This is a genomic window from Dorea sp. AF36-15AT (assembly GCF_003477705.1).
In the GTDB taxonomy this organism is placed as follows: Bacteria; Bacillota; Clostridia; order Lachnospirales; family Lachnospiraceae; genus Claveliimonas; species Claveliimonas ammoniilytica.
Window position 1 is genome coordinate 57,672 of the sequence record NZ_QUDV01000002.1, and the last position, 230,686, is coordinate 288,357.

228 protein-coding genes, 10 tRNA genes, 1 other RNA gene, 1 pseudogene and 2 other annotated features (2 of these 242 only partly in view) are annotated in these 230,686 nt (G+C 43.5%); of the genes and pseudogenes, 212 read left to right on the forward strand and 28 right to left on the reverse strand.

Annotation, left to right across the window (positions count from 1 at the left end):
• The 22 genes from DWZ93_RS04430 to DWZ93_RS14935 all read left to right on the forward strand — a co-directional run.
• Positions 1 to 307, forward strand: the final stretch of a protein-coding gene (locus DWZ93_RS04430; protein ID WP_118452087.1) for a hypothetical protein. 893 nt of this gene lie to the left of the window's left edge; 307 of the gene's 1,200 nt are visible here — the last part of the coding sequence; its start codon lies beyond the left edge, outside the window; the stop codon is at positions 305 to 307.
• Positions 308 to 488: 181 nt separating this feature from the next.
• Positions 489 to 2,681: a hypothetical protein gene (locus tag DWZ93_RS04435; RefSeq protein ID WP_147364654.1), complete on the forward strand. Its 2,193-nt coding sequence runs from the start codon at positions 489 to 491 to the stop codon at positions 2,679 to 2,681.
• 31 nt (positions 2,682 to 2,712) lie between these two features.
• Positions 2,713 to 6,120 (forward strand): tubulin-like doman-containing protein, encoded by a 3,408-nt coding sequence (locus tag DWZ93_RS04440; RefSeq protein WP_118452089.1) that lies wholly within the window; start codon positions 2,713 to 2,715, stop codon positions 6,118 to 6,120.
• A 28-nt stretch (positions 6,121 to 6,148) separates the two neighbouring features.
• Positions 6,149 to 8,194 carry a hypothetical protein gene (locus tag DWZ93_RS04445; protein WP_118452090.1) on the forward strand — a complete coding sequence of 682 codons (2,046 nt, stop codon included), beginning with the start codon at positions 6,149 to 6,151 and terminating at the stop codon, positions 8,192 to 8,194.
• The gene (locus DWZ93_RS04450) at positions 8,191 to 12,216 is read left to right on the forward strand and encodes a hypothetical protein (RefSeq protein WP_118452091.1); all 4,026 of its coding nucleotides are present in this window, start codon (positions 8,191 to 8,193) and stop codon (positions 12,214 to 12,216) included. The genes DWZ93_RS04445 and DWZ93_RS04450 overlap by 4 nt, the downstream gene beginning before the upstream one ends.
• A gap of 116 nt (positions 12,217 to 12,332) precedes the next feature.
• Positions 12,333 to 13,559, forward strand: coding sequence for a transglutaminase domain-containing protein (locus DWZ93_RS04455; protein WP_118452092.1), 1,227 nt, complete (start codon positions 12,333 to 12,335; stop codon positions 13,557 to 13,559).
• Between the two features lie 4 nt (positions 13,560 to 13,563).
• Entirely contained in the window at positions 13,564 to 17,331 is a 3,768-nt protein-coding gene (locus tag DWZ93_RS04460) for a toll/interleukin-1 receptor domain-containing protein (RefSeq protein WP_118452093.1), read from the forward strand.
• Positions 17,332 to 17,346: 15 nt separating this feature from the next.
• Entirely contained in the window at positions 17,347 to 19,500 is a 2,154-nt protein-coding gene (locus DWZ93_RS04465; RefSeq protein WP_118452094.1) for a hypothetical protein, read from the forward strand.
• A gap of 75 nt (positions 19,501 to 19,575) precedes the next feature.
• A complete protein-coding gene (locus tag DWZ93_RS04470) occupies positions 19,576 to 20,901 on the forward strand; it encodes a DUF1015 domain-containing protein (RefSeq protein ID WP_243061114.1) in 1,326 nt (441 codons plus the stop codon).
• Positions 20,902 to 21,068: 167 nt separating this feature from the next.
• Positions 21,069 to 21,218 carry a 50S ribosomal protein L33 gene (gene rpmG / locus DWZ93_RS04475; RefSeq protein ID WP_118384167.1) on the forward strand — a complete coding sequence of 50 codons (150 nt, stop codon included), beginning with the start codon at positions 21,069 to 21,071 and terminating at the stop codon, positions 21,216 to 21,218.
• 27 nt (positions 21,219 to 21,245) lie between these two features.
• Positions 21,246 to 21,440 carry a preprotein translocase subunit SecE gene (gene secE, locus DWZ93_RS04480; RefSeq protein WP_118384166.1) on the forward strand — a complete coding sequence of 65 codons (195 nt, stop codon included), beginning with the start codon at positions 21,246 to 21,248 and terminating at the stop codon, positions 21,438 to 21,440.
• 31 nt (positions 21,441 to 21,471) lie between these two features.
• Complete coding sequence (gene nusG, locus DWZ93_RS04485; RefSeq protein WP_118384165.1) at positions 21,472 to 21,987, forward strand: transcription termination/antitermination protein NusG; 516 nt, start codon at positions 21,472 to 21,474, stop codon at positions 21,985 to 21,987.
• Positions 21,988 to 22,075: 88 nt separating this feature from the next.
• On the forward strand, positions 22,076 to 22,501 hold the full coding sequence (gene rplK / locus DWZ93_RS04490; RefSeq protein ID WP_118384164.1) for a 50S ribosomal protein L11: 426 nt from the start codon (positions 22,076 to 22,078) through the stop codon (positions 22,499 to 22,501).
• An 80-nt stretch (positions 22,502 to 22,581) separates the two neighbouring features.
• A complete protein-coding gene (gene rplA / locus DWZ93_RS04495; protein WP_118384163.1) occupies positions 22,582 to 23,274 on the forward strand; it encodes a 50S ribosomal protein L1 in 693 nt (230 codons plus the stop codon).
• Positions 23,275 to 23,578: 304 nt separating this feature from the next.
• Positions 23,579 to 24,604: a YARHG domain-containing protein gene (locus tag DWZ93_RS04500; RefSeq protein WP_158574284.1), complete on the forward strand. Its 1,026-nt coding sequence runs from the start codon at positions 23,579 to 23,581 to the stop codon at positions 24,602 to 24,604.
• 16 nt (positions 24,605 to 24,620) lie between these two features.
• Positions 24,621 to 26,174 carry an N-acetylmuramoyl-L-alanine amidase gene (locus tag DWZ93_RS14695; protein WP_158574279.1) on the forward strand — a complete coding sequence of 518 codons (1,554 nt, stop codon included), beginning with the start codon at positions 24,621 to 24,623 and terminating at the stop codon, positions 26,172 to 26,174.
• Between the two features lie 34 nt (positions 26,175 to 26,208).
• The gene (locus tag DWZ93_RS04510; protein WP_118452096.1) at positions 26,209 to 26,841 is read left to right on the forward strand and encodes a zinc-ribbon domain-containing protein; all 633 of its coding nucleotides are present in this window, start codon (positions 26,209 to 26,211) and stop codon (positions 26,839 to 26,841) included.
• Between the two features lie 26 nt (positions 26,842 to 26,867).
• Positions 26,868 to 27,010, forward strand: a sequence feature (ribosomal protein L10 leader region).
• 41 nt (positions 27,011 to 27,051) lie between these two features.
• Positions 27,052 to 27,609: a 50S ribosomal protein L10 gene (gene rplJ / locus DWZ93_RS04515; RefSeq protein WP_118452097.1), complete on the forward strand. Its 558-nt coding sequence runs from the start codon at positions 27,052 to 27,054 to the stop codon at positions 27,607 to 27,609.
• Positions 27,610 to 27,729: 120 nt separating this feature from the next.
• The gene (rplL, locus tag DWZ93_RS04520) at positions 27,730 to 28,104 is read left to right on the forward strand and encodes a 50S ribosomal protein L7/L12 (protein WP_118384157.1); all 375 of its coding nucleotides are present in this window, start codon (positions 27,730 to 27,732) and stop codon (positions 28,102 to 28,104) included.
• Between the two features lie 262 nt (positions 28,105 to 28,366).
• Entirely contained in the window at positions 28,367 to 32,227 is a 3,861-nt protein-coding gene (rpoB, locus tag DWZ93_RS04525) for a DNA-directed RNA polymerase subunit beta (protein ID WP_118452098.1), read from the forward strand.
• A 14-nt stretch (positions 32,228 to 32,241) separates the two neighbouring features.
• Positions 32,242 to 35,862, forward strand: a complete 3,621-nt coding sequence (gene rpoC, locus DWZ93_RS04530) for a DNA-directed RNA polymerase subunit beta' (protein ID WP_118452099.1) — start codon at positions 32,242 to 32,244, stop codon at positions 35,860 to 35,862.
• Positions 35,863 to 35,873: 11 nt separating this feature from the next.
• A complete protein-coding gene (locus DWZ93_RS14935) occupies positions 35,874 to 36,233 on the forward strand; it encodes a helix-turn-helix transcriptional regulator (protein ID WP_243007126.1) in 360 nt (119 codons plus the stop codon).
• A 44-nt stretch (positions 36,234 to 36,277) separates the two neighbouring features.
• On the opposite strand, the gene DWZ93_RS15205 is transcribed toward DWZ93_RS14935, so the two are convergent.
• Positions 36,278 to 36,472 (reverse strand): hypothetical protein, encoded by a 195-nt coding sequence (locus DWZ93_RS15205; protein WP_118452100.1) that lies wholly within the window; start codon positions 36,470 to 36,472, stop codon positions 36,278 to 36,280.
• Between the two features lie 72 nt (positions 36,473 to 36,544).
• On the opposite strand from DWZ93_RS15205, the gene DWZ93_RS04545 reads away from it, so the two are divergent.
• The 6 genes from DWZ93_RS04545 (at position 36,545) to tuf (ending at position 42,519) form a co-directional block, all read left to right on the forward strand.
• Positions 36,545 to 37,120, forward strand: coding sequence for an HD domain-containing protein (locus DWZ93_RS04545; RefSeq protein ID WP_118384153.1), 576 nt, complete (start codon positions 36,545 to 36,547; stop codon positions 37,118 to 37,120).
• Between the two features lie 13 nt (positions 37,121 to 37,133).
• Positions 37,134 to 37,613, forward strand: coding sequence for a VanZ family protein (locus tag DWZ93_RS04550; RefSeq protein WP_158574280.1), 480 nt, complete (start codon positions 37,134 to 37,136; stop codon positions 37,611 to 37,613).
• A 321-nt stretch (positions 37,614 to 37,934) separates the two neighbouring features.
• Positions 37,935 to 38,354 (forward strand): 30S ribosomal protein S12, encoded by a 420-nt coding sequence (gene rpsL / locus DWZ93_RS04555; RefSeq protein WP_118384151.1) that lies wholly within the window; start codon positions 37,935 to 37,937, stop codon positions 38,352 to 38,354.
• A gap of 223 nt (positions 38,355 to 38,577) precedes the next feature.
• Positions 38,578 to 39,048, forward strand: a complete 471-nt coding sequence (gene rpsG, locus DWZ93_RS04560; RefSeq protein ID WP_199665892.1) for a 30S ribosomal protein S7 — start codon at positions 38,578 to 38,580, stop codon at positions 39,046 to 39,048.
• 15 nt (positions 39,049 to 39,063) lie between these two features.
• A complete protein-coding gene (gene fusA, locus DWZ93_RS04565) occupies positions 39,064 to 41,184 on the forward strand; it encodes an elongation factor G (RefSeq protein WP_118452103.1) in 2,121 nt (706 codons plus the stop codon).
• Positions 41,185 to 41,325: 141 nt separating this feature from the next.
• Positions 41,326 to 42,519, forward strand: a complete 1,194-nt coding sequence (tuf, locus tag DWZ93_RS04570) for an elongation factor Tu (protein WP_118384149.1) — start codon at positions 41,326 to 41,328, stop codon at positions 42,517 to 42,519.
• A gap of 258 nt (positions 42,520 to 42,777) precedes the next feature.
• Here the strand turns inward: tuf and DWZ93_RS04575 are convergent, their stop codons facing one another.
• A complete protein-coding gene (locus DWZ93_RS04575; protein WP_008790928.1) occupies positions 42,778 to 43,260 on the reverse strand; it encodes a helix-turn-helix domain-containing protein in 483 nt (160 codons plus the stop codon).
• A gap of 232 nt (positions 43,261 to 43,492) precedes the next feature.
• Between DWZ93_RS04575 and DWZ93_RS04580 the strand changes: the two genes are divergently transcribed.
• The 15 genes from DWZ93_RS04580 to DWZ93_RS14700 all read left to right on the forward strand — a co-directional run bounded on the left by DWZ93_RS04580 (position 43,493) and on the right by DWZ93_RS14700 (position 57,341).
• Entirely contained in the window at positions 43,493 to 43,687 is a 195-nt protein-coding gene (locus tag DWZ93_RS04580; protein WP_004850599.1) for a hypothetical protein, read from the forward strand.
• An 11-nt stretch (positions 43,688 to 43,698) separates the two neighbouring features.
• The gene (locus tag DWZ93_RS04585; protein ID WP_118452104.1) at positions 43,699 to 44,790 is read left to right on the forward strand and encodes a site-specific integrase; all 1,092 of its coding nucleotides are present in this window, start codon (positions 43,699 to 43,701) and stop codon (positions 44,788 to 44,790) included.
• Positions 44,791 to 44,959: 169 nt separating this feature from the next.
• Positions 44,960 to 46,042: an AAA family ATPase gene (locus DWZ93_RS04590; protein WP_055247529.1), complete on the forward strand. Its 1,083-nt coding sequence runs from the start codon at positions 44,960 to 44,962 to the stop codon at positions 46,040 to 46,042.
• Positions 46,043 to 46,109: 67 nt separating this feature from the next.
• A complete protein-coding gene (locus DWZ93_RS04595; RefSeq protein WP_004850590.1) occupies positions 46,110 to 46,349 on the forward strand; it encodes a hypothetical protein in 240 nt (79 codons plus the stop codon).
• A gap of 174 nt (positions 46,350 to 46,523) precedes the next feature.
• Positions 46,524 to 46,751 (forward strand): DUF5348 domain-containing protein, encoded by a 228-nt coding sequence (locus tag DWZ93_RS04600; protein ID WP_118452105.1) that lies wholly within the window; start codon positions 46,524 to 46,526, stop codon positions 46,749 to 46,751.
• 201 nt (positions 46,752 to 46,952) lie between these two features.
• Positions 46,953 to 48,368, forward strand: coding sequence for a plasmid recombination protein (locus tag DWZ93_RS04610; protein ID WP_243061116.1), 1,416 nt, complete (start codon positions 46,953 to 46,955; stop codon positions 48,366 to 48,368).
• A gap of 4 nt (positions 48,369 to 48,372) precedes the next feature.
• Complete coding sequence (locus DWZ93_RS04615; RefSeq protein ID WP_004850581.1) at positions 48,373 to 48,747, forward strand: TnpV protein; 375 nt, start codon at positions 48,373 to 48,375, stop codon at positions 48,745 to 48,747.
• Between the two features lie 132 nt (positions 48,748 to 48,879).
• The gene (locus tag DWZ93_RS04620) at positions 48,880 to 49,203 is read left to right on the forward strand and encodes a PadR family transcriptional regulator (protein WP_055056227.1); all 324 of its coding nucleotides are present in this window, start codon (positions 48,880 to 48,882) and stop codon (positions 49,201 to 49,203) included.
• Positions 49,200 to 49,787, forward strand: coding sequence for a DUF2812 domain-containing protein (locus DWZ93_RS04625; protein ID WP_055056226.1), 588 nt, complete (start codon positions 49,200 to 49,202; stop codon positions 49,785 to 49,787). Before DWZ93_RS04620 ends, DWZ93_RS04625 begins: the two co-directional genes overlap by 4 nt.
• A 220-nt stretch (positions 49,788 to 50,007) precedes the next feature.
• Positions 50,008 to 51,063, forward strand: coding sequence for a helix-turn-helix domain-containing protein (locus tag DWZ93_RS04630; RefSeq protein WP_118452107.1), 1,056 nt, complete (start codon positions 50,008 to 50,010; stop codon positions 51,061 to 51,063).
• Positions 51,064 to 51,941: 878 nt separating this feature from the next.
• Entirely contained in the window at positions 51,942 to 53,888 is a 1,947-nt protein-coding gene (locus tag DWZ93_RS15310; protein WP_330421722.1) for an Eco47II family restriction endonuclease, read from the forward strand.
• A gap of 50 nt (positions 53,889 to 53,938) precedes the next feature.
• Positions 53,939 to 55,669, forward strand: coding sequence for a hypothetical protein (locus tag DWZ93_RS04645; protein WP_118452108.1), 1,731 nt, complete (start codon positions 53,939 to 53,941; stop codon positions 55,667 to 55,669).
• Between the two features lie 201 nt (positions 55,670 to 55,870).
• Positions 55,871 to 56,134, forward strand: coding sequence for a hypothetical protein (locus DWZ93_RS04650; protein WP_118452109.1), 264 nt, complete (start codon positions 55,871 to 55,873; stop codon positions 56,132 to 56,134).
• Positions 56,135 to 56,202: 68 nt separating this feature from the next.
• Entirely contained in the window at positions 56,203 to 57,075 is an 873-nt protein-coding gene (locus DWZ93_RS04655; protein ID WP_118452110.1) for a YitT family protein, read from the forward strand.
• A 92-nt stretch (positions 57,076 to 57,167) separates the two neighbouring features.
• The gene (locus DWZ93_RS14700) at positions 57,168 to 57,341 is read left to right on the forward strand and encodes a hypothetical protein (RefSeq protein ID WP_158574281.1); all 174 of its coding nucleotides are present in this window, start codon (positions 57,168 to 57,170) and stop codon (positions 57,339 to 57,341) included.
• 76 nt (positions 57,342 to 57,417) lie between these two features.
• Here DWZ93_RS14700 and DWZ93_RS04660 read toward each other — a convergent pair whose 3' ends face one another.
• Positions 57,418 to 58,203 (reverse strand): HAD family hydrolase, encoded by a 786-nt coding sequence (locus DWZ93_RS04660; protein ID WP_118452111.1) that lies wholly within the window; start codon positions 58,201 to 58,203, stop codon positions 57,418 to 57,420.
• Between the two features lie 116 nt (positions 58,204 to 58,319).
• Here DWZ93_RS04660 and rpiB point away from each other — a divergent pair, with 116 nt between their 5' ends.
• The 3 genes from rpiB (at position 58,320) to uraA (ending at position 61,122) form a co-directional block, all read left to right on the forward strand.
• Positions 58,320 to 58,778, forward strand: a complete 459-nt coding sequence (rpiB, locus tag DWZ93_RS04665) for a ribose 5-phosphate isomerase B (RefSeq protein ID WP_118452112.1) — start codon at positions 58,320 to 58,322, stop codon at positions 58,776 to 58,778.
• 137 nt (positions 58,779 to 58,915) lie between these two features.
• Positions 58,916 to 59,734 (forward strand): N-acetylmuramoyl-L-alanine amidase, encoded by an 819-nt coding sequence (locus DWZ93_RS04670; RefSeq protein WP_118452113.1) that lies wholly within the window; start codon positions 58,916 to 58,918, stop codon positions 59,732 to 59,734.
• A 119-nt stretch (positions 59,735 to 59,853) separates the two neighbouring features.
• Positions 59,854 to 61,122, forward strand: coding sequence for a uracil permease (gene uraA / locus DWZ93_RS04675; protein ID WP_118452114.1), 1,269 nt, complete (start codon positions 59,854 to 59,856; stop codon positions 61,120 to 61,122).
• 37 nt (positions 61,123 to 61,159) lie between these two features.
• On the opposite strand, the gene DWZ93_RS04680 is transcribed toward uraA, so the two are convergent.
• Positions 61,160 to 62,437, reverse strand: coding sequence for an HlyC/CorC family transporter (locus DWZ93_RS04680; RefSeq protein ID WP_118452115.1), 1,278 nt, complete (start codon positions 62,435 to 62,437; stop codon positions 61,160 to 61,162).
• Between the two features lie 183 nt (positions 62,438 to 62,620).
• Between DWZ93_RS04680 and murB the strand changes: the two genes are divergently transcribed.
• The 20 genes from murB (at position 62,621) to DWZ93_RS04780 (ending at position 74,972) form a co-directional block, all read left to right on the forward strand.
• Positions 62,621 to 63,532, forward strand: a complete 912-nt coding sequence (gene murB, locus DWZ93_RS04685) for a UDP-N-acetylmuramate dehydrogenase (protein ID WP_118452116.1) — start codon at positions 62,621 to 62,623, stop codon at positions 63,530 to 63,532.
• A 2-nt stretch (positions 63,533 to 63,534) separates the two neighbouring features.
• Positions 63,535 to 64,416: an RNase adapter RapZ gene (rapZ, locus tag DWZ93_RS04690; RefSeq protein WP_118452117.1), complete on the forward strand. Its 882-nt coding sequence runs from the start codon at positions 63,535 to 63,537 to the stop codon at positions 64,414 to 64,416.
• 6 nt (positions 64,417 to 64,422) lie between these two features.
• Positions 64,423 to 65,331, forward strand: coding sequence for a DNA-binding protein WhiA (gene whiA / locus DWZ93_RS04695; protein WP_118452118.1), 909 nt, complete (start codon positions 64,423 to 64,425; stop codon positions 65,329 to 65,331).
• On the forward strand, positions 65,328 to 65,582 hold the full coding sequence (locus tag DWZ93_RS04700) for an HPr family phosphocarrier protein (RefSeq protein ID WP_118382395.1): 255 nt from the start codon (positions 65,328 to 65,330) through the stop codon (positions 65,580 to 65,582). The genes whiA and DWZ93_RS04700 overlap by 4 nt, the downstream gene beginning before the upstream one ends.
• Before the next feature lie 153 nt (positions 65,583 to 65,735).
• Positions 65,736 to 66,656, forward strand: a complete 921-nt coding sequence (locus DWZ93_RS04705; RefSeq protein WP_118452119.1) for a diacylglycerol/lipid kinase family protein — start codon at positions 65,736 to 65,738, stop codon at positions 66,654 to 66,656.
• Between the two features lie 76 nt (positions 66,657 to 66,732).
• Positions 66,733 to 66,804, forward strand: a tRNA-Glu gene (locus DWZ93_RS04710).
• A 331-nt stretch (positions 66,805 to 67,135) separates the two neighbouring features.
• Entirely contained in the window at positions 67,136 to 68,104 is a 969-nt protein-coding gene (gene fba / locus DWZ93_RS04715; RefSeq protein WP_118452120.1) for a class II fructose-1,6-bisphosphate aldolase, read from the forward strand.
• 260 nt (positions 68,105 to 68,364) lie between these two features.
• Positions 68,365 to 70,476 (forward strand): glutamine synthetase III family protein, encoded by a 2,112-nt coding sequence (locus DWZ93_RS04720; protein ID WP_118452121.1) that lies wholly within the window; start codon positions 68,365 to 68,367, stop codon positions 70,474 to 70,476.
• Between the two features lie 146 nt (positions 70,477 to 70,622).
• Positions 70,623 to 71,081 carry a DUF1700 domain-containing protein gene (locus DWZ93_RS04725; RefSeq protein ID WP_118452122.1) on the forward strand — a complete coding sequence of 153 codons (459 nt, stop codon included), beginning with the start codon at positions 70,623 to 70,625 and terminating at the stop codon, positions 71,079 to 71,081.
• A 252-nt stretch (positions 71,082 to 71,333) separates the two neighbouring features.
• On the forward strand, positions 71,334 to 71,540 hold the full coding sequence (locus DWZ93_RS04730; protein WP_118382399.1) for a hypothetical protein: 207 nt from the start codon (positions 71,334 to 71,336) through the stop codon (positions 71,538 to 71,540).
• Between the two features lie 177 nt (positions 71,541 to 71,717).
• Positions 71,718 to 72,869, forward strand: coding sequence for a THUMP domain-containing class I SAM-dependent RNA methyltransferase (locus tag DWZ93_RS04735; RefSeq protein ID WP_118452123.1), 1,152 nt, complete (start codon positions 71,718 to 71,720; stop codon positions 72,867 to 72,869).
• Positions 72,870 to 72,903: 34 nt separating this feature from the next.
• Positions 72,904 to 73,536, forward strand: coding sequence for an RdgB/HAM1 family non-canonical purine NTP pyrophosphatase (rdgB, locus tag DWZ93_RS04740; protein ID WP_118452124.1), 633 nt, complete (start codon positions 72,904 to 72,906; stop codon positions 73,534 to 73,536).
• 21 nt (positions 73,537 to 73,557) lie between these two features.
• Positions 73,558 to 74,037, forward strand: a complete 480-nt coding sequence (locus DWZ93_RS04745; RefSeq protein WP_118452125.1) for a metallophosphoesterase family protein — start codon at positions 73,558 to 73,560, stop codon at positions 74,035 to 74,037.
• A gap of 167 nt (positions 74,038 to 74,204) precedes the next feature.
• A tRNA-Pro gene (locus DWZ93_RS04750) sits at positions 74,205 to 74,279 on the forward strand.
• Positions 74,280 to 74,286: 7 nt separating this feature from the next.
• Positions 74,287 to 74,357: transfer RNA gene (locus DWZ93_RS04755), tRNA-Gly, on the forward strand.
• A 28-nt stretch (positions 74,358 to 74,385) separates the two neighbouring features.
• Positions 74,386 to 74,459, forward strand: a tRNA-Arg gene (locus DWZ93_RS04760).
• 89 nt (positions 74,460 to 74,548) lie between these two features.
• A tRNA-His gene (locus tag DWZ93_RS04765) sits at positions 74,549 to 74,622 on the forward strand.
• 14 nt (positions 74,623 to 74,636) lie between these two features.
• Positions 74,637 to 74,708 (forward strand) — tRNA-Gln (locus tag DWZ93_RS04770).
• A gap of 11 nt (positions 74,709 to 74,719) precedes the next feature.
• Positions 74,720 to 74,792, forward strand: a tRNA-Lys gene (locus tag DWZ93_RS04775).
• Positions 74,793 to 74,891: 99 nt separating this feature from the next.
• Positions 74,892 to 74,972 (forward strand) — tRNA-Leu (locus DWZ93_RS04780).
• Between the two features lie 50 nt (positions 74,973 to 75,022).
• On the opposite strand, the gene DWZ93_RS04785 is transcribed toward DWZ93_RS04780, so the two are convergent.
• Complete coding sequence (locus DWZ93_RS04785; RefSeq protein WP_118452126.1) at positions 75,023 to 75,820, reverse strand: hypothetical protein; 798 nt, start codon at positions 75,818 to 75,820, stop codon at positions 75,023 to 75,025.
• Positions 75,821 to 76,082: 262 nt separating this feature from the next.
• On the opposite strand from DWZ93_RS04785, the gene DWZ93_RS04790 reads away from it, so the two are divergent.
• The 10 genes from DWZ93_RS04790 to DWZ93_RS04835 all read left to right on the forward strand — a co-directional run bounded on the left by DWZ93_RS04790 (position 76,083) and on the right by DWZ93_RS04835 (position 85,571).
• Positions 76,083 to 77,297 carry a MalY/PatB family protein gene (locus tag DWZ93_RS04790; RefSeq protein ID WP_118452127.1) on the forward strand — a complete coding sequence of 405 codons (1,215 nt, stop codon included), beginning with the start codon at positions 76,083 to 76,085 and terminating at the stop codon, positions 77,295 to 77,297.
• Positions 77,298 to 77,311: 14 nt separating this feature from the next.
• A complete protein-coding gene (locus DWZ93_RS04795) occupies positions 77,312 to 77,761 on the forward strand; it encodes a hypothetical protein (RefSeq protein WP_118452128.1) in 450 nt (149 codons plus the stop codon).
• Positions 77,762 to 77,812: 51 nt separating this feature from the next.
• Positions 77,813 to 79,192 carry a TrpB-like pyridoxal phosphate-dependent enzyme gene (locus DWZ93_RS04800; protein ID WP_118452129.1) on the forward strand — a complete coding sequence of 460 codons (1,380 nt, stop codon included), beginning with the start codon at positions 77,813 to 77,815 and terminating at the stop codon, positions 79,190 to 79,192.
• Positions 79,193 to 79,216: 24 nt separating this feature from the next.
• Positions 79,217 to 80,215, forward strand: a complete 999-nt coding sequence (locus tag DWZ93_RS04805; protein ID WP_118452130.1) for a lipoate--protein ligase — start codon at positions 79,217 to 79,219, stop codon at positions 80,213 to 80,215.
• A gap of 452 nt (positions 80,216 to 80,667) precedes the next feature.
• Positions 80,668 to 81,555 (forward strand): Rpn family recombination-promoting nuclease/putative transposase, encoded by an 888-nt coding sequence (locus DWZ93_RS04810; RefSeq protein WP_118452131.1) that lies wholly within the window; start codon positions 80,668 to 80,670, stop codon positions 81,553 to 81,555.
• Positions 81,556 to 81,818: 263 nt separating this feature from the next.
• The gene (locus DWZ93_RS04815; protein WP_243061118.1) at positions 81,819 to 82,565 is read left to right on the forward strand and encodes a transporter substrate-binding domain-containing protein; all 747 of its coding nucleotides are present in this window, start codon (positions 81,819 to 81,821) and stop codon (positions 82,563 to 82,565) included.
• Positions 82,566 to 82,623: 58 nt separating this feature from the next.
• Complete coding sequence (locus tag DWZ93_RS04820) at positions 82,624 to 83,292, forward strand: amino acid ABC transporter permease (protein ID WP_118452133.1); 669 nt, start codon at positions 82,624 to 82,626, stop codon at positions 83,290 to 83,292.
• Positions 83,293 to 83,303: 11 nt separating this feature from the next.
• Entirely contained in the window at positions 83,304 to 84,059 is a 756-nt protein-coding gene (locus tag DWZ93_RS04825) for an amino acid ABC transporter ATP-binding protein (RefSeq protein ID WP_118452134.1), read from the forward strand.
• 4 nt (positions 84,060 to 84,063) lie between these two features.
• On the forward strand, positions 84,064 to 85,101 hold the full coding sequence (locus DWZ93_RS04830; protein WP_243061120.1) for a glutathione S-transferase C-terminal domain-containing protein: 1,038 nt from the start codon (positions 84,064 to 84,066) through the stop codon (positions 85,099 to 85,101).
• Positions 85,098 to 85,571: a GNAT family N-acetyltransferase gene (locus tag DWZ93_RS04835; RefSeq protein WP_118452135.1), complete on the forward strand. Its 474-nt coding sequence runs from the start codon at positions 85,098 to 85,100 to the stop codon at positions 85,569 to 85,571. The genes DWZ93_RS04830 and DWZ93_RS04835 overlap by 4 nt, the downstream gene beginning before the upstream one ends.
• 52 nt (positions 85,572 to 85,623) lie before the next feature.
• On the opposite strand, the gene DWZ93_RS04840 is transcribed toward DWZ93_RS04835, so the two are convergent.
• Entirely contained in the window at positions 85,624 to 86,601 is a 978-nt protein-coding gene (locus DWZ93_RS04840) for a sugar-binding transcriptional regulator (protein WP_118452136.1), read from the reverse strand.
• A 221-nt stretch (positions 86,602 to 86,822) separates the two neighbouring features.
• On the opposite strand from DWZ93_RS04840, the gene DWZ93_RS04845 reads away from it, so the two are divergent.
• From DWZ93_RS04845 to DWZ93_RS04870, 5 genes are all read left to right on the forward strand, one after another.
• Entirely contained in the window at positions 86,823 to 87,818 is a 996-nt protein-coding gene (locus DWZ93_RS04845) for a thiamine pyrophosphate-dependent dehydrogenase E1 component subunit alpha (protein ID WP_118382417.1), read from the forward strand.
• A gap of 18 nt (positions 87,819 to 87,836) precedes the next feature.
• Complete coding sequence (locus DWZ93_RS04850; protein WP_330421724.1) at positions 87,837 to 88,820, forward strand: alpha-ketoacid dehydrogenase subunit beta; 984 nt, start codon at positions 87,837 to 87,839, stop codon at positions 88,818 to 88,820.
• Between the two features lie 23 nt (positions 88,821 to 88,843).
• Entirely contained in the window at positions 88,844 to 90,190 is a 1,347-nt protein-coding gene (locus DWZ93_RS04855) for a dihydrolipoamide acetyltransferase family protein (protein WP_118452137.1), read from the forward strand.
• A gap of 14 nt (positions 90,191 to 90,204) precedes the next feature.
• Positions 90,205 to 91,926, forward strand: a complete 1,722-nt coding sequence (gene lpdA, locus DWZ93_RS04860) for a dihydrolipoyl dehydrogenase (protein ID WP_118452138.1) — start codon at positions 90,205 to 90,207, stop codon at positions 91,924 to 91,926.
• Between the two features lie 658 nt (positions 91,927 to 92,584).
• Positions 92,585 to 93,628, forward strand: coding sequence for an ATP-dependent 6-phosphofructokinase (locus DWZ93_RS04870; RefSeq protein WP_118382421.1), 1,044 nt, complete (start codon positions 92,585 to 92,587; stop codon positions 93,626 to 93,628).
• A 119-nt stretch (positions 93,629 to 93,747) separates the two neighbouring features.
• On the opposite strand, the gene DWZ93_RS04875 is transcribed toward DWZ93_RS04870, so the two are convergent.
• On the reverse strand, positions 93,748 to 94,677 hold the full coding sequence (locus tag DWZ93_RS04875; RefSeq protein WP_243061122.1) for a permease: 930 nt from the start codon (positions 94,675 to 94,677) through the stop codon (positions 93,748 to 93,750).
• A 311-nt stretch (positions 94,678 to 94,988) separates the two neighbouring features.
• On the opposite strand from DWZ93_RS04875, the gene DWZ93_RS04880 reads away from it, so the two are divergent.
• Positions 94,989 to 95,873: a LysR family transcriptional regulator gene (locus DWZ93_RS04880; RefSeq protein WP_118452139.1), complete on the forward strand. Its 885-nt coding sequence runs from the start codon at positions 94,989 to 94,991 to the stop codon at positions 95,871 to 95,873.
• 1 nt (position 95,874) lies between these two features.
• Positions 95,875 to 96,363: a GNAT family N-acetyltransferase gene (locus DWZ93_RS04885; RefSeq protein WP_118452140.1), complete on the forward strand. Its 489-nt coding sequence runs from the start codon at positions 95,875 to 95,877 to the stop codon at positions 96,361 to 96,363.
• Positions 96,364 to 96,551: 188 nt separating this feature from the next.
• On the opposite strand, the gene DWZ93_RS04890 is transcribed toward DWZ93_RS04885, so the two are convergent.
• Positions 96,552 to 96,634 (reverse strand) — tRNA-Leu (locus DWZ93_RS04890).
• 194 nt (positions 96,635 to 96,828) lie between these two features.
• Here DWZ93_RS04890 and DWZ93_RS04895 point away from each other — a divergent pair.
• The 10 genes from DWZ93_RS04895 (at position 96,829) to DWZ93_RS14945 (ending at position 107,749) form a co-directional block, all read left to right on the forward strand.
• Positions 96,829 to 97,554, forward strand: a complete 726-nt coding sequence (locus DWZ93_RS04895) for an NAD-dependent protein deacylase (RefSeq protein WP_118452141.1) — start codon at positions 96,829 to 96,831, stop codon at positions 97,552 to 97,554.
• Positions 97,555 to 97,574: 20 nt separating this feature from the next.
• Entirely contained in the window at positions 97,575 to 98,603 is a 1,029-nt protein-coding gene (locus tag DWZ93_RS04900; RefSeq protein WP_118452142.1) for a type II CAAX endopeptidase family protein, read from the forward strand.
• Between the two features lie 103 nt (positions 98,604 to 98,706).
• The gene (gene trkA, locus DWZ93_RS04905; protein WP_118382429.1) at positions 98,707 to 100,065 is read left to right on the forward strand and encodes a Trk system potassium transporter TrkA; all 1,359 of its coding nucleotides are present in this window, start codon (positions 98,707 to 98,709) and stop codon (positions 100,063 to 100,065) included.
• Positions 100,066 to 100,081: 16 nt separating this feature from the next.
• The gene (locus DWZ93_RS04910) at positions 100,082 to 101,536 is read left to right on the forward strand and encodes a TrkH family potassium uptake protein (RefSeq protein ID WP_118452143.1); all 1,455 of its coding nucleotides are present in this window, start codon (positions 100,082 to 100,084) and stop codon (positions 101,534 to 101,536) included.
• Positions 101,537 to 101,757: 221 nt separating this feature from the next.
• Positions 101,758 to 103,104 carry a phosphoglucosamine mutase gene (gene glmM / locus DWZ93_RS04920; RefSeq protein WP_118452145.1) on the forward strand — a complete coding sequence of 449 codons (1,347 nt, stop codon included), beginning with the start codon at positions 101,758 to 101,760 and terminating at the stop codon, positions 103,102 to 103,104.
• Between the two features lie 49 nt (positions 103,105 to 103,153).
• Positions 103,154 to 104,467: a phosphopyruvate hydratase gene (eno, locus tag DWZ93_RS04925; RefSeq protein WP_118452146.1), complete on the forward strand. Its 1,314-nt coding sequence runs from the start codon at positions 103,154 to 103,156 to the stop codon at positions 104,465 to 104,467.
• 29 nt (positions 104,468 to 104,496) lie between these two features.
• Entirely contained in the window at positions 104,497 to 104,739 is a 243-nt protein-coding gene (gene secG, locus DWZ93_RS04930; RefSeq protein WP_118382433.1) for a preprotein translocase subunit SecG, read from the forward strand.
• A gap of 73 nt (positions 104,740 to 104,812) precedes the next feature.
• A complete protein-coding gene (gene rnr, locus DWZ93_RS04935) occupies positions 104,813 to 106,969 on the forward strand; it encodes a ribonuclease R (protein WP_118452147.1) in 2,157 nt (718 codons plus the stop codon).
• Positions 106,956 to 107,423 carry an SsrA-binding protein SmpB gene (gene smpB / locus DWZ93_RS04940; protein WP_118452148.1) on the forward strand — a complete coding sequence of 156 codons (468 nt, stop codon included), beginning with the start codon at positions 106,956 to 106,958 and terminating at the stop codon, positions 107,421 to 107,423. Before rnr ends, smpB begins: the two co-directional genes overlap by 14 nt.
• Before the next feature lie 233 nt (positions 107,424 to 107,656).
• Positions 107,657 to 107,749, forward strand: coding sequence for a putative holin-like toxin (locus tag DWZ93_RS14945; RefSeq protein ID WP_227189010.1), 93 nt, complete (start codon positions 107,657 to 107,659; stop codon positions 107,747 to 107,749).
• 306 nt (positions 107,750 to 108,055) lie between these two features.
• Here DWZ93_RS14945 and ssrA read toward each other — a convergent pair.
• The 5 genes from ssrA to thiS all read right to left on the reverse strand — a co-directional run bounded on the left by ssrA (position 108,056) and on the right by thiS (position 111,343).
• Positions 108,056 to 108,403, reverse strand: a transfer-messenger RNA (tmRNA) gene (gene ssrA / locus DWZ93_RS04945).
• 73 nt (positions 108,404 to 108,476) lie between these two features.
• Positions 108,477 to 109,079, reverse strand: a complete 603-nt coding sequence (locus DWZ93_RS04950; protein WP_118452149.1) for a thiamine phosphate synthase — start codon at positions 109,077 to 109,079, stop codon at positions 108,477 to 108,479.
• Entirely contained in the window at positions 109,066 to 110,292 is a 1,227-nt protein-coding gene (gene thiH / locus DWZ93_RS04955; RefSeq protein WP_118382437.1) for a 2-iminoacetate synthase ThiH, read from the reverse strand. Before thiH ends, DWZ93_RS04950 begins: the two co-directional genes overlap by 14 nt.
• Before the next feature lie 18 nt (positions 110,293 to 110,310).
• Complete coding sequence (locus DWZ93_RS04960) at positions 110,311 to 111,087, reverse strand: thiazole synthase (RefSeq protein WP_118382438.1); 777 nt, start codon at positions 111,085 to 111,087, stop codon at positions 110,311 to 110,313.
• A 58-nt stretch (positions 111,088 to 111,145) separates the two neighbouring features.
• Positions 111,146 to 111,343, reverse strand: coding sequence for a sulfur carrier protein ThiS (thiS, locus tag DWZ93_RS04965; protein WP_118382439.1), 198 nt, complete (start codon positions 111,341 to 111,343; stop codon positions 111,146 to 111,148).
• A 335-nt stretch (positions 111,344 to 111,678) separates the two neighbouring features.
• On the opposite strand from thiS, the gene DWZ93_RS04970 reads away from it, so the two are divergent.
• Entirely contained in the window at positions 111,679 to 112,137 is a 459-nt protein-coding gene (locus DWZ93_RS04970; RefSeq protein ID WP_118382440.1) for a ferritin-like domain-containing protein, read from the forward strand.
• A 30-nt stretch (positions 112,138 to 112,167) separates the two neighbouring features.
• On the opposite strand, the gene DWZ93_RS04975 is transcribed toward DWZ93_RS04970, so the two are convergent.
• Positions 112,168 to 113,055, reverse strand: a complete 888-nt coding sequence (locus DWZ93_RS04975) for a LysR family transcriptional regulator (RefSeq protein WP_118452150.1) — start codon at positions 113,053 to 113,055, stop codon at positions 112,168 to 112,170.
• Between the two features lie 149 nt (positions 113,056 to 113,204).
• On the opposite strand from DWZ93_RS04975, the gene DWZ93_RS04980 reads away from it, so the two are divergent.
• The 6 genes from DWZ93_RS04980 to DWZ93_RS05005 all read left to right on the forward strand — a co-directional run bounded on the left by DWZ93_RS04980 (position 113,205) and on the right by DWZ93_RS05005 (position 118,633).
• The gene (locus DWZ93_RS04980; RefSeq protein ID WP_118452151.1) at positions 113,205 to 113,690 is read left to right on the forward strand and encodes a DUF2798 domain-containing protein; all 486 of its coding nucleotides are present in this window, start codon (positions 113,205 to 113,207) and stop codon (positions 113,688 to 113,690) included.
• 155 nt (positions 113,691 to 113,845) lie between these two features.
• The gene (locus tag DWZ93_RS04985) at positions 113,846 to 114,271 is read left to right on the forward strand and encodes an Hsp20/alpha crystallin family protein (RefSeq protein WP_118452152.1); all 426 of its coding nucleotides are present in this window, start codon (positions 113,846 to 113,848) and stop codon (positions 114,269 to 114,271) included.
• Positions 114,272 to 114,416: 145 nt separating this feature from the next.
• Entirely contained in the window at positions 114,417 to 115,775 is a 1,359-nt protein-coding gene (locus DWZ93_RS04990) for a sodium-dependent transporter (protein WP_118382448.1), read from the forward strand.
• A 23-nt stretch (positions 115,776 to 115,798) separates the two neighbouring features.
• Positions 115,799 to 117,007, forward strand: coding sequence for a threonine/serine ThrE exporter family protein (locus DWZ93_RS04995; protein ID WP_118382449.1), 1,209 nt, complete (start codon positions 115,799 to 115,801; stop codon positions 117,005 to 117,007).
• A gap of 43 nt (positions 117,008 to 117,050) precedes the next feature.
• Entirely contained in the window at positions 117,051 to 118,076 is a 1,026-nt protein-coding gene (locus DWZ93_RS05000; RefSeq protein ID WP_118452153.1) for a threonine aldolase family protein, read from the forward strand.
• A gap of 23 nt (positions 118,077 to 118,099) precedes the next feature.
• The gene (locus DWZ93_RS05005) at positions 118,100 to 118,633 is read left to right on the forward strand and encodes a DUF3877 family protein (protein WP_118452154.1); all 534 of its coding nucleotides are present in this window, start codon (positions 118,100 to 118,102) and stop codon (positions 118,631 to 118,633) included.
• Between the two features lie 78 nt (positions 118,634 to 118,711).
• Here the strand turns inward: DWZ93_RS05005 and DWZ93_RS05010 are convergent, their stop codons facing one another.
• Positions 118,712 to 119,038, reverse strand: coding sequence for a hypothetical protein (locus tag DWZ93_RS05010; protein WP_118452155.1), 327 nt, complete (start codon positions 119,036 to 119,038; stop codon positions 118,712 to 118,714).
• A gap of 199 nt (positions 119,039 to 119,237) precedes the next feature.
• Here DWZ93_RS05010 and DWZ93_RS05015 point away from each other — a divergent pair, with 199 nt between their 5' ends.
• The 19 genes from DWZ93_RS05015 to DWZ93_RS05105 all read left to right on the forward strand — a co-directional run bounded on the left by DWZ93_RS05015 (position 119,238) and on the right by DWZ93_RS05105 (position 139,973).
• A complete protein-coding gene (locus DWZ93_RS05015; protein ID WP_118452156.1) occupies positions 119,238 to 119,912 on the forward strand; it encodes a response regulator transcription factor in 675 nt (224 codons plus the stop codon).
• The gene (locus DWZ93_RS05020) at positions 119,913 to 121,385 is read left to right on the forward strand and encodes a sensor histidine kinase (protein ID WP_118382454.1); all 1,473 of its coding nucleotides are present in this window, start codon (positions 119,913 to 119,915) and stop codon (positions 121,383 to 121,385) included.
• A gap of 121 nt (positions 121,386 to 121,506) precedes the next feature.
• Positions 121,507 to 122,112, forward strand: a complete 606-nt coding sequence (gene hisH, locus DWZ93_RS05025) for an imidazole glycerol phosphate synthase subunit HisH (protein WP_118382455.1) — start codon at positions 121,507 to 121,509, stop codon at positions 122,110 to 122,112.
• Positions 122,113 to 122,127: 15 nt separating this feature from the next.
• Positions 122,128 to 122,889, forward strand: a complete 762-nt coding sequence (gene hisF / locus DWZ93_RS05030; protein ID WP_118452157.1) for an imidazole glycerol phosphate synthase subunit HisF — start codon at positions 122,128 to 122,130, stop codon at positions 122,887 to 122,889.
• 22 nt (positions 122,890 to 122,911) lie between these two features.
• The gene (locus DWZ93_RS05035; protein WP_118382457.1) at positions 122,912 to 123,580 is read left to right on the forward strand and encodes a uracil-DNA glycosylase; all 669 of its coding nucleotides are present in this window, start codon (positions 122,912 to 122,914) and stop codon (positions 123,578 to 123,580) included.
• 43 nt (positions 123,581 to 123,623) lie between these two features.
• The gene (lpdA, locus tag DWZ93_RS05040) at positions 123,624 to 125,048 is read left to right on the forward strand and encodes a dihydrolipoyl dehydrogenase (protein WP_118382458.1); all 1,425 of its coding nucleotides are present in this window, start codon (positions 123,624 to 123,626) and stop codon (positions 125,046 to 125,048) included.
• Between the two features lie 36 nt (positions 125,049 to 125,084).
• Positions 125,085 to 125,774, forward strand: coding sequence for a hypothetical protein (locus DWZ93_RS05045; RefSeq protein ID WP_118452158.1), 690 nt, complete (start codon positions 125,085 to 125,087; stop codon positions 125,772 to 125,774).
• A gap of 278 nt (positions 125,775 to 126,052) precedes the next feature.
• Complete coding sequence (locus DWZ93_RS05050; RefSeq protein ID WP_118452159.1) at positions 126,053 to 127,189, forward strand: exonuclease SbcCD subunit D; 1,137 nt, start codon at positions 126,053 to 126,055, stop codon at positions 127,187 to 127,189.
• A complete protein-coding gene (locus DWZ93_RS05055; protein WP_118452160.1) occupies positions 127,186 to 129,924 on the forward strand; it encodes an AAA family ATPase in 2,739 nt (912 codons plus the stop codon). Before DWZ93_RS05050 ends, DWZ93_RS05055 begins: the two co-directional genes overlap by 4 nt.
• A gap of 1 nt (position 129,925) precedes the next feature.
• A complete protein-coding gene (locus DWZ93_RS05060; protein WP_243061124.1) occupies positions 129,926 to 131,464 on the forward strand; it encodes a Y-family DNA polymerase in 1,539 nt (512 codons plus the stop codon).
• A gap of 55 nt (positions 131,465 to 131,519) precedes the next feature.
• Entirely contained in the window at positions 131,520 to 131,723 is a 204-nt protein-coding gene (locus DWZ93_RS05065; RefSeq protein WP_118382462.1) for a hypothetical protein, read from the forward strand.
• Positions 131,724 to 131,753: 30 nt separating this feature from the next.
• A complete protein-coding gene (locus DWZ93_RS05070; RefSeq protein WP_118452161.1) occupies positions 131,754 to 133,064 on the forward strand; it encodes a Na+/H+ antiporter NhaC family protein in 1,311 nt (436 codons plus the stop codon).
• A 130-nt stretch (positions 133,065 to 133,194) separates the two neighbouring features.
• Entirely contained in the window at positions 133,195 to 134,829 is a 1,635-nt protein-coding gene (locus tag DWZ93_RS05075) for a class I adenylate-forming enzyme family protein (protein ID WP_118452162.1), read from the forward strand.
• 143 nt (positions 134,830 to 134,972) lie between these two features.
• Complete coding sequence (locus tag DWZ93_RS05080; protein WP_118452163.1) at positions 134,973 to 135,746, forward strand: transporter substrate-binding domain-containing protein; 774 nt, start codon at positions 134,973 to 134,975, stop codon at positions 135,744 to 135,746.
• Between the two features lie 97 nt (positions 135,747 to 135,843).
• Positions 135,844 to 136,500: an amino acid ABC transporter permease gene (locus DWZ93_RS05085; protein WP_118382466.1), complete on the forward strand. Its 657-nt coding sequence runs from the start codon at positions 135,844 to 135,846 to the stop codon at positions 136,498 to 136,500.
• Between the two features lie 14 nt (positions 136,501 to 136,514).
• On the forward strand, positions 136,515 to 137,300 hold the full coding sequence (locus DWZ93_RS05090; protein ID WP_118452164.1) for an amino acid ABC transporter ATP-binding protein: 786 nt from the start codon (positions 136,515 to 136,517) through the stop codon (positions 137,298 to 137,300).
• A 117-nt stretch (positions 137,301 to 137,417) separates the two neighbouring features.
• Complete coding sequence (locus DWZ93_RS05095; protein WP_243006996.1) at positions 137,418 to 138,386, forward strand: acyltransferase family protein; 969 nt, start codon at positions 137,418 to 137,420, stop codon at positions 138,384 to 138,386.
• 39 nt (positions 138,387 to 138,425) lie between these two features.
• Entirely contained in the window at positions 138,426 to 139,739 is a 1,314-nt protein-coding gene (locus tag DWZ93_RS05100; protein ID WP_118452165.1) for a M18 family aminopeptidase, read from the forward strand.
• Positions 139,740 to 139,853: 114 nt separating this feature from the next.
• Positions 139,854 to 139,973 (forward strand): helix-turn-helix domain-containing protein, encoded by a 120-nt coding sequence (locus DWZ93_RS05105; RefSeq protein ID WP_118452166.1) that lies wholly within the window; start codon positions 139,854 to 139,856, stop codon positions 139,971 to 139,973.
• Positions 139,974 to 140,166: 193 nt separating this feature from the next.
• Here the strand turns inward: DWZ93_RS05105 and DWZ93_RS05110 are convergent, their stop codons facing one another.
• Both DWZ93_RS05110 and DWZ93_RS05115 read right to left on the reverse strand, forming a co-directional pair.
• Positions 140,167 to 140,433 carry a tetratricopeptide repeat protein gene (locus DWZ93_RS05110; protein ID WP_118382651.1) on the reverse strand — a complete coding sequence of 89 codons (267 nt, stop codon included), beginning with the start codon at positions 140,431 to 140,433 and terminating at the stop codon, positions 140,167 to 140,169.
• 50 nt (positions 140,434 to 140,483) lie between these two features.
• Complete coding sequence (locus DWZ93_RS05115) at positions 140,484 to 141,344, reverse strand: class I SAM-dependent methyltransferase (RefSeq protein ID WP_118452167.1); 861 nt, start codon at positions 141,342 to 141,344, stop codon at positions 140,484 to 140,486.
• A 374-nt stretch (positions 141,345 to 141,718) separates the two neighbouring features.
• Between DWZ93_RS05115 and yedF the strand changes: the two genes are divergently transcribed.
• The 7 genes from yedF to DWZ93_RS05150 are packed head-to-tail and all read left to right on the forward strand — an operon-like array spanning position 141,719 to position 149,082.
• Positions 141,719 to 142,327 carry a sulfurtransferase-like selenium metabolism protein YedF gene (gene yedF / locus DWZ93_RS05120; RefSeq protein ID WP_118452168.1) on the forward strand — a complete coding sequence of 203 codons (609 nt, stop codon included), beginning with the start codon at positions 141,719 to 141,721 and terminating at the stop codon, positions 142,325 to 142,327.
• Between the two features lie 34 nt (positions 142,328 to 142,361).
• Positions 142,362 to 143,402: a selenide, water dikinase SelD gene (selD, locus tag DWZ93_RS05125; protein ID WP_199665894.1), complete on the forward strand. Its 1,041-nt coding sequence runs from the start codon at positions 142,362 to 142,364 to the stop codon at positions 143,400 to 143,402.
• A 13-nt stretch (positions 143,403 to 143,415) separates the two neighbouring features.
• Entirely contained in the window at positions 143,416 to 144,822 is a 1,407-nt protein-coding gene (selA, locus tag DWZ93_RS05130; RefSeq protein ID WP_118452170.1) for an L-seryl-tRNA(Sec) selenium transferase, read from the forward strand.
• Between the two features lie 15 nt (positions 144,823 to 144,837).
• Positions 144,838 to 146,751, forward strand: coding sequence for a selenocysteine-specific translation elongation factor (gene selB / locus DWZ93_RS05135; protein WP_118452171.1), 1,914 nt, complete (start codon positions 144,838 to 144,840; stop codon positions 146,749 to 146,751).
• The gene (locus tag DWZ93_RS05140; RefSeq protein ID WP_118452172.1) at positions 146,751 to 147,668 is read left to right on the forward strand and encodes a selenium metabolism-associated LysR family transcriptional regulator; all 918 of its coding nucleotides are present in this window, start codon (positions 146,751 to 146,753) and stop codon (positions 147,666 to 147,668) included. The genes selB and DWZ93_RS05140 overlap by 1 nt, the downstream gene beginning before the upstream one ends.
• Before the next feature lie 23 nt (positions 147,669 to 147,691).
• A complete protein-coding gene (locus DWZ93_RS05145; RefSeq protein WP_118452250.1) occupies positions 147,692 to 148,834 on the forward strand; it encodes an aminotransferase class V-fold PLP-dependent enzyme in 1,143 nt (380 codons plus the stop codon).
• An 11-nt stretch (positions 148,835 to 148,845) separates the two neighbouring features.
• The gene (locus DWZ93_RS05150) at positions 148,846 to 149,082 is read left to right on the forward strand and encodes a DUF3343 domain-containing protein (protein ID WP_118382477.1); all 237 of its coding nucleotides are present in this window, start codon (positions 148,846 to 148,848) and stop codon (positions 149,080 to 149,082) included.
• Between the two features lie 36 nt (positions 149,083 to 149,118).
• On the opposite strand, the gene DWZ93_RS05155 is transcribed toward DWZ93_RS05150, so the two are convergent.
• Together DWZ93_RS05155 and DWZ93_RS05160 are read right to left on the reverse strand one after the other, a co-directional pair.
• Positions 149,119 to 149,706, reverse strand: coding sequence for a TetR/AcrR family transcriptional regulator (locus tag DWZ93_RS05155; RefSeq protein WP_118452173.1), 588 nt, complete (start codon positions 149,704 to 149,706; stop codon positions 149,119 to 149,121).
• Between the two features lie 135 nt (positions 149,707 to 149,841).
• Positions 149,842 to 150,876: a proline racemase family protein gene (locus tag DWZ93_RS05160; RefSeq protein WP_118452174.1), complete on the reverse strand. Its 1,035-nt coding sequence runs from the start codon at positions 150,874 to 150,876 to the stop codon at positions 149,842 to 149,844.
• Positions 150,877 to 151,199: 323 nt separating this feature from the next.
• On the opposite strand from DWZ93_RS05160, the gene DWZ93_RS05165 reads away from it, so the two are divergent.
• The 8 genes from DWZ93_RS05165 (at position 151,200) to DWZ93_RS05200 (ending at position 158,151) form a co-directional block, all read left to right on the forward strand.
• Positions 151,200 to 151,297: transfer RNA gene (locus DWZ93_RS05165), tRNA-Sec, on the forward strand.
• Between the two features lie 188 nt (positions 151,298 to 151,485).
• A complete protein-coding gene (locus DWZ93_RS05170; protein ID WP_118452175.1) occupies positions 151,486 to 152,898 on the forward strand; it encodes a proline reductase-associated electron transfer protein PrdC in 1,413 nt (470 codons plus the stop codon).
• Between the two features lie 115 nt (positions 152,899 to 153,013).
• Positions 153,014 to 154,903 carry a D-proline reductase (dithiol) proprotein PrdA gene (prdA, locus tag DWZ93_RS05175; protein ID WP_118452176.1) on the forward strand — a complete coding sequence of 630 codons (1,890 nt, stop codon included), beginning with the start codon at positions 153,014 to 153,016 and terminating at the stop codon, positions 154,901 to 154,903.
• Between the two features lie 16 nt (positions 154,904 to 154,919).
• Entirely contained in the window at positions 154,920 to 155,216 is a 297-nt protein-coding gene (locus tag DWZ93_RS05180; RefSeq protein WP_118452177.1) for a CBO2463/CBO2479 domain-containing protein, read from the forward strand.
• Positions 155,217 to 155,218: 2 nt separating this feature from the next.
• Positions 155,219 to 155,944 (forward strand): D-proline reductase (dithiol) protein PrdB, encoded by a 726-nt coding sequence (gene prdB, locus DWZ93_RS05185; protein WP_118452178.1) that lies wholly within the window; start codon positions 155,219 to 155,221, stop codon positions 155,942 to 155,944.
• A 185-nt stretch (positions 155,945 to 156,129) separates the two neighbouring features.
• On the forward strand, positions 156,130 to 156,897 hold the full coding sequence (prdD, locus tag DWZ93_RS05190) for a proline reductase cluster protein PrdD (RefSeq protein WP_118452179.1): 768 nt from the start codon (positions 156,130 to 156,132) through the stop codon (positions 156,895 to 156,897).
• A 14-nt stretch (positions 156,898 to 156,911) separates the two neighbouring features.
• Positions 156,912 to 157,400, forward strand: a complete 489-nt coding sequence (locus DWZ93_RS05195) for a glycine/sarcosine/betaine reductase component B subunit (protein WP_118382486.1) — start codon at positions 156,912 to 156,914, stop codon at positions 157,398 to 157,400.
• A 91-nt stretch (positions 157,401 to 157,491) separates the two neighbouring features.
• Positions 157,492 to 158,151: a YcxB family protein gene (locus DWZ93_RS05200; protein WP_118452180.1), complete on the forward strand. Its 660-nt coding sequence runs from the start codon at positions 157,492 to 157,494 to the stop codon at positions 158,149 to 158,151.
• 83 nt (positions 158,152 to 158,234) lie between these two features.
• Here the strand turns inward: DWZ93_RS05200 and DWZ93_RS05205 are convergent, their stop codons facing one another.
• Positions 158,235 to 159,167, reverse strand: a complete 933-nt coding sequence (locus DWZ93_RS05205; RefSeq protein WP_243061126.1) for a permease — start codon at positions 159,165 to 159,167, stop codon at positions 158,235 to 158,237.
• A gap of 623 nt (positions 159,168 to 159,790) precedes the next feature.
• On the opposite strand from DWZ93_RS05205, the gene DWZ93_RS05210 reads away from it, so the two are divergent.
• Entirely contained in the window at positions 159,791 to 161,281 is a 1,491-nt protein-coding gene (locus DWZ93_RS05210; protein ID WP_118452181.1) for a sodium-dependent transporter, read from the forward strand.
• A 270-nt stretch (positions 161,282 to 161,551) separates the two neighbouring features.
• Here DWZ93_RS05210 and DWZ93_RS05215 read toward each other — a convergent pair whose 3' ends face one another.
• Complete coding sequence (locus DWZ93_RS05215) at positions 161,552 to 162,490, reverse strand: LysR family transcriptional regulator (protein WP_243061128.1); 939 nt, start codon at positions 162,488 to 162,490, stop codon at positions 161,552 to 161,554.
• A 427-nt stretch (positions 162,491 to 162,917) separates the two neighbouring features.
• Here DWZ93_RS05215 and rpsJ point away from each other — a divergent pair, with 427 nt between their 5' ends.
• The 39 genes from rpsJ to DWZ93_RS05410 all read left to right on the forward strand — a co-directional run bounded on the left by rpsJ (position 162,918) and on the right by DWZ93_RS05410 (position 187,412).
• Positions 162,918 to 163,235: a 30S ribosomal protein S10 gene (gene rpsJ, locus DWZ93_RS05220; RefSeq protein ID WP_118382489.1), complete on the forward strand. Its 318-nt coding sequence runs from the start codon at positions 162,918 to 162,920 to the stop codon at positions 163,233 to 163,235.
• 65 nt (positions 163,236 to 163,300) lie between these two features.
• Positions 163,301 to 163,984 (forward strand): 50S ribosomal protein L3, encoded by a 684-nt coding sequence (gene rplC, locus DWZ93_RS05225; protein ID WP_118452182.1) that lies wholly within the window; start codon positions 163,301 to 163,303, stop codon positions 163,982 to 163,984.
• 31 nt (positions 163,985 to 164,015) lie between these two features.
• Positions 164,016 to 164,636 (forward strand): 50S ribosomal protein L4, encoded by a 621-nt coding sequence (rplD, locus tag DWZ93_RS05230; RefSeq protein ID WP_118382491.1) that lies wholly within the window; start codon positions 164,016 to 164,018, stop codon positions 164,634 to 164,636.
• A complete protein-coding gene (gene rplW / locus DWZ93_RS05235) occupies positions 164,636 to 164,941 on the forward strand; it encodes a 50S ribosomal protein L23 (RefSeq protein WP_118382492.1) in 306 nt (101 codons plus the stop codon). Before rplD ends, rplW begins: the two co-directional genes overlap by 1 nt.
• A gap of 68 nt (positions 164,942 to 165,009) precedes the next feature.
• Complete coding sequence (gene rplB / locus DWZ93_RS05240) at positions 165,010 to 165,852, forward strand: 50S ribosomal protein L2 (protein ID WP_118452183.1); 843 nt, start codon at positions 165,010 to 165,012, stop codon at positions 165,850 to 165,852.
• Positions 165,853 to 165,875: 23 nt separating this feature from the next.
• Positions 165,876 to 166,157, forward strand: coding sequence for a 30S ribosomal protein S19 (gene rpsS / locus DWZ93_RS05245; RefSeq protein ID WP_118382494.1), 282 nt, complete (start codon positions 165,876 to 165,878; stop codon positions 166,155 to 166,157).
• Positions 166,158 to 166,186: 29 nt separating this feature from the next.
• Complete coding sequence (rplV, locus tag DWZ93_RS05250) at positions 166,187 to 166,573, forward strand: 50S ribosomal protein L22 (protein ID WP_118382495.1); 387 nt, start codon at positions 166,187 to 166,189, stop codon at positions 166,571 to 166,573.
• Positions 166,574 to 166,584: 11 nt separating this feature from the next.
• A complete protein-coding gene (rpsC, locus tag DWZ93_RS05255) occupies positions 166,585 to 167,238 on the forward strand; it encodes a 30S ribosomal protein S3 (RefSeq protein ID WP_118382496.1) in 654 nt (217 codons plus the stop codon).
• A gap of 2 nt (positions 167,239 to 167,240) precedes the next feature.
• Positions 167,241 to 167,678: a 50S ribosomal protein L16 gene (gene rplP / locus DWZ93_RS05260; protein ID WP_118382497.1), complete on the forward strand. Its 438-nt coding sequence runs from the start codon at positions 167,241 to 167,243 to the stop codon at positions 167,676 to 167,678.
• Entirely contained in the window at positions 167,668 to 167,871 is a 204-nt protein-coding gene (gene rpmC, locus DWZ93_RS05265; RefSeq protein WP_118382498.1) for a 50S ribosomal protein L29, read from the forward strand. The genes rplP and rpmC overlap by 11 nt, the downstream gene beginning before the upstream one ends.
• Before the next feature lie 29 nt (positions 167,872 to 167,900).
• The gene (gene rpsQ, locus DWZ93_RS05270) at positions 167,901 to 168,155 is read left to right on the forward strand and encodes a 30S ribosomal protein S17 (RefSeq protein ID WP_118382499.1); all 255 of its coding nucleotides are present in this window, start codon (positions 167,901 to 167,903) and stop codon (positions 168,153 to 168,155) included.
• Positions 168,156 to 168,175: 20 nt separating this feature from the next.
• Positions 168,176 to 168,544, forward strand: a complete 369-nt coding sequence (gene rplN / locus DWZ93_RS05275; RefSeq protein WP_118382500.1) for a 50S ribosomal protein L14 — start codon at positions 168,176 to 168,178, stop codon at positions 168,542 to 168,544.
• A gap of 16 nt (positions 168,545 to 168,560) precedes the next feature.
• Positions 168,561 to 168,872 (forward strand): 50S ribosomal protein L24, encoded by a 312-nt coding sequence (gene rplX, locus DWZ93_RS05280; protein ID WP_118452184.1) that lies wholly within the window; start codon positions 168,561 to 168,563, stop codon positions 168,870 to 168,872.
• 23 nt (positions 168,873 to 168,895) lie between these two features.
• Positions 168,896 to 169,438 (forward strand): 50S ribosomal protein L5, encoded by a 543-nt coding sequence (gene rplE, locus DWZ93_RS05285; protein WP_118452185.1) that lies wholly within the window; start codon positions 168,896 to 168,898, stop codon positions 169,436 to 169,438.
• 11 nt (positions 169,439 to 169,449) lie between these two features.
• Entirely contained in the window at positions 169,450 to 169,635 is a 186-nt protein-coding gene (locus DWZ93_RS05290) for a type Z 30S ribosomal protein S14 (RefSeq protein WP_118382502.1), read from the forward strand.
• Between the two features lie 26 nt (positions 169,636 to 169,661).
• Entirely contained in the window at positions 169,662 to 170,063 is a 402-nt protein-coding gene (rpsH, locus tag DWZ93_RS05295) for a 30S ribosomal protein S8 (protein ID WP_118382503.1), read from the forward strand.
• Between the two features lie 174 nt (positions 170,064 to 170,237).
• The gene (gene rplF, locus DWZ93_RS05300) at positions 170,238 to 170,780 is read left to right on the forward strand and encodes a 50S ribosomal protein L6 (RefSeq protein WP_118382504.1); all 543 of its coding nucleotides are present in this window, start codon (positions 170,238 to 170,240) and stop codon (positions 170,778 to 170,780) included.
• Between the two features lie 19 nt (positions 170,781 to 170,799).
• Positions 170,800 to 171,168, forward strand: a complete 369-nt coding sequence (rplR, locus tag DWZ93_RS05305) for a 50S ribosomal protein L18 (protein WP_118452186.1) — start codon at positions 170,800 to 170,802, stop codon at positions 171,166 to 171,168.
• Between the two features lie 14 nt (positions 171,169 to 171,182).
• On the forward strand, positions 171,183 to 171,692 hold the full coding sequence (gene rpsE, locus DWZ93_RS05310) for a 30S ribosomal protein S5 (protein ID WP_118382506.1): 510 nt from the start codon (positions 171,183 to 171,185) through the stop codon (positions 171,690 to 171,692).
• 18 nt (positions 171,693 to 171,710) lie between these two features.
• On the forward strand, positions 171,711 to 171,890 hold the full coding sequence (rpmD, locus tag DWZ93_RS05315) for a 50S ribosomal protein L30 (protein WP_118382507.1): 180 nt from the start codon (positions 171,711 to 171,713) through the stop codon (positions 171,888 to 171,890).
• A gap of 30 nt (positions 171,891 to 171,920) precedes the next feature.
• Complete coding sequence (rplO, locus tag DWZ93_RS05320; protein WP_118452187.1) at positions 171,921 to 172,361, forward strand: 50S ribosomal protein L15; 441 nt, start codon at positions 171,921 to 171,923, stop codon at positions 172,359 to 172,361.
• Complete coding sequence (gene secY, locus DWZ93_RS05325) at positions 172,361 to 173,677, forward strand: preprotein translocase subunit SecY (protein ID WP_118382509.1); 1,317 nt, start codon at positions 172,361 to 172,363, stop codon at positions 173,675 to 173,677. The genes rplO and secY overlap by 1 nt, the downstream gene beginning before the upstream one ends.
• Positions 173,678 to 173,737: 60 nt before the next feature.
• A complete protein-coding gene (locus DWZ93_RS05330; RefSeq protein WP_118382510.1) occupies positions 173,738 to 174,382 on the forward strand; it encodes an adenylate kinase in 645 nt (214 codons plus the stop codon).
• Positions 174,383 to 174,385: 3 nt separating this feature from the next.
• Positions 174,386 to 175,150 (forward strand): type I methionyl aminopeptidase, encoded by a 765-nt coding sequence (gene map / locus DWZ93_RS05335; RefSeq protein WP_118382511.1) that lies wholly within the window; start codon positions 174,386 to 174,388, stop codon positions 175,148 to 175,150.
• A 21-nt stretch (positions 175,151 to 175,171) separates the two neighbouring features.
• Positions 175,172 to 175,420: a KOW domain-containing RNA-binding protein gene (locus DWZ93_RS05340; RefSeq protein WP_118452188.1), complete on the forward strand. Its 249-nt coding sequence runs from the start codon at positions 175,172 to 175,174 to the stop codon at positions 175,418 to 175,420.
• 13 nt (positions 175,421 to 175,433) lie between these two features.
• Positions 175,434 to 175,652, forward strand: coding sequence for a translation initiation factor IF-1 (gene infA / locus DWZ93_RS05345; RefSeq protein ID WP_004607275.1), 219 nt, complete (start codon positions 175,434 to 175,436; stop codon positions 175,650 to 175,652).
• A gap of 139 nt (positions 175,653 to 175,791) precedes the next feature.
• The gene (gene rpmJ, locus DWZ93_RS05350) at positions 175,792 to 175,905 is read left to right on the forward strand and encodes a 50S ribosomal protein L36 (protein ID WP_005339020.1); all 114 of its coding nucleotides are present in this window, start codon (positions 175,792 to 175,794) and stop codon (positions 175,903 to 175,905) included.
• Between the two features lie 415 nt (positions 175,906 to 176,320).
• Positions 176,321 to 176,689 carry a 30S ribosomal protein S13 gene (gene rpsM, locus DWZ93_RS05355; protein WP_118382513.1) on the forward strand — a complete coding sequence of 123 codons (369 nt, stop codon included), beginning with the start codon at positions 176,321 to 176,323 and terminating at the stop codon, positions 176,687 to 176,689.
• 28 nt (positions 176,690 to 176,717) lie between these two features.
• Positions 176,718 to 177,113 (forward strand): 30S ribosomal protein S11, encoded by a 396-nt coding sequence (gene rpsK / locus DWZ93_RS05360; protein WP_118382514.1) that lies wholly within the window; start codon positions 176,718 to 176,720, stop codon positions 177,111 to 177,113.
• Between the two features lie 53 nt (positions 177,114 to 177,166).
• Entirely contained in the window at positions 177,167 to 177,760 is a 594-nt protein-coding gene (rpsD, locus tag DWZ93_RS05365) for a 30S ribosomal protein S4 (protein ID WP_118382515.1), read from the forward strand.
• Positions 177,761 to 177,799: 39 nt separating this feature from the next.
• Positions 177,800 to 178,759 (forward strand): DNA-directed RNA polymerase subunit alpha, encoded by a 960-nt coding sequence (locus tag DWZ93_RS05370; protein WP_118382516.1) that lies wholly within the window; start codon positions 177,800 to 177,802, stop codon positions 178,757 to 178,759.
• 119 nt (positions 178,760 to 178,878) lie between these two features.
• Positions 178,879 to 179,415 (forward strand): bL17 family ribosomal protein, encoded by a 537-nt coding sequence (locus DWZ93_RS05375; RefSeq protein WP_118382517.1) that lies wholly within the window; start codon positions 178,879 to 178,881, stop codon positions 179,413 to 179,415.
• A gap of 413 nt (positions 179,416 to 179,828) precedes the next feature.
• Positions 179,829 to 182,450: a bifunctional acetaldehyde-CoA/alcohol dehydrogenase gene (gene adhE, locus DWZ93_RS05380; protein ID WP_118452189.1), complete on the forward strand. Its 2,622-nt coding sequence runs from the start codon at positions 179,829 to 179,831 to the stop codon at positions 182,448 to 182,450.
• A 154-nt stretch (positions 182,451 to 182,604) separates the two neighbouring features.
• Entirely contained in the window at positions 182,605 to 183,195 is a 591-nt protein-coding gene (locus DWZ93_RS05385) for a hypothetical protein (protein WP_118452190.1), read from the forward strand.
• A complete protein-coding gene (locus tag DWZ93_RS05390; protein ID WP_330421726.1) occupies positions 183,176 to 184,012 on the forward strand; it encodes a Cof-type HAD-IIB family hydrolase in 837 nt (278 codons plus the stop codon). The genes DWZ93_RS05385 and DWZ93_RS05390 overlap by 20 nt, the downstream gene beginning before the upstream one ends.
• 32 nt (positions 184,013 to 184,044) lie before the next feature.
• The gene (locus tag DWZ93_RS05395; protein ID WP_118382519.1) at positions 184,045 to 184,872 is read left to right on the forward strand and encodes an undecaprenyl-diphosphate phosphatase; all 828 of its coding nucleotides are present in this window, start codon (positions 184,045 to 184,047) and stop codon (positions 184,870 to 184,872) included.
• Positions 184,873 to 185,059: 187 nt separating this feature from the next.
• On the forward strand, positions 185,060 to 185,749 hold the full coding sequence (locus DWZ93_RS05400) for an amino acid ABC transporter permease (protein WP_243061130.1): 690 nt from the start codon (positions 185,060 to 185,062) through the stop codon (positions 185,747 to 185,749).
• A gap of 12 nt (positions 185,750 to 185,761) precedes the next feature.
• Positions 185,762 to 186,484, forward strand: a complete 723-nt coding sequence (locus DWZ93_RS05405) for an amino acid ABC transporter ATP-binding protein (RefSeq protein WP_118452191.1) — start codon at positions 185,762 to 185,764, stop codon at positions 186,482 to 186,484.
• Between the two features lie 124 nt (positions 186,485 to 186,608).
• Positions 186,609 to 187,412: a transporter substrate-binding domain-containing protein gene (locus tag DWZ93_RS05410; RefSeq protein ID WP_118452192.1), complete on the forward strand. Its 804-nt coding sequence runs from the start codon at positions 186,609 to 186,611 to the stop codon at positions 187,410 to 187,412.
• Between the two features lie 66 nt (positions 187,413 to 187,478).
• Here DWZ93_RS05410 and DWZ93_RS05415 read toward each other — a convergent pair whose 3' ends face one another.
• On the reverse strand, positions 187,479 to 188,630 hold the full coding sequence (locus DWZ93_RS05415) for a double-cubane-cluster-containing anaerobic reductase (RefSeq protein WP_118452193.1): 1,152 nt from the start codon (positions 188,628 to 188,630) through the stop codon (positions 187,479 to 187,481).
• Positions 188,631 to 188,805: 175 nt separating this feature from the next.
• On the opposite strand from DWZ93_RS05415, the pseudogene mutY reads away from it, so the two are divergent.
• The 5 genes and pseudogenes from mutY to proC form a co-directional block, all read left to right on the forward strand.
• Positions 188,806 to 189,921, forward strand: a pseudogene (gene mutY, locus DWZ93_RS05420) (A/G-specific adenine glycosylase); the annotation flags it as partial.
• A gap of 11 nt (positions 189,922 to 189,932) precedes the next feature.
• Positions 189,933 to 190,571 carry a GntR family transcriptional regulator gene (locus DWZ93_RS05425; protein ID WP_118452255.1) on the forward strand — a complete coding sequence of 213 codons (639 nt, stop codon included), beginning with the start codon at positions 189,933 to 189,935 and terminating at the stop codon, positions 190,569 to 190,571.
• Between the two features lie 30 nt (positions 190,572 to 190,601).
• On the forward strand, positions 190,602 to 191,525 hold the full coding sequence (locus DWZ93_RS05430) for a diacylglycerol/lipid kinase family protein (RefSeq protein ID WP_118452195.1): 924 nt from the start codon (positions 190,602 to 190,604) through the stop codon (positions 191,523 to 191,525).
• An 18-nt stretch (positions 191,526 to 191,543) separates the two neighbouring features.
• Positions 191,544 to 192,365, forward strand: coding sequence for a glycerophosphodiester phosphodiesterase (locus DWZ93_RS05435; protein ID WP_118382525.1), 822 nt, complete (start codon positions 191,544 to 191,546; stop codon positions 192,363 to 192,365).
• 121 nt (positions 192,366 to 192,486) lie between these two features.
• The gene (proC, locus tag DWZ93_RS05440) at positions 192,487 to 193,281 is read left to right on the forward strand and encodes a pyrroline-5-carboxylate reductase (protein ID WP_118452196.1); all 795 of its coding nucleotides are present in this window, start codon (positions 192,487 to 192,489) and stop codon (positions 193,279 to 193,281) included.
• A gap of 67 nt (positions 193,282 to 193,348) precedes the next feature.
• Here the strand turns inward: proC and DWZ93_RS05445 are convergent, their stop codons facing one another.
• Positions 193,349 to 194,011, reverse strand: coding sequence for a phosphatase PAP2 family protein (locus DWZ93_RS05445; protein ID WP_118452197.1), 663 nt, complete (start codon positions 194,009 to 194,011; stop codon positions 193,349 to 193,351).
• 244 nt (positions 194,012 to 194,255) lie between these two features.
• On the opposite strand from DWZ93_RS05445, the gene DWZ93_RS05450 reads away from it, so the two are divergent.
• The 7 genes from DWZ93_RS05450 to tyrS all read left to right on the forward strand — a co-directional run bounded on the left by DWZ93_RS05450 (position 194,256) and on the right by tyrS (position 201,758).
• Positions 194,256 to 194,774, forward strand: coding sequence for a peptidylprolyl isomerase (locus DWZ93_RS05450; RefSeq protein ID WP_118452198.1), 519 nt, complete (start codon positions 194,256 to 194,258; stop codon positions 194,772 to 194,774).
• A gap of 48 nt (positions 194,775 to 194,822) precedes the next feature.
• On the forward strand, positions 194,823 to 195,668 hold the full coding sequence (locus DWZ93_RS05455) for an energy-coupling factor transporter ATPase (protein WP_442873178.1): 846 nt from the start codon (positions 194,823 to 194,825) through the stop codon (positions 195,666 to 195,668).
• A complete protein-coding gene (locus tag DWZ93_RS05460) occupies positions 195,653 to 196,504 on the forward strand; it encodes an energy-coupling factor transporter ATPase (protein WP_118382529.1) in 852 nt (283 codons plus the stop codon). Before DWZ93_RS05455 ends, DWZ93_RS05460 begins: the two co-directional genes overlap by 16 nt.
• Complete coding sequence (locus DWZ93_RS05465; RefSeq protein WP_118382530.1) at positions 196,497 to 197,321, forward strand: energy-coupling factor transporter transmembrane component T family protein; 825 nt, start codon at positions 196,497 to 196,499, stop codon at positions 197,319 to 197,321. Before DWZ93_RS05460 ends, DWZ93_RS05465 begins: the two co-directional genes overlap by 8 nt.
• Before the next feature lie 23 nt (positions 197,322 to 197,344).
• Positions 197,345 to 198,097 carry a tRNA pseudouridine(38-40) synthase TruA gene (gene truA, locus DWZ93_RS05470; protein WP_118452256.1) on the forward strand — a complete coding sequence of 251 codons (753 nt, stop codon included), beginning with the start codon at positions 197,345 to 197,347 and terminating at the stop codon, positions 198,095 to 198,097.
• 189 nt (positions 198,098 to 198,286) lie between these two features.
• On the forward strand, positions 198,287 to 200,092 hold the full coding sequence (locus tag DWZ93_RS05475) for a Na/Pi cotransporter family protein (RefSeq protein ID WP_118452200.1): 1,806 nt from the start codon (positions 198,287 to 198,289) through the stop codon (positions 200,090 to 200,092).
• 82 nt (positions 200,093 to 200,174) lie between these two features.
• Positions 200,175 to 200,454: a binding site (T-box leader), on the forward strand.
• A gap of 83 nt (positions 200,455 to 200,537) precedes the next feature.
• A complete protein-coding gene (gene tyrS, locus DWZ93_RS05480) occupies positions 200,538 to 201,758 on the forward strand; it encodes a tyrosine--tRNA ligase (protein ID WP_118452201.1) in 1,221 nt (406 codons plus the stop codon).
• A 153-nt stretch (positions 201,759 to 201,911) separates the two neighbouring features.
• Here the strand turns inward: tyrS and DWZ93_RS05485 are convergent, their stop codons facing one another.
• Together DWZ93_RS05485 and DWZ93_RS05490 are read right to left on the reverse strand one after the other, a co-directional pair.
• Entirely contained in the window at positions 201,912 to 203,219 is a 1,308-nt protein-coding gene (locus tag DWZ93_RS05485; RefSeq protein WP_118452202.1) for an alpha-amylase family glycosyl hydrolase, read from the reverse strand.
• 23 nt (positions 203,220 to 203,242) lie between these two features.
• The gene (locus DWZ93_RS05490; protein WP_118452203.1) at positions 203,243 to 203,968 is read right to left on the reverse strand and encodes a helix-turn-helix domain-containing protein; all 726 of its coding nucleotides are present in this window, start codon (positions 203,966 to 203,968) and stop codon (positions 203,243 to 203,245) included.
• Between the two features lie 337 nt (positions 203,969 to 204,305).
• On the opposite strand from DWZ93_RS05490, the gene DWZ93_RS05495 reads away from it, so the two are divergent.
• The 5 genes from DWZ93_RS05495 (at position 204,306) to DWZ93_RS05515 (ending at position 208,289) form a co-directional block, all read left to right on the forward strand.
• Complete coding sequence (locus tag DWZ93_RS05495; protein ID WP_118382535.1) at positions 204,306 to 205,595, forward strand: MFS transporter; 1,290 nt, start codon at positions 204,306 to 204,308, stop codon at positions 205,593 to 205,595.
• Positions 205,596 to 205,657: 62 nt separating this feature from the next.
• A complete protein-coding gene (locus tag DWZ93_RS05500; protein ID WP_118452204.1) occupies positions 205,658 to 206,743 on the forward strand; it encodes a M24 family metallopeptidase in 1,086 nt (361 codons plus the stop codon).
• Positions 206,744 to 207,027: 284 nt separating this feature from the next.
• Positions 207,028 to 207,456: a 50S ribosomal protein L13 gene (gene rplM, locus DWZ93_RS05505; RefSeq protein WP_118452205.1), complete on the forward strand. Its 429-nt coding sequence runs from the start codon at positions 207,028 to 207,030 to the stop codon at positions 207,454 to 207,456.
• A 28-nt stretch (positions 207,457 to 207,484) separates the two neighbouring features.
• Positions 207,485 to 207,877 carry a 30S ribosomal protein S9 gene (rpsI, locus tag DWZ93_RS05510; RefSeq protein ID WP_118382538.1) on the forward strand — a complete coding sequence of 131 codons (393 nt, stop codon included), beginning with the start codon at positions 207,485 to 207,487 and terminating at the stop codon, positions 207,875 to 207,877.
• A 214-nt stretch (positions 207,878 to 208,091) separates the two neighbouring features.
• Entirely contained in the window at positions 208,092 to 208,289 is a 198-nt protein-coding gene (locus tag DWZ93_RS05515; RefSeq protein WP_118452206.1) for a zinc ribbon domain-containing protein, read from the forward strand.
• Positions 208,290 to 208,623: 334 nt separating this feature from the next.
• On the opposite strand, the gene DWZ93_RS05520 is transcribed toward DWZ93_RS05515, so the two are convergent.
• Genes DWZ93_RS05520 through DWZ93_RS15220 form a run of 3 tightly spaced genes read right to left on the reverse strand, consistent with a single transcriptional unit; the run spans position 208,624 to position 210,559 of the window.
• On the reverse strand, positions 208,624 to 209,526 hold the full coding sequence (locus tag DWZ93_RS05520) for a TlpA disulfide reductase family protein (RefSeq protein WP_118452207.1): 903 nt from the start codon (positions 209,524 to 209,526) through the stop codon (positions 208,624 to 208,626).
• Positions 209,527 to 209,553: 27 nt separating this feature from the next.
• A complete protein-coding gene (locus DWZ93_RS05525) occupies positions 209,554 to 210,426 on the reverse strand; it encodes a 4Fe-4S binding protein (protein ID WP_118452208.1) in 873 nt (290 codons plus the stop codon).
• Positions 210,419 to 210,559: a CD1871A family CXXC motif-containing protein gene (locus DWZ93_RS15220; RefSeq protein ID WP_118452209.1), complete on the reverse strand. Its 141-nt coding sequence runs from the start codon at positions 210,557 to 210,559 to the stop codon at positions 210,419 to 210,421. The genes DWZ93_RS05525 and DWZ93_RS15220 overlap by 8 nt, the downstream gene beginning before the upstream one ends.
• Before the next feature lie 159 nt (positions 210,560 to 210,718).
• Between DWZ93_RS15220 and DWZ93_RS05535 the strand changes: the two genes are divergently transcribed.
• The 21 genes from DWZ93_RS05535 to DWZ93_RS05635 all read left to right on the forward strand — a co-directional run.
• Positions 210,719 to 211,342, forward strand: coding sequence for a response regulator transcription factor (locus tag DWZ93_RS05535; RefSeq protein ID WP_243061144.1), 624 nt, complete (start codon positions 210,719 to 210,721; stop codon positions 211,340 to 211,342).
• Entirely contained in the window at positions 211,339 to 212,496 is a 1,158-nt protein-coding gene (locus DWZ93_RS05540; RefSeq protein WP_118382561.1) for a sensor histidine kinase, read from the forward strand. The genes DWZ93_RS05535 and DWZ93_RS05540 overlap by 4 nt, the downstream gene beginning before the upstream one ends.
• Before the next feature lie 77 nt (positions 212,497 to 212,573).
• A complete protein-coding gene (locus DWZ93_RS05545) occupies positions 212,574 to 214,157 on the forward strand; it encodes a glucose-6-phosphate isomerase (RefSeq protein WP_118452211.1) in 1,584 nt (527 codons plus the stop codon).
• A 108-nt stretch (positions 214,158 to 214,265) separates the two neighbouring features.
• Positions 214,266 to 215,096, forward strand: a complete 831-nt coding sequence (gene rfbD, locus DWZ93_RS05550; RefSeq protein WP_118452212.1) for a dTDP-4-dehydrorhamnose reductase — start codon at positions 214,266 to 214,268, stop codon at positions 215,094 to 215,096.
• A gap of 11 nt (positions 215,097 to 215,107) precedes the next feature.
• Entirely contained in the window at positions 215,108 to 216,388 is a 1,281-nt protein-coding gene (locus tag DWZ93_RS05555; RefSeq protein WP_243061132.1) for a dicarboxylate/amino acid:cation symporter, read from the forward strand.
• 271 nt (positions 216,389 to 216,659) lie between these two features.
• On the forward strand, positions 216,660 to 217,358 hold the full coding sequence (locus DWZ93_RS05560) for an ABC transporter ATP-binding protein (RefSeq protein WP_118452214.1): 699 nt from the start codon (positions 216,660 to 216,662) through the stop codon (positions 217,356 to 217,358).
• Between the two features lie 10 nt (positions 217,359 to 217,368).
• Complete coding sequence (locus DWZ93_RS05565; protein ID WP_118452215.1) at positions 217,369 to 219,699, forward strand: ABC transporter permease; 2,331 nt, start codon at positions 217,369 to 217,371, stop codon at positions 219,697 to 219,699.
• Between the two features lie 146 nt (positions 219,700 to 219,845).
• Positions 219,846 to 220,349, forward strand: coding sequence for a transcription elongation factor GreA (gene greA / locus DWZ93_RS05570; RefSeq protein ID WP_118452216.1), 504 nt, complete (start codon positions 219,846 to 219,848; stop codon positions 220,347 to 220,349).
• Between the two features lie 37 nt (positions 220,350 to 220,386).
• Positions 220,387 to 221,124, forward strand: coding sequence for an amino acid kinase family protein (locus DWZ93_RS05575; protein ID WP_118382566.1), 738 nt, complete (start codon positions 220,387 to 220,389; stop codon positions 221,122 to 221,124).
• Positions 221,125 to 221,270: 146 nt separating this feature from the next.
• Complete coding sequence (locus tag DWZ93_RS05580) at positions 221,271 to 222,161, forward strand: YitT family protein (RefSeq protein ID WP_118452217.1); 891 nt, start codon at positions 221,271 to 221,273, stop codon at positions 222,159 to 222,161.
• 113 nt (positions 222,162 to 222,274) lie between these two features.
• Positions 222,275 to 222,988, forward strand: a complete 714-nt coding sequence (locus DWZ93_RS05585) for an IMP cyclohydrolase (protein ID WP_118382574.1) — start codon at positions 222,275 to 222,277, stop codon at positions 222,986 to 222,988.
• A gap of 13 nt (positions 222,989 to 223,001) precedes the next feature.
• Positions 223,002 to 224,180 (forward strand): phosphoribosylaminoimidazolecarboxamide formyltransferase, encoded by a 1,179-nt coding sequence (locus tag DWZ93_RS05590; protein WP_118382575.1) that lies wholly within the window; start codon positions 223,002 to 223,004, stop codon positions 224,178 to 224,180.
• A 108-nt stretch (positions 224,181 to 224,288) separates the two neighbouring features.
• Positions 224,289 to 224,924, forward strand: coding sequence for an endonuclease III domain-containing protein (locus DWZ93_RS05595; RefSeq protein ID WP_118382576.1), 636 nt, complete (start codon positions 224,289 to 224,291; stop codon positions 224,922 to 224,924).
• Positions 224,925 to 224,992: 68 nt separating this feature from the next.
• Positions 224,993 to 225,286 (forward strand): hypothetical protein, encoded by a 294-nt coding sequence (locus DWZ93_RS05600; protein WP_118452218.1) that lies wholly within the window; start codon positions 224,993 to 224,995, stop codon positions 225,284 to 225,286.
• Positions 225,283 to 225,849 (forward strand): glycerol-3-phosphate responsive antiterminator, encoded by a 567-nt coding sequence (locus DWZ93_RS05605; protein WP_118382578.1) that lies wholly within the window; start codon positions 225,283 to 225,285, stop codon positions 225,847 to 225,849. Before DWZ93_RS05600 ends, DWZ93_RS05605 begins: the two co-directional genes overlap by 4 nt.
• A gap of 114 nt (positions 225,850 to 225,963) precedes the next feature.
• Positions 225,964 to 226,176, forward strand: coding sequence for a helix-turn-helix domain-containing protein (locus DWZ93_RS05610; protein WP_118382579.1), 213 nt, complete (start codon positions 225,964 to 225,966; stop codon positions 226,174 to 226,176).
• 3 nt (positions 226,177 to 226,179) lie between these two features.
• On the forward strand, positions 226,180 to 227,463 hold the full coding sequence (locus tag DWZ93_RS05615; protein WP_118382580.1) for a type II toxin-antitoxin system HipA family toxin: 1,284 nt from the start codon (positions 226,180 to 226,182) through the stop codon (positions 227,461 to 227,463).
• A gap of 156 nt (positions 227,464 to 227,619) precedes the next feature.
• Complete coding sequence (locus tag DWZ93_RS05620; RefSeq protein WP_158574282.1) at positions 227,620 to 227,982, forward strand: helix-turn-helix domain-containing protein; 363 nt, start codon at positions 227,620 to 227,622, stop codon at positions 227,980 to 227,982.
• Positions 227,983 to 227,995: 13 nt separating this feature from the next.
• A complete protein-coding gene (locus tag DWZ93_RS05625) occupies positions 227,996 to 228,190 on the forward strand; it encodes a helix-turn-helix domain-containing protein (RefSeq protein WP_278337056.1) in 195 nt (64 codons plus the stop codon).
• Positions 228,191 to 228,407: 217 nt separating this feature from the next.
• Positions 228,408 to 229,844 (forward strand): NAD(P)/FAD-dependent oxidoreductase, encoded by a 1,437-nt coding sequence (locus DWZ93_RS05630; RefSeq protein WP_243061133.1) that lies wholly within the window; start codon positions 228,408 to 228,410, stop codon positions 229,842 to 229,844.
• 1 nt (position 229,845) lies between these two features.
• Positions 229,846 to 230,686 carry the 5' portion of an NAD(P)/FAD-dependent oxidoreductase gene (locus DWZ93_RS05635; RefSeq protein WP_118382584.1) on the forward strand. The gene runs 428 nt beyond the window's last position, so 841 of the gene's 1,269 nt are visible here — the first part of the coding sequence; it begins with the start codon at positions 229,846 to 229,848; its stop codon lies off the right edge, out of view.

A 230,686-nucleotide genomic window follows, 5' to 3' on the forward strand; every position in this document is an offset into this window, starting at 1 on the left:
GCAGTTGGATACATACAATCAGGATGATAATTATGCATTGACGATATTGTCACTGATGAATGAACAGTATGAGGATTATCACGACGACAGCAGAGAGAATCCACAGTCGGTATATTATCCGATCTATGATTATATTTCGAAAATGTATCTGGATAAATATGTGACAACAGATATGAGTTATGATGGGGCAAAAGAGGTTATGGATCAGATGCTGGACAGACTTCTTTTTGATGTTCCGGAAGAGTATCATATTGATAGAGATCATTTTTACACATATCTGGATGATTACTACGAAAATAATATATAGGCAATGCGAAAATGACAAGATCAGCAGGGCAGATGCTCTGCTGATTTTTTATCGCAATTTGACGCGAATACATTGTGAGATATGTCAAATTAGTTTATAATAAATTTATGTTTTGTATTCAATCAGGAGTGAAATGGATTCTGGTTGAGAAGAGTGAAAAGTTATGAGGATGGGACAGAAGATGAAGCAAGTATGTAAGAGTGTGCTGAGTGTGATGTTATCAGTTGTTATGTTGATGACCGTTATACTGGTCTCGCAGCCGAAGGAAGTGCAGGCAGCACAGGCGGGAAAGAACAGAGCAATCTACGTAGTATTTGATAACTCGGGAAGTATGTACAAGCCGGGGAATATGGCGTGGTCGCAGGCAACCTATGCGATGGAAGTGTTTGCTGCGATGATGAATTTCGACAGCGGAGATGTGATGAAGGTATTTCCGATGCATCCGGTTACGGTGAATGGCAATGCGGGTACGGACAGAACGACATCCATTACGGTGCAGTCTACAGATGACATTGCGCAGATTCATAATATGTATACACCGGATCCGGAAGGAACACCGTATACACAGGTGAATACGGCATCAGCAGAACTGACTGCACTGTTAGACAGCGGGGCTGCGCAGGAAGGCTGGCTCGTAGTGCTGACAGATGGTATATTTGACAGTGATGTGCCGGCAGCAGGTCTGCAAGAGGATCTGAAACAGAAGGCTGCATCCCGGGACAATATGTACGTACAGTTCCTTGGCATGGGAAGTGAAGTCGAGAATGTGCCGGACAGCAATGAGGACGCAGGACTCTATGCACAGAAAGCCGGAGACAGTGCGGCGGTGATCAATGAACTGGCAATTGTAAGCAATCGTATTTTTAAGAGAAATGAATATCCGGGATATAAGGCTGGTAATCCGTTGAAACTGGATGTGCCACTCAGTAAGCTGATCGTATTTGCACAGGGAAGTAATGTAGATATTAAGAGCCTGAAGAATAAAGAGGGTGGCGAAGTCAAGATGGAGAACTGCTACAGCGTGTCATGCAGCAGTACGGACGGCGCAGGACAGACTTCTTACGTAACGCAGGTTCCGACGAAAGACACATCATTAAAAGGTGCGGTAGCAGTATTTGCAGATCCGTCTTCATCCATTGTAGAAGGAGAGTATACTCTGAATATAGAAGGAGCAGATTCTATTCAGGTATATTATGAACCAAATGTAGAGTTTGGAGCAGAATTGCAGAAGGGCGGCAAGAAAGTAGATGGAGATACTATTGAAGGAGGTTCGTATCAGGTAAAGGTTGGATTTATCGATCTGTTGTCTGGAAAGTTTATTAAGGATTCTAAGCTGCTTGGCAAGCCTGAATATACCTTGACGGTGAATGGACAGGAGTATGGACTGGGTGGCAACGGAGGAGTTACGCAGACGGTTGATATTCAGGCTGATGGAGATGAACTTCAGCTGTCGGCGGATGTTGTGTATCTGAATGATTATATGGATCATGCAGAAAAGACTTATAAGGTATGTACACTTGATATGGAGGTACAGGCGCCGAAGTCTGTGGCATTAAAAGAGATAGATCATGCGGAACCACTGAGGATTACAGCGAAGAAGAATGGCAAGCCGCTGACAAAAGAACAGTGGGAGAATGCAACGGTAGAACTCGGCACAGTGAATGAGCAGGGAGATACATTTGCGCTGGATTGGGATATCCAGAAAGGCCGTGAAGTGTCTACATGGATTGCAATTCCAAAATATAAAGACGGTAAAATGTTTGAGACCGATACCGGTAAAGCAGAGGTTACAGTTGATGTGTCGACAGAGATTGACGGTAATTCTTATGGCAAGGCACAGACAGTATCAATGAAGATCAAGGATGACAGAGGCGTGTTGGATTATCTGAAACACTACTGGAAGCAGATTGCGCTTGGTCTACTGCTGCTGATTTTGATTCTGGGATATATCCCACCGTTTAAAAAGCGTTTTCCAAGAAAGATGAAATCAAGACCATCTATTGAATGTACGGCCGAAAAGATTGGGATACGTGATTCGATAGTGAAAGGTAATTTTGAGAAGAATAAGTTATCTGTATTTCTACCATATAAGGCAGAGGTCGGAAGGCTGACATTTTCACCGGCTCCGGTAAAGAAGACTGCGAGGGTGAAGGCTGCAGGAGGCGGAAGTATGATGATCTTGAACACATCGACTTTTGCAGGTAAAGAAGATACGACATTTAACGGAATGTCTATACCGGATAATTACAAAGGACATTACCGCATATCAGCGAGTACGATCATTGTGGTGTCAACACCTGAATTTACTTATACATGTATTCCGAATGTGCAGAGAACGGCAGACGGATCGATCAAAAAGGGTAAGAGGAAATGATAAAGCAATACTTTAGTGAGGAGGAAGACAAATGATTGCACCAACATTATTAGTAGGACTTGGAGGAACCGGTTCCAAGATTGTAAGCCGTGTATCCAAGATGGTTACGGAGGAACAGCGAAAGCATATTGGTTTTGCAGTATTTGATACGGATATCAATGAGTTGCGCGAGATCCGTGAGGCCAATCCGTATATTAAGACAATTCAGACTTCTACGAAACTGACGGTAGGCGAGTATCTGAATATTGATACGCATGCCAGAGATACCTGGTTCCCGGTAAATGGTATTTTGAACAGCAAGTCGCTGACAGAAGGAGCCGGACAGGTAAGAGCGATTTCAAGACTTGCATTAGATACAGCAATTCGTGCCGGTAATATGGAGCCGTTACACAAAGCAATTGAAGAACTGTATAAGCTGGAAGGAGATTCCGGCGAGCAGGCTCTGCGTGTGGTAATTGTAAGTTCACTGGCCGGCGGTACCGGATCCGGACTGATCCTTCCGGTGGCACTTTACCTGAAGAATTATCTGGCAACAAAGTTCCAGGCAAGTGCGAATATTACACGAGGATTTTTTATCCTTCCGGAAGTATTCTATGAAGTGATTCGTGGACAGTCAGAGCGTAACAATCTGCGTTGTAATGCCTATGCGGCACTCCGTGAGCTGGATGCATTTTTGATGAAAGGGGATAAGACCCTGCCTGAGAAATATGACAAGACAGTACGTGTAGAGTTCCCACGCGTAGGTTCTTCCGAAGTAGAAGAATATGATGTAAGACCATATGATTTCTGCTTCCTGTTTGATGCACAGAATACAGAAGGTAAGAAGCTGAACAGCTTTAACCAGTATCTGGATCATGCAGCAAACTGTATTTATTCACAGTCTATCGGACCGATGAATAAGAGAAGCAATTCATCTGAGGATAATACAATCCGTGAGCTGTGTGCACAGAGAGGACGCAACCGTTATGCGGGAGCCGGTTCAGCGATGCTGATCTACCCGACAGAGGACGTAAAAGAATATATTGCACTTAACTGGGCAAAGGAATGTGTATCGAAGCAGTGGCTGGTATTTGATGATATGTACAGAGAACGCTGCATGGCAAATTCGGAAATGCGTGCGCAGGGATTCCATGTGAATGATATCGATCCGTCTATGAGTTATATCGGTTCGATTGAGCAGATGGCAAAACAGAAAGATCCGTTTGCCAAGGCAATTGAGGAGGCCTGCACCATCTATGATGACGGTGGATACAAGAAAGTCAGCGATAAATGGTCTGAGTACGTGGATCAGCTGAAGAAGTTTGTAAAGACCAGCGTGATGACAGGACAGCTGGATCTGGATTCACAGAAGAGACAGGCGATGGGACTGATCAACGATATCGAGGTCGGTAAAAAAGAGGCAAAAGAAGATCTGCAGTCTGCATTTATGGAAGTTGAGAAGTATAAAGATATGGTTATGAGACGGAGCGAGGATTCCGGAAGAACCATCGCATACACCATCTTCCGTGCAAAGAATGATTCTGCAACGAAAGACCGGCTTCCACACCAGATGGAGACATATCTGCGCGATCAGCATGACGCATTTATCCATCCGAATGCAGTCCGTTATTTCCTGTATCAGGCACTGGAACTGATGAAACAGGAAAAGGTATTTGTTGACAAAGAGAATAAGAAAAAAGAGAAGTTCTTTGATGACTTCTATAATATATTTGATGATCCGAAGACGGATGAGACAGAGACCGTGGATCAGCTGACAGAACGTAAGATTGATAAGAAGACGCAGCAGGAGATGAAGGATCAGTTCCGTTATTATCTGAGTGAGGTGGATAAGTACAGAACAAGCAGCGTGCTGGCAGAAGTACTGAGAGAAGGTATTGATTATATTACCAATCTGTGTGATGCGTTCCAGACCTTCTATGCATCTTTCGAAGATCGCATTGGCAAACTGGACAGAAGAATCAATTCTCTACTGAAAAAATATGTGAATACAGCTGGTAAAACTACACGTTATGTGTGTGCATCGGCTAACTGCTTTAACAGACTGCTGAAGGAAATGCCATATACCGGCAATACGATTACGATTGATAAGGAGCTGGCAGAGGACATTTATTCAAAAGTCCGCGGATATTCCATGATGAAGGACAAACCGGAAAATGGCGGATACTTCGAGGAATTATTCGAAGATGGAATCATTGGATATTTTGAAAAATCTCTGATGGAGATTTACGGTACAACGGTAAATATGGATGTACTTTCAGCACTGGAAAGAGAAGCTAAGTACGAGGCCAATGAATATGATTATGGACGTATAGAACAGTATGTGCGCCGTGTGATCGCAGAGACCAGAAGTCTTTCTAATCCATTTATCGAAAGACCGCTTGGAGAACAGAGGGAACCAATCGCAGCCTGCACATACAGCAAGCAGCTGGATCCGAAGGATGATTCTCCGAGATCTATGCTGATCGCTCAGGAACTTGGCAATTACGGTGGCAATCCGGATGAAGATATTCCGTTGAATATGATCATGTTCTATCAGGCAATCTACGGGCTGCGTGCCAATGGTCTGTCCAAGTTCGCTCCGGGAAGCGAAGCAGACGGAAGATGCGAAGGTGAGTATTACAAGGCATATTATGAACTGATCAGCCAGATTAAGCCGAAGTCAGATAAGACACCGGTGATCACTCCGCATATCGACCGTAAATGGCATATCATTACCTGTCTGCCGGATCTGGATGACGAGAATCAGGAACGTCAGGAGAGAAGAATTTACCGTGCATTTATTCTTGGTATGATCTTCAATCTGATCAGTTACCGGAAAATTGCAGAGGGCAAATATCTCTACAGACTGCAGTTAAATGGTATTGATACCGAAGAGTTTGTGGTATCGAATGGTACACCTTGTGATCATTACTATGAAGTGCTGGATGCGCTGATCATTAATCCGGTCGTTGTTAAGACAATCCTGAATTATATGGATAAGAAGTTTACGGCAGAGAAGAACAGCGCCGGTAAGATTACAATTGAGAACAGCCTTTTGATGAAGCATATCGGTAAGTTAAAAACAGATGAGTTTAAGAAGAGCGGACTGACAATCTTTGACCTTGCGTTGCTGTTGAAGGTATCTACACCGGCGGCAGAATTTGATAAGAAGGTCGGCAAAGATATCATGAGAGAGAGCCTGCAGATGATCTACGAATACATGAGTACCATCGTGCTTGGAGATGATCTTGACTGGATATATGGCAACTTCGTATTCGACCAGGTAAAAGCATTCGATAAAAATGTAGACTGGTATTTTGCAAACTGGAGAGACGATTTCAGCGATTACGTAGATGATCTGATGCAGATCGCAGCCAATGAGCTGGAGAACAAGGAACAGGAGAATCTGTGCGAGAAGATGCAGGAACTGATCGAGAACGCCAGAGAGAGACGAGAATAATTAGCAGAATATAAAGGCGGTGAAAGTAATGCATACAGTGATAATACTGAGTAAGCACTCATCGGATCTGCTGAGAGAATACCGCTATCTTTTTCAACCGTTTGTGGATAAGGGAGCCATTAGTTTCTGTGACTGGAATGAATCCGGAACAGACCTTGAAACGTCTGTCCCGGATCTGTACAAACAGATCAGAGGAAAAGTTGACTGGAGGACTGTGATCGTAAGTGCAGAGCTTGTCTATGGCAATCGGAAAGGTCCGGTGCCGGATGAGAAGAATCCATTTGATTTTCCGGCAGAGGCTGCAAAAGCAGCGGAGGATGCCGTGCCGCAGGATAGTGCGATACCATTGGTGCGTCTGACGCATATGATCTGTGGATATCCGGCAGCGCCGGTTAAGAATTTTGAAGAAGCTTATGAGTATGTGGATGTAGAGACGGGAGTGACTCACAGAGTAAGAGCTTCCGAACTTTCCAGAGAAGAGTTCTATGCCCTGTCAGAACAATACCGTGACGGTCTGCGTCCGATCTATCTGCAGGAGAGAGTATCGGAGGAAGCAGAAAAGGCGAGAAAGGCATTGGAAGAAAAGTATACGTTTTCTGATGTGCGTCCGCAGGAAGTCTACCTGTTCTCTCTGCGCAGACATCCGGATGATGAGAATTATATCTATGAGTCATGGAAGTCTCCGTTTGAGATGGAGAGTTCTGATTTCAGCCGGAGAAATAACTATCCGGGCATCTGCCGTTTTATCTGCGGCGATATTACGAATCCGGAGAACAGCCGCTATACCAGAGAACTGGTGGAATTCTGGATGGGCATACTGACGGTGGCTGTGAACCATATACCGGCCAGCATCCTGCAGGCATATAAGCTGTACCGGATGCAGATCGAGGTGTCAAAAGAAGAACTGGGAGAGACGTTGAACCAGCATCTGAATAAAATGGAAGCAGCGTCTGCGTTTGTACAGACGAGGCTCGATATGAAGCCGGAGAATGCATTTGAGGATGGTGCCAGGATTGTTGAAAAGCAGCGTATACCGGTAATCTTCACAGAAGTATCCGGAAAAGATCTGTATATTTCGACAAAAGATATCGGGCTTAGCAGAGACTGTCCGGCAGATGAACTGATGTATTGGAATACCAGTGTGCGCGAAAAGTCGGATAATGTGGAACGATATCTGAAGATGCCGAGACGGGCGGTAGACCGTGCGGCGGCGCAGGTGAAATCTCGTGCAGAAAGCTTTTTTGATGAAGAGTACGAACTGGATCGCTTTCAGATTGAAGAACTGGAAGAAGAGCTGGATACGCTGGAACTACAGATACTGACCAGCGATACCAGAAGTACAGTGGATGGAAAGCAGATTCAGAAGAAGGTTCATGAGATTGACAGGAAGGTGAAAAAAGACATTGCGGTGCGGATGCGCCGAGGTGTTGTGATCAGCACAGGAGTGTTAATTCTGCTTGTATATCTGATGGGATATATTCCGTATATGTTCAACTCGCTTCGTAATGGAGGTGGGGCATTTGCGGGAGCACTTGGCATAAGTCTTGGAGCGACGTTGATTGTGGCAATCGGAGGAATCGTTGCCTTGGTTCTTCTCAGAAAGCAGATCGTGGCGAGTATGGAGCGGTTCAATGATCTGATGCGTTCGGTAGTTAATAGTGTAAATACTTCTGCGCATAAGTATGAGGAGTATTTTTCAACCCTCTGTACTTATATGAAGGCACAGTCTATCTATGCAGGGGTCACAAAGCGCAAGGATGCGGTGTCAGCACGCGTGCAGAAGCTTCGGACGCATAAGCAGGCACTCAGGACAACGATCGCAAGAGATGAAGAGCTGGCGGAAGCGTTTGGTATTCGAAGAGCGGCAGCATTTGAAAAGAATGTAACCAGATTTTTTGATGAAGATAAGGTGCCAAAGGATAACAGGCTTTACTATTATGAAATAGACGGAGGGAAGACAGAGATTCCGCTTAATACAGCGGGAGATATGATCTGGGCTCCGTACAAATTTATTGCAGGTCTGAAGATTGAGAGAGAAGATCTGTATGAGGATGTGAAAGGAGAAGAGTCATGACAGGGATAATGCAATTGATCAAAATTATACTCTGTACAGCATCTTTCATACTCCTCTGTACAGCGAGTCTGAAGATTAATCTGAATGAGTCGGAACGTGCAAGGCAGTTCCCGATGCCGGTAATTGCATTTGTGTATTGTCTGGTCGTGCTGATCTTTTTGAATGGGATCTATGGTGTGACTACAGAATTGGTTGCATATGGAGTTAAGACGCTTCCGGCACTTCGACAACTGAAGCTTCAGAAGTATCTGGTGTATCTGGTGAATCTTCTGATGGTGGCAGGATTCCTGATCGTGAAGCTGATTGCACTGCATGTTCTGAAAAAGAAGCACCACGCAGCAGAAGGATTGATTGAAACAGCCTGTGGCTGGTGCTATGAGTATGATAAAGAGCTGGATAAATGGTTTATAAAGCCGGAATATTCACAGATTCGGTTCATGTGGAAAGGCATCTATTATACGGCAGTCGGCGTGTCGGCACTGGTGTTTGTGCTGTCACAGTACTTTCCGACATTTGCGGCATTCCGGTCGGTATTTTATCCGGTATTTGGCTTGATCGTGCTGGGCGAAATGATCTGCTTTTTGTCCGGTCTTACCAAGAGACAGTTTATCGGGGATATCCTCGGTGAAGATGAAGATGCTTACAAGGTGGCCAATTATGGCCTTCTGCGAGATGTGCTGAAGACTCTGTTTGGCAAGCATGTATTATATGATACGACAATCGATAATGGTATTGGTGTTCCGGCAGCATTTGAGACGCTGGAAGAGCTCTGCGAGAGCAAGGATGGCGCATCAGCGAATCTTGGCAGATATTTCCGGGTGCTGAAGGAAAGTGGCAAGGACATTGATCCGGGATATGTAAAGAGCTGCATTAAGCTGATGAAAGGACAGAGCGTATTGTTCTGTAACCCATTTTACCGGGATCTGACAGATTATCTGATGATTCCGATGACGAGACAGCTGATGAAGAATCGGAAGACTCTGGTGGTCATGGGTAGAGACTCCTCCACGGATGATGTGAAACTGTGGCTGGAGCAGGGAATCATAGAACAGATCAATACGGACAGTCTGTGGAAAGTAGAAGTACTGAACACGGCTGTGACGAATGCTGATATCGGGATTCTGAAATTCAGTGATCTGTTTAATTTTGAAATACAGCAGAGAAATGCAGAGTTTTTTGAAAAAGTCGGATTCGTATTTATCGTAGAACCATCGAAGCTTCTGGCGACCGGACAGATTGGATTGAATCTGCTGGTTGGAAGATTTCATAAAGAAGTGCCGGTTGTGTATGCTGCTTGTGACCGTAACTGTGACGGGCTGGTAGATGCGTTGTCGCATACACTTCGTACGAATATTACAGAAGTATCGGCAACCAGCCAGAGTGCATCGATCACATCGATCATGTGCTGGGATGCGGACGGCGAATACATGCACCACAGAATATTCTCCAATATTTCCCGATATATGGGTATCGGTACAGAGATTAATTCGGTAGCATTAAAATATCAGATCGCGAATACCAAATGGTTCAGTGGTGATAAATTCCCGGTTCTGGATATGAAATGGATCGCAGGACAGTATTATAAAAAAATCTGTGGATTTGCAGATCTTCCGGTAAGCCAGGAAAGCTTTAATAAAGCATTTCAGGTGGACTCCAATCTCTGGAGTGCAAGGTCGCAGGAAAATGCGTTTCTGGTTGTGGAAGATGAATTCCAGAATCTGTTCGAGATGGTGCGCCTCTATGCGACCAGAGCAAAACAGCAGGGATTTATCAATGTGGTCAGCGAGAACTATCTGCTGAGAGACTATATGTTTGCAAATGCAAAGACATTTCTGGCAGACCCGAAAGCAGTACCGACTATCGTAGCAGATTATACCAGGTCAGAGCGTAATACCGTGTTAAAACTCCTGATGCGTATGGCAGGTGAACCGGTATGTGAGGATGATATTGCAGAAGCATTCATGGTAAGCGGTATTGTGTACGATGAGGATACACCGGCAGATACATTGAAAGAGCTGATCTATAAGCATTGTAATATTGATGAGATTAATATCCGGATACATTTCCGGGATGAACTGATGGAAGACGGACTTCGGACCATCACCAGAAAGTATTATGAGATCGAAGAACATACAGAGATCGCTGAGTTTGTCAAGAATCTGAAGAATGCATATTATATTGCAGAGGATGAAAAGGGAGAGACATATTATATCGGTGCGAAGCTTTACGGACACATTTTCCAGGCGCTGATTCCTGGGCAGTTCCTGACTTATGGGGGCAAATACTATGAAGTGCAGTCGATCACACCGCGCAATGGCGTAGTTGTAAGAAGAGCAGCCGACCATATTACGGGGCGTAAGTATTACCGTCAGATTCGTCATATTGCGATTCGTAACTGGCAGGATGATACCAGCGTGGGCGGTCAGAAATCACTTGGGGATATCCGTATTCTGAAAGGATATTGTCAGGTAGAAGTGCAGACAGACGGATATCTGGAAATGCAGGATTACCATGATCTGAAAAATGGCCGTCATATCTATGTAAGCAGTATTCCAGTGCGTTCATATCGCAATAAACTGGTGATGAAAGTGGTATTTCCGGGAGCATCTGAACGGATCCGTTATACGATGGCACTGATGCTTAATGAGATTTTCCGCACAACTTATCCGGATGCATATCCATATATCTGTGCGGTGACTCCATTCAGTACGGAAAGTGAGATTCCGGAGAATCTGAAATATGCGATGTATTCAATGGAGAGTGAATCTGAAGAACCGGGCATATACATTGTAGAAGACAGTGAGATTGATCTGGGACTGATTACCTCTGTGGAGCGTAATCTGGAGCGATATTTTGAGATTATCACGGAACTTCTGGGATGGCATGAGAGAAAGATGAAAGAGCATCCGAAGAAGGAGAAACCGGTCGAGAAGTTTGTGCCGGAATTCCCGGAACCGGAGGAACGCCCGGAGGCAGAGCAGACGGCAGAAAAGAAGAAAGGCATTATCCAGAAGATTAAAGAGAAGCTGTCTGGAAAGAAACAGCAGGCAGAGGTGCAGCCGGCATTGAAGGATGAGGAGCCGGAATTTACATATTCTGAGGGCGAAGAGCAAAAATCGGATCTGGAAAGTACAGAAACGAAAGAACCGGAGCAGCTCGTGCAGGACGAACAGGAGAACCATGAACTTACGGAATATCAAAAGCACTGCTTCCTGAAATATGGATATGATGAGATTGACGGTTTCCTGGATTTTGCAGGCACGACAGCATATCTGGCGGCATATGGCTATGACCATAACCCACTCCAGCAGGTGCGCGATAAGGAAAAGGCAGCGCAGGAATATATCAGGGCATATGATCCGGATAAACTTGGTGCTCATTTCTGTGATTTCTGTGGCGTAGAGATTGCAGGCGGTGAGTACGATGTGCTGAAGGATGGCAGAGAGCGGTGCAGCCACTGTTCTTCAACCGCACTGCGGACAGGGGAAGAATTCAAAGATGTGTATAAGATGGTACTTCGCAATATGGAGATCTTCTATGGCATTAAGATCAATGCGGCGATTAAAGTACGCATGACAGATGCGAGGACGATCGCAAAGCATTTTGGTGAAGACTTTGTACCGACACCGGGTGTGGATGGAAGAGTGCTTGGATTTGCACAGAAAGATGCGTCCGGTTACAGTCTGTATATTGAAAATGGCTCACCGAGGCTCGCTGCTATGGCAACGATTGCTCACGAACTGACTCATATCTGGCAATATCAAAACTGGGATGATAAGAAGATCATAGAAGCTTATGGGGCACAGAATCGTCTGGAAGTATATGAAGGTATGGCGAAATGGGCCGAGATCCAGTATCTGCTGTATCTGAATGAGACTGCTTACGGAAAGAGAGAGCAGGTTCGAACGATGATGCGGAGAGATGAGTATGGAAGAGGATTTATTCAGTATATGAAGAAATATTCTCTGTCTTATCAGCAGGAAAAGAAACGTACACCGTTTCAGGAATTTCCGCCGCTGTAAGAGATGGACAGCAGGAGCGGAGCATGCACTCATAAAGAGGCATACTCCGCTTTTACTGCATTACATATGATGGGGATTTGGGCAGATACCATCAATTAATCAGGGAGACTTAAGGAATGAAAAAAGGGTTATCAGTTATTAAATATATATTGTTATCATTGGTGCTGTTTTTCGGCGGTGTAATGATAGAAGTGTCACCGACGGATTTTGTTAAGGCGGTTACACAGGATGTGAAAGATCTGACGCCGGATCAGAAGGATGACCCGGACAAGGCGAAAGATGTGCAGGATCAGGCACAGGCAGATGATAAAGATAAAGAAAAAGAACCGAAAGAAAATTACCTGAGATATTATTATTCTCTGCTGGATGGTACAGAGAAAAATTGTTATGACAAAGTGTGCGATGCAATAGAAAATGAGGAAGCATCCGTTGAGCTGGAAGGGATAGATAAGGATCAGCTGGCACGGATCTTCCAGAGTGTGTATCTGGACTGGCCGGAGTATTTCTGGCTGGATTGTCTGCAGTATACATACAATACGAACCCGACAGGGGTGATCTTGAATTTGAATTATAATTATACGGGTGCAGAGCGTGAAAAGAGAGAGGCAATCGTAAAGCAACAGTCAGAAGAGATATTGGCAGGAGTGCCGGCTGGCGGTTCGGATTACGATAAGGTGAAATATGTCTTTGAGACGCTGGTAGACATGACGGAATATGATCTGTCTGCCCCGGATAATCAGAATATATATAGTGTATTTGGTAACTGGACAACGGTGTGTGCGGGATATGCAGGAGCTACGAAGTACCTGCTTGACCGGGCAGGCGTGGATTGTATCTGGGTAACGGGAACCGGAGGAGGCGGACCACACGCATGGAATATCGTGAAATGTGATGGACAGTATTATTACGTGGACACTACCTGGGGGGATCCTGGTTACCGGGAACTGCAGGGAGAAGATGTGACGAAAGAGTTTATTGCATATGAATACCTGTGCTGTTCCGGGCAGATGCTGAATCAGACACATACACCGGATAGTACTTATCCGCTGCCGGAATGTACGGATACTTCTCTGGAATATTATCGGATGAAGGGCAGATATCTGGAAACGGCAGATGCCGGAATGACACTGGATATTATGAAACAGGCCTATAATGATGGAAAAAAATATACAAAGATTCAGTATGCAAGTAATGATCTGATGAATCAGATTATGGAACAGCTGAAAGGCGATCTGTCACAGCAGATGATGGAATATATGAAAGCACAGAGCGGACAGGAGCCGAAAGAAACGCGATGGGAATATCAGCCGGCCAGCAGTGTGCTGATCGTGTACTGGGAGTAGAGAGATGAGAAGAGCAAGAAAGAAGCCGGTAAGGGTAAATGCGTACAGACTGGGAGAACAGAGTGAAGGGCTTGACAGACTGATAAAAGAAGGTCTGGTAAGTCAATCAGATGACGGAACCTTTGAAGTACATACAATGGAAACGAAAGATGAAAAGGGGGAGACGGCAAATGCAGGAGACTATGTGAAGCTAGATGCATTCGGCAGACCGTACCCCAATAAGGCAGAGTTCTTTGAAAAGAATCACAGGCATATAGATGGTGATCAGTATGAGCAGTTTCCAAAAGACCGGGAAGTCTGGATGATGGGTGATGCAATGTGCCCGGAGGTTGAGTTCCTCATAGAGCAGGGAAGGCTGGAACTTCATAAGGAAGATCCGGAACATTATTTTAAGGGAACCGGTTGGGGTACAAAGCTTACCGCATCCAGTGATGCGGCACTTGTATTCTATGAGATTAAGCGGAATGCCGGTGGAAATATTGTGGATGCTGAGTTTAACTTTGTGGACAGAGATACGTTTGAAGAGACCTATGAACTGATCAAAGATAAAGAACCGGTCAGGTATGATGCATTTATCAGTTACAGTCACAGCGAGCCGGATGCATTTGTAGCAGGAAAGCTGCATACCATGCTGGAGCATTATAAGGTGCCGAAGAAGATTCAGGAGATCAGCGGTAAGAAAAAGATTGAACGGGTATTTCGCGACAGAGAGGAACTTCCATTGTCTGCAAATCTGGCAATGGGTATCTGTGAGGCACTGGAAAATTCGGAATATCTGATCGTTATCTGCTCACCGAGATCCGTGAAGTCGGAATGGGTACAGCGGGAGATTGAGACATTTCTGCTGACGCATACGAAGGACAAAGTGCTGACACTGCTGGCAGAAGGTGAGCCGGAAGTGGCGTTCCCGGATAGCTTGTGTTATGAAGAGAAAATATTGCATCGACCGGACGGTAAGGCAGAAACAGTTCGTGAACGCATCGAGCCGATGGCAGCAGATGTGAGAGGTGCCGATCACAGAGAGATAGAGAAGAAGCTGAAGGAAGAGTTTTTAAGAATATTAGCGCCGATGCTTGGCTGTACTTATGATGAGCTGAAGCAGAGACACCGGGATTACATGTTCCGCCGTGTGATCGCGGGTGTGAGTGCGGCAGCAGTGTTGGCAGTCGGAGTGACCGCATTTACACTGTATCAGGCAGCAAAGACGGAAGCACAGTATCAGGAGGCGAGGCGCAATCAGGCAAGATATCTTGCGGGCATTTCCGGGGATCTGTTAGACAGCGGTGACCGAATGGGTGCACTTAAGACCGTGATGGCGATCACGCCGGACGATCCGGACGCCGATGAACCGGTGGTGCCGGAGCAGATGTATGCATTGAACCAGGCGCTGTATTCTTATCAGCACACGGATACAATCATAGACTATAAGACGGATCGCTCTTATGAACTGGATGCACAGGTGCGGGCACAGGATGGGGATCAGCAAGAATACCTGAGCCCGGACGGAACGGCATATTTTTGTCTGGATCAGCAGGGAACAGCGTATGTACTGGATGTTGAATCAGGTACCTGTACATGGAAGATAAATCCGGGCAAATTGAAAGGGTATGATGGCGGTGCATTTCAGTATATCGCACCAATATCAAACAATCAGATGGTTGCAGTGTCTGACGAACAAATTCTGATTCTGGACTGGAAGAAGAAAAAAGTTATAAGTAAGATCGAACGTCAGGGAGAAGAAACTAAGGCTGTGAATCCTTACTATGCAATATCTGGTATGAAACTTGCTGTTACAGATGGACAGATTCTGTGGATTTATGATCTGGAACAGAAAGCATGTATACATCAGATAGAGTATGAGTATGAAAGTGATAGATGGTTTATTATATCATCTATGGTGTTTAATGAAGATGGAAGCGAAATTGCGATGAGTGCTGGCAGTCCTGCGGAGGAAAATATTGAAAGAGGTGTCATATGTGTGTCTCTTGCAGATGAGAGCATTACCAGGCTTTCTGATGCGGATTCGGATGTGATGACATATGCGGGGGAACATCGTGTGGCAGTGGTGCAGTGTGAACTTGTGGGAAGAGCGAAGGCATATGAAGATAAACCTCCATGCAGGTATTATGTGACAATGTATGATACGGAGTCTGGAGAATGCATTTGGACATCGGAAGACTATGACGTACAGGCAATATCCAGACCATGTACCATACAGATGGCTTCTGCGAATACGGATGGAAAGGAACAGGGTATGATAGCAGTGTCGCTGAAAGATAAATTTTTACAATTAGACTCAGAAACGGGAAATACTGTGTGCTCGCAGGTATATTCCAGCAATATTGCAGGTGTGAGACATGAACGGGATGAGAGGTATATAGTAGGCCTGGAGGATGGAAGAATGTATCCGGCATTCGCGGGGGAAATTATTGGGAATGTCGGAGATCTGGTGATCGGAGAAATTCATAAGAATATTGGAAATGTGGAATATAGCGATGCGATGAGAAGTGTAGTTAGGACAGAAGAGTCTGGAAGAAAAGTAACTTTTTGCAGACTGGTACAGGATACACAGATGAAGGAACTCACATTTGACAGTTCGTGTAACGATATAGAATATATATCAGTCCCTGAGGGGGATGATACGGCTACGTATCGTGTGGTCGAAGGAGGAGATGACGTAATAGGAGATGTTAAGACACTGAGCGTACTGAAAGTTGGGGAGGATAAAGTAATCTATGAATACCAGTGTGAAGAAGATTCCGAGATAAAAGATGTGAGCATCTGCAAACTGGAGAATCAGACCTGCCTGATGTTTTATGACAAAGCAAGAGGTGAGACACTGGTAGACTTGGATACGGGGAAGGTGTTGTGGAGACAGCTTCTGAAAGAAAGTGATTACCAGAATTATGCTGTGCAGTGTTTTCATCAGACAGAAAGATGCGTTGTATATGGTTGGCGCCGTTTTATTGTGGCAGATATGACGGAAGACGGGATTGATGTTTCGAATAAAGGCGGTCTTGTAGATGATGAGAAGTTCGTGGATGCAGAAAATTCTATTGACGATATTGCAGTCACAGCAGATGATAAATATGTGATTATGGAGGTGCGTGATTATGGTTCCTATTTTTTGAAAGTATGGGATGTAGAAGCAGGAAAATGGAAGAAGATCGATGGCAAGCGGGAGTATCCGGTAGGAGCTCGGAACGGATTTGCATTGGGTAAGGAAAGCCCGGTACTTGCAGTATATACGACAGATGGTACGATCGATATCCTGGATCTGGAAACGGGAAATTGTAAGCAGTCGCTTGCCAGCGGATATTACAAATCGATGCAGTGTGCATTTATGAATCAGGATCAGTATCTGTTAAGCTATGGTGACAATCAGTATCTGACTATGTGGGATGTGGAATCCGGCAAAGTGCGGATGGAGGATGATTCCGGAGATGCCAGTGGCAATCTTGTGACAGATGGAAATAGCAATTATTTTGGACTTATGTATCGTGGTTACAGGTGGAGTGATGGCGATTATAAGGATTCCAGCCTGAGAGTATATTCGGTAGATGACGATGGACAGTTTTACGCTTATGCGGATGTGCCGAGTGGATATGCCAGCTTTGAGGGCAATGAGATATTTGTGGTCCGGCTGGTAGGTGAGAATGGCTATTACGCACCGTTATATGATTATCGGGAACTGAAGAAACGCGCAGAGGATGTACTGGATGGAGCGACACTTACGGATGCAGAAAAAAAGCAGTACTTTGTGTCGGAATAAAGGAGTAATTAGAACATGATATGGAAGATATGTTTTGCTATGGCAATTTTGTTTGTCCTAGCAGGGACTGTGGTGTATATCATCTGCAGAAAACAGGGAGCAAGTCGAATACAATATCTGGGCGCGGGTGTATTTCTTGCGTCGGTAGCCATGTGTTTCCCGGTGATGAATATGCAGGAGAATGCGGGAATCGCGCTGGCAATGTGTATTTCTCACAGTATTCGGATGTTTGTGGTGGATACCGGTGCGGATGATATCCTCAGTATGCTTACGAGAGATATGCTCGGTTCTATGCTGCTTCCGTATAAAATGCTGGCGGCGACGCTGTATCTGCTGGCGCCGGTATTTACATTAGGCGTGGTGCTGCAGTATTTTTCAAATACATTTGAGCGGCTACGGATGCGTTTGAAGAAAAAACATGATCTGTATATCTTTTCGGAATTGAATACACGTTCGTTAGAGATTGCCACCGATATGTGGAGTTGTGCAAAAAAAGCGGGACGCAGACTGGAAATCGTATTCTGTTGTTCTGACAAGAAGGACAGTGTTAATACGGATCAGGAAAAAAGTGCACGTAAGCTGAATGCGGTGCTTTTGCCGGAAGAGATCATACATGTGAGACTGAATAGTCAGAGACGCAGGGTGAATTATTATATAATCTCAGAAGACGATGATGCGAATGTAGATCAGACACTGAAAATGATTCATGACATGACAGGTGGATCAGCCTGGTATACCAAACAGAGGTTGTGTCAGAGAAATGTGACACTTCATTGTTATGCAACCAATGCGGAAGCGGAGATTCTGTTGGATGCCAAAGATAAGCAGGATCTGAAAGTTGTGCTTGTAGACGAAGTACGGGATGCAGTCTATGAACAGTTATATGAATATCCGCTGTACACGAATCAGATGAAGACAGGTGGAGCAAAGCAGAATACGCTTACGCTGTTGATTGTGGGCGGTGGCAAAGCAGGCTGTGAATTTCTGAAGGCGGCTGTCTGGAGTGGTCAGATGATAAGCTATAAGCTGAATATTCATCTGTTTGACCTGGAGGGGACAAATCTGCAAGAGAGATTGGAAGAAGAATGTCCGGAACTTCTGGCAGAGGAAGGAAATTATCAGATCTGTATCCACGAAGGCGATGTATTCAGCGGCACAATGCAGAGCGAACTGGACGCATTAGGACAGGTGGACTATTGTGTATCAGCGCTGGGAGATGATGAGAGATCAATTCGTGCAGCGGTATGGATGAGACGCCATTTTTGCGCAAAAACGGGATATACGAAACCATTTATCTGTGCGTATGTGCAAAGCTTGGCAAAGAAAATGGCGGTCAGTGAACTTTCAGAAAATACGAGAAGAAAGACCAGTCTTTCCTATGATATTGTGCCGTTTGGATGTGGCGGGGTTTATTATGGTAATGAATCAGATGCGGCATTTGTACTGGAATATCTGGGACTTGGTGTGCAGTCACATTATTTCCGTCTGAACCGGGGATCCGATGCAGAGTCCCAACGGTATGCAGTGCAGAACTTTTATGAAAAGCAGGGCAATCGCCGGTCGAGTATAGCGAATGGCATGCATATCAATACCAAATTATGGGAAATGGGATATGGTATTCTGCGTGTGCCGGAAAAAGGCGAAGAACTGGAATGTTACCGCAGGTGCGTAAAGCCGGTGGATTTTGCTGAGATACTGGCATCATTAAGTGAAACAGAGCGTGCGGCTTATTACAATCTGGAACATGAACGATGGATGGCATATGTCCGCACGGAAGGATGGAGACTGGCAAGTAACGGAGGCAGGACGCTTGCGGAGATCCGTGCCTGCTATGAGCTGTATTGCGAGGAGTTCAAGAATCAGAATTATCTGGCGAAAATGCATCCGGCACTGGTGCCGATAGAGAGCGACGATCCATCAGTAGCGACGCTTCAGCAGGTGGATGATATGATCGTGCAGGTGAACCGGGAAAAGGGACTTGGAGAATATTATCCGGATTATGTGCAGTCAGATGTGGAACTTGTGGATCATATCGGAGAAATCGTATCCGGTGTCTGGTGTGGACCGGAGGGCATGCAGATAGCAGGAACACTGGCAAAAGAAGGCACGTGTGTGATCTGCAGCCTGGAGGATATACACAGATATCAGGAAGAACGAAAAAGCTGTTGAACTCTAATCATCCAGAGCATATAATAGAAACACGGTCTGGTCAAAAGAGACCATACGTGGAAGGATGAACAGTATATGGAATTGCAGAAGAATAATACATCACCAGAGAATGGGATGGATCATACATCATATCTGCCGGAGGCATCACTGCGTCCGGCAGATATTTTACTGCCAGACATGAATGTAGATATGAAAAAATGGGCGGTGATCGCATGTGATCAGTTTACCGCACAGCCGGAGTATTGGAAGCGGGTGGAAGATTACGTGCAGGATGCACCGTCTATGCTGCGGCTTATTTATCCGGAGATATATTTGAATACAGATGACAGACAGGCATACACCGATCGCATTGCCGCGATTCAGAATGAGATGTCTGCATATCTGAAAGACGAAGTCTTAAAGGAACGCGTACATCAGGGCTACGTACTGACGGTGCGGCAGACTTCTGTGGGAGAACGGATTGGTCTGGTGGCAGAATTGGATTTGGAAAAATATGACTATCATGTGGGAACCGATGCACCGGTGCGTGCCACGGAAGCTACAGTGAAAGAACGAATTCCGGTACGTGTGGGTATCCGTGAAGGCGCATCGCTGGAAAGTCCTCACGTAATGGTGCTGATGGATGATCCGAAGAAGGAGCTTTTGGAAGCATTATATGAAGAACGTATGAGTTTTGAGAAGCTGTACGATACGGAGCTGATGGAAGATGGTGGTCATGTGACCGGATATGCGGTGACAGGAGTGTATGCGGAACGTGTATCCGCGAGATTGCAGCAGATGGAAGCGGCGTGTCCGGGAATTTTCCTTGCGGTTGGAGATGGCAATCATTCGCTTGCTTCGGCAAAGACGTGCTGGGAGAATGCGAAAAAGGATTTGACGGAAGAAGAACAGACGGATCATCCGATGCGTTATGCGCTGGTGGAAGCTGTGAATCTGTACAGTCCGTCATTGCTGTTTTATCCGATCCACAGAGTGTTGTATAACTGTGATGATAATACGCTGGCAAATGGCTTTGCGGAATATCTGAAAAAGCAGGATATGAGACTTGCGCAGACAGATGATGATGCGCAGGCGGATGTGACATTTTTATATAAGGAAAATAAATCTTCCTATAAGATTGGAAACCGGGCTGGTCACTTGCCGGTGGAGCTTCTTCAGAAATATCTGGATGAATATTTGAAAGAGTATCCGGAGCAGGAACTGGACTATGTACATAGTGAGGCGGCGGCAGAGCATATTGCAAAAGATGGAAGAGGATGTGCAATGATCCTTGGAGCTTTTGACAAGAGTTCGCTTTTTGACGCGATTGAAGCAGGAGGCGTGTTGCCGAGAAAGACATTTTCCATTGGCGAAGATATCCAGAAGCGTTATTATATGGAATGCAGAAAGCTCACAAAATAAATAGCTGTTTTGCGACAGAGCAGGGAGAAAAGGCTTGACTTCCGTCCGAATACTGTGCTATAGTATTCTAGCGATGGAAGTAGGTCTTTTTTTTATGCCTAATTTTAGGTAGCCTCGCAAGCTACCGGTAACACGTAAAAATGTAAATACGAAGCGAGGTGGAAGTTGTGCGTACAAGAATTACTTTAGAGTGTACAGAATGCAAGCAGCGTAACTACAACATGACTAAGGATAAGAAAGCTCATCCGGAACGCATGGAGACTAAGAAGTACTGTAAGTTCTGCAAATCACACACAATGCACAAAGAAACGAAATAAGTCGTTCTGAAAAGGAGTGTGAATGTCATGAGTAAGAAAGAAGCTCAGAAGAAAAGCTGGTTCAAAGGTCTGAAAGCGGAATTCCGCAAGATCATCTGGCCGGACAAAGAGACACTTGCAAAACAGACAGCGGCAGTCGTTTCTGTATCCGTTGTATTGGGAGCGATCATTGCAGTGATTGATTTCCTGGTGCAGAACGGAGTGGATTTATTGGTAAGATAACTGATAAACTGCATGCAAGAAAGGTGATTTTATGTCAGAAGCAAAATGGTACGTGGTTCATACCTATTCCGGGTATGAGAACAAGGTAAAGGCTAACATTGACAAGACCATCGAGAACAGACATCTGGAAGATGAGATTCTGGAAGTCAGAGTTCCGATGCAGGATGTAGTCGAGATGAAGAACGGAGTTCCGAAGACTGCACAGAAGAAGATGTTTCCCGGCTATGTTCTGATCCACATGATCATGAACGACGATACTTGGTATGTAGTACGTAACACAAGAGGTGTTACAGGATTCGTAGGTCCTGGATCCAAACCGGTTCCGCTTACGGATGTTGAGATGGCCGGACTTGGAATCAAGCGCGAGAATATCGAGTCTGATTACGAGATCGGAGATACCATTCAGGTTATTGCCGGAGCATGGGCAGACACAGTTGGCGTTGTCCAGTCTATGAATCTGCAGAAGCAGAGTCTGACCATCAATGTAGAGCTTTTTGGCCGCGAGACGCCAGTAGAATTAAGTTTCGCAGAAATTAAGAAGATGTAGTACGTTTTTCACAGCTGGCTGTGGAAATCAAGATTAAAATCAGTGGGAGGGGTATTTACCCCGGCATTACCACAAGGAGGTAATTAAAATGGCAAAAAAAGTAACAGGTTATATCAAATTACAGATTCCTGCAGGTAAGGCAACACCGGCTCCTCCGGTAGGACCTGCACTTGGACAGCATGGTGTTAACATTGTAGAATTTACAAAGCAGTTCAATGCTAAAACAGCAGATCAGGGAGATCTGATCATTCCTGTAGTAATCACAGTTTACAATGACAGAAGCTTTAGTTTCATCACAAAGACACCACCGGCAGCAGTTCTTATTAAGAAAGCCTGCAACATCAAATCTGGTTCAGGCGTGCCGAACAAGACTAAGGTAGCAACAATCACTAAGGCTCAGGTTCAGGAAATCGCAGAGCTGAAGATGCCAGACCTTAACGCAGCAAGCGTTGAGAGCGCTATGAGCATGATCGAAGGTACATGCCGTTCTATGGGTGTTACCGTTACTGAATAATCTGAGAATAACTGAGTGAAATTGATGATATAACGCAGTGGGAGGGTTATCCCGACATTACCACAAGGAGGTATTTTTAAATGAAACACGGAAAGAAATATATCGAAGCTGCCAAGAATATCGAGAGAGGTAATCTTTACGGAAAAGAAGAGGCTATCGCTCTGGTAAAGAAGACAGCAGTTGCCAAATTTGATGAGACCATCGAGGCTCATATCAGAACCGGATGTGACGGACGTCACGCTGATCAGCAGATTCGTGGAGCAGTTGTACTGCCACACGGAACTGGTAAGAAAGTTCGTATCCTGGTATTTGCTAAGGATGCTAAGGCTGAAGAAGCTAAAGCAGCTGGTGCTGATTACGTAGGAGGAATGGAATTGATCGAGAAGATCCAGAAAGAAAACTGGTTCGATTTCGACGTAGTAGTAGCTACACCGGATATGATGGGCGTTGTTGGACGTATCGGTCGTGTACTTGGACCTAAGGGACTTATGCCAAACCCGAAGGCTGGTACAGTAACAATGGATGTTACTAAGGCTGTTAACGATATCAAAGCTGGTAAGATCGAGTACAGACTTGACAAGACTAATATCGTACACGTTCCGATCGGAAAGGCTTCTTTCTCTGAGGAACAGCTTGCAGACAACTTCCAGACGCTTATTGATGCACTTAATAAAGCCAGACCGGCAGCAGTTAAGGGTCAGTACCTTAAGAGTGTGACACTTACTTCTACTATGGGACCTGGAGTAAAGATTAACCCGGCTAAGCTGGTTTAATCCACACAGCATCGAAATACAGAAAATCACCGTCGATTGACGGTGATTTTTTTACTTTACAGGAAATTGCTTTCCTGTAAAGTAAAAAACGCTCCGCGAGGATGCGCACTGCGGCGGATGAGGTAGATGTCGCAAGCGACCGCCGCAGGCGCGAGAATGTGCCAAGGCACATTCTTTGTTCCTTATGGCTCTGAACATATATGACATTGAGATAAACACTGCGGTATGCTATACTGAATCTAAGATGTCTGCTGAAGACGGAAAAAGTCGGGCCGGGTGTGATCTGGCGAGGAGGATAAAAGATATGAGGAATGATGAGAAGAATACATATTCTGATGATGGTAAGGTGTTTTGCCAACAGTGCGGCGCGAAGATTGATGAGAATGATGTGCATTGTCCGAACTGCGGCGCATTTCAGGGGGAGCGCTATGTGGAGATGCCGGATGATCCTGCAGATGCACCGGTTTACAAGAAAAAAGGCGGCAGCATTCCGCTGATCATTGGAATTATATTGATCAGTCTGCTGATTGTGGGCGGTGGCGGTTATCTGCTTTACAGTCAGGTGCTTGCACCATCGAAGGAAGCCTCCAAAGATTTGGAAGAGCTTGATGAAAAAGAAGAAAAGACAGTAGATGCTGATGAAGTGGATCTGGATAAGGTGGATATTAATGCTACCGAAAACAGTTATTGTACACTGGCCGGAAATGTTAAGAAGGCATCGAATGGCTCAGAGATTCTGAGCTGGGGAGATGGACTGACTGTGTATGCACTGGATTCTGACGGGGATAAGGTGCTGGTAGAAGATGTGAGCAGTGTATATGTGGATGATGCAAAATTACAGACAGGTCTGCTTGCGGCACTGGCGGCTAACGAGAAAGTGAAGATCGGTGGCGATCTGAGCGTGCACGGCGATAAGCTTTATCTAGAAGCGAATAAGGTAATGAATGAAGATGGCGTAGAGCTGGTGCTTGAAAAAGGTAAGACGGAGACCATTACAGAAGAGAAAGAAGCGGTGGAGGAAACTGCAGGTGATGCGGGTGGCTATGTATTGCCGCAGAGCAGCAGCAGACTGCTTACAGATGCTGATGTGGCAGGGTTGAGTTTGCAACAGATCAATTATGCAAAGAATGAGATCTATGCACGCCATGGAAGGCTGTTTGATTCTCGGGAACTGCAGAACTATTTTAATTCCCAGAGCTGGTATTCGGGAACGATCGCACCGGCAAATTTCAGCGAGTCGTTACTCTCTGATGTGGAGAAGAAAAATGTTACATTCCTGAAGAATCTGGAGTTCAGCATTTCTCCAAATGGATATCAGTTAGATCAGTAAATGGATCAGGTGCATTATGAGAAAAGTGCGTATAGTAAGCGCTATGCTGGTTATTATTTTGGGTGTGACCGGGTGTGGCAGAATTTCGAAACTGACAGATAAGAAATCAGAACAAGAAAAAGTGCGTGTGATTCAAAACGAAAAGCCTGAGAAGAATGAACAGACGGAAGCTCCGGAACCGGAAGAAAAAGAAAAGAAGTTACTTGTGGCAATCGATCCCGGACATCAGGCGTGGGATGTAGATATGAGCGCAAAGGAGCCCAACGCTCCGGGGTCTGCTGAGATGAAAGCGAAAGCAAGTACAGGTACTTCAGGGAAATATACCGGCATCCCGGAGTACGAGCTTTGTCTGGATGTGTCATTACAGCTTCGCGATGCGTTGCGGGAAGCGGGCTATGATGTGATCATGACCAGAGAGGACAATGAAACTGCAATTAGTAATTCGGAACGAGCCATACTTGCTAATGACGCAGGCGCGGATGTTGCGATTCGAATTCATGCCAACGGCAGTGAAGATGCGTCTGTGAATGGGGCGCTGGCACTGATTGCATCTCAGACGAATCCGAATACATCATCGCTTTACGGTGACAGCAGGGAGCTGGCAGAAGATGTGCTGGGGTCCTATTGTGCGAATACCGGGATGCAGAATCTTGGTATTCAGGAAAATGATACAATGACCGGTCTTAACTGGAGTGAAGTTCCTGTGATGATTCTGGAAATGGGATTCATGACGAATGAACAGGATGACCGTAATATGGAAGATGCGGATTACCGGAATAAGATGGTGGAAGGTATAGTCCGTGGTGTTGAGCAGTATTATGAATCACATCGAACTTCGGATGCGGATGAGCTTGATGAGCTGAGTACAGAACTTGCGGGCGAGATTCAGGAGCGTCAGGCACAGGGCGAATCCTGGGGCGTATATGTAGAAAAAATCGCTGATGGAAGCTATGCGTTGGCGGGGGATGGCAGACAGGAAGCGGCGAGCCTGATCAAATTGTTTGTTGCCGGAACTGTATATGAACAGCAGGATAATCTGGCTGGACAGGAAAACTATACCGGAGAGACAGAAGCACTTGTGCGGAGTATGATCCGTGTCAGTGATAATGATGCGGCGAATACGTTAGTGAGAAGATTGGGATCCGGTGATGCTGCGGCCGGTATGCAGAAAGTGAATGACTATTGCGCGGAACATGGATACTCGGATACTCATATGGGAAGGCTGCTTTTGGATTTTAATGCGTCAGATGATAATTACACCTCGCCAAAGGATTGCGTGAAGTTTTTAGAGTTGATCGAGAACAATGAGATCGCCGGTGCATCACAGATCCTTGCCTATATGAAAGAACAGGAACGTCGGGGCAAGATTCCGGCAGGGCTTCCGGAAGGAACAATGTGCGCGAATAAAACAGGTGAACTGGAAGATGCAGAACATGATGCAGCAATTGTAAGTACGGACAAAGGTGATTATGCGATCTGCGTGATGAGCAGTGGATTGAATGATACGGCTGCCGCACGTGGCAAAATTGTGGAAATATCTGGTCTGGTATATCAATCTATGATAAACTAGACGCATAGTATCTAATATAAAGGAGGAACCAAAGATGAAGATATGTAAGAACTGTGGGGCGGAGATACAGGATGGAGCTGCATTCTGCACACATTGTGGTACAAAAGTGGAAGAACAGAGAGTAGAAGAACAGAGAGTGGAACCTGAGAAAACAGAACAGGCAGCACAACCGGTAGAACCTGAACAGACATCTGGTCAGTCGCAGGCTGAAAGTCAGAATGCCGGAGCGCAGAATGTAAATTATGGGCAGAATCCAAATTATGGTCAGTCACAGAATTATGGACAACAGGGTGGGTATCAGCCGAATTATACACCGTATGACCCGTATGACCACACATCGGAATTTACAGCAAAAGACATTTCTGATAATAAGGTGATCGCGATGCTGGTATATCTGATGGGAACAATTGGAATCATCGTTGCACTGCTGGCAAGTAAGGATTCGCCGTATCTGTCATTCCATGTAAGACAGGCACTGAAATTCACGGTGCTCGAAGTGCTTACCGGAATTATAACACTGCTTCTGTTCTGGACATTTATTGTGCCGATCGCAGCGGGTATCTTTGGGATTGTATTGTATGTGTGCAAGATCATTGCGTTCTTCTCTATCTGCAAAGGCAATGCAAAAGAACCATATGTAGTAAGAAGCTTTAATTTCTTAAAATAAGTATTGACAGCATTAGAAAAGTATGCTAATCTACTAAAAGACTGCCGAAGACAGTAGGTGTCCGCAAGGACGTAAGCGTGATGCGCGCCTACCGAGGAAGAATAGATTAGTACGTCATGTATGAATTTCAACCTCTGTGTCTTTGACACGGAGGTTTTTTATATCTATCGGCGGTGTATAAACCAAAATCTATAAGGAGGTGCACCATTCGTGGCAAAAGTTGAATTGAAACAGCCAGTCGTACAGGCTATCGTAAATGACATCGAAGGCGCTCAGTCAATCGTCCTGGTTGATTACCGTGGACTGACAGTTGCAGAAGATACAGCTCTTCGTAAACAGCTGAGAGAAGCTGGAGTAGTTTACAAAGTTTGTAAGAACACAATGATGAAAAGAGCTTTTGAAGGAACAGATTTTGCTCAGTTAGATGAGTATCTGGACGGACCGAATGCTATTGCAATTTCTAAAGATGATGCAACAGCTCCGGCAAGAATCCTTGCTAAGTTTGCAAAAGATGCAAAGGCTCTTGAATTAAAAGCAGGTGTGGTAGAAGGACAGAAGTATGATGCAGCAGCATTGACAGAATTTGCAAAGATCCCTTCAAGAGAAGAACTGCTTTCAAGATTACTTGGAAGTATGCAGTCTCCGATCACAAACCTGGCACGCGTTCTCAACCAGATCGCAGAAAAAGGTGGAGCAGCAGAATGCACACCGGCTACAGAAGAAGCTCCTGCAGAGGCAGCAGCAGAGACTCCGGCTACAGAGGAGTAAGAAGTATGAGGAAGTCTTGTGTGACTTCGGAATACAAAGTTCTTTGTGCCTGACAGCGTAGGCATGAAGGATGTCATTTAATCATGAAAGATCAAAATTAAGAATATGGAGGAAAATGAAATGGCAAAGTTGACAACAGCTGAGTTTATTGATGCTATCAAAGAGTTATCAGTATTAGAGTTAAATGATTTAGTAAAAGCATGTGAAGAAGAATTTGGTGTTTCTGCAGCAGCAGGTGTTGTTGTAGCAGCAGCAGGTGGAGATGCAGCAGCAGCTGAAGAGAAAGATGAGTTTGATGTAGAGCTTACAGCAGCAGGTGCTTCTAAGGTTAAGGTTATCAAGGTTGTTCGTGAGATCACAGGTCTTGGACTGAAAGAAGCTAAGGCAGTTGTAGATGGCGCACCTAAGGTTGTTAAAGAGGGCGTTTCTAAGGCTGAGGCTGAGGAAATCAAAGCTAAACTGGAAGCTGAGGGAGCAGAAGTTAACCTTAAATAATTCCAACAGGCGAATTGAATTCAGTAATCAAAGCACCGTACAGGTATTGCACCTGTATGGTGCTTTTAAATTTCTTCAAAAAATATGAAACTATGTGTTGACAATATTAAGTGTGTCGTGATATAGTAGAAAATGCGCAATTGTGGAAAGTTGTGCCACTAAAATGCGCCTAAAATTAGCTTGACAAGCTAATCTGTCGTTGAAACTGCAAGATTTCAGGCAAATTGATGCCACAAAATATTAAACGAGGAGTGAATGTCAAATGGAGAAAAACAGAATTCGTCCTATTAAGAGTGGAAGAAGTTCCCGCATGAGCTATTCCCGCCAAAAAGAAGTACTTCAGATGCCGAATCTGATCGAAGTCCAGAAGGATTCCTACAAATGGTTTCTGGATGAAGGATTAAATGAGGTGTTTGATGATATTTCTCCTATTACAGATTACAGCGGAAAGCTTAGTCTGGAATTCGTGGATTTTACCCTGTGTGAGAAGGATGTGAAGTACTCAATCGATGAGTGCAAGGAGCGTGACGCAACATATGCCGCACCTTTGAAGGTAAAGGTAAGACTTCACAATAAAGAAACAGATGAAATTAATGAACATGAGATCTTTATGGGCGATCTGCCGTTGATGACTGCTACGGGTACGTTCGTGATTAATGGAGCAGAACGTGTTATCGTAAGTCAGCTTGTACGTTCTCCTGGCATTTATTATGCAATTGCTCATGATAAACTTGGAAAGAAACTGTATTCTTCAACTGTTATCCCGAACCGTGGGGCATGGCTGGAGTATGAGACGGATTCTAATGATATCTTTTACGTGCGTGTAGACCGCACACGTAAGGTTCCGATCACTGTACTGATCCGTGCACTTGGTATCGGTACTAATCCGGAGATCGTAGAACTCTTTGGTGAAGAGCCTAAGATCCTGGCAAGTTTTGAGAAGGATGCTGCGACCAATTATCAGGAAGGTCTTCTGGAATTATATAAGAAGATCCGTCCGGGCGAGCCGCTGGCAGTAGACAGTGCGGAAAGTCTGATTACCAGCATGTTCTTTGATCCTAGACGTTATGATCTGGCTAAGGTTGGCCGTTACAAATTTAATAAAAAGCTGGCTCTTAAGAACCGTATTTCAGGTCATGTACTGGCTGAGACGGTTGTAAGCCCGCTGACAGGTGAAATCATTGCAGAAGAAGGAACGAAGATTACTAGAGATATAGCAGATCAGATTCAGAATGCGGCTGTTCCGGCTGTATGGCTGGAGAATCCGGAAGAGGAGAGAAAGATCAAAGTTCTCTCTAACATGATGGTTGATCTGGATGCAATCGTAGACGTAGATCCGGCTGAACTGGGCGTGACAGAACAGGTATATTATCCGGTTCTGGCTACAATCCTGGAAGAGACAGCAGGTGATATCGATGAACTCAAGGATGCGATCCACAGAGATATTCACGACCTGATTCCGAAGCATATTACGAAGGAAGATATTCTTGCTTCTATTAACTATAACATCCATCTGGAGTATGGTGTTGGTACGGATGATGATATCGACCACCTGGGTAACCGCCGTATTCGTTCCGTAGGAGAACTTCTGCAGAACCAGTACCGTATCGGTCTGTCCAGACTGGAACGTGTGGTACGTGAGCGTATGACTACACAGGATACAGAAGGCATTTCACCACAGTCTCTGATCAACATTAAGCCTGTAACAGCAGCAGTGAAAGAGTTTTTTGGATCTTCACAGCTGTCACAGTTCATGGATCAGAATAACCCGCTGGGTGAGCTGACTCATAAGAGACGTCTTTCAGCGCTGGGACCTGGTGGTCTGTCAAGAGACCGTGCCGGATTCGAGGTACGAGATGTACACTACTCGCATTATGGAAGAATGTGCCCTATCGAGACACCAGAGGGACCGAACATTGGTCTGATCAACTCTCTTGCATGTTATGCAAGAATTAATGAATATGGATTTATCGAGGCTCCGTATCGTAAGATCAATCACGATGATCCGAAGAACCCGGTTGTCACAGAAGAAGTTGTATATATGACAGCTGACGAAGAGGATAACTACCATGTAGCACAGGCGAACGAGAAGCTGGATGAAGAAGGACATTTTGTTCGTAAGAGCGTATCTGGTCGTTATAGAGAAGAGACTCAGGAGTATGAGCGTACAATGTTTGATTACATGGACGTATCTCCGAGAATGGTATTCTCTGTTGCTACAGCATTGATTCCATTCCTGCAGAATGACGATGCGAACCGTGCGCTGATGGGATCTAACATGCAGCGTCAGGCCGTACCGCTTATGCTGACGGAGGCACCGGTTGTAGGTACTGGTATGGAAGAAAAGTCTGCTGTTGACTCAGGAGTATGTGTGGTTGCTGAGCAGGGCGGTATTGTAGAGCGTTCTACTTCTACAGAGATCACAATCCGTCAGGATGACAAGACTCTTAAGAAATACAAGCTGACCAAGTTCCAGAGAAGTAACCAGAGCAACTGCTACAACCAGAGACCGATCGTATTTAAGGGAGAAAGAGTAGAAGAAGGACAGGTAATCGCTGATGGTCCGTCTACATCACAGGGCGAGATGGCTCTTGGTAAGAACCCACTGATCGGATTTATGACCTGGGAAGGTTACAACTACGAGGATGCCGTTCTGCTTAGTGAGAGACTGGTGCAGGACGATGTATATACATCTATTCATATTGAGGAATATGAAGCAGAAGCGAGAGATACCAAGCTCGGACCTGAGGAAATCACAAGAGATATCCCAGGTGTGGGTGATGACGCTCTGAAGGATCTGGATGAGCGTGGTATTATCCGTATCGGTGCAGAAGTGCGCGCCGGAGATATTCTGGTAGGTAAGGTTACTCCTAAGGGAGAGACAGAGCTTACAGCAGAAGAGAGATTGCTTCGTGCAATCTTTGGTGAGAAGGCACGTGAAGTACGTGACACTTCCCTGAAAGTACCGCACGGAGAATATGGTATTGTTGTAGATGCGAAGGTATTTACAAGAGAGAACGGTGATGAACTGTCTCCTGGAGTAAATCAGTCTGTACGTATCTACATTGCGCAGAAGAGAAAGATTTCTGTTGGTGATAAGATGGCCGGACGTCATGGTAACAAGGGTGTCGTTTCCCGTGTGCTTCCTGTAGAGGATATGCCGTTCCTGCCAAATGGCCGTCCGTTGGACATCGTGCTGAACCCACTGGGTGTGCCTTCACGTATGAATATCGGACAGGTGCTGGAGATTCATCTGTCACTTGCAGCAAAAGCATTAGGATTTAACATCGCGACACCGGTATTTGACGGTGCAGATGAGCATGATATTATGGATACTCTGGAACTTGCAAATGACTATGTAAATCTGGAGTGGGATGAATTCAAGAAGCTTCATGAGGCTGAACTTCTTCCGGAAGTTGTGGATTATCTGTACGAAAACAGAGATCACAGAAAACTGTGGAAGGGTGTACCGCTTTCAAGAGACGGTAAAGTACGCCTTCGTGACGGACGTACCGGTGAGTATTTCGATAGTCCGGTAACAATCGGTCACATGCATTACCTGAAGCTCCATCACCTGGTAGACGACAAGATCCATGCACGTTCTACCGGTCCTTACTCTCTGGTAACACAGCAGCCTCTGGGTGGTAAAGCTCAGTTCGGCGGACAGCGTTTCGGAGAGATGGAGGTATGGGCTCTGGAGGCTTATGGTGCTTCTTACACACTGCAGGAGATCCTGACTGTGAAGTCCGATGATGTAATCGGCCGTGTGAAGACCTACGAGGCAATTATCAAGGGTGAAAATATCCCTGAGCCGGGTATTCCGGAATCCTTCAAGGTACTTCTGAAAGAGTTGCAGTCTCTGGGACTGGATGTACGTGTGCTTCGTGATGACAATACAGAAGTAGAGATCATGGAAACCGTAGATATGGGTGAAACTGATTTCCGCTCACTGATCGAGGGAGATAGAAAGTATCGTCAGGACGAGGAGAATCTGGGCGAACATGGATATACCGCTCAGGAATTCCAGGGTGAAGAACTTGTGGATGTTGAGGAACCGGAGGAGGATGATGACCTCAATGGTGACTTTGAGATTGAATTTGACGAACTGTCTGACGAAGAGTAGAAAGGGGTGCCAGTATGCCAGCAAATAATAATGAACAAACATACCAGCCTATGACTTTTGATGCGATCAAAATCGGGTTGGCATCACCTGAAAAAGTATTAGAGTGGTCAAGAGGCGAAGTTACTAAGCCTGAGACTATTAACTATAGAACACTGAAGCCTGAGAAAGACGGACTTTTCTGCGAGCGCATTTTCGGACCTAGCAAGGACTGGGAATGCCACTGCGGAAAGTACAAGAAAATCCGTTATAAAGGTGTAGTCTGCGACCGATGCGGCGTTGAGGTTACAAAGTCCAGTGTACGTAGAGAGCGTATGGGACACATCGCTCTGGCGGCTCCGGTTTCCCATATCTGGTATTTCAAGGGAATCCCAAGCCGTATGGGACTGATTCTGGATCTGTCTCCGAGAACACTGGAGAAGGTATTGTACTTTGCATCTTACATCGTGCTGGATGCAGGTGATACGAACCTGATGTACAAACAGGTACTTTCTGAGGCTGAGTATCAGGAAGCAAGAGAGAACTGGGGCAATGCATTCCGTGTAGGTATGGGTGCAGAGTCTATCAAAGAACTTCTGGAAGCGATTGATCTGGAAAAAGAATACGCAGAGCTGCAGGCAGGTCTTGAGGGCGCTACCGGACAGAAGCGCGCCAGAATCGTAAAACGTCTGGAAGTGGTAGAAGCATTCCGTGAGTCAGGAAATAAGCCGGAGTGGATGGTGCTGACTAACATCCCGGTTATCCCACCGGATCTTCGACCGATGGTTCAGCTGGATGGTGGACGTTTCGCCACATCTGACCTGAATGATCTGTACAGAAGAATTATTAACAGAAATAACCGTCTGAAGAGACTTCTGGAACTGGGAGCTCCGGACATTATCGTGAGAAACGAAAAGAGAATGCTGCAGGAAGCGGTTGACGCATTAATTGATAATGGTCGTCGTGGCCGTCCGGTTACAGGACCTGGTAACCGTGCACTGAAGTCTCTGTCTGATATGCTGAAAGGTAAGTCAGGACGTTTCCGTCAGAACCTGCTGGGTAAGCGTGTTGACTACTCAGGACGTTCGGTTATCGTAGTAGGACCGGAGCTGAAGATCTATCAGTGTGGTCTGCCGAAAGAGATGGCTATCGAGCTGTTCAAGCCTTTCGTTATGAAAGAACTGGTTCAGAGCGGAGCAGCCCATAATATTAAGAATGCCAAGAAGATGGTAGAGAAGCTTCAGCCAGAGGTGTGGGATGTGCTGGAAGATGTTATCAAAGAACATCCGGTTATGTTGAACCGTGCCCCTACACTGCATAGACTTGGTATTCAGGCGTTTGAGCCTATCCTTGTAGAGGGTAAGGCGATTAAGCTTCATCCGCTGGTTTGTACAGCGTACAACGCGGACTTCGATGGAGACCAGATGGCGGTACATCTTCCGCTGTCAGTGGAAGCACAGGCAGAGTGCCGTTTCCTTCTTTTGTCACCAAATAACCTGCTGAAACCGTCGGATGGTGGTCCGGTAGCGGTACCTTCACAGGATATGGTTCTTGGTATTTACTATCTGACACAGGAGAGACCGGGAGCTGTCGGAGAAGGCAAGTGCTTCAAGAACGTAAATGAAGCAATTCTGGCTTATGAGAACCAGGCAGTTACACTGCATTCACGTATCAAGGTGCGTGTATCTAAGACTATGCCGGACGGAACTGTTAAGACAGGAACGGTAGAGTCTACACTGGGAAGATTTATCTTTAATGAGATTATTCCTCAGGATCTCGGATTTGTTGACCGTGAAGTTGAGGGCAACGAGCTGCTTCTGGAAGTTGACTTCCACGTAGGTAAGAAACAGCTGAAACAGATTCTGGAGAAAGTTATTAATACACATGGATCAACAGCTACAGCAGAAGTACTGGATGCGGTAAAAGCAACCGGATACAAATATTCTACAAGAGCTGCCATGACCGTAGCGATCGCCGATATGACGGTACCGCCGGAGAAGCCGGAAATGATCGCTCAGGCTCAGGAAACTGTAGATAAGATCACGAAGAACTTCAAGCGTGGTCTGATCACAGAGGAAGAACGTTATAAGGAAGTCGTAGAGACATGGAAGACAACCGATGATGCCCTGACTAAGGTTCTGCTGGACGGCCTGGATGCATACAACAACATCTTCATGATGGCTGACTCAGGAGCCCGTGGTTCTGATAAGCAGATCAAACAGCTTGCAGGTATGCGTGGTTTGATGGCTGATACAACCGGACGTACGATCGAGCTCCCTATCAAGTCTAACTTCCGTGAAGGTCTGGACGTACTGGAGTATTTCATGTCAGCGCATGGAGCTCGAAAAGGTATGTCAGATACAGCACTTCGTACTGCCGACTCTGGTTACCTGACCAGACGAATGGTAGACGTTTCCCAGCACGTGATCATCCACGATGTGGATTGTGCTCAGGAAGGCAAGCCGATTCCGGGAATGTATGTAAAAGCATTCATGGATGGAAAAGAAGAAATCGAGAGTCTGCAGGAGCGTATTACAGGACGTTACCTTGCAGAGGACGTAGTAGATAAAGATGGTAACCCAATCGTAAAGGCGAACCACATGGTTACACCGAAACGTGCGGAGAAGATTATGAAATACGGTGTTGATGAAAATGGTGAATCACTCAAGCAGGTGAAGATCCGTACCATCCTGACATGTAAGGCACACAATGGTGTCTGCACGAAGTGTTACGGAGCCAACATGGCAACCGGAGAGCCGGTACAGGTTGGTGAGGCTGTTGGAATCATCGCGGCACAGTCTATCGGTGAGCCTGGTACACAGCTGACCATGCGTACATTCCATAGTGGTGGTGTAGCCGGAGACGATATCACACAGGGTCTTCCTCGTGTCGAAGAGCTTTTTGAGGCAAGAAAGCCAAAGGGACTTGCGATTATCACAGAGTTCGGTGGAGTTGCCACAATCAATGATACGAAGAAGAAACGTGAGATCATCGTTACCAATCAGGAAACAGGTGAGTCTAAGGCTTATCTGATTCCTTATGGATCAAGAATTAAGATCACTGATGGAGCTGTACTGGAAGCCGGTGATGAGCTGACAGAAGGTAGCGTTAACCCACATGATATCCTGAAGATCAAAGGACTTCGTGCTGTGCAGGATTACATGATCCAGGAAGTACAGAGAGTATACCGTCTGCAGGGTGTAGAAATCAACGATAAGCATATCGAGGTGCTGGTTCGTCAGATGCTGAAGAAGATCCGCATCGAGGAAGCAGGAGAATCCGGATTCCTTCCGGGAACAATGGTTGATGTACTTGAGTTTGAGGATAAGAACGAAGAGCTTGCAGCAGAAGGACTTGAGCAGGCAACTGGCGAACAAATCATGCTTGGTATTACTAAGGCATCTCTTGCAACGAACTCATTCCTTTCAGCAGCATCATTCCAGGAGACCACAAAGGTTCTTACTGAAGCAGCTATTAAGGGTAAGGTAGACCATTTGTGTGGTATGAAGGAAAATGTAATTATCGGTAAGCCAATTCCGGCTGGTACCGGTATGAGAAAGTATCGTGATGTCAAACTGAGTACAGAACTCGAGATGAATGACGAGATCACGTTGGATGACGATCTGGTATTTTCAGAAGAAGTGGATGATGTACAATAGGAGCGTAGAACATGAGCAATAAAAATGTTGAACCGGAAAGAGTAAGAAAAGGTCCGATGACCGTAGAGGAAATTAAAGCCATGCGGGCAGCTGAAGGTATGATCGTGGATCTGGAAGACGAAGGTACCAACGTATATGTGATCAAAGCTTACCAGGAGAAGATGAGCGTTGCGGTTGGAAGAATGTATAAGCAGGCCAGAAAGGAAATGGGACTGACTCAGCAGGAAGTCGCAGACGTATCTGGGGTAAAGCGTCCAAATATCGCACGTCTGGAAAGCGGTAAACACAGTCCGACTGTGGATATGCTGAACCGTATTGCGGACAGCATGGGAATGGATATGGAAATCCATCTGATTGAAAGAGAACAATAAATGATATGGAATACTCAGGGGCAGATACTGTCGCTGAGTATTCTTTATATATGATGCCAGGGGCCAAAGGTCTGAATCCACATGAGCTTGCTTGTAAGTGGATGAAAGACCTTGGGACCCGCCCCAATATGAGCATAAAAGTGGGATAGTAATCCCGCGATATGCGAATATTTGGGAGGATTGTGGGAGTGCGAAGCACGAAACAATCCGCAGGCATCAAAAAAACATCTATCAGGCATCAAAAAACATCTATATAGTAAAGATGCCAGGGGCCAAAGGTCTGACAGGCATCTGAATCAGGAGGCAGAATTATGGCAGAGAGAATTACCAGAGAACAGGCACATGATATTTTGATGAAATATATGAAGGGTGAACGCTACATTCAGCACTCTTATGCAGTGGAAGCGATTATGAAAGGACTTGCCAAAAGACTTGCACCGGACGAAGTGGAGTACTGGGGAATTGCAGGACTTTTACATGATCTGGATGAAGAACAGTGTGACTGGCAGCACAATATGTCCGTGCATGGACCGACATCAGTAGAAATCTTGAAAAAAGAAGGAATAGATGATCCGGTTCTTGGGGATGCTATAAAAGCGCACAATCCGAAATGTGGCATGAAAGCTAAGACCAATCTGCAGTATGCACTGCTTGCGGCAGATCCGATGAGCGGGTTTGTTAAGGCAGTTGCACAGATCTATCCGGATAAGAAAATTGCAAGCGTGAAACATAAATCTGTCATGAAACGATTTAATGAACTCCGATTTGCATCTGGTGCCAACAGAGATTATATGGAAGCAATCGAGTTTACCGGGCTCAGTCTGGATGACTTGATTGATGTGGCTCTGGAAGAAATGGGAGCAATCGCAGATGTCCTTGGATTGTAAAGAGAATAAGACATTGTCAAAAATCAGTAAAATCTTACTTCCTGTTCTTGCTTTATGTTGGATGATGGTGATTTTCTGGTTCTCGGCTGCACCGGCACCAGAGTCATCCGAGATGAGTTATACGGTAGGACTACAGATCGGTAAAATAGCAGTGGCGGATTTTGATGCGTGGACTACAGAAGAACAAAATGCTTTTGCAGAAAAAATCGAATATCCAATCCGTAAAATAGCACATGCGACAGAATATGCAATTCTTGGAATGCTCGTATCGGGAACAGTGTATGCATATGGTATCTGTGGAAAGAAGGCAATACGATATGCCTGGATTTGGGCTACATTCTATGCCGCGACCGATGAGTTTCATCAGCTTTTTGTACCTGGAAGAAGCGGGCAGATCCGGGATGTGATACTGGACAGCGCAGGGGCTGCGGTTGGAATCCTGATATTGTGCAGAGTCGGCAGAGTGCGGCAGAGAGTTGCGAGAAAAAAGTAAAACAGCTTTTTATTTACCGGGGTATGTGTTATAATGAAACGTGTAAGAATGATGGGAGTATTTGATAAATATCATTCCTGGAGTATAAATAATCCAAGCCGTGCAGAAGCAGAGTTCTTTTGTACGGCTTTTTATGTATAAAATCGTATAAGATCAGAGCTTGCCTGTTTCGACCTGATTCAAACATTCTTTATAAAAGCCCTTGACATTTACAGATAAACCCACTAAAATATTCAAGTGTGCACAAAAATGCATTGTTTTTTGTGCGCCAAACATTAGATGTTTAACCAGTAACTTATTTTATTGTAGGAGGTGAATGAAATGCCAACATTTAACCAGTTAGTTAGAAAAGGACGTCAGACTTCTGTAAAGAAATCTACAGCTCCGGCACTTCAGAAGGGTTACAACTCTTTAAGAAAGAAAGTAACAGACACATCTGCACCGCAGAAGAGAGGTGTTTGTACAGCTGTTAAGACAGCTACACCTAAGAAGCCTAACTCAGCTCTTAGAAAGATCGCCAGAGTTCGTCTTTCTAACGGAATCGAAGTAACAAGCTATATCCCAGGAGAAGGACACAACCTTCAGGAGCATAGTGTAGTACTGATCCGTGGTGGTCGTGTTAAGGACTTGCCAGGTACAAGATACCATATCGTTCGTGGAACACTTGATACAGCAGGTGTTGCAAAGAGACGTCAGGCTCGTTCTAAATACGGTGCAAAGAGACCAAAAGACGCTAAATAAGATATTTAGACAAGATATCATAAGCGCGTAAGCGCAGACAACTGTTATTCACAAACAGAACTATGATGAAGTAAGTTGCAGGGTAGAAGATATATCTGCAGATAGAACAATGCGTATCTGCAGACATTTTTCTGAAGTATGCCCTGTGCACTACACAGTATCATTAGAACGACACATGTGAGTACCTATGAATTAAATCAATATATTTAAGGAGGGAAGAACCGTGCCACGTAAAGGACATACTCAGAAAAGAGACGTATTAGCGGATCCAATGTACAACAACAAAGTGGTTACAAAGCTTATCAACAACATCATGTTAGATGGTAAGAAGGGCGTAGCTCAGAAGATTGTATACGGTGCATTCGCAAGAGTAGAAGAAAAGACAGGCAAGCCGGCAATCGAAGTATTTGAGGAGGCTATGAACAATATCATGCCAGTACTCGAGGTTAAAGCAAGACGTATCGGTGGTGCAACATACCAGGTACCGATCGAGGTAAGAGCAGACAGAAGACAGGCACTTGCACTTCGTTGGCTGACCATGTTCTCACGCAAGAGAGGCGAGAAGACCATGGAAGAGAGACTTGCAAACGAAATTATGGATGCTATGAACAACACAGGCGCATCTGTAAAGAAAAAAGAAGATATGCACAAGATGGCAGAAGCAAACAAGGCGTTTGCTCACTATCGTTTCTAATTTTAGGAGGCAATAATGGCTGGAAGAGAATATCCATTGGAGAGAACCAGGAATATCGGTATTATGGCGCATATTGACGCTGGTAAGACTACACTTACAGAGCGTATTCTTTACTATACCGGTGTAAATTATAAAATTGGTGATACTCATGAAGGTACTGCTACCATGGACTGGATGGAACAGGAGCAGGAAAGAGGTATCACTATCACATCAGCCGCTACCACATGTCACTGGACTCTGCAGGAAAACTGCAAGCCAAAGGCAGGTGCTAAGGAGCATCGTATCAACATCATCGATACTCCGGGACACGTTGACTTTACTGTAGAGGTAGAGCGTTCACTTCGTGTACTGGACGGCGCTGTTGGTGTGTTCTGTGCTAAGGGTGGTGTTGAGCCACAGTCAGAAAACGTATGGCGTCAGGCTGACACATACAATGTACCTAGAATGGCATTCATCAATAAGATGGATATCCTGGGTGCTGATTTCTACAATGCAGTAGACCAGATCAGAACAAGACTTGGTAAGAACGCTATTGTTCTTCAGTTGCCAATCGGTAAAGAAGATGATTTCCAGGGAATCATTGACCTGATGGAAATGAAAGCTTACATCTACAATGATGATAAGGGTGATGATATTTCTATCACAGATATCCCGGCTGATATGGCTGATGATGCTGAACTGTATCGTTCAGAACTCGTAGAGAAGATCTGCGAACTGGATGACGAACTTATGATGATGTATCTGGAAGACGAAATTCCGGAAGTAGACCAGCTTAAGGCAGTTCTTCGTAAAGCTACATGTGAGTGTACAGCAGTACCAGTTTGCTGCGGTAGTGCTTACAGAAATAAAGGTGTTCAGAAACTTCTGGATGCTATTCTTGAGTACATGCCAGCTCCTACAGATATCCCATCTATCAAGGGAACTGATATGGATGGTAATGAAGTTGAGAGACATTCATCTGATGATGAGCCGTTCTCAGCTCTGGCATTCAAGATCATGGCTGACCCATTCGTTGGTAAGCTTGCATTCTTCCGAGTATATTCAGGAACTATGAACTCAGGTTCTTATGTATATAACTCAACAAAAGATAAAAAAGAGCGTGTAGGACGTATCCTTCAGATGCACGCTAACAAACGTCAGGAACTGGATAAAGTATATTCAGGAGATATCGCAGCTGCAGTTGGATTTAAGATCACTACAACAGGTGATACAATCTGTGACGAGCAGCATCCGGTAATCCTTGAGTCTATGGAATTCCCAGAGCCGGTTATCGAGCTGGCTATCGAGCCTAAGACTAAGGCTTCTCAGGGTAAACTTGGTGAGTCTCTTGCTAAACTGGCAGAAGAAGATCCGACATTCCGTGCTCATACAGATCACGAGACAGGTCAGACAATCATCGCTGGTATGGGTGAGCTCCACCTGGAAATCATCGTAGACAGACTTCTGCGTGAGTTCAAGGTAGAGGCTAATGTGGGTGCTCCTCAGGTTGCGTACAAAGAAGCATTTACTAAGGCAGTTGACGTTGACAGCAAATACGCTAAACAGTCAGGTGGACGTGGACAGTACGGACACTGTAAAGTTAAATTTGAGCCTATGGATGCCAACGGTGAAGAACTGTTTAAGTTTGAATCTACTGTTGTCGGTGGTGCTATTCCGAAGGAATATATCCCAGCTGTAGGTGAAGGTATCGAGGAAGCTATGAAGTCTGGTATTCTTGGAGGATTCCCGGTAGTTGGTATTCATGCTAACGTATACGACGGATCTTACCATGAAGTCGATTCAAGTGAAATGGCATTCCATATTGCCGGTTCCCTTGCATTTAAGGATGCTATGAAGAAAGCTGCTCCGGTACTGCTCGAGCCTATCATGAAGGTAGAAGTAACCATGCCTGAAGAGTACATGGGAGATATTATCGGTGATATCAACTCTCGTCGTGGACGTATCGAAGGTATGGATGATCTGGGCGGTGGAAAGATTGTACGTGGATACGTACCGCTTTCAGAAATGTTCGGATACTCTACAGACCTTCGTTCCAGAACACAGGGACGTGGTAACTACTCAATGTTCTTCGAGAAGTATGAGCCGGTTCCGAAGTCAGTTCAGGAGAAGATCTTATCTGGTAAAGAGAGCAAATAATAAAACAGGCGTATTTTGTGCTTAAAAAGTATGGAAAGGGCTTGAAAAACTGGGCATTTTGAAATATAATCAAAATTAGCCGAGTTAACATGAAAAAATAAAAAAGCCTGAGAAGGCAATTGAATAAGGAGGATATTCAAAATGGCAAAAGCTAAATTTGAAAGAACAAAACCACATTGTAATATCGGTACCATCGGCCACGTTGACCATGGTAAAACTACTCTGACAGCAGCAATCACAAAGGTTCTGTCTGAGAGAGTAGAAGGTAATGCAGCTGTAGATTTCGAGAACATCGATAAAGCTCCAGAAGAGAGAGAGCGTGGAATCACTATCTCTACAGCACACGTAGAGTATGAGACAGCTAAGAGACATTACGCACACGTTGACTGCCCAGGACATGCTGACTACGTTAAGAACATGATTACTGGTGCTGCTCAGATGGATGGAGCTATCCTTGTAGTAGCTGCAACTGATGGTGTTATGGCTCAGACTTCAGAGCATATCCTGCTTTCACGTCAGGTAGGTGTTCCTTACATCGTAGTATTCATGAACAAATGTGACATGGTAGACGATGAGGAGCTTCTTGAACTGGTAGAGATGGAAATCCGTGAGAAACTTGACGAGTATGAATTCCCAGGCGATGACACACCAATCATCCAGGGATCAGCTCTTAAAGCTCTTGAGGATCCACACTCAGAGTGGGGCGACAAGATCATGGAACTGATGGATACTGTTGATGAGTACATCCCAGACCCACAGCGTCCTACAGATCAGCCATTCCTTATGCCAATCGAGGACGTATTCACTATCACAGGACGTGGTACTGTTGCAACTGGTAGAGTAGAGCGTGGTACAATCCACCTCAACGAAGAAGTTGAAATCGTTGGTATTAAAGAAGAGATCCAGAAGACAACTGTAACTGGTATCGAGATGTTCCGTAAGCTCCTTGACGAAGGACAGGCTGGTGATAACATCGGTGCTCTGCTTCGTGGTATCAAGAGAGAAGACGTCGAAAGAGGTCAGTGTCTTATTAAACCAGGCAGCGTAACATGCCACAGAAAGTGTACTGGTCAGGTATACGTTCTGACAAAAGACGAAGGTGGACGTCATACTCCATTCTTCAACAACTACCGTCCACAGTTCTACTTCAGAACAACAGACGTAACAGGTGTATGTAACCTTCCAGAAGGTGTTGAAATGTGTATGCCTGGAGATAACGTAGAGATGACAATCGAACTGATTCACCCAGTAGCTATGGAGCAGGGTCTTCGTTTCGCTATCCGTGAAGGTGGACGTACTGTAGGATCAGGACGTGTTGCTACAATCATCGAGTAATTATAACTTGATATAAATTGAGTGTCAGGAGTACACTCTGTGTCCAAACGTAAGATACCCCAGAAACCTTGTGTTTCTGGGGTTTTTCTGTACTCTAAGAAAAGAATTATTCGTAAATTTATCAGATTTGCAATAGCGAAACATTTATCAGCAAGATGAAATACAGATAAATTTATAATTGAAAAATAAGACCAGCGGTGCCAAAACGGTGCCAAAAAGAAACTCCTGCGAATGTTTGCTATTCACAGGAGTAATTTTTTACCAGCCTTTGATCTGTTTGATCTGTTCAGCACGTTCCGGATCACGATGATATTGTAGTTTCAGACGGATAGTTTCCACAACTTCCTGTCTGGATTCATCATCAAGCTGATAGAACGATGTAAGCAGATTATCTACATCAGGCATACTGTTCTTACCGAAAAGGTACATCAGCGGATACATAGAATTTTTTAAGTAAGTCTTTACACGACTTGCGTCTAATGCTCCGTTCAAACCGTCTGGAAGTGTAGGATAAATCTCTTCTTCCTTAATTGTGCCAGAAAATGGACTGGCAGAACATATCTCATTCACATCAATTTGCAATTCATTCGCAAGTCTTAATGCAAAATCAAATCGAATATTGGAATCTTTTTGAATAATTGAATATAAGGTTGTAGCACTGATTCCGGTTGCCTTTGCAATTTTGCGGACATTTGTGCCTTTTTCATCAAGATATTTCTTTAAATTTTTACCGTCACCCATAGAATCCTCCTTTTTCATATATTAGAAAATTACGAAAAACATAAATCTATAAAATATCATAACACAGACGTGGAAAAAAATAAAGAAAAAATAGTGTACGAAGTTCGTAAAAATGTGTTTACGAAATATTGACAACGATAGAAATACATGATATTATCAATTTACGAAAATCGTACAGATATAGAAATACAGTAAACGTATTCTATATCTGGAGAGGAAAGGAGGAGGCAATATGGCAAGTTACAATTATATGATGAGTGCTGATGAAGTGGCACAGGAATTAAACTGCTCAAAATCTCATGCCTATAAACTGGTGAAAGCTATGAATAAAGAATTATCTGCACAGGGATATATTACGATGGCTGGAAGAATACCAAAGGCGTTTTGGGCAAAAAAGATGTATGGCTATGAAATAGCAGGAAATTAGGGAGGATCAATATGGCTTACAGAGAAAAAGACACAAAAAAATGGACAGCCCAGTGGTTTGAGACAAATGTCATGGGTGAGAAGAAAAAACGCAGAAAGCGTGGATTTGAAACAAAGCGAGAAGCATTGGAGTTTGAACGAAGCAAAAAGTTGAGCAATGAGCGAAGTATGGATATGAAGCTGAGCGATTTTATTGAGATTTATTTTTCAGACAAACAAAATGATCTGAAAGATCGAACAATCAAAAATAAAAGATATATGATGCAACAGCATATAGTTCCATATTTTGGAAATCAGATGATGAGTGAGATCAAGGCTTCGCAGATTATTCAGTGGCAGAATGAAATACAGAAGAAAGGATATTCAGATTCTTATTTGAGAATGATACAGAATCAGTTGACCAGCCTGTTTACACATGCAGCTAAAATCTATGATCTGCCGATTAATCCATGCAAGAAAGTGAAACGAATGGGAAATTCAGATTCGAGAAGTTTGAACTTCTGGACACTGGACGAGTACAAACAGTTTATACAGACAATGGAGACGGGAACAAGATATTATCTTATGTTTGAGATGTTGTTCTGGACTGGATGCAGGATCGGGGAGCTGCTTGCGATTACAAAAGCTGATATCAATTTTGAAAAGAATCGGCTTAGTATCAATAAGACTTATTACCGGACAGGAATGCAGGATATTATCACAGAACCGAAAACAAAACAGTCCTTTCGGACAATCGAAATTCCGGAATTTCTGAAAGAGGAAATTAAGGAATTTGTAGATGGTCATTACGGAATGCCGGATACAGAAAGATTATTTCCGGTTGTTCAGGAAGCGGTACAGCATAAGATGAAACGGCAGATTGAGCTGGCAGGAGTGAAGAAAATTCGAGTGCATGATATCAGGCACAGCCATGTGGCTTATCTTATTGAGAAAGGTGTGGAACCGTTATTGATTCGGGACAGATTAGGTCATAAAGATATTCGTATCACATTGAACACTTATGGACATCTTTATCCAAATCAGCAGAGAAAGATTGCAAATCTTCTGGATAATGAAAATGGAAATGCTGTTACCGGATTGGGAGAAGAAAGAGATGAATGTTGAAAAGGCAAAAGAAAAAGCCCAGATAAATAATCTGAGCAAGTTCTCTGATAATCAGATTCACTGATATACCATCTTGGCAGATTCAGTATATCACGAATCGGGAAATACGACAATTCCCGAATATCTGTTTATCAGAGACTTGCCCGGAAGGGCAAGAGGAGATGATGGAATGAATATGAATGAAAAAAATAAAATTGAGAATTGTAGAATAGAACCAAAACTGAAACTGATCAATATGGATTCAGTAGAGGTGGAACAGGTAGAATGGCTGCTTTATCCGTTTATTCCTTATGGAAAAGTGACCATTATACAGGGAGATCCAGGAGAAGGCAAGACAACGATGGTACTTCAGATTATTGCAAAACTGACCAGAGGAGAGCCGATTCTTCCTGTTACTGATACAACGAAAACAAAAGAAAAACGAAGTGATGAAGTCGATAGTGAGAATGAAGATTTAGATGCTGAAGATAATATGCAGGAACAGTCTTCTGTGTCACCTGTAAATGTAATCTATCAGACAGCAGAAGATGGACTTGGAGATACTATCAAACCCAGATTACTTGCTGCAGGTGCAGATTGTTCAAAGGTGCTGGTGATTGATGACAGTGACCAGCCACTGACAATGGCAGATGTCAGATTGGAAGAAGCAATCGTGCAGACAAAAGCAAAAATGGTTGTTCTTGATCCGATACAGGGCTTTCTGGGAGCGGACGTAGATATGCACAGGGCAAATGAGATCAGACCACTGATGAAGCGTATCGCAGTGCTGTCAGAAAAATATCACTGTGCAGTCATTTTAATCGGTCATATGAACAAAAACAGCAACGGCAAATCTTCTTATCGAGGACTTGGATCCATTGATTTTCAGGCTGCTGCAAGAAGTGTTCTGATTGTCGGGCGAGTGAAAGATGAACCGGAAGTAAGAGTGGTATGTCATACGAAGAGTTCTCTTGCACCGGAAGGAACGTCCATTGCATTCAGACTGGATAAGAATAATGGGTTTGAATGGATTGGAGAATATGATATCAGTGCCGATGAACTTCTTAATGGAGACGGAAGGGGACAGAAAAGTCGGAAAGCAAAAGAATTTCTCCTTGAGATACTGGCAAATGGAGGAATGACTCAGAAGAAAATTGCAGAAGAAGCAGAAGCCAGAGGAATCAAAAGTAAAACGCTATGGAACGCCAAACGGGAACTTGAAATTGATTCCGTAAAACGTGGAAAGCAATGGTATTGGATGTTGCCAGAATAAAAATGGAAGATGGCAAGATTACCATTTCTTAAGAAGAGGGAATCTTGCTATCTTGAAAGGAGAACAGATGCAAAATAAAAGTGTACAGATTCCATACGAGTTATTCTTTCAGCTCTTGCAATATTTTTTGATGGATAACTACGATGGCGAAGAAATAATCCGGTTGGGATTGGAGAAAAAACTGGATGCAATGGTGAATCGTGAAGTATACAGCAAATCCAAAACAGCACCAACGGAAGAAGAAAGAGAAAAGTTCCGGCAGGAATATCTGGACAGACGGGGAATACCGGAGAACTTTCGATGGTAAAGGTTCTTTCTGAACACTTTATTACAGGAGCGTGTCACGCACCTGTAGATAGCAGACAAGGAGAATGTTGGTAAGGTGTAGTCGGGAGTTGACTGGCGTAGAAGAGAATTTTCAAAAGGGAGCCCTGATTCAGGGCACCCCTGCGGAAACGGTAGATGAAAGGAGATTGGCACAATGAGAGAAGGAAGATTAGGATATAACAGTCATAACAAAAGATATGGATTATTATCATCAGATCTATGGATTGATACAGGATTTCACTGTGGAGAATGCCTGGAAGTGTTGCTTGATGATGAATGGGTTCAGACCAGAATGGAAATGAATCCTGCAAGAGAATGGTATCTTGTAGGGACACCGTATTGTGGTGATTTGGAATATATTCGGGCAAGGATACCGGAGTAAAGGTCTCTGTACCCCCGGAGGGCGCAAGGGTACTTTTGATGGACGGTACGGCTGTCGAAAGTGCTTTTGCGTTACTTTTGACAAAAGTAACAAAACCGCCGTATCCGGCGAATATTTCTTTTTATACTATAGCTGGCAAAGATACAAATTTATGTGCCATGTCTGGCACTGGTTTTAGAAAGCGGGGTGAGGAATATGACGATGAAACGAACAATCAGTGGTATGATCGGGACAGGGTCTCTGGCTCATAACAGACGAGATTTTATAGCAGAAAATGTTGATTCAGACAGAGTGCAATTAAATATTTGTTACCGGAATGAGAATCTGAAAGAAGTCTATAAAGAGCTGTTTGATGAAGCTGTAGAACGGTATAATGTCGGGAAAAGAAAAGATCGGCAGATTACAAATTATTATGAAAAGATTCGCCAAGGAAAACAGGAAAAGTTGTTCCATGAAGTGATTTTCCAGATTGGAAACCGAGAAGATATGGCTGTTGGAACAGAAGCAGGAGATCTGGCTGTAAACGTACTGGATGAGTATGTAAAAGATTTCCAGAAACGGAATCCGACACTTCGGGTATTTAGTTGCTATCTGCATCAGGATGAGGCTACTCCACATCTCCATATTGACTTTATTCCTTATGTGACGGGTTGGAAAGGAAAAGGAATGGATACCAGAGTTTCACTGAAACAGGCATTAAAAAGTCTTGGATTTCAAGGTGGAAATAAGCATGATACGGAACTGAATCAGTGGATAAATCATGAAAAAGAAGTTCTGGCAGAGACTGCAAAGCAGTATGGAATTGAATGGGAACAGAAAGGTACTCATGAGGAACATCTGGATGTCTATAACTTCAAGAAAAAAGAACGGAAAAAGGAAGTACAGGAATTGGAGCAGGAGAAAGAGCATCTAACTGCTGAAAAAGAAGAATTAACAGCACAAATTGCAGAATCCAGAGCAGATATCCAGAATTTAAAAGACGATAAGGAACAGGCAATCAAGGCGAAGCAAGAAGCAGAACAAAAGGCAGGGAGCGCAGAAAAAGAACTAAAAAGCCTGGAAGATCGCAGAGAACAGCTACAACCGATTATGGATAGTGTGAGCAAAGAAATCAAAGAATATGGAACGGTTAAAATGTTACTGCCGGAGGCGGGCACGCTAGAACGGGCAGTAACCTATCGAGATAAAAAAATTAAACCACTGTTTCTTCAAATAAAGAATAAGGTTGCTGTAATGGCGGCTCAGGTTAAAGAACTCACGAAAGAGGTGGAAGGTTGGAAGAGAAAATATCAAAAGGTGAAACAAAAATATAATGCTATTCAGAGAGAACTGGATGATATACGTAAAGATAATCAGAAATTGTCGGAAGAAAAAGATATATTACAAGGTGTTTCTGATAGGTATGATCGTGTTGTGCGTGTTCTTGGAATAGAAACTGGAGATACAGCAGTACAGCAGGATATTCAAAACGAGAAAGTCCTGGAAGAAAAGCGACGGATGGAACAAATGCCGAAGGGAAATATTCATGAAAGATTGGCATGGGGAATGAAAAAAAGCGAGATGGAGAATCAGCAGCGTAAGAAAACTAAATCAAAAAACAGAGAAATGGAGAGATAAGATTATGGAAACACACATTTATGATGAAAAGAACGGATTAAGCTATACTTTGCATGGAGATTATTATTTGCCGGATTTGGTATTGAATGAAGAAGAACCGATATATGGGAAATATGGAATGCTGAGGAAACAGTTTCTGAAGGAACACAGATTAGCAAAATATCAATATTTGTTGTTGACTGGAAAGCTGACGGAACACCTGAATCAGATTGATCAGGAGAGCAGAGAGCAGGTGGAAATGCTTATGGAACAGATGGCAGAAAAACAGGGCGTAACTGAAGAATTAAAGGTACAGAATCGGACGAAGTGGGTTAGACTGATGAATAATATAAAAGCTAGTGCAGAAGAAATGGTGTTGAGAGAAATACTTTATATATAAGTATTGTTTGTAAAGGACTGAACAGGAAAAGCATAATACTATCCGGCTTATTAAGATTTATTTCACATCTCTTGATTTTTATTACGGTTACTGATATAGTTATTACAGTAACCGTAATAAGGAGGGGATGCTATGAGGGATAATGTGAAAAGTGGTGCACTCACAGAAGTGACATTCTATATTTTGCTTTCACTCTACTCACCTAAACACGGATATGCTGTCATGCAGTTCATTGAAGAAAAAACAGGTGGGCGGCTTTCATTGGGAGCAGGCACTTTATATGGTGCATTAAATTCAATGCAGGAAAAGGGATGGATTGAGCTTTTCGGAGATAGTGAAGGTAGAAAAAAAGAGTATCTTATCACTGTAAAAGGAAAGGAGATAGCTGAAAAAGAACTTATCAGACTTCGTGAACTTGTAGGTATTGCAAGCGGAATTGTAGGAGGTACATTATGAGCAAAAAGTGTTATCGTTTTTTTGGCGGGCTATTGACGGTACAGAAAAACTGGCTGAATAAGATGGCTGAAAAAGGTTATCGCCTTATTCGAACGGGAAAATTACTCTATGAATTTGAAAAATGTAAGCCAGGTCAAGTTCAATATTGCGTGGAGTTTATAGGACAAAAATCAAAAGCTAATGCTGAAGATTACCATGATTTCTTGGAAGAAATGGGATATTCCGTATTCTATAAAAATATCAATCTTAATTATTCTGTTGGTAAAGTTCGCTGGCGTCCGTGGGCTGAAATTGGCGGTCGTATTGCAACAAACACTACAACATTTAACAGGGAATTGCTGATTGTAGAAAAAGAAAATGATGGAAAACCTTTTGAACTTCATACGTCCTATGAAGATAGGGCAAATTATTACAGTAATTTGCGAAATCCCTGGCTTTTATTAATGCTTATGCTCGTGGCATTTGCTACCGTAAATCGGTCTGTTATTTTAGGCATAGTTGCTGTGATTTTTCTAATCCCTGTCATTATATACCAGTTGCAAATTATGAAAAATAGGCATGAAGCGAAGATGAAGGAGTGGTGATTCAGGATAACAAGGTTGGTTTAGCTGATGCAATGTAATGCACTGTCGTTTGAGGGTTAGTAGCCCGTTCTTAAATTTGTGGGCAGTTTGTTGCTGATGATATAAATATTAGAGAAAATTAATTGAAAGTTAAAAAAAGAAAGTAATAAGTAAACAAAGGCTCAATTGTAAACATGTATTGGGAACGCTATAATGGAAATAAGGACAGGAGGTGTGAACAATGCGTATTGGTGAGCAGATAAAAAACTATCGAAAAACTGAGGGATTAACACAAGAACAGGTGGCAAATTATCTGGGTGTTTCTACTCCTGCGGTAAATAAATGGGAAAAGGGAAATACATATCCGGATATCTCATTACTTCCAGCTTTGGCACGATTATTGAAAATTGATATGAATGAATTGTTTTCGTTTCGTGAAGAATTGACCGAAAAAGAGATTGGACAATTTGTGAATGAACTTTCGGAAGTTTCATTGGACAGCTTTACAGAGGCTTTCGAGATGGCATCTCGTAAAATACAGGAGTATCCTCATTGCGACTTATTAATATATACGATCGCAACCGTTCTGAACGGATCTTTGACTTTGTCAGATCTTAATGGCGAAGAACGAATGGAATATAATACAGCTATTATTGAGTGGCTGGAACGAACAGCAGACAGTCAGGATGAAAGAGTGAGAAATTCAAGCGTTTTTATACTTGCAACAAAATATGTCCAAATGGAGAAATATGAAGAAGCAAATGCCCTTTTGAAAAAAATTCCTGATACTGTAATTGATGCAACGATTATGAAAACAAGTGTATTAGCACATCAGGAAGGAACAGACACTGCTGCGTTATTCCTGGAAGGGAAACTGCTACAGGCAGTTGTCAATATTCAAAGCTACTTGTATAAGTTAATTGAAATGGAAGAAGAAACAGAAAATCATGATAAAGCAGAGAGAATTGCTGAGATTACAGATCACATGATATCGTTGTTTGGACTATGGAATTACGGCAACACAGTGCCATATCTGCTGATTGCTGGATATCGAAAAGATGTAGAAAAATGTGTTCAGTTAATTAAGCAATTATTAAGTGAATCACAGAAGCCTTGGAATATGACACAATCCCCTTTGTATTACAGGTATGAAGATACTGCACAGGGAAAAGCCTTTTCGGGAGTTGGAAAAAATTTTGTTCGTGAATTGTATTCGGAAATTGAAAATAAGAAAGAGTATGAATTCTTGAGAGGGAATAAGGAACTCGAATTAATTTTTGAGGAACACTTGAAATAGGTTGTAAAAATGTATGGAAATAGATATAGTTGAGAAAGAAGAAAATTTTTGACATTTCCACAGACGCGTGCTAATATGATTATAGAAAAAGAGTGCTACCGATAGACGGTTAGTCCGTTTTACTATTTAGAATATCATCAAAGATAACCGCTTAGTTTACCAGACCAGGGCGGTTATTTTTGTGTTTTATGATTATCTTTGCCTAATGTATATCCGATACTAAAGCAGGTTAAGCCGAAGCTCACTACTGCTATGAAGTCAATAATACTCATTGGCTTAGCCCTCCTTTCCAATGGATTCCTTTACAGGTTTCTATGTAATCAGAGGGTCACAGTCCCTCTGGAGAAGGACTAACCGCCTACCGTTATGGTAGCACCCATGTTTCGATTATAACAGTTAAAAATTACCGGTGCAATATAAAGTTGGTAGAGAAGTATCTAGTATCTACAGAAGAAAATCGGTTTGAGTATTCTCCGGTGCCAAAACGGTGCCAAGAAATCAGGCAAATCAAAATAGGTGGTGCAATTCAGCCGTTTTTCACTGTATTTTGGAGAGAAAACCATAAAAAATATGAGGTAAAACGGGATTAAAGTATCGTGAAGGTGGACGTACTGTAGGATCAGGACGTGTTGCTACAATCATCGAGTAATCTTTGATTAATTCAAATATTGAATTGTAAGTTGCCCCGGAATCATATGATTCCGGGGTTTTCTTGTATTTATAAATCATAAACTTATAGATGAAATTGAATCGAAAATAGAGAGAAGAATATGAGAAGATAGATTTATAGCTAGAGTTATAGAGAGCGAAAAGCTTGTTGCATTATTTTTGATATGATAAAATAAAAAGGTACGTAATTGAAATTTGGAGGAAGTCTCATGACAAGCTGTTATGATAAATTATGCGATTTAAATATAGATAAAAAAATAGATGATACTATTTTTACAACCATAGAATTATTTGCTGGCGCAGGCGGGTTGGCATTAGGAATAGAAAAAGCGGGATTTGAACCATTAGGGTTGGTAGAGTTTGATAAAGATGCTGCAGAATCATTGAAGACCAATAGACCAAAATGGAAGGTTATTCATGATGATATAGCGAACATATCTTGTTTGGATCTGGAAAGTTATTTTGGAATAAAAAAAGGAGAACTGGATTTGCTATCTGGAGGAGCACCTTGTCAATCTTTTTCCTATGCAGGAAAGAGACTTGGACTTGAGGATGCAAGAGGAACACTTTTTTATCATTACGCAACTTTTTTGCAAAAATTACAACCTAAAATGTTCTTGTTTGAGAATGTGAGAGGTTTGCTAACACATGATAAAGGAAGAACGTATACAACAATTACAGATATCTTTGAGCAGGCAGGCTATACAATACAGAAAAAAGTTTTAAATGCATGGAATTATGGGGCGCCTCAGAAAAGAGAAAGATTAATTACTATTGGAATTAGAAATGACTTGGTAGAAAAAATTTCTTTTTCCTTCCCCAAGGAGCATGAGTATAAGCCTGTTTTAAGAGATGTTTTGTTAGACTGCCCAGATGGTCCAGGGGTGCCATATGGAGAAAATAAGAAAAAAATATTTGAATTGGTTCCGCCAGGCGGATATTGGAGAGATATTGATCCTGATATTGCAAAGGCATATATGAAAAGCTGTTGGGATATGGGAGGAGGAAGAACAGGAATTTTGAGACGAATGAGTTTAGATGAACCTTCGTTGACAGTACTGACATCACCTTCACAAAAGCAGACAGAAAGATGTCATCCATTGGAAGCACGGCCTTTTACTGTACGAGAGAATGCAAGATGTCAAACGTTTCCAGATGAATGGCAGTTCTGTGGAAGTATTCAGTCTCAGTATAAGCAGGTTGGGAATGCGGTTCCGGTGAATTTGGCATGTGAAATTGGATTAGAAATACACAAATCATTAGAGGGGGTAAAGAAAATGGCATGGGATTTGGATTTTATATCAGAAGAAGATTTCAAGAATCATGTACGTGCAACTATTATGAAATATGGAGAAAAATTGGAATCATATGACTTGAAACGTTTTAACAGCAATTTGATCGATCCGATTAAACTGATCTTTGATAAGTCGGTGTATCGTACGAGTTGGGAAGAAATTGTGAATAACGAAATTTTCCGTCAGAGAGATAAGTCTAATAATAATGATATAGGATATTTCCATCAGAATATTTTTTCTTATTTCAAAGGATGTGAAGTTCCGCAGGCAGGATGGGATGTTATTTATAGAAATCCAGATGGAATAGAAATGCCAGATGGAGATATTGTACATACAATATACGTGGAAATGAAGAACAAACACAACACTATGAATTCTGCATCCTCCGCAAAAACATATATAAAAATGCAAGGTCAGATTCTGGAAGATGATGATTGTGCGTGTCTGTTGGTTGAAGCAATTGCAAAGAAATCACAGAATATAAAATGGTCAACAAAAGTCGATGGGAAAAATGTACAGCATAGATTGATTCGCCGTGTGAGTATGGATCAGTTCTATGCAATTCTCACTGGTGAAGAAGATGCATTTTATAAGATGTGTATGGCATTGCCGGAGGTAATCAAATCTGTTGTAAATGAAGAAGGTGGTGTTGAAGTACCACATGATACAGTTATCGATGAATTGAGAAAAGTAGCATCATTATATGGTGATGAAAACGCTGAGTTGTCTATGGCAATGGCGGTATATATGCTTGGATTCAATACATATATGAGATTTGGTGATAAAATGCAAACTGAATTTGACGTGGAAAGTAGGAGTGGAATGTTAAAACATATCTATGAATATGCGAAGAAATTGTAATAGTAGCGAGTAGTTCTTATCCGATGCAAATTGAAAGGAGTGCATATAGATTGGTTTCTAATACAAAAATAGAAGATCGTGCAATAAGTGCACTTTCTGATATTGTTAATGATCATCAGACAATGTTATGTCAATTTAATTCCATGGACAAGGAAATGAGTTGGGATGGATATATATGGATTTATAAAAAGCAGAACGGAAAACAAGATAAAGAAAATTTTGACGATAAAGTACCTGTTCAAATAAAAGGACATGTAGATCGAGATAAAAAATATATTAACAAAACGGGTATAACGTATAGTGTGTCAATAGCAGATTTGAGGGTATATTTTAGGGATAGAGGTGTAATGTATTTCGAAATATTTATGTCCGAAGATGGAAAGAAGAAAGAAATCTTTTATAATTCATTATTTCCAACGAAATTGAAATATTATTTAGAGCAGGCAGAAAAGAGAAAAAACAAAGAGTTCATTAATATACCATTTACTAAACTGGAAAAGCAAGCAGATATTTTTTATTGTATTATAAAGCAATTTAGTAATGAAAGTAAAAAGCAAGGATTTGGACATGAACAACTCGTTCAAAATGCAATAAAAAGAGCAGATATGTCAAAAATAAAAACAATAACAGCATCTGTTGTTGGCGCGAAAAATGAGATTGATTTTCTGAAGAGATTTAATTCAGGTGATGTGAGTTTTTACACTAAAGTAGATGGAACATCTTTTGTTATTCCAATAGAGTGGGAAGGTGGAAAAATTAATTTTATAATGAAAAAAATCGAACAACCATTGGGAGTTGGTGGATGCATATACTATGAATCATATAGAATTCAACTTGGAGCGAGTGGGGAAAGAATAATATATCCAAGTGATAATTTGAAAATTGATATGAGTGAATATCGCTTTACGTTTAAGCCAAAAACAGATTTGAAAATAATAAAAAATGACGCAAAGTTTTTATTGGCTTTGTTGGAAAATAATCAAATTGAAATTGGAGAATGTAAATTTCCATATACAAATCTAAAAATTCCTAAAGAAGCATGTGAAGATTTAAAGTTTTATATAGAAATAGAAGAAATGTTGTCGAAAATTGGAGTAGAATATTTAAGGCCGTTTAATGAAATCCCGGAGGAATTAATGAGACAATTTGTAAGACTTATTTCCTTAAAAAAGAATGAGCCAGGGAATTCTCTTATAGAAAGTGCCGAATCTTTCAAATTAGTAATGGATGAGAAATATGTACCGATTGTTATATTTAAAAATGATATAGGTGGGGAAAATGATATAGTTAATGCAATCTACACAGACAAATATGAAGTATTTATGGAAGGTCAAAATGGAAAACAATATCAAATTCCAAAATTTGCTCATTTAGACGGAAATATGATGAAAAAGCTTTATAAATACGATATAGAATCTTTTGAAAAACAAATTGCTGATGCAGATATTAATGACGAGACTGAAGAGATGATGAATAAGGCAGGTCTTAATTTGATTCATGCATACGATAATGATGCTAGGCATGATCAGAATTTCTTAAGGATTGCAGAAAAATTATTTAAAGATCTATCAGATAGATTTGGTGAAAAAAATATATATACAATTAATAGAATGCAAATAAAAAAACGATTGGGGATATTGGAAAAAGAGGGAATTAATTTTTTGATAAAAATGAAGTGTGAAAATAATATGGAAAATTTTGGTAGGGAAGTACTTTTAGAAAATAAGATAGAAGCAAAAAAATATACGAACAGATGTCGGAAAGTGAACAACAGGAAATGAAAGATTATCCTATATATAATTTATATAGTGCCTAAGCGGTTGGATTTAGAAAAGTGTAAAAGGTAAAATTGAAATGCTAGTGGCAGAATATATATTTCGAACATAAAGCCTTGTTAAATCAGTAAAATGCACTTGGCATTCCTGATAATCTGCACTATAATATTCTACACAATAGAGAGTGAGGCATGGGAGGTTTGAACTATGAAGGAAAAGATTGCTAAGATTGGTTGGAAGAATATTGCAATCGTGGTTCTTGCTGTACTGCTTGTGATATCTGTGAGCCAGTTACATATGCTGCGTAGTACTTACAAAGAAGTGTATTCAGAGAATATGGAACTGAACAGTAAGATGGCTGAATTAAGGGAGAAGAACGCCAGTCTGGAAGCGCAGATTGAGAGTGCGGGAGAGATGTCATCGTCTGGAGAGGATTCTGCTAAAGATTCAAAGACAAATTCGGATAACTAATTGTTGTACGAGATGATTCCCATACGGTATAATATATATCAAATGTTATGATAGGATGGAATGGGGAAATGAAGAAAAAACTCACATATAAAGGCGTAATTGGGGAAGTCTTTGCGTTAACAGGAGCGGTGGCAATTATTGCAGCAGCTGTATACTTTTTTTTGGTACCGAGTCATACAACAGTTAGTAGCATTTCCGGTCTTGGAATTATACTTACGAATTTTATACCGTTGCCGTTGTCGGTAATTACGATGATTCTGAATGTGGTATTATTGCTCATCGGATTTATTACCTGCGGGAAAGAATTTGGTATGAAAACGGTCTATACCAGTATTGCATTGCCAGTGTTTATCGGAATATTCGAGAGAATATTTCCGAATATCGAATCGCTGACGAACAGTCAGGAGTTGGATGTGCTGTGCTATGTATTAGTAGTCAGTGTAGGACTCAGCATTCTGTTTAATATGAATGCATCTTCCGGCGGACTGGATATTGTGGCAAAGATTATGAATAAGTATCTGCATATTGAACTTGGCAGAGCAATGTCTTTGTCTGGAATGTGTGTGGCGCTTTCGGCAGCATTGGTCTATGATAAAAAGACGGTCGTATTAAGTATCCTTGGCACATATTTTAATGGCATTGTGGTAGATCATTTTATCTTTGGCCAGAATCTGAAACGGCGAGTCTGCATCATTACGAAACATGAGGAAGAACTACGGAGATTTATTCTCCATGAACTACACAGTGGAGCAACAATTTATGAGTCGATCGGGGCCTACAACATGGAAAAGAGACATGAGATCATTACCATTGTGGATAAGAATGAATATCAGAAACTGATGAATTATATTAACAAGCTTGATTCGAAGGCATTTATTACCGTATATACGGTATCGGATATGCGTTATCAACCGAAGATACCGGGAGCTGGTGCATTTTAGTACACGGATAGCTGGTGACGGGTATTACGCTGGGCGCAGTTGGCATTGGTTATATATACAAGAAGATATTGGCTTGTGAGGAGGAATAGAGAATGGATTATACAGAGGCACTAATGAATCTGATTATGGTACTCGGATTCGTATTGGTATTTAGTCCAAAGACTTCCTATATTTATGCGAATACAACCGAGAAACATCAGAAGTTTTATCGTGGTATTGGCATTATTCTGGCAGTCTGGGGAGTTGCATCACATGTTCTTAAATAATTTAAATAGATCATAATAAGGAAAATGAGGCCATAGTTAATCAAAACGTTTGATTAATTATGGCCTTATGTATAGATTAAAGAGTACGAAGGATTTCTTCGAGTACGTCATCCACACAGTCTGTGATATGGTTGGCAAGTGCACGTACTTCGGGCATGCCGGTGGACATGGCATAGCTGGTTCCTGCAACTTTTAACATTTCGATATCATTCAACTGATCGCCGAATGCAATACACTCAGATGGATCGATATGCAGGTAATCCAGAATGGCTTTTAATCCAAGACCTTTGTTGGCGTTATCTCCAACAAAGTCTACCCAGATCAGACCGGCAGTCACAGCATGCACTTCGCCGTGGAATAGTTTACCGAAATGTGGTCCGATGCGTGTTGTGCCATGCTTTGGGTCGCAGACGGCAATTTTCAGGATTGGCTCTGGGACATCTGTTTTGAGATCCTTCACTTTTGTAACGTTATACTTATTTGTGTTTTTGATCAGATCATATATTTCCGGATTGTCGGTGTCTATGTAACTTGTATTTACTCCGGAAACCATGCCGTAACAATCAGGAAAATCGTGGATTGCATCAATAATATCCATGCAGATATCCTGTGGCAGATACATTTTGCTGATGATTTCATTCTTGTGTGCGCAGAGGCAGCCATTTTCGGCAGCATAGCAGATATTCTCGCTGATGGGGTCAAACATTCGGCGGAGATTACTGTATTGCCGACCACTTGCGGCGGTAAAATATATCCCCTTATCGATGAGACGGCGAATTAAATCAGCAGTCCGCTCCGGAACGATCTGTCCATGATTGGTAAGTAATGTACCATCAATATCGCTTGCAATTAATTTTATCATAATAAGATACCTCGAATAAATTGTTGATTAAGATCGATATTTATTATAATATAAGAAGTGAAAAATGAAAAGGTATTACGTAGTACCTTTGAAGTCCAGAAAGGGGAACGGAAATTATGAAAATAGGAATTGGAAATGATCATGCTGCAGTAGATATGAAGAATGAGATTTCAGAATATCTGAAAGAGAAAGGGTATGAAGTAGTTAATTACGGAACAGACTCTAATGAGAGCTGTGACTATCCGGTATATGGAGAAAAGGTCGGTGAAGCAGTAGCGCATGGTGATGTGGATCTTGGTATCCTGATCTGCGGTACAGGAGTTGGTATTTCTCTGGCTGCTAATAAAGTAGAAGGTATCCGTGCAGTTGTCTGCAGCGAGCCATATACAGCTAAACTTTCCAGACAGCACAATAATACCAACATCCTTGCATTTGGAGCAAGAGTTATCGGTATCGAGACAGCTAAGATGATCGTAGATGAGTGGCTGAATACAGAATTCATGGGCGGAAAGCATGAGAGACGTGTGAACATGCTGATGGATATCGAGAAAAGAAAAATCCATGGTGATAAATAATCAGTAAGAATCTCGTGATAAACCAGAGGATTACAGTACATAAGCCTGATTGTTTCGGAAGGAACAGTCGGGCTTTTTAGCATTTCCGATGTTGTGGCATATTCTGATATAGAGTGGATATAAAGGATATGGTAAATATGGCTTATTCAATTATGATGGATGCCGGTCATGGAGGTCGTGATCCGGGTGCAGTATACAATGGACGACAGGAAAAGGATGATACTCTCAGACTTGCATTGGCAGTGGGAGAGAATCTGCAGAATAACGGAATTGATGTGGAGTATACTCGTACAACGGATGTATACGAAACTCCTTATGAGAAAGCAATGGAAGCAAATGAAGCAGGAGTAGATCTCTTTATTTCCATTCATCGCAATTCCTTTCCGTCGGATAATACAGCGTTTGGAGTGGAATCGTTGGTGTATGATCTGTCTGGACTGAAATATGAGATTGCTGAATCGGTCAACCAGCAGCTTGAGGCAGTAGGATTCCGGAACCTTGGAGTGAAGGCACGACCGAATCTTGTGGTGCTCAAACGGACAAAGATGCCGGCAGTGTTGATTGAAGTAGGGTTTATTAATTCGGATGTGGATAATCGGTTGTTTGATGAGAATTTTAATGACATTGCATTGGCAATTTCGGATGGAATATTGGATGTCTTGAGGGATAACAGTCTTATATCTGAATCAGAAACAGATCCTGGATCAGATACAGAGCACGCTCCTGATCTGAAGCCTGAGCCGGAATATCGGGTACAGGCAGGCGCATTTCGCAACCGTATGTACGCAGAGCGTTTGCTGGGTGAACTACTGGAGCAGGATTATCCGGCGTATATTGATGATTCCGGCGCATATGCGAGAGTGCAGGTGGGACGATATACAGATATGAATCAGGCAGTAGCGATGGAGCGGAGATTGAAACGGGACGGATATCAGACTGTTCTTTTGAAACAATAGTGGAAGAAAAGAAGATAATTTTATTTCCTGTACAGAAAATCTTCCATATGCAGAGAGTGGGTTATGTGCTACAATAGGAGAGATAAAAAATTGAGATACTTTTATGAGGAGGAAATGAGATGGGAGAACGTAAAATTATCCAGGTCGAGGATAAAGTGCCTTTTAATTTGCTTGTACCACTGAGTATCCAGCATATGTTTGCAATGTTCGGTGCATCCGTACTGGTGCCGTTTGTGTTCGGCATTAATCCGGCAATTGTACTGTTTATGAATGGTGTGGGTACATTGATCTTTATGACCGTAACAAAGGGTAAGGCTCCGGCATACCTGGGATCTAGCTTCGCTTTCCTGGCACCGGCGGGTATCGTTATCAGCAAGATGGGATATTCGTATGCACTGGGAGGATTCGTAGCTGTAGGATTCTGTGGATGTGTATTATCGTTTATTATTTACAAATGTGGAACAGAATGGGTAGATGTTGTGCTTCCGCCGGCAGCGATGGGACCGGTAGTAGCATTGATCGGACTGGAGCTTTCAAGCTCTGCGGCCAGCAATGCAGGACTTCTGGATGATAAGATCGATATGAAAAATGTAATCGTGTTCATGGTAACGATTGGCGTGGCAGTATTTGGCAACGTATTATTCCGTGGATTCCTTTCTGTTATCCCGATCCTGATCGCAGTTATCGTAGGATATATTGCAGCGCTGTGCTGTGGTATTCTGGATTTCTCGCAGGTAGTTGCAGCGCCATGGTTTGCGATTCCAAATTTCCAGATGGCGAAGTTTGATCTGGGCGCGATCCTGATGATACTTCCGGTACTTCTGGTTATTACGTCGGAGCATATCGGACATCAGGTTGTCACTGGTAAGATCATTGGCCGTGATCTGTTGAAAGATCCGGGACTTCACAGATCTTTGTTCGGAGATAACTTTTCTACCATGCTTTCAGGTTTGATCGGTTCTGTGCCGACCACTACTTATGGTGAGAATATCGGTGTAATGGCGGTAACAAAGGTGTATAGTGTGCGTGTGATCGCAGGTGCGGCAGTGCTGTCTATTATCTGCTCATTTGTCGGTAAGCTGTCTATGCTGATCCAGACAATTCCCGGACCGGTAATCGGTGGTATCTCGTTCCTGTTATATGGTATGATCGGAGCATCCGGTATCCGTATTCTGGTAGATTCCAAAGTGAATTATGGTCGTTCGCGTAACTTGACACTGACATCGGTTGTATTCGTAACGGGTCTGTCAGGTATTGCTGTGAACTTTGGAGATGTACAGCTCACAGGTATGGTACTTGCATGTGTGGTAGCCATGATCCTGAGCCTGATTTTCTATGTACTGGATAAATTCCATCTGACAAATGATCAAGAAGAATCACAGGAATAAGAGAAGAATATTGAGAAGTAAGAAAAGGAAGCAGGCGTTATTCGCCTGCTTCTTCGTCTTTTTTTTGCTCCGGCAGATACATGTGTACTTGCTCGATTCGGTTTTTATCTAATTTTTCGACAATCATGCGGATGCCATCTTCGGTAGTGATTTCATCGCCTGCTTCCGGAAGACGATCCAGATGCTCGATGATCAGTCCACCTACGGAATCATAATCATCGGAAGAAAGGTCAAGATCTAAGCGGTCATTAATCTCTTCCAGATTTGTAGAGCCTTCTACCAGATATTCATGTGGTCCGATCTCTTGGATGAAGTCTTCTTCATTATCATCATATTCATCTCGGATCTCACCTACAATCTCTTCCAGCAGATCTTCTAAGGTGATCAGTCCGGCAGTCTCGCCATATTCATCCAGAACGATGGCGATGTTAAATGAAGATTCTCTCATTTCCAGGAGAAGTTCGGAAATGTTCTTATATTCGTAAGTGAAATATGCTTCTCTGAGGATGTCCCGCAGATGAAAGTCTTTTTTGTTATCATATAACAGCAGATCCTTCATATTGATCGTGCCGATGACGTTATCGGTGGTGTCCTCAAAGATCGGGAGACGGGTAAATTTGTCTTCCCGGAATATATCGATCAGTTCATCGTAAGTACTGTTCACATCCGCAAATGTCACGTGTACACGTGGCACCATAACATCCTTTGCTTTGGCATCGCCAAGGTCGAATACGTTATTGATCATTTCCTTTTCTTCTGATTCGATCACGCCGTCTTCGTGGCTGACATCTACGATCGTACGCAGGTCATTCTCTGTCATCACGTTTGTGTTGGCATTCGGATCAATGTGTATGATCCGAAGAATAATATTGGCCAGGCCATTGACAATGAAGATTACCGGAGTCATCAGACGGATAAAAATACTGATGACCGGGGCATAGAGAAGAGAAATCTTCTCGGAATGTATCGTGGCCATGGTCTTTGGTGTAATCTCGCCGAAGAGCAGGATCAGCAGGGTAAGGATACCGCTGGCAATTGCTACCATAGAACCGCCCAACCCATAAGCTAAGGAGGTGGTCAGTGATGCGGCAGACAGGTTCACAATGTTGTTGCCAATCAGGATGGCGCTTAAGAACTTCGCCGGATCATCTGTGATTTTTAGTAAGGTTTTTGCCCGCGCATTGCCATCATCAGCAAGGCTGCGGATTCGGATTCTGTTGACGGTGGTCATTGCGGTCTCTGCGGATGAAAAAAATGCAGAGAGAAAAAGTAATACTAGCAATATAATCAACTGTATGACGTCACTCGAGTCCAATGATATGTTCACTCCTTCTTGTGATTAAAATTTGTACAGCATTGCTGTACATAACATTGGAATTAATATACCTTATTTCTGGGAATAATGCAAGTGTAGAAGTGGCGATTTGACAGGCGTTACTTTACATTGCAATCCTTTTAGTGTATGATTTACAATGAATAAAAAAGCGGGGTAAATGCAATGAACGAGATTTTATATAAAAGATTATGTGAGGCAGTTCCGGCGGACAGAGTGCTCATAAATGAGCCAATGAAAAAGCATACGACATTTCGGATCGGAGGTCCGGCCGATTATTTTGTGATACCTGTTTCGTGGGAAGAAGCAGAGCTGGTGATCAGCATTTGTAAAGAGTTTCAGACACCTTATTATATAATAGGAAACGGAAGCAATCTTCTGGTATCCGACCAGGGCTATCGAGGTGTGATCATACAGTTATATAAAGAAATGAGTCAGGTAGAGGTAGAAGGAAATGTGATTCGTGCACAAGCGGGAGCATCTCTGGCACGTATTGCAGGAGCAGCATTGGAAGCAGGACTTACCGGATTTGAATTTGCAGCAGGAATTCCAGGTACACTTGGCGGCGCGTGCGTGATGAATGCGGGTGCTTATGGTGGTGAGATGAAGGATGTACTGGTGCGCGTGACAGTACTGGATGAGGATGATAAGATTCATGTGATTGAGAAAGATGATCTGGAACTTGGATATCGTACCAGCATCATTGCGAAGAAAGGCTATACGGTACTTGGTGCAGAAATTGAACTGCAGGAAGGCGAGAAAGAAGCTATTCGTACACTGATGAATGAACTGAAAGAGAAGCGAGTGACTAAACAGCCATTAGAATATCCAAGTGCCGGAAGCACCTTTAAGAGACCGGAAGGATATTTTGCGGGAAAACTTGTGCAGGATGCAGGATTGCGTGGATTTCGCGTGGGCGATGCCATGGTATCAGAGAAACACTGTGGATTTGTGATCAATGCAGGTGAGGCGACAGCTGCGCAGGTGGATGAAATGATGAAGCAGGTGTCAGCAAAGGTCAGGGAGCAGTTTGGTGTGACACTGGAGCCGGAAGTTAAGAGACTGGGAGAGTTTTAGGAATGAGATTTGTTATCGTTACAGGAATGTCGGGAGCGGGGAAAAGCTCCGTATTGAAAATGTTGGAAGATGTGGGTTATTTTTGCATGGATAATCTGCCGGTATCATTGGTGCCAAAGCTTACAGAACTTTTGTCCATGCCGAATTCTTCTATTGATAAAGTGGCTCTGGGGATGGACATCCGAAGTCGGTATGGAGCTGGTGATCTGGGTGAAGCTCTGGATCAGCTGGATGAGAGGAACGTGGCTTATGAAGTGCTTTTTCTGGATGCAAAGGATAATGTACTGATTAAGCGCTATAAAGAGACCAGGAGAAGTCATCCGCTGTCAGGAACCGGACGCGTGGACCAGGGGATTGCCGAAGAACGACGGTTACTTGTGCCATTGCGGAATCGGGCGGATTATATTCTGGATACCAGCAGACTGTTGATACGGGATCTGAAACGTGAGATCACCAGCATTTTCGTGGAAGATAAGCAGTACAAGAATCTGTACATTACAGTGCTTTCGTTTGGATTCAAGTATGGTATTCCGAGTGATGCAGATCTGGTCTTTGATGTACGTTTTCTGCCTAACCCTTATTATATAGAAGAACTCCGACCGAAGAACGGTAATGATAAGGAAGTGCAGGACTATGTTATGCAGAATGAGAAGACCGGTCAGTTCTTAAGTAAGCTGACGGATATGATCAGTTTCCTGATTCCGAATTATATAGCGGAAGGTAAGACACAGCTGGTTATTGCGATCGGATGTACCGGAGGCAAGCACAGGTCAGTTACGATAGCCAATGCGCTGTATGGCGCACTGGAACAGTCGGAAGGTGACTACGGTGTGAAGATTGAACACAGAGATATAGAGAAAGATGCCATTACAAAGGCAAGGTAGGTTGATATGTCATTTTCGAGCAAGGTGAAAGAAGAGCTGGCAGAGCAGATTCCGGCGGCAAGACATTGTATGCTGGCGGAACTTGCGGCGATTACAGCAATATGCGGTCGTACAGAAACCGATGAAACGGGAGAGAAGATCGTTCATATTCATACGGAAAATGTTGCTGTGGCGAGAAAATACTTTACATTACTGGAAAAAACATTTAATATAGGGAGTGAAGTTTCTGCGTATACTTCTGTTCGGAGTAATCCGGAAAAAGGAAGTAATATTTACTATCTCCTTGCTCAGGGTAAGGGGTTACAGGCAGTTCTGAATGCGTCAGTGCAAGCGGTATGCTGTAAGCGAGCATATCTTCGTGGGGCATTTCTGGCAGCGGGTTCTATAAGTGATCCGAGCAAGTCTTACCATTTTGAGATTGTATGTAATACAGAAGAGATGGCAGACTATTTACAAGGGTTGATGATCGGATTTGATATGGAGGCGAAGATTGTCAGACGCAAGAAGAATTACGTAGTATACTTAAAAGATGGAGCCGGCATTGTGGATATGTTGAATGTCATGGAAGCGTATGTTGCGTTGATGGAACTTGAGAATGTCCGCATTCTCAAGGAGATGCGTAATTCAGTGAATCGTAAGGTGAATTGCGAGACAGCTAATATCAATAAGACAGTATCGGCTGCAGTGAAGCAGATGGAGGATATCGTGTTTATCCGGGACACCATAGGCTTTGAACATTTGCCGGAAGGATTACAGGATGTTGCCCTTACACGTCTTGCATATCCAGAGGCGACACTAAAGGAACTGGGGACGTTGCTTAAGACACCGGTCGGCAAGTCCGGCGTGAATCACCGCCTCAGGAAATTAAGTGATATGGCAGAAAAGATAAGGGATAATCAGGGAGGGACAACATGATTAAAAAACCGATTACTCTGAAACTGCGGGACGGTCTGGAAGCGAGACCGATCGCTTTGTTAGTGCAGGAAGCCAATCAATATTCAAGTACAGTGTACATTGAAGTTGAGAATAAAAAGATTAATGCGAAGAGCATTATGGGCATGATGAGTTTACAGCTTGGTAATGGAGAAGAACTTACGGTAGTTGCAGATGGCGATGATGAGGCAGATGCAATTCAGGGTGTAGAGAAGCTCCTGGTGACAGAATAATACTACATAGACAAAAAGGGATGTATCGATGTGATGCACCCTTTTATTATATGCGAATGGTGGGCGGATTATGAGAGTGCGAAGCACGGAATAATCCGCAGGCATTACAATTATAGTGGATAGAATCGAACATTCAGAAGGAGGAAACTTGTAATGAAGAGAATGTTATTTGTATACAATCCACATGCAGGGAAAGGACTTTTGAAGCAGAAGTTATCTGAGATTGTGGATATTTTTGTGAAAGCAGGATATGAAGTCGTAATCTATCCGACGCAGGCATATAGGGATGCATATCGTAAGATCACAGAGATGACAGAGGATTATGATCTGGTCGTCTGCAGCGGCGGTGATGGAACGATTGATGAGGTAGTAACAGGCATGATGGAACGCGAGCATAAGATTCCGGTAGGATATATCCCAACAGGAACTACCAATGACTTTGCCAATAGCCTGAAGATTCCGAAAGATTTCCTGGCGGCAGCGGATAATGCGGTACACGGAAGTGCGTTTCCATGTGATATCGGTCAGTTTAATGATGACGTATTCGTATATATTGCTGCGTTTGGACTGTTTACCGATGTGTCTTATGAGACAAAGCAGGAGATTAAGAATGTGCTGGGACATCTTGCGTATGTGTTGGAAGGCGCGAAACGTCTCTTTAATGTACCATCTTATAAGATCAGAATAACGCATGATGATGAAGTGATCGAGGACGAATTTATTTATGGTATGGTGACCAATTCCAGATCTGTTGGTGGATTCCGTAATATGATCGGTAAAAATGTCAAGTTTGACGATGGTGTATTTGAAGTAACGTTGATCCGCCGCCCGAAGAATCCAATTGAACTGCAGGAGATCATCGCTGCACTTCTGATTGAGCAGGTAGATACTAAGCATATGTATTCTTTTAAAGCAAAGAAGATCACCTTTGAGTCGCTGGAAGAGATTCCGTGGACACTCGATGGAGAATACGGTGGAAGTCATGATATGGTAGAGATTATGAACCAGAATAAAGCTATGGAATTAATGGTTCCATCTAAATATGTCGACGAATTGTCGGAGGATGAAAAATAAATTAAAAAAAATTCACTTTCCTCTTGCATTTTGAATTAATATTTGATATATTAATTGAGCACGAGTTAAGTGACACGGCTCCGTGGTCAAGCGGTCAAGACGCTAGCCTCTCACGCTGGAATCCGGGGTTCGATTCCCCGCGGAGTCACTGATTAACCTGATGATCAAATGGTCATCAGGTTTTTTTACTTTACAGGAAATTGCTTTCCTGTAAAGTAAAAAACGCTCCACGAGGATGCGCACTGCGGCGGACAAGGTAGATGTCGCAAGCGACCGCCGCAGGCGCGAGAATGTGCCAAGGCACATTCTTTGTTCTGCAATAAGCCGTCATGCAGAAATCGTGCTTGCACGAATTGCTCAGGCAGGAAATCACCTTTGCATACATAAAACTTTTATATTGAGTTTTTAAAAGAAGTAGGCTATAATGTACACGTATTAAACATTAGCTAAGAACATTTTAAGGAAAGAAGGTAAAAGTTATGGGATTGGTAACAACAACCGAAATGTTTAAGAAGGCTTATGATGGCGGATACGCAATCGGTGCTTTCAATGTTAACAACATGGAGATCGTTCAGGGTATTACAGAGGCAGCCGGAGAGCTGAAGAGCCCGGTTATCCTTCAGGTATCTAAAGGTGCTCGTGCATACGCTAACCACACATACCTTGTTAAATTAGTAGAGGCAGCAGTTCAGGAGAATCCAGAGATTCCGATCGCTCTTCACCTGGATCACGGTGATAGCTTTGAACTTTGCAAGAACTGTATCGATGGTGGATTTACATCAGTTATGATCGATGCTTCTTCTAAGTCATTCGAAGAGAATATCGCTATTACAAAGCAGGTAGTTGAATATGCTCATGCTCATGGTGTAGTAGTAGAGGCTGAACTTGGAACACTTGCAGGTGTTGAGGATGAAGTAGTAGTTGAGCATGGTAAAGAAAGCTATACACGTCCGGAAGAAGTAGAAGAATTTGTAACAAGAACAGGATGTGATTCCCTTGCAATTGCTATCGGAACATCACACGGTGCATACAAGTTCAAAGCTTCTCAGTGCACAAGAAATGCTGATGGTATCCTTGTACCACCTCCGCTTCGTTTTGACGTTCTGGAAGAGTGTACAAAGCGTCTGCCAGGATTCCCGATCGTACTGCACGGTTCTTCTTCAGTACCACAGGAATTCGTTAAGATGGTTAACCAGTATGGTGGAAATATGCCAGATGCTATTGGTATTCCAGAGGACGAGCTTCGTCACGCAGCTGAACTGTCAGTATGCAAGATCAATATCGACTCAGATATCCGTCTTGCTATGACAGCTAATATCCGTAAGCACTTCGTAGAGCATCCAGATCACTTTGACCCACGTCAGTATCTGAAACCAGCTCGTCAGGCTGTTAAGGATATGGTTGCTCACAAGATCACTAACGTACTTGGAAGTGCTGGTAAAGCCTAAATCACAAGAATGTTATAATTTTTTGCTTGCATTTTAAAAAGTATTGATATATACTTACAGGCATAACAAGAACGAAGGCGTTCCGACTAAGGTTGGAGCGCCTTTTTATATCATGCGATCATCGGGGCTCGCTTTTATAAAAATGCCGGTGCATAGTGCCGGGCGTTCTTGGTATAAAGCACTTGCGTAAACAGAAAGTTTGCTATATTATAAGAGGCAAGGGTTCCTGTTTGGACAAAGAAAGGAAAGGAAACAAGAATATGAGTGATGTAATAAACGTAGCAGAAATATTTGGTGAAGATGTATTTAACGATACAGTGATGCAGAGCCGACTTCCTAAGAAAGTGTACAAGGATCTTAAGAGAATGATCCAGGAGGGTCAGGAATTGGATCTGGCTACCGCTGATGTCATTGCGCATGAGATGAAAGAGTGGGCGATTGAGAAGGGAGCTACTCACTACACTCATTGGTTCCAGCCATTGACAGGTGTTACAGCAGAGAAGCATGATTCATTTATTTCAGCACCGATGGAGAACGGAAAGGTGCTTATGAATTTCTCCGGTAAAGAACTGATTAAGGGTGAGCCGGATGCGTCTTCTTTCCCATCAGGCGGTCTTCGTGCTACATTTGAGGCAAGAGGATATACAGCATGGGATTGTACATCACCTGCGTTTGTAAGACATGATGCAGCAGGCGCAACACTGTGTATTCCTACAGCATTTTGCTCCTATACAGGAGAGGCGCTGGATCAGAAGACACCACTTCTTCGTTCCATGCAGGCAATCAATGAACAGTCACTGAGACTTCTTCGTCTCTTTGGCAATACAACGGCTAAGAAAGTAATTCCTTCCGTAGGACCGGAGCAGGAGTACTTCCTTGTAGACGCTGAAAAATTCATGCAGAGAAAAGACTTGATCTATACAGGACGTACACTGTTTGGAGCAATGCCTCCGAAAGGACAGGAACTGGATGATCATTATTTCGGAACCATCCGTCAGAGAATTGCAGGATTCATGAAGAATGTCAATGAAGAACTCTGGAGAGTTGGCGTAACAGCTAAGACACAGCACAACGAAGTAGCGCCTGCACAGCACGAGCTTGCGCCGATTTATGCAGAGTGTAATGTGGCAGTTGACCACAACCATCTGGTAATGCAGACATTGAAGAGAGTTGCGTGCCAGCACGGTATGAAGTGTCTGCTTCATGAGAAACCGTTCGCAGGAGTGAATGGCTCCGGCAAGCACAACAACTGGTCTATCACTACAGATGATGGTAAGAACCTGTTGGATCCAGGTAAGACACCTCACGAGAACCTGCAGTTCCTGCTTGTACTTACATGTGTTCTGAAAGCAGTAGATGATCACGCAGCACTGCTTCGTGAATCTGCAGCTGATCCGGGTAATGATCACAGACTGGGAGCTAATGAAGCACCACCGGCAATTATTTCCGTATTCCTTGGCGAACAACTTGAAGACGTGCTGGAGCAGATCATTGAGACTGGCTCAGCAACACATAGTTTAAAGGGCGGCGTTCTGGAAACAGGAGTAGATACACTTCCTGACCTTGTTAAGGATGCTACAGACCGTAACCGTACATCACCGTTTGCATTTACCGGTAATAAATTCGAATTCCGTATGGTAGGATCAAGAGATTCTATTGCATCACCGAATATCGTGCTGAACACGATCGTTGCAGAAGCATTTTCAGAGGCATGTGACGTACTGGAGAAGGCGGATGATTTTGATAAAGCACTGAGTGAACTGATTACGAAGTATGCAACTGAACATAAGAAAATTATTTTCAATGGTGATGGATATTCTGATAACTGGGTAGAAGAAGCTGAGAAGCGCGGACTTCCGAATATCAAGTCTATGGTTGAAGCAATCCCGGCACTGGAAGATGAGAAGACGATCAAGGTATTTGAACAGTTCCATGTATTTACAGAGGCTGAGCTCAGATCTCGTGTAGAGATCAAATACGAGAACTATGCGAAGGTAATCAATATCGAAGCAAAGACAATGATTGATATGGCAAGCAAGCAGATCATTCCGGCAATCATTAAGTACACCAAGACACTGGCAGATACGGTTGTTGCTGTTAAAGCAGCAGGTGTAGATGCAAGCGTACAGGCAGAGGCACTGGCAGAAGTAAGTGAGCTTCTTAAAGAAGCAAAAGAAGCACTTGCAACACTGATCAAGGTGACGGATGAAGCAGCAACCAAAGAAGAGGGCGAAGAACAGGCTAAATTCTTCAAGTTCACAGTATTCCCGGCTATGGAAGCACTTCGTGCACCGGTTGATAAGCTGGAGATGATCGTGGATAAGGAAGCATGGCCAATGCCATCATACGGTGATCTGATGTTTGAAGTATAAAATTTAGAAAAACATTACAATTTCTTAAGAGCCTTGCGCTTGGAATCCATGGACAGGTATGGTATTCTAAGTGCAAGGTTTTTGTTATGATTATAAATATAGTTTTTAAAGCCGTGATAGTGGATGAGTAAAAGGAGAGCCCGATGATGACGAAAAATGAATTCATGATAAAATTGCAGGAAGCACTGGAGAACGATCTGGATGCGTCGGCGGTGCGTGATAATGTAAATTATTACAGTAATTATATTGATGACGAGATACGTAAAGGTCGCAGTGAAGAAGAGGTACTGGACGAGCTGGGAGATCCATGGGTGATTGCACAGTCTGTGATTGATATGTCCGCTCAGAAGAATGTGACAGAAGATTACAGTGGCAGCTATCGAAGTGCCGGAAGAGCGTCAGAACGCCAGGAGAGTTCTTATAATGTTCATAGCTATACGATTGGAAACTGGTGGCAGAAGCTGCTTCTGATACTTGGGATTATTGGAATTGTATTGATTGTTGCGGCGGTGATCGGAGGAATCATCTCGTTGGTAATGCCAATTGTGATACCGGTTCTGGTAGTGATTCTGCTGGTGAATTTTATCAGAAGGCTGAAAGAATAGGAGAAAAAAAGAATAGAAAAGTAAAAGACCGATGGGGGAGCCATCGGTCTTTTGAGGGGAGTATAAATAATTAATAAGGGGTTGTAGAAAGGCTTGCTTTCTACATGATTTAGTATAATATAGCGCGTCGCAAAATGCAAGAAAAAATTAAGATTTTTTTAAAATAAGTAATATTCCGGATATGGATGTATAGTCTGCCGAAAAACGGCAACAATAAGCCTTGTAATCATTAAGGATTAGGAGGAAAAAGTCATGGCAAATAACCAGAATTCTTCAAATCAGAATGCATCAAACAGAAATGCATCTGATCGTAATGCATCAAACCGCAATGCGTCCAACAGAAACGCATCCAATAAGAATGCATCCAACAAAAATGCATCCAACAGAAATGCATCAAACAGAAATGCGTCCGATTGCAATTCGTCAGACAGAAATGGTATGAATTACAGCGACAGATAGTAAGATGTGAAAGGAACCGGTGTGTGAAGCACACCGGTTCTTACGCTGTGAGCGGAAATTGGATATGGAATAAGCGGGAAAATAAGCGGCCAGCTTTCTTGACAAGTATGCTCTGCTACAAGTAATATGAATAGGTAATAACAGTAACCAGATAGTGATACATAAATGAGGAAATATATGAAGAAAATGGAATTGATCGCTCCCTGCCATTTTGGGTTGGAAGCGGTATTAAAGAGAGAAATTCTGGATCTGGGTTATGAGATCGCAGAAGTGGAAGACGGAAGAGTGACATTTTATGGTGATGCGGATGCAATCTGTCGTGCCAATATTTTCCTGCGCACAGCAGAGCGTATTCTGTTGAAGGTGGGGAGCTTTCGGGCGGTAACATTTGAAGAGTTATTTGATAAAACAAAAGAACTTCCGTGGGAAGATTATATTCCACAGAATGGCAAATTCTGGGTGGCAAAAGCGGCTTCAGTTAAGAGTAAGCTGTTCAGCACGTCGGATATTCAGTCCATTATGAAAAAAGCCATGGTGCGCAGAATGCAGGAACGTTACTGTGTAGAGTGGTTCCCGGAGAACGGTGCGTCTTATCCGGTCCGCGTATTTTTAATGAAGGATATCGTAACGGTAGGAATCGACACCACAGGTATTTCACTACATAAGCGAGGATATCGCGAGGTGTCTGGTAAAGCGCCGATTACAGAGACGCTGGCAGCAGCACTGATCATGCTGACACCGTGGAGAAAAGACCGTATTCTGGTAGATCCGTTTTGCGGAAGCGGTACATTTCCGATTGAAGCGGCTATGATGGCGGCTAATATTGCTCCGGGTATGAATCGGTCATTTTTGTCTGAAAAATGGGATAATCTGATTGCTAAAAAGAATTGGTATGATGTGATCGATGAGGCCAATGATATGATCTGTGATGATGTAGAAGTGGACATTCAGGGATACGATGTGGATTCTTCTGTAATCAAGATTGCCAGAAGAAATGCAAGAGAGGCTGGAGTGGATCATCTGATCCATTTCCAGGAGAGGGATGTAAAGGATCTGAATCATCCGAAGAAATATGGGTTTATTATTACGAACCCGCCGTACGGAGAACGTCTGGAAGATAAGAAGGATCTGCCGGATCTGTACCGTGCGTTTGGAGAAAGCTTCAAAAGACTTGATTCCTGGTCTGCGTATATGATTACAAGCTACGATGATGCGGAACGGTATTTTGGGCGAAAAGCGGATAAGAACCGTAAGATCTATAATGGCATGTTGAAGACTTATTATTACCAGTTCCTGGGGCCAAAGCCACCGAAGCGGAAAGAAAAATAGATAATAATTATAGAAAGAATGGTTAAAGAAAGTTATGGGAAAGATAATATTTGCAACGGGAAATGTGCATAAAATGGTCGAAATCCGTATGATTCTTGCGGATCTTGGCATGGAGATTCTGTCACAGAAAGAGGCAGGGATCCAGGCTGATGTGGTAGAAGATGGAAGCACTTTTGAGGAAAATGCGATGATCAAGGCAACGGAGATTGCGAAGATTGCCCGTCAGATGCCAGAATATGCAGATGCTATTGTGATGGCAGACGATTCCGGATTGGAGATTGATTATCTGAATAAAGAGCCTGGTATCTATTCTGCACGTTATATGGGAAAAGATACTTCTTACGATATTAAAAATCAGGCACTTCTGGACCGATTGGACGGCGTAGAAGATGCGAAACGTACAGCACGCTTTGTGTGTGCCATTGCGGCTGCATTTCCGGATGGGAGTACAGAAGCAGTGCGTGGTACGATGGAAGGCATTATCGGACACGAGATTGCAGGAGAGAACGGATTTGGTTATGATCCAATCTTTTATTTACCGGAATATGGATGTACCAGTGCAGAACTTGCGCCGGAAAAGAAAAATGAACTTAGTCATCGTGGTGAAGGACTTCGGAAAATGCGTGCGGTCATTGAAGCACGTAATGCGGTTAAGCAGGTTGAGTAATAGAAGGGACAGACTGTATATATGAAAATATTGATTGTTAGTGATACCCACAGATATCTGGGTAATCTGCAGACAGCACTGGAAGAGGAAGGACCGGTGGATATGCTGATTCATCTGGGGGACATTGAGCATCAGATGGCAGATGTGATCCGGATGGCAGGATGTCCGGTACATATGATTGCGGGGAATAATGATTTTCTCTGTAACCTGCCGGAAGAGGAAGAATTTGAAATCGGCAGCTATCACGTATGGATTACGCATGGGCATCGATATGGCGTAAGCTTCGATACAGAAGAGATTAAGGAAGAAGCACGGATACTTGGCGCAGATATCGTAATGTTTGGCCATACGCATCGTCCGCATCTGGAGGAAGAGGAAGACCTTATCACGTTGAATCCGGGTAGTATGACCTATCCAAGACAGAGCGGCAGACAGCCGAGCTACATGGTAATGACATTAGACAAAGAGGGAAAGGCATCCTTTGAGATAAAGTATCTGTAAGAGCAGTGATGTGAATCGGGGTGAATGTGGGCAGGATGCCTGCGTTTACCTTGAAAAACTCCGAAAAAATAAAAAATAAAAAAACTTAAAAAAGGTGTTGACATTTAGAAAAACATGCCCTATAATACATATTGTGTCACGGAGATGACGCAACATAAAGAAAACATCGGGGTGTGGCTCAGCTTGGCTAGAGCGCCTGGTTTGGGACCAGGAGGTCGCAGGTTCGAATCCTGTCACCCCGATACTTATGCGGGTGTAGTTCAATGGTAGAACACCAGCCTTCCAAGCTGGATACGTGGGTTCGATTCCCATCACCCGCTTTCTTAATCCGTAAAGGGTTAAGAATGTGAGTCTGTAGCTCAGCTGGATAGAGCAACGGCCTTCTAAGCCGTAGGTCGAGGGTTCGAATCCCCCCAGGCTCGTTGACACGTTCAAAACGGTCATACTTGATGAACGGGTCAGTCCCAGAACCTTGGCGTAATGAGCTGGTAGATGGACTTAATAGAATATGGTGGGTATAGTGCAGTTGGTTAACGCGTCGGATTGTGGTTCCGAAGATCGTGGGTTCGAGTCCCACTACCCACCCTTTTTTCTTTTAATGGGCTATCGCCAAGCGGTAAGGCACAGGACTTTGACTCCTGCATTCGTTGGTTCGAATCCAACTAGCCCAGTTATTTAATAGGGGCGTGTAGCTCAGGTGGTAGAGCACTTGACTTTTAATCAAGTTGTCCGGGGTTCGAATCCCCGCACGCTCACTTAAAAGAAAGCGCACACTATAATAGGTGTGTGCTTATTTTTCTATTATTAGCTCTGTTGAATAAGAGTACAGAGTGTTGAATAGTTATATTGTATACGCGGATATGGCGGAATTGGCAGACGCGCCAGACTTAGGATCTGGTGTCACCGACGTGCAGGTTCAAGTCCTGTTATCCGCACTAGAAAACGCAGTATGAGAAGTGATTTTCCATACTGCGTTTTTTATGTGCTATCGTATTACAAATCTTCTTATCAGGCAACTGATCGCTCCTGCGATGCAGATCGGAAACAGCTTCTGGCAGAGACTTCCATACACCATCAGGCCGCCCTGTAATCCTTCCAGTGCTTCCGGAGATACCGGGATCATGCTGTATAGAATATAGGACAGGAAAGAAGTAACACCAATGAAGAGAAATGAGAATAATCCCCGTCCGGTATCTTGGTTCTGCCCATTATGCCCTTGCTTGCCGCGTCCCATCAGTACCCAGAAAAAGGTAATGATTTCGTAAAAAATGAGAACTCCGGCGGTGCCGAGATATGCCATTAATATATAATTCTTCTCTTCCGTAATCAACAGAGGATTACCATATGTACTGCAATTTTTACCAAAAGTAGATGCCAGTAGACAGATGATCCCTGCAATCAGGATCAAGGTAGCTGCTTTTAATATCATATTCAGTATCTTAAAGATTAGTCGAGTACCGGTCTTGGCTGCTTTGGCAGCCGGTGATACGACATTTGGAAGACTGTGCTTTTTCTTGGACTTGTTAGAATCCTTTCGTTTGGACGACTTGGAATTGTTGCGTCTGTTGTCGTAGTCATCTTCATCATAATCGTCAATATCGTAGTCATCGTCGTTATCAAATTCATCATCATAGTAATAATCATCCGGCTCATTATCGTCTTCTATAAAACTGTTTTTCAGAAGATCATCCAAATCATCTTCATAGATTACTTCAAAATCATCATCAAAAAAATCCTGCGTATCGTTTTTTAGATTTTTACGTCTGTCTTTTATCTTTGCCATTATATAAATCCCCCTTATTCCAATCTATTTTAAAATGTGTATGCGCAAGACACAATAGATGTCACAGAATTTTCATGAAGACATAAGGAAATCTTCAGAAATGATGCTTTTGGCAAATGTTTGTGGAAGTGCTGCGCGAATTGTCAGAAAAATATATTCTCTTGCGGTGATATGCTTGCGTAAACAGGGGAAACTGGTATAATGTTAGCATAAATGTGTAAATGTAGAGTTTTGTGAAAGACAGATTGCAGGAGGAAAGGCTTTGAAATATGATTTTACAACAGTGATCGACCGGCATGGAAAGGATTCGCTGGCATTAGATGGACTGGGAGGAGGAGACCATTTTTCACCTGATTGGCCGAAAGAAGGATTTGATGTAATCCCGATGTGGGTAGCGGATATGAATTTTCCGACTGTACCGACGATTCAGGAAGCGATCATAGAACGGGCAAAGCATCCGATGTTTGGATATTATCGCCCGACAAAAGAATATTACCGGGCAATTATTGACTGGCAGAGAACACGCAACGGTGTGAAGGATCTGCAGGTACGGGATATCGGCTATGAAAATGGAGTGCTTGGTGGTGTGATCTCAGCGATCTCAGCATTTGCATCACCGGGAGACCGCATTCTGCTGCACAGCCCGACATATATGGGATTTACCAGATGTATTACCGAGAATGGTTTTAATATCATACATAGTCCGCTGAAGCAGGATGAAAATGGAGTGATGCGGATGGATTATGAAGATATGGATGATAAGCTTCGCAGATACCATATTCATGTGGCGGTCTTTTGCAGTCCGCACAATCCATGTGGACGCGTGTGGGAGCGAGAAGAGATTGAAAAAGCGATGGAAGTATATCGGAAGAATCAGTGTATTGTAATATCCGATGAGATTTGGTCTGATCTGACATTGAATGGTCATAAGCATACGCCGACACAATCTGTGAGCGAGGATGCAAAAAATCGAACGATCGCATTTTATGCGCCGAGCAAGACGTTCAATCTTGCAGGACTGATCGGAAGTTATCATATTATTTATAATCCATTTCTGAGGGATCTGGTACAGAACAAAGCCAGCAAGTCGCAGTATAATGAGATGAACGTATTGTCTATGCATGCTTTGATCGGAGCTTATCAGCCGGAAGGAGCAGAGTGGGTGGAGGAACTCAGGAAGGTACTCACAGAGAATACGGAGTATGCGTGTGAACATATCTGGCAGAATTATCCAGGTGTGAAAGTGAACCGACCGGAAGGAACTTATATGTTGTTTCTGGATTTGAGTGAATGGTGTGAGACGAATGGGCAGACACTGGATGAAGTGATGAAAGCCGGCTGGGATGTGGGCGTGGCATGGCAGGATGGAAGACCGTTTCATGGTTCATGTGCGATCCGGATGAATCTGGCACTTCCAATGAGCAGAGTGCAGGAAGCATTTGACAGACTGGACAAGTATGTGTTTGCAGTAAAATGACAGGAGGACGATAGATGCTTCAGGGAATTGAACAGATATTTGATAATATTACAGAGATGATTACGGGATTAAAACGGACGACATATCAGGAAAAGTTTGAAACATTTCAGGCAGAATACGGATACTATTTTGAGGAAATGAGTGCTTATATGAAGGAAACAGAGAATCATGAAGCGGCGGCAGAGGCGGTTGGTATCCGTCTGATGCATGCGGCAGAGAAAAAATGTGGTAACAGACGTGGTAAGCTGGATGGAAGGACGCGATCAGAACTCAGTCTTTTTATGGTATATTACATATTTCCTTCTATATTAAAGCAGGGAGACGATATGGAGACACTCGCAGAGGGAGTGCTGAAAGTGAGCAGAAAGACGCTTCGTAATAAAGAGCTTCAATGTGCAGATTATGACACAATCTATTATGGATTCAGTGATAAAATTCTGGGTTTTATTACCCGGAGAAAATAATAACAGGGTTTTGAACCCAGATAACATCAATACGAATTGGAGGAAGACAAGATGGCAGAAAATAAGAAGATCCCTTACAAAATTTATCTGGAAGAGAGTGAGATGCCAACACAGTGGTACAATGTGCGTGCAGATATGAAGAATAAACCGGCACCACTGTTAAATCCAGCTACCTTGGAGCCGATGAAGCCGGAAGAACTGGAGCATGTGTTCTGTAAAGAGCTGGTACAGCAGGAGTTGGATGATACGACACCGTATTTCGATATTCCACAGGAGATTCGGGATTTCTATAAGATGTACCGTCCGTCACCATTGGTTCGTGCGTATTGTCTGGAAAAAGCGCTGGATACGCCGGCGAAGATTTATTACAAATTTGAGGGAAATAACACATCAGGAAGTCACAAGCTGAATTCTGCGATCGCGCAGGCATATTATGCAAAGAAGCAAGGATTGAAAGGTGTAACTACCGAGACAGGAGCCGGACAGTGGGGAACTGCGCTTTCCATGGCTTGTTCTTATTTTGATTTGGACTGTCGTGTCTATATGGTAAAATGTTCTTACGAACAGAAGCCGTTCCGACGTGAAGTTATGCGTACTTACGGTGCGCAGGTTACACCGTCTCCATCTGAGACAACGGCTGTAGGACGTAAGATTCTGGAAGCACATCCAGGCACAACAGGAAGTCTTGGCTGTGCAATATCAGAAGCTGTAGAAGATGCTACTACGCATGAAGGATACCGTTACGTGTTGGGATCTGTATTGTCGCAGGTACTTCTCCATCAGACAGTGATCGGTCTGGAGACAAAAGCAGCATTAGACAAATACGGCATCAAACCGGATATGATCATTGGCTGTGCCGGTGGTGGATCTAACCTTGGCGGACTGATCTCACCATTTGTAGGTGAGAAGCTGCGAGGTGAGGCAGATTACCGCATTATCGCAGTAGAGCCGGCAAGCTGTCCAAGTCTTACCCGTGGTAAATACGCATACGATTTCTGTGATACCGGAATGGTATGCCCGCTGGCGAAAATGTATACGCTTGGCAGCGGATTTATCCCGTCACCGAATCATGCTGGCGGACTTCGCTATCATGGCATGAGTTCTATCGTATCACAGCTTTATGATGATAAACTTCTGGAAGCTGTATCAGTAGAACAGACAAGCGTATTCGAAGCGGCAGAGAGATTTGCAAGAGTCGAAGGTATCCTGCCTGCACCGGAAAGCAGTCATGCGATTAAGGTGGCAATTGATGAAGCATTGAAGTGCAAAGAGACCGGAGAAGAGAAGACTATCGTATTTGGTCTGACCGGAACAGGATACTTTGATATGGTAGCATATGGTAAATACAATGACGGTGAGATGTCGGACTATATCCCGACTGATGAAGATCTGGCAGTAGGATTTGCAGGACTTCCGAAAGTAGACAAGTAAAAGGCAGCATAGGAGAGAACAAGCATGATTAATAAACTTACTTATATAGAAAGTACAGGAGTGAATCCATATAAGAATCTGGCAATGGAAGAGTATCTGTTTTCCCATTGTGGAGAGGATGAGGCGATTCTTTACCTCTGGCAGAACCAGCATACAATTGTAATCGGACGAAACCAGAATGCATGGAAAGAGTGTCAGATCAGCCGGATCGAAGAAGATGGTGCAGTGATCGCAAGGCGGTTATCCGGGGGTGGTGCAGTATTTCACGATCTGGGTAATCTGAACTTTACATTTCTGGTAAGCAAAGAGAATTACGATCTGAAAAAACAGTTAGACGTAATCCTGAAAGCGGTACAGAAGCTTGGCGTTCATGCAGAGGCATCCGGAAGAAATGATATTCTGGTGGATGGCAAGAAGTTCTCCGGCAATGCATTTCACGAGCACAGAGGACGCCGGTATCATCACGGTACACTGATGGTAAATGTCAAATTGGATGAGCTGAACAAATATTTAAATGTATCGAAGAAAAAGCTGGAATCCAAGGGAATTGCATCGGTACGTTCCAGAGTGACCAATCTGTTAGAGTATAATCCCGAGCTGACAATTGATGCGCTTAAGAAAGCACTTCGTGAAACCTTTGAAGAAGTATACGGATACGAAAGCAAAGAAATCAAAGAGACAGATCTTGGCCAGAAAGAAGTAGATACATTATATGACAAATATTCTTCATGGGAGTGGATCTACGGAAGAGAATTTGAATTCCAGTATGAAGTATCCGAACGATTCGACTGGGGACAGATAGACATGCAGTTCCAGGTAGACAGTGGCATGGTGGTAGATGTAGCTGTATATTCAGATTCCCTGAAGCCGGATGTGATAGGTCAGATTCCGGAGCAGTTAAAGGATCAGAAATATAATAACCAGCTTATGGCAGATCAGATCGGAAGATTGCACAGTGAAGATGAGCAGGAAGAAAAAATGTTCCGGGATATCGAAGGATGGATCCGGAAGGTAGAGCTGTAAAGATAAGTAGCGGCAAGAGGTCTGCTGCTTGTGAAGAATGGATGAGAAACCGCCGTATTTGTGGAAAACTAACCATAGATACGGCGGTATTTATATATAAGATGTTAGGGCAAAAATCATGCTTGATTATTATATTACCGAAAAATGGTAATATTTAAAATAAATGTTAAAAATAAAATCTTTAATTCTACATAAAAACAACTTGCAATTCTTATGTACACGTGATATTGTATGTGTACAAAGATTACGTCGTATATTTTAATCAAAGTAACTTCAAGAAATTTTCCGGCATCAAGGTCAGATGTTCCGACATTTCCAGGATGAAAACAAAAGAAAGACACAAAACTGTAGAAATTGGGATACTATACTATTTTCAAAATGAATCATTTGTGATATGATAAATAAAAGAAAGATATTCCTTTCTACAGAGGTATCAGCGAGAGGAGTATTGTATGAACAGTATAGGATTATGTGAGAACCAGAATGATTTTATTATGCTTCCCAAGGTAGATTTCTGCTTTAAAGAAATAATGCAGAATGAAAAGGTGAGACAGGGACTGATAGCTGCACTGTTAGATGTATCACCAGAAGAGATTAGCAAGACAACATTGTTGCCTACTGTTTTAAGGAAAGAATTTAAAGAAGATAAGTATGGCATATTAGATGTTCGAGTCAAACTTGTCGATGGGACACAAATGGATCTGGAGATGCAGGTAGAACCTTTTACATACTGGGTGAACCGGATTCTGTTTTACTGGTCGAAAATGTATATCGATCAGATCGAATCAGGAAAGGGATATGATGAACTTCAGAAATGCATCCATGTAAGTATTCTTGCTTATGATCATTTTAAGGATGACGAGAACTGTTATCACAAAATCGGATTGCGTGATATGGTTACGGGAGAGCAGTATAGCGATTTGTTGGAGCTGCATTTCCTGGAGATTGCGAAAGTACCCCCGGTAATGGCAGATGAAAAACCGATCGTCCAGTGGATTAGATTCCTTGGTGGAAGCAACAGGGAGGAATTAAAGGCTATGAGTGAACGGAATGAGTATATTCAATGTGCATATGAAGAATTGGAACGACTGAGCCTGGATAGGCAGAAACGATTAGAATACGAGACAAGACAGAAGAATATCAGAGACTATAACAGTCAGATGAAGAGTGCGCGAATCCAAGGAGAAGAAATAGGAATGCAGAAGGGAAAACAACAGGCCGAAGAGCAAATTTTAGCTTTGGGGAAAGCGTTGCAACGGGTGGGACGTTCAGAAGAAGCTATTAAAGCAATGACGGATGAGAAGTATTTGAAAGAACTACTAAAGGAGTTTGGCATTTGATAGTGGAATATGAAATACTGGTTTAAATATGCAACTAGCTTTTGCACTAAAATGATTAGCTATAGATATTTTCGATAAATGCCAAAATATATAAGAATAATCAATTGGACGATATGCATAATGGTAAGGTATTATTAATTCGGATGTTTTGTTGAAAATAACAAACGTTAAAAAGCTATAAAGGAAAATATGAGAAAGAAGAGGAAAGAGGAATGAAAAAAAGACTACTGAGTGTGGTGCTTTGTATGGCGGTCACAGCAGGTATGCTTATCGGATGCGGAAGCAAGGCAAACGATGAGGGGAAGAAGGAAGAAGAGAAAAAGACAATTAAAATTTCCACAACTGGGGAACATGCATTTTTCTCAGAGACAAATGATGACGGAGAATTGCAGGGATTTGAAATTGATGTATGGAATGAAATCGCAAAACGTTTAGATTATGAAATTGAATGGGAGACAGCTGGATTTCCGGGAATCATTGAGCTACTTGACAGTGGAAGAGTTGATACAGTAGCGGATCAGATTGGTATTACTGAAGAAAGAGAAGAGACTTATTATTTTACAGATCCGTACTTTTATGTTCCATATAGAATTGTTGTTCAGGAAGATAGAGATGATATTAATTCAGTTAAAGATCTCTATGGTAAAAAATTGGGTCTTTTGACAGATGATATTGCGTTTTCATATTTTGATGAGTTGGATCCAGATGGAAAAATTGAATATGTAACATATGAAGATAGTACAGCAGTTCCTTCTGATGTAGCACTCGGAAGAATTGATGCAACATTAATGTCTTCACTGCATATTGAATCTGTTAAGGAAGAATCTGGTCTGAAAATTAAAGGTGTTGGAGATCCAGTATATACGGAAACTGCTGGATACCCGTTCCAGAAGACTGATGAAGGTAAAGAATTAAGAGATAAGGTAAACAAAGTTTTGGGTGAGTTGAAGGATGAAGGATTCTTGAAAGAGACATCTATCAAATGGTTCGGATTTGACCCGATGGAATAAATGATAAAAAGTGCTTTTTTCAGAAATGGAAAAAGCACTTTTTTGAAAGGAGACAGATATGGATAGATTTAAAATGGATTACTTTATTGCTATGATACCTAAAGTAATCAAATTATTGCCTGCTACTGTGAAAGCGGCGTTGCTGTCGCTGTTGCTTTCTCTGTTATTAGGTCTTGTGTTGGCGGTTGTAAGGCAATATAAAATAAAAGGCTTGTATGCATTGAGCTCAATCTATGTTTCTTTTTTTCGAGGAACACCGTTTATTGCACAGTTATTTTTATTTTATTATGGATTGGCTACGATTAGTACAACAATAAAAGATATGAGTGCGTTTCGGGCGTTGGTGATATGTCTTAGTGCAAATTATTGCGCATTCATGTCAGAGGATATTCGAGCTGCGTTAAATTCTGTTTCTAAAGATCAGTATGAAGCCGGATTGTCGATTGGGATGAAACCGTTGGCGGTTATAACAAAAATAATCATTCCGCAGGCTACAAGGATTGCAATTCCAGGCTTGTCTAATAATTTTATTAATCTGTTTAAGTCGACATCCATTGGTTTTATGATAGGATTTAAGGATATGATGGCGGTGGTGAGTATGGAGACGTCAAGAACATATCGCTTTTTAGAAGGATATCTTGTGGCAACTGTTATTTACTGGGCTATAATTTCGGTTCTTAATGTGATTCAAAGTCACTTGGAAAAAAAGATTAACAGAATTTATTGATGGAGGCTGAAATGATAGATATAAAGCATTTGAGTAAAAGTTTTGGTGAATTAAAAGTATTGCAAAATGTATCCTTTCGACTAGAAGAGGGCAAAGTGTTAGTATTGATTGGACCATCGGGTACTGGTAAATCTACGTTGCTGCGTTGTATTAATTATCTAGAAAAGCCAGATGATGGAATGATCACCATCGGTGATATAACAGTAGATGCAAAAAATCATAAAAAGAATGATATATATAAGTTACGTAGAAAAACAGCAATGGTTTTTCAAAATTACAGTTTGTTCCGGCATAAAACGGCTTTGCAGAATATTATGACTCCATTGGTAGATGTTCAGGGAGTATCGAAATCAGAAGCAGAAGAGAAAGCGAGAGAAATCTTAAAATCCATTGGTCTTACGGAGAAAGCAGATGAGTATCCAGCGCATTTGTCAGGAGGTCAACAGCAAAGGATTGGCATAGGTCGGGCGTTGGCGGCTAATCCGCAAGTGTTGTTGATAGACGAGCCGACTTCTTCTTTGGATCCAGAGTTAGTAGGTGAAGTTTTGAATCTTTTATATAAATTAGCAAGCCAGAAAGTCACGATGATCATTGCAACACATGAAATGGAATTTGCGCGTCATATAGCGGATCATGTGATTTTTTTGGATGAGGGTGGCATAGTGGAAGAAGGAAGTCCAGACGATATTTTTGAAAATCCATCTAAGCCAAGAACCAAACAATTTCTTAAAAAGTTTGAACAAAAGCATGCAATGGATGAGGAATAATGAGATGCAAGAAAAAATGAAGACCAGGCAATATGTAGAAGTAAATGGAAGGAAGATTTTACTGAGACCGAAGGTGAATCTTGAAATTGATGAAAATGGGTATTACAGGCGTCAAAAGAATAGATTTACTGAACATTTTGGAACGAAGTTACATCCGATAGAAAAAGATAGATACATATTATTTTGGTCTAAAGGATGTGCATGGTCTAATCGTGTGGCGATCGTAATCACTTTGTTGGGACTTGAAGAGACTATAAAAACAGAAGTTGTAGATTGGTCAGAAAATGAGGATTTGGGATGGGAATTTGTAAATTCTCCTAGTCACATAAACGCAGAAACGGGTGCACAATTTCTGAGTGAATTATATTATAATACAGATCCGGAATATTTAGGGAGAACTACTGTGCCAGCTATTGTGGATTATAAAACCAATACGATTGTGAATAATGATTTTCGTTTTCTTACGAATTATCTGGAAACAGAGTTTAGAGAGTATCACATGGGAAATGCACCAGACTTATATCCGTATGAATTAAGAAAGCAAATAGATGATATGAATGAGTGGTTATATGTAAATGTGAATGATGCGATTTACAGAACATGTTTTGCTAATTCTGTGGAAGCTTATAATGAAGGATATAATACTTTTTTTTCGGCATTAGATGCATTAGACGACAGACTTTCAGAACAGAGATTTTTGCTGGGAGATTATGTGATGGATAGTGATATTCGCCTTTATTCGACATTAGTTCGGATGGATTTGAATTATTTGAGGCATATTGGACCAAGTAAGAGAAGATTAGTAGATTATAAGAATTTATGGGAATATTGTCGTGAATTATATCAGATTCCGGCATTTTCAAGCAATACATATTTTCAGGAACTGGCAGCTGTAGGTGATAAGCGATTTAAGTTTAATCCATATTATGACATGGTAGTTCCACAAACGGATTATGAGAAGATATGGAGTGACCCGACAAATCGATGTGCGTTGTCAAAGAGAGATAAAGGTATATTTTTGAAGGAAGGAAGATTTTCATGAGTTACAGTGTTAAAACAACAAAAGAAGGTATTGACTATAATGCAGTTAGTAAAGTATTGAAATCGTTTGGTATGAGTGACTGCGATGTGGATACGCAAAAGAAGATTTTTCAGAATAGTTATGCGGTGTCTTTTTTATATGATGATGATAAATTGATTGGGTGTGCAAGAGCACTTTCGGATGGGTTTTGTGAAGCTGCACTGTATAATATTGCTCTGGCTGAAGAATATCATGGACAAGGGCTTGGACGTATACTGATTGAGTCGATTATCGAACAGGTAAAACAATGCAATATTATTTTGTATACACATCCGCAGACAATTGCGATGTATGAGAAATTTGGTTTTAGAAGACAAAAATCGGGAATGGCTATTTATCATGGAAATGAGACTGAGTTGCAACGTTTTGAAGAAGTAGGATTTATATTGCCAGAGGGATATCGTTTCCACGATAATGAATATGAAGAGTAAAAATAAAGTGCCGTATTTATGGTTCGAATATCATAAATATGGCACTTTTCTTTTAAGCATCCGCCAGTTCCAGCACTTTCTCGGCTGTCTGTACATCGGTGATCAGTGCATGCAGATAGTGTCCGTTCAGTGCACCCAGGATAGAGCGGACTTTTTTCTCACCGCCGCCGACGCCGATGACGCGCTTATGTTCCGGCAGATCCCGGATATCGATGGATATGATTCTGTTCTTCAATGTTGTGTTGCATAGTTCGCCGGTGATGGTAAAGAAGTTACCACAGATATCCCCGGCCGCCTCAGCGTCCACCAGTTCGTTGATCGTAGCGGTGTCAAATGGATAATCTGACAGGTGATCTGCATCCCGGACAGGCGCCTCACCGATACCTACCAGAGTAACATCCAGATTGTGTGAGGCTTTTAATATAGAAGCAATCGTTGGTTCTTCTTTGATGGCAGAACAGAGTTCTTTACTCTGACACATAAATGGTGCTGTCAGAATGGTGGCGTGTCCATTGTATTTATCGATCAGATGCTGTGCCAGAATGTTCGGCTGGAAATCCACGCTCTGGGACGAACCGCCTACCAGTGTATACACGTGGATGTCCCGGATATTCTTATTCGGCGGCAGATTCTCAATCATGCTGTTCAGTGTACGTCCCCAGGTCAGGCCTATTTTCATATTATTATGGACAAGCTGTTCAAAATAAGAAGCCGCTTCGGAACCAATCTTTCTGGTAAGTGTATCGGTATCGGCTCCGGAGCAGTCTACCAGTTTGATATCCTGCAGTCCGAAACGCTGGCGGAGCTTTTCCTCTAATTGAAGCGTCTTCATGGCACCGCGTACGTCTACGATCTCGAATTTGATCATACCTTCGGCTTTGGCCTCTTCCAGCAGACGGCTTAAGGTTACGCGGGAGATGTTGAGCAGCTTGGCAATCTCTGTCTGCGTGTAACCTTCTTCATATAAATAGTATAAAGCTTTCAGCTTCAGATAATATCTGTGCTCCTGAGAAATGGACAATGTAATCACCTTCTTCTCTTTACAATTGTAAGTTTAATATATTATAGAACGAAAATAGTGATTTGACAAGTAAAAGTTAACAAATGTAAAGAGGAAAATATATAAAATTACAAAAATAAACTAAATCGGTTGACACTGGCATGTCATAGTGCTATATTATGGACAGAAAGGCTTTGCAATAGAAAAGCAAGTATACAAATGTAAACATGGATATTTGGAAGGAGATAACTATGGAAGGATTTAATGTTAAAGACAAGAGCTTATTGGAAAACAAAGAATTTCTTCAAGAGTTGATGGAAAGAATGATGCTTGTACATACTTTTGAAGAGAGAGCATTCTGGTTGTTTGGACAGGGACTTGTACACGGAACTATGCACCTGAGCATTGGAGAGGAAGCAACAGGTGTTGGTACTTCAGCAGCACTTACAAAAGATGATTACATGCTGGCTACACACCGTGGACATGGACAGGCGCTTGGAAAAGGTGTTAATGTAAATGACATGATGGCAGAGATCCTTGGACGTGCAACAGGTACAAACCATGGTAAAGGTGGATCAATGCACATTTGCGATTTCGACAATGGTATCCTTGGAGCCAATGGTATCGTTGGTGGTAACGGACCTATCGCATGTGGTGCAGGACTCAGTATTAAGATGCAGAATATTCCGAATCGTGTATGTGCTGCATTTTTCGGAGATGGTGCTTCTAACGAAGGAGCAATTCTTGAGTCTATGAACCTGGCATCTGTGTGGGAACTGCCTGTACTGTTTATCCTGACAGATAATGGATATGGAATGTCTACAGCAAAAGCAAAAGCTACTAAGACAGTAGACTTCGGAAAGAGAGCAGATGCATTTGGATTTAAGGCATTTGAGTGTGACGGTAACAATGTTCTTGAAGTATATGAGACAGTTAAGGAAGCCCGTGAGTATGTAATGAACGAGCATGGACCGGTTCTCGTGGTTGAGAATACATACAGAACATCTGGACATTCTAAATCAGATAATAATAAATATCGTTCAAAAGAAGAGATCAAATATTGGGAAGATCACAGCCCGATCATCCGTTTCCGCGAATTCCTTGTAGAGAATAAGATCTTTACAAATGAGGAAGTTGACGCTATGCAGGCAACTGTTGATAAGAAGATCGAAGATGCAATTGAGTACGCTAAGGCTCAGCCACAGCCGGTTGTTGCAGATTTGGAAGCAGACGTATACGCAGAGTAGTTTAGGAGGAAAAGAAAGATGAGTGAAATGAGAAAGATTTCTTATAGAGACGCGGTTCGTGAAGCTATGGTTGAAGAGATGCGTCGCGATGAAAAAGTATTTTTAATGGGTGAAGATATTGGTGTTTACGATGGAGCATTTGGTGTATCAAAGGGAATGATCGCTGAATTCGGACCGGAAAGAGTTCGTGAGACTCCTATTTCTGAGCAGGCTTTCGTAGGAGCTGGTGTTGGTGCAGCTATCACAGGTATGCGTCCGATCGTAGAGCTGATGTTCTCTGACTTCATGACAGTATGTTATGACCAGATCATCAACCAGGCTGCTAAGATGCACTTTATGTTCGCCGGTAAGGTAAGTGTACCTATGGTTATCCGTACAGCAGCTGGTGGTGGTACTGGAGCAGCTGCTCAGCATTCACAGTCTCTGGAGCAGATGTATCTGCATGTACCTGGACTGAAGGTTGTAGTTCCATCTACGCCATATGATGCAAAGGGTCTGTTAAAGCAGGCAATCCGTGACAACAACCCAGTCATCTTCCTTGAGCAGAAGAAGCTTTATAATGTAAAAGGTATGGTTCCGGATGAGGATTACACAATTCCATTTGGCGTTGCTGATGTAAAGAGAGAAGGTACAGACGTAAGTATCTTTACATACGGAAGAATGGTACAGATGAGTCTTGACGTGGCTGAGAAGTTAGCAGAAGAAGGAATCAATGTTGAGGTTGTTGACCTTCGTACTCTTTCACCACTTGATACAAATACAATTATTGAATCAGTTAAAAAGACACACAAAGCTGTAATCGTTCACGAATCTGTTCAGTTCGGTGGCTTCGGCGGTGAAGTTGCTGCACAGATCACAGACAGCGAAGCTTTCTACTATCTTGACGCTCCAATCAAACGTGTTGGTGCTTTGTACTGCCCAGTGCCATTTAACCCGACACTTGAGGCTGAAACATTCCCTACACCAGCTAAGATCGAAGCTGCAGTAAGAGACGTTTTATAGGAAGATAGTAAGGAGGAAGCATAATGGCAACAGAATTGACGATGCCAAAGAACGATATGGACATGGAAGAAGGTACTATCGTTAAATGGCTTAAAAATGTTGGCGATAAAGTAGAAAAAGGTGAGATGTTCATGGAAATCGAGACAGACAAGACTTCCATGGAGATCGAATCTCCGGCAACAGGAGTTCTCCTTGCTCAGTTCTATCAGGGCGGAGATGTAGTGCCGGTTAATACAGTTATGGGATATGTCGGAGAAGCCGGAGAAGCTGTTCCGGAGCAGGGCGCAAAGGCTGCTGCTGAGGAAGCTCCGAAGGAAGAGAAAAAGGAAGCACCTGCTGCAGAAAAAGCACCTGCAAAGGTTCTGTCTGATGCAAGTGGAATTCCTGCAACTCCATATGCTAAGAAGCTTGCAAAAGATAATGGGATCGATCTGAAAGAAGTAGTTCCGACAGGTCGTCACGGCGAGATCCGTGCAATCGATGTATTTACAGCAATTGAAGCTTCACCGGTTGCAACACCGCTTGCTAAGGCAATGGCAGCAGATCTCGGCGTAGATCTTTCAACTATTCAGGGATCCGGATACAGAGGAAAGATCCTCAGTGATGATATCAAGGCAGCATTTGCTCAGGCTCAGTCAGCAGCAGAGGAAGAAAATGTTGCAGGCGCAATGAAGGAGATCGCAGAAGTACTTGAGCGTAGAAAACTTTCTTCTATGCGTAAGGCTATCATGAAGAACATGAACTCAAGTCATACTGAGATTCCTAGCGTAACACAGAACATCAAGGTTGATGTTACAGAGCTGCTTGCTCTTCGTGCTAAGATCAACGAGGGTAAAGAGAAGGCTGAGAAGGTATCTGTAAATGACCTGATCATTAAAGCTGTCGGCAAAGCTACAGCTAAGTTCGAGAGATTCCGCATGACGTTGGAAGGCAACGAGTATGTCGTCCACAATCAGGTTAATGTGGGAATGGCAGTTGGTATCACAGACGGACTGGTTGTACCGGTAATCAAAGACGTTGATAAGAAGACACTGCTTCAGGTATCTAAGGATGCAAAAGAACTTGCTAAGAAAGCAAGAGACGGTAAATTAAAATCAAGCGAAATGGGTGACGGACGTATTACCATTTCTAACATTGGTATGTACGGAACACACAGCTTTACACCAATCATTAATCAGCCAGAGGCTTCTATCGTTGGTGTATGTGGAACAGAGGATGAGCTTGCACTGGTAGACGGACAGGTAGTTGTACGTAAGAAGATGATGATCTGCGTAACATTTGACCACAGAATCCTGAACGGAACAGAAGTTTGCGAATTCGAGTCATACCTGAAAGAGCTGATTGAAAATCCGGTCACAATCTTGATTTAATCTAGGAGGATAATATGGCAACAGAATTAACTATGCCAAAGAACGATATGGACATGGAAGAAGGTACTATCGTTAAGTGGCTGAAGAATGTTGGAGATAAAGTAGAAAAAGGCGAAATGTTCATGGAAATCGAGACAGATAAGACTTCCATGGAGATTGAGTCTCCTGCAGCAGGAGTTCTTCTTGCTCAGTTTTATCAGGGTGGAGATGTAGTCCCGGTTAACACAGTTATGGGATATGTCGGAGAAGCCGGAGAAAAGGTACCGGAGCAGGCAGCAAAAGGAGATGCACCTGCAGCTGAGGAACCAAAAGCTGAGGCAGCAGCATCTGTAGCAGAGAAGAAAGAAAATGAATATGATGTAGCTGTAATCGGTGGAGGTCCTGCCGGATACGTAGCAGCAATCCGTGCTGCACAGCTTGGCGGAAAGGTTATCATCTTCGAGAAAGATACCGTAGGTGGAACATGTCTGAACAGAGGATGCATCCCGACTAAGACATATCTGAAGACTGCTGAGTACATTCATCATATCGAAGCAGCTGCATCAAGAGGCATTGTAGTTAATGCTGAGCACAGCGTAGACATGCCAAAGGTTGTAGCATATAAGGACAAAGTTGTAAAACAGCTGACAGGCGGTGTTGGAAGCCTGTTAAAAGGAAATGGCGTGAAGCTGGTATCCGGAGAAGCTTCTCTGGAAGATGCAACAACAGTTGCATGTGACGGCAAGACATACAAAGCTGACAAGATCATCCTTTGCGGTGGATCTAAAGCAATCCGTATCCCGATTCCGGGTGTGGATCACAAAGATGTTATGACCAGTGATGAGATCCTGGCTATGACAGAAGTTCCGGAAAGACTTGGTATCATCGGTGGTGGTGTAATCGGATGTGAAATGGCATCTGCATTCAGCGCATTCGGAAGCAAGGTTACCATCGTAGAGGCTATGGACCGCGTAGTATCTATGCTTGACAAAGACATTTCTGCAGAAGTTGACAAGACTCTGAAGAAAGGCGGCGCAAGCGTTAACTGCGGACGTAAAGTATTAGAGATCAAAGACAATGGCGGACATCCGGTAATCGTAACAGATAACGGAGAATTTGAAGTAGATAAAGTCCTTCTGTCAATCGGACGTGCAGCAGACCTTGGATGCCTTGGTAAGCTTGCTGATCAGATTAAGACAGAGAGAGGCAAGATCGTAGTAGATGATACGATGAAGACATCTGTTGATAATATCTACGCTTGTGGTGATATCAATGGACGTATCATGCTTGCTCACTCAGCATTCAAGATGGGTGAAGTAGCAGCTGAAAATGCAGTAAAGGGAACCGCAGTAAAATGTGACCTGAGCTATGTACCAAGCTGCCTGTACCTGTCACCGGAAGCTGCTTCTGTAGGTCTTACAGAAGAAAAAGCAAAAGAGGCTCATCCAGAAGGAGTTCGTATTGGCAAGTTTAATATGGCTGCTAACGGAAGAAGTGTTGCATCTGGAGAGACAACAGGATTTATCAAGGTAATCGCTGACAACAAATATGGTCAGATTCTTGGTGTACATATGGTAGGCGGCGTCGCATCTGAGATGATCGCAGAGGCAGTCGCACTGATGCAGATGGAGATTACAGTGAATGAAGTAGCTGAATCTATCATTCACGCTCACCCAAGCTACTCAGAGGCATTTGCAGAGGCATGCGCAGACTGCCTTGGAATGTGCATCCACCAGCCTCCGAAAAAAAAGAAATAAGACAATTTCTAATTCCTTCTTAAAATGTTTATAGTGAGAAAAGCGCTTCAGTATGGGGAAGCGCTTTTTTCGTGTTTATATTAGGTTCTTAGCTTTGAATTCAAAGATTAGTGTTTAATGGAACTGTTACGAGTGCTCCATTTCGGTTGGATGTACACTTGCGTATTTATTGGAATTGGTAAAATGCAAAATGATACAAAAGATTGAAGAAAAATGAAAAGAATGATATGATTAATAAGAACAATCGTGTTGCAGGGTGGCTGACCTCCATTTTATATAGAATGGGGGTGGTGCTGATGAGACATTTTGATTTTAAAGACCTGATGGCCTTCGGAATGTTTATTCTTGCATTACTGACATTCATTTTTTCGAATTTGAAGTAGTGCATTAAAGCTAACAAAACCGCCCTTGTACTTTGGCGAGTAAGGGCGGTTTTTACTTAACATACTGGTCAACCCCTTGTGGGCGGTTGTTCTTTTATTAGATTATAATATAGATATATTTAAATAGCAATAGATTATGAAATATCTCAAAGAACAGATTGAATTATTAACATTATTTTGACAATATTTTCATAGACATTTTAAATTCAGATTGTTACAATGTGAGTATGCATTGAAGAAGGAACGATATGCAAATATCGAAATGAGGTGTTAGGATGGAAGAGCAAAAGAAATGTGCGGTTAAGCGGATCGGAGTACTGACTTCCGGTGGCGACGCACCAGGTATGAATGCGGCTGTACGTGCCGTAGTGCGTACAGCACTCTACATGGGAATTGAAGTAGTAGGTATCCGTCGCGGATGGCATGGATTGATCAGTGGAGACATGTACCGTATGACAGCGGTGGATGTGTCGCATATTATCAACGAGGGTGGTACAATGTTGTACACAGCCCGCAGTGATGAATTCCGTACTAAGGAAGGACGTAAGAAAGCATACGATAACTGTAAGCTGTTCGGACTGGATGGAATTGTGGCAATCGGTGGTGATGGTACATTTGCCGGAGCTTTGGCACTTTCTACGGAATATCCGATCTCTGTAGTTGGCATACCGGGTACAATTGATAATGATATCGGATGCAGCCACTATAGTATAGGATACGACACAGCAGCGAATACGGCAGTAGAAGCAATCGATAAGATCCGTGATACGATGCAGTCTCATGAGAGATGCTCGGTTATCGAGGTCATGGGACACAGAGCAGGTAATCTGGCACTGTATGTTGGTATTGCGACAGGTGCAACAGCCGTTCTGATTCCGGAAGAACCTTGGGATTTTGAGGAAGACGTTGCGGAGAAGATCCGTAATGCAAGACTTGCAGGGCGTACCCATTTTATGGTAATCGTAGCAGAGGGAGCTAAGCGTAAAGCAGACGGAACGCTGGATAATGAAGTGGTTGGTAATGGTACTGCCGGGCATCAAGTCGCAGATCTGATCCGTGCAGAGTTGGGACTGGATCCTAGAGTGACCGTACTCGGACATATTCAGCGAGGCGGTTCACCGACAGCACGAGATCGTGTGACAGCTACCCGCATGGGATATGTGGCTGTAAAGGCTCTGGCAGAAGGTAAGACGAATCGAGTAGTCGTGCGTTATTTTGGTGAGATCAAGGATGTAGATATGGTAGAGGCTCTGAAGCAGGAGAACCGGCTGGACGAAGAGGAAAAGCAAGTTCTGAGAGCAATGACATTCTCATTCTAGAGCGAATACAGTCAGCTTAAAGTATAAAGAAAAGTATAAAAAATGGGAGGTGTCGGATATGTAATCCGGTTACCTCCCATTTATTATATGAATCCTTTTGCGATTTTTATATTAACTGATTAGTCTGTCATTGCTCCGGACTTCTGCAACTCTTTCTGTGCCCGCTCTGATTCAGAAGGCATAGACATTTTCCGCGCATCGCGGAAGAATGTTGCGGAAGTGATGATCATAACCACACATACGATATAAGTCAATGTGGACAGTGACAGGAAGCATGCAACCTTATATGCAATGACTACACCGATACATCCGAAAATGGACAGCATGATCGTTGCGGTACGGTCGTATTTTCCTTCTTTGATGAATTTAAAGCAGGATGCGTTCATCAGGAATGCACAGGAACCCATCATGATTGGGAATGCAACTCCGATGTTCATACCAAGTGCGCCAACAAGTGCCATGCATGGAGCATACAGACCAACACCGATCATCATCAATGCGCCAAGGAAGAAGTTAATGACCACTCCTACGACTAATTTAATACCGCTAAGTCCGGTTGCAGTGCCGACAGCACCGAATGGACCGACGCCGGCGTTCTTGCATACAAGTGCAACAGCCAGGATTACCAGACCGACAGACAGAGCATAACGAACGGTTTTCAGATCCCATTTGCAGACGATGCCGGAACCAACGAGTGCGCCGATAGCAGCTGCGGCCAGCATGAGATAAAGAGTCAACGGATCAATGTCTACGAAAGTCATAAAGAGGATGCCCTCTAATGCAACGGGAATCGTGTTGCCGACATTTAATGTACCCGGAATAATCTCATCATTCGTTGATTTGGTGAATTTGAAACATGCAGACTGTGTTGCAAAACATCCGATACCCCAGGTATCCAGCATGTTGGTGAATAAACCGATCAGGGCAAGTGTAATACCCTTTTTGAAATGGATCTCGTCTTTGTGCTTGATCAGATCGACAATCAGAAACAAAGCAGAGCAGATTGTAAATGCGATCAAAACAATTCTTAGTAAAATTACTGCATTCATTTTAACCCTCCAGATAAATATACCAAAATATTGTGATAAACAGTTACCTGGCAGATGTCCACCCCGATAACCTTGGAAATCCGCCAGCATTTTTAATTTTATAACTTTGTCTTTTGTTAAACAATTTAAGAAAATTAAATGGGTCATTTAATATATCTAAAGAGTGGAGGAATTGAAGAAAAATGGTTATGATATAAAAAATATTGAATGGGTCGTTTAACATTTCTAATGTATGCGCGGTGGATGCGTCTTGCGTACTGGCTGCTGCAATTATATAATAAAAAAGAGTGTTACAAACAGGGAGCAAAAAAATGACAAAGTACGAAATGATTCTAAGCGTGTATCATACACACAGCATATCAGTCACAGCAGAAAAATATAATTATACGCAGTCAGCGATCAGTCAGGCAATTAAGAGCTTTGAGAAAGAACTTGGTCTTCCGCTGTTTAAAAGAACGAAAAATGGCATGCTGCCAATCTCAAATACAGAAGAAATTATCCGGGAATTGCGAACAATCTGCGATGCCGAGAACCGTATTGCGGATATCGCATCGAATCTGACCAGTCTGAAAAATGGTTATATACATATCGGAACGATCAAGAGTATTGCATATAACTGGTTACCTTCCATGGTAAAGAATTTTTCAAAAAAATATCCAAATATTCATTTTAAAATATCAATGGGAAGTTCTTCGCAGCTTCATGATAAGCTGGATCAGAATGAGGTGGATTGTATCTTTGTGTCCAATTATCTGCTCCCGGATAATCTGGAATTTTATCCGATGGATACGGATGAACTGATGCTCCTGACGGCGAGAAATCATCCACTGGCAGACAAACTGAAGGTGAATCTGACTGATATTAAGGACGAGAATTATATTTATTCAGAAGATGGTTTTGACTTTGAAGCGGGTGGGATCTTTGAGCAGAATGACATTCATCCGACTGTGCTTTACCAGTTAGATGATGACGTGGCTGTCCAGAAAATGGTATCCGATGGGATGGGAATCAGTGTATTACCGAAATTATTGCTGTCCAATCCGCCATTCGACATTTGCATCCGTCCATTTACGGAGCATTACAAACGGACCTTGGGCGTGGCATATCTGAAAGACAGCGAATTGGATCCGGCGACAGAAGCGTTCTTGGAATATGTAAAAGAATGGAAATCAAATAAAGGAGAACAGCGAAGATAGGATGAATATCAGAAAGACCAGAAAAGAAGATGTCCCAGTAATTATGGATTTGTATGAAAATGCAAAAGCATTTATGCGCAGCAAAGGCAATCTGACACAGTGGAATGACGGATACCCATCGGTAGAAATTATCACAGAAGATATCGACAACGGTAATTCTTATGTGTTTGTGGAAAATGATGAGATCGTAGGAACATTCGCGTTCATCATCGGTGAAGATCCGACTTATCAGGTGATCGAAGATGGCGAATGGCACAGCAGTAAGATCTACGGAACCATCCACAGAATTGCATCATCCGGTAAAGCGAAAGGCCTGGCAAAGACCTGCTTTGATTACTGCAGTGAAAAGATTGATTGTCTCAGAATTGATACGCATGAAGATAACCAGCCGATGCAGGATGCAGTGCTCAGATATGGGTTTAAAAAATGCGGAATTATATACGTCAGGGACGGAAGTAAGAGAGTAGCATTTGATTATATAAAAGGATAGAGAATATTGGGAGTAAACGAATGAAATGAGTCTCACAGGAGAAAATCTTGTGGGACTTTTTAGTTGTAATGAAAGCTCAAGATAATATCTGTATGTGCATAAAAAGGTAATCAAAGGTAATCAAACTCAAATGAGTAATAAAAAAGCGAGAAGCCTTGATTTACAAGGTTTCTCGCCCCACTAGCTAGTGCGGAGAAAGGGACTTGAACCCTCACAGTGTTGCCACCACTAGAACCTGAATCTAGCGCGTCTGCCATTCCGCCATCTCCGCTTGCTGACAAAAGCTATATTACCACAGGCAATATGAATTGTAAAGAGTTTTTTGAAAAAAATAAAAAATTTCTGGTACAGGTAGTTTTTCAAGGTAAACAGGTCACCCTGTTGCATTTACTATGAAAAGCCAGGTCTCATATTGAAAAAGGACAGTATTGGGAATACAATAGATAAAACAGGAGGTGCAGATATATGTACGCAGAGGAAGTTGCAAAATTACAGAAAATTATAGATGACAGCAGCAGGATTGTGTTTTTCGGAGGCGCGGGTGTATCTACGGAGAGTAATATTCCGGATTTCCGGAGTGCGGATGGACTTTATCAGCAGAAGTATAAGTATTCGCCGGAGCAGATCGTAAGTCATAGCTTCTTTATGCAGAATCCGGAGGGGTTCTATGAATTTTATAAGAATAAGATGATGTTTCTGGATGCAGAGCCGAACCCGGCGCATAGAAAACTTGCGGAGATGGAGCAGAAGGGAAAGCTTACGGCGGTGATCACGCAGAACATTGATGGGCTTCATCAGCTTGCCGGAAGTAAGAATGTGTTGGAACTTCATGGAAGCATCCATCGCAATTACTGTATGAAATGTAGCAAATTCTACGATGCGAAGTATGTGAAGTATGCAGATGGCGTGCCAAGATGTGAGTGTGGCGGCATGATCAAGCCGGATGTTGTATTATATGAAGAAGGGCTGGACAGTAATGTGATCGATCGGAGTATTCGGGCGATCAGTGAAGCGGATACATTGATCATTGGAGGCACATCTTTGGTGGTATATCCGGCAGCAGGATTTATTGATTATTTCCATGGCAAGCATCTGGTAGTGATCAATAAGAGTGCGACGGCGAGAGAAGTGGGTGCGGAACTGACCATTTCTGCACCGATCGGGGAGATATTGAGTCAGATTACGTTATAATATGGTTGTGGTAAGTTCGTGTGGATTTAGACCTTGGAACTCTGACAGCACACGTAAGAAAAGACTGGAAAGAGCAGGTAGACAGATTTATGAATGAGATGAGACAGACAGCGTGGAGCAGAGAACATCGGAAGAAGCCGTATGTGACCGCTGTGATATTGGCGGTATTGATTGTAGCTGAGATATTTATCCTGAGCGGCATACTTGGATATTTATTTGGAACGGCGGGAGTGGTACTTCATGAGATTGTGCTGGCATTGATCGGTATATTAATGATTCTGATCATGCGGGGCAGAATGAAGACGGCATTTCCATTTCGGAAGCTGAAATGGTCTGGTATATTTGGCTCTTTGATCCTGTGGGGCGGTATCTTGCTGCTGACCAGCGTGGTGACACTTACGATGGCGTATTTTTTTCCGGACCAGATGCTGAATGCGAGTAATGGTGTAGATGAATTGATGTCTGCGACACCGATGTGGATTGACCTGCTGGTGGTTGCAGTGACGCCGGCAATCTGCGAGGAGATTGCATTTCGCGGAGCATTACTGACCTGTTTTCGTGGGACGCGGAGCAAATGGACTGGGATTATTATCGTAGGATTATTCTTTGGTGCGTGCCATGGCAGCGTGTGGCGTATGGTGCCAACGGCGATACTTGGACTTGTTATGGGATATGTTCTGTTTGAGACGGAGAACATCTTCTATTGTATGCTAATACATTTTACCAATAATGCATTTTCAGTAATACTGACCAATGCGCTCGTGTGGCTGGAGAGGCTGCAGGGAACAGGCGCACAGGCAGTTGATGTGGCAACAGACAGACTGCCGTTAGCATCTGTTGGCATTTATATGATTTTTGCAACGATAGCACCACTGCTCTTATATATAGGTAACTATCTGATTCACAGGGGGCAGCCGGGATATACGAAGGTATTCCCACGGGAGAAAAGAGGAGCGCTGTGGGGAATGCTTGGTGCCTGCGCAGTTCTTTTTGGATGTGGAGTCTTTCTGATATCCGCCGCTGTTGTGCTTCAGGTAATACTGGGGTAAAAAAAGGATTGCCTTTCTGGAACGAATTGCTATAATGGAGTATAGATTTAATATAGGATAGTAGGCTTGTGAGCCAGGCATGAGAGTGCCGATGGAGGATAAAATGAAGATATTGATTGCTGGTGATGGTAAAGTTGGAGCATCACTGACCCGGGAACTGACAGCAGCCGGGTATGATATTACACTGATTGATTCGAAGCAGAATGTGTTGGATAGTAGTATTGAGCGATTTGATGTGATGGCGATTCGGGGTAATTGCGCATCTATGGAGATATTGGAAGAAGCAGGCGTTAAGGATGCAGATCTTCTGATCGCGGTGACAAGTGCGGATGAAGTTAATTTGTTGTGCTGTCTTACAGCGCATGGTATGAATCCTGATATTCATACGATTGCACGTATCAGGAATCCGGAATACAGCAAGCAGATTTATCGGATGCGTGGGATATTTGCGCTGTCATTGTCAGTGAATCCGGAGAAGCAGGCTGCGATTGAGATTGAGCATCTGCTGAAATACCCGGGATTCCTGAAGAGAGATTCTTTCGCAAAGGGAAGACTTGAGATTGTAGAACTGAGAATTGGTTCGGACAGTAAGCTGAAGGATCTGGCATTGAATGATTTGGATTCCGTAGCAAAATGCAAAGTACTGGTATGCGTTGTATTGAGAAAAGGCAAGGTAATTGCACCGGATGGCAATTTCGTATTGCAGGAAGGCGACCGTATCTTTGTTACGGCACCGACCGATAATCTGACGATATTATTGAAGAATCTGGGCATTATTACGCATAAGGTACGTCGCGTTATGATCTGTGGCGGTGGTAAAGTCAGCTATTATCTTGCCGAGAGACTGAAGAAGAGTGGTATGATCGTGCAGATCATTGAACAGGATTATGAGAAATGTCTGGATTTGGCGAAGCGTTTGCCGGGAGCCAGCATTATCCATGGAGATGCCAGCAATCAGGCACTGCTGGAGAGCGAAGGCATCCAGGATTGCGATGCGCTGATTACGATGACTGGCATGGATGAGCAGAATATCATCATTTCTTTATATGGTAATAACTGTGGCGTGCCGCAGGTGATCACGAAGGTAGGACATCTGGATCACACCAAGATTATCGAGAATCTTCCTATAGGAAGTATTGTGAGTCCGAAGGAGCTGTGTACCAATGCAATCGTACGTTATGTGCGTGCAATGCATAATCAGGAAGGTGCTGCGATTACGGTGTACGGTATCGCGGATGGTCAGGCAGAAGCACTGGAATTTCTCGTGGAGAAGGATACCAGATACTGTGGAGTGCCATTGAAGAACATGGAGACGAAAAAGAATATCCTGATCGCAGGTATTTCTCATAAGGCGAGGACAGAGGTGCCGGATGGAGAGTCCAGCTTTGAGGTGGGCGATACGGTAGTTGTTGTATCCGGTCGTGACGAAGTACTATATCAGTTGGATGATATATTTGAATAGGTGAGGAGACGTCATTATGAACTATAAGATGGTTGGGCGTTTTCTGGCCCAGATATTGACTGTGGAAGGTTTGTTTATGATTCCGGCGGTGATCATCGGCTATGTATGCGGAGAAGATAATGCCATGCAGGCACTGCTTTGGAGTATTCTGATCATTGCAGTGGTGGTTGCGTTTTTAAGGCTTACCTGCAGGCATGCGGCAAGTGGATTCTACGCAAAAGAAGGTTTGGCGTGCGTAGGACTTGGATGGATCGGTATGTCATTATTTGGTGGACTTCCATTCTTTATCGCTCGTGAGATTTCGAACTATGTGGATGCATTATTTGAAATCGTATCCGGATTTACTACAACCGGATCATCCATTTTACCGGCAGTAGAAGACATGTCCCAATGTCTGTTGTACTGGAGAAGTTTCAGCCACTGGCTGGGCGGTATGGGTGTGCTGGTGTTCCTGCTTGCGATTGTGCCGGCAGGAGGCAAGGGCAGAGGCTATACGATGCACATTCTTCGTGCGGAAAGCCCGGGACCGGTCGTTGGTAAACTGGTTCCTAAGATGAAGGATACAGCGAAGATCCTGTATCTGATCTATATTTTGCTGACGGTCATTAATATTATTTTCCTGTTGGCTGGTCATATGCCGGTATTTGATGCATTTTGTACTGCGTTCGGTACAGCCGGAACCGGTGGTTTTGGTATTAAGAACGACAGCATAGCAGGTTATAGTCCGTATCTGCAGAATGTAACGACTGTATTCATGCTGTTATTCGGAGTGAATTTCTCCTGCTATTATTTGCTTTTGATCAGGCAGTTCAAGGCAGTGTTCTTTGATGAAGAATTACGGTTATATCTTGGCGCTGTGCTTGGAAGTACGGCGCTGATTGTGTGGAACCTGCGAGGATTCTACGGATCTCTGGGTGAGACTATACGACATGCGGCATTCCAGGTGTCCAGTATTATTACAACCACCGGATTTGCTACGACGGATTTTGATAAATGGCCCGGATTTTCCAAGGCGATCATATTGTCGCTGATGGTACTCGGAGCGTGTGCAGGAAGTACCGGAGGAGGTCTGAAATGCGGACGCGCGTTGATCTTGCTGAAGAGTGCACATCGTAATATCCGTAAAGTTCTGCATCCACAGAAAGTGCAGGTAGTGCGCAACAACGGTCGTATGGTGGACGAGAAGATTGTGGCAAGCATCAATGCGTACATGGCTATCTATGTGATCATTGTGATCTTAAGTTTCCTGATGATATCCATTGATGGATTTTCGGTGGAGACGAATCTTTCAGCAGTGCTTGCATGTTTTAACAATATCGGACCGGGACTGGATGCTGTAGGACCGACCTGTAACTTTAGCGCATACAGCATTTTCTCCAAATTAGTACTGATCGGAGATATGCTGGCAGGTCGACTGGAGATATTCCCGATATTGATCCTGTTATCAAGATCTGCGTGGAGCCAGAGATAAGTGCATCATAACTGGATTTTGTTGCAATATTATATCAGCTGGGAGTCAATCCCCCCAGCTGATATAGCCTCCGGCAGGATTGCAGAGGTGCGCAGTAGAAGTATGTCATGCAATTGCATGACGCGCACCTCGCAGCAAGAATGCCGAGGCATTCTTGAAAAAATTTACCGTATAAACGGAACTGTATAGATACATTAATAAGGATAGTAAGGAGAAGAATTATGGGTAAGTATTTTGGAACAGACGGCTTCCGTGGTGAGGCCAATGAAGTGCTGACAGTGGAGCATGCCTTCAAAGTGGGACGTTATATCGGATGGTATTACGGACAGGAACATCGCGCAAGAGTCGTGATCGGTAAGGATACCAGACGAAGCAGCTATATGTTTGAGTACTCGCTGGTTGCAGGTCTGACAGCTTCCGGTGCGGATGTATGCCTTTTGCATGTTACGACTACACCGAGTGTGTCTTACGTGACAAGAACCGAGGATTTTGACTGCGGTATTATGATCTCTGCCAGCCACAATCCATTCTATGATAATGGTATTAAGCTGATCAATCACAAGGGACATAAGATGGATGCCGATGTTGAGGAGAAGATTGAAGCATACATTGACGGAGAGATACCGGAGCTTCCACTGGCGAAGAAGGATCAGATCGGACGCACCACAGATTACTCAGCAGGACGTAACCGTTATATCGGATATCTGATTTCTTTGGCAACCAGATCTTTTGAAGGTAAAAAGGTAGGACTTGACTGTGCAAACGGAAGCTCATTTATGATCGCAAAGAGTGTGTTTGATGCGCTGGGTGCTAAGACCTATGTGATCAATAACGAACCGGATGGTCTGAATATCAATACGAACTGTGGATCTACTCATATCAACGTGCTGCAGGAGTATGTACGTGAAAAGGGACTGGATGTAGGATTTGCTTACGATGGAGATGCGGATCGCTGTATCGCAGTGGATGAGAATGGCAATGTCGTAGACGGTGACCTGATCCTGTACGTATGTGGTAAATATCTCAAAGAAACAGGACGTCTGAATGGTGATGCGATCGTGACAACGGTAATGTCCAATCTCGGATTATACAAAGCCTGCGATAAAGTGGGCATGAAATATGAGAAGACCGCTGTTGGTGACAAATACGTATACGAGAACATGGTAAAGAATAATTATTCTCTGGGCGGTGAACAGTCCGGACACATTATTTTCAGCAAGCATGCGACGACCGGAGACGGTATCCTGACTTCTCTGATGATTATGGAAGTTATGCTGGAGAAGAAGATGACCCTTGGCCAGCTTACAGAGCCTGTACGCATTTACCCGCAGCTTCTGAAAAATGTGCGTGTTACAGATAAGAAGACTGCCCGTGAGAATCCGGCAGTGCAGGCAGCAGTTAATGCAGTGGCAGAGACGCTGGGCGATGACGGACGTATTCTGGTGCGTGAGAGCGGTACAGAGCCTGTGATTCGTGTCATGGTAGAAGCAACGACGGATGAACTGTGTGAGAAATACGTAGATCAGGTGATCGATGTGATTCGCGCAGAAGGTTTGGTTGTGGGATAGAACGAACGGAATCTGGAAATAATACCTCCTGTAATAGGAGGTATTTTTTATGGATAAATATGTACCGATCAGAGATGTATATGCGAGAGAAATCCTTGATTCGCGAGGGAATCCTACGATCGAGGTGGAGATACTGGCTGGAGAGAAAACCGTGGGGTGTGCAAGTGTACCGTCGGGTGCGTCCACTGGGAAATATGAAGCAATCGAACTGCGTGACGGAGAGGCACGTTACATGGGAAAAGGTGTGGAGCACGCGGCTGACCATGTGAATGCACAGATCGCGCCGGAGATCGTGGGGATGAATGTACTGGACCAGAGAGGGCTGGATGAGGTGCTGAAGAGACTTGACGGCAGCAGGAATAAAGGGAAACTTGGCGCTAATGCAATTCTCGGGGTGTCGATGGCAGCGGCGAGAACGGCAGCAAAAATATCCGAACGTCCATTGTACACGTATCTTGGCGGTGTACAGGCGAGAACATTGCCGGTTCCGATGATGAATATTATGAACGGTGGCAGGCATGCGGACAACACGATTGACATTCAGGAATTTATGATCCTGCCTGTGGGTGCGCCAGATTTCCGGGAAGGTGTAAGGATGTGTGCGGAGATTTACCAGAGCCTGAAAACACTGCTTGGACAGCACGGCTGTAACACGGCGGTAGGAGATGAAGGTGGTTTTGCACCGGATCTTCCGGATGCGAAAGAGGCACTGAGCATGTTAATGGATGCCTGCAAAATGGCAGGGTATCAGCCGGGAAAGGATATGTTGTTTGCACTGGATGTGGCAGCGTCTGAGCTCTATGATGAGAAGCTGAATGCTTATGTGTTTGACGGTGAGAGCCGGATGCATGGACAGAAGGTTCTGCGCACGACAGATCAGATGATCGCGTATTATGAGGAACTGCTTGCAGAGTTCCCGATATATTCGATCGAAGATCCGCTAGACGAAGAAGATTGGGAAGGATGGGTCAAGATGACTGCGCACCTTGGCGGAAAAGTATATCTGGTAGGAGACGATCTGTTTGTGACGAATACCGAACGTCTGAAGAAAGGGATAGAACTTGGCGCAGCCAATGCGATCCTCGTGAAGATCAATCAGATCGGAACGTTAAGTGAGGCATTTGATGCGGTGGAAATGGCACACCGAGCGGGCTGGCAGGCAATCATATCCCATCGTTCGGGAGAGACTGTGGATACGATGATCGCGGATATTGCGGTCGCATTTAACACGGGGCTTATCAAGGCCGGTGCACCGTGCAGATCAGAGCGTGTAGAGAAATATAACCGCCTCATGAGGATTGAGGAAATGTTGGGAAAGACAGCAGATTTTCCTTGCTATATGGACACTCCTGTGCTAAAATAATTATGTTTAATCCGCAGGAGGTGTGAATCGTGGAAATTTTGAAGACCGTATTAATGATTTTACTTGCAATCGATTGTATTGCACTGACAATAGTTGTATTATTACAGGAAGGTAAGTCGGCAGGACTCGGAACTATCGGAGGTATGGCTGATTCTTACTGGGGACAGAACAAAGGACGTTCTATGGAAGGTACTTTAGTGAAGGTTACCAGAGTGCTCGCAGTATTATTTATCCTGCTTGCGCTGGCATTGAATCTGAAGGTATTTGCATAAGAAGATGAATTTGGATGTAAGGCACTCTTGTAATAAGGGTGCCTATTCTTATGTGCAGAAGTTAGGAGAGAAGATGGACCAGACATTTGAGAAGAGAAAAAAGATTATATATGAATTTATATGCGATGATATGTATGTGCCGATGAAGCTGAAGGAGCTTGCTATTCTGCTGCAGGTGCCGAAGGAGCAGCGCAGTGAGCTGAAAGCGGTCATGGATGCACTGGAGGCAGAGGGCAAGGTGCATGTATCTCAGAAGGGAAAGTATCTCAAGGGAGCAGGACGGACGCTGCGCGGTGTCTATCAGGCACATCCGCGAGGATTTGGCTTTGTAACGATAGAAGGGGAGACAGATGATATCTTTATCCCGGAGAAGGAGACCAATGGAGCACTTCACGGAGATACGGTGGAGATTCTGTTAACTGCTTCGCCGGAAGGAAAGCGTAAGGAAGGTAAGATCGTGAAGATCGTGGAGCGCGGTACGGCAAAGATTGTAGGTCTCTATCAGGTGGCAAAGGGCAAGCATTACGGATTTGTGATTCCGGATAATCAGAGATTTCTGCAGGATATCTTTGTGCCGGAGGAGCGCGCCAAAGGTGCGGTAGACGGTCACAAGGTGGTCGTGGAACTGACGTCTTACGGTTCAGATAATGCCAAGCCGGAAGGTAAGATCGTAGAGATTCTTGGTCACGTGAATGATCCGGGCGTGGACATCATGTCAATCGTAAAAAGCTATGATCTGCCGGTTGAATTTCCGGAGAAAGTGATGAATCAGGCAGAGCGTGTGCCGGAAGAGGTCAGTGATGCAGATATGGCGGGTCGCAAGGATCTGCGTGAGTGGGTGATGGTCACGATCGATGGCGAAGATGCGAAGGATCTGGATGATGCGGTATCGCTTACGCGGACAGAAGATGGCAAGAACTGGATTCTGGGCGTACATATCGCAGATGTGGCGAATTACGTGCAGGAGCGGAGTGCATTGGACAGAGAAGCACTCCATCGTGGAACCAGTGTCTATCTGGCAGACCGTGTGATCCCGATGCTTCCACACCGTCTGTCGAATGGTATTTGTTCGCTGAATGCAGGCGTGGACCGTCTGGCAATGAGCTGCATTATGACAGTAGATGCCAAAGGAGATGTAATCGATCATGAGATCTGTGAGTCTGTGATTCGTGTTAATGAACGTATGTCTTACACCAGCGTCAAGAAGATCCTGGAAGACCATGATGAGGAAGAGACGACGCGTTACATTGATCTGGTGCCGATGTTTGAGGAAATGGAGCAGCTTGCCGGTATCCTTAGAAACCGCAGACATCAGCGTGGTTCAATTGACTTTGATTTTCCGGAGAGTAAGATTATGCTGGACGAGGAAGGACATCCGACGGAGATCCGTTCTTACGACCGTAATGTGGCAACGAAGATTATCGAAGATTTCATGCTGCTTGCCAATGAAACGGTAGCAGAAGAGTACTACTGGCGGGAGATTCCGTTCGTATACCGGGTACATGAGACACCGGATGAAGATAAGATCAAGAAGTTAGCAATCCTGATCCATAACTTTGGTTATTCCCTGCACATTTCCGATGAGGTGCGTCCGGGGCAGATTCAGAAGCTGCTGGCGAAAATCCAGGGTACACCGCAGGAGACGATGATCAGCAGACTGGCACTGCGCTCGATGAAGCAGGCGAGATATACGCCGGAGAATGACGGACATTTCGGACTGGCAGCGCGCTATTATACACATTTTACATCCCCGATCCGCCGGTATCCGGATCTGCAGATCCACCGCATTATCAAGGATGATCTGCGTGGCAGAATGAACGAGAAAAAGATGGAGCACTATCAGACAATCCTGCCGGAAGTGACCAGACAGGCAAGTGAGACAGAACGACGGGCAGAAGAGGCAGAGCGGGAGACGATCCGCCTGAAGAAGGCTGAGTATATGGAAGCACATATTGGCGAAGTATTTGAGGGTGTGATCTCGGGCATTACCAACTGGGGCATCTATGTGGAGCTGTCTAATACGATTGAAGGACTGGTTCATGTTGCAAATATGTACGATGACCATTATGATTATTATGAGGATAGATACGAGATGGTTGGCGAGCACACAGGCAAGACGTACAAGCTCGGTGAGACGGTGTATGTGCGTGTGATCGATGCCGACTGTCTGACAAGAACCATAGATTTTGAGATGGCTGATGAAGGAGATATGGAAGATGGCGAAGAGTAATGGCAAGCTGATTGCCAATAATAAAAAGGCATATCATGATTATTTTATTCTGGATACTTACGAGACAGGCATTTCGCTGGCAGGTACAGAAGTAAAGTCCTTGCGTATGGGCAAATGCAGCATCAAGGAGTCTTTTGTAAGAATTGAAAACGGCGAGGTCTTTATCTACGGCATGCATATCAGCCCGTATGAGAAGGGCAATATTTTCAACAAAGATCCGCTGAGACCGAGAAAGCTTCTGTTGCATAAATATGAGATCAATAAGCTGCTTGGTAAGACCAAGGAAAAAGGTATCGCAATTGTGCCGCTGAAGGTATATTTCAAGGGAAGTCTGGTGAAGGTAGAGATCGGACTTGCCAAAGGTAAGAAGCTGTATGATAAGCGTCAGGATATCGCTAAAAAGGATCAGCAGAGAGAAGCAAGCAGAGACTTCAAGATCCGTAACTTCGGATAGTTATCTGCTGAAAATGCGCTGAAACAGCCAGCGACCAGGCTCATGGTCGGACACATGATGGCTACTGTTGCTTCTTTAAGGGCTGCCGGGAATAAAATGTTAGTACTGAAAATATGGTTGCCTGCCTGTTGCTAATATGATAATATACAGACAGGGAAACCAAAGCCAGGCGGCTACCCTTCTTTTACGGAGGGAAAAAACACCCTCCAGACGGAAGAAAGGAGGGCGATAAGATGATTACATATTCTGATCTGATTCAGTTTTGTATATTCATAGTTGCCCTTGTTGGTCTCTGTTATGAGATATTCAAGGGAAAACGGAAATAGCCGCCAACTACCGCAAATAGTTGACGGCTGTTGTAAATAACAGCTAACTATACAATCGGGTAGCCGCTTGCGGTTTCCCTCTTTGTATGTTCAATATAGCACATCTGGCAGCAAGACGCAAGAGGATAAAGCAGTCCTGTTTAATATAATGATGCCAGGGTCAAAAGGTCTAAATCCACATGAGCTTGCTCATATCTGCATCATATCATAAAAATAACGGCACTGTATATGATTATCATACACAGTACCGTTATCATTTTGTTATACTGAACAGGGATCGCATATCGAGTCCAACTTGTTCAGTTTTAGTGGACCTGGCGGGAATCGAACCCGCGTCCGAAAGCCCTTCCATTCCGGCATCTCCCATCACAGTCATTATACTGACATTCCCTCCGTCTCCCGCCTAATGACAGGCTGAAAACTTCAGTAGCTTCATAAAGTCTTCCATTCCCTCAAAGCTTTGGGAACGAAGTGCTCCGCCTCGTTGAAGCCGGTGATTCAGGCAGCGGATGACCCGAGGCCGACTGCTGCCAAATTAGGCAGCGTACGCTAAATTATTATCTGCGTTTAAATTTAAATAGAACTTTTAACGTAGTGTCCCACTACGGATGGCTTCCAGAACTTCTAAACCCCCGTCGAAACCAGTACAAGCCCGAATATAAAAGTGTACTGATTAGGCAGATGTTCTTTTGCGTATAGTCCATTATACGCAGTGGAAGGGGGAATGTCAAGGGGTAAACTGCATCATTCCTGACATGATACATCCACCTTTTGCTCCGCAGGAGGCGATTTCTGCAGCTTGATCCGGTGCAATTGTGTGAGTATCAGCATCCAACTGGATTCCGCCGATGGCATAGACCGGGATGGATACGCTCTTACAGACATTTCTTAAAAAGTCCAGTCCCCGAGGTGCCAGCCCCTTTTTACAGTCTGTGACATAGACGTGTCCGGCGGTTACGTAAGTCGCGCCAAGTCTCTCTGCTTCCATAGCATCTTCGACAGAGTGCACAGAAGAACCGATCTGTGTAAAATCGTTCAGTTCATGTGCATATTCTCGGAGAAGTGGAAGGGGCAGGTGGATAGAAGTGCAGCCAAGTGCCCGTGCGGCATCCGGGTAGGTGTGGAGAACACATGGTACTTCATAGGAGTGACAGAGCTCCAGCACCTGTGCCGCCAGTTTTTCATATTCCTGTGCCGGCAGGTCTTTTTCCCGCAGAATGATAAACGCAGGATGTGTCTGACAGACCATTTCCAGCTGTTCCGGAAATGGCCTGTGACAGAGACTGCGGTTCGTGACTGCGACAACCTGCATTTCTTTAGACGTATACATAGTCGTTCATGACCGGCTGGAGATGATTCTGAACCAGCGCCTGATAGACTTCATCTACGCTTCTTCCGTCAGAGATCTCGAACTGGTCGTCTCCTTTTTCTTCAATCTCATCGACGTGTTCACCGATTCCGGTGCTGACTCCGGCAGAAATTTTGGTAGCCGCGATCTGCACCAGGTTATCCCTTACGCGGGCACATTCTCTGGTAGAGATAGTGATACTTGCAAATGGCATCAGCAGCCGATATGCGCAGACAACCTGCAACAGCTGTGCCTCGTGTACATCCATCGGATTGATCCGGTCATTGTTGATGATCGGACGGAGTCTCGGACAGGAAAATGCAATCTCGGCATGTGGGTATTTGCGCTGCAGGAGCCATGCATGATAGCCTGTGGCAAATGCGTCCTTGCGGAAATCATCCAGCCCTAAGAGAGCACCGAATCCGACACCGCGCATGCCGCCCATCAGTGCGCGTTCCTGTGCATTGACACGATATGGGAAGATACGCTTGTGTCCGGCGAGGTGGAGTGTTTCGTATTTGTCGGAATTGTAAGTTTCCTGGAATACGGTTACGTAGTCGGCTCCGCATTCGTGCAGGTAAGCATATTCATCGGAATTCATAGGGTAGACTTCTAATCCGATGACTTTGAAATATTTTCTTGCAATCTTACATGCCTCGCCGATGTATTTGACGTCAGATTTGACACGGCTCTCTCCGGTCAGGATCAGGATTTCCTGTAGTCCGGATTTGGCAATGGCAGCCATTTCCATGTCAATCTGCTCTGCGTTAAGCATCGCACGGCGAATCTTGTTGTGACAGTTAAATCCGCAGTAAATGCAGTAGTTCTCGCAGTAGTTGGCAATGTACAGCGGCGTAAACATATTAACGCTGTTGCCGAAGTGCTTTCTGGTCTCGCGCTGCGCAGCCTGTGCGATCTCTTCCAGAAATGGAAGTGCAGCAGGAGAAAGGAGTGCGGCAAAGTCTTTCGGTGTTACCGGATCTGCCTGCAGTGCCCGGCGCACATCAGCAGCCGTATAGCTGTCATAGTCATAGTTTTTGGATGCTTCTACCACCTGATCCATAATGTCAGAACCTGGATCCTCCATACCTGGCAGGTAGGTCATGTGGTCAATACGGTTTTTCTTCTGATCTTCCAGAATTTCTTCGTTCAGAATACTTTCGTTCAAATGTTCTTCTGTTGCATGTTCTTTCATAATGCTCTCCCTCCTGACTTACTCGTGTAAGAATCCGGTCAGTGGTGAAGAAGCGCTTGCACCACGATCCAGAGTTCTTCCAGGACCTGCGAGATAAGCATTACGTCCGGCAATGATAGCGTCGCGGAATGCAGAAGCCATGAGAGCAACATCTCCTGAGGTTGCAATAGCTGTGTTTGCCATGATAGCTGCTGCACCCATTTCCATTGCTTCACATGCCTGAGACGGACGGCCAAGACCTGCATCTACGATAACCGGAAGATCGATCTCGTTGATCAGGATCTGGATAAATTCCTTGGTGCAGAGACCTTTGTTAGATCCGATCGGAGCGCCGAGAGGCATGATACAGGCAGCACCTGCATTGGCCAGATCTCTTGCAGCATTCAAATCCGGATACATGTAAGGCATAACAGTAAATCCTTCCTTTGCCAGCATCTCGGTAGCTTTGATAGTTTCGTAGTTATCCGGCAGCAGATATCTGGAGTCATGGATAACTTCTACTTTTACAAAATCACCGCAGCCAAGCTCTCTGGAAAGCTTTGCAATGCGAACAGCTTCCTCTGCGGTTCTTGCACCGGAAGTATTTGGCAGCAGGGTAACATTTTCCGGAATGTAATCCAAGATGTTAGCAAGTCCGCCTTCATTTGCACGGCGGATAGCCAGGGTAACGATTTCGGTTCCGGCATTCTCAACGCATGCCTTTACCAGATCCAGCGAAAATTTGCCGGAGCCAAGGATAAAGCGGGAGGTAAATTCGTGACCGCCCAGTGACCATTTGTCAGTTGTCTGATTCATAATAAATAACCTTCTTTCGTGAATAATATTGATGTTGGTTTGCTCATCTGAAGGCAGGTTAGCCACCGCCTACGAATGTTACAATTTCCAATGTGTCGCATTCGGTGAGCATGGTATCTGCAAAATGCGCTTTGGACAGAATCTTGTGATTCAACTCTACAGCAATGCGACCAGCCGAATACTGGTTCGTTTCCAGATATTCAGCAACCGACATTGGATGTGGAAGTTCTACATTCTTTCCGTTCACAGTGATCATAGTGCGCTCCTTTCCTGAGAGAGTTAATTCGTTGCGACGTTTCAGAGCCTGTCTCGATTACGCTGTAAATCTGCATGGCTCTGAGACGTTACAAAAAAAGAGTCCACAAAAGAATACACCCGCGGTGGTGCACCCCTTCATGAACTCCTGTTCAATCTCAAAATCAATCGTATGCCGATAAAACATATTCGGTTTTACTAACCAAAAGTATACGGAGTTTTTGGCGGGATGTCAAACATTTTGTCACCAAATCTGGAAAAATACGGTCGCCATGGAATAAGAAGAAAAAATGGAGTCATACTACCATTGTTCATAAAATACAAGGAGGAGTTACCATGATATTATCAGAAAAAGAACGCACTACGATTGAGGATTTACAGACACAGGAGAAAAGCTGTATTGAGAAATACGGAATGTACGCCGGGCAGGCAAAGGATCCTGAGTTGAAGAAGCTGTTTCAGACATTGCAGAGTAAAGAAAGAGAGCATTACGATTCACTCGGAAGAGTCTTGAAAGGCACAGTACCGTCGTGTGACTGCAACGACACGGCAGGGCGTGATTATGAACCGAAAGCGACATATACAGCCATGAGTTCACCGGAAGAAAAAACAAAGGATGCATTTCTTGCAACGGACTGTATTGGAACGGAAAAACTGGTGTCAGGAGAATATAATACTAACGTATTTGCATTTGGAAATACAGAAGTCAGGAAGCTACTGGCGGACATTCAGGTAGAAGAACAGAATCATGCAGAAATGCTGTATAAGTATAAAATGGTGAATGGGATGAAGTGAAAATTGCCGGGCAGCGGAAGTGGATCATGATTAAGTCTGAAAAGTAGACTCGTCACCATGCAGTATCCGGATAAAGTCGCGGAGATAAGGCTTATTCCGGTAAGATTTGTAATATAATCCAAAAGAATATATATCATTATTGCAGAGAGTGCGCTTCGTTAGGTGCTGATATGCGGGGAGGCGGATATCTGGAAGCAGTGCTACACCGTATCCTGCATCAGCCAGAAGGAGCGCATTTTCTGTTGTTTCACAGTAATATAACTGGGATGGTTTCTTGTTCTTTGCAAATTCCCATTGTCCGTTGTAGACGGTTGGGGAGATTACACCCGGATCGTATAGAATAATAGCATAATCGTTCAGATCATTTGCGGTAACCTGCTTCTTCTGACTCAGCGGGAGTGTGTCCCGGAACAGACAGGCAAAGCGTGGGCGGCACAATTCTTTATAATGAAGAGAATCTTTGACGCCGGGAGCATGGAATCCCACAGTAACGTCCAAAGCTTCACGTTTCAGGGCATCTGGAAAATGTGTTTCCGGAAGAATGAGAACCTTTGGGTGGAGCATAGGATAAATATCCTTCATTTGTTCCAGTGTATTAGAAAGTAGTTCCATATGTAATGGATTGGCACAGCCAATGTGAAAATCGATGATCTTAGACTCATCCTGACTGGCAAAACGCTGGATGGAACGTCTGGCAGTATTAACCATAAGCTGTGCATCTGACTGGAAGATACGTCCGTTCTCTGTGAGGCGTACCATTCTTGTGCTGCGGATAAAAAGCTGAGTGCCCAGTTCTTCTTCTAAAGTATGAATCTGTCTGGTGATGGCTGGCTGAGAGACATTTAATTGTCTGGAAGCCCTGGCGAAGTTCAGGTGCTCAGCTACAGCCAGAAAACATTCTATTTGAAATATTGTCATTGCATACCTCCTGAAAAACTCAAAGTGAATTATTATTAATTCGATTCTGTTATTAATAATAGCATTTTTTGAATTCTAATACAAAGCATTCTGTTGTAAAATGTTTGATTGTATCTGAAAGATAAAAAGAATGACAGGAGGAAAATGATATGCCAATGCATAAAAGAGAAAGTTTGATTTATACGATTATGATGTGTTTTACCATGGTGCTGTGGATGAGTATTTATAATGTAACACTGCACATGGGCGTTTTAAATATGGAGACGATTAAGGAAGCGTGGCTTGGATTCCCGATCGCCTATGTCTTTGCGATGCTGTGTGACTGGTTTGTAGTATCTGGGCCGGCAAAAGGATTTGCATTCCGTTTTCTGGTAAACCCGGACAGCAGTACGATGAAAAAAGTGATTGCAGTATCTTGCTGTATGGTAGTTCCGATGGTAATTATCATGTCATTTTATGGCGGAGTGGAAGCCTGTGTGAGATCAGGAGAGTGGAGTGCACTGCCAATCATCTGGCTGACCAATATTCCGAAGAACTTTATTATGGCGTTGCCGTTTCAGCTGATCGTTGCGGGACCGCTTGTGAGAAAAGTATTCCGTACGGCATTTCCGGTAGGAACCGTACTTGCGGAGTAATTTATAGAATATTAGGTTTATAGAAAGTTTATAATTAAATTAGCACTCATCTCTTTACAGTGCTAACAAAGTGTGTTATATAATATATATAGCAAATAAAACAAACACACTTGAGGGACGAAGATCCCGATAGCTATAGATGAGGAGGATGCTTTATGGTATTGGCTAACAGAGGTTATAACAGTTTATTTGATAATATGTTTCGCGATCCGTTTTATGGACGCAGCCAGGAGCGCACAGAGACGCAGGTAATGCGGACTGATATTTACGAGAAAGATGGCAATTATCTGATTGAGATGGATCTTCCGGGTTACAGCAAGTCTGATATTCAGGCTGATCTGAAGGAAGGTTATCTGACGATCACTGCTCATGATAATGAGACGGATGAGGAGAAGAAAGCCAAAGGCAAATGTATCCACAAGGAGCGTTATACCGGCACCTGCAGCAGAAAGTTTTATGTAGGTGAGGATCTGACGCAGGAGGATATCAAGGCAGCATTTAATGATGGAGTGCTGAAGCTGATCGTGCCAAAAGAGATCAAGAAAGTCGAAGAAGAGCCGAAGTTTATTACCATTGAGTAATGGGATTCGGAAAGTTCGCACAATGAGTGCTTTATCACAGGTGGAGATCGGAGATTCCGGTCTCCATTTTTTATGCCATTTTTTGCGGGAATGTGTTATAATGGGCGGTACGAAAAAGAGAAAGAATTGGAGGAAATGAGAATCAATGAAAAGAGAGAGCTTTAAGAGCCGTCTTGGCTTCTTGCTGGTCAGCGCAGGATGTGCGATCGGTATCGGCAATGTATGGAGATTTCCATATGTGGCAGGACAGAACGGAGGAGGTTTTTTCGTATTATTATATCTGATTTTCCTGGTAAGCATGGGACTTCCGGTATTAACTATGGAGCTTGCGGTAGGACGTGCGAGTCGTAAAAGTGCGGTTATGGGTTACAAGGCGCTTGAGAAGCCTGGCAGCAAATGGCATATTCACGGATGGTTCTGCATCCTTGGGTGTTATGTGTTGATGATGTATTATACAACGGTATGCGGCTGGATGATCAGTTACTTTTTTAAATTTTTGACAGGAGAATTTAAGCCGGGGATGAATGCAGATCAGGTAGGAGCAGCATTCGGAGGACTGCTTGCATCACCGGGACAGATGGGCGCATGGATGGCAGTATCTGTTGTGGCTGGTTTCTTTGTATGTTCTAAGGGACTACAGGATGGTTTGGAGAAGATCAGTAAGTTTATGATGGTGGCACTGATGGTACTGATCCTGGTACTGGCAGTACACAGCCTGGTGCTTCCAGGTGCGGGAGAAGGACTGAAGTTTTATCTGGTTCCAAGTGTGGACAAGATTCAGGAAGTCGGCATCCGTAATGTGGTAACCGCTGCGATGAATCAGGCATTCTTTACATTGAGCCTTGGAATTGCAGCAATGGAAATTTTCGGAAGTTATATGTCTAAGGATCACACCCTTCCGGGAGAGGCAGCAAGCATCTGCGGACTGGATACATTTGTAGCACTGATGGCTGGTATGATCATTTTTCCGGCATGTTTTTCATATGGAGTACAGCCGGATGCAGGTCCGTCACTGATTTTTGTGACGCTTCCGAATGTATTTGTAAATATGGCGGGCGGACGCGTATGGGGAGCACTGTTCTTCCTGTTTATGGTGTTTGCAAGCTTTTCTACTGTTATTGCAGTATTTGAAAATATTATTTCATTCAGCATGGATATGTTTGGCATAGAACGTAAGAAAGCATCTGTGATCAACTGTGTGATCGTACTTGTTGCCAGTATCCCATGTGTACTTGGGTATAATGTATGGAGCAATCTCCATCTGATCGGAGGAAGAGATGTGCTGGACAGCGAGGACTTTATTGTCAGCAACCTGCTCTTGCCGATTGGTTCCCTCATCTATCTGCTGTTCTGTGTGACTAAGATGGGATGGGGATTTGATAAATATCTGGATGAATGTAATCAGGGAACTGGATTACGTTTTGGTAAGTGGCTGAAACCATACTTCCAGTTTATACTTCCGATATTGATCCTGATTATTATTGTTCAGGGATTAATTGGATAAGTAACAGAAAGGTATAAACAAGCATGGATTATGAATTGCTGTTAAATGAGATCATTAATATAGGTAAGGAGATGATCAAGAGCGGCGCGGAGACAGATCGGGTTGAAGATAGTATGTATCGTATGCTGGAGAGCTACGATATTGGGCAGTGTAGTGTGTTCGCGATTCAGAGTAATATCCAGGTGACGATCAGATCGAAAGACGGAACGTTTATTACGCAGGTGCGCAGGGTTCACAGGACAGGATTTAACTATGATCGTCTGGATTATCTGAATAATCTTTCCCGCTATATCTGCAGGAACCAGCCGTCTGTTGCAGAGATTCAGGAGAAGTATGATGAGGTGATGAGCCGTAAGAAACAGCCGGCGTATATTGAGTACCTGGCTTCCCTTATGGGAGGTGTTGGATTTGGCGTGTATTTTGGATGTGATCTGGAAGATACACTTGTAGGAATTGTGGTTACTGTTCTGGTACTGGTGTGGTTTGGACGGCGTCTGAAACGCAAAGAGCATAATCTGGTCGCTTATAATCTAATCGTGTCGTTTGTGGCTACGGCAGGGATATTTGGAGCATATCATCTGGGGTTAGGCAATCATCCTGATCGTACATGCCTGGGACTCAGCATGGTACTGATCAGTGGTCTGTGCGTTGCGAACGGACTTCGGGATCTGGTAAGCCGTGCATATCTGTCCGGATTTTTGAATATCATTCATGCTTTTGTCGGAGCTGTGGGAATTGCCTGCGGTGCAGGGCTTGCAATGATATTATTTCGTGGAGAAATGTATGAAATGTGTTTGACACCCAGTGTGCCGGCACAGCTGATATCCTGTGGCATTGCAAGTATGGGATTTGCGTGGTTATTCAAGGCAGCCGATAAGCAGGCGTTTTATGTTGGGATTGGTGGCAGCATGACCTGGGGAGCATATCTGATTGCACAGTATCTACATGGGGATACATTTATCTGCACGATAGTAGCGGCAACTGTGGTAGCAGCCTATGCATTTATCATGTCCAGATACCATCGGGCACCGGCAACCATTTTTCTGACAACATCTATCTTGCCTGTGGTGCCTGGGGCAAACCTGTTCTATATGATGTATGGGATTGAGCAGAGAGATTATGCGATGGCAAATCAGCAGGCAATCACGCTTGCAACAACCTGCCTTGCTATAGCATTGGGCTTTCTGCTGGTAGATGTTGCCAGTCAATATGTACACAAACAAAAAGAATAATAAAAGTATCAGGAAGAAGAAAAAATCGGAAAGGAGAATACAGATGTTATCATTTGAATGCGATTATAATAAAGGAGCTCATAAGAAGATTCTGGAGCGCCTGCTGGAGACAAACGAGGAGCCGGCAAAGGGATATGGCTTTGATCCATACTGCGCATCAGCGGCAGAGAAGATTCTGAAAGCATGTGAACTTGCCGGTGGGCAGGTACAGTTTCTGACCGGAGGCACACAGACCAATCAGATTGTAATTGATGCCATGCTTGCGGGTTATGAAGCAGTAGTGGCAGCAGATACGGGGCATGTGAATTTCCATGAAGCGGGAGCAATCGAGTATACAGGACATAAGGTGCTGACAATTCCACATGTGAACGGCAAGCTCGACGCGGGAGATTTGGAACAGTATCTGAAGGATTATTATGCAGATGATAATCATGAGCATATGGCACGTCCGGGTATGGTGTACATTTCACATCCGTCAGAATATGGAACACTGTATTCAAAAGCAGAGCTGGAAGCCCTGTCTTCTGTATGCAAAACGTATGAGCTTCCACTCTTCATGGACGGAGCGAGACTCGGATACGGTCTGATGAGTAAGGATACGGATGTAACGCTTCCGGATATTGCAAAGCTGTGTGATGTGTTTTATATTGGCGGCACAAAGGTAGGGGCACTGTGTGGCGAGGCGGTTGTATTTACCCATGGAAATATGCCGAAGCATTTCCTTACTACGGTAAAACAGCATGGTGCATTGAATGCCAAAGGACGGCTTCTTGGCGTACAGTTCGATACGTTATTTACCGATAATCTGTATTTTGAGATCAGCAAACATGCGATCGAGATGGCAGAAAAGCTGAAAAAAGCATTTAAGGAGAAGGGATATCAGTTCCTGATCGATTCTCCGACGAACCAGATCTTCGTAATTCTGGATAATGAGAAAAAGAAAGAACTGGAAAAAGAAGCACGATTTGGCTTCTGGGAGAAATACGATGAGACCCATACAGTTGTGCGTATTGCTACAAGCTGGGGCACTACAGAAGAAGAACTGAACGCATTAATTGAGCTTATCTAAGTGTATGGAGGAAGAAATACAGCATGGGATATTCAAAATTAGAGAGGAATCTGATTGATCTGATGAAGGAAGAACAGGCAAAGCTCGGCTATCGTAAGGAGGCTGTCAGATTGTACTATCCGCTGAGTTCGCTGAATCATTTATTTGAGGCAGAGGACAGCGTGGATGCCATGCAGGAGAGGCTGATACATTTCCCGGAGGATATGACTGCGAAGCTTGGTATGCTCACGGTTACGCATAAAGGAGACAGGTTCTGCTTCCGTATTCCGGAGGAAGGCAGTGAGTATGTACATGAACATATGGGAGCCAATGAATTTATTAAAGAACTGGTAGAAATGCTGTGGCAGCATGGCACGACAATGGAGCAGATCCGTGCGTTATTTGACCGCCATGCGCATGGCGTGATCTGTGAAAATATTGATAACGGAGAATTCGATTATCTGCTCCGTTTTCCGGAGAGTGTCGGCGATCCGTATTATTACTGCTTTAAGAATGAAGGATGTCATATTATCTATCACAGATTTCTGCCGGAAGATTACGCGGATTTCGACTTTTAATAATACAAGACTTATAAACCAGACAGGGCTATGATTAATCAAAAGTGTTTGATTAATCATAGCCCTGAAAACGTATATTTATTTTTTTCTTCTGTGGAAGAAACCATGTCTCTTCTTTTCTTTTTCTTCTTTTCCGATAGAAAGCAGTTCATCGTATGCTTTGCGCATCTCCCGCTCCTGCTTCTCGCGGACTTCCTTTGGCGGAATATTGGCATAACGGAAATGGAATTCTACATCGTCATCCTCATCCGAAACTGCCGGCTCGGTTCTTACCGGTGCGGTCTTCGCAGGTGCTGTGGTATGTTTTTCTGGAATGCGGAACTTCTTACGACAGCTGTGGCACAGCATGTAATCAGGATTCTTTTGGCTAGGGGTTAATGTATCTCCACAAATTGGACACTTCATAATAATCGTCTCCTTTATCAGATGTATGTTCAGATTGAGTAACTGAAATACTTTTCTTTTTTGATTCTACGGATATACTACCATAAAATTGTGAAAAAGCGAAGAAAAATTCACAAAAGCATCATAAAACTGTGCTACACTAAGCGTAAGATACAGGGCAGAAATCCCCATTATGATACGAAGAGGACAGGGTGGTTAGATGAGTAATATACAGATATTGGTAGTAGACGATGAGAGCAGAATGCGTAAACTGGTAAAGGATTTCCTTCAGAGAGAAGGCTATTCGGTATTGGAAGCAGGGGATGGAATGGAAGCAATGGATATTTTCTATGAGCAGAAGATCGATCTGGTGATTCTGGATGTGATGATGCCGAGGATGGATGGATGGCAGACATGCCGTGAGATCCGCAGAGACTCCACGGTTCCGATCATCATGCTGACGGCCAGATCTGAAGAGCGTGATGAGCTGCAGGGATTTGAACTTGGTGTGGACGAGTACATTTCTAAGCCATTCAGTCCGAAGATCCTGGTGGCGCGTGTAGGTGCACTTCTGAAGCGTATATACGGAACAGATGCAGAAGAGAAGATGGAAGCCGGTGGTATTGAGCTTGACAAGGCGGCACATCAGGTACAGGTGGACGGCAAGAGTATCGACCTTAGTTATAAAGAATTTGAACTGCTGACATATTTTCTGGAGAATCAGGGAATCGCACTTTCCAGGGAGAAGATCCTCAATAATGTGTGGAATTATGATTATTTCGGAGATGCGCGGACCATTGATACTCATGTAAAGAAGCTGAGAAATAAGCTGGGTGATAAAGGTAATTACATTAAGACCATTTGGGGTATGGGTTACAAATTTGAGGTGGAATAAATGAAACATTCGATTAAGAAGCAGATGATCGTAATTTTCATCTCGCTTCTGGCGTTTATGTGTGTGGCGGTTCTGGTATGTAATGTGTGGCTGCTGGGACCGTATTACATCCGCAATAAAGAAGCCAAATTTATCAGCATGTACGAAGCACTTCTGGATGCGGAACAAAATGACGAACTGGATACATCCGATGAGGAGACATACAGTGAACTGGTACACCTGGCAGAGAAGAATAATCTGTTTTTTCTGGCAGTTAATCTGAAAGATCAGAAGCTCATTACCAATGTGCAGCATACCATGGATCTGCAGCAGAATCTGGACGCGTTTATACTGAACCGGACAGAGAAAAATGACCGGACATTAAAGAAGACAGATGAATACGAACTTACAGAGACCAAAGGAAAGGAGGCGGGAACGGAGTATCTGATGATGCGTGGAACGCTCGGCTCCAATTATATTTTCCTGATTCAGAGTCCAATCGAGAGTATCCAGCAGAGTGTAGCACTGTCTAATAAGTTTCTGATTGTTGTAGAGCTGATCGTGTTGGTCGTGGGGATATGGATGGTATGGTTCTTTTCGAAACGTCTGACAGAACCGTTGCGAGAGCTAGCGGGACTTTCAGAGAAAATGGCAGAGCTTGATTTTGATGCCAAATACACCAGTGGTGGTGACAATGAGATTGGTGTGCTGGGTGAGAACTTTAATCGGATGTCAGAGAAGCTGGAACGTTCAATCTCAGATCTGAAGAGTGCCAATAATCAATTGTTGAAAGATATTGAGCAGAAGGACAGACTGGAGCAGATGCGGAATGAATTTCTGGGAAATGTGTCCCATGAGCTGAAGACACCGATCGCATTGATCCAGGGATACGCAGAAGGCTTAAAAGAGGGCGTGAATGATGATCCGGAGAGCAGAGAGTTCTACTGTGATGTCATTATGGATGAAGCCTCTAAGATGAATCATATGGTACGTAATCTGCTGGATCTGAATCAGCTGGAATTTGGTGATGAAAAGATTCAGTTTGAACGGTTTGACCTGACCGAGTTAGTGAAGGGTGTTCTGCAGAGCATGGAGCTTTTTGCAGAGCAGAAGCAGGCAAAGGTAAGATTTCGTCAGACAGAGCCATTGTACGTGTGGGGCGATGAATATAAGATCGAGCAGGTTGTGAGGAACTATGTAAGCAATGCATTTAACCATCTTGCGGGAGACATGGTGGTAGAAGTGAAGATTGAAGTGAAAGATGGCATTGCAAGGACGACAGTATTTAACACCGGTAAGCCGATTCCGGAAGAAGACATTTCACACATCTGGGAGAAATTCTATAAAGTAGACAAAGCTCATACCAGAGAGTATGGCGGTAACGGTATCGGACTGTCTATCGTCAAGGCCATCATGGAGTCACTGCATCGAAAATATGGTGTGGAGAATTATGACAATGGGGTTGCCTTTTGGTTTGAGTTAGAGGTAAAATGATGCCATGGACTGCTGCGGAGCAATCCGTGGCATTTCCTTTTTGCAAAAATGATATGCAAGATATTATGATGCAGTAAATTGTTATGCTTGAGAGGTAATACAGAAGAAAGGAACCAGATATATGGTCGCAATTATTGATTACGATGCGGGAAATATTAAAAGCGTGGAGAAAGCCATGCAGCTTCTTGGACAGGAAGTGAAGATTACCAGAGACAGAGACGAGATCATGGCAGCGGATCATGTGATTCTGCCGGGCGTCGGAGCATTCGGAGACGCGATGGAGAAGTTACATCAGTATGGACTGGTGGAGGTGATCCATGAGGTGACAAAGAAAGGCACGCCATTCCTTGGAATCTGTTTGGGACTTCAGCTTTTATTTGAGCGGAGCGATGAAGCACCGGGTGTGGAAGGTCTCGGAGTTCTGAAAGGGGATATTCTGAAACTGCCGGATAAGGAAGGCTATAAGATCCCGCACATGGGCTGGAATTCACTGGATTTTCCGCGAGAAGGAAGACTTTTTAAAGGATTAGGCGAACATCCATATGTTTATTTTGTTCATTCTTATTATCTGAAGGCAGCAGAGGAAGAGATTGTTACCGCAACTGCGGATTATACGACGACGATCCACGCTTCCGTAGAAAAAGATAATGTATTTGCCTGTCAGTTTCATCCGGAGAAGAGCAGCGATGTAGGACTTCAGATTTTGAAAAATTTTGTGGAGCTGTAGAAGGAGGAAGATGACATGCATACCAAGAGAATTATTCCCTGCCTGGATGTACATAACGGACGAGTGGTAAAGGGTGTTAATTTTGTGGATTTAAGAGATGCCGGCGATCCGGTAGAGATCGGCAAGGCATATGATAAAGCAGGTGCAGATGAGCTGGTATTTCTGGATATTACAGCTTCGTCTGACGCCAGAGAGACAGTTGTAGATATGGTCCGCAAGGTAGCGGAGACCGTGTTTATCCCATTTACAGTAGGCGGCGGCATCCGTACGGTGGATGATTTCCGTGCACTGCTAAGAGAAGGTGCAGATAAGATATCGATTAATTCGTCCGCGATCAATACACCGCGTCTGATATCCGATGCTGCGGACAAATTCGGCAGCCAGTGTGTGGTCGTTGCGATTGATGCCAAGCGCAGAGCGGATGGAAGCGGATGGAATATATATAAAAATGGCGGCCGTATCGATGTAGGTATCGATGCGGTTGAGTGGGCAAAGAAAGTAGAACAGCTGGGAGCGGGAGAAATTCTTCTGACCAGCATGGACTGCGATGGAACAAAGGCCGGTTATGATCTGGAGCTTACCAGAATCATAGCTGAAGAGGTATCAATTCCGGTGATCGCATCAGGAGGTGCCGGTACGCTCGAACATTTTGAAGAGGTGCTGACAGACGGCAAGGCAGATGCGGCACTGGCAGCGTCATTGTTCCACTATAAAGAACTGGAAATTCGGGAAGTAAAAGAATACTTGCGTGAGAAGGGCGTATCGGTACGTCTGTAAAAGCACAGAGGAGAGGAAACGTATGGCAGCGATTAATAATGACTGGCTGGATGCTCTGAAGGAAGAATTCAGTAAGCCATATTACCGGGAACTATTTAAAAAGGTGAATGAAGAATACAGCAGATATCAGATATTTCCGCCGGCAGATGACATTTTCAATGCATTTCATCTGACACCGTTATCGAAGGTGAAGGTGGTAATCCTGGGACAGGATCCGTATCACAATGTAGGACAGGCACATGGACTCTGCTTTTCGGTAAAGAAAGGTGTAGATATTCCGCCGTCACTGGTCAATATTTATAAAGAGCTGCATGATGATCTGGGATGTACGATTCCGAATCACGGATGTCTGACGAAATGGGCAGAACAGGGCGTACTGATGCTGAATACGGTATTGACGGTTCGTGCGCATCAGGCAAATTCACACCGCGGAATTGGCTGGGAAGAATTCACCGATGCGGCGATCATGGCACTGAATAGTCAGGACAGGCCGATCGTATTTATCCTGTGGGGCGGTCCGGCACAGCGGAAGGCTTCGATGTTACACAATCCGAAGCATCTGATCCTGAAAGCACCACACCCAAGTCCATTGTCTGCATATCGAGGATTTTTTGGAAGTAAACCGTTCAGCCAGACCAATGCATTCTTGGAAGAGCATGGTCTGGAACCGATCGACTGGCAGATTGATTAAAAGAATGCATGTGAAGTATGGACTGAGAGCCAGGAGGTAACGTATGAATAACAAATTTGACCTGCTTATCATAGGGGCAGGACCGGGCGGCTATGTGGCTGCGAAGAAGGCCGCAAAGCTTGGCATGTCGGTGGTGATCATCGAGAAAGGACCAATCGGCGGCACCTGTATTAACCGTGGATGTATTCCGATGAAGGCACTGCTTCGTGCATCGACATTGTACCGGGAGATATTGGGATGCGGCAAATACGGATTATACGCAGATGATGCAGGGTATGACCTGCAGGATATGATCGAATATAAGAACCAGGCGACGCGTGAGATGCGGGAGAATCTGGAAGAGGAGTTCAAAGAACTTGGTATCCAGTCAGTACAGGGGACTGCGACAGTTATGTCAGGAAAGCAGGTGCGTGTCACATTTGAAGATGGAAGCAGCAGCTTTTATTTTGGCAATAAGATACTGATCGCAACAGGTTCTAAGGAAAGAAGACTGGACATACCGGGAGCGGATCTGCCGGGAGTTATGACCAGTGAAGCACTGATGACATCCGGAGGTAATAAATATCATAGCCTGATCGTGCTTGGCGGTGGTGTGACCGGTCTGGAGACAGCAACCGTATTCCGTAATCTGGGAGCGAAAGTTACGATCATTGAAGTATCGGATCATCTGATCCCGCGTATCGACAGCGAATTTTCCGACGAACTGGAACGTCTGATGCGGGCACATGGCGTGGAAATATATAAAGAAAGTATGTCGGAGCGGATTACCCGCGACGAAGAAGGCGTATGCTGTGAATTTGTCTGCGCGGAGGGTACGAAGCGTGTACATGCAGAGGCATTGCTGATGTCGGTGGGACGTATTCCGAATACCGACGGATTATTTGCACCGGAGGTGCCGATCAAGATGGATCATGGCAAGATTCTGGTGGATGAATTCTTCCGCACCAGCGTGCCGGGAATCTATGCCGTCGGAGATGTGACCGGCGGTATCCAGCTGGCGCATGTGGCGTCAGCGCAGGGCACTTATGTGGTGGAGAAAATGAACGATCTGACACCGTCCGTTATCGTATCCATGGTGCCGAGCTGTCTGTTTACACCGATTTCTATCGTGCCAAGCTGTCTGTATACCGAGCCGGAGATTGCATCCGTGGGACTGACTGAGACCCAGGCAAGAGAAAAAGGCGTGCAGATCAGGGTCGGACGTTATGATATGAAAGGCAATGGACAGCAGATCATTTCCAGAGAGACCGGAGGATTCATCAAAGTAATCTTCGCGGCGAACAGTGATGTATTACTGGGAGCGCAGATCATGTGCGCCAGAGCGACAGATATGATCGGAGAGCTTGCGACGGCACTGGCAAATGGCTTGACTTCCACACAGCTCATGTATGCGATGCGTGCACATCCGACATTTAATGAAGCGATTTCCTGTGCGGTGGAGAACAGCAGAGATAATATAAAGGAATAATTATTACAAAAGGTGACGATAAAGGAGTGGATCGGAATGGACAAAGCGGCAAAACGGTTAGCGGTTATCTATGTCATATTGTTATCTCTTTGTGCACCGCTTATGGCGGTTCATTTTGAACTGTTTACATGGTTTATGGGTGTGGTGGATATGTCGTACTGGACACAGACGGTACTGTGGTTCCTGCCGATGCTTGTGTATGGCGGAATCCTGGTAATACTTGGCATCTGGAACATGGTCAAGTCATTCCAGATATACAAAAGGCAGGACATGCTTGGCTGTATCAACGGAATGCTGATCCATAAGTATGGTCTGGTCATCTTTTTCTGTGTGAACTTTATCGTACTTTTTCTGGTATATTTCATGCTCACATTTGGACTGGTCATGGGAACGAGGGGACTGGCACTTCTTGTTGCACCGGTCTGGCTTCCGTTTGTACTGGTGATGATCGGGTGGAGTGTTATTATGAGCTGGCTTGCGATCCTGCCTGGAAGTATGTACAGTATACAGGTGATCCGGGGGAGCGTCCGCGCCGGTAAGATCAGCGGAGGTGCAGCTGTGCTTCATGGGATTTTGCAGTTTCTGTTCCTGGCGGATGTGCTGGATGCGATGTATCTGGCAGCAGGCAAATGGGGACGTGGAAAGAAAAGTTCCGTGCTGGTGGCATTGGTGTATATAGCGGCAGTGGTTGGAATTGTGTGGATTGTATATAAATTGAAAAGCTGAGATACAAATGATTGAAATAAAAAAGAAAATGTGATAACATAATAAATGAGTAACCGTGTTGCAGGGTGGAAAGAAAGCCACCCCGAACTTTGACCAGAAAAGGGTGGCAGTCTATGTCATACTTATAAGAGGTCAACCAACCTTGTTGGCGGTTGCTCCTTTTGTATCTTTAATATATCACGTAGTAACAAATGATGCAAGACATATTGCTTGAACTGATATATATAAATCTAATGAGATAAGGTATAATAATCGTATGTCAAAAGGAGGCACCGTCTATGAAGATCATACATTTGTCAGACCTTCACCTGGGGAAACGGGTGCATGAGTTTTCGATGCTGGATGACCAGCGCTATATATTGAAGCAGATTCTGGAACACGTTGCAGAAGAACATCCGGATGTGGTGATCTTAGCGGGCGATATCTATGACAAGCCTGTACCTCCGGCGGAAGCAGTACAGTTATTTGACCAGTTTTTATGCGGGCTTGCGGAGCAGAGCGTGGAAGTCATGATCATCAGTGGCAATCACGATTCGGCAGAGCGTATTGCGTTTGGCGGGAAGCTGATGGAGCACAGCGGTGTGCATGTGTCTCCGGTCTATGACGGAGATGTAAAGCCAGTGGAATTAGAAGATGCATACGGTATTGTACAGTTCTTTTTACTGCCATTTATCAAGCCGATTCATGTAAGACGCTGTTATGCAGAGGAGGAGATAGAGAGTTATACAGATGCCATGCGTACAGCCATTTCCCATATGGAGAGAAATGCGGATGCCAGACAGGTGCTGGTAACGCATCAGTTTGTGACAGGCGCGGAACGTTCGGACTCGGAAGAAATCTCTGTGGGCGGCACCGACAATGTGGATGTAACTGTATTTGACGGGTTCGACTATGTGGCACTGGGGCATATCCACAGACCGCAGCGGATCATGAGAGACACGGTGCGGTATTGTGGGACTCCATTAAAGTATTCCTTTTCAGAAGCAGGTCATGAGAAGTCCCTTACCGTGGTGGAACTGGAAGAAAAAGGAAAGGTGTCGATTCGGCGCATTCCTTTGATACCAAAGTATGATATGCGGGAAATCCAAGGCACGTATATGGAGCTGACAGACCGGGCGTATTACCGGGATATGGACAGGGAAGACTATCTGCATATTACATTAATGGATGAGGAAGATATACCAGATGCAGTCAGAAAACTGCAGGTGATCTATCCGAATCTGATGAAGTTAGACTACGATAATGCGAGAACGCGCGGGAATCAGGTGTTACAGGAGATTGAGGCTATCGAAAAGAAATCTCCGATGGAACTATTTGCGGAGTTTTATGAGACACAGAATAATCAGCCGATGGATGAAGAACAGTTCAGGCTGATGCAGGAGATTATGGAACAGGTGTGGGAGGATAAAGCATGAGACCAGTCTATATCCGCATGTCGGCATTTGGACCGTATGCGGGCATACAGGAACTGAATATGGAAGAACTGGGAGCAGGCGGACTTTATCTGATCACAGGAGATACGGGAGCCGGCAAGACGACGATCTTTGATGCTATTACATTTGCGTTATATGGAGAAGCCAGCGGTGACAGCAGAGAAGCGGGAATGCTCCGTTCCAAATATGCAGATCCGTCCGTGCCTACAGAGGTGGAGCTTACATTCATCTATGGGGGCAAGACATATAAAGTATGCAGGAATCCGGAGTACGAGCGTCCGACAAAACGAGGTACAGGCATGACGATGCAGAAAGCGGAGGCAGAGCTTATCTATCCGGATGGAAGAGTGATCACGAAGCCGAAAGATGTGACGGCAGCAGTGACAGAGATCATGGGTGTCAACAGAGAACAGTTCTGTCAGATCGCGATGATCGCACAGGGGAAGTTCAGGGATCTGATCGAGAAGGGAACGACAGAGCGGCAGAAGATATTTCGTGAGATATTCCGGACGGCACCGTATCAACAGGTTCAGGATATCCTGAAGGGAAAATACCGCGCGCTGGAACGTGAATGTGAGACTCTGCGGGAGAGTGTGAAGCAGTATATCCAGGGGATTCTCTGGAATAAAGATGTATCTGAAGAGACACCGGTGGAAGAAGTGATGGAACTTCTAACAGAACAGAATAAGGCAGATCAGGAGATACAGGCAGGACTGCTTGAAGAATTACAACAGAAAGAACAGGTGCTGCAGAAGATCCGGTCCGAGTTAGAACGGGATCGGGAGCGGAAGAAGAGGCAGAAGCTGTATCTGGAATTGCAAGACAAGCGACAAGAACAACAGGAACAGCTCGTGGAAGTGCGGCGTAGATATCGGGAAGAACAGGGAAAAGAGCCGGAGCGTCAGCGGATTGCGGACGAGATCAGCCGGTTGGAAAGCCTGATGCCACAGTATCTTCGCCTGGAAGAACTGCGAAAGAATGAAAGAGAGAGTCAGGACGAATGTGCGAAGTTGGCAGTCCGGCAGAGACAGCGTGAGACGAAGCTGGCAGAGTTGAAAGACAAGATTCGGGAAGGAAAGAAAGCGGGCGAAGCGCTTGCAGGCGCACCGGAAGAGTATCAGAAGCTTTTGTTTGAATCCGAGAAGCATCAGAAATATATGGAACGCCTGCAGAATTTGTCAAAAGTGATCCTGCAATATGAGAAGCTGCAACAGGATCTGCTGGTAAAGCAGCGAGAATATCAGACGGAGCGGGACAAAGTCCGGAAAAAAGAATCAGAGTACCGCGTTAAGAATCAGGCGTTCTTAGATGAACAGGCGGGAATTCTGGCGCAGACTTTAGTAGAAGATCAGCCATGTCCTGTGTGTGGTTCCATACATCATCCGGCTCCGGCAGTGCAGAATCCGGGCGCGCCGTCCAAAGACGAATTGGGACTATTGCAGCAGGAACTGGAACAGTGTAGAGTGAGAGAAGCAGAAGCCAGCCGGAAAGCAGGTGAGTTGCTTGGAAATGTGAGAAGCAGGGAAGAAACTATCCGCAAGGAAGCGGAAGAATTGGAACTTGCAGGAACTTCGGAAGAGATAACGGCATGTCTTATGGCTTTGCAGAAGCAGGGACAGGAAGCGGGAATGCGGTTACAGCAGGAGCTGAAGCTTGCATCAGAGAAGGTAAAGCAGAAGGATATGTGGAACCGGCTGCTTCCGGAGCAGGAAAAAGCGTTGGAGAAAGTAACAGAAGAACTGCAGCAGATTAGAGAGCGTCAGGCAGCAGTTGAAAGTAAGCAGAAGGCGGCTGGGGAGGAAATTCAGAGACTGACGGAAGTGCTTCCATATCCGGGACAGAAGGAAGCACAGGAGAAGCATATAGAACTTGTGCAGAAGCAGAATGTGATGAAGCGTCAGCTGGAACAGGCAGAGAAAGCAGTTCAGACAGCAAAAGTGGAAATTGCCGGAACCGAGGGACGCTTGAAAGAACTGAGACAGCAGCTGGAAGAAGCGGTGGAAGCAGATACGGAAGCGTTGCGGCAGAAGCAGGCAGAGATAGAAACTGAAAAAGCAGCATATGAAGAACGCGGGAAAGAACTGCATCACCGGATTCAGAATAATCAGTCCGTATTAAAGAATCTGCAGAATCGAAGCAAAGAACTGGTGGAAAAGGAAAAGCAGTATACAATGGTCCGCTCGTTGGCTGTAACTGCGCTTGGTAATATTCCAGGCAAAGAAAAGATCATGTTAGAGACCTATGTGCAGATGACGTATTTTGACCGCATTATTGCCAGAGCTAATACCAGACTGATGGTCATGACGGGTGGACAGTATGAGATGAAGCGGCGCAGAGGCAGCAGTAACCTCCGAAGCCAGAGCGGACTGGAACTGGATGTGATTGATCATTATAATGGAAGTGAGAGAAGTATCCGCACACTTTCCGGTGGTGAGTCTTTCCAGGCGTCCCTGTCGCTGGCACTTGGACTTGCCGATGAGATCCAGGCATCTGCAGGTGGTATCCGCCTGGATACGATGTTTGTGGATGAGGGATTCGGATCATTGGATTCGGAGTCGTTGGAACAGGCAGTTCAGGCATTGGCAGGACTTGCAGAGAGCAAGCGGCTGGTGGGAATCATTTCCCATGTAGATGAACTGAAGAACCGGATCGACCGTCAGATCGTGGTGAAGAAAGAGCGAAGCGGTGGAAGTACTGCCGAGATCCGAGGTGTATAGGATGGCAGGTTATATAGAAGAAAAGCACACATATATTGCCATTGATCTGAAGTCCTTTTATGCGTCGGTGGAATGTCTGGAGCGCGGTCTGGATCCATTGCACACAAACCTCGTGGTGGCAGATGCGAGCCGTACGGAAAAGACGATCTGCCTTGCGGTGTCACCATCTATGAAGGCTTATGGGATTCCGGGAAGACCGAGACTCTTTCAGGTGATACAGCAGATGCAGAAGGTCAATGCCGGCAGACAGCGAAAAGCGCCAGACGGTACATTTGCAGGAAGCTCTGTCAATTCGATTGAACTGGAATATCGTCCGCAGATCAGGGCAGATTACGTGACAGCACCGCCTCAGATGGCCAAATATCTGGAATACAGCGGACGCATTTATGACATTTATCTGAAATACGTGGCACCGGAGGATATGCATGTGTACTCGATTGACGAGGTGTTTATGGATGTGACGCATTATCTGAACACGTATCAGATGACGGCGGAGGAACTTGCGGGAAAGATCATCCGGGATGTGCTGGAGACGACGGGAATCACGTCGACGGCGGGGATCGGCACGAATCTGTATCTCAGCAAGATTGCCATGGACATTGTGGCGAAACATATTCCGCCGGACAGGCACGGCGTGCGGATTGCGAGTCTGGATGAAAGAAAATATCGAAGACTGCTGTGGACGCATCAGCCATTGACAGACTTTTGGAGAGTCGGCCATGGATATGCAAAAAAGCTTGCGGAGCAGGGCATTTACACGATGGGAGATATTGCCCGGTGTTCGATTGGTATGCCGGGTGAGTATTATAATGAAGAACTGCTGTACCGGATGTTTGGGGTAAATGCGGAACTTCTGATCGATCACGCCTGGGGATATGAGCCATGTACAATGGAGGATATCAAGTTGTACAAGCCGGAGACGAACAGCATGGGTTCCGGGCAGGTGCTGCATTGTCCGTATGATGCAAAGAAAGCCAGACTAATCGTGCGGGAGATGACAGATCTTTTAGCGCTTGACCTTGCAGCCCATGGACTGGCGGCGGATCAGATGGTGCTGACCGTTGGTTATGACAGGAGCTGTCTCGAGGATTCGAAGATCCGCAGTAAATATCATGGCGAAGTGACGACAGACCGCTATGGAAGAAGCGTTCCGAAACATGCACATGGCACAACGAATCTCCCGGAGCATACGGTATCATCCAGAGAGATTATCCGGGCAGTAATGGAACTGTATGACCGGATCGTGAATCCGGATCTCCTGGTGCGCCGGGTAAATGTGACTGCGAATCATGTGATAGAAGAAAAACAGGCGCAGAAGAAAGAACGCTATGAGCAGCTGAATCTGTTTACCGATTATGGAAAAAAGGAACTGGAAGAGAAAGAGGCGGCAGAAGCGAAGGAACGTGAGAAGCATCTGCAGCAGGCACTTCTGGAGATTAAGAAGCGTTATGGGAAAAATGCAGTGCTCAAGGGCATGAATCTGGAAGAAGGTGCGACCACAATCGAGAGGAACAGTCAGATCGGCGGCCACAAGGCGTAAGAACAAAGCTGGTCATAAAGTGTATGATAAGGTATAAGCGAGAGGCAGAAAAAGTATGAAAGAGATTGATTTCAGCAAATACGAAGATATGCTGGATATGCCGCATCCGGTGTCGAAGAATCATCCACAGATGGCAAGACGCGACCGGGCGGCACAATTTGCTCCGTTTGCGGCGCTGACCGGACACCAGGAAGTGATTCGGCAGATGGAGAGAGACCATGTCAGTGAAGACATGGAACGGGAAACATTTTACGAGTAATAATTTCAGGAAGAATGAGAGGGTAAGACAATGAAGAAGAGTAATCCGAAGGCATTACTGCCAATTGGTGTATTTTTAGTCCTGTATCTGGGACTTGGAATTGTGTTTGAATATGTGATGAAGATTCCGATGGGATTCTATAATATTCCTATCGTGCTGGCATTTATGGTGGCGATTCTTACGGCCTGCCTGCAGAACCGTAAAGTGTCATTTGATGACAAGCTGGGGATTATGGCACAGGGCATTGCTGATAAAAATATTATTACCATGCTGCTGATCTTTCTTGTGGCGGGAAGCTTTGTGGGCGTTGTAGGACGCAGCAGTGCGGAAAGCGTAGCGTATTTTATGCTGTCACTGATTCCGGCCAAATTTGCAGTGGCGGTACTTTTTGTGGTGGCATGTTTTGTGTCAACTGCCATGGGAACATCGGTAGGAACGATCACACTGATCGCGCCGATCGCGGCGGCGGTATCGGATGCATCCGGTTTTGACCTGGCACTTTGTGTCGGTTCTGTTATGGGAGGAGCAATGTTCGGAGATAATCTTTCTTTTATATCGGATACGACAATTGCAGCCTGCAATGGGCAGGGATGTCCAATGAAGGATAAATTCCGTGAGAATTTCTGGATCGCATTTCCGGCAGCGCTGGTAACATTGGTATTGATCCTGATCCTGTCACTTCGCACAACCCTGAATGGTGCGGTGGCACATGAATACCATCTGCTTCAGATTATTCCATATGTACTCGTTCTGGCAGGAGGAATTATCGGCATTAATGTATTTGTTGTGCTTCTGGCAGGCATCTTTTCGGGAATTATTATCATGCTTGCAACCGGACAGACAACGGTAGTGGATATGATCGGAAATATGGGCTCTGGAATCTCGGGCATGTTTGAGACTTGTATGGTAGCCATTCTGGTAGCGGCTCTCTGCGCCCTGATCCGGGAATACGGTGGTTTCGAAGCACTGCTTTCGGCAATTCGTAAGGTATTCCGGGGACGCAAAGGAGGACAGCTTGGCATGGGACTTCTGGTAGCAGCAATGGATGTTGCAACGGCCAATAATACCGTAGCCATTGTGATGGCGAATCCAATTGCGGCAGAAATGTCAGAAGAATATGGAATTACGCACAGCAAGGCGGCATCCCTGTTGGATACATTCTCTTGTATTTCCCAGGGCGTAATTCCTTACGGTGCGCAGATGCTGGTAGCGCTTTCAGCAGTGCATGAGATGGGACATGAATTATCTGCATTTGATGTGATCCCGAAGCTTTTCTATCCGGGAATGCTGTTGATCAGTTCATTAGTATTTATCTTTGCATTCCCTGAGAAAAAGAACTAATAGACTTGTATGGTTGTTGAGACAGCGGTTCGAAAGAGCAGCTGTCTTTTTGAATACTTTGATTGACTTTTATCGGTAGATATGTTAAAGTGTACTTTAGTGAATAAAAGCGTTAAAGGGGTAAAGCAAGATGCCGATTACAAAACTGTTAGAAGAAAATGCGAAAAAGTACGGAGAAGACATTGCTCTGGTGGAGATTAACCCGCAACAGCCGGAAGACCGCCGGATCACATGGAAAGAGTATGAGCTGATTGAGCCGACTCCATTTGTACATTATCGCAGAGAGATCACATGGAGTGTGTTTGATGAGAAAGCGAACCGTTTTGCGAATCTGCTCCTGAGCAGAGGCGTGAAGCGCGGTGATAAAGTTGCAATATTGCTGATGAACTGTCTGGAGTGGCTGCCAATTTATTTTGGTATTCTGAAGGCCGGAGCTCTTGCTGTTCCATTGAATTTCCGCTATTCGGCAGATGAAATTGAATACTGTGTCAATAAATCGGACACAGATGTACTGGTATTTGGACCGGAATTTATCGGGCGTGTGGAAGAGATTGCAGATTCCGTTTCTAAAAACCGTCTGCTGTTCTTCGTGGGAGACGGATGTCCGTCATTTGCAGAGAGTTATGCCCATCAGACGGCGAACTGCTCTGGTATGGCACCGAATGTAGAGATTAGTGACCAGGATGATGCGGCAATCTATTTTTCGTCAGGAACAACAGGATTTCCGAAAGCGATCCTGCATAATCACGAGAGCCTGATGCATGCGGCTAAGGTAGAGCAGAAGCATCACGGACAGACCAAAGATGATGTGTTCCTGTGTATTCCGCCGTTCTATCACACCGGTGCGAAGATGCACTGGTTCGGAAGTCTGCTGACTGGTGGCAAGGCAGTGATCCTGAAGGGAACCAAGCCGAAATATATATTAGATGCATTGTCGAATGAGCAGTGTACGATCGTGTGGCTGCTGGTACCGTGGGCGCAGGATATTCTGGATGCACTGGACCGCGGAGATCTGAAGTTATCTGATTACAAATTGGATCAGGTGCGTCTGATGCACATTGGGGCACAGCCGGTGCCGCCGAGTCTGATCAAGCGCTGGAAAGAATACTTCCCACAGCATCAGTACGATACCAACTATGGACTCAGCGAATCTATTGGACCAGGTGCTGTACATCTTGGCGTGGAGAATATTGATAAGATCGGAGCTATCGGTAAAGCCGGATACGGCTGGGAGACCCGTGTGGTGGATGAGAATGGCAAAGACGTAAAACAAGGCGAGGTCGGTGAACTTCTGTTAAGAGGTCCTGGCGTTATGACCTGTTACTATAAAGATGAGAAGGCAACTGCGGATACCTTAAAAGACGGCTGGCTGTACACCGGAGATATGGCAAAAGAAGACGAAGACGGATTCCTCTTCCTTGTAGACCGTAAGAAGGATGTCATCATCAGTGGTGGCGAGAACCTGTATCCGGTACAGATTGAAGACTTTTTGCGCGGCTGCGATGCCATTAAGGATGTGGCTGTTATCGGACTGCCGGATAAGCGTCTGGGAGAGATCGCAACAGCTGTTGTAGAAGTGAAAGAAGGATATGTATGTACCCAGGAAGATCTGGAAGAATACTGCAGGAAGCTTCCTCGTTACAAACGTCCGCACAAATATATTTTTGCAGAAGTACCGCGAAATGCGACAGGCAAGATTGAAAAGCCGAAGCTTCGGGAGATGTACTGTGGTGAGCGTCTGGTGGAGATGCAGAACAAAGGTTAAGATTCATAAAGGGCAGGATGAGGCTGCTGTGAACAGAAATGTTTGCAACAGTCTTTTCTTGTATTTAAAAAAATGCTTTACTTTAGTCTGCTACCATGCTACAATGCTACTAAATTAGCAGAACGAAAACAAAGGAGACGTTTATGAAAAAGAAGATTATCGCAAGTTTATTAAGCCTGACAATGGTATTTTCCATGACCGCCTGCGGAGGTAAGAATACAGACAGTGATGTGGATTATATTAAGGATAAGGGAACTCTGGTGGTAGGCATCACCGATTTTGAACCAATGGATTATAAAGATGATTCCGGAGAATGGGTCGGTTTCGATGCGGATATGGCAAAGATGGTTGGTGAATCTCTTGGAGTAGATGTAGAGTTTGTAGAGATTGACTGGGATAATAAGATTATGGAGCTCAAGTCTAAGAATATCGATGTCGTATGGAATGGTATGACACTGATTGACGAAGTGAAGAATTCTATGGAATGCACCAATGCATACTGTAGTAATGGACAGGTTATCGTTACGACGGACGAGTCTAAGCTGGATGATCCGTCTAAGCTGACATTTGCAGTAGAGGCAGGATCTGCCGGAGAAGCAGTAGCCGAAGAAGAAGGATACAATGCCAATTCCGTAGCATCGCAGGCAGATGCCCTGATGGAAGTTGCATCTGGTACATCGGATGCGGCAATCATTGACCTGCTGATGGCAAGTGCCATGATCGGGGAGGGCACAAGCTATCCGGATCTGATCCACTCTGATGAACTGACTTCAGAAGAGTATGGAGTCGGATGCCGTAAGGGCTCTGATCTGGCAGCATACATCAATGAACAGCTTACTAAGGCATACAAAGATGGCAAGACACAGGAAATTGCTGAGAAATACGGCGTTGCAGATGCAGTACTGGAGCAGAAGTAGAATCAGCAATAATACATGACCGACAGCATGAAAGACATCGTGGATAAGGCAGAGAGCCTGAGCTCTCTGCCTTGTTATCGCGTAAGAGGGAGATACAATGTTTGGAACAGTAACACTGGAATTAACAAAAGGTCTGTGGACCACATTTCAAATCTTTATATTGACGCTGGTATTTGCATTGCCGGCAGGATTGATTCTTGGTATCGGAAGTGCCAGCAGATGGAAACCGCTCCGCTATCTGATTCAGGTCTTTGTCTGGATCATCCGGGGAACGCCACTGATGCTTCAACTCATCATTATCTTTTATGGACCGGGTCTGTGGCTTGGACATAATATCTGGAGTGGTAATGAAGCAGGTCGTATTACGGCAACGGTAGTCGCCTTTGTAATCAACTATGCCTGTTATTTCTCGGTCATTTTCCGGGGGGGGATCGAAGGAGTTCCGGCTGGACAGAGAGAGGCAGGACAGGTACTTGGCATGACAAAGAGTCAGATTTTCTTTAAGATCACACTGCTTCAGATGGTGAAGCGTGTTGTGCCGCCGATGTCTAACGAGATTATTACACTGGTTAAGGATACATCTCTTGCCAGAATCATTGCGGCATATGAGCTGACATTTGCAGGATATTCATTTATGAAATCAGCGGGACTGACCTGGCCGTTGTTTTACACAGGAGTGTTCTACTTGATTTTTATCGGTATCCTGACACTGCTCTTTAACTATATTGAGAAAAAACTGGATTATTTTAAATAGGAGGTGTGCGAGAAATGGCTGTTTTAGAGGTAAATAATATAGAGAAACATTTTGGGAGCACACGAGTTCTGAAAGATGTAAGTTTTTCCCTGGAAAAGGGCAATGCACTGGCGATTATCGGGTCATCGGGTTCTGGTAAGACAACATTGCTCCGCTGCCTGAATTTCCTGGAGACACCAAATCAGGGTACAATCGCGGTCAATGGTGAGACCATATTTGACGCGTCACGTCCGGTGAAGATGAGCGACAAGGAGCTGCGCAGTAAGAGACTGCATTTTGGCATGGTATTTCAGGCATTTCACTTATTTCCACAGTATACGGCACTGGAAAATGTCACACTGGCTGAGAAGCTCCTGGCACAGGAACGTCCGGATTATAAGCAGAATAGAAAACAGATCCTCGCGGAAATAGAAGAACATGGAAAGGAACTTCTGGCGCAGATGGGACTGGCGGATCGCACAGGTCACTATCCGCACCAATTATCCGGTGGACAGCAGCAGCGAGTTGCCATTGCAAGAGCGTTGGCGTTAAAGCCGGATATCCTGTGCTTTGACGAGCCTACGTCTGCACTGGACCCGGAGCTTACCGGAGAAGTGCTTCGTGTAATCCGTGGTCTTGCTGATCAGAAGACGACCATGATCATCGTTACACATGAGATGGCATTTGCCAGAGATGTGGCAGATCAGATTATATTTATGGATGATGGATATATTGTGGAGCAGGGTGACGCTAAGCAGGTGATCGATCATCCGAAGGAAGAACGCACCAGACAGTTTTTGTCAAGATATTCGCAAGGGTAGTTATGAATGGAATGGGATAAAATGCATGAATTTTCAGTGAAATTCAATCGCTTTTTCTGAGAAAATGCGGATTGAAAGACGGATATCGGTGTACTAAAATAGTCTCTGGTGATGAAATTGAAGCAGGAACAACAGAGAGAATATTTATTTGATAACTATAAAGTGCTTTTGATCATTCTGGTTGTAATCGGTCATTTTATCGAACCGTGTTACGACCAGAATTCTTTTTTATATGAATTAAAGTGGGGAATTGTGGCATTTCATATGCCCGCATTTATTTTTATATCCGGTTATTTTTCTAAGCGCATTCCATCTATAAAAAAGTTAATACAGGGACTGGTTATACCGTATTTTGTATATGAACTGGTATATTATTTCTTGTATACTTTGGTGCTGGATAAACATACGGGACTTTATTTTGACCGGCCGAAGTTCTCACTCTGGTATCTGATGGCGTTATTTGTATGGCGTTTGCTGGCGCCGGTAATCAGGAAAGTTCCATATCATATGCCGCTTTTGTTTGCGGGCGGACTTTTGATTGGTTTTGTGGGACTCGGCAATTATCTGTCCATACCAAGGATTCTTTTTTTCTTTCCGTTTTTTATGGCGGGGATGGAATTTGACAGCAGTGTGCTGGAACGATTCCGAAAGCCGGCAGGATACTGTGGGGCGCTGGCTGTTCTTACAATGCTGATCATAGGATTGTTTGTGGATGACTATCATCATAAGCTTCCGGTGAAGATTTTTTATGGCAGATATTCTTATGCAGGACTCGGGCTGGATCCGGTGGAGGGGATGCTGATCCGTTGCGGATGTTATGTGCTGTCTTTTGTATTGATTTATCTGCTCATGTTGGTGCTACCGGCAGAGAAAAAAGCGTATTCTTATATCGGAGAACGAACGATGGCAGTATATATCTTTCATGGACTGGTGTACAGTTGTCTGAAATACGCAACTCCTGTGCTGGCTTCGGTGAGAAGTAATACAGAAAGTATCCTGTTGATTTTGTTCTGTCTGGCATTGGTATGGATCGCATCCAGAAAACCTTTCGTATTCGTTACCGATAAAGTGTCGCATCTGTTATAATATCATTTAGATGTATTGATCGGTATTGAGAAAAGGAGAATGATTATGAATTATACAGAAGGATTATTCCGATTTATAGAAAAGAGTCCGACGCCTTTCCATGTGATTGACAACATGAAGCAGGAACTGGAAGAACAGGGTTATAAGCAGCTTCTGGAGCGTGAAGAGTGGAAGCTGGAACATGGCGGCAAATACTACGTGATCCGCAATGGTTCCGCGATGGTCGCATTCCGTGTTCCTAAGGGGACATTTAGCGGCTTCCAGATTGTGGCAAGCCACAGTGATGCGCCATGCCTGAAGCTTAAAGAGAATCCGGAATTGTGGTCAGAGCAGGCGTATGTCCGTCTGAATGTGGAGAAATACGGCGGTATGATCTGTTCGACATGGTTTGACCGTCCGCTTTCCGTGGCGGGAAGACTGCTTGTGAAGAGTGAAGAAGGCGTTACAGTGAAGCTGGTTCAGATTGATAAGGATCTGCTGATGCTTCCAAGTCTTGCTATTCACATGAACCGTGATATCAATACGGGATATGATTACCATGCGCAGAAGGATATGTTGCCATTATATGGTATGGGAACAAAGGGTGAAAAGGAAAGTTTTATGGATCGGATTGCCCGTGAAGCAGATGTGAAGAAAGAAGATATTCTTGGAAGTGACCTCTATGTATATAACCGTATGCCGGGCAGTGTCTGGGGATCGGAAGATGAATTCATGTCTATCGGTAAATTAGACGATCTTGAGTGTGTATATTCATCTATGACCAGTTTCCTGAGTGCAGAGGAACAGGACCGGATTCCGGTGCACTGTGTCTATGATAATGAGGAAGTAGGAAGTTCCACCAGACAGGGTGCAGCATCAACATTTCTGGCGGATACACTGGAACGGATACAGGAAGCGTTTGGCGGCAGTGCGTCCGATTATCGGAGATTGATCGCAGGAAGCATGATGTTATCCGCAGATAATGCGCACGCCGTGCATCCAAATTATCCGGAAAAGGCATGCCCATCCAATCGTCCGTTAGTGAATCAGGGAGTTGTGATCAAGTTTAGTGGTAATCAGCGTTATACGTCTGATGGCGTGACAGCGGCAGTATTCCGCAGTATCTGTGAGAAGGCAGGCGTGCCGACACAGGTATTTACCAATCATTCGGATATTGCCGGAGGTTCTACGCTTGGTAACATCTCGGCTTTGCAGGTGCCGGTGCCATGCGTGGACATCGGACTTCCACAGCTGGCGATGCATTCCAGCTACGAGACGGCAGGAGTCAGAGACCTGGAATATATGATCACTGCGATGCGAAGCTTCTATGAGGCATCGGTGGAAGAGACCAGAGATGGTATGAAGATCCGATGAAGAACTAAAACAAAAAAGTCCTATGGAGTTCAAAATCTCCATAGGACTTTTCGTTGTTTTATAATTGAACTTGTTTAAGTAATATGATATAAATAAGTTATAGGCGGTGAAAATATGAACTATAATTTTTCAGAAGATATAAAATCGATACGAGAGATATTAGGGCTTTCTCAAAAAGAATTAGCGGAAAAGCTTGGAGTAGAGCAGGTGACTGTTTCAAGAGTTATCAGATGAAAAAAGGAATTGGAAAGACAGTATAAAATATTTAGAAGAATAAGAGACAAAAAGAAATAATATGATTTATTAATGTGATAAGTGGAAGAAAAACAAATGTTAAGCCGTCAACTACTGTGAATAGTTGGCGGCTATTTCCGTTTACCCTTGAATATCTCATAACAGAGACCAACAAGGGCAACAATATGCGACGTTATCTGCCGCTTCGGGCAATTTCATAGACTTCCTGATACCAGACGTGAGCCATTTCGAGGTCGCGTTTGCATCCGCGGCCAAGGGAAAGCGCATCTGCGACGGAAGTCATAGCCTCGATATGCCGTAGCTGAGCGGCTTTGCTGTACCAGAAAAATGCTTTTTCATAATCTGGTGCGTCATCGAATTTCGCAAACTGATAGGCTCTGCCTAACTGATACATTGCATCTGTGTCGCCGGCTTCGGCGAGTTTTAATAATTCTTCCATAAGGCTCCCTCCTGATAATAATAAAAATTTATAAAACTACTTTGTGATATTTATTTTGCTTCCCAGCGTCCGGATGCGCCACAAGGAAGTACTAGACCGCTTTCTCTAACCGGAAGTCCGATCTCCTGGGATTCTACGGTACCGTTCCATGGAGCAAGTTCTGTGCTCAGCATGTAAGTCAGTACTGCCGGAGCAAGTCCCGTGGTGTACGAATTGATCAGGAAGAATAACGGATCATCGGATAATATCTTTGTGCAGAGCTTGATGAAAGAATGGATCGAATCTTCAATCTTCCAGATCTCGCCCTTAGGTCCGCGTCCGTAAGACGGCGGATCCATGATGATGGCATCGTAGTGATTGCCTCTGCGGATCTCGCGCTCTACAAACTTGACGCAGTCATCGACCAGCCAGCGGATCGGAGCGTCCTTAAGTCCGGAAGATACGGCATTTTCTTTTGCCCAGGTGACCATGCCTTTGGAAGCGTCCACGTGAGTAACCTTTGCTCCTGCAGCTGCTGCAGCCAGTGTAGCACCACCGGTATAAGCAAAAAGATTCAATACCTTGATCTCACGTCCGGCATTACGAATCTTCTCAGAGAACCAGTCCCAGTTGGTTGCCTGCTCCGGGAAGAGTCCGGTGTGTTTGAAATTAAACGGTTTTAGATTAAATGTCAGATCCTTGTACTGGATCGACCACTGTTCCGGAAGGTCGAAGAACTCCCATTCACCGCCGCCTTTCTTACTGCGGTGATAGTGACCGTTCATGTGCTTCCATCCACGGTTCTTCTTAGGAGTATCCCAGATGACCTGCGGATCTGGGCGGACTAACAGGTAATCACCCCAGCGTTCTAATTTTTCACCTTTGCTGCAATCTATTACTTCATAATCATTCCATTGATCTGCAATCCACATAATGTACCTCTTTCTTTATCGTTTCTATAATTCAAGAATGCCTCTGCAATCCTGCCGGAGGCTATATCAGCTGGGGGATTGACTCCCACCACTGATACCAGCTTGTTTCTCACTACCTATAGAGGTGGGAGTCATCTCCCAGCTGATATAATTGTACCATGCACATCCTCAAATGAAAAGCGGTAACTGTCTATAAAACAATTACTTATAGAAACAGTCTATAGCGGACAGACTATATAGAAGCCATCTATTTGAATAAAATAAAGAAAAGGAATATAATCAGATGTATAGAAAATATATTTACCTTTTATAGTTATAATGATAGAATATATCTATAAATGTAAAGGGATAGCTCAAGAAAGGTGGAAATTATCATGATTACAGTTAATGCAATGGGCGATAGCTGCCCGATCCCGGTTATTAAGACAAAGAAAGCTATGCAGGCTCTGACAGGACCGGAGACGATCGAAGTATTGGTGGACAATGAGATTGCAGTGCAGAATGTTACAAAGATGGCTTCTTCCGGCGGTGGAAAGGTTACATCTGAGAAGCTCGGCGAGAAAGAATACAAAGTAACAATCGCTATGGGAGGTGCAGTAGCTGCAGCAGATGATGCAGAAGAGACAGTGTGCATTCCGGATGCAAGAGATAACATGGTAGTAGTAGTGAGCTCTGATCGTATGGGAAGCGGTAATGATGAACTTGGTAAAGTTCTGATCAAGGGCTTCGTTTATGCGATTACACAGTTGGATAAGCTTCCTAAGACTATGCTGTTCTATAACGGTGGAGCAACTCTTACATGTGAAGGATCTGATTCTCTGGAAGATCTGAAATCACTGGAAGCACAGGGTGTGAACATTATGACATGTGGAACATGCCTGGATTATTACGGAATTAAGGAGAAACTTGCAGTAGGATCTGTGACTAATATGTACGTGATCGCAGAGACTATGGCAGGGGCTGATAAGATTATTCGCCCATAGTCGGCAGGGTTCCCCCAAAGGAGGATATTATAGAATGAAAACAGACGTTAAGCTGACAAGTCTCAGTAAGACAGCGGGTTGAGCAGCTAAGATAGGTCCGGAGACCCTTGCTCAGGTTCTGAGTAAGCTGCCAAAATTCCAGGATGATAATCTGCTGGTTGGAATAGAGACTTCTGATGACGCCGCTATTTATAAAGTAACAGACGACATTGCCATGATTCAGACAGTAGACTTCTTTACACCGATCGTGGATGATCCATATATGTTCGGACAGATCGCAGCAGCCAATTCGCTGAGTGATGTCTGGGCGATGGGTGGCGAACCTGCTGTGGCACTCAATATTGTAGGCTTTCCGAACTGCCTGGATCCGGCAATTCTGGGAGACATTCTTGCAGGAGGTGCAGATAAGGTAAAAGAAGCGGGAGCCGTACTTGTAGGTGGTCATTCCGTGCAGGATGACGAACCCAAATATGGTCTGTGCGTGTCCGGATTTGTACATCCGGATAAGATATTTAAGAACTACGGATGCAGGCCGGGAGATGTGTTGATCCTGACGAAACAGATCGGAAGCGGAATTGTGAATACCGCGATCAAAGCGGATTTTGCATCACCATCTGCGATACAGGAAGCACAGACAGTGATGGCTTCGCTGAATAAGATCGGCAAGCAGGTGGTAGAGCGTTATGATGTATCTGCCTGCACAGACATTACCGGATTTGGGCTGTTGGGGCATTGCGTAGAGATGGCATCTGCCAGTGAAGTAACCTTTGAACTGAAGGTGCGTGATATTGAGTATTTTGCAGATGCAATCGATTATGCCAAGATGGGGCTTGTGCCTGCCGGAGCTTATAAGAACCGCAGGTATTCCATTGACAAAGTAGAGGCAGGAAGTATAGAAGAACATTATCTGGATCTGCTTTACGATCCACAGACATCAGGTGGGCTGCTGATCAGCGTAGCACCGGAGTATCTGGAACAGATGCTGACGGATTTTGCACGCTCTGGCATTGATACTAAGGTGTCTGTGATCGGACGTGTGGCTGAGAAGAGTGACAAGTTAATCAGACTGTATTAGAGAGGCGGAAGTCATGAATAAAAATCTATTATACCGCAGTATTCCGAAGGTTGACGTTCTGTTAGAGAATCAGGCAATCCAGGAAATGATTGAAAGATACAGCCGTGATTCTGTGATGGAAGCGATTCGCGCAGAGATGGATAACCTGCGAGCGTTCATCGGCGGCTGTGATGAGGAAGATAAAGCACAGGAGCAGATTGCACTTCTGATATCTCATATCGGAGATGCTGTAGAGAAGATGCACACTCCTAATATGAAGAAAGTAATCAATGGCACGGGTACGATCCTGCACACCAATCTGGGACGTGCACCGATCAGCCGGGAACATATGAAGAAAGCATTTGACATTGTGACAGGCTATTCCAATTTGGAATACAACCTGGAAGAGGGACGACGCGGCGAGCGTTATTCACATTTTGAGAAATTACTGTGTAAGATTACAGGAGCAGAAGCAGCCATGGCTGTTAATAATAATGCATCTTCTGTGCTTTTGATCTTAAGTTCCCTTGCAAAAGGCGGTGAGGTCATCGTGTCCCGTGGCGAACTGATCGAGATTGGCGGTAAGTTTCGTATTCCGGATGTAATGACACAGAGTGGTGCGACGCTTGTGGAAGTGGGTACGACTAATAAGACGCATGTCAGTGATTATGAAGAGAATATCACAGAAGAAACAAAAGCATTGTTAAAAGTACATACCAGCAATTATAAGATCGTTGGATTTACTGAATCGGTAGGAATCGATGAACTGATGCCGATCGCGAAGGAGCATGGCATTCCGGTGATTGAAGATCTGGGGAGTGGTGTGCTGATCGATCTGTCCAAATACGGTCTGACGTATGAGCCGACTGTACAGGAGTCGGTGGCTAAAGGGGCAGATGTCGTGTGCTTCAGCGGCGATAAGCTCTTTGGCGGCCCGCAGGCAGGTATCATTGTCGGTAAGAAGAAATACATTGATATGATGAAGAGAAATCAGCTTACCCGTGCGCTGAGAATCGACAAATTCACAGCGGCTGCACTGGAACTGGTTCTTCAGGAATATCTGTCAGAGGAACAGGCAGTTCAGCATATTCCGGTGCTGCGTATGATCACAGAGCCACTGGACGAGGTGGCGCGCCGGGCAAGAAGTCTTGCGAGAACGATTCGTTCGACAGATATCCCGGCGAAGGTGGATGTGGTATCCTGCGAATCTCAGATCGGTGGCGGTTCACTCCCGATGGAGCGGATACCAAGTATGGCAGTAGCTATCCGCCCAAAGCATGAAAGCGTAGCGGCTTTGGAAGACCAGATGCGGCATCTGACCGTGCCGATGATTCCGAGAACGGTTAATGACACGATCATGCTGGATGTGCGGACAGTAGAGACAGAAGATTTCAAATTGATCGCAGCAGAACTGCAGGAACTGCTGGGGCAGGAGAAATAGGCTGGAGATATTAGAATGAAACATGTGATAATAGGTACGGCAGGGCATATCGATCATGGAAAGACTACTTTGATCAGAGCCCTGACCGGGCGCAATACAGACCGCTGGGAGGAAGAACAGAAGCGAGGGATCACCATAGACCTTGGCTTTACCTGGTTTGACCTCCCAAGTGGTGACCGTGCCGGAATTATTGATGTTCCGGGTCATGAAAAATTTATTAATAATATGGTAGCCGGAGTGGTGGGCATGGATCTGGTTATGCTGGTAATCGCAGCTGATGAAGGTGTGATGCCGCAGACCAGAGAGCATATGGATATCCTCGGGCTGCTTGGTATTCAGAAAAGTATCATTGTACTGAACAAATGTGATCTTGTAGATGAAGAGTGGCTGGAGCTTGTAGAAGAGGAAGTGCGTGAAGAACTGGAAGGCACGTTCCTTGAACATGCGCCGGTGATGAAAGTATCAGCGGCTACCGGTCAGGGACTGGATGCTTTGGTGCGGGAGATTGACCATATGATGCAGGATGAAGTGGAAGAAAAGGATATTACAACGATTCCGAGACTTCCTATTGACCGTGTATTTTCGTTATCCGGATTTGGTACGATTATTACCGGAACACTGCTTTCCGGTACGATCACAAAAGAAGATACGGTAGAAATCTATCCGATTGGTAAGACCAGCAAGATACGGAGTATTCAGGTGCATGGAGAGGATCAGGAATGCTGTTATGCGGGACAGCGTGTGGCTATTAATCTGTCCAATGTCAAGAAGCGTGAGTTAGCCCGCGGGTGTGTACTTGCACCGCCAAACAGTATGAAAAATACAGATCTGCTGGATGTGAAAGTGAATATTCTGAAGTCATCCATGCGTGTGCTGACCAATCATACCAGATTGCATTTGTTTACCGGAACCAGTGAAATTCTGTGCCGTGCTGTGCTTCTGGATAAAGAAGAAATCGGACCGGGTGAGAGTGGCTATGTACAGCTCAGGCTGGAAGAAGAGATTGCACTTCGCAGAGGAGATAAGTTCGTGCTCCGTTTCTATTCGCCGATGGAGACTATCGGCGGAGGTGTGGTGTTGGAGCCGAATCCGGTGATCCACAGACGATTCCAGGAACCGGTGATTGAAGATTTGAAGCGCAAAGAATCCGGTTCATCCATTGATGTCATCGAATTGCGGATTCGTGAACACGGAGAAGAGCTGTTGACACAGGCAGAGGTGGCAAGGCTTACCGCTATGTCCCCGGAAGAGGTGGCTGAGGATGTACAGACGTTAAAGGATTCTGGCGTGATTCTTACATTTGCTACAAGAAAGGATCTCTATCTGTGGCATGTGGGATCTGAGAAGTTAATGCGTCAGAAGATTCTTGAAGCATTGAAACAGTATGAAGAGAAATATCCATACCGCTATGGTATGAAAAAAGCAGAAGTGCAGGTAACCTATCTGAAGAAGATGAAGCCGGTGGTATTTGACCACTATGTTGAATATCTGGAGCAGGAAGGTGCCTTAAAGCGCATGGAAGAATACCTGTGCACGGCAGAGTACGAAGTGAGAAAAGATGCGGTGTATGACCGTGTGTCTGCGAAGATTCTGGATACCGTGCGGAAAGCGGGTTATGATTTTGTACGTTATTCTGACATTGCCTTTGGTGAAAAAGATAAGGCTGTGGCAGATGATATATTAAATATTCTCCTGGAAGAGAAGTGGATCGTAAAAGTTTCCGATGACCTTTATACCCTGACCGAATATATGGAAAAAGCGAAGACGATGATCCAGGAAGAGTTTAAGAAACGCGAGGTTATTACGACAGCGGAAGTGAGAGATCTGTTCCAGACCAGTCGGAAGAGTGCGAAGCCGATCATTGAGTATATGGATAGCATTAAGGTGACAAAGCGTGTCGGAGCAGAAAGTGAAAGGGTAGCATACTAATGAATTTAAAGCAGCTAGAAGCATTTGTAGAGGTGGCAGAGGGCGGCAGCTTCTCCAAAGCGGCAAAGAATCTGTACCTGACACAGCCGACGATCAGTGCGCATATCTCTGCGCTTGAGAAAGAACTGGAAGTGCGGTTGTTTGTCAGAAATACAAAAGAAGTCAGTCTGTCGGCAGAAGGTCAGACGCTGTACCGTTATGCCAGTCAGATGGTAGATCTGGAGAAACGGATTGAGGAAGAATTTGGAGAACGCAGGAAAATGGGGCGCCAGTGTATTACCATTGCGGCATCTACAATCCCATCCCAGTATCTGCTTCCGAAGATTCTTGCCAGATTTAACGAAAAATATCCGGGAGAGCAGCTTAAGATCATGGAATCTGACAGTGCAAATGTGGTTAATCAGGTGGTCGAGCATATGGTGGATATTGGATTTACCGGAACTGTGCTCGAAAAGAAGCACTGCAAATATTTTCCATTCTATAAAGACGAACTGGTGATCATCACGCCGAACACAGAAGTGTATCGGAAACGTGCTGAGACGCCGGATGATATTTCGTGGATTCTTGACGAACCGGTTATTATGCGTGAAGAAGGTTCTGGAACCAGAAAAGAAGCGGAGAAGCAGCTGAAGGCAGCAGGCATCCGCGGTGAGCAGTTAAATGTGATTGCCAGCATTGAGAACCAGGAGACGATTAAGAAATCTGTCTGCAGCGGTATGGGTGTGTCGTTGTTGTCGAAGCTTGCAGCAGCGGACAAAATAGCGGATGGAAATGTCCTTGCGTTCCATATACCGGGAGCAGATGATGGAAGAGATATCAACGTGGTTTATAATAAGAATCATCAGTTATCTTTATCCGCAGAACATTTTTTGAAAATTGTACAGGAAGTGTATCCGTATGAGAAACATAAGAAATAATATGGATAGAAATGGGTGGTATTATGATATATATGGATAATGCGGCAACTACCATGCAGAAGCCAAAAGAGGTCGTTCAGGCAGTGGCGGCTGCAATGGAATCTATGGGGAATGCCGGGCGCGGTGCTCATGGTGCATCGCTTAGTGCGTCAAGAACAGTCTATGACACCAGAGAGCTGTTGTGCCGTTTTTTTAATGGCACCAGTCCCAGACAGATTGTATTTACAGCAAATTCCACGGAAAGCCTGAATATTGCCATCAAAGGTGTGCTGAATCCGGGAGACCATGTGGTTACAACGGTTATGGAGCATAATTCTGTCCTACGTCCATTATATGAGATGGAGAAAAAAGGTGTAGAGCTTACATTTGTAAAAACAGACGAGAGAGGCGTGATGGATCTTGCGGATCTGGAAGCAGCGATCAGACCGGATACAAAGGCAATCGTATGCACTAATGGCTCCAATCTGACTGGTAATTATGTGGATGTGGAAGCGGTGGGCGCTGTCGCAGCGAAGTATAACGTGCTGTTTATCGTAGATGCATCTCAGACGGCAGGAGTATTTCCGATTGATGTGCAGAAAATGCATATTGATATTCTGTGTTTTACAGGGCATAAGAGTCTGTTGGGACCGCAGGGAACCGGCGGTATGTATGTAAGAGAAGGACTGGAAGTACGCCCGCTCTTAAGCGGCGGAAGCGGAGTGCAGACCTATAGCAAAACACATCCGAAGGAAATGCCGACGGCGCTGGAAGCAGGAACCCTGAACGGTCATGGAATCGCAGGACTTCATGCGGCAGTAGAATATCTGATGGCAGAGGGCATTGATAAGATCCGCACCAGAGAGCAGGAATTGATGTGGAGATTCTATGAAGGCGTAAAGGATATTCCGAATGTAAAGGTATACGGAGATTTCACTACGAAGAACCGTTGCCCGATTGTTACATTGAATATTGGAGAGTATGATTCCTCAGAAGTGGGAGATGCCCTGCTGATGGATTATGATATATCGATCCGCCCGGGAGCACACTGTGCACCACTCATGCATGAAGCACTCGGAACGGTCGGACAGGGAGCTGTGCGATTCAGTTTTTCTCATTACAATACAGAAGAAGAAGTGGACACAGCTATTCGTGCAATTCAGGAATTGTCTGTGGATGAAGAATAAGGAGAAGAGACATGCGCAAAAAAGAATTAAAGCTGGTTGTGACATTTCACACGACCACAGATGCGATGGCTATGGAGAAAGCCTGTAAAGAAGCAGGAGCTCCTGGCAGACTGATCCCTGTACCGCGAGAGATTTCGGCTGGCTGCGGTTTATCATGGTGTGCAGGAATAGAGGATCGTGACACGATTCGGAAGGTGATAGAAAGCATCGGTGTGCAGGAACAGGAAATGCATGAATTAATGGTATAAAAATGGTTCGAGATCAGATGGTCTCGAACCATTTTTTTATAATCCATTTACAAATGCATCCAGTACATGTGGCAACAGGGTATCACTCTTTTCTGTCAGAGAGAATTTCCCTTTTACGAGTGACCAGTCATATAGCAGTGCGCGCTCGAACATGGCATAGATATCCATCAGATCTTTAGCAGAGGAAGTTGGTGCAAATTCACCAGAGTCCAGTGCATTCTGCATGATCTCGCTAAGCCATACATAATAAAAACGCTTGTGATCGGACAAGGAACGTTTGTCTTTAGTGACCAACTGGGCTGAATACAGATAAGCAACCAGGCTGACGTCAATACTGGTTTCGATCATATAAAATAATTCATGATTTAAGAATAATAATTTGTCGTAGGACGATAAGTTGGGGTCTACTACATTATATAATTCTTCATATTTTTCGTCAAACAGATAAGACAATGTATTCAAAAGCCCCTCTTTACTCTTGAAATAATGATAAAAGGTGCCTTTTGATGTCTTGGATGCTGTGATGATGTCTTCTACTGTGGTGTCGTCATATCCGTTTTTGTAAAACAGATTCCATGCAGACTTAACGATACGGCTTTTGGTGGATTGTCGTTTCCGCGGCATATGATCATTCCCCTTCTGTTATGGTATAACGTGTGGAGAGATAACCGATAGATGGAACGGGTTTATATCTTCCAAAAAAGGCGAGTTCTATTAAGAACCCGCCTTCGGTTGCTCTCCAAGTGATTATATCACATATTAACCAATTAAGAAACCATATTTTAACTTGTCTTCCGGATCGATCAGGTATGTACCAACACCTGTCAGGTTAGCTGTACCTGTAATCATAGGAATGACTGCATCGTAATCACCGATCTTGGTTTCTTCTTTAATAACACCCTTGAAAGTGGTTCCGATGAAGCTTTCGTAGATAAATTCTTCGCCAATACCGATCTCACCCCACTTGTGCAGAGTAGCAAGCTTAGCACTTGTACCTGTTCCACATGGTGAACGGTCAGCCTGAGCATCTCCGAATACTACGACATTTCTCATGGTAGCATGATCCGGATTAGGAGTTGGTCCGTAGAACTCTACAAGGTCAACTTCTGTGATGTCCAGTGTCGGATGCTGAATTTCAACCTGCTCGTTGATCAGGTCGCGCATCTTCATGCCAAGAGAAATGTACTCCGGTACTGTCTTAGCATCGATAGGTCCAATGTCAAGCTTAGTGGTGTCTACCAGTGCGAAGAAACTTCCGCCGAATGAGATAGTATAAGGAATCTCTTTTCCGTCAACATTAACAGTAAGGTTATCCTTATATACAAATGCAGGTACGTTAGTAAGTGTAACACCAGTTACCTTTCCGTTCTTAACTTCTGCAGTTGTACGAATGAGGCCGGCAGGTGCCTCCAGAACTACGCTGTTCTCTCCTTCGTGAGATTCAACGAGTCCGGCCTCGATTGCTACAGTAACAGCTCCGATGGTGCAGTGTCCGCACATGTTCAGGTATCCGCCTGTATCCATGAAAATAACACCAAGATCAGCCTCTTTATCGATTGGCTCGCAGAGAAAAGCTCCGAACATATCATGATGTCCTCTAGGCTCTAACATAAGAGCTGTACGAACATGATCATAATTCTTTTCCATCCAATCTTTCTTCTCGATCATTGTGTTGCCTTCTGGTTCAGGGAATCCTCCGATGACCATACGACAGAACTCGCCAACTGTGTGTGCATCTACTACCTGAAGTGCAGCCTCAAATCGGTCAAAGTTCACATTTGCTTTCAATTCCATAGCATTACCCTCCTTTAAAGTCATAATTTATAGATAAATTCTATAAATAGCATAAGTGAAAAAATAACAAGTATTGATAAAATCTATGATAATGTATTTGTAAAAAAACAATTTAATACGGTAAAATGATGAAATATTAACAAATAGACCGTATTCTATAACCCGGTCTAGTCTACTGTCTAGTACCGGGTTCAATCTTTCTATACTCATTATGGCTGAAATGCCTTGAAAAGTCAATGCTTTTTTGATATTATAAAAATGTAAAAAAGCTATTGAAATAAGGCTTTTTATGTGTTATCTTAAGTAGGCATGATATGTAATACGGGGGTAGATGGGCAACTGGTGTGCCTCCTGGTCTTCAAAACCAGTGTTGGGCGTTAGGAGCGTCCTGGGTGGGTTCGATTCCCACATGCCTCCGCCAAAAGAAAGGTATTGAAACCTATAGAAAAAGATAGTCTTTTGACAAACATGATAAAAGTTCGACAAACTAAATTGTCTATAGATTTTACCTATAGATACAATCAGATAAGTTGGACGGGATAGGTTCAAAGTATTTCGTCTTTACTTAATATAATAACAATCAAAGTATGAGAAAAGGAGATGTGTGTCATGGAAAAAGTACAGTTATTATTACGTCAGCACGTAGGTGCACCTTGTGCCCCATGCGTAGCTGTAGGTGATAAGGTAAAAAAAGGTACATTGATTGCCACACCAACAGGCTTGGGAGCTAATATCTTCTCAAGTGTTTACGGTGAAGTATCTGAGATCCTTGAAGACCGTATCGTTATCAAGGCAGATGCAGAACAGCCAGATGAGTTCGTACCGATTGATGTGCCGGAAGATGCATCAAAGCTTGATATGATCAAAGCAGCTGGTATTGTAGGTATGGGTGGAGCTGGATTCCCGACAGGAATTAAGCTGAATATCGACTTATCCGCAACAGAGCAGGGTGAGTTCAGAGAGGATATCAACCCAGAGCTTCCAAAAGACTTCAAACTGGAGCACAGCTACATTCTGATTAACGACTCTGAGTGTGAGCCGGGTCTTGCTCATAATATTAAGCAGACCATCGAGCAGACAGACAAGGTTATCCGTGGAGTAAAATACTGCATGGAGATTACAAAAGCAGATAAAGCAATCTTTGCTATTAAGAAGAAGAATAGAGAAGCAGTTCTTAAGCTTCTGGATGCTTTGAAGGATGAGGAGAACATTTCTGTTCACCTGCTTCCGGATATCTACCCAATGGGTGAAGAACGTGCAGTAGTTCGTGAGTGTCTGGGCGTTAACCTTGATACCACACAGCTTCCGTCAGCAGCGAGATCAGTTGTAATCAACCTCGAGACAGTTGCTAAGATCGCTGAAGCAATCGAAGAGAAGAAACCATGTATTTCTAAGAATGTTACAGTTCGTGGTAATATCAAGGGCGGCAACGCAGCTCATGTATTCATGGACGTTCCGGTTGGTATCTCTGTAGGAGAGCTGATCGAGATGGCAGGCGGACTTGATAAAGATGATTCAGTTGGTGAGATCATCATGGGTGGTGCGTTCACAGGACGTGCAGCAGAGCTTGATGAGCCTACAACTAAGACAACAGGTGCAATTCTTACAACATATAGAATGCCTGACCTTACAGATAAGAAAGTTGGTCTTCTTGTCTGTGCATGCGGCGGTAATGAAGCTCGTATGCGTACAATCGCTGAGAAGATGCATGGAGAAGTTGTTTCTGTATGCAGATGTAAACAGGCGATCGAGAACAAGCCGGGTGCACCACTGAAGTGTCTGCGTCCAGGTAACTGCCCGGGACAGGTTAAGAACAACATGCAGTTCAAGAAAGATGGATGTGAATACATCATCATTGGTAACTGTTCAGACTGTTCTAACACGGTTATGGCTTCTGCACCACAGATGGGACTTAAAGTATTCCATCAGACAGACCATGTAATGAGAGCAATTGGTCATACACAGTATCGTCAGCTTACAGTATCTAAGCATGTTGACCAGGATATCAATGTAGAAGACTAATTGTCAGTATTAGCGGTATAATTCGCATAGGGAGGCGAACTACCCCGATATTCTAATCCCGAAGCGATTATATATAATATGGAGAAATCTATAAATAAACAAGGAGGTAAATGTTATGTCAATCACAGCTGAAACAGCGAAACAGCACGCAAATGATCCTGCAGTGTTATGCTGTAGAGCAGAAGCTGGAGTCATTATTGAACCAGCTAATCTTGAAGATCCGGCGATTTTCGATGAATTGGTAGATTCAGGATTACTTAATCTTGATGGATGCCTGAAGATCGGTCAGGTTCTGGGCGCTAAACTTACAAAGACAAGCGATTCTCTGAGCCCACTTACAGCAGATAATATGGAGGGTTACAAAGACTCTGTAGAAGAGGAAGCAGCACCGGTAGAGGAAGCAGCAGCTCCAGTAGAGGAAGCAGCAGCACCGGTAGCAGCAGCTCCAGTTGCAACAACAGCAAAAGTTGCAGGCGGAGTTCTGAAAATCCACATTGGAGAAGGAAAAGACATTGATCTTTCAATTCCGGTTGGTGCGCTTGGCGAAGGCGGTTCTGAAGTAGTAGAGGTTGCTCCGGCAGCAACAGCAACAGCAGCGGCTCCAGTTGCAGCTCCTACAGCAGAGACATTAGCAACAGAAGGAAAGGTTATCAGAAGCCTTACTAGAAAACATTTTGCAATCACAGAGGTTAAGAGAGGACCTGAGACAAAGATCGAGGGAACAGTTCTTACAATCCGTGAAGGTATTGAAGCAGACGTAATTGCTGATTCTGATCTTGTTAAAGATTTCCATCTTGAAGTCGTTACACCAGCTCAGTATCACACATATTCAGAGACTATCATGGATGTTCAGCCAATCGCTACAAAAGAAGGCGATGCTAAGATCGGTCAGGGCGTTACAAGAGTAATCGATGGCGCTATCATGATGCTTTCTGGAACTGATGAAGGTGGAGTTCAGATTGGTGAGTTCGGTTCTTCAGAAGGATATATGGACGAAAACATTATGTGGGGACGTCCGGGATGCCCAGATAAGGGTGAAATCTTCATCAAAGGTAATATCGTGGTTCAGGCTAAGACTAACATGGAGCGTCGTGGACCTATGGCTGCACATACAGCATTTGATATCGTTACACAGGAAATCCGTGAAGCTCTGAAGAAGCTTGAAGAGGATCTTGTAGTAGATACAGAAGAATTTACACAGGTTCGTCATCCAGGCCAGAAGAAAGTAGTTATTTGTAAAGAGATCATGGGACAGGGCGCTATGCATGATAACTTTATCCTGCCAGTAGAGCCATGTGGAATTCTCGGAGCAAGAGCTAACGTTGACCTTGGTAACCTGCCAGTATGTATGAGCCCATTGGAAGTTCTTGATGGATGTATCCATGCTCTTACATGTATCGGACCTGCATCTAAAGAGATGACAAGACATTACTGGAGAGAACCACTCGTACTTGAGGCACTGGCTGATCCGGAAATCGACCTTTGTGGTGTAATCTTTGTTGGATCTCCGCAGATCAATGCTGAGAAGTTCTATGTATCTGAAAGACTTGGTCAGACAGTAGAAATGATGGACGTTGACGGAGCATTCGTTACAACAGAAGGATTTGGAAATAACCATATCGACTTTGCTAGCCACCATGAGCAGATTGGTATGAGAGGAGTTCCGGTAGTAGGACTTTCATACTGTGCAGTTCAGGGAGCACTTGTAGTTGGTAACAAGTACATGACAGCAATGGTTGATAACAACAAATCAGAAGCTGGTATCGAGAATGAGGTTCTTGGTAACAATACTCTTTGCCACGAAGATGCAGTTCGTGCTCTTGAGATGCTCAAGACTCAGATGGCAGGCGAGGCAATCAAACCGGCTGAAAAGAAATGGAATCCGAACGTAAAAGCTTCTAACCTTGAGGCAATTGAAGAGGCTATTGGAACTAAAGTGGATGTTGTAGAAAACGAGCAGGCACTTCCGCTTAGCCAGAAACGTATCGACAAAGGATATAACTAAGAAAAAGGTGTTTTAAATGAATGACGAACGTTTGAAATATGGTGACAGAATCATATATATGGAAGGAATCTGCGTGGATGTTGATGATTGCAGCATCAGTGTAGATTTGAAAGGGCGACTGGGCTATTTTAAGGCTCCTAAGAGAATGTTTGTCTGCGATACTGAACCGAAGATCGGTCAGGAATTCGGATGGCATATGAGTTTTCCAGAGCAGCTTGGCGCTGAAATCCATGAAAAGTACGTCAGCAATTTAGAAAAAGAGCGTCGTAAACAAGCAGAAATGAGCGCTCGCTTGAAGAAAGAGGAGGAATAAAAATGAGTTTAACGGTTGTTAAAGGATTACAATCAGAAATCTTCGTTCCAATTACTCCACCGATGGTATGGACACCAGTAGAGAAAGAATTGAAAGATATGACAGTTGCGCTTGCTACAGCAGCAGGTGTACATCAGATTGATCAGGAAAGATTCAACCTTGCAGGTGACTTCACATGGAGAAAGATCGATGATAAGTGCCCATCAGACAAATTGATGGTATCCCATGGTGGATATGATAACAGTGATGTTAACAAAGACATTAACTGTATGTTCCCGATTGACAGACTTCATGAATTAGCAGCAGAAGGATTTATCAAAGCTACAGCTCCTTACCATGCTGGATTCATGGGTGGCGGCGGAAACCAGGAGAAGTTCAAACACGAGACTGGTCCGGCAGTAGCAGCAATGCTTAAAGAGGAAGGCGTAGATGCAGCAATCCTCACAGCTGGATGAGGTACCTGCCACCGCTCTGCAGTATTGGTGCAGAGAGCGATTGAAGAGGCTGGAATTCCTACAGTAATTATTGCAGCCCTTCCACCAGTTGTACGTCAGACTGGTACACCACGTGCCGTTGCTCCATTGGTTCCGATGGGTGCTAATGCAGGTGGTCCACACAATGTGGAACAGCAGACAGCTATCGTTAAAGCTACTCTTCAGCAGCTGGAAGAGATCCAGACACCTGGAAAGATCGTACCGCTGCCATTCGAGTATGTTGCTAAGATCTAATAGTTAGTCGTTAGATTGAAAGGGAAATGGCTTAGCCATTTCCCTTTCTTATTACCTGATTTAATTGTAAGAAAAGTAAGAACAAATATCTGAAATGATTGAAATAATTTGGGATTATGGTAAAATATAATTAGATAATTTGGAGATTAGAATCTGAAATATGAGTCAGAAGGAGGAGCTCTATTATGGCAGTTGAAGAGAAAAAACTACGCCGGCTCACAATTAAGGCGTATCATATGGATACAGTTGTGATGGGGGATCGCAACGATATTACGACAGGCGGTAAGATGACCGTGTGTAAAGACATCATTCCGGATTTGCTGAAGGATGCGAAGTATATTAAAGATATTGATATTCAGGTGATCCAGCCGGGTGAACATGACCGGTGGACGAATACGATCATGGATATCATCCCGATTTCGACAAAGGTACTTGGAGTGCTTGGAGAGGGTATCACGCATACGATTACGGGTGTATATGTGATGCTGACCGGAGTGGATGTGAATGGAAAGCAGTGCCATGAATTTGGCTCCTCTGAAGGTAATCTGAAGGATCAGCTGGTACTTAACCGGGCAGGTACACCTGGGGATAATGATGTAATTATTTCTTTTGATGTAACACTTGCGGCGGGCATGGGACAGGAGAGACCTGGCCCGACGGAAGCACATCTGTTGTGTGATAAGTTTATTGATATTTTTAGAGCAAAATTGAAGAATTTTAATGGCAATCAGTGTACAGAAAAGCATGTCTACAACGATGTGGTGCGTCCGGGCGGTAAGCGTGTGTTGATTATTAAGCAGGTAGCCGGACAGGGTGCGATGTATGATACTCATATGTTCCCGAAAGAGCCATCGAGTTCAGAGGGAACCAAGTCGATTATTGATATGGAGAATATGCCGGTGATGATCACACCGAATGAATACAGAGACGGAATCATCCGCTCTATGCAATAAGGAGGAAGAGAATTATGGGAATTGGACCATCGACCAAAGAGACTACATTACATCATTTTAGAGATCCTTTGTTGGAAGTGGTATCAGAGGATACAGACCTTGATCTTCTTGGAATCCTTCTTGTAGGAACACCGGATGGTAATGAAGAGAAGATGTTCGTAGGAACAAGAGCTGCTGTTATGGCAGAATGTATGAGAGCAGACGGAGTTATTATTTCCTGCGATGGCTGGGGCAACAGTCATGTTGACTATACGAACACTGTAGAGCAGATCGGTAAAAGGGGTATTCCGGTAACGGGAATTACATTTAACGGTACGGTTGCTCAGTTCGTAGTTGTTAATGACTATCTGGATGCGATTATCGATATTAATAAGAGCGCGGACGGAACAGAGACGGATGTTGTGGGCGAGAATAACATGACCAGGTTAGACTGCCTGAAAGCAAAGGCTCTGTTGAAGCTCAAGATGCAGAAGAAAGAACGCGAAGAAAAAGCAATTAAATAAAGATATACATACAAAGGGAAATGCATTTCCTGAAAGTGGAAATGTATTTCCCCTTTTGTTATGAAAGACTGGAAGGGGATGTGGCTATAAGATGGAGAATATGAATCAGGAGCTTCAGGAAGATCGCAGAAAGAATCATTATGTGGTGGAAACAAAACGTGACACCAGGCTGATGCTGACATTTATAGAATTTAAGAACAGGGTGGAACATCCGGCAGCTACGGTTTATATGATTGCAATGGGCGTGATGTTGATTGGTTTGATGTATAAGCAGGCAGATAGCATTGCAATGGTTGGAAAAGTAATTGGCTATATATTTGGTGCGGTACTGATATTGATGGGGTTGTTCAGAAAGTATATATCGGTGTATTTGATGAAGAGTAATCCGCAGGTTAATGTAGATGAAGAGATAACATATCTATTTGGTAATACCGGTATAAGAGCTGATAAGCCACAAGAAGGGACGGAAGAACACCTTGCTAATTATAAAGAGGTGTATTGTGTCTGGGAAGATGAAACAAACTATTATCTGGGAATGCATAATGATGATCTGATTGTGTTACAAAAGGCGAATTTTACTACAGGAGAAGCATCTTTGTTCAAGGATTTTATTCTGGAGAAGAGCGGGGCTAAATATATATGGAAGCCTGCGAAGTTTGTAAATGTCTGTAAGAATGCAGTGCTTAAGGCGAAAATTAGAGCCACGCAAATGCAGATGGCAGCGGATCAAGATAATAAAGAAGAAAAATAAAAGAATTCATTCAATGAAAAAGGAGTTTGAATCATAAGATTCAAACTCCTTTGTATTTCGATATTAAGTTTTTTGGATAGGCTTTATGCTGCGTCGCCCTTCTTGATAGCATCATGCAGATACAAGAATGCTGTGATGTATACAACCACAACGATAACCTTTGTTAAAACGTTGATATCCATAGATCCTACAAATTTGTAAGCTACGTATACACCAACTGCTCCAAAGATAGCCTGTGTCCAACATGCAACTGGATCAAAACGTCCAGCTGAGACGAATTTCGGACCATTACCGAAAGCCATCAGGAATGCACAAGATCCCATCATAGCTGGGAATGCACAACTTGCATTCATTCCAAGTGCAAGTACCATAGCCATACAAGGTGCATACAGACCTACACCGATACTCATAAGAGCACCAAAGATAAAGTTACCAACAACAGCAACTACAAGCTTGATTCCGCGAAGTCCAAGTGCCTCGCCCTGTGTACCGAACGGACCAACGCCCAGGTTCTTCATAAGAACTACTGAAGCGAGAATAAACAGACCAACGAACAGAGCATAACGTACTTTCTTACGGTCGAACTTAGATACGACATCAGCCATAACAAATGATCCGAGAATAGATACAACAATCATCAGAACGAGTGTCAGAATATCCATCTCAACAAAACCGAAGAACAGGAAAGCCTCTACACATACAGGAACGGTATCACCTACGTTAAGGGTACCAGGTACTAAGATGTCGTCTACTGCCTTAGTAAATTTGAATCCAGCTGATGAAGGTGCAAAAGAACCAATTCCTAAAGTATCGAAGAAGTTAGCAAAGAAACCGATGATACATGTGGCGATTAAGTTTTTTGGCTGTAATCCACGTTTCCACAATTCTTCACCGTTAAGTCCAAGCTCAGGATCCTTTTCAGGATTAGCACGAAGCTCTTTGGTCTTCTTAGCCATAAGGATAACGTTGAGAAGAATACCGATTACACAAAGTCCCTTCAAAATGTACATTGCCATAAAACATCCCTCCAGATTAATATAAAATTGTAAATGTGCAAAGTGATCACGCCTATATATGTACGTGAATCTGACACCCCGATTTGTCAAATTCACTATAGAAATATGTGTCACTTTCTTTAATTTGATTGTATCAGTCTCCTTGTTAAAAGTCAATCAATATAGGGCAAATAATTAAATTTTTCTTAAACAAAACTAGAATATGGACTAGAATTAGTACTAGACTGGATTCTAGTGGACAAACCGTTACGGGGCAGTTCTTTTTTATACATCTGGAAATTCCGTGTTTTTTCTTTTGAGATAGCTATGACATAAGACGTAATAATATAGACATTAGAATAACTAATATAATTAAATATTAAAAAAATGACAATAATGTATATAGAAACGAATTGATAATAAAAATAAATATAATACTTAAATAAGATTGAAAATAGATCGGTTAATAAGATGAATTATATGCTTTTAGCAATTAGTACTAGTTATAGCGACATTAATATATATAATTTCAATATTGACTTTAAGATAGCGCGATGATAAAATTTAGATAAAGATGAAGTGTGGGTAATTGATATTAAGCAACATGACTTGCGTATGTTGTGGATGGAAATGGGGGCTATTTTATGGAACGGAAACAGGAAAAATTTAGTACCATAGGGTATATAGCTGCTGCTCTGGGTATGTGTATTGGAACTGGTAATGTGTGGCGCTTTCCTCGAATCTGTGCGGCGAATGGAGGAGGAGCTTTTATTCTGGCCTGGACAATTGCAATGCTGGTTTTTGCGGTTCCGCTTCTGTCAACGGAAATGGCGATCGGTAAAAAGGTGAGACTTGGATGTATTGGATCTTTCCGTGATTTCGGCGGAAAGAAATATACGTGGATGGGATTCTTTGTGGTTGCGGTTTGTTTCTTCCTTATGAGCTATTATTGCGTGCTTCAGGGATACTGCCTTAAATATGCTGTGAAGTCCGTTGCTTCATTTGAGACGAATCTGACAACAGATACTACGGCGGCGATCTGGACTTCGTTTACGGATTCGCCGGCACAGGTGATTTTCTTTCATGCGATCGGATTTGCGTTAGCCTGCTTTATTGTGTATCAGGGGATCGCAGGTGGAATTGAAAAGTTCTGTAAAGTTGCAATCCCGGCATTGTTTGCGATTCTTGTTGGGCTGTCAATCTATGCAGTGACATTAAAGGGCGCGGATCAGGGGCTTCAGTATTTGTTTACAATTAAGAAAGAGTATATCCTGAGTCCGAATACCTGGATCCAGGCGTTTATTCAGGCTGCTTGGAGTACCGGAGCGGGATGGGGCTTTATTATCACATATTCTAATTATGTAGGAGAAGATGAGGATGTCCCGACCAGCTGTCTGATCATGGGGCTTGGCGATAACCTCGGAGCAATTCTTTCCGGACTTGTTGTAATTCCGGCAATCTGCGCACTTTCTGCAACACCGGAAGCGGCAACGGAAGCATTGAGCCAGGGTAATTTCGGACTTACATTCATTTACATCTATCAGTTGTTTACAACGATTCCTGGTGGAAGATTTATTTCGTTTATTTTCTTTGGACTGCTTGCGATCGCAGCGATTACTTCGCTTTTCTCAATGATCGAAGTTGGGGTGAAGTGTGTGGTAGATATGGGTGTTGGTCGTAAGAAAGCTGTTGTAGGCGTTTGTTTCGCAGGTTTCGTGGCAGGATGCTTCTCGGCATGGTCTCTGAATAATATTGATAATCAGGACTGGGTATGGGGACTCGGACTTCTCGTTAGTGGAGCCTTTATAGCAATTCTCGCAATCAAGTATGGTGTAGAGAAGCTAAGAACAGAAGAAGTCAATGCGAAGGGTGCAGAGATTCGCCTTCCGAAATGGTACTTTAATACATGTATGCGCATCATGCCTGTATTGGTAGTGATTATGGTTGGCTACTGGCTGCTTCAGACAAAGGAATGGTTCCCGGATACATGGCTGAATCCATTTATTATTCAGGACAATACAGGTACTGTACTGTTGCAGTTTGGTGTGGTGATTGTTGTTGGTATTGCGCTTAGCAAGTTCTTCAACCGCAAAACAGCAAAAGGTCGGATAACAAAAGAAGAGAACTGCAGGTAGAATTGTGAAAGAAGGTGTTCTTTATGACGATGGATGCAATTATTATGATGATAATTACAGTGGTAGGTTACATTGGTGGTTTTAGCTATTTTATGATAAGGGTCTTTAAGAAAGAAAAAAGCAAAGCGATGAGATAGATTTGCTATTACTCACCACCTGAAGAGGTGGGAGTCTTCTTGACTGAGATAAATATCCTCCCGGATTGATATTGGAATATATTGATCTGGGAGGATATTTTTATGGAAATTTTGAGATATAAAAAGCGATCGGTTAATCATCCAGAAGAAAGTCTTTGGCGTACTTTAGGAATATCTTGGTGGCTGGTGATAAGGCATCCTGGGATGTGAATGCCAGTCCAAGTTGTCTGTAAACTTTCGGTACTAACGGACGTACAGCAAAATCCCCGACCTGCCCGCGGAGCAGAAGCCCCGGAAGTATTGTCATTCCTAATTCGTGTTCTACCATTGAAATGGAACTAAATTCGTTGATGGTGACATAGCGGATATCTGGTTTGATCTTATATTGCTTCAAAATGCGATGAACGTCATTGCCCGGCGTGTAGTCGGTAACAACGAAAGGAGCGTCCTGAAACCATTCCAAAGGGATTTTTCCCTGTTTGGCGAATTCGTGTGAGGAAGGAACTACAGCGTAAAGTTCATCGTCCATGACCGGCAGGAACTGATAACGCTGATTCTTCTGGTAACTGATGAATCCGATGTCAACCCGTCGGTTTTCAATCCACTCTGCCAGATCACCCTCGGTTCCCTCTATGATCTTGAAGCGGATGTCAGGATAACTTTTTTGAAATTCGCGGATAATCTTAGGAATCCAGTGGATCGAACAGCTGAGATATGTGCCGATACGGATCGTGCCGACCTGCGCGCCTTTCAGTGAAGCGATTTCCTGGTTGATCTCTTCGTCGGCGTTCAAAAGATTCCGGATGGCAGGAATTAATGCTTTTGCTTCTTTGGTCAATGTGACGCCGTGATTATCCTTTATAAATAGAGAGAAGCCAACTTCTTTTTCGAGTGCTTTCATCATCTGGGTGATACCGGACTGTGTGTAGCCCAGTTCTTCGCCTACGCGGGTAAAGCTGCCGTAGTCATCTGCGGCAAGCATGACTTTCCATCTTTTTGTATCCATGTAACTTCCTTCTTTCCTATTATAATAGATGTATGATATGATGGTAAAAGAAGAATCCTTGACCATAACGTTTCCTTATATATAATATGATATAATATAATGGCACAACGGTCAATGACAATAGAAAGGGATATTTCTGGATAACAGGTATGGTTTTTTTGAGTGCGAAAAGTGTAAAAATACCGGACTCGAGATTGTATTTAAAAAAGTACAATAAAAACAAAAAAAACCTTGCAAATATAAAAGATATCCGATATACTGAAAAAGCTGTGACATTGATAGCTGTGAAGCGCGAGGTTGCCGTCTGAAAATGACGGGTTTTCCGTGGAGCGAATGTCAAGTTAGGAAACTGGCGACAAGTCACTGTACGAAACTATAACGGCCACTGAGATGTGGTAACAACGTGTGAGTTTCTCACGACACACACGGGAGAGTGTACAGTCACCGCTTGTCGTACTGAAGTTAAAAGTACGAAAAGGAGGCGACTTTTTTTATGGCAAGTCAAGTAATGAGAATCACTTTGAAAGCGTATGATCATCAGCTGGTTGATGCGTCCGCTAAGAAAATTATCGAAACTGTAAAGAAGAATGGAGCACAGGTGAGTGGACCGGTTCCGCTTCCAACTAAGAAGGAAGTTGTAACAATTCTGAGAGCCGTTCACAAATACAAAGATTCCAGAGAACAGTTCGAGCAGAGAACTCATAAGAGACTGATTGATATCATCGCACCTACACAGAAAACTGTAGATGCACTGTCCAGACTGGAAATGCCGGCTGGTGTTTATATTGATATCAAAATGAAAAACAAATAAGCAGTCCTAACATTTAGGATGAACACTCATGTGGTGTTCCGCTGTAAATCAAGGAGGTAATTATAATGAAGAAAGCTATTTTGGCTACGAAGGTCGGAATGACTCAGATCTTCAACGAAGACGGAGTACTGACTCCTGTAACAGTTCTTCAGGCTGGTCCTTGTGTAGTAACACAGATCAAGACTGTAGAGAATGATGGATACAGTGCAGTACAGGTTGGTTTTGTTGACAAGAAAGATAAGACAGTTAACAAAGACAAAAATGGTAAAAAAGAAATCGTTCATCGTCACGGTGTGACAAAGGCTGAGCAGGGACATTTTGCAAAAGCTGGTGTTACAAGCAAAAGATACGTGGCAGAGTTCAAATTTGAGAACGCTGATGAATATGCACTGGCTCAGGAAATCAAAGCTGATATCTTTGAGGCTGGTGACAAGATCGATGCAACTGCAATCTCTAAAGGTAAAGGATTCCAGGGCGCGATCAAGAGACACAATCAGCACAGAGGACCTATGACACATGGTTCTAAGTTCCACCGTCATGCTGGTTCCAACGGAGCTGCATCTGATCCGAGCAAGGTATTCAAAGGAAAGAAGATGCCAGGACAGATGGGTAACAAGAAGATCACAATCCAGAATCTTGAGGTTGTTCGCGTAGACGCTGAAAAGAACCTGCTTCTGGTTAAGGGATCTGTACCGGGACCAAAGAAATCTTTAGTAACAATCAAAGAGACAGTAAAGTCTGGCAAGTAGGCTTTAACTAAGGAAAGGAGGAACGCTAGAGATGGCAAACGTAGCAGTTTACAATATCGAAGGTAAAGAAGTTGGTACAATGGAACTGAACGATGCTGTATTTGGTGTAGAAGTTAATGAGCACTTAGTACACATGGCAGTTGTTAACCAGCTTGCAAATAAACGTCAGGGTACACAGAAAGCTAAAACACGTTCTGAAGTATCTGGTGGCGGAAGAAAACCATGGAGACAGAAAGGAACAGGTCATGCAAGACAGGGTTCTACAAGATCTCCGCAGTGGACAGGCGGCGGAGTGGTATTCGCACCGACTCCAAGAGATTATTCATTCAAGATGAATAAGAAAGAGAAGAGAGCTGCTCTGAAATCTGCGCTTACAGCAAAGGTTGAAGAGAACAAGTTCATCGTTATCGACGAGATCGCACTTAGCGAGATCAAGACAAAGAGCATTGCTAACATGCTGAAAGGCTTAGATGTAAGCAAGGCACTGGTTGTTCTTGAAGATGGTAATGTAAATGCAGAGATCTCTGCTAGAAACATTGCTGATGTTAAGACAGCTAAGACAAATACAATCAACGTATTTGACGTTCTGAAATATAACACAGTAGTAGCTACTAAGGCTGCTGTACAGGCAATTGAGGAGGTGTACGCATAATGGCAAACATTCAGTATTATGATGTAATCCTTAAACCAGTAGTAACTGAGAAGAGCATGGAGCTGATGGGTGAGAAGAAATACACATTTCTGGTACACACAGAGGCGACAAAGTCTCAGGTAAAAGAAGCTGTAGAGAAAATGTTCGCAGGAACAAAAGTAAAGAGCGTTAACACCATGAACCTTGACGGAAAACAGAAGAGAGTACGTGGAACATGGAAGTTCGGTAAGACAGCTAAGACTAAGAAAGCAATCGTTCAGCTGACAGATGACAGCGCAGATATCGAGATTTTCGAGGGACTGTAAGAACGAAACTGAGTATACGGTGCAATTCCGTGAGATGAATAATTAGTAATTCGAAAGGAGAAGTAATCATGGGAATTAAGACATATAACCCATATACGCCTTCCAGAAGACAGATGACTGGATCTGATTTTTCAGAGATCACAAAGAAGACTCCTGAGAAATCTCTGCTGGATTCTAAGAGCAGACAGGCAGGACGTAACAACCAGGGTAAAATCACAGTTAGACACCGCGGAGGCGGAGCTAAGAAGAAATACAGAATCATCGACTTCAAGAGAAGAAAAGATGGTATTCCGGCAACTGTAATCGGAATCGAGTACGATCCGAACAGAACAGCTAATATCGCACTGATCTGCTACGCAGATGGTGAAAAAGCATATATCCTTGCACCAGCTGGACTTACAGATGGTATGAAGGTAATGAATGGACCTGAAGCAGAGGTTAGAGTAGGTAACTGCCTTCCTCTTTCAGAAATTCCGGTAGGTACACAGATCCACAACATCGAGCTGTACCCTGGAAAAGGTGGTCAGCTTGTTCGTTCCGCTGGTAACAGCGCGCAGCTGATGGCTAAAGAAGGCAAATACGCAACACTTCGTCTTCCATCAGGAGAGATGAGAATGGTTCCGATCGTTTGCCGTGCTTCTATCGGTGTGGTTGGTAATGGAGACCACAGCCTGATCAACATTGGTAAAGCAGGACGTAAGCGTCACATGGGTATCAGACCTACAGTACGTGGTTCTGTTATGAACCCTAACGACCATCCGCACGGTGGTGGTGAAGGTAAGGCTGGAATCGGACGTCCAGGTCCGTGTACTCCTTGGGGTAAACCGGCACTCGGCCTGAAGACCCGCAAGAAGAACAAGCAGTCTAACAAGCTGATCGTAAGAAGACGTGATGGTAAAGGTATTAAATAATAGATTCGCAAGGAGGTAGAACCATGGCTCGTTCACTTAAAAAAGGACCATTCGCAGACGCTAGTCTGCTTAAGAAGATTGATGCTATGAACGCATCTGGCGACAAGTCAGTTATCAAGACCTGGTCTCGTCGTTCTACAATCTTCCCAAGCATGGTTGGACATACAATCGCCGTTCATGACGGAAGAAAACACGTACCGGTGTATGTGACAGAAGATATGGTTGGACACAAGCTTGGAGAGTTTGTTGCAACCAGAACATACAGAGGACACGGAAAAGACGAAAAGAAATCTAAAGTTAGATAATTAACAGTATTTGAAAGGAGGGTTCATCCATGGCTAAAGGACATAGATCCCAGATCAAGAGAGAAAGAAATGCTAACAAGGACACAAGACCTTCAGCAAAGTTATCTTACGCTAGAGTGTCAGTTCAGAAAGCATGCTTCGTATTGGATGCCATCAGAGGTAAGGATGTACAGACAGCACTTGGTATTTTAACTTACAATCCAAGATATGCTTCAAGCTTAATAAAGAAATTATTAGAGTCAGCAATCGCAAACGCTGAGAACAACAACGGTATGAGCGCTGATAACCTTTACATTGCAGAAGCTTATGCAAATAAAGGACCAACAATGAAGAGAATCAGACCTAGAGCCCAGGGTAGAGCTTACAGAATCGAAAAGAGAATGAGCCACATTACACTGGTACTGGATGAAAGATAAGGAGGGCAATCATGGGACAGAAAGTTAATCCTCATGGCTTAAGAGTCGGTGTTATCAAGGATTGGGACTCTAAGTGGTATGCTGAGAAGGAATTCGCAGATTACCTTGTAGAAGACCATGAAATCAGAACATTTCTTAAGAAGAAATTATATAGCGCTGGTGTTTCTAAGATTGAGATCGAAAGAGCATCTGACCGCATCAAGATCAGCATTTACACTGCTAAACCGGGCGTAGTTATCGGTAAGGGCGGTTCTGAGATCGAAAAAGTAAAAGCTGAACTTGCTAACTACACAGACAAGAAGTTAATTGTAGATATCAAAGAAGTTAAGAGACCTGACAAAGACGCTCAGCTCGTAGCTGAGAACATTGCACTGCAGCTGGAGAATCGTATTTCGTTCAGACGTGCTATGAAGTCTTGCATGTCCAGAACAATGAAGTCCGGAGCACTTGGTGTGAAGACATCTGTTTCAGGACGTCTGGGTGGAGCTGATATGGCTCGTACAGAGTTCTACAGTGAGGGAACAATCCCGCTTCAGACACTGAGAGCAGACATTGACTACGGATTCGCTGAGGCCAATACAACTTACGGAAAAGTTGGTGTTAAGGTATGGATTTACAAAGGCGAAGTTCTTCCGGAAAAAACAGCTAAGGAAGGAGATAGATAATCATGTTAATGCCAAAAAGAGTTAAACGTCGTAAACAGTTCCGTGGATCCATGAAAGGAAAAGCTCTTCGTGGAAACACTCTTTCATATGGTGAATTTGGTATTGTTGCAACAGAACCTTGTTGGATCAGATCTAACCAGATCGAGGCTGCCCGTGTTGCTATGACTCGTTATATCAAGCGTGGTGGTAAAGTTTGGATTAAGATTTTCCCAGATAAACCAGTAACTACAAAACCAGCTGAAACACGTATGGGTTCCGGTAAAGGTACCCTTGAGTACTGGGTAGCAGTTGTGAAGCCAGGCCGCGTAATGTTCGAGATCGCAGGCGTATCTGAGGAAGTTGCAAGAGAGGCACTTCGTCTTGCTACACACAAATTACCTTGTAAATGTAAAATCGTTTCTCGCGCAGACTTAGAAGGCGGTGATAACAGTGAAAATTAATGCATTTGTAGAAGATTTAAAGACAAAATCAGCTGCAGAGCTGAATGAAGAATTAGTAGCTGCTAAAAAGGAACTCTTTAACCTGAGATTCCAGAACGCAACAAACCAGTTAGACAATACCAGCAGAATCAAAGAAGTTAGAAAGAATATCGCAAGAATCCAGACTGTGATCACTGAGACACAGAGAGGTTAATTAGCTTCTTAAAGAAAGGAGTAAATGTCGTGGAAAGAAATCTTAGAAAAACACGTGTAGGCAAAGTTGTCAGCAATAAGATGGATAAGACTATCGTAGTTGCTGTAGAAAATCATGTGAAACATCCACTTTACAATAAGATTGTAAAAAGAACTTATAAATTAAAAGCTCACGATGAAGAGAACACATGCAACATCGGAGATATTGTTAAAGTTATGGAGACAAAGCCAATCTCTAAGGATAAGAGATGGAGACTTGTCGAAGTTATGGAAAAAGCGAAATAGTATAAGGAGGGAAACCTGCAATGATACAGCAAGAAAGCAGATTGAAAGTAGCGGATAATACAGGTGCTAAAGAGTTACTTTGCATCCGCGTGCTTGGCGGCTCAACCAGAAGATATGCAAGCATTGGCGACGTTATTGTTGCAACTGTTAAAGATGCAACACCAGGCGGCGTTGTTAAAAAAGGCGACGTTGTGAAAGCTGTAGTTGTTCGTACTGTAAAAGGTACTCGTCGTAAAGACGGATCTTACATCCGTTTTGATGAAAATGCTGCTGTAATTATTAGAGACGATAAGAACCCAAGAGGAACCCGTATCTTTGGGCCAGTAGCGAGAGAGCTTCGTGACAAACAGTTTATGAAGATTGTTTCCTTAGCTCCGGAAGTACTTTAAGGAGGTGCGATCACAAATGGCGACAATGAAAATCAAAAAAGGCGATATGGTTAAAGTAATTGCCGGAAAAGATAAAGATAAAGAAGGCAAAGTTATCGCTGTTAATCATAAAAATGGAACAGTCCTTGTCGAAGGCGTCAATATGCTGACAAAGCACACAAAACCAAGTATGGCTAACCAGAATGGTGGAATCATTCACCAGGAAGGACCGATCGACGCATCTAACGTTATGTATCTTCACAAAGGTGAAGCTACAAGAGTCGGTTTCAAGATGGATGGCGACAAGAAGGTTCGTGTTGCTAAGAAAACAGGCGAAGTAATTGATTAATTTGAGGAAGGAGGTCCAGAGCTTTGAGTAGCAGATTAAAAGAACAGTACCAGAACGAGATCGTTGATGCAATGATCAAGAAGTTCGGTTATAAGAATATTATGGAAGTACCAAAACTCGATAAAGTTGTTATCAACATGGGTGTTGGTGAAGCAAAAGATAATGCAAAAGCTTTAGATTCAGCAATCGCTGATATGGAGAAGATCACAGGACAGAAAGCCGTTGTTTGTAAGGCTAAGAAGTCAGTGGCTAACTTCAAGATCAGAGAGGGCATGGCAATTGGATGTAAGACTACCTTAAGAGGAGATAAGATGTACGAGTTCGTTGACCGTCTGGTTAACCTTGCTCTTCCACGTGTACGTGACTTCAGAGGTGTTAATCCGAATGCATTTGACGGAAGAGGAAATTACGCTCTTGGTATCAAAGAGCAGCTTATCTTCCCAGAGATCGAGTACGATAAGGTAGATAAGGTTAGAGGAATGGATGTTATCTTCGTAACAACTGCTAAGACTGACGAAGAAGCAAGAGAACTGCTGAAACAGTTCAACATGCCATTCACAAAATAAGGAGGTAAATTATGGCTAAGACAGCAATGAAAATCAAACAGCAGCGCAAACCAAAATTCTCTACAAGAGAATACAGCCGTTGCAGAATCTGCGGACGTCCACATGCGTATTTGAGAAAATATGGAATCTGCCGTGTTTGCTTCCGCGAACTGGCTTACAAGGGACAGATCCCAGGCGTAAAGAAAGCTAGCTGGTAAACATTAGAAAAGGAGGATACAGATCCATGACTATGAGTGATCCAATTGCAGATATGCTTACAAGAATTCGTAATGCGAATACTGCTAAACATGATACAGTAGATATTCCTGCATCTAAGATGAAGATCGCAATCGCTGATATTCTGGTAAATGAAGGATATATCGCAAAATATGACATCGTAGAAGACGGAGCGTTCAAGACAATCCGCGTAACACTGAAGTATGGTGTTGACAAGAATGATAAAGTTATTACAGGTCTTAAGAGAATCTCTAAGCCAGGTCTGCGTGTATACGCTAACTGCGAAGAGCTTCCTAAAGTTCTTGGAGGACTTGGAACAGCTATCATTTCTACAAATCAGGGCGTAATCACAGACAAAGAGGCTAGAAAAGCCGGTGTAGGTGGAGAAGTACTTGCATTTGTATGGTAGGCCGAAAGCAACTTAGTGAAAGCGAGCCGGAAGGCTCTGCTTGAACTTAGTGCGAGGTCGTTCTTTGAACTTAGCGAGGTATTTTCGAGCTTAGTGAAAAGAACTTCCGCAATATAGTAACTGAAAACAGAGCGGCTAAGCCGCTCCGAGAATCTAAGTTAAGGAGGAAAGGCAATGTCACGTATCGGAAGACTGCCAATCGCAATTCCAGCAGGAGTAACTGTTGAAATCGCAGAGAATAATGTAGTGACCGTTAAAGGTCCTAAGGGAACTCTTACAAAAGAGCTTCCAGTAGAGATGGAAATCAAGCAGGAAGGCGAGACCATCGTAGTAACAAGACCAAACGATCTGAAGAAGATGAAATCTCTTCATGGTCTTACAAGAACACTGATCAATAACATGGTTGTTGGTGTTACCGAAGGATACAAGAAAGTTCTGGAAGTAAACGGTGTTGGTTATAGAGCGGCTAAATCAGGAAATAAACTGACTCTGAGCCTTGGATACTCTCACCCGGTTGAGATGATCGATCCAGAAGGTCTTGAGACTGTTCTGGAAGGACAGAATAAGATCACTGTTCAGGGTATCGATAAAGAAAAAGTTGGCCAGTATGCGGCTGAGATCAGAGACAAGAGAAGACCGGAGCCATATAAGGGCAAGGGAATCAAGTATGCTGATGAAGTAATCAGACGTAAAGTTGGTAAGACAGGTAAAAAATAATTAAGGAGGGTGAGAGATAATGGTTAGCAAGAAATCAAGAAGCGAAATTCGTGTTAAAAAGCACATGAAAATACGTAACCGTTTCAGCGGTACATCTGAATGCCCGCGTTTAGCAGTATTCAGAAGCAATAATCACATGTATGCTCAGGTTATTGATGACACAGTTGGAAAGACTCTGGTATCCGCTTCCACTCTTCAGAAAGATGTGAAAGCCAATCTGGAAAAGACCAACAATGTAGAAGCTGCTGCATACCTTGGAAAAGTGATCGCTGAGAGAGCACTTGAAAAGGGCGTTAAGGACGTAGTCTTTGACAGAGGCGGATTCGTTTATCATGGAAAGATTAAAGCATTAGCAGACGCAGCAAGAGAAGCTGGTTTGAATTTCTAGAAGGAGGAGCACACATGAAACAGGAACGTATTGATGCTAGTTCATTAGAATTAACAGAAAAAGTAGTATCAATTAAGCGTGTTACCAAGGTTGTTAAGGGTGGTCGTAATATGAGATTCACAGCTTTAGTAGTTGTTGGCGATGGTAACGGCCATGTTGGTGCAGGCTTAGGAAAGGCAACCGAAATTCCGGAAGCTATCCGCAAAGGAAAAGAGGATGCAGCTAAGAAGCTTATTTCTGTAGCATTAGATGAAAATGGAAGTATTACACATGATTTGATCGGTAAATTCGGAAGCGCTTCAGTATTACTGAAGAAGGCACCTGAAGGTACTGGAGTTATCGCCGGTGGTCCGGCACGTGCCGTTATCGAGATGGCAGGTATTAAGAACATCCGTACAAAATCTCTCGGATCTAACAATAAGCAGAACGTAGTTCTTGCTACTATTGAAGGTCTGAAAGAGGTTAAGACTCCAGAAGAAGTGGCTAAGCTTCGTGGAAAATCCATCGAAGAGATCTTAGGCTAATAAGGAGGTAGAACCGAAATGGCAAATTTGAAAATCACATTAGTAAAATCTACAATCGGCGCTGTACCGAAGCATAAGAAGACTGTAGAAGCTCTTGGACTGAAGAAGGTTAACAAGACTGTTGAACTTCCAGACAACGCTGCTACAAGAGGTATGATCAAACAGGTACAGCACCTGGTAAAAGTTGAGGAAGCTTAATTAATTTATATTGAGTAAGGAGGTGTCACGATGGACTTATCTAATTTAAGACCAGCTGACGGAGCAAAGCAGAGCGATAACTTCAGAAGAGGACGTGGACATGGTTCTGGAAATGGTAAGACTGCAGGTAAGGGACACAAGGGTCAGAAAGCTCGTTCAGGCGGCACAAGACCTGGTTTCGAAGGCGGACAGATGCCACTGTACAGAAGAATTCCTAAGAGAGGATTCACTAACAGAAATTCTAAGACAATCGTTGGAATTAATGTAAGTGCTCTGGAAGTATTTGATAATGATGCTGTAGTTTCAGTAGAGACATTGATCGAAGCAGGAATCGTTAAGAACCCAAGAGATGGCGTTAAGATTCTTGGTAACGGTGAACTGACAAAGAAACTTACAGTTCAGGCAAATGCATTTAGTGCCGGTGCGGTAGCTAAGATTGAGGCTCTTGGTGGAAAAGCAGAGGTGATCTAATGTTCAAAACAGTTCGGCGGGCATTTCAGATTGAAGATATTCGAAAGAAAATCTTTTACACCTTCATGATGCTGGTTGTGGTTCGTTTAGGATCACAGCTGCCGACTCCAGGTGTAAACCCGGACTATATTAAAAACTTTTTTGCACAGAACACGGGGGATGCGTTTAACTTTTTTAACGCATTCACCGGTGGATCTTTTGAGCAGATGTCAGTATTTGCTCTGAGTATTACACCATACATTACTTCATCTATCATCATTCAGTTGCTCACAATTGCAATTCCTAAGTTAGAGGAAATGCAGCGCGAGGGCGAGGATGGAAGAAAGAAGATCGCATCTTTTACAAGATACCTTACTGTAGCTCTGGCATTGATGGAATCAACTGCTATGGCAATTGGTTTTGGACGTCAGGGTCTGCTTCAGGAATACAATTTTGTAAATGCAGCAATTGTTGTATTAACGCTGACTGGCGGATCCGCACTTCTGATGTGGATTGGTGAGCGTATCACAGAGAATGGTGTTGGAAATGGTATTTCAATTGTATTGTTGATTAACATCCTTTCGCGTGTTCCTAGTGATCTGAACACACTGTTTGAACGTTTTGTAAAAGGTAAGACTATTGCTAAGGGCGGGCTTGCAGCAATTATTATTGCAGCAATTATCCTGGTTCTTGTTGTAATGGTTGTTATTCTTCAGGATGGAGAACGCAGAATTGCCGTGCAGTATTCACAGAAGATGCAGGGTAGAAGAACTTATGGCGGTCAGTCAACTCATATTCCTATGAAGATTAATACTGCCGGAGTTATTCCTATTATCTTTGCTTCTTCTCTGATGCAGTTTCCGATTGTAATCGCATCTTTCCTTGGAAAAGGTAACGGAAGCGGAATTGGAAGCGAGATTCTTCGAGGAATGAATCAGAGCAACTGGTGTAACCCACAGAATATTAAGTATTCTTGGGGACTGGTTGTATACATTATATTAACCGTATTCTTCGCTTATTTTTATACTTCCATCACATTTAATCCGATGGAGATTGCAAATAATATGAAGAAGAGCGGTGGATTTGTCCCAGGTATCAGACCGGGACGTCCAACGGTCGAGTATTTGACCAGAATTCTGAACTACGTCATTTTTATGGGCGCAGTCGGACTGGTAATCATTCAGTTTGTGCCGATCTTGTTTAATGGATGGCTGGGAGCAAAAGTATCATTTGGTGGTACTTCCCTTATCATTATCGTCAGTGTTATACTGGAGACATTGAAGCAGATTGAGTCGCAGATGCTCGTTCGCAATTACAAAGGATTTTTAAATAACTAAGCATTTTGACCTGCGGATTATTTCGCGGGTTAAAATACTATAAAGGAGGATGTGTATAGTATGAAGATCATTATGCTGGGTGCACCTGGTGCAGGTAAAGGAACACAGGCTAAGAAAATTGCTGCAAAATACGGGATTCCGCATATTTCTACAGGAGATATTTTCCGCGCCAATATTAAGAACGGAACAGAGCTTGGAAAAAAGGCTAAGACCTACATGGATCAGGGACTTCTTGTTCCGGATGAACTGGTAGTTGACTTGGTAGTTGACCGTGTCAATCAGGATGACTGTAAGAATGGTTATGTTCTGGATGGTTTCCCGCGTACGATTCCTCAGGCTGAAGCATTGACGGAAGCTCTTGAGAAAATGGGACAGAAGGTAGATTTTGCAATTGATGTAAATGTACCGGATGAGAACATTGTAAAACGTATGGGCGGAAGAAGAGCATGCGTGACATGTGGTGCTACATATCATATGGTATATGCTCCGACCAAGAAGGAAGGTATCTGTGATACCTGTGGCGGAGAGCTGATCCTCAGAGATGATGATAAGCCAGAGACAGTTCAGAAGAGACTGAATGTATACCATGATCAGACACAGCCGTTAATTGACTACTATACCAGTCAGGGAATCCTCCGTACAGTGGATGGAACTGTAGATATTGATGATGTATTCCGCGCAATTACGGAATTTCTGGGAGCATAAGTTATGCCGATTACCGTAAAATCACCTAGAGAAATTGAACTGATGGCTGAAGCAGGACGTATCCTGAGTCAGGTACATCAGGAACTTGGTAAGGCATTGCACCCTGGAATGAGTACCCTGGATATTGACCGATTGGGTGAGGAGATTATAAGGGGATACGGATGTATCCCTTCTTTCCTTAATTATAATGGCTATCCGGCATCTATCTGTGTATCATTGAATGAAGAGGTCGTCCATGGAATACCGTCAGCTGACCGTATTATCAAAGAGGGCGATATAGTCAGCCTGGATGCAGGAGTCATTTATAAAGGCTACCATTCTGATGCTGCCAGAACTCACGCAGTGGGCGAGGTCAGTAAAGAAGCCGAGGATTTGATCAGAGTTACCAGAGAAAGCTTTTTTGAAGGCATAAAATATGCGAAAGAAGGCAATCATTTATTTGATATCTCCGGAGCTATTGGCAGATATGCTGAAGAACGAGGCTATGGGGTAGTAAGAGATCTGTGCGGACATGGAATCGGGACAGCACTTCACGAAGCACCTGAGATTCCGAATTACGAGATGAATCGAAAAGGTGTGCTTCTGAAAGCCGGTATGACGCTGGCAATTGAGCCGATGATCAATGCCGGAAGCTGGGAAGTTGACTGGATGGATGATGACTGGACAGTAGTGACCAGAGACCGTCGCCTGTCAGCGCATTATGAAAATACCATATTAATCACAGACGGTGAACCGCGCATTCTGTCCCTGACGGAAGATACACCGTAGTGCGGAAGAAGCGAGGAATATATGGACAGATATAGAAAAGGAATGCTGGTAAGGTCAAAAGCCGGACACGATACCGGAAAGGTATATATAATAGTAGAAAGCGCGGACGCATATGTGCTGGTCTGTGATGGCAGGATCCGGACACTTGCCAATCCGAAGAAAAAGAAGTTCAAACATTTGCAGATCATTAACCGGGAATATCCGATCGAGACAATGAATGATGTTCAGATCAAACGGATATTGAAAGAATATAACAGGGAAGAGAATTAGGAGGATATAAGATATGTCAAAGGCTGACGTAATTGAAATTGAAGGAACAGTTGTAGAGAAACTTCCAAATGCGATGTTTCAGGTAGAACTTGAGAATGGACACCAGGTTCTCGCACACATCAGTGGTAAGCTGAGAATGAACTTTATCAAGATTCTTCCGGGAGATAAGGTAACACTTGAGTTGTCACCATACGATTTATCTAAGGGAAGAATTATCTGGAGAGATAAATAAAAAAAGTATTGACGTAGTAATATTAGCGATGCTATAATATGTAAGCACGTTTTTGGGTGCTTTTATTTCGTTATGCAATTTTAAAGGCACACAAAGCAAAGAAACTAAAGGCAAAGCAATGGATGAAAGGAGGATCCCCGTGAAGGTTAGATCATCAGTAAAACCAATTTGCGAAAAGTGCAAAGTAATTAAAAGAAAAGGAAGCGTTCGTATTATTTGCGAAAATCCAAAGCATAAACAGCGTCAGGGATAGGCATTGAACACTATTATTTGAGATGCATTTATGAATTTTGGAGTGAATTAGGCGGCTGATAGCAGATACGCCAGGCGGCGTGTAAGCTATTTAATATACAAGGAAGCACCAAAGCCGGTGAAGTCCTCGTATATTGCTTCTAATGCCGGCTCGTCATTACCGGGACAAGACCGGTGGCCGGAAAGGGCGTGATACCGAACACGCCTGGGAACCAGGAGTTCCCCTATTAAAGACAATATGAAACAACAGGGAGAAATGCTGAGTCCGAGGAAGACTGACGTTGCAAGCTTGCTTGCAAAACGGCAGAATTCGAGGACGAAATAGGGCGCCAGCCCATCATCGAGCCGCAGCAAAGCGGAGGCGAGATGTGCATTTCGACAACCAAAACAACAAGGAAAAATGGAGGAAAAATCACATGGCTCGTATTGCAGGTGTAGACTTACCAAGAGACAAACGTGTTGAGATCGGATTGACTTATATCTACGGAATCGGTAGAACAAGTGCAACTCGTATTTTGACAGAAGCAGGAGTTAATCCTGACATTCGCTGCAGAGATCTGACAGACGAAGACGTTAAGAAGATCAGTGCAGTAATCGATGAAACTCAGGTTGTAGAAGGTGATCTTCGTAGAGAGATCGCTCTGAACATCAAGAGATTACAGGAGATCGGATGCTACAGAGGTATCCGTCACAGAAAAGGACTTCCGGTTCGTGGTCAGAAGACAAAGACCAATGCAAGAACAAGAAAAGGTCCTAAGAGAACAGTAGCTAATAAGAAAAAATAAGTTAAGGAAAGTGTAGGTTAGTTTTATTATGGCAAAGAAAGTTACAAAAAAAGTGACAAAAAAACGTGTCAAGAAAAACGTTGAACACGGACAGGCACATATCCAGTCATCTTTCAACAACACAATTGTTACATTAACAGATGCACAGGGTAATGCTCTTTCATGGGCAAGTGCTGGTGGTCTTGGATTTAAAGGTTCAAGGAAATCTACTCCATATGCAGCACAGATGGCAGCTGAGACAGCAGCTAAGGCAGCATTAATTCATGGTTTGAAGACAGTAGATGTATTTGTAAAGGGACCTGGTTCAGGAAGAGAAGCAGCAATCAGAGCACTTCAGGCATGCGGAATTGATGTAACAAGCATCAGAGACGTAACACCGGTACCACACAACGGATGCCGTCCGCCGAAGCGCAGAAGAGTCTAGTCGAAACATTGATAACCATAAATTGGCGAAATAATTAGGAGGATATATAGAACATGGCAGTAAATAGAGTTCCGGTTCTTAAGAGATGCCGTTCCCTCGGAATGGATCCGGTATATTTGGGAATTGATAAAAAGTCTAACAGACAGTTAAAGAGATCTAATAGAAAAATGAGTGAGTACGGTCTTCAGCTGCGTGAGAAACAGAAAGCTAAGTTTATCTACGGCGTACTTGAGAAACCTTTCAGAAACTATTTCGAGAAAGCTCAGCGTCAGCCGGGTATGACAGGTCCTAACCTGATGATCCTGCTTGAGAGCAGACTTGATAACGTAGTATTCCGTATGGGTCTTGCTAGAACACGTCGTGAGGCTCGTCAGATCGTTGACCACAAGCATGTTACAGTTAATGGTAAGCAGGTAAACATCCCATCTTACCTTGTTAAAGCTGGTGATGTGATCGAAATCAAAGAGAAATGCAAAGGATCTCAGAGATACAAAGATATCCTTGAGGTAACAGCAGGACGTCTCGTTCCAGGATGGATTGAAGCAGATCAGGAGAACCTGAAAGCTACAGTTAAGGAACTTCCTACTCGTGATGAGATTGATGTTCCAGTTGACGAGATGCTGATCGTCGAGTTGTATTCTAAATAATAAGATTTAGGTATTCATCCCACAAGGAGGGACTATATAGTGTTTGATTTTAATAAACCAAATATCGAGATAACCGAGATTTCAGATGACAAGAGATATGGAAGATTTGTTGTAGAGCCTTTGGAAAGAGGATATGGTACAACACTTGGAAATTCTCTCAGAAGGATCATGCTTTCTTCACTTCCTGGTGCTGCAATCAGCCAGATTAAGATTGATGGAGTACTGCATGAGTTCAGTTCCATCCCGGGTGTAAAAGAAGATGTTACAGAGATCGTTATGAACCTGAAATCACTGGCGATCAAGAACACATCAGAAACTGACGAACCAAAGACTGCTTACATTGAGTTCGAAGGTGAAGGTGTGGTAACAGGCGCAGATATCCAGGTGGATTCAGACATTGAGATCATGAATCCTGAGACTGTTATTGCCACATTGAATGGTGGAGCTGACAGCAAGCTGTATATGGAACTTACCATTACAAAGGGTCGTGGATATGTGAGTGCAGATAAGAATAAGACAGAAGACCTGCCAATCGCAGTGATTCCGATTGATTCTATCTATACACCGGTAGAGCGCGTTAACCTTACTGTGGAGAATACACGTGTTGGTCAGATTACAGACTTTGACAAACTGACATTAGATGTTTGGACAAACGGAACTCTGCTTCCGGATGAGGCTGTAAGTTTGGCAGCAAAGGTATTAAGTGAGCATCTGAAACTGTTTGTAGACCTGTCTGAGGTAGCTCAGTCAGCAGAAGTAATGATCGAAAAAGAAGACGATGAGAAGGAAAAAGTGCTTGAGATGAGCATCGATGAACTTGAGTTGTCTGTTCGCTCTTACAACTGCCTGAAGAGAGCGGGAATCAATACAGTAGAGGAACTTACAAACAGAACACCAGAAGACATGATGAAGGTACGTAACCTTGGTCGCAAGTCTCTGGAAGAAGTATTAGCAAAGTTAAAAGAGCTGGGTCTCGAACTCAGCCAGGGAGAGGAATAGAATTCCGTCCTTACGTAAATATAAACCAAGGTATCAGTAAGACCAAAGAGCGTGATATCGCATTTGGCTAGTAAGCCCGATGAATGCATAACCAAGTGTCAAAATGGAGGAAATAAGAGATGGCAAAGTATAGAAAGCTCGGCAGAACATCAAGCCAGAGAAAAGCATTAATCAGAAACCAGGTAACAGCACTTCTGAACAACGGTAAGATCGTTACAACAGAAGCGAAAGCAAAAGAGATCCGCAAAGTTGCTGAAGGTCTGATCGCTATGGCTGTTAGAGAAAAAGACAATTACGAAGAAGTAACTGTTAAGGCTAAAGTTGCTCGTAAAGACAAAGATGGTAAGAGAGTTAAAGAAGTTGTAGACGGTAAGAAAGTAACTGTATACGACGAAGTTGAGAAGACAATCAAGAAAGATATGCCTTCAAGACTGCATGCCAGAAGAGAAATGCTTAAAGTTCTCTACCCTGTAACAGAAGTTCCTGCACAGGGAGCTGGAAGAAAGAAAAATACTAAGGAAGTTGATCTTGTAGCTAAGCTGTTTGACGAGATTGCACCTAAGTATGAGAATCGTAACGGTGGTTACACAAGAATCGTTAAGATTGGTCTCCGTAAAGGTGACGCAGCTATGGAAGTTCTTCTTGAGCTTGTATAATAACGATATAGAACAGAAAGCATATAGACGCACTCTGAGAAATCAGGGTGCGTTTTCTTTGTGTATTGTGCTTAAATATCAGATAAAAAGGTATTCTGCAGGGTTAGGAAAATAGCTTGTAAATGTTATAAATATAACAAAAAATTATCTATATCAGAAATAGTAAATGATTTAATTGTACACACAATAATGATGAATTATCAAATAAGTTTTTGCTATATAAAAATACTATAGTATTTCTCTCTATGCATTTTGTGAAAAACTCACAATGAAATCTTGAAATGTTATAAATGTTTGAATATATTCACAAATTCGTTAAAAATATATCATTTTTAATTGACAATTAATTAACGGAGGGATATACTTGGAGACAGTTAAAGCAAGACGATTTCTACACAAGGGAGGATATAGTTATGGCAAAAGAAGTAAAACAGGCAGTGGCAGAACCAGAGGTAAATACCGCTGAATGGTTGGAGCAGAAGATGGCCAAGATGAAAGAGGCCCAAAAGATCTTCGCAACATACACTCAGGAACAGGTTGATAAGATTTTTTTCGAGGCGGCTATGGCAGCTAATAAGGCACGTATTCCGCTGGCAAAGATGGCAGCCGAAGAGACAGGAATGGGAATCGTAGAAGATAAGGTTATCAAGAATCATTACGCAGCAGAATATACATATAATCAGTATAAGAGAACAAAGACCTGTGGTGTGATTGAAGAAGATAACTCATACGGAATTAAGAAGATTGCAGAGCCGGTTGGTCTGGTTGGAGCTATTATTCCTACAACAAACCCGACATCAACAGCAATTTTTAAAACACTTATTGCATTAAAAACAAGAAATGCGATTATCATCAGTCCACATCCACGTGCTAAGAAATCTACGAGAGCAGCCGCAATGCTGGTATATGAAGCAGCTGTTAAGGCAGGAGCACCGGAAGGCATTGTAGAATGTCTGGAAGAACCTACGGTTGAGATGTCTGGTCTGATCATGGCTAACGCAGATGTAATTCTTGCAACAGGAGGTCCTGGAATGGTAAAGGCAGCTTACTCTTCAGGAAAACCGGCCATCGGTGTTGGACCTGGTAATACACCTGTTATCATGGACTCAAGCTGTGATATTCAGACAGCAGTGTACTCAGTTATCCATTCTAAGACATTTGACAATGGTATGATCTGTGCATCTGAACAGTCTGTTACAGCACTGGCTGACATTTATGATGATGTGAAGAAAGAATTCATTAAGAGAGGATGCCATGTACTGAACAAGAAAGAACTGGATATGGTTCGTGAGATTATCCTGACACCTGCAGGAAGCGTTAATCCTAAGATCGTAGGACAGCCTGCGGCAGAGATCGCTAAGCTGGCTGGATTTGAAGTTCCGGAAGATACGAAGATCCTGATCGGTGAAGTAACTTCTGTTAACGTAGAAGAGCCATTCGCACATGAGAAATTATCTCCTGTACTTGCTCTTTATAAAGCAAAAGATTTTGAAACCGCGCTTCAGATGGCAGAACAGCTTGTTGCTGATGGTGGATACGGACATACATCTTCCCTTTATATAAATGTAAGCGAAAAAGAAAAAATGGCAGAACATGCAGATCGCATGAAGACCTGTCGTATTTTGGTAAATACACCTTCTTCACAGGGTGGTATCGGTGACCTTTACAACTTTGGATTAGCTCCATCTCTGACTCTGGGCTGTGGTTCTTACGGCGGTAACTCTGTATCAGAGAACGTAGGAGTAAAACATTTGTTAAATGTTAAGACGGTTGCTGAAAGGAGAGAGAATATGCTGTGGTTCAGAACACCTCAGAAAGTATACTTTAAGAAAGGATGCCTGCCGGTTGCGCTGGATGAGCTGAAGAATTACTATAACAAGACGAAGGCATTTATCGTAACTGACGGATTCCTGTTCAGCAGCGGAATGACAGCTCCGATCACAGATAAGCTTGATAAAATGGGTATCCAGCACACATGCTTCTATGAGGTGGCACCAGACCCGACACTGCAGATCGCAAGAAAAGGTCTGGATCAGCTGAAAGCATTTGGACCAGATGTGATCATCGCACTTGGTGGTGGTTCAGCAATGGATGCAGCGAAGATCATGTGGCTGATGTACGAGCATCCGGAGTGCAACTTCGAAGATCTGGCTATGGACTTCATGGATATCCGTAAGAGAGTATACACATTCCCGAAGATGGGCGAGAAAGCTATGATGGTAGCAATTCCTACTTCATCAGGTACAGGTTCTGAGGTTACACCGTTTGCAATCATCACAGATGCAGACACAGGTACAAAATGGCCGATCGCTGACTACGAGCTTCTGCCGAACATGGCAATCGTAGATACAGACTTCATGATGACTCAGCCGAAGGGACTGACCAGTGCGTCAGGTATCGATGCCCTGACACATGCTCTGGAAGCATATGTATCTATCATGGCTACTGATTATACAGATGGTCTGGCTCTCAAAGCTGGTAAGAACATCTTCACATATTTGCCAGATGCATATGAGAAGGGCGCTGCTGATCCGATCGCAAGAGAAGGAATGGCTAATGCATCTACAATGGCTGGTATGGCATTTGCCAATGCATTCCTGGGAGTTTGCCACTCTATGGCACACAAGCTTGGTGCATATCACCACCTGCCACACGGTATTGCTAATGCATTGCTGATTGAACATGTAATGCGCTTTAATGCAGATCCGGCACCGGCTAAGATGGGAACATTCTCTCAGTATCCATATCCGAAGGCTAAAGAGAGATATGCTGAATTTGGAAGATTCTGCGGAGTAACAGGAAAGAATGATGATGAAGTATTTGAGAACTTCATCAAAGCAATCGCAGACTTGAAGGCAAAAGTTGGAATCAAGAGAACAATTAAAGATTACGGTGTTAAGGAAGAAGATTTCCTCGCTACATTGGATGAAATGGTAGAGAATGCATTCAATGACCAGTGTACAGGTGCTAACCCAAGATATCCTCTGTTTAAAGAGATCAAAGCAATGTACCTGAAAGCATACTACGAAGGTTAATCAATTTACAGCATCATAACAAAATAAAGCAATAGATCCACGCGTTGTATATTTATTAAGATATTTATACGGATGCGTGGATTTATTGCTTTATTTGTATTTTTTTGGTATAGTAGAAATGTTAAATAAAAATATTATGGCAAAGGAGCCAGTTATGAAGAAATACGAAGAAGAACATTATTTGTATGATAATATTAAGGATCAGATTTATCCGTGGGTGTCAAGCACATTATCACTGCCTGAGACATTGAATGGTAAGAATATATCCGAGAAAGATACACCATTAATTGAATTTGTAGGTGCTTTGAAGATCCTGTTTGTCATAAAGAGAGGCGAAGAAACATATGAAGTCATTAAAGATAATATGCTTCCGCCGGAATGTGATATACCGGCATTATATCATCAGGCATGCGAGAATTTGGTGCGGGACGTGGAATTTGTAATCGGTAATACCATGTATGGAGCATTTTCTATTCTGGCAGATGGCAAGCATGAGGCAAGTTCCCTGTGCTTTCAGCATATCTGGAATGTATGCTCGGAGAAATTACAGGACGATCTGCTGATTATGGCACCACGTACAGATACGGTGTTGTTTGCACCGCTGTCTCAGCCAAAAGCAATAGAAACGATGAAAACACATGCGGAACAGGCATATACAATGGGGACGAACAAAATCAATACAGATATGTATTTATTTACGCGAGACGGGAAGGAATTATTGACTTATGATGAAACGAAACATTAAGATGATCGGTTTTGACCTGGATGGAACGCTGTTAAACAGTAATAAGGAGATCAGTGATTATACACGGGACGTCATAAGGGAAGCTGTTGAGCAGGGCGTGATCATTCTTCCGGCGACGGGAAGACCGCTGACCGGTATACCAAAGCCAGTTATGGCACTTCCTGGTATCCGATATGCAGTCACAGCTAACGGTGCCAGAGTAGTAGACGTGCAGGAGGATAAAGTTCTGCATGAAGCATTGCTTCCATATGAAAAAGGTAAGGAATTGCTGGAGATCTTTGCAAAATACGATACATACAGGGAAGTGTATTATGAGGGATTCGGTTATGCAACTGCGGATATGGTAGAGCGTATTGAGGAATATATGCCGATTAAGCCGATGATTGAATATATGCGTACTACCAGACGCCGGGTGCCGGATGTGGAAGCTATGTTCCATGAGAAAAAGATGGCAGTGGATAAGCTACAGGCACTGTTTCGCGATACAGAAACAAGAGATCTGGCAATGAAAGAAGTAAAAGAGAAGGTTCAGGGAGCAGCCGTTACCAGTGCGTTAGGCAATAATATTGAAGCGAACGGGGAAGATGCACAGAAGGGTATCGCGCTTTTGAAGCTGGGAGAGATCCTTGGTATTAAGAAGGATGAGATCATGGCATTTGGTGATGGTTCTAATGATATGGATATGATTCGCAGAGTCGGTTTTGGTGTGGCTATGGAGAATGGTATTGATGAGATCAAAGAAGCAGCAGACTATATCACAGTGACCAATGATGAGCATGGCGTTGCAAAAGCAATTGAAAAATTTGTATTGAGGTAGTATCTGGCAGATGTGAATAAAAGGAGGCAGATATGTTAGATTTTATTAAAGTTGTGATCCTGGGTATCGTAGAAGGAATCACCGAATGGCTTCCGGTCAGCAGTACCGGCCATCTGATTCTGGTCGGCAGCGTATTGAAGCCGGGACTCAGTGATGCATTTATGGAAATGTTTGACGTGGTGATTCAACTTGGTGCGATCATGGCTGTTGTGGTGCTCTATTTCCACAAATTGAATCCGTTTTCCCCAAGAAAATCCGAACGTCAGAAGATGTTGACCTGGCAGATGTGGATTAAAGTGGCGATCGCGTCAGTTCCGGCAGCGATTGTGGGATTATTGTTTAATGATTATCTGGATGCGATTTTTTATAAACCGGTGCCGGTTGCAATCATGCTGATTGTATATGGTGTGTTGTTTATTATAATAGAAGATAAGCACAGAGGAAAACAGCCAAAGGTTACCAGGATTTCACAGCTTACACTTAAGATGCTGTTGTGGATCGGTGTGTTCCAGATGCTTGCATTGATTCCGGGAACTTCAAGATCCGGTGCGACAATCGTAGGAGCGCTAATCATTGGAGTATCCAGAGAGACAGCGGCGGAATTTACATTTTTCCTTGCAATTCCGGTTATGTTCGGAGCAAGCTTCCTGAAGCTGTTGAAATTTGGATTAGCATTTTCAGCGGCAGAGTTTGGTTTCCTGATGCTTGGATGTATTGTATCATTTGGGGTATCTATATTTGCTATCAAGTTTCTGATGGGATATATTAAACAGCATGATTTTAAGGTATTTGGATATTATCGTATTGCGCTTGGAGTATTGATTCTGATCGTGTCGATCTTCCAGGTGATCATGGGATAATATAAAAGAAGAAATTAAGGGGCATTTTTGTACGAAATAAATTAATTTTGCATAAAAATACCCCTTTAAATGTATAAAAATACAGTTGCAATTTGGCGTGAACGTGCTAAAATATAACGCATAGTGTGGAATAAGTAGGAATAAAAATTGCATAATCATTAGGTTATGAAGAGAGAGGCGGTTATTTATGAATAGTTGGACGGCGGATATGGCAGATACATTTGCGCGCTGCTTTATCAGAGAAGATAGGTATAAACTTCTGATCAGTGGTATTGGTGTGACGATTAAAGTGTCAATCGTAGCGGTTATCCTTGGAATTCTGATCGGTTTTCTGATTGCACTCTGTAATTTGTCTAAGAACAAATTCCTCAGAGCAATCGGTAAGATATATACTGATATTATTCGAGGTACACCTTCAGTCACACAGCTGATGATCATTTACTTTGTAATTTTTGCGACCGTTGATATTGAAAAATGGATTATTGCAGCGATAGCATTTGGTATTAATTCGGGTGCGTATGTATCGGAAATCATCCGTGCCGGAATCCTTTCTATAGATAAAGGACAGACGGAGGCGGGAAGATCATTGGGATTAAATGCTTACCAGACGATGACAAGAATCGTAATCCCGCAGGCATTGAAGAATATTTTTCCGGCACTTTGTAATGAATTTATTGTACTTATCAAAGAGACTGCAATTGTCGGTTACGTTGGACTGATGGATATTCAGAAAGCAGGAGATTTCATTAAGAGTGCTACGTATGAGGCATTTATGCCGTTGATCGGTACAGCAATCATTTACTATGTTCTGATTAAGGTTCTTACATTGATACTTGGCGTATTTGAGAACAAGTTGAGAAAATCAGACATAAGATAAGGGGGCTGTGAGATGATAAAAGTAAAGAATCTGCATAAAAAATTTGATGAATTAGAAGTATTAAAAGGAATTGATGAGCATATCAGACCAGGAGAAGTTGTTGTAGTCATTGGACCATCCGGTTCGGGAAAAAGTACTTTTCTCCGTTGCCTGAATCAGCTTGAGACAGCTACAGAAGGCGAGATTTACGTAGATGATGAATTGATCACAGATCCGAAATGTGATGTAAATAAAGTTCGTCAGAAAATGGGAATGGTATTTCAGCAGTTTAATCTGTTCCCACACCTTACGATTCTGGAGAATATTACGCTTGCGCCGGTTATGTTGAAGAAAATGACAAAAGATCAGGCGAAAGAAAAAGCAATGGAACTGTTAAGGAGAGTTGGTCTGGAAGAAAAAGCGGAGGCATATCCGGTACAATTATCCGGTGGACAGAAGCAGCGTGTAGCAATTGCGAGAGCACTGGCAATGAATCCGGAGATCATGCTTTTTGATGAGCCGACTTCCGCACTTGACCCTGAGATGGTCGGAGAGGTTCTTGATGTAATGAAGGATCTGGCAGAATCTGGTATGACAATGGTTATTGTAACTCATGAGATGGGATTTGCCAGAGAAGTTGCATCACGTGTGATTTTTATGGATCAGGGTATCATCATGGAGAACGGAACACCGGAAGAAGTGTTTACGAATCCGAAAAATGAGAGAACAAAGCTATTCTTAAGTAAAGTGTTATAGTCAGGTGCTGCAATGATATTTGATATTCTGCAAACAGTGTTTGCATGATATAGAGATAACCGATCAATGTTTTGATCAATGTAAAAGCGCAGGTAACTACTTGTGAGGAAAAGGAGAATGTATTATGAAAAAGATGACAAAAATGCTTTCTGTTATTCTTACAGTTGCAATGATGGCAGCAATGCTTGTTGCATGTGGAAGCAGCGACGGTAAGAAGAGTGATGAAAAGACAGAATCTACAGATTCAAAAGATACGATTAAATTCGGTACAAATGCTGAATTTCCACCGTTTGAGTATGTAACACAAGAAGGTGTGATCGGAGAGTTTGATGGTATTGATATCGCAATCGCAAAAGATATCGCTGAAGAGAATGGAATGGAAGCTGAAGTCGAGAACATGGAGTTTGATTCCCTGATCGTTGCTCTTCAGAATGGACAGGTTGATGCTGTTATTGCCGGTATGACTGTAACAGATGAAAGAGCAGAAGCAGTTGATTTCTCTACACCATATTATACAGCTACTCAGGTAATGGTAGTAAAAGATGGTTCTGACATTACAAAAGCATCTGATATGGAAGGAAAGAAAATCTGTGTTATCCAGGGATACACAGGTGAGACTTGCGTAAAGGATCTTGGCTATGATTACGAAGCATTCAAAAAAGGTACAGAAGCAATCATGGAGCTTGTAAATGACAAGTGTGATGTTGTTGTTATCGACTCTGCAACAGCTCAGAAATATGTTGCTGATAATGACGGTCTTAAGATTGTAGAGGATAACGATGCATTTGATTCTGAGGAATATGCTATTGCTGTTCAGAAAGGCAATACAGAACTTCTGGATAAGATCAACACAGCAATCGAGAAACTGATCAGCGATGGAAAAGTTTCAGAGTATGCTGCAAAATATACAGACGCAGACGCTGAATAATCTGATTTAAAAAGAAATGTAAAATCCCGCACGTCACAGAGTGATGTGCGGGATTTTGACATTATGTTACAGCATTTCAAGGAATGCAGTCAGTCTGGTGTTAAGCTGTCCGATATCGGCCTGAGAGTAATCAGTCTCTACATGGATATATGGAATACCTTTCTTCTCGTTAACAAATCTGCGGATTGCAAGTGTCTCTACATTGTATGTATGGCATGCCTGCAGAGTCATCTCTACGACGCCATCTACGTGGAACTCATCGATCAGCTCATCGAGCAGTTTCAGACGGTTCGGGTTCGGAGTCATCACGGAACATCCGATGTTCAGGTATCTCTTGGCAATTGCGTCGTATACGTCAGGGTTCTCTTCGTCTACTAATTCGGCAGTAGATTTGGCACCGGAGCAGTTCTCATAAGCAACTACGATACCGCCGTTGTCTTCAATAGCGCGGATAACCTTTTCCGGAGCGCCTCCGATCGGACACCCTGTGATCAGGATACGAGGTTTCTTTTCTTCCATCTTGCCTTCTGCGTATTCTTTTTCAATTTTATCTACCAGAGCATTGATCTCTGCAGGAATCGCTTTGCGGTCAAATTTGAATCCGCTTCCGTATAATACTTTCCACAGATCGTATCCCTTGATCGGTGCCGGATCGTATTTCATTACACCGTACAGATTCTTAAGAGCGGTACGAACAGCGTTCTCTTCTTTGATCGCTTCTTTAACTGCTTCGTCTGTGATCGTTGTCTCAAAATGCTCTTCCAGATATTCCTTAAAACGTATGATCTCACTTTTCCATAACTTCTGGGCTGCTTCGTTCTGTGTGTTCGGCAGTTCCATAATGTAGACGTTCTTGAAGTCAGACATATACTCGTACATCTTCTTCTTACCATCACAGGTGGTCTCACCGACTACTACATCGGAGAAGTAGAAGAAAGGACATTTGTCTGTTACTGCGAATCCGTAGCTGGATTTGATCAATGGGCATAAATTCTTTGGTAGATCTTTCTCTGCATCCGGGATTGTCTCATCAGATGTAGAACATAAGCCGACAGTGACAGCTCCCATGGCCATGGCGATCTCTCTTGGAAAGTAAGTACAGTATGCACCGACTACCGGTGTGCCCTGATCTTTGATCTTCTTTAATGCCAGAAAGGAATTCTTGCGCTGTTCGGCAAATTCTTCAAATACTTCTGGCAAATCTTTAATTAATTCCATAATGTATCTCCTTTTGTGTTTAATCATTACCTATATTTTATCACTAATGAAAATAAACGACAATGAAACAAGGGGAAAATCGAAGGATTAGTCATTTGAAAATATAATGAATGTGAGGATATATTTAGATTATCTATAAGTACAGAAAGACTTTTTTAGTATGGAATAAAATGTTATACTTAAATACGGAGATATAGAAAAGCAGGATAGATTTATGATTTATGAGAATATACAGGAAGAATTACAGATATTAAAGCAATTACCGGAGCCTGTAGTGACATGGTTTCGTGCTAATAAGCGGGAGCTCCCGTGGCGGGATCATCCGGATGCTTACCGCGTGTGGGTGTCGGAGATTATGCTGCAGCAGACCCGTGTGGAGGCGGTGAAGTCTTATTATCATAGATTTCTGGAAGCGTTGCCGGATGTGAAGGCACTGGCAGAAGCAGAGGAAGATCAGTTATTGAAACTGTGGGAAGGGCTTGGATATTATAATCGTGTCCGCAATATGCAGAAAGCGGCAACGCAGATCATGGTAGATTACGGCGGCGAGTTTCCGCAGACATATGAAGAGATCCTGAATCTGACCGGTATTGGAAGCTATACAGCAGGGGCGATCAGTTCGTTTGCATTTGGACTGGCAAAACCTGCGGTGGATGGTAATGTGCTCCGGGTAATTTCAAGAATTACCGGGAGTGATCGTGATATTATGAAGCAGAGTGTCAGAAAACGGATGGAGAAGCTCCTGGAACAGGTGATCCCGGCAGACGCATCCAGTGATTTTAATCAGGGACTGATTGAAATTGGGGCAATCGTCTGTGTGCCAAATGGCGAGCCAAAGTGTCAGGAATGTCCGGCAAAGGAGTTCTGTGTGGCACATAAAAAGGGCATCGAGATGGAACTCCCTGTGAAGAAGAAGGCAGCAGCCAGACGGATTGAGAAGAGAACGGTATTGATCTTCCGGGATGGAGAGACCAGAGGTATCCGCAAACGTCCGGCAAAAGGACTGTTGGCAGGCTTATATGAACTTCCGGGGGTGGATGGACACCTGACGATGGAAGAAGCGATAGAATATAGCAAAAAGATTGGGCTGACGCCGGTCCGCGTAAAGGAGGCAGGCGAAGCAAAGCATGTATTCAGCCATGTGGAGTGGCATATGATCGGGTATCAGATCCAGGTGGATGAGCTGGAAGAATCCTGTACAGAGGATATGATCTTTGCACATCCGGAAGAGATCCAGCAACGTTATCCGATTCCGTCAGCATTTGAAAAATATATGAAGTATGTGATATGAGAGGAGCAGCTATGAGTGGAAAAGCAAAGTCACTTGCCGATCAGGCATATGAGACGATCAAACAGAATATATTGAACCTGACGTATCCGCCGGGCATGCCTTTGACTGAGGCGAAGCTCGCAGAGGAACTGGGGATGAGCCGGAGTCCGGTACGTACTGCGCTTCGCATGCTGCAGACAGATGGACTTATTGTGACTGATTATTATAAATCTATGACGGTCAAAGAGATTACCGAAGAGGATATTAATCAGATTTATCAGTTAAGAGAATTGATAGAGCTTCCGGCGTTTAAGCTGATTTTTGATTCAGAAAAATATGAAGAATTCTCTTACCGTATCGAGGAAAAGGTAGTGCGCATGTGTGCGGTAGCATCCGATCCATTTGCATGGGAGATTGCGGATATTGCATTTCATATGGAAATTGTAAGTATCTATGAAAATGAGCGGATCGATCGGATTTATCATAATAATCTGTCGGAGCTTACTCGTATGGGTGTGCATTCGGTCAAGAATGGCATGGAGATCCAGCAGACGAATGACCATTTGAAGGATCTTGTGGAGTATATGCGTCAGGGAGATTATGAACATGCAGTAAAGATATTGAAGGATGATCATTTTGGTACAGGAAGAACGACTGCTATGTCAAAATGATAGCGGTCGTGATACGAAGGAGATAAAGCTATGTACGATTTTATAGTGAATCCGAATGCCAGATCAGGGCTTGGCGGCAGGATCTGGAAAGAACTCGAGCAACTTCTGAAAGAGCAGAAGGCAGAGTATCGGATACATTTTACTAAATACCAGAGGCATGCAAGCCGGATTGCGGAAGAGATTACCACAGATGGGGAAGAACACACCATTGTGGTACTTGGCGGTGACGGTACGGTAAATGAAGTGCTGAATGGAATCACCGAATTGTCTAAGGTGACGATGGGATATATTCCGATGGGTTCCAGCAATGATTTTGCCAGATATTTTAAGATGGCAGCAGAACCTGCGGAATGTCTGACACGGATATTGCATCCTAAGAAAATGGTGGATATGAATGTGGGAATCATGTCTTATAAAAATGGTGAAAAGTCCAGACGGTATGCGGTCAGCACAGGAATCGGATTTGACGCGGCTGTATGTCATCAGGCGGTCATTTCTAAGATGAAGGTATTCTTAAATAAGATTCATCTTGGTAAGCTTACCTATCTTGGAATTGCTCTTTCCCGCATGATTGCATTGCGACCGGGTAAGATGCGGGTCCGTCTGGATGATGGAGAATGGATTGAATACGACAGAGCTTATTTCGCGACAGCGATGAATCATCCATTCGAAGGTGGAGGATTTAAGTTTTGCCCGGATGCAGATCCGTGTGATGATATCCTGAATGTGACGGTGATATCTGGTTTGCCGAAATGGAAGGTGCTGTGCCTGCTTCCAACTGCATTTAAAGGATGGCATATCCGCTTCAGGGGCATTGATACATATACCTGTAAAAAAGTTGAGATTGACAGTGAGCAGGCATTGCCGGTACATACAGATGGAGAACCGGTATTTCTGCAGCGGAAAATGACAGCAGCATTAGAACCGGACAAGATCAGACTTATTGTTGGATAATTTGAGGAGGCGCAGAAAATGGCAGCAGGATATATTTTTCTCGTGGTGTTATTACTGGGTGTATTGTATCTGCTGTTGATCCGACCGGAGAACCGGAATGCAGAAATGGCAGTATATCGACGCACGATGTTTGCACATCGGGGATATCACAATAAGGAAAAACTGATTCCGGAGAATTCAATGGCCGCATTTCGGGCAGCAGTCGCTCATGGCTATGGTATAGAACTGGATATACATATTACCAGAGATGGAAAAGTGGTGGTATTTCATGATGATACACTGGAGCGGATGTGCGGAGAACATGGCAAGGTAGAAGATTATACATTGGAAGAGTTACAGAAGTTTCATCTGCTGAATACGACAGAGAGGATCCCGGAATTACAGGAAGTGTTGGAATATGTGGATGGCAGGGCACCACTTCTGGTTGAACTTAAGATACCGGGACGGGATCTGAGGGTCTGTGAGGCATCATATGATATTCTGAAGACATACCATGGAAAATATCTGGTGCAGTCATTCAATACATTAGGGTTACAATGGTATCGCAAATATGCACCGGCGATACTGCGAGGTCAGCTTTCGTCCAACCTTACTGCAGATCCATTGAATGATCCATACATACTCCGGTTTCTGGTAAAATATCTGATGCTGAATGTGATTGGAAGACCAGATTTTATTTCTTACAAATTAAAGGATCTTCCGAATTGCAGTGTTCTTTTATGCAGATGGCTATGGAGAATTCCGGTAGCAGTGTGGACGCTTCGAACGGAACAGGCACTTCAGCAGGGAAAAGCGAAGTATGATATGTACATTTTTGAGAAAAGCGGAGAAAATTATTAAAAGTTACCACCATAGTATTGACATGCAATTAACGAGGTGTTATATTGTAGAAAACAAGTTGTATACAAATTATAGATTTGTATACAATGAAACTTTTCTCAAATATTAAGGAGGTAACGTCATGAAATTAGGGTTTATCGGAACTGGTAATATGGCTTCAGCAATTATGGGAGGAATCATTTCAAAAGGAGTCATCCCGGCAGATGAGATCATTGGAGCTGACCTGTTTGCCCCTGGTAGAGAACGTGTAAAAGAGAAATTTGGAATTCATGTAACCGCAGATAACAACGAAGTAGTAGAGAAGGCTGATGTAGTACTTCTGTCAGTAAAACCTCAGTTCTACGCAGATGTTATTTCTGGTATTAAAGATAAGATCAGGCCGGATCAGATCGTGATCACAATTGCACCTGGTAAAACACTTTCATGGCTTGCTGAGCAGTTTGGTAAAGATGTTAAGATCGTACGTTGTATGCCGAATACACCGGCTATGGTTGGTGAAGGTATGACTGCTGCATGTCCGAATGAGCATATGACGGAAGAAGAAATCGAATATGTGAAAACACTGCTTTCAAGCTTCAGTCTGGTAGAGATCGTACCGGAGAAGCTGATGGACACTGTTACAGCAGTAAGCGGAAGTTCACCGGCCTACGTATTCATGTTTATCGAAGCGATGGCAGACGCTGCTGTATTAGATGGTATGCCGAGAGCGCAGGCATATAAGTTTGCAGCACAGGCCGTATTGGGAAGTGCTAAGATGGTACTTGATACAGGAAAGCACCCGGGAGAGTTGAAAGATATGGTATGCTCACCGGCAGGTACTACAATTGATGCAGTACGTGTGCTGGAAGAGTGTGGATTCAGAGGAACAATCATTGACGCTGTTCAGACATGTGCAGAGAAGTCAAGAAGTCTGTAAATAGAAGATTAAGGAATTCAGAAAAATTAAGAACCTCAGGATGTGGCCTGAGGTTCTTTCGTTATACTTAAATGATCGGTTCATGCATCAGCTTGCGTGCCTGTCTGGTCTGCCTGGCATAGACCAGCTGATATAAAATCCCATCCATTACCAGAGCGGCTGCTACATCTGTTACCGAATGCTGCTTCAGAAACATGGTAGAAAGCACAATGATAAATGAGAGGATTCCGGCGACAATTCGGATACCGTGTTTATCCTTTAGTGCCGGTGTACGGTTCAATGCCATGCACATACCTACGGAGAGGAATACATGCATGCTTGGCAATACATTGGTCGGCGTGTCTGTGGAGTAGACAATCTTTACAAGATCAACAAATACATTATCGTGAGCAAAGATGGTTGGGCGTAATGCCAGGCCATTTGGAAATATTGTACAGATGATCAGGAAAATGGTCATGCCGCTGATCGCAAATCTGGCTGCCTGCAGGAATCCTTTTTTGTCTTTGAAAAAAAGAAAACATGCACCGACTGCAAGATATACGAACCACAGTAGATAAGGAACGATAAAATACTCCACAAATGGTATATAATCGTCCAGTGGTGAGTGGATCAGATAAAAATCAGCAGTCACATGGCGTTCTAGATATGTGAACCATGGCATGTAGATCAGTGCATATAACAGTACCCACGCATGATTATATTTTTTAAACAGTTCTTTTAACTTCTTCATGCAGATACACCCTTTCGATGTATATAGTATAAGATTAATATATTTCAAACCCATAGGATTATAACACGAAAAAATTGAATCAACAACCGACTTTACAAGGAATTAATAAAATCTTTTGAAACAGGACAGATGTAAGAACTCCGTATCCTTTGCGTTGATTTTGCATAAGTGACGTGTTACAATTGACTCAATATGTGATCCGATATGGATAGAAATAAAGAAATAAAAAAGCGAGGTATATAAAATGGCAAATCCAATCGTAACTTTTGAAATGGAAAATGGCGATATTATGAAAGCAGAACTGTATCCGGAGATTGCACCGAATACGGTCAATAACTTTATCTCATTGGTAAAGAAAGGATTCTATGATGGATTGATCTTTCACCGTGTCATTAATGGATTTATGATTCAAGGCGGATGCCCGGACGGAACCGGTATGGGTGGTCCGGGATACCAGATCAAGGGCGAGTTTTCTCAGAATGGCGTGAAGAACGACCTGCTTCACACAGAGGGTGTGTTGTCTATGGCACGAGCTATGCATCCGGATTCAGCAGGTTCCCAGTTCTTTATCATGCATAAGAACTCGCCGCATCTTGACGGACAGTATGCAGCATTTGGTAAGATTATTGAAGGTATGGATATTGTGGATAAGATTGCAACAGTACAGACAGATTTCAGAGATCGTCCGCTCCAGGAGCAGAAAATGAAAAAAGTAACAGTAGATACACAGGGAACTGAGTATCCGGAGCCGGAGAAGGCATAAGACTGTTACGTGAATAAAGAGAAGGAGGCTGAAACTATTATGAAGAAAATGGTTCAGACCGATGACCTGATATTTGAATATGCAAAGAGAGACGAAGAAGGCAATGTGATCGGCAGCTACCGCGCTATTGATCAGGTGAATCTGGAAGTGGAAGAGGGGCAATTTATTGCTGTGTTAGGGCATAATGGCTCCGGAAAATCGACGCTGGCGAAACACCTGAATGCGATTCTGGTGCCGACAGAAGGTACAGTGTGGGTAGATGGAACGAATACCAGTGATCCGAATGAATTGTGGAATGTAAGGCAGTCAGCGGGAATGGTATTTCAGAATCCGGATAACCAGATCATCGGGACGGTGGTAGAAGAAGATGTGGGATTCGGACCGGAGAATCTGGGTGTGCCGACGGATGAGATCTGGCAGCGCGTGGAGGACAGCCTGAAAGCAGTCGGAATGATCAGCTACAGACATCATTCGCCGAATAAGCTGTCCGGCGGTCAGAAGCAGCGTGTAGCGATCGCGGGAGTCATTGCCATGAAGCCGAGATGCATCGTGCTGGATGAACCGACTGCGATGCTGGATCCGAACGGACGAAAGGAAGTCCTTCGTACCGTAGAGGAACTGCGCAAAAAAGAGAAGGTTACGGTAATACTGATTACGCATTATATGGAAGAAGTGATTGATGCAGATAAAGTATTTGTCATGGATCACGGACATGTGGTAATGGAGGGAACACCGCGGGAGATATTCTCGCAGGTGGATACATTGAAAAAGTATCGGCTGGATGTGCCACAGGTGACCATACTTGCAGATGAATTGAAAAAACGCGGACTGGATATTCCAGCCGGGATTTTGAGGAAAGAAGAATTGGTAGAAGCGATATGTCGATTAAAATAGAACATTTGAATTATGTATATAGTGCAGGTACAGCGTATGAGAAACAGGCACTCAAAGATATCTGCCTGGAGATTCCGCATGGGGAATTTGTAGGTGTGATCGGACATACGGGATCCGGTAAGTCTACGCTGATCCAGCATCTGAATGGTCTGATCAGGGCTACGAGTGGAGCTTTGTACTATAATGGAGAGAACATTTACGAAGACGGTTATAATATGAAAGCGCTTCGTAATCAGGTGGGACTGGTATTTCAGTATCCGGAGCATCAGCTGTTTGAGGTGGATGTGCTGTCGGATGTGTGCTTTGGGCCGAAGAACCAGGGACTTTCCAAGGAAGAATGCGAGAAGAGAGCCAGAGAGGCACTGAAGCTCGTAGGCTTAAAGGAAAAATACTACGATGCATCGCCGTTTGAACTGTCCGGTGGACAGAAGCGGAGAGTGGCGATTGCAGGCGTACTTGCCATGGAACCGCAGGTGCTGATCTTGGATGAGCCGACCGCAGGACTTGATCCGAAAGGTCGTGATGAGATTTTGGATCAGATTGCATATCTTCATAAGAAAAGAAATCTGACGGTTATTCTGGTGTCCCATAGTATGGACGATATTGCAAAATATGCAGATCGTATTATTGTAATGAACCAGGGCGAAGTGATGTATAACGATGTGCCGAAAAAAGTATTTGCGCACTATAAAGAACTGGAACAGGTCGGGCTTGCAGCACCACAGGTGACTTATATCATGCATGAGCTGAAAGCACATGGCTTGAATGTGAATACAGAGGCAACTACGATCGAAGAAGCTGCGGACAGTATTATGGAGGTGATGGCTCATGATTAGAGATATTACCATTGGACAATACTATCCGGCAAAAAGTGTACTGCACCGTCTGGATCCGAGAGTGAAGCTGGTGGCAACACTGTTGTATTTGATTTCGTTATTCTTATTTAAGAACATTCTGGGATATCTTGTGACGACAGTATTCCTGATAGCCATTATAAAGCTGTCAAAAGTACCATTCCGCTATATCATGCGGGGTATGAAGCCGATTATGATGTTACTGTTGATTACGTTGTTGTTTAACCTTTTCCTTACGAGAGAAGGAGACGTGCTGTTCCATGCGTGGATTTTTACAATTACAGAAGGTGGTTTGCGTACAGCAATCTTAATGGCAATCCGTCTGGTGTATCTGATCACAGGGTCTTCATTGATGACGTTTACTACGACACCGAATGAACTGACAGACGGCATCGAGAGTCTGTTGAAGCCATTGAATAAGATTCATGTGCCAGTGCACGAGATTGCAATGATCATGTCGATCGCGCTGCGCTTTATCCCGATTCTGCTGGAAGAGACAGATAAGATTATGAAAGCGCAGATTGCCAGAGGTGCAGATCTGGAAAGTGGTAATATGATCCAGAAGGCAAAGAGCATGGTGCCGATCCTGGTGCCGTTATTCGTATCTGCATTCCGAAGAGCCAACGATCTGGCCATGGCAATGGAAGCGAGATGCTACAGAGGCGGTGACGGACGTACCAAGATGAAGCCCCTTCATTATACCGGAGTTGACCGTACAGCGTATGTACTGGTGATCTTTTATGTGGCGGCAGTTGTAATAATAGGAAGATGTGTTCCTTTCCATGTATGGATTTTCTAAATGACCTGGGAGAGAACAGATATATGAAAAGAATCAAACTGACGGTAGCTTACGACGGAACCGACTATTGTGGATGGCAGGTTCAGCCCAATGGAGTTACCATCGAAGAAATACTAAACCGGGAGATCAGCGGTCTGACAGGAGAAGAAATCCGGGTGATCGGTGCCAGCAGAACAGATTCGGGCGTGCATGCGCTTGGCAATGTTGCGGTATTTGACACAAAATGTTCGATTCCCGCTGAACGGTTTGCTTATGCTTTGAATCGGAGAATGCCGGAGGATATTGTAATTGTTCGATCTGAACAGGTGGCAGATGACTGGCATCCACGCTATCAGGATGTGATTACAAAGACATATGAATATCACATTTACAATGCGTCTGTGCCGAATCCTATGAAACGGCGGACTTCTACATTTGTATCCTTTCCACTGGACATAGACCAGATGCGGAAAGGAGCATCTTATTTGATTGGAGAGCATGATTTTGTAAGCTTTTGCAATGTCAGAACGAATACGTCCGATACGGTCCGTACAGTGTATGATATTATGATCGATCAGAATGGCGAGGATATCTGTATCCGGATTACGGGAAATGGTTTCCTCTATAATATGGTCAGGATTATAGCCGGAACACTGATCCGTGTGGGGAGAGGTTTTTACACACCAGAACGGGTGAAGGAGATCCTGGAAGCCGGAGAGCGTACGGAAGCCGGAGTGACGGCACCACCACAGGGGTTGGTGCTGGTAGAGATACGGTATGGTAATGAAAATGAATAATGTGTAGTGGATAGACTGTGTGAGAATGCACAGTCTATTTTATATTGATTTAAACCAAATTTTACATTTTGTTAAAGTTAACGTAGACTTCTGTAGAAAGTGATGGTATATTAAAAATTGACAAAGTAGGAATATTCATAGAATAGAAGGATAATAAAGCGGCTATGTTATATAGTCGGGGAGGACGTTATGGACATATTTTCGATGATGCTGTCACTGCTTAGTGGAGTTGCGTTATTCTTATTTGGTATGCAGCTTATGGGTGACGGACTGAAAATGGTTGCGGGAGACAAGCTTGAGTCGTTTCTCTATAAAATGACCAACACATCTCTGAAAGGAGTGGCACTTGGAGCCGGAGTGACATCGGTTATCCAGTCGTCATCAGCGACGACGGTTATGGTAGTCGGATTCGTTAACTCAGGTATGATGAAGCTGAGACAGGCAATCGGTATTATCATGGGTGCCAATATCGGTACCAGTATTACCGGATGGATTCTGTGTCTGTCTTATATTAACGGTTCCAGCGGAATTGCCAAGATCTTATCGACAGCAACGATCAGTGCGGTAGTAGCAATCGTTGGTATTGTCATGAAGATGGTATCCAAGAGAACCGTATACCGTAATGTGGGTAATATCATGCTTGGTTTTTCCATTCTGATGTTTGGTATGCAGACTATGAGCGGGGCTGTGGCACCGCTAAAGGAAAGCGAAGCATTTACAAATATGCTGACGATGTTTTCTAATCCGTTAGCAGGTATTCTGCTCGGTATTGCGTTTACCGCAATTCTACAGAGTGCATCAGCAGCAGTTGGTATTCTGCAGGCATTGTCTGTGACCGGATCATTGACCTTTGCGACTGCATTCCCGATCATACTGGGAATCGGTGTTGGTGCAGCCTGTCCGGTATTGATCTCTGCAATCGGTGCCAATAAGAACGGACAGAGAACAGCATTGGTATATCTGATCAATGACTTGTTTGGTATGGTAATCTGGGGAACTGTTTTTTATGTAAGTAATATATTTATACACTATCCATTCCTGGATATGACTATGAGTCCGGTTGCGATCGCGATTATTAATACCGCATTCCGTGCAGCAACTGTATGTGTACTGTTTGGATTTATTCCGAAGATTGAGAAGTTAGTATGTAAGCTGATCAAGGACAGCCCGGAGGATCTGGAGGACATGGCAGACAGCGCAGACTTTGATCTGTTGGAAGAACGTCTGCTTGCATATCCGGCTCTTGCTATCGGACAGTGCCGTCGTGTGCTGCGCGGCATGTCTAAGAATGTGCGTAAGAATGTTGGGCGTGCACTGGATCTGGTAGATGGATATGAACGCGAACGTTATAATAAAGTTCAGAGCAAGGAAGAACTGATTGATAAGTACGAGACGAAGATCGGCGAGTATCTGATGCAGCTTACCAAGCGTGAGATGAATACGGCACAGACCAGACAGGTGTCACTGTATCTGCATATCATCAGCGATCTGGAGCGTGTGGGCGATTATGCATCCAATGTTGCCAGAGTGACCAATGAGATCAATGAAAGTAATATTGAATTATCTAAAGAAGCTATTGAGGAACTGGATGTGATCATGGGAGCGGTTCGTGAGACAGTAAGCCTGACGGAGACGACTCTTCGAGAGCGTGAAGAAGAAGGGGCATACCGTGTCAGATCCCTGTCTTTGGTAGTAGCAGCGCTGGCAGAAGAGATGAAGATGCGTCACGTGACCAGATTGAGTCACGGAGACTGTGAACTGAGACAGGGTACAGCGTTTAATGAATTACTGAACAGCTTTGAACGTATTACAGCGCATTGTACCGGTGCGGTTACAGCAGTGATCAAGATGGAAGAGAATGATCCGGATATGCATATTCATTCATCTATTCTGGATGAAGAACAGGATATGCAGACTAAGGAGAAAATGCTTGCACAGGTGAAGACACACAAACCGATTCTGGATGAGTACCGCAGGAAGTATAGTATTGATTAATTGATGGTGCATTGCCAGACGGTGAACGGAATAGAAGGTCTTGACAAGAGACTGGAAATCGGTTAATCTTTTAAACAATAGTGGAAAAGCGAAGAAGAGAAAAAGTAACATTGCTTGCACCCATACAGAAAGTTGCCGGTTGATGAGAGGCGCATGAAGGAAAGTAGTGTGAATACATCTCGGAGCTGCACAACGAAAGAATCTCAGATAGATATGAAAAGGCAGAATCTGATGTGAGATTTAAGTAGACTGTGACGCTGGCGCACGTTACGCGCAGAAGCTGTGAATGCAGCCACAGAGGCTGTCAGTGTGAACTGATGGTGAATTAAGGTGGTAACACGGAGTATAGACCCGTCCTTATCGAGAGATAAGGATGGGTTATTTTATCTCAGTCGAGAAGACTCCCACCTCTTCAGGTGGTGAGTAATAAAAAAAGGAGAAGATTATGGGTATTTATGAAGAACTTCAGGCGCGCGGACTAATCGCGCAGGTGACTGATGAAGAGAGAATCAGAGAACTGGTTAACAATGGAAAGGCAACATTTTATATTGGATTTGACCCGACGGCAGACAGTCTGCATGTGGGTCACTTCATGGCATTGTGCCTGATGAAGAGACTGCAGGAAGCAGGAAATAAGCCAATTGCATTGATTGGTGGTGGTACAGGATATATCGGAGATCCGTCTGGAAGATCTGATATGAGAAGCATGATGACGCCAGAGCAGATCCAGCACAATTGCGACTGCTTCAAGAAGCAGATGAGCAAGTTTATCGATTTTTCAGAAGGCAAGGCGCTGATGGTTAACAATGCTGACTGGCTTCTGGATCTGAACTATATCGATGTACTGCGCGAGATCGGACCACACTTCTCGGTTAATCGTATGCTGACAGCAGAGTGTTACAAGCAGAGAATGGAAAAGGGACTCAGCTTCCTGGAGTTTAACTACATGATCATGCAGGCATATGATTTCTACGAGCTGTTCCAGAATTACGGATGTAATCTGGAGTTCGGTGGTGACGACCAGTGGAGCAATATGCTGGCAGGTACAGAATTGATCCGCCGTAAGCTTGGCAAGGATGCGAGCGCGATGACCATTACGCTGCTTCTGAATTCAGAAGGCAAGAAGATGGGCAAGACACAGAGCGGTGCTGTGTGGCTTGATCCGGAGAAGACATCTCCGTTTGAGTTTTATCAGTACTGGAGAAATGTAGGAGACGCTGACGTGCTCAAATGTATCCGCATGCTGACATTCCTTCCGTTGGAAGAAATTGACAAGATGGACAGCTGGGAAGGTGCGCAGCTTAATACAGCAAAAGAGATTCTGGCTTATGAGCTGACAAAACTGGTGCACGGCGAAGAAGAAGCTGAGAAGGCACAGGCAGCAGCGAAAGCATTGTTCAGTCAGGGTGCAGCAGCAGACATGCCGACAACAGAACTGACATCAGAGGATCTGACAGACGGAAGCATCGATATCCTGAGTATTCTTGTAAAGAGTAGCTTGGTTCCATCAAGAGCAGAAGCACGACGTGCTGTACAGCAGGGCGGTGTAACTGTTGAAGGTGAGAAAGTCGGAGATATCAAGACTTCTTATACAGCAGATACATTGGGAAAAGGTTTGGTAGTAAAGAAAGGCAAGAAGAACTTCCGTAAAGTAGTAATGAAATAAGATGCCAGTGAAAAGTGCGGAGTGATCCGCAGGCATCTGCTGATATATGTATGAAATGAGGCTGTGATTAATCAAACACTTTTGATTAGTAATCAAAACGAATGATTAGTCACAGCCTCGTATTATATATAGTTGTCCACAACAGATATGTTTTTAGAATTTCAGATAATTGACACTGTAAGGTGCCATGTCAAATTGTCCGTTCAACGTTATCGCATTACCACTTAAAAGTTCTGTTGCCGTGCCATTCAGATCACCATGGTAAGCAGTGTAATGATCACTGGATGCATTAATTGCTACCAGAATCCGTTCTTTTTCAGAAGCGCGTTCAAAGATTAACTGATGGTTGGTCAGAACTACATTGCGGTAATTGCCATTGCATAGACCATCACTCGATTGCCGTATGGCAATCAGCTTCTCGATAAATTCTGTCAGTTCATTTGGCTTTGGTGTATCGAAACACGGCCGCAGTGCATAATCATTGTCTGGTGCTTTTGTACCTTCTTCACCCCATTCACTGCCATAATAGAGACATGGAATGCCAGGCATACCCATTAACAGACCATAAGCCGGGCGTATATGTTCTTTGTTCGTCAGAATGGAAGCGAGTCGGGTGACATCATGGTTGTCTACAAAGTTCATCAGATGCTTGCCGCGGTAAATGCACCATGGGTCCGGACCATATTGGCGGTGCAGTGAATGTGCGATCTCGAACATGTTCATAGAATTGAAACTGGAGTAGATGCCCTTGTAGCATTCGTAGTTGGTGCAGCTGTGCAGCATTTCATCATTCGCGATCAGATTATAATCACCGAATAAAACTTCTCCGATCAGTGCAAAGTCTGGTTTGAGTTCGTTGGTAAAATGTCGGAGACTGCGCATAAAGTTATGATCTAGGCTGTACGCTACATCCAGACGAAGCCCGTCAATATCAAATTCCTCGATCCATCCGCGCACGCAGTCCAGCAGATAATCGGTCACGGTCGAATTCTGAAGGTTCAGTTTCACTAATTCATAATGTCCTTCCCAGCCTTCGTACCAGAATCCATCGTTGTAGCAGCTGTTGCCGTCAAAGCTGATGTGAAACCAGTCTTTGTATGGAGAATCCCATTTCTTTTCCTGCACATCGCGAAATGCCCAGAATCCTCTTCCTACATGATTAAATACGCCATCCAGCACAATGCGGATATCGTGTTCGTGCAGTATCCGGCAGACATCTGCAAAATCTTTATTCGTGCCAAGACGACAGTCAATCGTACGGAAATCTCTGGTGTCGTAGCCATGATTGTCTGAAGCAAAGATCGGATTCAGCAGGATGGCATCAACACCAAGTTCTTTTAAATAATCAGCCCATTCTCCGATCTTGAGGATGCGAGAAACGCAGATGCCGTCATTGGCATATGGTGCACCGCAGAAGCCAATCGGATAGATCTGATAAAATACACTATTATAAGCCCACATAATAATAACCTCTTTTCGTATGTTTAATAAATGACTAAGGAGTTTACACGCTTCAGCTCTGCAAGAGTTGTTTTATCTGAGATGCTAAGTTCAGCCCGGAGCGTGTCGTCCATAGGCAGCGGATTCAGCGAAAAAATCACTTTGATCGCGTAAGGATTACGCAGTGACTGCGATAAGGCAATCAGCAGTCCGGTTGTTGTATTCTTTAAAGAAAATGTCGCTTTGGCGCAGATGGACAAGTCATCACTTTCGTTATATGGATTCTTGCAGTAGATATTGGTGATGAAGTCGTGAACAAACATAGTTCCTTTGTAAATGTACTGCGCATCAGTATAATTATATTCGTCAGCGACATCGTAGTAAAGAATGATGTCATCGTAATCGTGTTCCGGATTCGCCTGTACTTCCAGTACACAAGGGTAAATCTTGCGGTCAATTGCAAAATACTGATACATATAGAAGATATTGGAACGCTTGAAAAAACTGCGCTCGTCTGTTTTCTCAAGCCGTGGCTTGCCGGGAGCCTGGTAATCCGTCAGCTGATTTACCGATACATTCAATGCATCTGCAATTTCAAACAATGTAGCTACATTTAATGCAAGTCGGCCGTTCTCGTATTTCGAAATGGTAGATGTGCTTACATGGAGCTTGCGTGCCAGAGTATCGATGGTCATATGCTGTCTGGTGCGATACATACGGATTCTCTGGGCAACGTGTTCCGCCGGCGTATGCACAGTATTGATTGCCATATAATCACTTCCTTAGTATATAGATATTTACAATATTTTTCCTTAACAGATAGACTGCTACAATAACTAATATACCATATATTTCCAAAAAGGAAAGATTTTTTTGAAATTACTAAGACAATAATAGACTGATGTACAGTATTTTCTAAAAATACAATCTTTCTTTCTGGATTAGACAAAAAAGTCTTAAAAGTTTCCATAGAGGAAAAAATCACCGGTTTGATAAATATGAACCTGAATGATAATCTTTTATCAAGATAAATACTGAGTTGCGCATAAGTATTTCTTATATCAGGATAAGTAGTTTAACAGGAGACCGGAGAGAAAGGGTGATTATATGGAAACACGTGGTTATAAACAAAATCGAGTTGTCATCATGTTAGTTGCATTGGCTGGAATGAGTGTGTATCTGCTTCCATACTTCCGTTACTATTATTACGATGCGTATGTTTCGTATTTTGGAATCAACGATCTGCAGATGGGAACACTGGGAAGCATCTATGGAGTGCTTGCAATCGTAGGATATTGTCTGGGCGGTTGGGTAGCTGACCGGGTATCTCTGAAGCTTGCGATATCTGGATCCTTGGTAGTAACAGGACTCGGAGCGTTCGTGCTTCTTCTGAAACCGGCATTTCCGATTCATGTAGGAATCTATGCATTATGGGGTGTTACCTCTATTATGACATTCTGGAATCCGTGTATGAAAGCACTGCGGGCACTGTCAAAAGCAAGTGAGCAGGGACGAGGCTATGCGTTGTTTGATATGACAAGAGGAATCTTGAACTTCCTTTCAGGACTTGTGATTCTGGCAGCATTTACCGCTGTTACGAAAAAAGTCGGCGAAGCAAACGGCATGACAGGGCTGATTCTCTTTTATGGTATTGAAGCAATCGTAGTAGGTGTGGCTGTATACTTTGCATTGCTGAAATGCCTCCCGAAGTCACTGGATTCTAATACAGAGAAGGATACAAGCTTTGGAAAGAATGTATTGAAAGCGTTGAAAATGCCGACGACATGGTGTGTAATCGTGATCATGTTCATGACGTATGGAGTTATCATTACATATAACTATGTAGTGCCGTATTGTACAGCAGCATTTGGAATGTCTGCAGCACTGGCAGCGATTATGGGGTATGCGGCAAATGGATTCCGCTTTGTGGGATGTGCGATCGGTGGACAGATCGCCGACAGAAAAGGTCTTTCAACCATGATGCTGGCAGATGTTATTCTGATGATCGTAGGAGTTGCCGGTATTCTGTATACACCGCGTTCTATGAAATTTATGTGGATGTTGATCATTAGTATAGCATTGTTGTGTATGTTCATGTACAGTGCACAGGCATTACACTATGCGGTTCTGGAAGAAGGCGAATATCCGGTAGAAATCATGGGTGCAGTTACATTTATCATCTCTCCTCTTGGATACAGCGCAGAAAGCATTATGCCATTGTACAATGGCTGGTGTCTGAATCATTTCTCAGGACTGGAAGGATACGAGATGATCTTCAAGACCTTTATTGGTATGCTGTGCATCGCAATTGTAGCGATCATCATTTTCCGTAAGCTGACCAAAGAACGACGGATGGAACTGGCTGAGATGAGAAAGAAAGGCGAAGAAGCAAGTTAAACAGTATATATAGAAAATGGACATACATAATGGTAAAAGAATACAAAAGGAGGTAGCAGACTATGATGAACAAAGAAAGATTTGCAAGAGTTGTGGAAGAGATGAAGCGGCAGGGACTTACGCAGATACTGATTGCAGATGATCCGGCCATCTTCTGGCTGACAGGACGCATTGTGAATCCAATGGAACGTTGCGGAGCAATTCTTCTGAAGGATGACGGAGAAGTACATGCATTTATGAATAATCTGTTTTGCTTTGAGCCGATTGATGGCATGACAATGCACTATTATGCAGATGGAGAGAATCCATATAAGTTGATTGCAGATGAGCTGGCTCCGGGAAAGGTTGGATTTGATAAAAATTGGGCTTCCAAGCATACGATTTCTGTACTGAAAGAACGTGATGATATTATTCCGGTACTTGGTTCTGATCCAATCGACGTTTGCAAATCACACAAAGATGAAGCGGAAAAAGAAGCACTTCGGCATGCGGCTAATATTAATGACATGGCAGTAGAGTTTGGAATTAAGCATATTGATCCGAGTCTTGATGAGTTGACACTGTCCAACATGATCGAAGAATTCTTTGAAGAGCATGGTGCGGTTCAGGACATGCAGTTACAGTATGTATGCTATGGAAAAAATGCAGCAGAGCCACATCACGGAGCAGTTGCCGGAGAAATGCTGAAAGAGGGAGATGCAGTATTATTTGATCTCTGGGCACCGATTAATAATTACTGGTGTGATATGACACGTACAGTATTCTATAAGAGCTGCAGTGAAGAGCACCGCAAAGTATATGAGATTGTAAAAGCGGCACAGCAGGCAGCAATAGATTTCGTAAAGCCTGGAGTGAAAATGTCGGATGTAGATGCAGTGGCACGTAAAGTCATTACAGATGCCGGCTATGGAGAGTATTTCCTGACACGAACCGGACATGGCGTGGGCATGACTGTTCATGAACCGCCGGAGGCCAGCCCATCCTGTGATCTGATCGCAGAGCCTGGAATGTGTTTCTCCATCGAACCGGGAATCTATCTGAAAGATGATGTGGGAGTCCGGATCGAAGATCTGGTTATAGTAACAGAGGATGGATGTGAGGTGCTGACGAAGTATCCAAAAGATCTTCAGATCGTAGGAAATGATTAATTGTGGAAAAAGGTGATAACTTAAGAACAGTTACGTTAAAGGTTTATTAGCTTAATATAGGAAAGACCTGCCTCTCATCTGGTCAGAAGAGTGGCAGGTCTTTTCTGTGCGTAGATAGTACCACAAAATATACGGAAAAAGCTTGACATGCAAAAAAACGTATAATATAATAAATCAGTATGACGATGGGAGAAACAGAATGCTCTCCAAAGCCCCGGAAGCATCTGATTTCGATAGAGTTAATTGTTAAATAAGCAATGTAATGAATCACAGGAGGGAAACCAATGAAAACTTATATGGCTAATCCAGATAAGATTGAAAGAAAATGGTATGTAGTTGATGCAACAGATTGCACATTAGGACGTCTGGCATCAGAAGTAGCAAAGGTTTTAAGAGGAAAGAACAAACCGGAATTCACACCGCATGTTGATACAGGTGACTACGTAATCGTAGTTAACGCTGAGAAAGTTAAAGTAACTGGTAAGAAACTGAGCCAGAAGGTATATTACAATCACTCTGACTATGTTGGAGGAATGAAAGAGACTACTCTGGCAGAGATGCTGGATAAGAAACCAGAGCGCGTTATCGAGCTGGCAGTTAAGGGAATGCTTCCAAAGGGACCTCTCGGAAGATCTATGATCAAGAAGCTTCATGTATATGCAGGACCGGAGCACGAGCAGCAGGCTCAGAAGCCGGTTGAACTGAAATTTTAATTAGGAAGGTCGAAAGGAGGATATAACAGTGGCTACAGCAAAATTCTACGGAACAGGAAGAAGAAAAAAATCAATCGCAAGAGTATATCTTGTACCTGGAACAGGTAAGATTACAATTAATAAAAGAGATATCGATGAGTATCTTGGACTTGAAACTCTGAAAGTTATCGTTCGTCAGCCATTAGTACTGACAGATACAGAAGGTAAATTCGATGTAATCGTTAACGTAAAGGGTGGCGGTTACACAGGACAGGCAGGAGCAATCCGCCATGGTATTTCAAGAGCACTTCTTGAGGCAGATGCTGATTACAGACCAGTGCTTAAGAAAGCCGGATTCCTGACACGTGATCCACGTATGAAAGAACGTAAGAAATACGGTCTCAAAGCAGCTCGTAGAGCACCACAGTTCAGCAAGCGATAATCGTTTGGAACGTAAAAAGATTTATAAAACCTCAGAAACCGCGTGTTTCTGGGGTTTTCTTTACTTTTCGATTCTGTGAGGCGTCCAGAAATGTGATGTAAATTGGTGGATATGTAGCGAGTATACAGCAAAAATCACAACAACTATGAGGTCAGATTGAAAAATAAAAAGACAGGTTTATGAGATAGACAAATCGGATTTGGAGGTATATACAATGAGAAAATGTGAAAAGTGCGGAGCAAGCATGAAATTGGATTTGAGACTTAAAGTTAGCGGCGGTGGTTATGGGATTGTTGTTCGTGTAGATGAAAAACAAAAGGCGACAACTATAGATGATGTTAGAGTTGCAGTTTGCCCAGAATGTGGATATACAGAAATGTATTTAGAAGATTTATCGAAATTGAAGGATTAAGAGACAAATTCAGTTTGTTTTATTGAATAAAATTATATTTGATTGAGTTGATTAAGAGCGGCTATTGCCTGTGAGAGGAAGCCATTACAACAAGGTTTACTCCGGTAGTTTGAAGAATGGTGAGGGTTTCGACAGCATCTATGAACGATTTGGTCTGTATCATCCTGATGACTTATATTCGTCATTCAAAATCAAAAACAGGATTTTCAAGATTTAAGCTGCATAAAAACTGCCAGCAGATAAATTTCTGCTGGCAGGAAAAATTTATATTTTTTCAATTGTCTACTTGACGGGAAGCAGTTCAGTTCACTTCACGACAGCTCCTTTTTCTCTATTATTTATTCGTATTATCTGCATCAATTACAGATTGAATCTGTTTCATCAAAGTATCATAGTTATCCTGGTTATCAATTCCACCGAGCATAGGATCACCCACAATATTACCGTTTCTGTCAACTAGTATTGTTGTAGGAAATGCCATAATACCGGAGGCGTATTTGCCTGCATCTGAAGTAGAGTCAATGGAGAGATTGCGATATTTGACACCCTGACTTTCGAGAATGGATGCTGCTTCTTTAATGGCAGATTTATTTTCGTCGAAGGTTTCGGTGTTGATGCCTATTACTTCGCCTCCCATTGCCTTAATGGCATCGTTCAATTCGTTAAGCTTAGACAGCTCAGCAACACAAGGTTTGCAGCCGGTAAACCAGAAATTAACGACAGTTACTGCATTTTTGGAAAACAGGCTTTCATCAACAGAATTGCCATCATAATCTTTGCCGGAAAAATTCTTAAAAGGAGATGCATCGTCGGAAGTGTTTTTCTGGCTATCTGATGCGGCATTTTTCTTTTCGAGTTCTGCGATCTGCTCCTCGATTTTTCGTATCGTTTCAATATCATCTGTAAGTATTTTCAGTTCGTCATCTGTAAAAGAATCTTTGTTTGATTCAACTGTGTCAGCCAGATAATCCGCATAATTTCCGTTTGGATCAGCAGCGCTTTTATTCATCATGCCAAATGCTTTGTCCCATACGTCTTTATGATCCGCAAAGAGCTGGTTTTCCTGCTGATACAAATCATCCAGTTTCGTATTGGAATCGTCAGAAGAGTCTGTGCTGGATTCAGTCTGGGTATTCTGAGAAGTTTCAGTGTCTGAAGTTTTGTTTCCGTTGCATGCTGTAAGTAATAATGCTACGCAGAGTGTAAAAATAGAAATAAATGTTCTTTTTGTTTTCATGAATAATTGCTCCTTTAAATAATAGTATTAAGATGAATGGTTACCCATAAACTCATAGTGGATGGCATCTTTCGGACAAGCTTTTATACAGGCTCCGCACCGTATGCATTCCGGATGGTCTGGAGTCTTACACACATCGACATCCATTTTGCATGCCGTTGAACATTGTCCGCAACCGATGCATTTGCTGTTCTCAACTTTGATCGAAAGAAAGCTTACCTTATTAAACAATGAATAGATTGCTCCAAGAGGACAAATCCATTTACAGAAGGGTCTGTAAAATATAACACTTAACACAACAACTGCAATTAGAATGACGCATTTAAAAGAAAAAAGCGTTCCCAGTGCAGACCGTATAGCAGCATTTCCAAGAGAGAGAGGTATAGCTCCTTCCAAAACGCCTTGTGGACAAATGTATTTACAGAAGAATGGATCACCCATTCCTATTGAGTTCGTTACAAACATCGGAAGAAGTATAACGAAAATAATAAGAATGATATATTTCAGGTATCTTAGCGGTTTCAGGCGGGCTGTAGAAATTTTTTTCCCCGGGATTTTATGAAGCAAATCCTGAAACCATCCAAACGGGCACAAAAAACCACATATAAATCTTCCAAGTGTCACACCGAGTAAAATAAAAAAACCGGTTATATAGTATGAAAATTTAAAGCTGGATGATCCGACAACCGCCTGAAAGGCTCCGATCGGGCATGCTCCTGTTGCAGCAGGGCAGGAATAACAGTTTAATCCCGGTACACATACTGTTTTAGCATTGCCCTGATATATGGTTGCTTTAAACAAATTGGGAATATGAATATTGGTGAGCAGTGTGGCACCTGCCTGTATCCATCCGCGTATTCCGGCTATTTTTTTTGACAGTAAATTCTTTTCCTTATCCAATTCCGACACACTCCAGACATAGTTTTATTGCTTTACCAAGCACGACAGCTGCTTCACCCCTGACTACACCATAGCTAACCATAGTTATACCTGTGATGAGCAAAACAATTTGAGATGATTTTTTGCATTTCAAGTTTTTATTACTCCTTTCGTTTGTTGTATTTGTTGACCAGCTGACATTGGTATTATACAATAGCTGGTGTAAAATTATTGTTAAGAAACAGGTGAAAGAATCTTGAGATTATTAATAGTTGAAGACGAGAAACAAATATGTGATACGGTTGCAAAAAGAATGTATGATATTGGGTACGAGGTGGATACCTGTTATGACGGAGAGGATGCTCTTGAATGCATTCTGGCAGAGAATTATGATTTGATTGTTCTGGATCTGAATCTGCCCGGCATGGATGGGATGGAGATCCTAAAGGAACATCGGCAGATGAATGAGGAGACAAAGGTTCTTATATTATCTGCAAGGGGGCAGATTGCGGATAAAGTTGAAGGACTGGATGCAGGGGCAAATGATTATATGGAAAAACCATTCCACCTGCAGGAACTTGAGGCACGTATCAGAAGTCTGACAAGAAGGAAATTTGTGCAGAAGGATGTATGCCTGGAAAGCGGCGAGATAGAATTCAATACGATAAAGCGTGAGGCATATGCAAAAGGGGAAATGATTTCTCTGACAAGAAAAGAAAAGGGTATTTTGGAATATTTACTTCTTAATCTGGGAAGACCGGTAAGTCAGGAGGAATTGATGGAGCATGTCTGGGATGCATCTGCAGATAGTTTTAGTGGAGCTATCAGAGTACATATGTCTTCGCTGCGAAGAAAGCTTAAGTCAGTGCTTGGATATGATCCGATTATGAACAAGGTAGGAGAAGGATATAAAATAAGAGAGGAGTCCGATCAATGAAACGAATGTCACTGCAATGGAGGCTTACCTGCATAACTACATTATGCATTGCGATCATATGTGGCTGTCTGACGATGTTTATTTATAAAAATGGTGTGTATTATATGGATTCGCTGCAAGAGGCCGTTGATGCCCGGGAAGATGATAAAGAGGGGGATTCAGAAGAAATATACATCAGCATTCCGGAGGATAAGTGGGATGAGTTTGCAAATGATTTTTCTGTTCAGGTGTACAATAATAAGGTAGACTACAAAAGAAACAGTTTGATTATTTCAGCCTTACTGGCTCTTCTTGGAGGGGTAGCTACATATTTTATAAGTGGGCATGCACTCAGACCAATCAATGAGTTTTCAGATAAAATCGAAGAGGTACAGGCACAAAATCTGGCAGCTTCACGAATAGAAGAAAATAAGATTAAAGAGCTGAATCAGCTTAGTGTTTCATATAACAAGATGCTTGAACGACTCTCAGATGCATTTGAGATACAGAGACAATTTACTGCAAATGCGGCACATGAGCTTCGAACCCCATTATCTCTGATGCAGGTACAGCTTGATCTATACAATTCCACCCGACATCCGGATCAGGATGCAGACACATTACAGACGATAAAGATGGTTACGGAACAGAATGACAGACTCAGCAAAATGGTAAAGACGCTGCTTGATATGAGCGAGCTTCAGACAGTAGGGCGGGATGAAAAAATTATAGTTGACGCTCTTATTGATGAAGTATTGGAGGATCTGGAACCGCTCGCACAGGAAAAGAATATAAAACTGATTGGGAAATGTAAGGATATAACGATGATTGGAAGTGATATCCTTATTTACAGGCTGGTATACAATCTTGTTGAAAATGCTATAAAATATAATCATTTGGACGGACAGGTTACAGTAACAGCATACCAGAAGGAAAAACATATTTATCTGTCAGTAGAGGATACGGGAAGCGGAATTCCTGAAGATCTAAGAGAGCGCGTGTTTGAACCGTTCTTTCGTGTGGATAAATCCAGAAGCAGGGAGCTTGGCGGTGTAGGACTTGGACTTGCGCTGGTACGGGAAATCGTGCGAGTACATGATGGCAGTATTACGGTCAGAGCCAATCCGTCCGGGGGGACAATTTTTGATGTGATGTTTACTCAGGGATATATTTAACCATTCGTTGAAAAACGTTAGAGATTTTAGTATACTATAAAAGAACTTAGAGCATTTGAAAGAAGGGAATGATTAAGATGGAATGGAAGAATTTTGACTTGCTTGAGTCTTATAAAAAACTTGAAGCAATGAAAGAACCTGTCAATGTAAAAGAACTCATGGCCGGAGAGAATGGTGCAAAACGTGTAAAAGAATATCAGATGCCGATGGCCGGCGGAATGACATATTGTTATGCTGCTAAGCAGGTTGATGATAAATTACTTGAAGTTTTGCAGGAGCTCGCTGATGAGGCAGAACTTGCAGATAAATATAAAGCATTGTACAACGGTGCTGTAATTAACACAGGTGAAAAGAGACTGGTTCTTCATCAGCTGACACGTGGACAGCTTGGTGATGATGTTGTGGCTGATGGTATTAATAAGAGAGAATTCTATGTTGCCCAGCAGACAAGAGCGGCTGAATTTGCTAATAAAGTACATGCCGGTGAGATTGTGAATGAGAATGGTGAGAAATTCACTACAGCAGTACAGATCGGTATCGGCGGAAGTGACCTTGGCCCTCGTGCGTTATATTTAAGCCTTGAGAACTGGGCAAAGGTCAATGGCACCCATAAGATGGAAGCCAGATTCATCAGCAATGTTGATCCGGATGATGCATCAGCAGTGCTTGCATCTATTGATGTTGCTCATTCAATTTTTGTACTTGTGTCAAAGTCAGGAACAACTCTTGAGACATTGACAAATGAAGCATTTGTTAAAAATGCGCTTACAAGTGCAGGACTTGATCCGTCTAAGCACATGGTTGCCGTTACAAGTGAGACTTCACCACTCGCGGGTAATGCAGACTATCTCGATTCTTTCTATATGGATGACTTTATCGGAGGAAGATATTCCTCTACATCAGCTGTTGGTGGCGTGATCCTTTCACTGGCGTTTGGACCGGAAGTATTCGGACGAATTTTGAAGGGATGTGCAGAGGAAGATGAGCTTGCAAAGAATGCAGACATTAAGAAGAACCCGGCAATGTTAGATGCATTGATCGGCGTTTACGAGCGTAATTTCCTTGGATACAGTTCTACAGCAGTGCTTCCTTATTCGCAGGGATTAAGCCGTTTTCCGGCACACTTACAGCAGTTGGATATGGAGTCTAACGGTAAGAGTGTGAACCGTTTTGGAGAAAAGATTGATTATGTGACAGGACCGGCGATTTTCGGTGAGCCTGGAACAAATGGTCAGCATTCGTTCTACCAGCTTCTGCATCAGGGAACAGGAATTATTCCGCTTCAATTTGTGGGATTTAAGCATAATCAGATGGACAATGATGTAGTGATCCAGGGAAGTACGAGCCAGCAGAAACTCTGTGCAAATGTAGCAGCTCAGATCATGGCATTTGCCTGCGGTAAGGATGATGAGAACCGTAACAAATACTTTGAGGGCGGAAGACCATCAAGTATCATCGTAGGTGATCAGCTGAACCCGGAGACACTGGGAACACTGCTTGCACATTTTGAAAATAAAGTAATGTTCCAGGGATTTGTATGGAACATCAACAGTTTTGATCAGGAAGGTGTTCAGCTCGGCAAGGTGCTTGCAAAGAAAGTGCTTGCAAAAGAGACAGATGGAGCACTTACGGAATACAGTAAATTACTTGGCATCTTTTAATTGAAAAGATAATAATAGTAACATTTATAAAAGTTCAGACAGCAAAACATGAGATCAATCGTATTTGTGTTGTTTGGACTTTTCTGAGTTCGTAAAAGGAGAAAGATTATGTCGAAAAATATGATTTGGATTACGGGAGCAGATGGTCATGTAGGAACAGCGCTCCATAAAGTACTTCCGGAACACGGATATCATGTACTGTGTACGAATAAAGAAGATGTCGATGTGACAGATATGGACGCAGTGCGTCTCTATGCAGAAATGAATCGACCGACGGTTATTATCAACTGTGCAGCATTGACAAATCCGTCAGAATGTGAAGCAAATACGGAAGAAGCGTATAAGGTGAATGCAATTGGTGCAAGAAATCTTGCGACCGCAGCAGAACGTCTGGGTGCCAAGCTGGTTCAGATGTCTACGGATGATGTGTTTGATGGTGACAGCGAAGTTCCATATAACGAATTCGATAATCCGGTGCCGAGATCAATTTATGGCAAGTCCAAGCTTGCAGGCGAGCAGATGGTCAGTAGTCTGTGTACCAGACATATCATTATCCGTTCATCCTGGGTGTATGGAACAGGCGCGGATTTTGTGCATGAATTTCTGGAGGCAGATGGCAGGATTGAAGTGGCTTCTGATGAATGCGCAGTACCAACCAGTGCAAAAGAACTGGCGAAAGTGATTATGAATCTGATAGACGGTACGAATTATGGTATTTTCCATATTGTGTGTACCGGAGGTCCGGTCAGCCGTTATGAGTATGCAGTTAAGTTAAAAGAACTGACTGGAAAAGATATCGAGGTGAAAGAGACAGCAGGACAGAAGCATGTGCGTCCGGTGTACTCACTCTTAGATAACATGATGCTGCGTATCTGCGGACTGGAAGAGCCGGCAGACTGGAAAGAGAGCCTGCAGGAATTCTTGAAAGAAATGAGATAAGGAGAAAGACAGTGAAAGAGAAAAAGAAAAAAATCAGTCTCACGACGCAGATATTTGCAGCATTGATTCTGGGATGTCTGTGTGGTGTACTCATGCATTACGTTGTACCGTCTGGCTATGTGAAAGATACTGTATTTGTAAATGGGATATTCTACGTAGTTGGTAATGGATTTATCCGTTTGATGAAAATGTTGGTAGTTCCACTGGTATTTTGTTCATTGGTATGCGGAAGTATGGCAATGGGTGATACGAAAAGTCTTGGAAAGATTGGTGTGAAGGCGTTACTGTTTTATCTGGTGACTACAGCCCTTGCGATCAGCGTGGCCCTTGCTGTAGGACATTTGATCAATCCGGGTATTGGTCTGGATATTTCAGGAATGGAAGCTGTTGAGACATCGACGGCAGAGGCGGTCAGTACCGCAGATACAATCCTGAATATCATTCCGGAGAACCCAATCGCAGCACTGGCAAACGGAGAAATGCTGCAGGTTATCGTATTTGCGTTGTTTGTGGGAATTCTGATCGCAAAGCTTGGAGAACGTGTGGATACGGTGGCTAATTTCTTCTCTCAGTTTAATGATGTGATGATGGAAATGACAAGCACGGTCATGCTTGCAGCTCCGATCGGCGTATTCTGCCTTATTGCAAAGACATTTTCCGGAATTGGGTTCAGTGCATTTTTGCCACTCGCAAAATACATGATCGGCGTATTGTTGGCGCTTGCAATCCAATGCTTTGGCGTATATCAGATTTTGATGAAGGTATTGACTGGTCTGAATCCAATGAAGTTCCTGAAGAAATTTGCTCCGGTTATGAGCTTTGCATTTTCAACAGCAACGTCAAACGCAACGATTCCGTTGTCTATTGAGACGCTGGATGAGAAGCTTGGAGTATCCAGAAAGGTAAGCTCTTTTACCATTCCGTTAGGAGCAACCATTAATATGGACGGAACAGCGATCATGCAGGGTGTGGCGGTTGTATTTGCGGCACAGGCGTATGGAATTGTGCTGAAACCGGCAGACTATGCAACCGTTATCCTGACCGCGACGCTTGCTTCAGTCGGAACTGCGGGCGTGCCGTCAGTCGGTCTGGTAACGCTGTCGATGGTATTTGCATCGGTAGGACTCCCGGTAGAAGCAATCGGTCTGATCATGGGAATCGACCGTATTCTGGATATGAGCCGTACGGCAGTTAATATTACCGGAGATGCTGTGTGTACGACAATCATAGCACACCAGAATAAGCTGCTTGACAGAGACATTTTTAATGCTGATCTGAAAAAGCAGAACTAGGAATTTAGAAATGTGAATAAAACTGGGACATAATGAAAAGACTTGCAATTTGGTATCAGATTGTATATGATAAAGGTGGTTAGTAGGTACTAACCACCTTTTTGTGCAATAAGCCGCTACGCAGAAATCGTGCTTGCACGAATTTCTATATGGCGGCCAATGTTCAGCGAGCCGACAGGCGAGATGACATTGATTGCACGTCGAGTAGGTGTCGGCCTATTCGATTTTTGATGCATAGTTAGTTGCAACTAATTGGCGGAGAGGAAGAGTTATGTTTTTAGAGATCAAAGGAATTACAAAGCATTTTGGTGATGGAGAAAGTCGTGTAAATGTGCTGAAAGGCATTGATGTGAGTATGGAAAAAGGAGAGATATGCGTGCTTCTGGGACCGTCAGGATCGGGTAAGTCTACGCTGTTGAATATCCTGGGGGGTATTGATCAGGCAGATGACGGATACATTGCTATCGATGGGGAACGGACGGGTGATATGTCAGAGAAAGAACTGACTTTATATCGGAGAAAGCATTTGGGATATGTGTTTCAGATGTATAATCTGATCCCGAATCTGAGTATCCGGGAAAATATAGAAGTTGGTGCATACTTAAGTGACAATCCGCTGGATGTCGATGATCTGATGAAGACGCTTGGATTGTATGAACACCGGAATAAATTACCGAATCAGCTATCAGGAGGACAGCAGCAGCGTACCGCAATTGGAAGAGCAATTGTGAAAAATCCGGATATTCTGTTGTGTGATGAGCCTACAGGTGCGCTGGATTACCATACATCCAAGGAAATATTACAGCTGATCGAAGATGTGAATAAGAAATACGGTAATACGGTCGTGATGGTTACCCATAATGGGGAAATTGAGCATATGGCTGACCGGGTTGTAAAACTTCGTGATGGAGTGATCCGCAAGAATTATATGAATGAGCACAAGATACCTGCAATGGATCTGGAATGGTAGGTGGTGAGCGATGAAGAATCCACTGAATAAAAGGCTTCCGCGAGAACTGAAAAGCGAATTTGGTAAATATCTTGTACTGTTTATTTTTCTGGCAGGGATGATCGCGCTGGTGTCCGGGTTTCTGGTGGCCGATGGAAGTATGCTTAAGGCATATGAACAGAGCTTTGAAAAGTATAATATCGAAGATGGTAATTTTGAACTGGATGAAGAAGCGTCAGATGGTACGCTGCAGAAAATCGAACAGGATGGCGTAACTGTATATCCGAATTATTATATTGAAGAAGAGACGAAAGATGTAGACAGTACGATTCGAATCTTCAAACCTCGTACAGATGTTGATAAGGTTTGTCTGATGCAGGGAAAGATGCCGGAGAAGGCAGATGAGATCGCAATTGACCGTATGTATGCAGATAATAATGAATTGAAGGTTGGAGATGATCTGAAAGTCGGTAAGCAGTCATTAAAAATCACCGGACTTGTAGCCTTGTCTGACTACAGCGCTTTGTTTTCCAATACATCGGATATGATGTTTGATGCAACCAAATTCGGGGTAGCAATTATGACAGAAGATGGCTTTGCTACATTAGACGACACACATATTCACTATAGTTATGCCTGGAAATATAATGATCCACCGAAAAATGATACAGAAGCCAAGACAATGGGAGAAGATTTTCTGAAAAAACTGGCAAAAAGAGGAACGATTGTGAATTATATTCCGGAATTCGTCAATCAGGCAATTATATTTACGGGTGACGATATGGGAGGAGACAGTGCGATGTTTACTGCTTTTCTGTATATCGTAGTAGCAATTATTGCATTCGTATTTGCGATTACTACCAGTAATACGATATCCAAAGAAGCGACTGTTATCGGTACACTTCGGGCATCCGGATATACAAAACGAGAACTGATCCGGCATTATATGACGATGCCGGTGATCGTGATGTTAGCTGCGGCAGTAGTCGGAAATATACTGGGCTATACTGTACTGAAAGGTTATATGGCTGCCATGTATTACGGCAGTTACAGTCTGCCGACCTATGTGACTATATGGAGTGCAGATGCGTTTATCAAAACAACATTGGTTCCGATCCTGATCCTGATGTTGATCAACTACGTGACCTTGCGCAGCAAGCTGTCGATGTCACCGCTCAAATTTATGCGGAGAGATCTCAGCAGACGAAAAAAGAAAAAGATCGTACATCTGAGCAGTCGGATTCATTTTGTTACAAGATTCCGGTTCAGAATCATTTTCCAGAATGTACCGAACTATATTACGATATTTGTCGGTGTATTTTTTGCCAATCTGATCCTGTTATTCGGCTTGATGTTCAGTCCGCTCTTAGCTCACTTTGAACAGGATATAACACATAGCATGCTATGTAAATATCAGTATGTGCTTCAGGATATGGATAGTGAAGAATTCTCAGATGCACCGGATGGCACGATGACCAATGTGTTATATAAATTTTATACAGATTCACTGTTGGCTACGTCCACAAAAGGTGCAGAAAAATACAGCATAAATACATTAAAGACACAGGAAGGCAAGCTGAAAAGCGAAGATGTTATGGTATATGGAGTCAGCCCGGGCAGTGCGTATGTGGACATTGAATTCCAGAATCCGGATGATATTTATATATCCAATGCATTTGCGGAAAAACACAATATACATGTGGGTGACAGTGTTACACTGGATGAGCCGTATGATGATAACGATTATACATTTAAGATAGCGGGAATTTATACATATCCGGCATCCATTGCAGTCTTTATGGAACAGGATCAGTATAATAAAGTATTCAATAAACAGGAAGGATACTTTAACGGATATTTCGCTGATAAGAAGATTACGGATATCAGTGATGAAATGATATCGACGGTCATGACCAAAGACGATCTGGATAAGACATGCAGACAGCTGGAAGTATCTATGGGAAATATGATGGTATTATTCCAGGGATTTGGTGTAATCATGTTTGTACTTATCATTTACCTGTTGTCCAAGATCATTATCGAAAAGAATGCCCAGTCCATATCCATGGCAAAGATCCTGGGATATACGAATCATGAAATTAACCGTTTGTATATCACAGCAACGACCATTGTAGTAGTATTGTCGTTGATCCTTACAATTCCGTTGGCAAATATTACGATTGAGGAGATATGTAAAGCTGCATTTGCTCAGTTTTCCGGATGGCTGCCATATTATGTACCAGAGATTACCTTTGTGAAAATGTTTGCGGCAGGAGTGATAGCTTATGCACTGGTAGCGTTTTTTCAGATACGGAAGGTGAAACGGATCCCGATGACAGATGCATTGAAAAATGTAGAATAGACACAGAAGAGTGCTTCGAAAGGTGCACTCTTTTTAACTGCTGTTTTATGGGGATTCGCGCTTTTATTCCACATGAAACTGTGCTAACATTAAGTAAGTGTATGAACAGGGGGATAACAGCAGATATAAGAAAAGAGGGAGTAATCATGAGGGAGCAATTGACAAAAAGTGATGTAGAAAAGATACAGGAAGAGATCGAATATCGGAAGCTTGTGGTCAGAAAGAATGCGATCGAGGCGGTCAAAGAAGCCAGAGCGCACGGTGATCTGAGCGAGAATTTTGAATATCATGCGGCAAAAAAAGATAAAAATCAGAATGAGAGCCGTATCCGTTATCTGGAGCGTATGCTGAAGACTGCGGAAGTAATCGATGATTCATCTGCGGATAATGAAGTGGGTATCAACAATACGGTAACTCTTTACTGTGAGGATGACGATGAGACGGAAGTATATAAGCTGGTAACCTCGGTTAGGGGGAGTTCACTGAATGGACGCATCAGCATTGAATCACCGATGGGAAAGGCACTGCTTGGACACAAAGAAGGTGACAGGGTGTATATCGAAGTACAGCCGGGAGCCGGATATTATGTAGTGATCAAAAAGATAGATAAAACAGGAGAAAGCGAAGAAGATACGATTCGTAAATTCTAGGATATAAAGAATAAGATAAAGGAGAAAATAAGACACTATGGATCAGAAATTATATGATCAGGTAGAACCAAAGGCAGAGTTCCTGATACAGGCATTACCGTATATCCGGGATTTCAGTGACAAAATTGTGGTAATCGAGTATGGCTGCCGTAAGTATTTAAGCCCGATTGATGAGCAGACACTGATGAAAGATATTGCACTGCTCAAGACGGTTGGCATGCGGCCGGTTGTAGTACATGATACGCCGATGGGAGCGGACAAGTTTCGTGAGAATAAAAGGATTGCCAAGCTGATTGAGCTGTGCGGTGTGAAAGCCATCGGTATCTGCGGCATGGATCTGGATACGCTGCATATGGCATTAGATAATGATTTTATCCCGGTTATCGTACCGAATGACATTGATAATGAATATGAATTGATTGATCCGAAAGATGCATCATTAGAAGTAGCAGTCGGCTTAAAGGCGGACAAGTTAGTCTATCTGTCATCCCACAGAGGTATCTGGAAGGATGTAGAACGCACTAAGGTGTATCCGAGACTTACCGTAGATGAAGTCCATCAGCTGCTGGATGAGGGAAAAGTGACAGAAGGTGTGATAAGCAGAGTAGAACGTGGATTCCGTGCAGTCGAACAGGGGGTAAACCGTGTACATCTGGTAGATGGACGTATACCACACGCACTGATTCTGGAATTTTTCAGCAAAGCAGGTGTCGGAACCATCATTATCAAAGAAAAAGATATTCTGTATCCGCATGAGTTAGAATTGGATGAATAAGGAAAGATCTCTTGAATTATTGCACATATACAAGTATAATAGCACTGTATTAGGCGATGCCTTGATCCACGTCTGTTAGGGAAAATTCTCTGACAGGCGTGTTTTTGTTGTATAGCATTTTTTAACAAAAATATTCGGAGGTTTTTATGGAAAACATATATTTAAAACGGATAAGTACGGTTGCGACGGTGATTTTTGGAAATGTATTATATGCACTTGTGGTCAGGCTGTTTTTGCTGCCGGGCAATCTGATGACAGGAGGCACGACTGGTATCGGTCTGGTGGTGAACCATTTTACAGGATTGTCCATTTCCGGATTTGTACTGGTGTTCAATATTATAATGCTATTAGTCGGAGTAGCATTTCTTGGTAAAAAGTTTGCACTGACTACGGTGATAAGTTCTTTTACGTATCCAATCGCATTGGAAGCAGCCAACCGAATTTTCGGGAATTATGTGATTACGGAGAATGCCATGCTGAATACAATTTTTGCCGGACTTGGTGTCGGTATAGGACTTGGCGTGGTTATTCGTACAGGTGCATCTACAGGAGGTATGGACATTCCGCCGCTGGTATTGCATAAGTATTTCAGGATTCCGGTATCTGTGAGCCTGAATGCATTTGATATGCTGATACTGGTCATGCAGGTAATCTATAATCCGCCGGAAAGAGTACTATATGGGATCCTTCTTGTACTTGTGTATACGACCGTGCTGGATAAAGTGCTGATGATGGGAAGTACGAAGACGGAGGTTAAGATCATCAGCAGTCAGGTGGAAGAGATACGACAGGCGATACTGGCTCAGGTGGACCGGGGTGTGACGATGCTTTATGGTGAAGGCGGATACCGTCAGGAACGAACTCAGATCGTGCTGAGTATTGTATCGAATCGTGAACTTCCACAGGTAGAGAAGCTGATCAGACAGATCGATCCGGAGGCATTTATGATTGTTAGCAGGGTTACAGAAGTGCGCGGACGAGGCTTTTCATTGAGTAAACATTACGGAGAAGAACAGAAAAATGGCGATGCTCTATAAGCAGTGATTATAAATAGCTCCAAGGATAAATAAACAGTCAGCTACTGGAAATGACAGCCATAGTTCTATATAATGATACTGTATCTAATTGTTCAGTAAAAGGAGAAGGATTCATGGAAATGTTGTCAATTGAGAAGGAACTGAAGGAAAATGCATATCCTGGAAGAGGAATTATCATTGGAAAGAGTGCTGATGGCACAAAAGCGGTAACAGCTTACTTTATTATGGGAAGAAGCGAGAACAGCCGTAACCGTATTTTTGTAGAAGACGGAGAAGGCATCCGCACACAGGCATTTGACGAGTCCAAGCTGACAGATCCAAGCCTGATTATCTATGCGCCGGTACGTGTGCTTGGCAATAAGACGATCGTGACAAATGGAGATCAGACAGATACGATCTACGAGGGCATGGACAAGCAGCTGACTTTTGAACAGTCACTGAGAAGCAGAGAATTTGAGCCGGACGGACCGAATTACACACCTCGTATTTCCGGAGTTATGCACGTTGAGAATGGAAGATATAACTACGCAATGTCTATCCTCAAGAGTAATAACGGTGATCCGTCAAGCTGTAACCGTTATACATTTGCATATGAGAATGCAAAAGCGGGAGAAGGACATTTTATCCATACTTATATGCATGATGGTAATCCGTTGCCAAGCTTTGAGGGAGAGCCGAAGCTTGTGGCAATCCCGGATGATATGAATGCATTCACAGATCTGTTATGGAACAGTCTGAATGAGGATAATAAAGTATCTCTGTTTGTGCGTTATATTGATATTGCAACAGGTAACTATGAGTCAAAGATTGTAAATAAAAATAAATAAGGAGCGGATAAGGATGAAAGAGTTAGAACTGAAATACGGATGTAACCCGAATCAGAAACCATCAAGAATCTATATGGCAGACGGAAGCGAACTCCCGATCAAGGTGCTGTGTGGACGTCCTGGATATATCAATTTTCTGGATGCATTTAATGGATGGCAGCTTGTAAAAGAGCTGAAGAAAGCAACCGGACTTCCGGCAGCTACATCTTTCAAGCATGTATCGCCGGCAGGTGCTGCAGTGGGACTTCCGCTTTCTGAGACACTGGCGAAGATCTACTGGGTAGATGACCTTGGTGAGCTGTCGCCGCTTGCCAGTGCATATGCAAGAGCCAGAGGTGCCGACCGTATGTCTTCCTTCGGTGATTTTATTTCTCTGTCAGATGTCTGTGATGTAGATACAGCCAGACTGATCAAGAGAGAGGTTTCGGACGGTGTGATCGCACCGGGATATGAGCCGGAGGCACTTGAGATTCTGAAACAGAAAAAGAACGGCAATTACAATGTGATCCAGATCGATCCGGATTATGTACCGGCTGCACTGGAACACAAGGATGTATTTGGTATTACATTTGAACAGGGAAGAAATGAGCTGAATATTGACGAGCATTTCTTCGATGAGATCGTAACAGAGAATAAAGAGATGACTGAGCAGGCTAAGATTGATCTTGCGATTTCGATGATCACACTGAAGTATACACAGTCCAACTCTGTATGCTATGTGAAAGATGGACAGGCAATCGGTATCGGTGCCGGACAGCAGTCACGTATCCACTGTACACGACTGGCTGGTCAGAAGGCTGATAACTGGTGGCTGAGACAGTGCCCGAAGGTGCTGAATCTTCCATTTAAGGAAGGTATCCGCCGTGCAGACAGAGATAATGCGATCGATCTGTACATTGGCGACGAATACATGGATGTGCTGAACGATGAAGCATGGCCGAACACATTTTCAGAGAAGCCGGAAGTATTTACCAGGGAAGAGAAACGCGCATGGTTAGACAAGCTGACAGATGTAGCACTTGGATCTGATGCATTCTTTCCATTTGGCGATAACATCGAGCGTGCACATAAGAGTGGCGTAAAATATATCGCTCAGCCGGGCGGATCTGTCAGAGATGACAATGTAATCGAGACCTGTAACAAATACGACATGGTTATGGCATTTACAGGCATCCGTCTGTTCCATCACTAATAAGAAAAATAGAGTATATCCGATGCGTGTCATTCAGTTGGCACGCATCTTTCTTTATGAATAAAAGAATGTTATAATGGGCGAAAAGCTTATAATCGGAGGATGACAATGAGGAAGAAAGAACGGGCGCTGGAAATCATACAGCGTTTAAAAGAAGAATATCCGGATGCAGACTGCACGCTGGACTATGATCAGGCATGGAAGCTGCTGGTCAGTGTCCGGTTGGCGGCACAATGCACCGATGCCAGAGTGAATGTTGTGGTAGAAGATCTATATGCTAAGTATCCGACGGTGGATGCGCTGGCAGCAGCGGAGCCGGAAGAGATCGAGGCGATTGTGAAGCCGTGTGGATTAGGGAAAAGCAAGGCGCGAGACATCAGTGCCTGTATGCGGATCCTGCGTGATGAATATGGCGGTAATGTGCCGGACGATTTTGATAAATTATTGAAGCTCCCGGGAGTCGGCAGAAAGAGTGCGAACCTGATCATGGGAGATGTGTTTGGCAAACCGGCGATCGTAACGGATACACATTGCATCCGTCTGACGAACCGAATGGGACTGGTAGATGGTATTAAAGATCCGAAAAAGGTGGAAATGGAATTATGGAAGATTATTCCGCCGGAGGAAGGCAGTGATTTCTGTCACCGACTTGTAAATCATGGACGGGAGGTCTGTACGGCAAGAACGAAACCACATTGTGACAGATGCTGTCTTGCTGATATATGCAAGAAAGTCGGAGTGTAACGCGGTCGAATATAAACGAATATAAAGTTGATAGCTGATGCTAATGATGATAATGGAGTGTGATATAAATGGCAGATATTGCAGGAATGCTGGATGAATTACAGCATAAGACAGCGCATAATCCGGAATGGAAGGCAAGATTTCTTGCGTCCAGAGAGGAAGCAGATCCGATTTCCGCATTTTGCAGGATTTGCAGAGAATTTGGATATGAGATCTATGAGGTGGATCTGATCTGTGCCGGAGAGAACTTTTATGCATCGATGCGCAGAAGCACCAATGGCGGAGGAGAAAATTCGCCCAAATTACTAGGTGAGGATGATTTCTATGAACTCTTTTTCGCCGGATTGGAGAATGATAAATGAATCATGCATTTCGAGAAATTATAGAGGACTGCCCTGTGATCGCTACTGTGAAGGACATGGAGAGTCTGGAAAAGAGCTTTGAGACGGACAGTCAGATTATATTTATATTATTCGGAGATATCTGTAATATATCCGAGATTGTAGAGCGCGTCAAAACAGAAGGACGGATTGCTATGGTGCATCTGGATCTGGTCAGTGGATTTGACGGACGGGAGATTGCAGTCGATTTTATCAGGCACAACACCAGAGCAGATGGTATTATATCCACCAAGACCGCACAGATCAATCGTGCGAAGGAACTGGGATTGTATGCAGTGCATCGCTTTTTTGTGCTGGATTCCCGTTCGCTGGAAAATATCAGACGCCAGAGTGCGGCAAGCAAGCCGGACTGCATCGAGATCCTACCTGGGATTATGCCGAAGGTGATTAAAAGAATTGTGCAGCATCAGCATATTCCGGTAATTGCGGGTGGACTGATTGATGATAAAGAAGATATCATGACAGCACTTAAAGCAGGGGCGACAGCCATATCTACGACGAGACAGGAGTTGTGGTTTATCTAGGCTTGACAGAGCCGTACGGCATATATTATATTAAAAACAAAAAAATTAGCCGTACGGCAAAGAAAACTAGAACAGAAATATAAATTAGCCGTACGGCATAGTTGGAGAAGAAAAATGAAAATAAATAATACGAAGACATTAGGTGAAACTATACGGGCAAGAAGGAAAGAATTACATTATACACAGGCATATTTAGCAGAGTTCACTGGACTTAGTGTTACATTTATTTCGGATGTGGAAAGAGGAAAAACGACGGCAGAAATAGAAAAAATTATTCGTTTGATTAATGTGTTGGGGTTGAATTTGTTAGTAGAAAAGAGGGAATGATAAATGCAGAGATTGGCTGTTCAAATAGAGGTAAAGGGTGCGTTTAAACAGGTAGGAGAGATTGTAGGTACGAGCTCGGATGATGCACGATTCACATATACGGAGAGTTATTTGAAAGATCCGGAGAGTAGGGCAGTATCTATTAGTATGCCGTTAGAACAGCAATCTTTTAGTGTAGAAAGTACAAGAAATTTTTTCGAAGGATTATTACCGGAAGGGTTTACAAGACGATGTGTGGCAGAATGGTTGCATCGAGATGAAAAAGACTATCTTGCAATTCTTGCCGGACTGGGGCAAGAGTGCCTTGGTGCAATAAAAATTATCGATGAATCTAGAGCAGTACTTCCGTCGAAATATAAAGAGCTTACATCAGAAGAAGTGAAAAAACTGGCACAAGAAGGAGCAACGGAATCGGCAGAAATGGTAACTAAATCACATTTATCGTTGACTGGAGCATCGGGCAAAGTAGGTTTGTATTACGATGAACAAAAAGATAAATGGTACTTGCCAATTGGAGAAGCACCAAGCACTCATATTGTAAAGCAAAGTCATATCAGGCTGAAGCGAATAGTGGCAAATGAACAGTTGTGTTTGCTTACAGCGAAAAATTTGGGGATTGAAATACCGCAAAGTTTTATTATAAAGACGGAAAGTAACGAAGCAGAAGATGTGCTTTTTGCGACAAAGAGATACGATCGGAGAATGCAATCCAATGGAAGAAAATTAAATGGTATGAATATTCCATATAGATTACATCAGGAAGATTTTTCGCAGGCATTAGGAATCCCTGCCTCTGAAAAATATGAAAAAGATGGCGGCTCGTATTTGAGCAAAATGTTTGGAATATTGCGTGATTATTCAGCCTCACCAATTGAAGATCAGTTGAAGTTGTGGGATATATGTGTATTTAATTTCCTGATAGGTAATACCGATAATCATATTAAAAACCTATCATTACTTTACGGGAAAGATTTGAAAACAATTCGTCTTGCGCCAGCATACGATATTGTCAGTACCATGGTTTATGAAAGCAGTACAGAAAATATGGCTTTGAGTATTGGTGGAGATTATAGTATTCGAAAAATTACAGAAGAATCATTTGCAAAAGAAGCTACGAAAGCTGGACTTGGTGTGAAGATGGCAATGAAACGACTGGATACGCTACGAAAGAATTTTGTGGAGGCGTTAAATACTGGGGCTCAAGTGTTAGAAGAGCAAGGTTTTGAAGGAACTAAGGATATTGCAGAGCAGATTATGAGCTGTGGAGGCATACGAAATTACATATAAAGGATTCTGTAAAGGGTTCTGCTTGACGAGATACATCTGTCGCTCTGAGAAAAATTTTATAAAATTTAAACTACCGAGGCAATGCTATGCATATAATTAATGGTCATATGAAAGGCTATTCTTTACAATAACGGTAAGAATGCTGGAGGTAGGATGATGGATTATAAAAAACTGGGAGAAAGGATCAGACAGGCACGCAAAGCACTGCATTATTCGCAGGAACAGTTCGCAGGCGAAATCGGATATTCTGTACCGCATATTTCACATGTAGAAAATGCAAGAACCACTCTCAGTGTCGACTTCTTAGTTAAGGCGTCGAATGCTTTACATGTATCTGCTGACCAGCTTCTGTGTGACAGCCTGAAATATACCAATGATGTATACAAAGGCGAGATAGTGGAAGCGTTAGAAGATTGTAGCCAAACGGAACTTATGATTATCAGTCAGACAGTTATGGATCTGAAACGCAATTTGAGAAAGAACATAGGTGTCGATGATGAAGAAGGAACAGTTGGGTAAGAATCTGAAGTATATGAGGGAATGTCATAACATGTCACAGAGTCAGCTGGCGGGTAAATTATGGTTAGACCGCAGTTCTATTTCCGGATACGAGATTGGCAAACGGATGCCGGATATCTTGATTTTGTGGGAAATGGCAGAGATTATGAACGTATCTCTGGACGAGCTGGTCGGAAGAAAAAAGATGAGTAAAGCAGTTGGATTATAAAAAAGGTATTGCCATATTCTGAGAAAAGTGCTATGGTAATTACAGTTAAATAATGATTTTGGAGAAAACGGAGTACAAAAATAGACGGCGTGAAGCCGGCTTGTTTTTGTACTCTTTTTTTGTTTCGTTCAGAGCCCGGCAGAATTGGACACAAAAGCAAAACGCGCAGCGTTTTGGAAGTGACTCTGGACGAAAGTTAGCAGAAGGAGGATATAATATGCGAGACATAGTAATAATTGGAGCCGGAGTCAGCGGAAGTGCGGTGGCACGAGAACTGTCCAGATATCAGTATGATGTACTGGTGGTGGAAGCTAACAGTGATGTGTGCGAAGGAACATCCAAGGCCAACAGCGGTATTGTTCATGCAGGATTCGACACAGAGCCAGGTTCTATGATGGCGAAGATGAATACCAGAGGCAATGAGATGATGGAGCAGCTGTCCAAGGATTTGGATTTTCCGTTTAAACGAAATGGATCACTGGTTCTCTGCTTCGACGAGAAAGATATGGATCAGTTAGTATATCTTCTGGAAAAAGGTCAGAAAAACGGTGTTCCGGGTCTTCGGATTATCACAAAAGAAGAAGTGAAAGAGATGGAGCCGAATGTCACCGATGACATGGTGGCAGCTTTGTATGCGCCGACTGGTGGAATTGTATGTCCGTTTGGATTGAACATTGCAATGGCTGAAAATGCATGTGAGAATGGTGTGGAGTTCCAGTTTGATACAGAGGTTCAGAATATCATACCGATCGAAGGTGGTTACAGACTGGAAACTTCCAGGGGTGACATGGAGACAAAGATGGTTATCAATGCGGCGGGTGTCTATGCGGATAAGTTCCATAATATGGTCAGTGAAGATAAGATTGAGATTATTCCGAGAAAAGGTGAGTACTGTTTGATGGATAAAAAGGTGGGAGATTTTGTAAAGAGTACAATTTTCCAGCTTCCTACAAAATACGGTAAAGGCGTACTGGTAACACCTACGGTACACGGTAATCTGCTGGCAGGACCAACGGCGGTAGATATTGAAGATAAGGAAAATACACAGACGACTGCCGAAGGTTTGGAAGAACTGCTGACAAAGGTAAAAGTCAGCGCACCGAACATTCCGACACGTCAGGTGATCACATCATTTACAGGTCTTCGAGCACATTGGACCGGACATGAATTTATTATCAAGGAAGTAGAAGGAGCACCGGGATTTATTGATGTGGCAGGTATTGAGTCACCGGGACTTACCAGTTCTCCGGCAATTGGAGAATATGTAGCAGAGTTGGTGCGGGGCATTTATCCGAAGGAAAAGAAAGTACATTTCAAGGCAACAAGAAAAGGAATTCCGAATGTGGCAGAGGCATCATTTGAAGAGCGCCAGGAACTGATCAGACAGAATCCGGCATACGCCAATGTGATCTGTCGATGTGAAGTAGTTACAGAAGGCGAAATTATGGATGCGATTCACAGACCACTTGGAGCTACAACACTGGACGGCATCAAACGTCGTACCAGAGCAGGGATGGGAAGATGTCAGGCAGGATTCTGTGCACCAAAACAGGTGGAGATCCTGGCAAGAGAGCTTGGCAAAGACGTATCGGAGATTACCAAATCCGGCGAAGGTTCTGCATTTTTAACAGGTTACGATAAGGAGGATATATAAGATGAAGACAGAGATCGCAATCATCGGGGGAGGACCGGCAGGACTGGCGGCAGCAGTTGCAGCCAGAGAGGCAGGGGTACAAGATATCCTGATCATAGAGAGAGATAATGAACTTGGTGGTATTTTGAATCAGTGCATACATAACGGATTTGGACTGCATACATTTAAGGAAGAATTGACCGGACCTGAGTATGCCGGAAGATATATTGAAAAGGTAAAGGAAATGAAGATTCCGTATCTGCTTCATACGATTGTTGTGGATGTGTCCAGGGACAAAGTTGTTACTGTAATGAATAAAGAACAGGGCATGTTCCAGATTGAGGCAAAAGCAGTGATTCTGGCAATGGGATGCAGAGAGCGTTCCAGAGGTGCACTGAATATTCCGGGTTATCGTCCGGCGGGTATTTATTCCGCAGGAACTGCACAGAGATACGTCAATATGGAAGGAAGAATGCCTGGTAAAAAGGTTGTGATCCTGGGTTCCGGAGATATCGGACTGATCATGGCGAGACGTATGACGCTGGAGGGTGCCAAGGTTCAGGTGGTAGCAGAGTTGATGCCATATTCCGGCGGCCTGAAACGTAATATTGTACAGTGTCTGGATGATTATGGTATCCCGCTGAAGCTGAGTCACACAGTGGTAGACATCAAAGGAAAGAAGCGCGTGGAAGGTGTAACACTTGCACAGGTAGATGAGAATCGCAAGCCGATTCCGGGTACAGAAGAATATTATGATTGTGATACCTTGCTTCTGTCCTGTGGATTGATCCCGGAGAATGAACTTTCTTCCCAGATAGGAGTAGAACTGAATCCGGTGACATCCGGTCCTGTAGTGAATGAAA

Bases quoted from the DNA above. Each gene is read 5' to 3' on its own strand.
- DWZ93_RS04435 (WP_147364654.1), top strand. From the start codon at position 489: ATGAAGCAAGTATGTAAGAGTGTGCTGAGTGTGATGTTATCAGTTGTT.
- DWZ93_RS04440 (WP_118452089.1), top strand. From the start codon at position 2,713: ATGATTGCACCAACATTATTAGTAGGACTTGGAGGAACCGGTTCCAAG.
- DWZ93_RS04445 (WP_118452090.1), top strand. From the start codon at position 6,149: ATGCATACAGTGATAATACTGAGTAAGCACTCATCGGATCTGCTGAGA.
- DWZ93_RS04450 (WP_118452091.1), top strand. From the start codon at position 8,191: ATGACAGGGATAATGCAATTGATCAAAATTATACTCTGTACAGCATCT.
- DWZ93_RS04455 (WP_118452092.1), top strand. From the start codon at position 12,333: ATGAAAAAAGGGTTATCAGTTATTAAATATATATTGTTATCATTGGTG.
- DWZ93_RS04460 (WP_118452093.1), top strand. From the start codon at position 13,564: ATGAGAAGAGCAAGAAAGAAGCCGGTAAGGGTAAATGCGTACAGACTG.
- DWZ93_RS04465 (WP_118452094.1), top strand. From the start codon at position 17,347: ATGATATGGAAGATATGTTTTGCTATGGCAATTTTGTTTGTCCTAGCA.
- DWZ93_RS04470 (WP_243061114.1), top strand. From the start codon at position 19,576: ATGGAATTGCAGAAGAATAATACATCACCAGAGAATGGGATGGATCAT.
- secE (WP_118384166.1), top strand. From the start codon at position 21,246: ATGAGTAAGAAAGAAGCTCAGAAGAAAAGCTGGTTCAAAGGTCTGAAA.
- nusG (WP_118384165.1), top strand. From the start codon at position 21,472: ATGTCAGAAGCAAAATGGTACGTGGTTCATACCTATTCCGGGTATGAG.
- rplK (WP_118384164.1), top strand. From the start codon at position 22,076: ATGGCAAAAAAAGTAACAGGTTATATCAAATTACAGATTCCTGCAGGT.
- rplA (WP_118384163.1), top strand. From the start codon at position 22,582: ATGAAACACGGAAAGAAATATATCGAAGCTGCCAAGAATATCGAGAGA.
- DWZ93_RS04500 (WP_158574284.1), top strand. From the start codon at position 23,579: ATGAGGAATGATGAGAAGAATACATATTCTGATGATGGTAAGGTGTTT.
- DWZ93_RS14695 (WP_158574279.1), top strand. From the start codon at position 24,621: ATGAGAAAAGTGCGTATAGTAAGCGCTATGCTGGTTATTATTTTGGGT.
- DWZ93_RS04510 (WP_118452096.1), top strand. From the start codon at position 26,209: ATGAAGATATGTAAGAACTGTGGGGCGGAGATACAGGATGGAGCTGCA.
- rplL (WP_118384157.1), top strand. From the start codon at position 27,730: ATGGCAAAGTTGACAACAGCTGAGTTTATTGATGCTATCAAAGAGTTA.
- rpoB (WP_118452098.1), top strand. From the start codon at position 28,367: ATGGAGAAAAACAGAATTCGTCCTATTAAGAGTGGAAGAAGTTCCCGC.
- rpoC (WP_118452099.1), top strand. From the start codon at position 32,242: ATGCCAGCAAATAATAATGAACAAACATACCAGCCTATGACTTTTGAT.
- DWZ93_RS14935 (WP_243007126.1), top strand. From the start codon at position 35,874: ATGAGCAATAAAAATGTTGAACCGGAAAGAGTAAGAAAAGGTCCGATG.
- DWZ93_RS15205 (WP_118452100.1), bottom strand. From the start codon at position 36,472: ATGCCTGATAGATGTTTTTTTGATGCCTGCGGATTGTTTCGTGCTTCG.
- DWZ93_RS04545 (WP_118384153.1), top strand. From the start codon at position 36,545: ATGGCAGAGAGAATTACCAGAGAACAGGCACATGATATTTTGATGAAA.
- rpsL (WP_118384151.1), top strand. From the start codon at position 37,935: ATGCCAACATTTAACCAGTTAGTTAGAAAAGGACGTCAGACTTCTGTA.
- fusA (WP_118452103.1), top strand. From the start codon at position 39,064: ATGGCTGGAAGAGAATATCCATTGGAGAGAACCAGGAATATCGGTATT.
- tuf (WP_118384149.1), top strand. From the start codon at position 41,326: ATGGCAAAAGCTAAATTTGAAAGAACAAAACCACATTGTAATATCGGT.
- DWZ93_RS04575 (WP_008790928.1), bottom strand. From the start codon at position 43,260: ATGGGTGACGGTAAAAATTTAAAGAAATATCTTGATGAAAAAGGCACA.
- DWZ93_RS04580 (WP_004850599.1), top strand. From the start codon at position 43,493: ATGGCAAGTTACAATTATATGATGAGTGCTGATGAAGTGGCACAGGAA.
- DWZ93_RS04585 (WP_118452104.1), top strand. From the start codon at position 43,699: ATGGCTTACAGAGAAAAAGACACAAAAAAATGGACAGCCCAGTGGTTT.
- DWZ93_RS04590 (WP_055247529.1), top strand. From the start codon at position 44,960: ATGAATATGAATGAAAAAAATAAAATTGAGAATTGTAGAATAGAACCA.
- DWZ93_RS04595 (WP_004850590.1), top strand. From the start codon at position 46,110: ATGCAAAATAAAAGTGTACAGATTCCATACGAGTTATTCTTTCAGCTC.
- DWZ93_RS04600 (WP_118452105.1), top strand. From the start codon at position 46,524: ATGAGAGAAGGAAGATTAGGATATAACAGTCATAACAAAAGATATGGA.
- DWZ93_RS04610 (WP_243061116.1), top strand. From the start codon at position 46,953: ATGAAACGAACAATCAGTGGTATGATCGGGACAGGGTCTCTGGCTCAT.
- DWZ93_RS04615 (WP_004850581.1), top strand. From the start codon at position 48,373: ATGGAAACACACATTTATGATGAAAAGAACGGATTAAGCTATACTTTG.
- DWZ93_RS04620 (WP_055056227.1), top strand. From the start codon at position 48,880: ATGAGGGATAATGTGAAAAGTGGTGCACTCACAGAAGTGACATTCTAT.
- DWZ93_RS04625 (WP_055056226.1), top strand. From the start codon at position 49,200: ATGAGCAAAAAGTGTTATCGTTTTTTTGGCGGGCTATTGACGGTACAG.
- DWZ93_RS04630 (WP_118452107.1), top strand. From the start codon at position 50,008: ATGCGTATTGGTGAGCAGATAAAAAACTATCGAAAAACTGAGGGATTA.
- DWZ93_RS15310 (WP_330421722.1), top strand. From the start codon at position 51,942: ATGACAAGCTGTTATGATAAATTATGCGATTTAAATATAGATAAAAAA.
- DWZ93_RS04650 (WP_118452109.1), top strand. From the start codon at position 55,871: ATGAAGGAAAAGATTGCTAAGATTGGTTGGAAGAATATTGCAATCGTG.
- DWZ93_RS04655 (WP_118452110.1), top strand. From the start codon at position 56,203: ATGAAGAAAAAACTCACATATAAAGGCGTAATTGGGGAAGTCTTTGCG.
- DWZ93_RS14700 (WP_158574281.1), top strand. From the start codon at position 57,168: ATGGATTATACAGAGGCACTAATGAATCTGATTATGGTACTCGGATTC.
- DWZ93_RS04660 (WP_118452111.1), bottom strand. From the start codon at position 58,203: ATGATAAAATTAATTGCAAGCGATATTGATGGTACATTACTTACCAAT.
- rpiB (WP_118452112.1), top strand. From the start codon at position 58,320: ATGAAAATAGGAATTGGAAATGATCATGCTGCAGTAGATATGAAGAAT.
- DWZ93_RS04670 (WP_118452113.1), top strand. From the start codon at position 58,916: ATGGCTTATTCAATTATGATGGATGCCGGTCATGGAGGTCGTGATCCG.
- uraA (WP_118452114.1), top strand. From the start codon at position 59,854: ATGGGAGAACGTAAAATTATCCAGGTCGAGGATAAAGTGCCTTTTAAT.
- murB (WP_118452116.1), top strand. From the start codon at position 62,621: ATGAACGAGATTTTATATAAAAGATTATGTGAGGCAGTTCCGGCGGAC.
- rapZ (WP_118452117.1), top strand. From the start codon at position 63,535: ATGAGATTTGTTATCGTTACAGGAATGTCGGGAGCGGGGAAAAGCTCC.
- whiA (WP_118452118.1), top strand. From the start codon at position 64,423: ATGTCATTTTCGAGCAAGGTGAAAGAAGAGCTGGCAGAGCAGATTCCG.
- DWZ93_RS04700 (WP_118382395.1), top strand. From the start codon at position 65,328: ATGATTAAAAAACCGATTACTCTGAAACTGCGGGACGGTCTGGAAGCG.
- DWZ93_RS04705 (WP_118452119.1), top strand. From the start codon at position 65,736: ATGAAGAGAATGTTATTTGTATACAATCCACATGCAGGGAAAGGACTT.
- fba (WP_118452120.1), top strand. From the start codon at position 67,136: ATGGGATTGGTAACAACAACCGAAATGTTTAAGAAGGCTTATGATGGC.
- DWZ93_RS04720 (WP_118452121.1), top strand. From the start codon at position 68,365: ATGAGTGATGTAATAAACGTAGCAGAAATATTTGGTGAAGATGTATTT.
- DWZ93_RS04725 (WP_118452122.1), top strand. From the start codon at position 70,623: ATGACGAAAAATGAATTCATGATAAAATTGCAGGAAGCACTGGAGAAC.
- DWZ93_RS04730 (WP_118382399.1), top strand. From the start codon at position 71,334: ATGGCAAATAACCAGAATTCTTCAAATCAGAATGCATCAAACAGAAAT.
- DWZ93_RS04735 (WP_118452123.1), top strand. From the start codon at position 71,718: ATGAAGAAAATGGAATTGATCGCTCCCTGCCATTTTGGGTTGGAAGCG.
- rdgB (WP_118452124.1), top strand. From the start codon at position 72,904: ATGGGAAAGATAATATTTGCAACGGGAAATGTGCATAAAATGGTCGAA.
- DWZ93_RS04745 (WP_118452125.1), top strand. From the start codon at position 73,558: ATGAAAATATTGATTGTTAGTGATACCCACAGATATCTGGGTAATCTG.
- DWZ93_RS04785 (WP_118452126.1), bottom strand. From the start codon at position 75,820: ATGGCAAAGATAAAAGACAGACGTAAAAATCTAAAAAACGATACGCAG.
- DWZ93_RS04795 (WP_118452128.1), top strand. From the start codon at position 77,312: ATGCTTCAGGGAATTGAACAGATATTTGATAATATTACAGAGATGATT.
- DWZ93_RS04800 (WP_118452129.1), top strand. From the start codon at position 77,813: ATGGCAGAAAATAAGAAGATCCCTTACAAAATTTATCTGGAAGAGAGT.
- DWZ93_RS04805 (WP_118452130.1), top strand. From the start codon at position 79,217: ATGATTAATAAACTTACTTATATAGAAAGTACAGGAGTGAATCCATAT.
- DWZ93_RS04810 (WP_118452131.1), top strand. From the start codon at position 80,668: ATGAACAGTATAGGATTATGTGAGAACCAGAATGATTTTATTATGCTT.
- DWZ93_RS04815 (WP_243061118.1), top strand. From the start codon at position 81,819: ATGCTTATCGGATGCGGAAGCAAGGCAAACGATGAGGGGAAGAAGGAA.
- DWZ93_RS04820 (WP_118452133.1), top strand. From the start codon at position 82,624: ATGGATAGATTTAAAATGGATTACTTTATTGCTATGATACCTAAAGTA.
- DWZ93_RS04825 (WP_118452134.1), top strand. From the start codon at position 83,304: ATGATAGATATAAAGCATTTGAGTAAAAGTTTTGGTGAATTAAAAGTA.
- DWZ93_RS04830 (WP_243061120.1), top strand. From the start codon at position 84,064: ATGCAAGAAAAAATGAAGACCAGGCAATATGTAGAAGTAAATGGAAGG.
- DWZ93_RS04835 (WP_118452135.1), top strand. From the start codon at position 85,098: ATGAGTTACAGTGTTAAAACAACAAAAGAAGGTATTGACTATAATGCA.
- DWZ93_RS04845 (WP_118382417.1), top strand. From the start codon at position 86,823: ATGGAAGGATTTAATGTTAAAGACAAGAGCTTATTGGAAAACAAAGAA.
- DWZ93_RS04850 (WP_330421724.1), top strand. From the start codon at position 87,837: ATGAGTGAAATGAGAAAGATTTCTTATAGAGACGCGGTTCGTGAAGCT.
- DWZ93_RS04855 (WP_118452137.1), top strand. From the start codon at position 88,844: ATGGCAACAGAATTGACGATGCCAAAGAACGATATGGACATGGAAGAA.
- lpdA (WP_118452138.1), top strand. From the start codon at position 90,205: ATGGCAACAGAATTAACTATGCCAAAGAACGATATGGACATGGAAGAA.
- DWZ93_RS04870 (WP_118382421.1), top strand. From the start codon at position 92,585: ATGGAAGAGCAAAAGAAATGTGCGGTTAAGCGGATCGGAGTACTGACT.
- DWZ93_RS04875 (WP_243061122.1), bottom strand. From the start codon at position 94,677: ATGAATGCAGTAATTTTACTAAGAATTGTTTTGATCGCATTTACAATC.
- DWZ93_RS04880 (WP_118452139.1), top strand. From the start codon at position 94,989: ATGACAAAGTACGAAATGATTCTAAGCGTGTATCATACACACAGCATA.
- DWZ93_RS04885 (WP_118452140.1), top strand. From the start codon at position 95,875: ATGAATATCAGAAAGACCAGAAAAGAAGATGTCCCAGTAATTATGGAT.
- DWZ93_RS04895 (WP_118452141.1), top strand. From the start codon at position 96,829: ATGTACGCAGAGGAAGTTGCAAAATTACAGAAAATTATAGATGACAGC.
- trkA (WP_118382429.1), top strand. From the start codon at position 98,707: ATGAAGATATTGATTGCTGGTGATGGTAAAGTTGGAGCATCACTGACC.
- DWZ93_RS04910 (WP_118452143.1), top strand. From the start codon at position 100,082: ATGAACTATAAGATGGTTGGGCGTTTTCTGGCCCAGATATTGACTGTG.
- glmM (WP_118452145.1), top strand. From the start codon at position 101,758: ATGGGTAAGTATTTTGGAACAGACGGCTTCCGTGGTGAGGCCAATGAA.
- eno (WP_118452146.1), top strand. From the start codon at position 103,154: ATGGATAAATATGTACCGATCAGAGATGTATATGCGAGAGAAATCCTT.
- rnr (WP_118452147.1), top strand. From the start codon at position 104,813: ATGGACCAGACATTTGAGAAGAGAAAAAAGATTATATATGAATTTATA.
- smpB (WP_118452148.1), top strand. From the start codon at position 106,956: ATGGCGAAGAGTAATGGCAAGCTGATTGCCAATAATAAAAAGGCATAT.
- DWZ93_RS14945 (WP_227189010.1), top strand. From the start codon at position 107,657: ATGATTACATATTCTGATCTGATTCAGTTTTGTATATTCATAGTTGCC.
- DWZ93_RS04950 (WP_118452149.1), bottom strand. From the start codon at position 109,079: ATGTATACGTCTAAAGAAATGCAGGTTGTCGCAGTCACGAACCGCAGT.
- thiH (WP_118382437.1), bottom strand. From the start codon at position 110,292: ATGAAAGAACATGCAACAGAAGAACATTTGAACGAAAGTATTCTGAAC.
- DWZ93_RS04960 (WP_118382438.1), bottom strand. From the start codon at position 111,087: ATGAATCAGACAACTGACAAATGGTCACTGGGCGGTCACGAATTTACC.
- thiS (WP_118382439.1), bottom strand. From the start codon at position 111,343: ATGATCACTGTGAACGGAAAGAATGTAGAACTTCCACATCCAATGTCG.
- DWZ93_RS04970 (WP_118382440.1), top strand. From the start codon at position 111,679: ATGATATTATCAGAAAAAGAACGCACTACGATTGAGGATTTACAGACA.
- DWZ93_RS04975 (WP_118452150.1), bottom strand. From the start codon at position 113,055: ATGACAATATTTCAAATAGAATGTTTTCTGGCTGTAGCTGAGCACCTG.
- DWZ93_RS04980 (WP_118452151.1), top strand. From the start codon at position 113,205: ATGCCAATGCATAAAAGAGAAAGTTTGATTTATACGATTATGATGTGT.
- DWZ93_RS04985 (WP_118452152.1), top strand. From the start codon at position 113,846: ATGGTATTGGCTAACAGAGGTTATAACAGTTTATTTGATAATATGTTT.
- DWZ93_RS04990 (WP_118382448.1), top strand. From the start codon at position 114,417: ATGAAAAGAGAGAGCTTTAAGAGCCGTCTTGGCTTCTTGCTGGTCAGC.
- DWZ93_RS04995 (WP_118382449.1), top strand. From the start codon at position 115,799: ATGGATTATGAATTGCTGTTAAATGAGATCATTAATATAGGTAAGGAG.
- DWZ93_RS05000 (WP_118452153.1), top strand. From the start codon at position 117,051: ATGTTATCATTTGAATGCGATTATAATAAAGGAGCTCATAAGAAGATT.
- DWZ93_RS05005 (WP_118452154.1), top strand. From the start codon at position 118,100: ATGGGATATTCAAAATTAGAGAGGAATCTGATTGATCTGATGAAGGAA.
- DWZ93_RS05010 (WP_118452155.1), bottom strand. From the start codon at position 119,038: ATGAAGTGTCCAATTTGTGGAGATACATTAACCCCTAGCCAAAAGAAT.
- DWZ93_RS05015 (WP_118452156.1), top strand. From the start codon at position 119,238: ATGAGTAATATACAGATATTGGTAGTAGACGATGAGAGCAGAATGCGT.
- DWZ93_RS05020 (WP_118382454.1), top strand. From the start codon at position 119,913: ATGAAACATTCGATTAAGAAGCAGATGATCGTAATTTTCATCTCGCTT.
- hisH (WP_118382455.1), top strand. From the start codon at position 121,507: ATGGTCGCAATTATTGATTACGATGCGGGAAATATTAAAAGCGTGGAG.
- hisF (WP_118452157.1), top strand. From the start codon at position 122,128: ATGCATACCAAGAGAATTATTCCCTGCCTGGATGTACATAACGGACGA.
- DWZ93_RS05035 (WP_118382457.1), top strand. From the start codon at position 122,912: ATGGCAGCGATTAATAATGACTGGCTGGATGCTCTGAAGGAAGAATTC.
- lpdA (WP_118382458.1), top strand. From the start codon at position 123,624: ATGAATAACAAATTTGACCTGCTTATCATAGGGGCAGGACCGGGCGGC.
- DWZ93_RS05045 (WP_118452158.1), top strand. From the start codon at position 125,085: ATGGACAAAGCGGCAAAACGGTTAGCGGTTATCTATGTCATATTGTTA.
- DWZ93_RS05050 (WP_118452159.1), top strand. From the start codon at position 126,053: ATGAAGATCATACATTTGTCAGACCTTCACCTGGGGAAACGGGTGCAT.
- DWZ93_RS05055 (WP_118452160.1), top strand. From the start codon at position 127,186: ATGAGACCAGTCTATATCCGCATGTCGGCATTTGGACCGTATGCGGGC.
- DWZ93_RS05060 (WP_243061124.1), top strand. From the start codon at position 129,926: ATGGCAGGTTATATAGAAGAAAAGCACACATATATTGCCATTGATCTG.
- DWZ93_RS05065 (WP_118382462.1), top strand. From the start codon at position 131,520: ATGAAAGAGATTGATTTCAGCAAATACGAAGATATGCTGGATATGCCG.
- DWZ93_RS05070 (WP_118452161.1), top strand. From the start codon at position 131,754: ATGAAGAAGAGTAATCCGAAGGCATTACTGCCAATTGGTGTATTTTTA.
- DWZ93_RS05075 (WP_118452162.1), top strand. From the start codon at position 133,195: ATGCCGATTACAAAACTGTTAGAAGAAAATGCGAAAAAGTACGGAGAA.
- DWZ93_RS05080 (WP_118452163.1), top strand. From the start codon at position 134,973: ATGAAAAAGAAGATTATCGCAAGTTTATTAAGCCTGACAATGGTATTT.
- DWZ93_RS05085 (WP_118382466.1), top strand. From the start codon at position 135,844: ATGTTTGGAACAGTAACACTGGAATTAACAAAAGGTCTGTGGACCACA.
- DWZ93_RS05090 (WP_118452164.1), top strand. From the start codon at position 136,515: ATGGCTGTTTTAGAGGTAAATAATATAGAGAAACATTTTGGGAGCACA.
- DWZ93_RS05100 (WP_118452165.1), top strand. From the start codon at position 138,426: ATGATTATGAATTATACAGAAGGATTATTCCGATTTATAGAAAAGAGT.
- DWZ93_RS05105 (WP_118452166.1), top strand. From the start codon at position 139,854: ATGAACTATAATTTTTCAGAAGATATAAAATCGATACGAGAGATATTA.
- DWZ93_RS05110 (WP_118382651.1), bottom strand. From the start codon at position 140,433: ATGGAAGAATTATTAAAACTCGCCGAAGCCGGCGACACAGATGCAATG.
- DWZ93_RS05115 (WP_118452167.1), bottom strand. From the start codon at position 141,344: ATGTGGATTGCAGATCAATGGAATGATTATGAAGTAATAGATTGCAGC.
- yedF (WP_118452168.1), top strand. From the start codon at position 141,719: ATGATTACAGTTAATGCAATGGGCGATAGCTGCCCGATCCCGGTTATT.
- selA (WP_118452170.1), top strand. From the start codon at position 143,416: ATGAATAAAAATCTATTATACCGCAGTATTCCGAAGGTTGACGTTCTG.
- selB (WP_118452171.1), top strand. From the start codon at position 144,838: ATGAAACATGTGATAATAGGTACGGCAGGGCATATCGATCATGGAAAG.
- DWZ93_RS05140 (WP_118452172.1), top strand. From the start codon at position 146,751: ATGAATTTAAAGCAGCTAGAAGCATTTGTAGAGGTGGCAGAGGGCGGC.
- DWZ93_RS05145 (WP_118452250.1), top strand. From the start codon at position 147,692: ATGATATATATGGATAATGCGGCAACTACCATGCAGAAGCCAAAAGAG.
- DWZ93_RS05150 (WP_118382477.1), top strand. From the start codon at position 148,846: ATGCGCAAAAAAGAATTAAAGCTGGTTGTGACATTTCACACGACCACA.
- DWZ93_RS05155 (WP_118452173.1), bottom strand. From the start codon at position 149,706: ATGCCGCGGAAACGACAATCCACCAAAAGCCGTATCGTTAAGTCTGCA.
- DWZ93_RS05160 (WP_118452174.1), bottom strand. From the start codon at position 150,876: ATGGAATTGAAAGCAAATGTGAACTTTGACCGATTTGAGGCTGCACTT.
- DWZ93_RS05170 (WP_118452175.1), top strand. From the start codon at position 151,486: ATGGAAAAAGTACAGTTATTATTACGTCAGCACGTAGGTGCACCTTGT.
- prdA (WP_118452176.1), top strand. From the start codon at position 153,014: ATGTCAATCACAGCTGAAACAGCGAAACAGCACGCAAATGATCCTGCA.
- DWZ93_RS05180 (WP_118452177.1), top strand. From the start codon at position 154,920: ATGAATGACGAACGTTTGAAATATGGTGACAGAATCATATATATGGAA.
- prdD (WP_118452179.1), top strand. From the start codon at position 156,130: ATGGCAGTTGAAGAGAAAAAACTACGCCGGCTCACAATTAAGGCGTAT.
- DWZ93_RS05195 (WP_118382486.1), top strand. From the start codon at position 156,912: ATGGGAATTGGACCATCGACCAAAGAGACTACATTACATCATTTTAGA.
- DWZ93_RS05200 (WP_118452180.1), top strand. From the start codon at position 157,492: ATGGAGAATATGAATCAGGAGCTTCAGGAAGATCGCAGAAAGAATCAT.
- DWZ93_RS05205 (WP_243061126.1), bottom strand. From the start codon at position 159,167: ATGGCAATGTACATTTTGAAGGGACTTTGTGTAATCGGTATTCTTCTC.
- DWZ93_RS05210 (WP_118452181.1), top strand. From the start codon at position 159,791: ATGGAACGGAAACAGGAAAAATTTAGTACCATAGGGTATATAGCTGCT.
- DWZ93_RS05215 (WP_243061128.1), bottom strand. From the start codon at position 162,490: ATGGTCAAGGATTCTTCTTTTACCATCATATCATACATCTATTATAAT.
- rpsJ (WP_118382489.1), top strand. From the start codon at position 162,918: ATGGCAAGTCAAGTAATGAGAATCACTTTGAAAGCGTATGATCATCAG.
- rplC (WP_118452182.1), top strand. From the start codon at position 163,301: ATGAAGAAAGCTATTTTGGCTACGAAGGTCGGAATGACTCAGATCTTC.
- rplD (WP_118382491.1), top strand. From the start codon at position 164,016: ATGGCAAACGTAGCAGTTTACAATATCGAAGGTAAAGAAGTTGGTACA.
- rplW (WP_118382492.1), top strand. From the start codon at position 164,636: ATGGCAAACATTCAGTATTATGATGTAATCCTTAAACCAGTAGTAACT.
- rplB (WP_118452183.1), top strand. From the start codon at position 165,010: ATGGGAATTAAGACATATAACCCATATACGCCTTCCAGAAGACAGATG.
- rpsS (WP_118382494.1), top strand. From the start codon at position 165,876: ATGGCTCGTTCACTTAAAAAAGGACCATTCGCAGACGCTAGTCTGCTT.
- rplV (WP_118382495.1), top strand. From the start codon at position 166,187: ATGGCTAAAGGACATAGATCCCAGATCAAGAGAGAAAGAAATGCTAAC.
- rpsC (WP_118382496.1), top strand. From the start codon at position 166,585: ATGGGACAGAAAGTTAATCCTCATGGCTTAAGAGTCGGTGTTATCAAG.
- rplP (WP_118382497.1), top strand. From the start codon at position 167,241: ATGTTAATGCCAAAAAGAGTTAAACGTCGTAAACAGTTCCGTGGATCC.
- rplN (WP_118382500.1), top strand. From the start codon at position 168,176: ATGATACAGCAAGAAAGCAGATTGAAAGTAGCGGATAATACAGGTGCT.
- rplX (WP_118452184.1), top strand. From the start codon at position 168,561: ATGGCGACAATGAAAATCAAAAAAGGCGATATGGTTAAAGTAATTGCC.
- DWZ93_RS05290 (WP_118382502.1), top strand. From the start codon at position 169,450: ATGGCTAAGACAGCAATGAAAATCAAACAGCAGCGCAAACCAAAATTC.
- rpsH (WP_118382503.1), top strand. From the start codon at position 169,662: ATGACTATGAGTGATCCAATTGCAGATATGCTTACAAGAATTCGTAAT.
- rplF (WP_118382504.1), top strand. From the start codon at position 170,238: ATGTCACGTATCGGAAGACTGCCAATCGCAATTCCAGCAGGAGTAACT.
- rplR (WP_118452186.1), top strand. From the start codon at position 170,800: ATGGTTAGCAAGAAATCAAGAAGCGAAATTCGTGTTAAAAAGCACATG.
- rpsE (WP_118382506.1), top strand. From the start codon at position 171,183: ATGAAACAGGAACGTATTGATGCTAGTTCATTAGAATTAACAGAAAAA.
- rpmD (WP_118382507.1), top strand. From the start codon at position 171,711: ATGGCAAATTTGAAAATCACATTAGTAAAATCTACAATCGGCGCTGTA.
- rplO (WP_118452187.1), top strand. From the start codon at position 171,921: ATGGACTTATCTAATTTAAGACCAGCTGACGGAGCAAAGCAGAGCGAT.
- secY (WP_118382509.1), top strand. From the start codon at position 172,361: ATGTTCAAAACAGTTCGGCGGGCATTTCAGATTGAAGATATTCGAAAG.
- DWZ93_RS05330 (WP_118382510.1), top strand. From the start codon at position 173,738: ATGAAGATCATTATGCTGGGTGCACCTGGTGCAGGTAAAGGAACACAG.
- map (WP_118382511.1), top strand. From the start codon at position 174,386: ATGCCGATTACCGTAAAATCACCTAGAGAAATTGAACTGATGGCTGAA.
- DWZ93_RS05340 (WP_118452188.1), top strand. From the start codon at position 175,172: ATGGACAGATATAGAAAAGGAATGCTGGTAAGGTCAAAAGCCGGACAC.
- infA (WP_004607275.1), top strand. From the start codon at position 175,434: ATGTCAAAGGCTGACGTAATTGAAATTGAAGGAACAGTTGTAGAGAAA.
- rpsM (WP_118382513.1), top strand. From the start codon at position 176,321: ATGGCTCGTATTGCAGGTGTAGACTTACCAAGAGACAAACGTGTTGAG.
- rpsK (WP_118382514.1), top strand. From the start codon at position 176,718: ATGGCAAAGAAAGTTACAAAAAAAGTGACAAAAAAACGTGTCAAGAAA.
- rpsD (WP_118382515.1), top strand. From the start codon at position 177,167: ATGGCAGTAAATAGAGTTCCGGTTCTTAAGAGATGCCGTTCCCTCGGA.
- DWZ93_RS05375 (WP_118382517.1), top strand. From the start codon at position 178,879: ATGGCAAAGTATAGAAAGCTCGGCAGAACATCAAGCCAGAGAAAAGCA.
- adhE (WP_118452189.1), top strand. From the start codon at position 179,829: ATGGCAAAAGAAGTAAAACAGGCAGTGGCAGAACCAGAGGTAAATACC.
- DWZ93_RS05385 (WP_118452190.1), top strand. From the start codon at position 182,605: ATGAAGAAATACGAAGAAGAACATTATTTGTATGATAATATTAAGGAT.
- DWZ93_RS05390 (WP_330421726.1), top strand. From the start codon at position 183,176: ATGATGAAACGAAACATTAAGATGATCGGTTTTGACCTGGATGGAACG.
- DWZ93_RS05395 (WP_118382519.1), top strand. From the start codon at position 184,045: ATGTTAGATTTTATTAAAGTTGTGATCCTGGGTATCGTAGAAGGAATC.
- DWZ93_RS05400 (WP_243061130.1), top strand. From the start codon at position 185,060: ATGAATAGTTGGACGGCGGATATGGCAGATACATTTGCGCGCTGCTTT.
- DWZ93_RS05405 (WP_118452191.1), top strand. From the start codon at position 185,762: ATGATAAAAGTAAAGAATCTGCATAAAAAATTTGATGAATTAGAAGTA.
- DWZ93_RS05410 (WP_118452192.1), top strand. From the start codon at position 186,609: ATGAAAAAGATGACAAAAATGCTTTCTGTTATTCTTACAGTTGCAATG.
- DWZ93_RS05415 (WP_118452193.1), bottom strand. From the start codon at position 188,630: ATGGAATTAATTAAAGATTTGCCAGAAGTATTTGAAGAATTTGCCGAA.
- DWZ93_RS05425 (WP_118452255.1), top strand. From the start codon at position 189,933: ATGAGTGGAAAAGCAAAGTCACTTGCCGATCAGGCATATGAGACGATC.
- DWZ93_RS05430 (WP_118452195.1), top strand. From the start codon at position 190,602: ATGTACGATTTTATAGTGAATCCGAATGCCAGATCAGGGCTTGGCGGC.
- DWZ93_RS05435 (WP_118382525.1), top strand. From the start codon at position 191,544: ATGGCAGCAGGATATATTTTTCTCGTGGTGTTATTACTGGGTGTATTG.
- proC (WP_118452196.1), top strand. From the start codon at position 192,487: ATGAAATTAGGGTTTATCGGAACTGGTAATATGGCTTCAGCAATTATG.
- DWZ93_RS05445 (WP_118452197.1), bottom strand. From the start codon at position 194,011: ATGAAGAAGTTAAAAGAACTGTTTAAAAAATATAATCATGCGTGGGTA.
- DWZ93_RS05450 (WP_118452198.1), top strand. From the start codon at position 194,256: ATGGCAAATCCAATCGTAACTTTTGAAATGGAAAATGGCGATATTATG.
- DWZ93_RS05455 (WP_442873178.1), top strand. From the start codon at position 194,823: ATGGTTCAGACCGATGACCTGATATTTGAATATGCAAAGAGAGACGAA.
- DWZ93_RS05460 (WP_118382529.1), top strand. From the start codon at position 195,653: ATGTCGATTAAAATAGAACATTTGAATTATGTATATAGTGCAGGTACA.
- DWZ93_RS05465 (WP_118382530.1), top strand. From the start codon at position 196,497: ATGATTAGAGATATTACCATTGGACAATACTATCCGGCAAAAAGTGTA.
- truA (WP_118452256.1), top strand. From the start codon at position 197,345: ATGAAAAGAATCAAACTGACGGTAGCTTACGACGGAACCGACTATTGT.
- DWZ93_RS05475 (WP_118452200.1), top strand. From the start codon at position 198,287: ATGGACATATTTTCGATGATGCTGTCACTGCTTAGTGGAGTTGCGTTA.
- tyrS (WP_118452201.1), top strand. From the start codon at position 200,538: ATGGGTATTTATGAAGAACTTCAGGCGCGCGGACTAATCGCGCAGGTG.
- DWZ93_RS05485 (WP_118452202.1), bottom strand. From the start codon at position 203,219: ATGTGGGCTTATAATAGTGTATTTTATCAGATCTATCCGATTGGCTTC.
- DWZ93_RS05490 (WP_118452203.1), bottom strand. From the start codon at position 203,968: ATGGCAATCAATACTGTGCATACGCCGGCGGAACACGTTGCCCAGAGA.
- DWZ93_RS05495 (WP_118382535.1), top strand. From the start codon at position 204,306: ATGGAAACACGTGGTTATAAACAAAATCGAGTTGTCATCATGTTAGTT.
- DWZ93_RS05500 (WP_118452204.1), top strand. From the start codon at position 205,658: ATGATGAACAAAGAAAGATTTGCAAGAGTTGTGGAAGAGATGAAGCGG.
- rplM (WP_118452205.1), top strand. From the start codon at position 207,028: ATGAAAACTTATATGGCTAATCCAGATAAGATTGAAAGAAAATGGTAT.
- DWZ93_RS05515 (WP_118452206.1), top strand. From the start codon at position 208,092: ATGAGAAAATGTGAAAAGTGCGGAGCAAGCATGAAATTGGATTTGAGA.
- DWZ93_RS05520 (WP_118452207.1), bottom strand. From the start codon at position 209,526: ATGAAAACAAAAAGAACATTTATTTCTATTTTTACACTCTGCGTAGCA.
- DWZ93_RS05535 (WP_243061144.1), top strand. From the start codon at position 210,719: ATGTATGATATTGGGTACGAGGTGGATACCTGTTATGACGGAGAGGAT.
- DWZ93_RS05540 (WP_118382561.1), top strand. From the start codon at position 211,339: ATGAAACGAATGTCACTGCAATGGAGGCTTACCTGCATAACTACATTA.
- DWZ93_RS05545 (WP_118452211.1), top strand. From the start codon at position 212,574: ATGGAATGGAAGAATTTTGACTTGCTTGAGTCTTATAAAAAACTTGAA.
- rfbD (WP_118452212.1), top strand. From the start codon at position 214,266: ATGTCGAAAAATATGATTTGGATTACGGGAGCAGATGGTCATGTAGGA.
- DWZ93_RS05560 (WP_118452214.1), top strand. From the start codon at position 216,660: ATGTTTTTAGAGATCAAAGGAATTACAAAGCATTTTGGTGATGGAGAA.
- DWZ93_RS05565 (WP_118452215.1), top strand. From the start codon at position 217,369: ATGAAGAATCCACTGAATAAAAGGCTTCCGCGAGAACTGAAAAGCGAA.
- greA (WP_118452216.1), top strand. From the start codon at position 219,846: ATGAGGGAGCAATTGACAAAAAGTGATGTAGAAAAGATACAGGAAGAG.
- DWZ93_RS05575 (WP_118382566.1), top strand. From the start codon at position 220,387: ATGGATCAGAAATTATATGATCAGGTAGAACCAAAGGCAGAGTTCCTG.
- DWZ93_RS05580 (WP_118452217.1), top strand. From the start codon at position 221,271: ATGGAAAACATATATTTAAAACGGATAAGTACGGTTGCGACGGTGATT.
- DWZ93_RS05585 (WP_118382574.1), top strand. From the start codon at position 222,275: ATGGAAATGTTGTCAATTGAGAAGGAACTGAAGGAAAATGCATATCCT.
- DWZ93_RS05590 (WP_118382575.1), top strand. From the start codon at position 223,002: ATGAAAGAGTTAGAACTGAAATACGGATGTAACCCGAATCAGAAACCA.
- DWZ93_RS05595 (WP_118382576.1), top strand. From the start codon at position 224,289: ATGAGGAAGAAAGAACGGGCGCTGGAAATCATACAGCGTTTAAAAGAA.
- DWZ93_RS05600 (WP_118452218.1), top strand. From the start codon at position 224,993: ATGGCAGATATTGCAGGAATGCTGGATGAATTACAGCATAAGACAGCG.
- DWZ93_RS05605 (WP_118382578.1), top strand. From the start codon at position 225,283: ATGAATCATGCATTTCGAGAAATTATAGAGGACTGCCCTGTGATCGCT.
- DWZ93_RS05610 (WP_118382579.1), top strand. From the start codon at position 225,964: ATGAAAATAAATAATACGAAGACATTAGGTGAAACTATACGGGCAAGA.
- DWZ93_RS05615 (WP_118382580.1), top strand. From the start codon at position 226,180: ATGCAGAGATTGGCTGTTCAAATAGAGGTAAAGGGTGCGTTTAAACAG.
- DWZ93_RS05620 (WP_158574282.1), top strand. From the start codon at position 227,620: ATGGATTATAAAAAACTGGGAGAAAGGATCAGACAGGCACGCAAAGCA.
- DWZ93_RS05625 (WP_278337056.1), top strand. From the start codon at position 227,996: ATGAGGGAATGTCATAACATGTCACAGAGTCAGCTGGCGGGTAAATTA.
- DWZ93_RS05630 (WP_243061133.1), top strand. From the start codon at position 228,408: ATGCGAGACATAGTAATAATTGGAGCCGGAGTCAGCGGAAGTGCGGTG.